Annotated in this window: 175 protein-coding genes and 2 pseudogenes (2 of these 177 cut by a window edge); 83 read left to right on the top strand and 94 right to left on the bottom strand. The window is 62.5% G+C overall.

Annotated elements, in window-relative coordinates:
* The 3 genes from C4J86_RS12225 to C4J86_RS12215 all read left to right on the top strand — a co-directional run.
* Positions 1 to 83, top strand: partial view of a C4-dicarboxylate transporter DctA gene (locus C4J86_RS12225; protein ID WP_124370572.1) — the 3' end only. 1,228 nt of this gene lie to the left of the window's left edge; only the last 83 of its 1,311 coding nucleotides appear in the window; its start codon lies off the left edge, out of view; the stop codon is at positions 81 to 83.
* 169 nt (positions 84 to 252) lie between these two features.
* Positions 253 to 954 (top strand): FadR/GntR family transcriptional regulator, encoded by a 702-nt coding sequence (locus C4J86_RS12220; RefSeq protein WP_124362682.1) that lies wholly within the window; start codon positions 253 to 255, stop codon positions 952 to 954.
* Positions 955 to 971: 17 nt separating this feature from the next.
* Positions 972 to 1,658, top strand: coding sequence for a GntR family transcriptional regulator (locus tag C4J86_RS12215; RefSeq protein WP_124366890.1), 687 nt, complete (start codon positions 972 to 974; stop codon positions 1,656 to 1,658).
* 164 nt (positions 1,659 to 1,822) lie between these two features.
* Here the strand turns inward: C4J86_RS12215 and C4J86_RS12210 are convergent, their stop codons facing one another.
* The gene (locus C4J86_RS12210; RefSeq protein WP_124370571.1) at positions 1,823 to 6,691 is read right to left on the bottom strand and encodes an NAD-glutamate dehydrogenase; all 4,869 of its coding nucleotides are present in this window, start codon (positions 6,689 to 6,691) and stop codon (positions 1,823 to 1,825) included.
* Positions 6,692 to 7,162: 471 nt separating this feature from the next.
* On the opposite strand from C4J86_RS12210, the gene C4J86_RS12205 reads away from it, so the two are divergent.
* The 11 genes from C4J86_RS12205 (at position 7,163) to C4J86_RS12150 (ending at position 21,180) form a co-directional block, all read left to right on the top strand.
* Positions 7,163 to 7,516: a hypothetical protein gene (locus tag C4J86_RS12205; RefSeq protein ID WP_124370570.1), complete on the top strand. Its 354-nt coding sequence runs from the start codon at positions 7,163 to 7,165 to the stop codon at positions 7,514 to 7,516.
* 275 nt (positions 7,517 to 7,791) lie between these two features.
* Positions 7,792 to 8,751: a MoxR family ATPase gene (locus C4J86_RS12200; RefSeq protein ID WP_020301524.1), complete on the top strand. Its 960-nt coding sequence runs from the start codon at positions 7,792 to 7,794 to the stop codon at positions 8,749 to 8,751.
* A 5-nt stretch (positions 8,752 to 8,756) separates the two neighbouring features.
* Positions 8,757 to 9,689, top strand: coding sequence for a DUF58 domain-containing protein (locus tag C4J86_RS12195; protein ID WP_124362678.1), 933 nt, complete (start codon positions 8,757 to 8,759; stop codon positions 9,687 to 9,689).
* Positions 9,686 to 10,180: a DUF4381 domain-containing protein gene (locus C4J86_RS12190; RefSeq protein ID WP_124366887.1), complete on the top strand. Its 495-nt coding sequence runs from the start codon at positions 9,686 to 9,688 to the stop codon at positions 10,178 to 10,180. The genes C4J86_RS12195 and C4J86_RS12190 overlap by 4 nt, the downstream gene beginning before the upstream one ends.
* A complete protein-coding gene (locus C4J86_RS12185; protein WP_124366886.1) occupies positions 10,173 to 11,261 on the top strand; it encodes a VWA domain-containing protein in 1,089 nt (362 codons plus the stop codon). Before C4J86_RS12190 ends, C4J86_RS12185 begins: the two co-directional genes overlap by 8 nt.
* Entirely contained in the window at positions 11,258 to 12,997 is a 1,740-nt protein-coding gene (locus C4J86_RS12180) for a tetratricopeptide repeat protein (RefSeq protein ID WP_124370569.1), read from the top strand. The genes C4J86_RS12185 and C4J86_RS12180 overlap by 4 nt, the downstream gene beginning before the upstream one ends.
* Positions 12,994 to 14,634, top strand: coding sequence for a BatD family protein (locus C4J86_RS12175; protein ID WP_124370568.1), 1,641 nt, complete (start codon positions 12,994 to 12,996; stop codon positions 14,632 to 14,634). The genes C4J86_RS12180 and C4J86_RS12175 overlap by 4 nt, the downstream gene beginning before the upstream one ends.
* 544 nt (positions 14,635 to 15,178) lie before the next feature.
* Positions 15,179 to 15,418 (top strand): DUF6124 family protein, encoded by a 240-nt coding sequence (locus C4J86_RS12165; protein ID WP_124366883.1) that lies wholly within the window; start codon positions 15,179 to 15,181, stop codon positions 15,416 to 15,418.
* 295 nt (positions 15,419 to 15,713) lie between these two features.
* Positions 15,714 to 16,955, top strand: coding sequence for an exonuclease SbcCD subunit D C-terminal domain-containing protein (locus tag C4J86_RS12160; protein WP_124370567.1), 1,242 nt, complete (start codon positions 15,714 to 15,716; stop codon positions 16,953 to 16,955).
* The gene (locus C4J86_RS12155) at positions 16,952 to 20,590 is read left to right on the top strand and encodes an AAA family ATPase (protein ID WP_124370566.1); all 3,639 of its coding nucleotides are present in this window, start codon (positions 16,952 to 16,954) and stop codon (positions 20,588 to 20,590) included. Before C4J86_RS12160 ends, C4J86_RS12155 begins: the two co-directional genes overlap by 4 nt.
* On the top strand, positions 20,587 to 21,180 hold the full coding sequence (locus C4J86_RS12150; protein WP_124370565.1) for a glutathione S-transferase: 594 nt from the start codon (positions 20,587 to 20,589) through the stop codon (positions 21,178 to 21,180). The genes C4J86_RS12155 and C4J86_RS12150 overlap by 4 nt, the downstream gene beginning before the upstream one ends.
* A gap of 58 nt (positions 21,181 to 21,238) precedes the next feature.
* Here the strand turns inward: C4J86_RS12150 and C4J86_RS12145 are convergent, their stop codons facing one another.
* The 3 genes from C4J86_RS12145 to C4J86_RS12135 form a co-directional block, all read right to left on the bottom strand.
* Positions 21,239 to 21,418 carry a hypothetical protein gene (locus tag C4J86_RS12145; RefSeq protein ID WP_124366879.1) on the bottom strand — a complete coding sequence of 60 codons (180 nt, stop codon included), beginning with the start codon at positions 21,416 to 21,418 and terminating at the stop codon, positions 21,239 to 21,241.
* 156 nt (positions 21,419 to 21,574) lie between these two features.
* Positions 21,575 to 22,750, bottom strand: coding sequence for a lactonase family protein (locus C4J86_RS12140; protein ID WP_124370564.1), 1,176 nt, complete (start codon positions 22,748 to 22,750; stop codon positions 21,575 to 21,577).
* Positions 22,737 to 23,027 carry a DUF5629 family protein gene (locus C4J86_RS12135; protein ID WP_124370563.1) on the bottom strand — a complete coding sequence of 97 codons (291 nt, stop codon included), beginning with the start codon at positions 23,025 to 23,027 and terminating at the stop codon, positions 22,737 to 22,739. Before C4J86_RS12135 ends, C4J86_RS12140 begins: the two co-directional genes overlap by 14 nt.
* A 156-nt stretch (positions 23,028 to 23,183) precedes the next feature.
* On the opposite strand from C4J86_RS12135, the gene C4J86_RS12130 reads away from it, so the two are divergent.
* Complete coding sequence (locus C4J86_RS12130) at positions 23,184 to 28,061, top strand: dermonecrotic toxin domain-containing protein (protein WP_256681407.1); 4,878 nt, start codon at positions 23,184 to 23,186, stop codon at positions 28,059 to 28,061.
* A gap of 64 nt (positions 28,062 to 28,125) precedes the next feature.
* Here the strand turns inward: C4J86_RS12130 and C4J86_RS12125 are convergent, their stop codons facing one another.
* Together C4J86_RS12125 and C4J86_RS12120 are read right to left on the bottom strand one after the other, a co-directional pair.
* Complete coding sequence (locus C4J86_RS12125) at positions 28,126 to 30,501, bottom strand: RND family transporter (RefSeq protein ID WP_124362662.1); 2,376 nt, start codon at positions 30,499 to 30,501, stop codon at positions 28,126 to 28,128.
* A 16-nt stretch (positions 30,502 to 30,517) separates the two neighbouring features.
* Positions 30,518 to 31,570 carry a YCF48-related protein gene (locus C4J86_RS12120; protein ID WP_177413171.1) on the bottom strand — a complete coding sequence of 351 codons (1,053 nt, stop codon included), beginning with the start codon at positions 31,568 to 31,570 and terminating at the stop codon, positions 30,518 to 30,520.
* A gap of 180 nt (positions 31,571 to 31,750) precedes the next feature.
* On the opposite strand from C4J86_RS12120, the gene C4J86_RS12115 reads away from it, so the two are divergent.
* Together C4J86_RS12115 and C4J86_RS12110 are read left to right on the top strand one after the other, a co-directional pair.
* Positions 31,751 to 31,954, top strand: a complete 204-nt coding sequence (locus C4J86_RS12115; protein WP_124370561.1) for a hypothetical protein — start codon at positions 31,751 to 31,753, stop codon at positions 31,952 to 31,954.
* Positions 31,947 to 33,062, top strand: a complete 1,116-nt coding sequence (locus C4J86_RS12110; protein ID WP_124370560.1) for a Gfo/Idh/MocA family protein — start codon at positions 31,947 to 31,949, stop codon at positions 33,060 to 33,062. Before C4J86_RS12115 ends, C4J86_RS12110 begins: the two co-directional genes overlap by 8 nt.
* A gap of 113 nt (positions 33,063 to 33,175) precedes the next feature.
* Here C4J86_RS12110 and C4J86_RS12105 read toward each other — a convergent pair whose 3' ends face one another.
* From C4J86_RS12105 to C4J86_RS12060, 10 genes and pseudogenes are all read right to left on the bottom strand, one after another.
* Positions 33,176 to 34,879 (bottom strand): AMP-binding protein, encoded by a 1,704-nt coding sequence (locus C4J86_RS12105; RefSeq protein WP_124370559.1) that lies wholly within the window; start codon positions 34,877 to 34,879, stop codon positions 33,176 to 33,178.
* 31 nt (positions 34,880 to 34,910) lie between these two features.
* The gene (locus C4J86_RS12100) at positions 34,911 to 36,209 is read right to left on the bottom strand and encodes an acetyl-CoA C-acetyltransferase (protein ID WP_124370558.1); all 1,299 of its coding nucleotides are present in this window, start codon (positions 36,207 to 36,209) and stop codon (positions 34,911 to 34,913) included.
* Positions 36,202 to 36,462 (bottom strand): annotated as a pseudogene (locus C4J86_RS12095) (acyl dehydratase); the annotation flags it as partial. The pseudogene C4J86_RS12095 and the gene C4J86_RS12100, both read right to left, overlap by 8 nt.
* A gap of 26 nt (positions 36,463 to 36,488) precedes the next feature.
* Positions 36,489 to 37,832 (bottom strand): 3-oxoacyl-ACP reductase, encoded by a 1,344-nt coding sequence (locus tag C4J86_RS12090; protein WP_124370557.1) that lies wholly within the window; start codon positions 37,830 to 37,832, stop codon positions 36,489 to 36,491.
* Between the two features lie 138 nt (positions 37,833 to 37,970).
* Complete coding sequence (locus C4J86_RS12085; RefSeq protein ID WP_124370556.1) at positions 37,971 to 40,493, bottom strand: acyl-CoA dehydrogenase; 2,523 nt, start codon at positions 40,491 to 40,493, stop codon at positions 37,971 to 37,973.
* A 279-nt stretch (positions 40,494 to 40,772) separates the two neighbouring features.
* Positions 40,773 to 42,218 (bottom strand): outer membrane protein transport protein, encoded by a 1,446-nt coding sequence (locus tag C4J86_RS12080; protein WP_124370555.1) that lies wholly within the window; start codon positions 42,216 to 42,218, stop codon positions 40,773 to 40,775.
* Between the two features lie 202 nt (positions 42,219 to 42,420).
* On the bottom strand, positions 42,421 to 42,906 hold the full coding sequence (praB, locus tag C4J86_RS12075) for an alkane oxidation protein activator PraB (protein WP_124370554.1): 486 nt from the start codon (positions 42,904 to 42,906) through the stop codon (positions 42,421 to 42,423).
* 117 nt (positions 42,907 to 43,023) lie between these two features.
* Entirely contained in the window at positions 43,024 to 43,527 is a 504-nt protein-coding gene (gene praA / locus C4J86_RS12070) for an alkane oxidation protein activator PraA (RefSeq protein ID WP_124370553.1), read from the bottom strand.
* 124 nt (positions 43,528 to 43,651) lie between these two features.
* Entirely contained in the window at positions 43,652 to 44,932 is a 1,281-nt protein-coding gene (locus C4J86_RS12065; protein ID WP_124370552.1) for an alkane 1-monooxygenase, read from the bottom strand.
* Between the two features lie 298 nt (positions 44,933 to 45,230).
* A complete protein-coding gene (locus C4J86_RS12060; protein ID WP_124370551.1) occupies positions 45,231 to 46,229 on the bottom strand; it encodes an alpha/beta fold hydrolase in 999 nt (332 codons plus the stop codon).
* A gap of 267 nt (positions 46,230 to 46,496) precedes the next feature.
* Between C4J86_RS12060 and C4J86_RS12055 the strand changes: the two genes are divergently transcribed.
* The 3 genes from C4J86_RS12055 to C4J86_RS12045 are packed head-to-tail and all read left to right on the top strand — an operon-like array spanning position 46,497 to position 49,780.
* Entirely contained in the window at positions 46,497 to 48,035 is a 1,539-nt protein-coding gene (locus C4J86_RS12055) for an NAD(P)/FAD-dependent oxidoreductase (protein WP_124370550.1), read from the top strand.
* On the top strand, positions 48,032 to 48,922 hold the full coding sequence (locus C4J86_RS12050) for an SDR family oxidoreductase (protein ID WP_124370549.1): 891 nt from the start codon (positions 48,032 to 48,034) through the stop codon (positions 48,920 to 48,922). Before C4J86_RS12055 ends, C4J86_RS12050 begins: the two co-directional genes overlap by 4 nt.
* Before the next feature lie 15 nt (positions 48,923 to 48,937).
* Positions 48,938 to 49,780, top strand: a complete 843-nt coding sequence (locus C4J86_RS12045) for a metal-dependent hydrolase (RefSeq protein WP_124362647.1) — start codon at positions 48,938 to 48,940, stop codon at positions 49,778 to 49,780.
* 63 nt (positions 49,781 to 49,843) lie between these two features.
* Here the strand turns inward: C4J86_RS12045 and C4J86_RS12040 are convergent, their stop codons facing one another.
* Positions 49,844 to 51,913, bottom strand: a complete 2,070-nt coding sequence (locus C4J86_RS12040) for an EAL domain-containing protein (protein WP_124370548.1) — start codon at positions 51,911 to 51,913, stop codon at positions 49,844 to 49,846.
* A 341-nt stretch (positions 51,914 to 52,254) separates the two neighbouring features.
* Here C4J86_RS12040 and C4J86_RS12035 point away from each other — a divergent pair, with 341 nt between their 5' ends.
* Both C4J86_RS12035 and C4J86_RS12030 read left to right on the top strand, forming a co-directional pair.
* Positions 52,255 to 52,509 (top strand): hypothetical protein, encoded by a 255-nt coding sequence (locus tag C4J86_RS12035; RefSeq protein ID WP_256681406.1) that lies wholly within the window; start codon positions 52,255 to 52,257, stop codon positions 52,507 to 52,509.
* 11 nt (positions 52,510 to 52,520) lie between these two features.
* The gene (locus C4J86_RS12030) at positions 52,521 to 52,850 is read left to right on the top strand and encodes a DUF6388 family protein (RefSeq protein ID WP_124362644.1); all 330 of its coding nucleotides are present in this window, start codon (positions 52,521 to 52,523) and stop codon (positions 52,848 to 52,850) included.
* Between the two features lie 8 nt (positions 52,851 to 52,858).
* On the opposite strand, the gene C4J86_RS12025 is transcribed toward C4J86_RS12030, so the two are convergent.
* The 16 genes from C4J86_RS12025 to tssA form a co-directional block, all read right to left on the bottom strand.
* Entirely contained in the window at positions 52,859 to 53,701 is an 843-nt protein-coding gene (locus C4J86_RS12025; protein WP_124362643.1) for a serine/threonine-protein kinase, read from the bottom strand.
* The gene (locus C4J86_RS12020; RefSeq protein ID WP_124372421.1) at positions 53,698 to 54,408 is read right to left on the bottom strand and encodes a PP2C family serine/threonine-protein phosphatase; all 711 of its coding nucleotides are present in this window, start codon (positions 54,406 to 54,408) and stop codon (positions 53,698 to 53,700) included. The genes C4J86_RS12025 and C4J86_RS12020 overlap by 4 nt, the downstream gene beginning before the upstream one ends.
* 5 nt (positions 54,409 to 54,413) lie before the next feature.
* The gene (gene tssM / locus C4J86_RS12015) at positions 54,414 to 57,770 is read right to left on the bottom strand and encodes a type VI secretion system membrane subunit TssM (RefSeq protein ID WP_124370546.1); all 3,357 of its coding nucleotides are present in this window, start codon (positions 57,768 to 57,770) and stop codon (positions 54,414 to 54,416) included.
* 19 nt (positions 57,771 to 57,789) lie between these two features.
* Positions 57,790 to 58,647 (bottom strand): type IVB secretion system protein IcmH/DotU, encoded by an 858-nt coding sequence (gene icmH / locus C4J86_RS12010; RefSeq protein ID WP_124370545.1) that lies wholly within the window; start codon positions 58,645 to 58,647, stop codon positions 57,790 to 57,792.
* Positions 58,648 to 58,652: 5 nt separating this feature from the next.
* Complete coding sequence (gene tssK, locus C4J86_RS12005; protein WP_124370544.1) at positions 58,653 to 59,981, bottom strand: type VI secretion system baseplate subunit TssK; 1,329 nt, start codon at positions 59,979 to 59,981, stop codon at positions 58,653 to 58,655.
* Position 59,982: 1 nt separating this feature from the next.
* On the bottom strand, positions 59,983 to 60,468 hold the full coding sequence (gene tssJ / locus C4J86_RS12000; RefSeq protein WP_124370543.1) for a type VI secretion system lipoprotein TssJ: 486 nt from the start codon (positions 60,466 to 60,468) through the stop codon (positions 59,983 to 59,985).
* A 5-nt stretch (positions 60,469 to 60,473) separates the two neighbouring features.
* Complete coding sequence (gene tagH, locus C4J86_RS11995) at positions 60,474 to 61,262, bottom strand: type VI secretion system-associated FHA domain protein TagH (RefSeq protein WP_124370542.1); 789 nt, start codon at positions 61,260 to 61,262, stop codon at positions 60,474 to 60,476.
* 18 nt (positions 61,263 to 61,280) lie between these two features.
* The gene (locus tag C4J86_RS11990) at positions 61,281 to 61,412 is read right to left on the bottom strand and encodes a type VI secretion protein (protein ID WP_124362636.1); all 132 of its coding nucleotides are present in this window, start codon (positions 61,410 to 61,412) and stop codon (positions 61,281 to 61,283) included.
* An 82-nt stretch (positions 61,413 to 61,494) separates the two neighbouring features.
* Positions 61,495 to 63,021 carry a sigma-54-dependent Fis family transcriptional regulator gene (locus tag C4J86_RS11985; protein WP_124370541.1) on the bottom strand — a complete coding sequence of 509 codons (1,527 nt, stop codon included), beginning with the start codon at positions 63,019 to 63,021 and terminating at the stop codon, positions 61,495 to 61,497.
* A complete protein-coding gene (locus tag C4J86_RS11980) occupies positions 63,018 to 65,453 on the bottom strand; it encodes an AAA family ATPase (protein WP_124370540.1) in 2,436 nt (811 codons plus the stop codon). The genes C4J86_RS11985 and C4J86_RS11980 overlap by 4 nt, the downstream gene beginning before the upstream one ends.
* Before the next feature lie 12 nt (positions 65,454 to 65,465).
* Positions 65,466 to 66,473, bottom strand: a complete 1,008-nt coding sequence (gene tssG, locus C4J86_RS11975) for a type VI secretion system baseplate subunit TssG (protein WP_124370539.1) — start codon at positions 66,471 to 66,473, stop codon at positions 65,466 to 65,468.
* Positions 66,437 to 68,224, bottom strand: coding sequence for a type VI secretion system baseplate subunit TssF (gene tssF / locus C4J86_RS11970; RefSeq protein WP_124370538.1), 1,788 nt, complete (start codon positions 68,222 to 68,224; stop codon positions 66,437 to 66,439). The genes tssG and tssF overlap by 37 nt, the downstream gene beginning before the upstream one ends.
* The gene (tssE, locus tag C4J86_RS11965; RefSeq protein WP_124372420.1) at positions 68,214 to 68,615 is read right to left on the bottom strand and encodes a type VI secretion system baseplate subunit TssE; all 402 of its coding nucleotides are present in this window, start codon (positions 68,613 to 68,615) and stop codon (positions 68,214 to 68,216) included. Before tssE ends, tssF begins: the two co-directional genes overlap by 11 nt.
* Positions 68,616 to 68,629: 14 nt before the next feature.
* Entirely contained in the window at positions 68,630 to 70,111 is a 1,482-nt protein-coding gene (tssC, locus tag C4J86_RS11960) for a type VI secretion system contractile sheath large subunit (RefSeq protein ID WP_124370537.1), read from the bottom strand.
* A 15-nt stretch (positions 70,112 to 70,126) separates the two neighbouring features.
* Positions 70,127 to 70,636, bottom strand: a complete 510-nt coding sequence (tssB, locus tag C4J86_RS11955) for a type VI secretion system contractile sheath small subunit (protein WP_124370536.1) — start codon at positions 70,634 to 70,636, stop codon at positions 70,127 to 70,129.
* Between the two features lie 23 nt (positions 70,637 to 70,659).
* Positions 70,660 to 72,213, bottom strand: coding sequence for a type VI secretion system protein TssA (tssA, locus tag C4J86_RS11950; protein ID WP_124370535.1), 1,554 nt, complete (start codon positions 72,211 to 72,213; stop codon positions 70,660 to 70,662).
* 467 nt (positions 72,214 to 72,680) lie between these two features.
* Here tssA and C4J86_RS11945 point away from each other — a divergent pair, with 467 nt between their 5' ends.
* Positions 72,681 to 73,196 (top strand): Hcp family type VI secretion system effector, encoded by a 516-nt coding sequence (locus C4J86_RS11945; RefSeq protein ID WP_124370534.1) that lies wholly within the window; start codon positions 72,681 to 72,683, stop codon positions 73,194 to 73,196.
* A 49-nt stretch (positions 73,197 to 73,245) separates the two neighbouring features.
* Here C4J86_RS11945 and C4J86_RS11940 read toward each other — a convergent pair whose 3' ends face one another.
* Positions 73,246 to 74,067, bottom strand: a complete 822-nt coding sequence (locus C4J86_RS11940; protein ID WP_124370533.1) for an aldo/keto reductase — start codon at positions 74,065 to 74,067, stop codon at positions 73,246 to 73,248.
* A gap of 106 nt (positions 74,068 to 74,173) precedes the next feature.
* Here C4J86_RS11940 and C4J86_RS11935 point away from each other — a divergent pair, with 106 nt between their 5' ends.
* From C4J86_RS11935 to C4J86_RS11880, 12 genes are all read left to right on the top strand, one after another.
* Positions 74,174 to 74,668 (top strand): DUF1543 domain-containing protein, encoded by a 495-nt coding sequence (locus C4J86_RS11935; RefSeq protein ID WP_124370532.1) that lies wholly within the window; start codon positions 74,174 to 74,176, stop codon positions 74,666 to 74,668.
* Positions 74,669 to 74,784: 116 nt separating this feature from the next.
* Positions 74,785 to 75,066 (top strand): peptidylprolyl isomerase, encoded by a 282-nt coding sequence (locus C4J86_RS11930; protein ID WP_124370531.1) that lies wholly within the window; start codon positions 74,785 to 74,787, stop codon positions 75,064 to 75,066.
* A gap of 129 nt (positions 75,067 to 75,195) precedes the next feature.
* Positions 75,196 to 77,055, top strand: a complete 1,860-nt coding sequence (locus C4J86_RS11925; RefSeq protein WP_124370530.1) for an extracellular solute-binding protein — start codon at positions 75,196 to 75,198, stop codon at positions 77,053 to 77,055.
* A complete protein-coding gene (locus C4J86_RS11920; protein ID WP_124370529.1) occupies positions 77,055 to 78,113 on the top strand; it encodes a microcin C ABC transporter permease YejB in 1,059 nt (352 codons plus the stop codon). Before C4J86_RS11925 ends, C4J86_RS11920 begins: the two co-directional genes overlap by 1 nt.
* Positions 78,113 to 79,135 carry an ABC transporter permease gene (locus C4J86_RS11915; protein ID WP_164487770.1) on the top strand — a complete coding sequence of 341 codons (1,023 nt, stop codon included), beginning with the start codon at positions 78,113 to 78,115 and terminating at the stop codon, positions 79,133 to 79,135. The genes C4J86_RS11920 and C4J86_RS11915 overlap by 1 nt, the downstream gene beginning before the upstream one ends.
* Positions 79,136 to 79,145: 10 nt before the next feature.
* The gene (locus C4J86_RS11910) at positions 79,146 to 80,717 is read left to right on the top strand and encodes an ABC transporter ATP-binding protein (protein WP_124370527.1); all 1,572 of its coding nucleotides are present in this window, start codon (positions 79,146 to 79,148) and stop codon (positions 80,715 to 80,717) included.
* A 73-nt stretch (positions 80,718 to 80,790) separates the two neighbouring features.
* Positions 80,791 to 82,200, top strand: coding sequence for a sigma-54-dependent Fis family transcriptional regulator (locus C4J86_RS11905; RefSeq protein WP_124370526.1), 1,410 nt, complete (start codon positions 80,791 to 80,793; stop codon positions 82,198 to 82,200).
* Between the two features lie 279 nt (positions 82,201 to 82,479).
* Positions 82,480 to 83,871 carry a GntP family permease gene (locus C4J86_RS11900; protein WP_124370525.1) on the top strand — a complete coding sequence of 464 codons (1,392 nt, stop codon included), beginning with the start codon at positions 82,480 to 82,482 and terminating at the stop codon, positions 83,869 to 83,871.
* 7 nt (positions 83,872 to 83,878) lie between these two features.
* Positions 83,879 to 84,652, top strand: a complete 774-nt coding sequence (locus tag C4J86_RS11895; RefSeq protein ID WP_124370524.1) for a 3-hydroxybutyrate dehydrogenase — start codon at positions 83,879 to 83,881, stop codon at positions 84,650 to 84,652.
* Positions 84,653 to 84,822: 170 nt separating this feature from the next.
* Positions 84,823 to 86,775 (top strand): acetoacetate--CoA ligase, encoded by a 1,953-nt coding sequence (locus tag C4J86_RS11890; RefSeq protein ID WP_124370523.1) that lies wholly within the window; start codon positions 84,823 to 84,825, stop codon positions 86,773 to 86,775.
* A gap of 141 nt (positions 86,776 to 86,916) precedes the next feature.
* Positions 86,917 to 89,454, top strand: coding sequence for a PAS domain-containing sensor histidine kinase (locus C4J86_RS11885; protein WP_124370522.1), 2,538 nt, complete (start codon positions 86,917 to 86,919; stop codon positions 89,452 to 89,454).
* A gap of 43 nt (positions 89,455 to 89,497) precedes the next feature.
* Complete coding sequence (locus tag C4J86_RS11880; RefSeq protein ID WP_124362615.1) at positions 89,498 to 89,773, top strand: peptidylprolyl isomerase; 276 nt, start codon at positions 89,498 to 89,500, stop codon at positions 89,771 to 89,773.
* A 107-nt stretch (positions 89,774 to 89,880) separates the two neighbouring features.
* On the opposite strand, the gene C4J86_RS11875 is transcribed toward C4J86_RS11880, so the two are convergent.
* The 8 genes from C4J86_RS11875 to C4J86_RS11840 form a co-directional block, all read right to left on the bottom strand.
* Positions 89,881 to 90,786: a sugar kinase gene (locus tag C4J86_RS11875; RefSeq protein ID WP_124370521.1), complete on the bottom strand. Its 906-nt coding sequence runs from the start codon at positions 90,784 to 90,786 to the stop codon at positions 89,881 to 89,883.
* 109 nt (positions 90,787 to 90,895) lie between these two features.
* Complete coding sequence (locus C4J86_RS11870; RefSeq protein ID WP_124370520.1) at positions 90,896 to 92,104, bottom strand: amino acid deaminase; 1,209 nt, start codon at positions 92,102 to 92,104, stop codon at positions 90,896 to 90,898.
* Positions 92,105 to 92,113: 9 nt separating this feature from the next.
* The gene (locus C4J86_RS11865; RefSeq protein ID WP_124370519.1) at positions 92,114 to 92,878 is read right to left on the bottom strand and encodes an IclR family transcriptional regulator; all 765 of its coding nucleotides are present in this window, start codon (positions 92,876 to 92,878) and stop codon (positions 92,114 to 92,116) included.
* Between the two features lie 167 nt (positions 92,879 to 93,045).
* Positions 93,046 to 93,435: a RidA family protein gene (locus tag C4J86_RS11860; RefSeq protein WP_032896881.1), complete on the bottom strand. Its 390-nt coding sequence runs from the start codon at positions 93,433 to 93,435 to the stop codon at positions 93,046 to 93,048.
* A gap of 14 nt (positions 93,436 to 93,449) precedes the next feature.
* Positions 93,450 to 94,232: an amino acid ABC transporter ATP-binding protein gene (locus C4J86_RS11855; RefSeq protein ID WP_124370518.1), complete on the bottom strand. Its 783-nt coding sequence runs from the start codon at positions 94,230 to 94,232 to the stop codon at positions 93,450 to 93,452.
* Positions 94,229 to 94,891 (bottom strand): amino acid ABC transporter permease, encoded by a 663-nt coding sequence (locus tag C4J86_RS11850; protein ID WP_124366828.1) that lies wholly within the window; start codon positions 94,889 to 94,891, stop codon positions 94,229 to 94,231. The genes C4J86_RS11855 and C4J86_RS11850 overlap by 4 nt, the downstream gene beginning before the upstream one ends.
* A 12-nt stretch (positions 94,892 to 94,903) precedes the next feature.
* Complete coding sequence (locus tag C4J86_RS11845) at positions 94,904 to 95,566, bottom strand: amino acid ABC transporter permease (RefSeq protein ID WP_124362609.1); 663 nt, start codon at positions 95,564 to 95,566, stop codon at positions 94,904 to 94,906.
* 52 nt (positions 95,567 to 95,618) lie between these two features.
* The gene (locus C4J86_RS11840; RefSeq protein ID WP_124362608.1) at positions 95,619 to 96,467 is read right to left on the bottom strand and encodes a transporter substrate-binding domain-containing protein; all 849 of its coding nucleotides are present in this window, start codon (positions 96,465 to 96,467) and stop codon (positions 95,619 to 95,621) included.
* Positions 96,468 to 96,744: 277 nt separating this feature from the next.
* Here C4J86_RS11840 and C4J86_RS11835 point away from each other — a divergent pair, with 277 nt between their 5' ends.
* Both C4J86_RS11835 and C4J86_RS11830 read left to right on the top strand, forming a co-directional pair.
* Positions 96,745 to 96,990 (top strand): hypothetical protein, encoded by a 246-nt coding sequence (locus C4J86_RS11835; protein WP_124370517.1) that lies wholly within the window; start codon positions 96,745 to 96,747, stop codon positions 96,988 to 96,990.
* Between the two features lie 73 nt (positions 96,991 to 97,063).
* A pseudogene (locus C4J86_RS11830) lies at positions 97,064 to 97,348 on the top strand (thioredoxin family protein); the annotation flags it as partial.
* A 25-nt stretch (positions 97,349 to 97,373) separates the two neighbouring features.
* On the opposite strand, the gene C4J86_RS11825 reads toward C4J86_RS11830, so the two are convergent.
* The 3 genes from C4J86_RS11825 to rpiB all read right to left on the bottom strand — a co-directional run bounded on the left by C4J86_RS11825 (position 97,374) and on the right by rpiB (position 100,904).
* Positions 97,374 to 98,942 carry a TerC family protein gene (locus C4J86_RS11825; RefSeq protein WP_124370516.1) on the bottom strand — a complete coding sequence of 523 codons (1,569 nt, stop codon included), beginning with the start codon at positions 98,940 to 98,942 and terminating at the stop codon, positions 97,374 to 97,376.
* Positions 98,943 to 99,398: 456 nt separating this feature from the next.
* Positions 99,399 to 100,379: a sugar-binding transcriptional regulator gene (locus C4J86_RS11815; RefSeq protein WP_124362603.1), complete on the bottom strand. Its 981-nt coding sequence runs from the start codon at positions 100,377 to 100,379 to the stop codon at positions 99,399 to 99,401.
* A gap of 63 nt (positions 100,380 to 100,442) precedes the next feature.
* Complete coding sequence (gene rpiB, locus C4J86_RS11810) at positions 100,443 to 100,904, bottom strand: ribose 5-phosphate isomerase B (RefSeq protein ID WP_124362602.1); 462 nt, start codon at positions 100,902 to 100,904, stop codon at positions 100,443 to 100,445.
* Between the two features lie 283 nt (positions 100,905 to 101,187).
* On the opposite strand from rpiB, the gene C4J86_RS11805 reads away from it, so the two are divergent.
* From C4J86_RS11805 to dhaL, 7 genes are all read left to right on the top strand, one after another.
* Positions 101,188 to 102,675, top strand: coding sequence for a sugar ABC transporter ATP-binding protein (locus tag C4J86_RS11805; RefSeq protein ID WP_124370514.1), 1,488 nt, complete (start codon positions 101,188 to 101,190; stop codon positions 102,673 to 102,675).
* The gene (locus tag C4J86_RS11800; protein WP_124370513.1) at positions 102,672 to 103,649 is read left to right on the top strand and encodes an ABC transporter permease; all 978 of its coding nucleotides are present in this window, start codon (positions 102,672 to 102,674) and stop codon (positions 103,647 to 103,649) included. Before C4J86_RS11805 ends, C4J86_RS11800 begins: the two co-directional genes overlap by 4 nt.
* Before the next feature lie 34 nt (positions 103,650 to 103,683).
* Positions 103,684 to 104,691, top strand: coding sequence for a substrate-binding domain-containing protein (locus C4J86_RS11795; RefSeq protein WP_124370512.1), 1,008 nt, complete (start codon positions 103,684 to 103,686; stop codon positions 104,689 to 104,691).
* A 148-nt stretch (positions 104,692 to 104,839) separates the two neighbouring features.
* Entirely contained in the window at positions 104,840 to 105,595 is a 756-nt protein-coding gene (locus C4J86_RS11790) for an SDR family oxidoreductase (protein ID WP_124370511.1), read from the top strand.
* A 27-nt stretch (positions 105,596 to 105,622) separates the two neighbouring features.
* The gene (locus tag C4J86_RS11785; RefSeq protein WP_124370510.1) at positions 105,623 to 106,738 is read left to right on the top strand and encodes a zinc-binding dehydrogenase; all 1,116 of its coding nucleotides are present in this window, start codon (positions 105,623 to 105,625) and stop codon (positions 106,736 to 106,738) included.
* Positions 106,739 to 106,898: 160 nt separating this feature from the next.
* The gene (locus tag C4J86_RS11780; RefSeq protein ID WP_124370509.1) at positions 106,899 to 107,900 is read left to right on the top strand and encodes a dihydroxyacetone kinase subunit DhaK; all 1,002 of its coding nucleotides are present in this window, start codon (positions 106,899 to 106,901) and stop codon (positions 107,898 to 107,900) included.
* Positions 107,901 to 107,903: 3 nt separating this feature from the next.
* Positions 107,904 to 108,548: a dihydroxyacetone kinase subunit DhaL gene (gene dhaL / locus C4J86_RS11775; RefSeq protein ID WP_124370508.1), complete on the top strand. Its 645-nt coding sequence runs from the start codon at positions 107,904 to 107,906 to the stop codon at positions 108,546 to 108,548.
* A gap of 133 nt (positions 108,549 to 108,681) precedes the next feature.
* On the opposite strand, the gene sohB is transcribed toward dhaL, so the two are convergent.
* Positions 108,682 to 109,707, bottom strand: a complete 1,026-nt coding sequence (gene sohB, locus C4J86_RS11770) for a protease SohB (RefSeq protein ID WP_124370507.1) — start codon at positions 109,705 to 109,707, stop codon at positions 108,682 to 108,684.
* Positions 109,708 to 109,899: 192 nt separating this feature from the next.
* Here sohB and C4J86_RS11765 point away from each other — a divergent pair, with 192 nt between their 5' ends.
* Both C4J86_RS11765 and C4J86_RS11760 read left to right on the top strand, forming a co-directional pair.
* Entirely contained in the window at positions 109,900 to 110,610 is a 711-nt protein-coding gene (locus C4J86_RS11765; protein ID WP_124366817.1) for a histidine phosphatase family protein, read from the top strand.
* A gap of 55 nt (positions 110,611 to 110,665) precedes the next feature.
* The gene (locus tag C4J86_RS11760; RefSeq protein ID WP_124362592.1) at positions 110,666 to 110,980 is read left to right on the top strand and encodes an SCP2 sterol-binding domain-containing protein; all 315 of its coding nucleotides are present in this window, start codon (positions 110,666 to 110,668) and stop codon (positions 110,978 to 110,980) included.
* 123 nt (positions 110,981 to 111,103) lie between these two features.
* Here the strand turns inward: C4J86_RS11760 and C4J86_RS11755 are convergent, their stop codons facing one another.
* Positions 111,104 to 113,740, bottom strand: a complete 2,637-nt coding sequence (locus tag C4J86_RS11755) for a glucosidase (RefSeq protein WP_124370506.1) — start codon at positions 113,738 to 113,740, stop codon at positions 111,104 to 111,106.
* A 198-nt stretch (positions 113,741 to 113,938) separates the two neighbouring features.
* On the opposite strand from C4J86_RS11755, the gene C4J86_RS11750 reads away from it, so the two are divergent.
* Positions 113,939 to 115,315 carry a VOC family protein gene (locus C4J86_RS11750; protein ID WP_124370505.1) on the top strand — a complete coding sequence of 459 codons (1,377 nt, stop codon included), beginning with the start codon at positions 113,939 to 113,941 and terminating at the stop codon, positions 115,313 to 115,315.
* 75 nt (positions 115,316 to 115,390) lie between these two features.
* Here C4J86_RS11750 and C4J86_RS11745 read toward each other — a convergent pair whose 3' ends face one another.
* On the bottom strand, positions 115,391 to 115,615 hold the full coding sequence (locus C4J86_RS11745) for a DUF465 domain-containing protein (RefSeq protein ID WP_124370504.1): 225 nt from the start codon (positions 115,613 to 115,615) through the stop codon (positions 115,391 to 115,393).
* A 174-nt stretch (positions 115,616 to 115,789) separates the two neighbouring features.
* On the opposite strand from C4J86_RS11745, the gene tkt reads away from it, so the two are divergent.
* Positions 115,790 to 117,847 carry a transketolase gene (tkt, locus tag C4J86_RS11740; RefSeq protein WP_124370503.1) on the top strand — a complete coding sequence of 686 codons (2,058 nt, stop codon included), beginning with the start codon at positions 115,790 to 115,792 and terminating at the stop codon, positions 117,845 to 117,847.
* A gap of 54 nt (positions 117,848 to 117,901) precedes the next feature.
* Here the strand turns inward: tkt and C4J86_RS11735 are convergent, their stop codons facing one another.
* Positions 117,902 to 118,696 (bottom strand): class II aldolase/adducin family protein, encoded by a 795-nt coding sequence (locus C4J86_RS11735; protein ID WP_124370502.1) that lies wholly within the window; start codon positions 118,694 to 118,696, stop codon positions 117,902 to 117,904.
* A gap of 228 nt (positions 118,697 to 118,924) precedes the next feature.
* On the bottom strand, positions 118,925 to 119,830 hold the full coding sequence (locus C4J86_RS11730) for a LysR family transcriptional regulator (RefSeq protein ID WP_124370501.1): 906 nt from the start codon (positions 119,828 to 119,830) through the stop codon (positions 118,925 to 118,927).
* Positions 119,831 to 120,043: 213 nt separating this feature from the next.
* Here C4J86_RS11730 and C4J86_RS11725 point away from each other — a divergent pair, with 213 nt between their 5' ends.
* From C4J86_RS11725 to C4J86_RS11700, 6 genes are all read left to right on the top strand, one after another.
* Positions 120,044 to 120,655 carry a cysteine dioxygenase gene (locus C4J86_RS11725; protein ID WP_124370500.1) on the top strand — a complete coding sequence of 204 codons (612 nt, stop codon included), beginning with the start codon at positions 120,044 to 120,046 and terminating at the stop codon, positions 120,653 to 120,655.
* Positions 120,652 to 122,235, top strand: coding sequence for a rhodanese homology domain-containing protein (locus C4J86_RS11720; RefSeq protein ID WP_124370499.1), 1,584 nt, complete (start codon positions 120,652 to 120,654; stop codon positions 122,233 to 122,235). Before C4J86_RS11725 ends, C4J86_RS11720 begins: the two co-directional genes overlap by 4 nt.
* A gap of 83 nt (positions 122,236 to 122,318) precedes the next feature.
* On the top strand, positions 122,319 to 123,293 hold the full coding sequence (locus C4J86_RS11715) for an ABC transporter substrate-binding protein (RefSeq protein WP_124370498.1): 975 nt from the start codon (positions 122,319 to 122,321) through the stop codon (positions 123,291 to 123,293).
* 10 nt (positions 123,294 to 123,303) lie between these two features.
* Entirely contained in the window at positions 123,304 to 124,644 is a 1,341-nt protein-coding gene (locus C4J86_RS11710) for an LLM class flavin-dependent oxidoreductase (RefSeq protein ID WP_124370497.1), read from the top strand.
* A 136-nt stretch (positions 124,645 to 124,780) separates the two neighbouring features.
* The gene (locus tag C4J86_RS11705; RefSeq protein ID WP_124370496.1) at positions 124,781 to 125,950 is read left to right on the top strand and encodes an acyl-CoA dehydrogenase family protein; all 1,170 of its coding nucleotides are present in this window, start codon (positions 124,781 to 124,783) and stop codon (positions 125,948 to 125,950) included.
* Positions 125,947 to 126,891: a D-isomer specific 2-hydroxyacid dehydrogenase family protein gene (locus C4J86_RS11700; protein ID WP_124370495.1), complete on the top strand. Its 945-nt coding sequence runs from the start codon at positions 125,947 to 125,949 to the stop codon at positions 126,889 to 126,891. The genes C4J86_RS11705 and C4J86_RS11700 overlap by 4 nt, the downstream gene beginning before the upstream one ends.
* A 121-nt stretch (positions 126,892 to 127,012) precedes the next feature.
* On the opposite strand, the gene C4J86_RS11695 is transcribed toward C4J86_RS11700, so the two are convergent.
* The 5 genes from C4J86_RS11695 to C4J86_RS11675 form a co-directional block, all read right to left on the bottom strand.
* A complete protein-coding gene (locus C4J86_RS11695) occupies positions 127,013 to 127,765 on the bottom strand; it encodes an energy transducer TonB (RefSeq protein WP_124370494.1) in 753 nt (250 codons plus the stop codon).
* Complete coding sequence (gene tolR / locus C4J86_RS11690; RefSeq protein WP_124370493.1) at positions 127,762 to 128,208, bottom strand: protein TolR; 447 nt, start codon at positions 128,206 to 128,208, stop codon at positions 127,762 to 127,764. The genes C4J86_RS11695 and tolR overlap by 4 nt, the downstream gene beginning before the upstream one ends.
* Positions 128,209 to 128,223: 15 nt before the next feature.
* Positions 128,224 to 128,916: a protein TolQ gene (gene tolQ / locus C4J86_RS11685; RefSeq protein ID WP_124370492.1), complete on the bottom strand. Its 693-nt coding sequence runs from the start codon at positions 128,914 to 128,916 to the stop codon at positions 128,224 to 128,226.
* A gap of 47 nt (positions 128,917 to 128,963) precedes the next feature.
* On the bottom strand, positions 128,964 to 130,823 hold the full coding sequence (locus C4J86_RS11680) for a phytase (RefSeq protein WP_124370491.1): 1,860 nt from the start codon (positions 130,821 to 130,823) through the stop codon (positions 128,964 to 128,966).
* A 144-nt stretch (positions 130,824 to 130,967) separates the two neighbouring features.
* Positions 130,968 to 133,472 carry a TonB-dependent receptor gene (locus C4J86_RS11675; protein WP_124370490.1) on the bottom strand — a complete coding sequence of 835 codons (2,505 nt, stop codon included), beginning with the start codon at positions 133,470 to 133,472 and terminating at the stop codon, positions 130,968 to 130,970.
* 380 nt (positions 133,473 to 133,852) lie between these two features.
* Here C4J86_RS11675 and C4J86_RS11670 point away from each other — a divergent pair, with 380 nt between their 5' ends.
* Positions 133,853 to 134,767: a GGDEF domain-containing protein gene (locus tag C4J86_RS11670; protein WP_124370489.1), complete on the top strand. Its 915-nt coding sequence runs from the start codon at positions 133,853 to 133,855 to the stop codon at positions 134,765 to 134,767.
* Between the two features lies 1 nt (position 134,768).
* Positions 134,769 to 135,806: an AraC family transcriptional regulator gene (locus C4J86_RS11665; RefSeq protein ID WP_124370488.1), complete on the top strand. Its 1,038-nt coding sequence runs from the start codon at positions 134,769 to 134,771 to the stop codon at positions 135,804 to 135,806.
* Here C4J86_RS11665 and C4J86_RS11660 read toward each other — a convergent pair.
* From C4J86_RS11660 to C4J86_RS11640, 5 genes are all read right to left on the bottom strand, one after another.
* Positions 135,793 to 136,674 (bottom strand): LysR family transcriptional regulator, encoded by an 882-nt coding sequence (locus C4J86_RS11660; protein ID WP_124370487.1) that lies wholly within the window; start codon positions 136,672 to 136,674, stop codon positions 135,793 to 135,795. The genes C4J86_RS11665 and C4J86_RS11660 overlap by 14 nt on opposite strands.
* A 179-nt stretch (positions 136,675 to 136,853) precedes the next feature.
* Positions 136,854 to 137,471 carry an isochorismate family cysteine hydrolase YcaC gene (gene ycaC, locus C4J86_RS11655; RefSeq protein WP_057722054.1) on the bottom strand — a complete coding sequence of 206 codons (618 nt, stop codon included), beginning with the start codon at positions 137,469 to 137,471 and terminating at the stop codon, positions 136,854 to 136,856.
* Positions 137,472 to 137,498: 27 nt separating this feature from the next.
* A complete protein-coding gene (locus tag C4J86_RS11650; protein ID WP_124370486.1) occupies positions 137,499 to 139,337 on the bottom strand; it encodes an amidohydrolase in 1,839 nt (612 codons plus the stop codon).
* Complete coding sequence (locus C4J86_RS11645) at positions 139,334 to 139,924, bottom strand: antibiotic biosynthesis monooxygenase (protein WP_124366795.1); 591 nt, start codon at positions 139,922 to 139,924, stop codon at positions 139,334 to 139,336. The genes C4J86_RS11650 and C4J86_RS11645 overlap by 4 nt, the downstream gene beginning before the upstream one ends.
* 98 nt (positions 139,925 to 140,022) lie before the next feature.
* Positions 140,023 to 140,931, bottom strand: a complete 909-nt coding sequence (locus C4J86_RS11640) for a LysR family transcriptional regulator (protein WP_124362565.1) — start codon at positions 140,929 to 140,931, stop codon at positions 140,023 to 140,025.
* Positions 140,932 to 141,135: 204 nt separating this feature from the next.
* Between C4J86_RS11640 and C4J86_RS11635 the strand changes: the two genes are divergently transcribed.
* Both C4J86_RS11635 and C4J86_RS11630 read left to right on the top strand, forming a co-directional pair.
* The gene (locus tag C4J86_RS11635) at positions 141,136 to 141,534 is read left to right on the top strand and encodes a helix-turn-helix domain-containing protein (protein ID WP_124362564.1); all 399 of its coding nucleotides are present in this window, start codon (positions 141,136 to 141,138) and stop codon (positions 141,532 to 141,534) included.
* Positions 141,535 to 141,592: 58 nt separating this feature from the next.
* Entirely contained in the window at positions 141,593 to 144,364 is a 2,772-nt protein-coding gene (locus C4J86_RS11630; RefSeq protein WP_124370485.1) for a winged helix-turn-helix domain-containing protein, read from the top strand.
* Here C4J86_RS11630 and C4J86_RS11625 read toward each other — a convergent pair.
* Together C4J86_RS11625 and C4J86_RS11620 are read right to left on the bottom strand one after the other, a co-directional pair.
* Entirely contained in the window at positions 144,311 to 145,762 is a 1,452-nt protein-coding gene (locus C4J86_RS11625; protein WP_124370484.1) for a winged helix-turn-helix domain-containing protein, read from the bottom strand. The two genes, C4J86_RS11630 and C4J86_RS11625, sit on opposite strands and share 54 nt — an antisense overlap.
* Positions 145,763 to 145,911: 149 nt before the next feature.
* Positions 145,912 to 146,862, bottom strand: coding sequence for a GlxA family transcriptional regulator (locus C4J86_RS11620; protein WP_124370483.1), 951 nt, complete (start codon positions 146,860 to 146,862; stop codon positions 145,912 to 145,914).
* 179 nt (positions 146,863 to 147,041) lie between these two features.
* Between C4J86_RS11620 and C4J86_RS11615 the strand changes: the two genes are divergently transcribed.
* Together C4J86_RS11615 and C4J86_RS11610 are read left to right on the top strand one after the other, a co-directional pair.
* Complete coding sequence (locus C4J86_RS11615) at positions 147,042 to 147,764, top strand: pirin family protein (RefSeq protein ID WP_124370482.1); 723 nt, start codon at positions 147,042 to 147,044, stop codon at positions 147,762 to 147,764.
* Between the two features lie 116 nt (positions 147,765 to 147,880).
* Positions 147,881 to 148,072: a hypothetical protein gene (locus C4J86_RS11610; protein WP_124370481.1), complete on the top strand. Its 192-nt coding sequence runs from the start codon at positions 147,881 to 147,883 to the stop codon at positions 148,070 to 148,072.
* A 90-nt stretch (positions 148,073 to 148,162) separates the two neighbouring features.
* Here the strand turns inward: C4J86_RS11610 and C4J86_RS11605 are convergent, their stop codons facing one another.
* Positions 148,163 to 149,515 carry a Fic family protein gene (locus C4J86_RS11605; RefSeq protein WP_124370480.1) on the bottom strand — a complete coding sequence of 451 codons (1,353 nt, stop codon included), beginning with the start codon at positions 149,513 to 149,515 and terminating at the stop codon, positions 148,163 to 148,165.
* A gap of 222 nt (positions 149,516 to 149,737) precedes the next feature.
* On the bottom strand, positions 149,738 to 151,366 hold the full coding sequence (locus C4J86_RS11600) for a PvdJ/PvdD/PvdP-like protein (RefSeq protein ID WP_124370479.1): 1,629 nt from the start codon (positions 151,364 to 151,366) through the stop codon (positions 149,738 to 149,740).
* Between the two features lie 142 nt (positions 151,367 to 151,508).
* Between C4J86_RS11600 and pvdM the strand changes: the two genes are divergently transcribed.
* From pvdM to C4J86_RS11585, 3 genes are read left to right on the top strand one after another with little or no spacing between them, the layout of a single operon-like run.
* Positions 151,509 to 152,870: a pyoverdine-tailoring dipeptidase-like protein PvdM gene (pvdM, locus tag C4J86_RS11595; RefSeq protein WP_124370478.1), complete on the top strand. Its 1,362-nt coding sequence runs from the start codon at positions 151,509 to 151,511 to the stop codon at positions 152,868 to 152,870.
* Complete coding sequence (locus tag C4J86_RS11590) at positions 152,867 to 154,135, top strand: aminotransferase class V-fold PLP-dependent enzyme (protein ID WP_124370477.1); 1,269 nt, start codon at positions 152,867 to 152,869, stop codon at positions 154,133 to 154,135. Before pvdM ends, C4J86_RS11590 begins: the two co-directional genes overlap by 4 nt.
* 30 nt (positions 154,136 to 154,165) lie before the next feature.
* Positions 154,166 to 155,038, top strand: coding sequence for a formylglycine-generating enzyme family protein (locus C4J86_RS11585; RefSeq protein WP_124370476.1), 873 nt, complete (start codon positions 154,166 to 154,168; stop codon positions 155,036 to 155,038).
* Positions 155,039 to 155,662: 624 nt separating this feature from the next.
* On the opposite strand, the gene C4J86_RS11575 is transcribed toward C4J86_RS11585, so the two are convergent.
* Positions 155,663 to 156,490 (bottom strand): N(5)-hydroxyornithine transformylase PvdF, encoded by an 828-nt coding sequence (locus C4J86_RS11575; protein WP_124370475.1) that lies wholly within the window; start codon positions 156,488 to 156,490, stop codon positions 155,663 to 155,665.
* 199 nt (positions 156,491 to 156,689) lie between these two features.
* On the opposite strand from C4J86_RS11575, the gene C4J86_RS11570 reads away from it, so the two are divergent.
* Both C4J86_RS11570 and C4J86_RS11565 read left to right on the top strand, forming a co-directional pair.
* Positions 156,690 to 158,342, top strand: coding sequence for a cyclic peptide export ABC transporter (locus C4J86_RS11570; RefSeq protein ID WP_124370474.1), 1,653 nt, complete (start codon positions 156,690 to 156,692; stop codon positions 158,340 to 158,342).
* Positions 158,343 to 158,451: 109 nt separating this feature from the next.
* Positions 158,452 to 160,893: a TonB-dependent siderophore receptor gene (locus C4J86_RS11565; protein WP_124370473.1), complete on the top strand. Its 2,442-nt coding sequence runs from the start codon at positions 158,452 to 158,454 to the stop codon at positions 160,891 to 160,893.
* Positions 160,894 to 161,182: 289 nt separating this feature from the next.
* Here the strand turns inward: C4J86_RS11565 and C4J86_RS11560 are convergent, their stop codons facing one another.
* From C4J86_RS11560 to C4J86_RS11550, 4 genes are all read right to left on the bottom strand, one after another.
* Entirely contained in the window at positions 161,183 to 162,013 is an 831-nt protein-coding gene (locus tag C4J86_RS11560; RefSeq protein WP_256660183.1) for an IS3 family transposase, read from the bottom strand.
* An 8-nt stretch (positions 162,014 to 162,021) separates the two neighbouring features.
* On the bottom strand, positions 162,022 to 162,330 hold the full coding sequence (locus tag C4J86_RS27050) for a transposase (protein ID WP_256658866.1): 309 nt from the start codon (positions 162,328 to 162,330) through the stop codon (positions 162,022 to 162,024).
* A 93-nt stretch (positions 162,331 to 162,423) separates the two neighbouring features.
* The gene (locus tag C4J86_RS11555; protein WP_124370472.1) at positions 162,424 to 174,279 is read right to left on the bottom strand and encodes a non-ribosomal peptide synthase/polyketide synthase; all 11,856 of its coding nucleotides are present in this window, start codon (positions 174,277 to 174,279) and stop codon (positions 162,424 to 162,426) included.
* Between the two features lie 3 nt (positions 174,280 to 174,282).
* On the bottom strand, positions 174,283 to 188,319 hold the full coding sequence (locus C4J86_RS11550; RefSeq protein ID WP_124370471.1) for a non-ribosomal peptide synthase/polyketide synthase: 14,037 nt from the start codon (positions 188,317 to 188,319) through the stop codon (positions 174,283 to 174,285).
* A gap of 209 nt (positions 188,320 to 188,528) precedes the next feature.
* Between C4J86_RS11550 and C4J86_RS11545 the strand changes: the two genes are divergently transcribed.
* The gene (locus C4J86_RS11545; RefSeq protein WP_124370470.1) at positions 188,529 to 188,780 is read left to right on the top strand and encodes a type II toxin-antitoxin system HicA family toxin; all 252 of its coding nucleotides are present in this window, start codon (positions 188,529 to 188,531) and stop codon (positions 188,778 to 188,780) included.
* On the top strand, positions 188,777 to 189,142 hold the full coding sequence (locus tag C4J86_RS11540; RefSeq protein WP_124362545.1) for a type II toxin-antitoxin system HicB family antitoxin: 366 nt from the start codon (positions 188,777 to 188,779) through the stop codon (positions 189,140 to 189,142). Before C4J86_RS11545 ends, C4J86_RS11540 begins: the two co-directional genes overlap by 4 nt.
* On the opposite strand, the gene C4J86_RS11535 is transcribed toward C4J86_RS11540, so the two are convergent.
* From C4J86_RS11535 to C4J86_RS26845, 5 genes are all read right to left on the bottom strand, one after another.
* Complete coding sequence (locus C4J86_RS11535) at positions 189,109 to 190,314, bottom strand: MFS transporter (protein WP_124370469.1); 1,206 nt, start codon at positions 190,312 to 190,314, stop codon at positions 189,109 to 189,111. The genes C4J86_RS11540 and C4J86_RS11535 overlap by 34 nt on opposite strands.
* 39 nt (positions 190,315 to 190,353) lie before the next feature.
* Positions 190,354 to 191,709, bottom strand: a complete 1,356-nt coding sequence (locus tag C4J86_RS11530) for an MATE family efflux transporter (protein ID WP_124362543.1) — start codon at positions 191,707 to 191,709, stop codon at positions 190,354 to 190,356.
* 224 nt (positions 191,710 to 191,933) lie between these two features.
* Positions 191,934 to 193,178 (bottom strand): hypothetical protein, encoded by a 1,245-nt coding sequence (locus C4J86_RS26910; RefSeq protein WP_177412745.1) that lies wholly within the window; start codon positions 193,176 to 193,178, stop codon positions 191,934 to 191,936.
* A gap of 241 nt (positions 193,179 to 193,419) precedes the next feature.
* A complete protein-coding gene (locus C4J86_RS11520; RefSeq protein WP_124403955.1) occupies positions 193,420 to 194,253 on the bottom strand; it encodes an IclR family transcriptional regulator in 834 nt (277 codons plus the stop codon).
* A gap of 94 nt (positions 194,254 to 194,347) precedes the next feature.
* On the bottom strand, positions 194,348 to 194,494 hold the full coding sequence (locus tag C4J86_RS26845; protein ID WP_164484534.1) for a hypothetical protein: 147 nt from the start codon (positions 194,492 to 194,494) through the stop codon (positions 194,348 to 194,350).
* Here C4J86_RS26845 and C4J86_RS11515 point away from each other — a divergent pair.
* The 7 genes from C4J86_RS11515 to C4J86_RS11485 are packed head-to-tail and all read left to right on the top strand — an operon-like array spanning position 194,493 to position 200,931.
* Positions 194,493 to 195,521 carry an ABC transporter ATP-binding protein gene (locus C4J86_RS11515; protein WP_124370467.1) on the top strand — a complete coding sequence of 343 codons (1,029 nt, stop codon included), beginning with the start codon at positions 194,493 to 194,495 and terminating at the stop codon, positions 195,519 to 195,521. The two genes, C4J86_RS26845 and C4J86_RS11515, sit on opposite strands and share 2 nt — an antisense overlap.
* Positions 195,518 to 196,363: an ABC transporter permease gene (locus C4J86_RS11510; RefSeq protein WP_124370466.1), complete on the top strand. Its 846-nt coding sequence runs from the start codon at positions 195,518 to 195,520 to the stop codon at positions 196,361 to 196,363. The genes C4J86_RS11515 and C4J86_RS11510 overlap by 4 nt, the downstream gene beginning before the upstream one ends.
* A 4-nt stretch (positions 196,364 to 196,367) precedes the next feature.
* Positions 196,368 to 197,162 (top strand): ABC transporter permease, encoded by a 795-nt coding sequence (locus C4J86_RS11505; protein WP_124370465.1) that lies wholly within the window; start codon positions 196,368 to 196,370, stop codon positions 197,160 to 197,162.
* Positions 197,162 to 197,452: a (2Fe-2S)-binding protein gene (locus C4J86_RS11500; protein WP_124362537.1), complete on the top strand. Its 291-nt coding sequence runs from the start codon at positions 197,162 to 197,164 to the stop codon at positions 197,450 to 197,452. Before C4J86_RS11505 ends, C4J86_RS11500 begins: the two co-directional genes overlap by 1 nt.
* Positions 197,449 to 198,792 carry an NAD(P)/FAD-dependent oxidoreductase gene (locus C4J86_RS11495; protein WP_124370464.1) on the top strand — a complete coding sequence of 448 codons (1,344 nt, stop codon included), beginning with the start codon at positions 197,449 to 197,451 and terminating at the stop codon, positions 198,790 to 198,792. Before C4J86_RS11500 ends, C4J86_RS11495 begins: the two co-directional genes overlap by 4 nt.
* Positions 198,789 to 199,886, top strand: a complete 1,098-nt coding sequence (locus C4J86_RS11490) for an FAD-binding oxidoreductase (protein WP_124370463.1) — start codon at positions 198,789 to 198,791, stop codon at positions 199,884 to 199,886. The genes C4J86_RS11495 and C4J86_RS11490 overlap by 4 nt, the downstream gene beginning before the upstream one ends.
* A 13-nt stretch (positions 199,887 to 199,899) precedes the next feature.
* On the top strand, positions 199,900 to 200,931 hold the full coding sequence (locus tag C4J86_RS11485; protein WP_124370462.1) for an ABC transporter substrate-binding protein: 1,032 nt from the start codon (positions 199,900 to 199,902) through the stop codon (positions 200,929 to 200,931).
* On the opposite strand, the gene nadE is transcribed toward C4J86_RS11485, so the two are convergent.
* The 3 genes from nadE to C4J86_RS11470 are packed head-to-tail and all read right to left on the bottom strand — an operon-like array spanning position 200,932 to position 203,625.
* Positions 200,932 to 201,747 (bottom strand): ammonia-dependent NAD(+) synthetase, encoded by an 816-nt coding sequence (gene nadE / locus C4J86_RS11480; RefSeq protein WP_124370461.1) that lies wholly within the window; start codon positions 201,745 to 201,747, stop codon positions 200,932 to 200,934.
* Position 201,748: 1 nt separating this feature from the next.
* Positions 201,749 to 202,966, bottom strand: coding sequence for a nicotinate phosphoribosyltransferase (gene pncB / locus C4J86_RS11475; RefSeq protein ID WP_124370460.1), 1,218 nt, complete (start codon positions 202,964 to 202,966; stop codon positions 201,749 to 201,751).
* Between the two features lie 11 nt (positions 202,967 to 202,977).
* Positions 202,978 to 203,625 carry an isochorismatase family protein gene (locus C4J86_RS11470; protein WP_124370459.1) on the bottom strand — a complete coding sequence of 216 codons (648 nt, stop codon included), beginning with the start codon at positions 203,623 to 203,625 and terminating at the stop codon, positions 202,978 to 202,980.
* A gap of 146 nt (positions 203,626 to 203,771) precedes the next feature.
* Between C4J86_RS11470 and C4J86_RS11465 the strand changes: the two genes are divergently transcribed.
* Entirely contained in the window at positions 203,772 to 204,464 is a 693-nt protein-coding gene (locus C4J86_RS11465) for an NUDIX hydrolase (protein WP_124370458.1), read from the top strand.
* A gap of 33 nt (positions 204,465 to 204,497) precedes the next feature.
* Here C4J86_RS11465 and C4J86_RS11460 read toward each other — a convergent pair whose 3' ends face one another.
* Both C4J86_RS11460 and C4J86_RS11455 read right to left on the bottom strand, forming a co-directional pair.
* Complete coding sequence (locus C4J86_RS11460) at positions 204,498 to 205,271, bottom strand: L-iditol 2-dehydrogenase (RefSeq protein WP_124370457.1); 774 nt, start codon at positions 205,269 to 205,271, stop codon at positions 204,498 to 204,500.
* 17 nt (positions 205,272 to 205,288) lie between these two features.
* Entirely contained in the window at positions 205,289 to 206,614 is a 1,326-nt protein-coding gene (locus tag C4J86_RS11455; protein ID WP_124370456.1) for a sugar ABC transporter substrate-binding protein, read from the bottom strand.
* A gap of 208 nt (positions 206,615 to 206,822) precedes the next feature.
* Between C4J86_RS11455 and C4J86_RS11450 the strand changes: the two genes are divergently transcribed.
* The 3 genes from C4J86_RS11450 (at position 206,823) to C4J86_RS11440 (ending at position 209,894) form a co-directional block, all read left to right on the top strand.
* Positions 206,823 to 207,746 (top strand): AraC family transcriptional regulator, encoded by a 924-nt coding sequence (locus tag C4J86_RS11450; protein ID WP_124370455.1) that lies wholly within the window; start codon positions 206,823 to 206,825, stop codon positions 207,744 to 207,746.
* A 154-nt stretch (positions 207,747 to 207,900) separates the two neighbouring features.
* On the top strand, positions 207,901 to 208,851 hold the full coding sequence (locus C4J86_RS11445) for a nucleoside-specific channel-forming protein Tsx (RefSeq protein ID WP_124362522.1): 951 nt from the start codon (positions 207,901 to 207,903) through the stop codon (positions 208,849 to 208,851).
* 14 nt (positions 208,852 to 208,865) lie between these two features.
* Positions 208,866 to 209,894: a purine nucleoside permease gene (locus C4J86_RS11440; RefSeq protein ID WP_124370454.1), complete on the top strand. Its 1,029-nt coding sequence runs from the start codon at positions 208,866 to 208,868 to the stop codon at positions 209,892 to 209,894.
* A 110-nt stretch (positions 209,895 to 210,004) separates the two neighbouring features.
* Here the strand turns inward: C4J86_RS11440 and C4J86_RS11435 are convergent, their stop codons facing one another.
* From C4J86_RS11435 to C4J86_RS11425, 3 genes are all read right to left on the bottom strand, one after another.
* The gene (locus tag C4J86_RS11435; RefSeq protein ID WP_124362520.1) at positions 210,005 to 210,181 is read right to left on the bottom strand and encodes a metallothionein; all 177 of its coding nucleotides are present in this window, start codon (positions 210,179 to 210,181) and stop codon (positions 210,005 to 210,007) included.
* Positions 210,182 to 210,270: 89 nt separating this feature from the next.
* On the bottom strand, positions 210,271 to 210,726 hold the full coding sequence (locus C4J86_RS11430; RefSeq protein WP_124362519.1) for a DMT family transporter: 456 nt from the start codon (positions 210,724 to 210,726) through the stop codon (positions 210,271 to 210,273).
* Positions 210,727 to 210,730: 4 nt separating this feature from the next.
* Positions 210,731 to 211,219: a DMT family transporter gene (locus tag C4J86_RS11425; protein WP_124362518.1), complete on the bottom strand. Its 489-nt coding sequence runs from the start codon at positions 211,217 to 211,219 to the stop codon at positions 210,731 to 210,733.
* A gap of 115 nt (positions 211,220 to 211,334) precedes the next feature.
* On the opposite strand from C4J86_RS11425, the gene C4J86_RS11420 reads away from it, so the two are divergent.
* Positions 211,335 to 212,267: a LysR family transcriptional regulator gene (locus C4J86_RS11420; protein ID WP_124370453.1), complete on the top strand. Its 933-nt coding sequence runs from the start codon at positions 211,335 to 211,337 to the stop codon at positions 212,265 to 212,267.
* 1 nt (position 212,268) lies between these two features.
* Here the strand turns inward: C4J86_RS11420 and C4J86_RS11415 are convergent, their stop codons facing one another.
* The 4 genes from C4J86_RS11415 to C4J86_RS11400 all read right to left on the bottom strand — a co-directional run bounded on the left by C4J86_RS11415 (position 212,269) and on the right by C4J86_RS11400 (position 215,941).
* Positions 212,269 to 213,588 (bottom strand): Nramp family divalent metal transporter, encoded by a 1,320-nt coding sequence (locus C4J86_RS11415; protein ID WP_124370452.1) that lies wholly within the window; start codon positions 213,586 to 213,588, stop codon positions 212,269 to 212,271.
* Between the two features lie 38 nt (positions 213,589 to 213,626).
* On the bottom strand, positions 213,627 to 215,183 hold the full coding sequence (locus tag C4J86_RS11410) for a DUF726 domain-containing protein (RefSeq protein ID WP_124370451.1): 1,557 nt from the start codon (positions 215,181 to 215,183) through the stop codon (positions 213,627 to 213,629).
* Positions 215,184 to 215,277: 94 nt separating this feature from the next.
* Entirely contained in the window at positions 215,278 to 215,583 is a 306-nt protein-coding gene (locus C4J86_RS11405) for an XRE family transcriptional regulator (RefSeq protein ID WP_124362514.1), read from the bottom strand.
* On the bottom strand, positions 215,576 to 215,941 hold the full coding sequence (locus C4J86_RS11400) for a type II toxin-antitoxin system RelE/ParE family toxin (RefSeq protein WP_124362513.1): 366 nt from the start codon (positions 215,939 to 215,941) through the stop codon (positions 215,576 to 215,578). Before C4J86_RS11400 ends, C4J86_RS11405 begins: the two co-directional genes overlap by 8 nt.
* A 280-nt stretch (positions 215,942 to 216,221) precedes the next feature.
* On the opposite strand from C4J86_RS11400, the gene C4J86_RS11395 reads away from it, so the two are divergent.
* Positions 216,222 to 218,030: a monovalent cation:proton antiporter-2 (CPA2) family protein gene (locus tag C4J86_RS11395; protein ID WP_124370450.1), complete on the top strand. Its 1,809-nt coding sequence runs from the start codon at positions 216,222 to 216,224 to the stop codon at positions 218,028 to 218,030.
* Positions 218,031 to 218,102: 72 nt separating this feature from the next.
* Positions 218,103 to 218,657, top strand: coding sequence for a hypothetical protein (locus C4J86_RS11390; protein ID WP_124370449.1), 555 nt, complete (start codon positions 218,103 to 218,105; stop codon positions 218,655 to 218,657).
* A gap of 672 nt (positions 218,658 to 219,329) precedes the next feature.
* On the opposite strand, the gene C4J86_RS11385 is transcribed toward C4J86_RS11390, so the two are convergent.
* The 6 genes from C4J86_RS11385 to C4J86_RS11360 form a co-directional block, all read right to left on the bottom strand.
* Positions 219,330 to 220,037, bottom strand: a complete 708-nt coding sequence (locus tag C4J86_RS11385; protein ID WP_124370448.1) for an alpha/beta hydrolase — start codon at positions 220,035 to 220,037, stop codon at positions 219,330 to 219,332.
* A gap of 12 nt (positions 220,038 to 220,049) precedes the next feature.
* A complete protein-coding gene (gene cobF / locus C4J86_RS11380; RefSeq protein ID WP_124370447.1) occupies positions 220,050 to 220,805 on the bottom strand; it encodes a precorrin-6A synthase (deacetylating) in 756 nt (251 codons plus the stop codon).
* A gap of 45 nt (positions 220,806 to 220,850) precedes the next feature.
* Positions 220,851 to 221,405: a histidine phosphatase family protein gene (locus C4J86_RS11375; protein ID WP_124370446.1), complete on the bottom strand. Its 555-nt coding sequence runs from the start codon at positions 221,403 to 221,405 to the stop codon at positions 220,851 to 220,853.
* A gap of 64 nt (positions 221,406 to 221,469) precedes the next feature.
* Positions 221,470 to 222,789: an MFS transporter gene (locus tag C4J86_RS11370; RefSeq protein ID WP_124370445.1), complete on the bottom strand. Its 1,320-nt coding sequence runs from the start codon at positions 222,787 to 222,789 to the stop codon at positions 221,470 to 221,472.
* A gap of 33 nt (positions 222,790 to 222,822) precedes the next feature.
* Positions 222,823 to 224,352, bottom strand: a complete 1,530-nt coding sequence (locus C4J86_RS11365) for a class I adenylate-forming enzyme family protein (protein ID WP_124370444.1) — start codon at positions 224,350 to 224,352, stop codon at positions 222,823 to 222,825.
* A 3-nt stretch (positions 224,353 to 224,355) separates the two neighbouring features.
* A complete protein-coding gene (locus C4J86_RS11360; protein WP_124370443.1) occupies positions 224,356 to 225,534 on the bottom strand; it encodes an acetyl-CoA acetyltransferase in 1,179 nt (392 codons plus the stop codon).
* A 129-nt stretch (positions 225,535 to 225,663) separates the two neighbouring features.
* Here C4J86_RS11360 and C4J86_RS11355 point away from each other — a divergent pair, with 129 nt between their 5' ends.
* On the top strand, positions 225,664 to 226,236 hold the full coding sequence (locus C4J86_RS11355; protein ID WP_124362504.1) for a PAS and helix-turn-helix domain-containing protein: 573 nt from the start codon (positions 225,664 to 225,666) through the stop codon (positions 226,234 to 226,236).
* Between the two features lie 733 nt (positions 226,237 to 226,969).
* Here the strand turns inward: C4J86_RS11355 and ltrA are convergent.
* Both ltrA and C4J86_RS11335 read right to left on the bottom strand, forming a co-directional pair.
* Positions 226,970 to 228,337 (bottom strand): group II intron reverse transcriptase/maturase, encoded by a 1,368-nt coding sequence (ltrA, locus tag C4J86_RS11345; protein WP_124370008.1) that lies wholly within the window; start codon positions 228,335 to 228,337, stop codon positions 226,970 to 226,972.
* A gap of 456 nt (positions 228,338 to 228,793) precedes the next feature.
* On the bottom strand, positions 228,794 to 229,861 hold the full coding sequence (locus C4J86_RS11335; protein WP_124370442.1) for an NAD(P)-dependent alcohol dehydrogenase: 1,068 nt from the start codon (positions 229,859 to 229,861) through the stop codon (positions 228,794 to 228,796).
* A gap of 147 nt (positions 229,862 to 230,008) precedes the next feature.
* Here C4J86_RS11335 and C4J86_RS11330 point away from each other — a divergent pair, with 147 nt between their 5' ends.
* A protein-coding gene (locus C4J86_RS11330) for a VOC family protein (RefSeq protein ID WP_124370441.1) crosses the window boundary here: on the top strand, positions 230,009 to 230,686 show its 5' portion. 219 nt of this gene lie beyond the right edge of the window; only the first 678 of its 897 coding nucleotides appear in the window; its start codon is at positions 230,009 to 230,011; its stop codon lies off the right edge, out of view.

Below are 230,686 nucleotides of genomic sequence, written 5' to 3'. Positions count from 1 at the left end.
GTGCCAACAAGGTGCTGGACGGCCAGCAGGGTTATGCGTTCCAGGCCAAAAAGCCCGTGGTGCCGGCGCATCAGGAGTTCTAACTGATCTCATGTACCACACCTATCAACTGTGGGAGGGGGCTTGCCCCCGATAGCGGTAGTTCAGTTACAGAAGTGTTGTCTGACACTCCGCTATCGGGGGCAAGCCCCCTCCCACATTGGTTCATCACAAGATTTACTGCCGTATTCGCAACATTAAGGAGATAACGACGTGATAAGCACCTCAACCGTCGTCAATTCAGTCGTAGAAAAACTGCGCGCCGCCCTGGCGCGCGGCCAGTGGCGGCGTGGGGAAATGCTGCCCGGCCAGCGTGAACTGGCCGAACAAATGGGCATCAGCCGCCCGAGCCTGCGTGAAGCGGTGATTGTGCTGGAGACCCTCGGCCTGGTGCGCTCCATGCCTGGCAAAGGCGTGGTGGTGCTGGAAACCAGTGTCAGCGGGCCGCAGTCGAGCGACGCGGTGGCCGACGCCAGCCTGGAAGACATCCTGCAACTGCGCTACACCCTCGAGCCCTTCATCGTCGGCCTGGTCGCCCAGTCCATCAGCAGCAAGGAAATCGGCCAATTGCGCCTGACCCTGATGGACATGCGTGAAGCCCTCGATGCCGACGATGCCGAAGCCGGCATGAACGCCTATATCGGCTTTCACGAAGAACTGTTCGCCCTGACCTCCAACCCGATCTTCCAGAACGTGGTGCAACAAACCAGCAATGCGCTCAAGCAAAGCGCCCAGGTGCTGCGCAATTCCCCTGAACACCTGGCCGAGCGCCTGCGCGAGAACGAGGCGGTGGTGCGAGCCATCCGTAACAAGAACAGCGCCCTGGCCAGTGCCGAAATGCGTCGGCACATCCTGCAGGAAGGCCTGCGCATGGGCATCCGCTTGAACATCCCGGACGACCATCTGGGCAGTTGATACTCTGGAGACCAGCCATGAACGCTCACGCGCTGCAACGCGACCCCCTCCTTCCCGCACTGCGTCTGGTAGCGGGCAAAAAGCCCTCGGTGGATGACATCTACCCACGCCTGTTCGATGCGATCCTTGAGCAGCGCATCGCCCCGGCCAGCCGCTTTACCGAAGAAAGCCTGGGTGAAACCTTTGGGGTGAGCCGCAGTGTGATTCGCCGGGTGCTGGCCAAGCTGTCCCATCAGCAGGTGATCATCCTGCGCCCCAACCACCGCGCCCAGGTGGCGGCGCCGGATGCACACCAGACGCGGCAGATCCTCGAAGCGCGGCGCCTGACTGAAATCACCGTGGTGCAACTGGTGTGCGCCCAGGCCACCGGTGCACAGCTACGTCAGTTACGGGAATTGATCAGCCGCGAACGCGACTGCATCGAGCGCGACCAGCGCGGGCCGGCGCTGCGTTTGTCCGGGGAGTTTCACCTGTTGTTGGCTGCCATCGCAGGCAATGGCCCGCTGGCCCAGTTCCTCAACAGCCTGGTGCCGCTGACGTCGTTGGTGATTGCCCAATATGAAGCGAAAGCCTGCACGTATTGCGCGTGGCAGGAGCATGTGGCGATTGTGGATGCGATCGAGCAGCGCGACATAAGCGCTGCGGTGGGCTTGATGACCCAGCATCTGGATCACCTGGAAAGCAAATTGCTCAAACACCCTTGAGCTGATCGTTCCCTCGCTCTGCGTGGGAATGCCGCTGGGGACGCTCCGCGTCCCGACTGAGAGCGGGCGACGCGGAGCGTCACGGGAGGCATTCCCACGCAGAGCGTGGGAACGATCAGTGTGGGAGGGAGCAAGCCCCCTCCCACATGGGTACTACGAACGCATCACGCCGGCTGCAACACCGACTGACCGCTCAACGCCAGGTCCAGCAACTCACGGTTGGCCACCGCATACATGGCGTAGTCCGTGCCAACCGCTGCACGAATTTCCACCATCATTGCGCGCCAGCGATCAGCCATGTCCTGGTGCTGCTCAAGCCACAGGGCCACGCGGGCTTCCATGTCTTGTGGCGCGTCGGCCATTTGCAGTACCGAAATGGTGATCGCCCGTTGCTGCCAGTCCACGTCGTCGCGGAAGGCTTCGCGGGCCTGGGCCTGCCAGTTGTTGGCAACCGGCAGGTCGCTGATCTGCTGCAGGTACCACGGCAGGTCCAGGGCGCTGCCGACGGCGAAGTAGGCCTTGGCCACTTCGGCGGCGTCATGCCCGGTCACATCGGCGGCTTCGATGATCGGCAGCAAGGTATACAGGTGGGTCGTGCCTGCAACCATGCGCGCCAACAACTCCGGTACGCCGGCCTGGGTGTAGGCCTGGTAACGGTTCTGCCAGCCTTCACGGGTCGGGCCTTCCAGCAGTTCGTCAAGCTTGAGGCCCAGCGCCGCCAGGTGCGGACCGAAATGCGCGGTATCACGCCCGGCGTCCTGCTCGTTGCGACGGCTGCGCAGGAACCAGCGCGTGGCGCGGCGGCCCAGGCGCATCAGCTCATCCATCAGCTCCAGTTGCACATCGGCGGACACCTGGTGATCCAGGGCTTCGATCTGACGGAACCAGTGCGGAAGGTGGAAGATGTCGCGCACGATCACATAGGCGCCAGCCACGTTCGCCGGGCTCATGCCGGTCGACTCTTTGAGCCGTTGAACGAAGGTGATGCCCATGTGGTTGACCAGGTCGTTGGCGATCTGGGTGCTGACGATCTCGCGCTTGAGGCGGTGACGACGCATGGCCTCGGAGAACTTGGCCACCAGGCTCGGCGGGAACGCGGTCTCCATGTCACGGGTCAGGTAATCGTCATCCGGTACCTGGGACTTGAGCAGCGCTTCCTTGAGGTCGATCTTGCTGTAGGAAATCAACACCGACAGCTCCGGACGCGTCAGGCCCTTGCCATCCGCAGCGCGCTCGGCGAGCTGCTCCTCGGTCGGCAGGTACTCGATGGCGCGGTCCAGCTTGCCACGGGCTTCCAGGTCGCTCATCAGGCGCTTGTACTCGGCGGCACGCTCGTAAGCCTTGCGCGCGGCCAGGGACAGGGCCTGGGTCTGCTTGTAGTTGTTGCCCAACACCAGGCTGCCGACTTCGTCGGTCATGCTCGCCAGCAACTGGTTGCGTTGCTTGTCGGTCATGTCGCCGGCCTGCACCACTTCGTTGAGCAGGATCTTGATGTTCACTTCGTGGTCGGAGCAGTCCACGCCACCGGCGTTGTCGATGAAGTCGGTGTTGGAACCGCCGCCATTGAGGCCGAATTCCACACGGCCCAGCTGGGTCATGCCCAGGTTACCGCCCTCGCCCACCACCTTGCAGCGCAACTCGTTGCCGTTGACGCGCAGCGCATCGTTGGCCTTGTCGCCCACATCCGCGTGGCTTTCGGTGCTGGCCTTGACGTAGGTACCGATACCGCCGTTCCACAACAGGTCCACCGGCGCCTTGAGCAAGGCGTTGAGCAGTTCGGTCGGGGTCAGTTTGTCGGCCTTGATGTCAAAGCGTTCTTTCATCTGTGGCGAGATGGCAATGCTCTTCGCGCTGCGCGAGAAGATACCGCCGCCTTCGGACATGATGCTGGTGTCGTAGTCGGTCCAGGCCGAACGCGGCAGTTCGAACAGGCGCTGGCGCTCGACGAAGCTGGTTGCCGGGTTAGGGTTCGGGTCGATGAAAATGTGCAGGTGGTTGAAGGCCGCGACCAGTTGCAGCTTGTCGGACATCAGCAAGCCGTTACCGAACACGTCACCGGCCATGTCGCCGACGCCCACCACGGTGATGCTGTCTTCCTGCACATTGATGCCGCGCTCACGGAAGTGACGCTGCACGCCGACCCACGCGCCCTTGGCGGTGATGCCCATTTTCTTGTGGTCGTAACCGGCCGAACCGCCGGAGGCGAACGCGTCACCGAGCCAGAAGCCGTAGTCGATGGCGATGCCGTTGGCGATGTCGGAGAAGGTCGCAGTGCCCTTGTCCGCCGCCACCACCAGATACGGGTCATCGTCGTCATGGCGCACGACATTGGCCGGCGGTACCAGGGCGCCGTCTTTGAGGTTGTCGGTGATGTCCAACAGGCCGGAAATGAAGATGCGGTAGCAGGCGATGCCCTCGGCCGCGATCTCGTCACGGCTGCCGCCCAACGGCAGGCGACGCGGCAGGAAGCCGCCCTTGGCGCCCACCGGCACGATCACCGAGTTCTTCACTTGCTGGGCTTTTACCAGGCCGAGCACTTCGGTACGGAAGTCTTCTTCACGGTCGGACCAGCGCAGGCCGCCACGGGCCACGTTGCCAAAGCGCAGGTGCACGCCTTCGACGCGTGGCGAGTAGACGAAGATTTCAAACTTCGGCACCGGCTTGGGCAGCTCGGGGATTGCATGGGGGTTGAACTTGAAGCTGAAGTACGACTTGTTCTGGCCGTTGGCGTCAGACTGGTAGAAGTTGGTACGCAGGGTGGCCTTGATCAGGTCCAGGTAGCGACGCAGGATGCGGTCTTCGTTGAGCACCTGAACGTCGTCCAGGGCGCTGAGGATCGCTTGTTCCAGGCGTTGCTGCTTGTCTTCCAGGTCATCGGCGGTGAGCTTGCGCGCCAGGTAGAAGCGGGTCTTGAACAACCGGGTCAACTCGCGGGCGATGTCGGTGTGGTTGTTCAGGGTGCTGGCGATGTAGCCGAGGTCGAAGCCCAGGCGGATCTGCTTCAGATAACGGGCGTAAGCGCGCAACAGCGCCACGTCTCGCCATGGCAGGCCGGCGGTAAGCACCAGGCGGTTGAACGCATCGTTCTCGGCATCGCCGTGGACGATATGCACGAACGCGTCCTGCAGGGTGTCGTTGAGCTGCTGGATATCCAGGTTCACGCCTTCGGCGGCGATGAACGCGAAATCATGGATCCAGAACTCACGGCCGTTGGCGTGGCGCAGGCGATACGGGAACTCACCCAGCACGCGCAGGCCGAGGTTCTCCAGGATCGGCAGCACGTCGGACAGCGCCAGCGGGGTGTCGGCGTGATACAGCTTGCAATGCAGCTCGCGCTGGCCGGAAACCTGGCCCAGCGGCTGATAGAAACTCATCACCAGCGGGTTGGCTTCGGTGAGGCTGAGCAGATGCTGCATGTCGACCACGGCCGAGTGCGCGGCGAAACGCTCGCGGTAGCCGGCCGGGAAACCTTTCGGGAAGTCCGCCAGCACATTGGTGCCGTGGGCTTCGCCGAAGCTTTCCACCACCAGGCTGGCGTAGTCGTCCTGCCAGCTGCGGCAGGCCTGCACCACTTCTTTCTCCAGCTGCACCGGGTCGATGTCCAGGCGGTTCTTCGGGTCAACCCGCAGGATCAACTGCACACGGGCCAGCACGGATTCGGAGAAGAAGGTCCAGAATTCGCAGTCCGAGGCTTTCAGGCGATCCATCAGCACTTGCTGGATTTTCTGGCGCACTTCGGTGGAATAGATGTCACGCGGCACGTAGGCCAGGCAGTAGCAGAAACGGCCGTACGGGTCTTTGCGCAGGAATACGCGGATCTTGTTGCGTTCCTGGATCTGCACGATCGACATCACCGTGCTGAACAGCTCATCGACCGGGGTCTGGAACAGGTCGTCACGCGGCAGTACTTCCACCACCTGGGCCAGTTCTTTACCCAGGTGCGCCTTGGCCTGGAAGCCCGAGCGGCGCTCGATTTCCGCGACCTTGCGGCGGATGTAAGGGATCACCCGCACGCTTTCGCCGTACACCGAGGAGGTGTACAGGCCCATGAAGCGGTGTTCCTTGATGACCTTGCCGTCGGCGCTGATCTCGCGGATCGACACGTAGTCCGGATAAGCCGGGCGGTGCACACGGCTGGGGTGTGCAGCCTTGGCGAACGACAGCACGGTCGGTTCGCGCAGGTAGGCCACGGCGTAGTCTTCGATGCGCAGGTCTTCGGCGGTGAGGCCGGCGCGCAGCAGCTTGGTCAGACCGAGGAAAGAGCTGGCGTCATATTCGATATGACCGCCGTCCGCCTCGTCACGTACCACGAACTCTTCGTAGCCAAGGAAGGTGAAATGGTTGCCCACCAGCCATTCGAGGAAGTTCTTGATCTCGGCTTTTTCTTCGCCGTCGATCACGAATGCGCTGGCGTCGACACCGGCCAGCAGGTCCTGGACCTTGGCTTTCATTGGCTCGAAATCGGCCACGGCCACGCGCACTTCGCCCAGCACCTGCTCGAGCTCTTTGCTCAACACATTCAGTTCGGCGGCGTTGGCGCAGCGGTCGATCTCCAGGTACATCAGCGACTCTTGCAGGATGCCTTCGCCCTGGGTGCCCTTGGGCAGGATTTCCAGCAGCTCGCCCTTGCTGCCACGGCGCACGCTGAGCACGGTGGTTTGCAGGGTGTGGATGCTGTAGCCACGGCGGTTGAGCTCGGTACGTACCGAGTCCACCAGAAATGGCAGGTCATGGTGCAGCACTTCGACCGCGGTGTGGGTCGACTGCCAGCCATGACGTTCATAATCGGGGTTGTAGACCCGCACTTGCGGTTGGGTGTGGTCGAAGCGCTCAAGCAGGCGCCAGGCAGACAGGGTGCAACCGGCCAGGTCGGAAAGGCGACGCTGGGTCAGTTCGTCCAGGGAAATGATGCCGAAGAATTGCTCAGCGAACAGCGCCACTTGTGGCAGTGCCTGTTCACTGATGTGCTGCGCCAGTGCCGCTTGCAGTTGGTGCTGGAAGTCGGCCTTGCTGGCTGCGGTGAAGAACGCCATCTGTGGTACTCCGCTTGGGCTTGTTATTGATGGAAGCGTCGCGTGTTATCCCCTTGCGGGGAGACCGTCAGCTCTGTTCTGGTCGTGATGACAAGCACCATAAACCAATCAGAGTGACAGGTGGGTGAAGCTGGACAAGACAGTCAGGTCACATACAACTTCCACAAGATGCTCACCGCGCCGGGTGACGGTACGACGGGCAGGTCAGGCGCCTGGCACGGGGCACATCCGTTGCGCAGCTTAACGAGTGTAGGAAGCCGGCTGCTTGCGGTGCTGCGACATATTCGGTCATCGGTAAGCAGGTGCGGGGTTGCGACTTGGGCAACCGGCAATATTCAGGCCCGCCAGTATCAAAAATGACTGCTTTGGCCCGCCAGGTCATGCACTCGGTCTGACACACAATGCAGCATAAAATTCGCCGCAATGGCACAATCACCCGGCGCAAACGCCCTCCTCCACACAGGATTCCCCATGCTGCAACTGAAAACCGATGCCCTGATAGCGACGCCGTGCGACGACGAAGAAGACCGCATGGCCATGCTCTGCTGCCACGGCAAGAACGGCGAGATGTTCATGCTGAGCCGGTATCCGGATGAAGACGAGGTGGAACTGACCTGGGATTACGAACCTTCGACCCTGGATGGGCTGAAAGTCACCTTGGGCGACACCCGCTTATTGATCGAACTGGCGGCCGGCGATGCGGATGCGCTGGGGGGCAAGGATCAGTTGCAGATCACCCACGCCACGGCCGCCTCCGACCTGGCCGAGGTCGAAGAAACCCTGCAGAACATCCTCAAAGGCACCGGCACCTACATCCGGGCTTAAGACCACCAGAAACCAAATGTGGGAGGGGGCTTGCTCCCGATGACAGTGTGTCAGGCACTTCTATATGACTGGCCCGCCGCAATCGGGAGCAAGCCCCCTCCCACATTGACGGCGCTCACAACAGAAAGCGCACCACCTACACAAATTTCCTACAAGTTTTGCCAAAAATACCCGTCACGCCGTTAGTCGCCGCACCCCACGATGCATTAAAGTAAGCGCCCCAGGCCGGTGTTTTTCCCTGACACCCGGGCTCATCTTTCCAGGAACCGTCATCGATGGAACATCGTGAAGCGCTGCTTGCGCTGCGAACCTTTCTTTCTACGCAGATTCTCGGCCAGGAAAAACTCATCGATCGCCTGCTGATTGCCCTGCTCGCCGACGGCCATATGCTGGTCGAAGGCGCGCCGGGCCTGGCCAAGACCAAGGCGATCAAAGAGCTGGCCGAAGGTATCGAAGCGCAGTTCCATCGTATCCAGTTCACCCCCGACCTGTTGCCCGCCGACATCACTGGCACCGAAATCTATCGCCCCGAAACTGGCAGCTTCGTCTTTCAACAGGGGCCGATCTTTCACAACCTGGTGCTGGCGGACGAAATCAACCGCGCACCGGCCAAGGTCCAGTCGGCGCTGCTCGAGGCCATGGCCGAGCGCCAGGTCAGCGTGGGCCGCAGCACCTACGAGCTGTCGCCGCTGTTTCTGGTGATGGCCACGCAGAACCCCATCGAGCAGGAAGGCACCTACCCCCTGCCGGAGGCCCAGCTCGACCGTTTCCTGATGCACGTCAAGATCGGTTTCCCGGATGCCGCCGTCGAACGGCGTATCCTGCAACAGGCGCGTGGCGAAGCGCTCAACGGCGAAACCAAGCCCGAGCGCCGCGTCAGCCAACAGGCGATCTTCGCCGCGCGCAAGGAAATTCTCGGCCTGTACATGGCCGATGCGGTGGAGGAATACCTGGTGCAGCTGGTCATGGCCACGCGCACTCCGGCCAAGTTCGACCCGGAAATGGCCGAGTGGATTGCCTACGGCGCCAGCCCACGCGGCTCCATTGCCCTGGACCGTTGCGCGCGCGCCCATGCCTGGCTGGCCGGCCGCGACTTCGTCAGCCCCGAAGACATCCAGGCGGTGCTGTTCGACGTGTTGCGCCACCGCATCATTCTGTCGTTCGAGGCCGAAGCCGCAGGCGTTGACCAGGACCGCGTGGTGCAACGCATTCTTGACGTCGTTGCCGTCGCTTGAAGCCGATGAACGCGAGCGCGGGTATCCACGTCACGCTCAGTGAGCTGATCGAGATGCGCCATCGCGTGCGTGAAGTGCAATTGTTCTCCACTCCCGGCCAGCGCAGCCCGCTGATCGGCCTGCACCACTCCAAGCTACGCGGGCGCGGTGTGGATTTCGACCAGGTGCGCGTGTACCAGGCCGGGGACGACGTGCGCACCATCGACTGGCGCGTGACCGCACGCACCCAGGAGCCCCACACCAAGCTGTTCCACGAAGAGCGCGAGCGGCCGATTTTCATCATGGTCGAGCAAAGCTGCCGGCTGTTCTTCGGCTCGGGGCAGATGTTCAAGTCTGTGCTCGCCGCACAAGCCGCCAGCCTGATCGGTTGGGCCGCGCTGGGGCATAACGACCGCGTTGGCGGTTTGGTCTTCGGCGACAGCGAGCATTACGAAATCAAACCCCGGCGCAGCAAGCAAAGCCTGCTGCAACTGCTTAACCGCCTGGTGCGGGTCAACCAGAGCCTGAACACCGAAAGCCTTCCTGAAGCCGACGCGTTGGGCATGGCTCTGCGCCGTGGCCGCGAAGTGCTGCGCCCCGGCAGCCTGGGCATTGTGATCTGCGATGAACGGGCGCTGACTGAAGGCGCCGAGCAGCAACTGAGCCTGTTGTCGCGTCATTGCGACTTGCTGCTGCTGCCCATCTCCGATCCGCTGGACCACGCCCTGCCCGCCGCCGGGCTGCTGCGTTTCGCGCAACGAGGCGCGCAACTGGAACTCGATACGCTCAATTTCGATTTGCGCCAGGCCTACAAGGCCCAGGCTGAAGCACGCATCGCCCGCTGGGAGCTGCTCGCGCAAAAGCTGCGCGTCTTGTTGATGCCGTTGAGCACCCAGAGTGAAATGGTCGAGCAACTGCGTGAATACCTCAACCCACAGCGCCCGGTCAGAAAACAATGAGCAGCCTTGACCAACTGCAACCGCTGATCGCCCCGCCTGCCATCGGCTTCTGGCCGCCCGCGCCGGGCTGGTGGCTGTTGTTGCTGCTGCTCCCGATGCTGGGCTGGGGCCTGTGGTGGCTGCGCCGTTTCCTGCCCACGCGCCGCCCCGTGGCCCGCGCCGAACAACCGCTGGACCCGCTGCGCATTGCGGCCCTGGCCGAGCTGGCGCTGATGCCCAAACCCTATGACGGCGCGCCCGCCGGAGCCTGGCTGCAGCAACTCAATGGCTTGCTCAAGCGCCTGTGCCGCAACGACTACCCCTACAGCCAAAGCCACACCCTCAACGGCCGCAAATGGCTGGCGTTCCTCGATAACCGCTGCCCCGCCGCCGGCCTCACGCGCTGGATGGTGCTGGTCGAAGGCGCCTACAAGCCAGAATGCAAACTCGACGACAAGGCCATCGCTGGCCTGACCCAAGCCGTCGACACCTGGATTCGCAAACATGTTTGAGTTCGCCTGGCCGTGGATCTTCGCCCTGTTGCCGTTGCCGTGGTTGATGCGCCTGGTCCTGCCAGCGGCCGACAGCGGCGAACCCGCGTTGAAAGTCAGCTACCTCAACGACCTCGAAAGCCTGGCCCGGCGCCGCGCCCGGGTGAACCTGCCGGGCTGGCGCCAGCAGGCACCGTTCGTGGTGCTATGGCTGTTGCTGTTGACCGCCGCCGCCCGCCCGGAATGGCTCGGCGAGCCGCTGCCGATTGCCGCCAGTGGCCGCGACTTGCTGGTGGCGGTAGATGTCTCCGGCTCCATGGATTTTCCCGACATGCACTGGCAGGACGAGGACGTCAGCCGCCTGGCTCTGGTCCAGCACTTGCTCGGGGATTTTCTCGAGGGCCGAGAAGGCGACCGCGTGGGCCTGATCCTGTTCGGCAGCCAGGCCTACCTGCAAGCGCCGCTGACCTTCGACCGGCGCACCGTGCGCACCTGGCTGGATGAAGCGCGTATCGGCATCGCCGGCAAGAACACCGCCATCGGCGACGCCATCGGCCTGGCCCTGAAACGCCTGCGCCAGCGCCCGGCGCAAAGCCGCGTGCTGATCCTGGTGACCGACGGCGCCAATAACGCCGGGCAAATCGACCCGCTCACCGCCGCGCGCCTGGCCGCAGAAGAAGGCGTGAAAATCTACCCGATCGGCATCGGCGCCGACCCTGAGCAAACCGGCTCCCTGGGCATTCTCGGCGTGAACCCGAGCCTGGACCTCGACGAACCGGCGCTGAAGGCCCTCGCCGAGGCGACGGGCGGCCAGTATTTCCGCGCCCGCGATGGCAACGAGCTGGAACAGATCAAGACCACCCTCGACACCCTCGAGCCCGTCGAACAGCAGCCCACCCAGGCCCGCCCGGCCCACGCGTTGTACAGCGGCCCGCTGGCCCTGGCATTGCTCCTCAGCCTGTTGCTGGTGGTGCACGAACGCTGGCCGAACAACGCCTTGCAGCGGCTGTACACCAAACTGTCGAGCAAGGGCATGTTCCTGCCACAGAGCCCGGAATGGCGCCAGCGCCTCAAGCGCCTGCGCTTGCGGAGGCGTCGATGATCGCTTTGTGGCCGCACTGGTTGCGCCCCTGGTGGCTGTTGCTGCTGCCGCTGCTCGGCTGGTTGCTGTGGCAACTGTGGCATCGGCAAAAACGCGCCGGGCGCTGGCAGCTCATCCTGCCCCAGGCCTTCCATGCCACGCTGCTCAGTGGCGGCAACGGCCGCGAAAGCAAATCGCCCTGGGTGGTACTGGGCATCGCCTGGCTGCTGGCGTTGCTGGCGCTGCTGGGGCCCAGTTGGCAACGGGTTGAACAACTCAGCCAGAAGCCTTCCGACCCGCTGGTGGTGCTGCTTGAACTCACCCCGCAGATGCTCGCCACCGACAGCCCGCCCAACCGTCTCGAACAGGCGCGGCGCAAGCTTTATGACTTGCTGCAGGCACGCACCGATGCGCAAACCGCCATCGTCGTGTATGCCGGCAGCGCCCACACCCTGGTGCCACTGTCGGATGACCTGGCCACCAGCCGTAACCTGCTTGAAGCGCTGCGCCCCTCGATCATGCCCGAGCCCGGCCACCGCGCCGACCTGGCCGTGGAAAAAGCCCTGGCCCTGCTCAAGCACGGCGGCCTCGGCCAGGGGCGCCTGCTGCTGATCGGCTCGTCGCTGTCCAAACAGGAGCGCCAGGGTATCCGGTTGCTGTTGCAAGGCAGCCAGGCGCCGAGCTTGTCGATCCTCGGCATCGGCAGCCGTGAAGGCACGCCAGTCACCCAGGAAAGCGGCGAATTCCTCAAGGACGAACAGGGCGCGATCCTGATCCCACGCCTCGACAGCCCGACCCTCAAGGCGTTCGCCAGCGAAATGGGCGGCCGCTACCGAGCCGCGCGCCTGGACGACAAAGACCTGCGCCAACTCGGCGTACTCGACCCGCCCCAGGCCTTGCGCGACGACGGTCAACTGCTGCGCCTGGACACCTGGGCCGACCAGGGTTACTGGCTGCTCCTGCCGCTGCTGCTATTGGCCGCCTGCGCCGGGCGTCGCGGCTGGCTGTTCTGCCTGCCGCTGCTGTTGATGGCCGCACCGCAGCCCAGCTATGCCTTCGAATTCCAGGACCTGTGGCTGCGCCCCGACCAGCAAGGCCAGTACCTGCTGAAGAAAAAACGCCCGGCCGAGGCCGCCGAACGCTTCCAGGACCCGCAATGGCAAGGCGTGGCCCTGTACGAAGCCGGTAACTATGCCGAAGCCATCAAGCGTTTTGCCCAGGGTGACAACGCCTACGCCCACTACAATCGCGGCAATGCCCTGGCCCGATCGGGTGAGCTGGAAGCCGCGATCGATGCCTACGAACAGGCGCTGGAGGCCCAGCCCGATCTGCAGCCGGCCCTGAAGAACAAGGCGCTGGTGGAAAACCTGCTGCGCGAACAAGCCCAGCCTGAGCCCGACGAACCCGAAAAAAACCAGGATGACGAAACCACCCAACCCGGCCAAACTGCGCAACCGGGCGCCGACGGGCAAAATGCCCAGGGTGGCGAACAATCAACCCAGGGTCAGGGCCAAGCCGCCAACGGCGCCACCGACACCGCTGGCGCGCCGCCAACCGACGGTAACGACGTGCCAGGCAGCGAGCTGGGCGACGAGCAAACCACCACGCCGCCGCTACGCCCCGCCGATGCCAGCCTTGAAGGCGAACATCGCCAGGCGTTGGAGCAATGGCTGCAACAGATCCCGGACAACCCCGGTGAACTGCTGCGACGCAAATTCTGGTACGAACAGCAACAACATCAGGACAAGACTCGATGAGCCGCCGCACCACCCTTCTGCTCTTGCTCGCCTTGTCGGCAGGCCACGCCCAGGCGGCGAACCTGATCGCCAGCGTCGACCGCAGCCGCCTCAATTCCGGGGAAACGGTGGAGCTGACGGTGGAATCCAGCGACGTGACTCAGTTCGGCAAGCCCGACCTGTCGCCCCTGGATGCGCAGTTCGAAGTCAGCGGCACGCGCCAGATCAACCAGCTCACCACCCTGGGCGGCGATAACCACGCGACCACGCGCTGGATCATCACCCTGCTGCCCCGGGAAAACGGCACCGTGGTGATCCCGCCGCTGCAAGTGGGCGACCTCAAGACCCAGCCGATCACCCTGCAAGTGCTGGAAACCGCCAGCCAGAACACCAGCGCCGAACTGGCACCGGTGTTCGTCGAAGCCAACCTCGACCAGACCAGCGTTTATGTGCAGGCCCAGGCCCTGTTGACCGTGCGCGTGTATCACTCGGTGTCGCTGTATGACGACAGCAGCCTCACGCCCCTGCAAATCCCCGACGCTCGGGTCGAGCAATTGGGCGAGTCGCGCACCTATGAAAAAGTCATCAACAGCATTCGCCATGGCGTGATCGAAACCCGCTACGCAATCTACCCGCAGCACAGCGGGGCTATGGCAATTGGGGCGCAGACCTTCAGCGCGACCCTGGTGGAATCGCGCCCACCCCAGGAGAACACGCTGCAGGGCACCAAGCCGGGCAAGCTGATCCACGCCAGCTCAGCGCCGCTTGCGCTGACGGTCAAGCCCAAGCCCGAGTTCTACCCCGCCGACACGCCGTGGTTGCCGGCGCGCAGCCTGAGCCTGGACGAAGCCTGGAACCCGGTGCCCGAACATGTGCAGGTCGGTGACTCGCTGACGCGCAGCCTCACAGTCAAGGTCGAGGGCCTGTCCAGCGCGCAACTGCCGGCGCTGCCCAGTACCGACGTCAACGGCCTGCGCCGCTACCCGGACCAACCGGTACTGGGCAACCAGACCAGCGACCGTGGCCTGATCGGCAGCCGCGAAGACCGCGAAGCACTGGTGCCCACCCGTGCCGGTGCGCTGGAACTGCCCGCCGTGGAAGTGGTGTGGTGGAACACCCACGAAGACCACCTGGAACGCACCAGCCTGCCGGCCCGCACCCTGCAAGTGGCGGTCAACCCGAGCCTGGTGGTGGACACCCCCGCCATGCCGACCGTCATCACCGCGCCGGATGACGAACGCCTGTGGCTGTGGCAGCTCAGCACCTTGCTGCTGGCCTGCACTACTCTGCTGGGCTTCGGCCTATGGTGGCGCGCCCGCCGCCAACCCGCCGTGCAACGCGCCGCGCAAACCGGCCCCAGCCCGCGCACCCTGCTCGACGACCTCAAGCGCGCCACCCAGGCCAACGACCCCCACGCCACCCGCCAGGCCCTGGATGCCTGGGCCCGCCAACAACCGGAAACCCTCGCCGACATGGCCGCACGCTTCGTGCCGCTGTCGGATGCGTTGGACGGGTTGAACGGCGCGTTGTACAGCGAGAGTGGCCAGTATTGGCTGGGTGAAGACCTGTGGCGTGCAATCAAAGCCATCCCCGTGGCCGAGCGCCAACAAGACCCGGCCACCGATACCACCAGCTTGCCGCCGCTTTACCCCAAATAGCCCCTGACACGAGGCAAGCCCCCACCTAAGATCGTTCCCACGCTCCCGCGTGGGAATGCAGCCCGTGACGCTCTGCGTCACGGCTGCTTAGCGGGACGCGGAGCGTCCCAGGAGGCATTACCACGCAGAGCGTGGGAACGATCAATAGCGGTGTGTCAGTCAACATACTTGTCACTGATCCATTGCCATCGGGGGCAAGCCCCCTCCCACAGTTGACCTGCGCCGCCTGCTGGACATGCATTGTTAAAGGCCAGCAATCCATATCGCTTTAATTTGCAGGACGTTTCCTAGACAATCCTTCGGCCTTGCGCCTGCTCAATCCACTGGCTAGCCTTCGCTTCGTCGCTGCATATCAGCGACCGGGTGTGAGATCCCGTGTATTAGCAGGCGCCATGCGCTACAACCGTCTATGGCGGCTATGTGCGGGCAGACTTTGGTCTGGCCGGGTGCTGCTTTCCGGTATCTCACCCCGCACATAGCTGCCACCTTTTGACGTGTGAGATCGGCAAAAGAGTGGCTCCCAACCCAAGCAGGAGCTTCACGCATGAACAAACTCGTCCCCGATCCCCCCTTTCCGATTTTTGTCGCCCACGAAGACCTGAGCTTCGAAGACGCCATCGTCAGCATTGCCTCGCTATTACGCTGCGCCGCCACCACCGCAATACAGACTGCTGAAGACCTCAACGGCGCCCAACGCGACATGGCCTGCTCCACCGCCCACCTGATCGACATGGCCCGCACCCTGGCGGACCGAGCCTTGGAGTGCCTACAACCCCAGGCATAACGCACAACCCCTGTGGGAGGGGGCTTGCCCTAATGCCAGTCAGTTAAGGCGACACCGAACCTGTGGCGAGGGAGCTTGCTCCCGCTGGACTGCGCAGCAGTCCCATTGTTTGGGGCCGCTTCGCGCCCCAGCGGGAGCAAGCTCCCTCGCCACAAGTTAGTTCGCGCTCCTGCTACTTCTTAACTGACTGGCATTAGGGCAAGCCCCCTCCCACATTTGACCTGCGCCGCCCGGAGCAGCGTGTTCATATAACAGGTAAACTCCCTTCCTTTTCATCTTCTCCACGGAGTTCGCCTTGCGTCTGTTTCACACCTCCGACTGGCACCTTGGGCAAAACCTGCACGGCCAGGAACGCGACTTCGAACATGCCTGTTTCCTCGAATGGCTGCTGGGCCAACTAAAGGCCCATCGCCCGGATGCGCTGTTGATCGCCGGCGATATCTTCGACACGGTCAACCCGCCGCTCAAGGCCCAGGAGCGCCTGTATGACTTCATCATCGGCGCCCACGAACAAAACCCCACGCTGACGATTGTGATGATCGCCGGCAACCACGACTCCGGTTCGCGCATCGAGCTGCCCGCCCCGCTGATGCGCCGTCTGCGTACCCATGCGTTGGGCCGAGTGCTGTGGCTGGATGACGGCCAATTGGATGCCGAACGCCTGCTGATCCCATTGCCGGACGCCAAAGGCAAGATCGTCGCCTGGTGCCTGGCGCTGCCCTTTCTGCGCCCGGCGGAAGTCACGGGGGCGCAGTTGGGCGATGATTACCTGCGCGGCATCGGCCAAGTGCATGAATGGCTGATCGCGGCCGCCAACGCCAAACGCAAGAAAGGCCAGGCGCTGGTTGCCATCAGCCATGCGCACATGGCCGGGGGTTCGGTGTCGGAAGACTCCGAGCGCAGCCTGATCATCGGCAATGCCGAGGCGCTGCCGGCCAGCCTGTTCGATAAGAGTGTCGGCTATGTTGCCCTCGGCCATCTGCACAAACCGCAAAAAGTGAATGGCGAAGAGCGCATTCGCTACAGCGGCTCGCCGATTCCGCTGTCGTTTTCCGAAATCAGCTACAAGCACCAGGTGCTCGACGTGACGTTCCAGGGCGAACGACTGGTCGGCGTCGAACCGCTGCTGATTCCGCGCTCGGTCAACCTGCAACGCCTGGAAGCCGCGCCTCTGGCCGATATTCTCAAGGTCCTGGCCGAGCTGCCCGACATCGACCTGCTCGCCGAAACCCAGCGCCATCCCTGGCTGGAAGTGCGCGTGCGTCTCGACGAACCGCAACCGGACCTGCGCCAGCAGATCGAAACCGCCCTGCAAGGCAAGGCCGTGCGCCTGGTGCGCATCGCCGCCGAATACGCCGGCAACGGCCCGCGCGCCGACGGCGACGAAGAGCGCCTGGTCGAACTCGACCAGCTCACGCCCCAGGAGCTGTTCAGCCGCGCCTGGCAGGACAGCTACGGCAGTGAAGTGGATGAACAGACCTTGAAGGACTTCGCCGTGCTGCTCCAGGAAGTGCAACAGGAGGACGAACAGCCATGAAGATCCTCGCCATCCGCCTGAAAAACCTCGCGTCCCTGGCCGGGCCGTTCGAAATCGACTTCACGGCCGAGCCGCTGGCCAGTGCCGGTTTGTTTGCCATCACCGGGCCGACCGGCGCCGGGAAAAGCACCCTGCTCGATGCACTGTGCCTGGCGCTGTTTGGCGCGGTGCCGCGCTTGGGCGATACCGGCCAGGCGAAGATGCCGGATGCCGACAGCGATATTTCCATCGGCGACCCGCGCACCCTGCTCAGGCGGGGTACCGGCGGGGGCTACGCCGAGGTGGATTTCGTCGGCGTCAGCGGCCGGCGCTACCGGGCGCGCTGGGAAGCCAACCGCGCCCGCGACAAGGCCAGCGGCAAGCTGCAGAGCAGCCGCCAGAGCCTGATCGACCTGGACAGCGAGCAACTGCTGGCCAGCCAGAAAACCGAATACAAGACCCAGCTGGAACTGGCCCTGGGCCTGAACTTCGAACAGTTCACCCGTGCGGTGCTGCTGGCGCAGAGCGAGTTCAGCGCCTTTCTCAAGGCCAACGACAACGAGCGCAGCGAACTGCTGGAAAAGCTCACCGACACCGCGCTCTACACCCAGCTGGGCCGCCGCGCCTTCGACAAGGCCAAGGACGCCAGGGACGCCCACAAGCAGTTGCAGGACCAGGCCACCGGCGTGGTGCCCCTGGCCGCCGAAGCCCGCGCCGAGCTGGATCAACAACTGAGCCAGGCGCAGCAACAACTCAAGACCCACCAGGCCCAGCTCAAGCAATTGGAGTTGCAGCACACCTGGCTCAAGGAACTGCGCGAATGGCAGGAGCGCCAGCAAAGCGCTGCCGAGCAGTTGCAGCACGCCCAGCAACAGTGGGACAGCCAGGGCCAGCAGCGCCAGGACCTGACGCGCCTGGACCAGCTCGCCCCACAGCGCCATCACTTCCTGCGCCGCGCAGAACTCGACGCCTTGCTGGCACCGCTCGCCACGCAGATTCAGCAGCACCTTGCGCAACAAGCCGTGCTGCACAGCCGCGAGGAACAGGCGCAACAGCAGCAGGCCAGCGCCCAGTCGGCACTCGGGCAAGCCCAGCAGAACCAGGCGCAGGCCGCGCCGTTGTTGCGCCAGGCTTTCGAACAACAGACCACCCTCGCCCACTTGACCAAGGAGCTGGCCAAGCGCACCGAGGACCAGCAGCAGCACGCCACCGCCTGCAGCGAAGGTCAGATTTTGCTCAACAGCCTGAAAGAAAAGCAGGCCCAGGTCGGCGAGCGTCTGCAACGCCTCTCCGCTGAACTTGAGCGCAGCGCCGCCCTCGCGCCCCTGAGCGACGCCTGGACCGCCTACCGCGACCGCCTGCAACAGCTGATGCTGATCGGCAATCGCCTGAATCAGGGCGAGACCGAACTGCCGCAACTCGAACAGCGCGTCACCGCCGCCGTGGCGCAATTCACCCAGCAGCGCGAAGCCCTGGACCTGCTGTACCAGGAGGCCGGCGCCGAGCCGCACGCAGTGGCCGAACAACTGCAATTGCTCGCCAGCCTCTTGCAGGACAATCGCAAGCAACAACGTGCCTTCGAAGACCTGGCACGTTTGTGGGACAGCCAGCAGCAGCTCGACACTCAGGCCAGCAGCCTAGCGCAAAAACTCGCCGAAGCGGCGCAGCAGCGCGAGCAACTGAACCAGACCGGCCTGCAGACCAAAGCCGAATTGACGGTGGCCGAGCAAACCCTGACGGTGACCAAGCAACTGCTGGAGCGCCAGCGCCTGGCCCGCAGTGCCAGCGTTGAGGAACTGCGCGAGCAGTTGCAGGACGACCAGCCCTGCCCCGTCTGCGGCAGCCACGAACATCCGTATCACCAGCCCGAAGCGTTGTTGCAGAGCTTGGGCCGCCACGATGAAAACGAAGAGGCCACGGCGCAGAAAGCCGTCGACAGCCTCAAGGAAAAGCTCACCGAGCTGCGTGGCGAAGTGGGTGGCCTGATCGCCCAGCAAAAGGAATTCCTGGCGCAGCAGGAACAGCTTGCGCTGCAGCAGCAAGCGTTGGCGCCAAGCCTGCAAGCGCATCCGCTGTGCGCTGCGCTGTTCAACCAGGACGCCGCCAAGCGCAGCAGCTGGTTGGCCCAGCAACTGGCGCAACTGACGCAAAGCATCGCCCAGGACGAACAGCGCCAAAGCGCCCTGCTCAACCTGCAACAGAATGCCGGGCGTTTGCAGCAGCAGTTGCAAGCCGCCCAGGACGCCAGCCAGCAGGCCCGCCAACTGTTGCTCGACCAGCAGCGCGCCCTGGCCAACGACCGCGAACGCCTCGATGCAGAACTTGCAAGCTTCGCCAGCCTGTTGCCCAGCGCGACGCTGGAAGGCTTGCGCAGTGAACCGGCGGCGACCTTCCTGCAGCTTGATCAGCAGGTCAGCCAGCGCCTGGAACACCTGGGCCATCAGCGTGATGAGCTGGCTGAACAACAGGAGCGTCAGCAGGCCATCGAGAAGCAACAGACCCACCAGCAGCATCGCCAGCAGCAATTGGAGGCGCTGAATCTGCAGGTCGCCGAGCTGGCCACCCAGCACCGCGACGCCCAGGAAACGCTCAGCGCCTTGCTGGGCGAGCACGCCAGCGCCGAACAGTGGCAACAGCAACTGGATCAGGCCGTCGCCCAGTCGCGCCAAAGCGAAGCCGATGCCAGCCAGGAGTTGCACGCCGTTCACTCCGCCCTGGTGCAATTGGTCGCCGACCTCAAGGCCGTACAGGAGCGCCAGCAAGCGCTCGAGAGCGAACGACAGGCCCTGGACACGCGCATCAGCGCATGGCGCGCCGCGCACCCCGAGCTGGACGACGACGGCCTGGCGCGTCTGCTGGCATTGGACGACGCCCAGGTCACCGACCTGCGCCAGCAGTTGCACACCTGCGAAAAAGCCGTCGAACAAGCCAGCGTACTGCTGCAAGAGCGCGAACAACGCCTCGCCGAGCACCAGGCCTTGCACAATGGCAACCTGGACGCCGAACAGCTGGACAGCAGCCTCGCCGCGCTCAACCAGCAATTGGCCGAGGGCGAGAAACACTGCGCCGAACTGCGCGCGCGCCAGTCCGAGGACCAGCGCCGCCAGGATGCCAACCACGCCCTGGCCGAACAGATCACCAAGGCCTATGACGAATGGCAGCGCTGGGCACGCCTGAACGCGCTGATCGGCTCGGCCACCGGCGACACTTTCCGCAAGATCGCCCAGGCCTACAACCTCGACCTGCTGGTGCATCACGCCAACGTGCAGCTGCGCCAACTGGTGCGCCGCTACCGCCTCAAGCGTGGCGGCAGCATGTTGGGCCTGCTGGTGATGGACACGGAAATGGGTGATGAACTGCGCTCGGTGCACTCGTTGTCCGGCGGTGAAACCTTCCTGGTGTCGCTGGCGCTCGCCCTGGGCCTGGCGTCGATGGCCTCCAGCACCTTGAAAATCGAGTCACTGTTTATCGACGAGGGCTTCGGCAGCCTCGACCCCGAATCCTTGCAATTGGCCATGGACGCCCTCGATGGCTTGCAGGCCCAGGGCCGCAAGGTCGCGGTGATTTCCCATGTACAGGAAATGCATGAGCGCATCCCGGTGCAGATCCAGGTCAAGCGCCAGGGCAATGGCTTGAGCACCCTGGAGGTCAAGTGAGCCAGGCGCTGTTGTATTCATTCCGGCGCTGCCCCTATGCAATGCGCGCACGCCTGGCGCTGCGCTACTCGGGGGTGGCGGTGCAGATTATCGAGGTGAGCCTCAAGGCCAAGCCGGCCGAGATGCTGGCACTGTCACCCAAGGGCACGGTTCCGGTGCTGAGCGTGGAAGGTCGGGTGATCGAGGAAAGCCTGGAGATCATGCAATGGGCATTGGCCCGGTACGATCCGGATGATTGGTTGTTGCAGGAGAATCCAGCGGTGTTGGAGTTGATCGCCGAGAACGATTCAGCATTCAAACATCATTTGAATCGATACAAGTACGCCGAACGCTATCCGCAGCAGCCGATGGAACATTATCGGGCCGAGGGCGAGGTGTTCTTGCAGAAGTTGGAGGATTTGCTGGCGGATCGTGAGTACTTGCTCGCCGCGCACATGAGCCTGGCGGACGCGGCCATCGTGCCGTTTGTGCGGCAGTTCGCCCATGTGGATCGCGAGTGGTTTGCGGGGGCGCCGTATCCACGGCTACAGGCGTGGATACAGCGGATTCTGGAGTCACCGCTGTTTATCGCGGTGATGGCAAAGCCCTGAAACCAACATCAATCAACCTGTGGGAGGGGGCTTGCCCCCTCCCACAGGTTGATTGATGTTAGCCCTGGGTCTTGTGATCCAGCGCCGCATAAAAGTTGGCGCTCTGTTGCAGGTATTTCTGGGTGTAGGCGCTGGTGCTGGATTTTTTCCCGGCGACGTCCACGCTGGCGTTGGCAGGCAAGGCCACGGTGGCGGAAACAGCGGAAGCGGCGATGATGGAGAAGAGGTTCAGATTCATGTCGGTAACCCTTGTGTGCGTTTGGTTGAGTGGCCTGGGAAGGCCTTGGAACCAAACTTACGCCCGGGGGTTGAACCTTAGAAATGCTTTGAAACAGTAGCCGTCATCAATGGAATTAATACTTAGGGTCAGGCCCCGCGTTGCGGGGCCTGTGGCTTATTGACGCACCAGGAACTTGAGGTCGCTGGGGGCATCGATCGGCAATTTCTGCACGGTTTTACCCAGCAGGCCGGTGTTGGGGTCACGTTCGAGCACCACGATTTCGTTGCTCTTCTGGTTGGCGATCAGCAGGAACTTGCCGCTCGGGTCGAGGCTGAACTCGCGCGGGTGGTCGCCTTCCACGCTGCGGCGCTGCAGCTCTTTGAGGTGGGCGGTGGCAGGGTCTACGCCAAACACGATGATCTGGTTGGCGGTGCCGCGATTGCTCACATACAGGAACTTGCCGTCTCTGGACGCATGCACGGCGGCGCCGGCCTTGTCGGACACCGGTTGCCCGGCGGCGTAGTCGACCAACTGGGTCTGGGTGAGCTTGCCGTCGGCATAATCGAACACCGCGACCTGCGCGCTCATCTCGGTGGTCAGCCAGGCGTGCTTGCCATCGGCGCTGAACAGCAGGTGACGTGGGCCGCTGCCCGGTGGCAATTGCACCGATGCCTGGTTGGCCGGGGTCAGCGGCAATTCGTGATTGGCCTTGGGGTCGTAATGGTAGGCAAATACCTTGTCCGCCCCCAGGTCCTGCACAAACACGTACTTGCCATCCGGCGAAGACACCACTGAGTGCACGTGGTTGGAGGCCTGGCGCTCGGGGTTGACGCGACTGGCCGGGTGCCCGCTCAACTGCACCGGCGCCGACAGTTTGCCGGTAGCGTCCACCGGCAGGATTGCCAGGCTGCCGCCCGGGTCTTCCACCACCGAATAATTGGCGACGAACAGGTAACGCCCATCCGCAGCGATGCTCGAATGGGTCGGCTCGTTACCCAGGCTCTGCACCTGATTGATCAGGGTGAGCTGATGATTCTTCGGGTCGATGCTGTAGCTGCTGACGCGACCGACCGGGTCTTGCTGGCCGGGACCGTTTTCATTGACCACAAACAGGTGCTTCTGGTCTTTGGAGACCGTCAGCCACGAAGGGTTGTCAGCCTTCGCTGCCAGTACCGGCTTGCCCTGGAGCTGGCCAGTGCGACTGTCGAATTGCAGGCGATAAATACCGTCGCTGGCGCCAGCGGTGTAGCTGCCCACCAACAACTCATAGGTGTCAGCCGGTGCAGCCTGCACCGACATCGCCCCCACACTGCCGGCCATCAGCAGCGGCCAGAATTTACGCATCATCATGCTCGTCTTCCTCGTCGTTATTGTTGCCGGTGAAGGCGGCCATGCACACCAGGCGGTGCTCGCCCGAATCACCGGTGAGGGTCCAGCTTTGCAGGGCGTCGTCAAAGGTCGCGGCCTGTACTTGCGCGAGGCTGAACGTCCAGCGTTTCTCGGCCCGGCCGTCCATGCTCTTGATCAGTAACTGTTGATCCTCGAGCCTGAAATCAAAGGCATGCAGCCCATCGATTTCGAGCATGTCGCTGGTTTGAAGTTCAGTAAGCAGGGCGTCGGCAGTCATCGGGATCATTCATCGCTGGAAAAAACGCTGATGATAGGCCAATCCCCTGCGTCTTTCCCATTTCCCATGGCCAAGCGGTAGTCGGTTACCGCATCCCGCCCGTGGCGGCCATTACTTTACGAGGGCATAGCTAACCCACGTAAAGGATGACTCCCCGTGCCAACCACCCCGACACCCCCGGCTGAAAACATTCTGCAAAAAGCAGTGGAGACGCAGTTTCGCACGCGCCCATCCCTGCGCTCAGTCGTGACTCAGATGCTGACCTACACCTTGAAGGAACGCTTCCCGCACCTGCCCAAGCCCCTCTCCGATCTTTGCCTGGCGCTGCCCCGTGATGGCGGCGGCCGGGGCCTGCATCCGCTGCTGGAGGTGGCCCTCAAGCATATTGCCGATGGCAGCTTCCCCGACCTGTCCGTGCGCGACAACCTGGATGGTTACCTGAGTGACGCCACCGGCACCCGCCTCGTCCCGCCGACCGGTGAGCCTTCCAGCTATGACGTGCGCGCCGTCGAAGCGGTGATACGCGAACTGCCCTTGATTCTGTTTGTGGGGTATCAGGATGCACTGACCGAATACTGGGACCAGGACAGCGAGGCCGGCGGCAGTCGCTGGCGATGGCTGGCCAGTTTGCTGCAAGGCGTGCTGAGGACCTCGGCGATTCGTCAGTCCGGCGAGGATGCCCAACAACTGCACATACTCAGCACGTTGGCCAACTACCCTACTCGTGAAGCCAGGGCGCGCCTGCCATGGCCCGACAATTCGATCCATGCCTACACCCTGGAAACGCACCTGGTGCGGGAAGCCACCACCTTGACCGTGCAGTCCAGCGATCTGCTCGTGGTCGGTGGCCAGCGCGTATGGTTGTGTGCCGTGTCCGGCCAGGTCGAGTCCTACGCCAGCCTCGACGCCTTCGGCCAGGCATGGGGCGAGCGCCTGTCACGGCAGTTCAGCGCCGACAAGATCACCTGGCACCGCTACGAGCCGGACGGCGATATATTCGAGGTTCAAGCGGCGCTGGTGCTCAACCGGCAACTGGAGGATCTCGCCGCGATACAACTGCCTCGCGCCAGCTCCATAGACGCCGCGCAACAGCTGTTCGAGTCGACCACCAACCCGGCCTCGTGGTTTGTCCGCGCGCCGCTCACGCCGATCGATAGCTTGTCGCCGATCCAGGCCGCCCTCCCCGACTGGCTGCGCGGCGCCTCACCCGCCGACCGCTTCAGCTATCGCCAATGCCTGATCGAACAGGCCAACCTCAGGCGCCTGACGCAGGGCGCGGGCTACCTGGATGGGCTGGAGGATATCCGCACCTATGCCGCCAGCCACTTGAATCACCAATTGTGCCTGGAGCGCAACGCCGTGATGCTGGGCACGCGCAGTTGCACGGACCTTGAACACGCGCTGTACAAGGCCGAAGACCTGGAGCTGACCTTCGATGTGCCCGTCGGCACGTTGCAAAGTGGCTACATCCAGCAAGTGTCCATGAGCCTGGTCGACCTGGCCCTGAAGAATCTGTCGGGAAGACCCAGCGGCCGCATGACATTACGCCATACCGGTGGCCGCGAGCTTGAAGCCTGGCTGACCCCGGCGTACCTGCTGCAACTGATCCAACGGGTGGATATCGGCCGCAACTACCCCGTCTATATTCAACAGGCATTGCTCAGCGGCACCGAAGAGGCCGAACGGCGCGAACGCCTGTTCTGCGGGCAACGCCCTGTCGAGCTGAAAACCCAGGCGCTGGAACACCTGATAAAGGCTGAGGCGGGGCTTACGCGACGTGGCTTTCGTTGCGTCCAGGCAGTCGTCGGCACCGAGCGTGCGGAGCGCTGGGTCGACAACGATGAAATCGTCATGCGCGCGCTGGCCTTTCAACGCAAGCCTGGGGCCAAGGCTGATGTGGTGCAGAACATGTTCATTATCGAACCGCGCAATGCGCAGTCCGGTCCGCACCTGCTCTACCGGCCGGCCTATGGCGAATCTTTGCTGGAGTTTGCCGGCCGCGACGCGTTGCTGGCGGCCATCGCCCAGCCCGGCGCCCTGCAGGACAGCGTACTGGCCTGGCTCGCGGACGACGCCAGGGCCATTTACAGCAATGGGGGGTTTAATCAGCCGCACTATGTGCGTATCGGCGGTATAGGCTCGGAATTCGATCCATTGCCTGAGGTGCCGAAACCGGCGACGCTGGCACCGGCCAATGATGAAAGTAACGACCCGATCCTGCAGGCGCTGAACAGCGGCCAACTGATGCAATACCTGTTCGTCTGCGAAGCCCGTCAACTTCTGGACCAGGCCGACCGCGAGTCAACCTCCAATGCTGAAAGCCGCTGGGCGCTGATCCTGGAAGGTGTGCAACTGGGCTTCAACACCTTGTTGATGCTGGTGCGCGGCCCCCTGGCGGTCGTCGGATGGCTCATGCAACTGGCGATGGGCCTCAGGCAGGACCTGCCGGCGCTGGAAAGTGCAGACCCGATTGCCAGGGAGTTGGCGTGGGTCGACCTGCTGCTCAACATCGGCATGGTCTTGCTGCACCATGGGCTGGAGACCGAAGCGCCAGGCAGCCCCGTTATCGAATCCCCGCCAGGCCCGCCGTTGAGGCGTGCACAGGCCAGCCCTGCGGTGATCGAACGCGGCGTGGTTGGCCTGCCCTCCGAGCCACCCGGTGGAGGCCGAACCCTGCTGGACTTTGACCGCTCCCTGGCCGGCGACAGCGCCTCGGCGCGCCTGCTGGAAAAACTCCTCGAGGTCAACGTGCCCTGGCCCGAGCCGCTGCCGGTCGCCGTTGCGCTGGGCAACCTCAAAGGTCTGTTCAAGGTCGACAACCTCTGGCACGCCTCGGTGGGCGGCCTGTTCTTTCGGGTCAGGGTCGTTCCAGGCGTTGGCGAGGTATTCATCATTCATCCCGACAAACCCGACCACCCTGGCGTCAAGCTCAGAACCGACGGCAATGGGCATTGGAGCCTGGATCGCGGACTGAAACTGAGCGGTGGAGGCCCCAAGCGCCTTGCGACCTTGCGCGTGGAAAACCGCCGCAAAACCGAGCAGCTACAAGTGCGGATGCAAGCGCTTGGCATCGAGCTCACGCCATCGATGACCGAACTTCGCGCCTCGCTGGTTCGAATGCGCACCGCCCACGCCGACCTGACCAAACAGGCCGCGACGTTAAAGCTGGTCTGGAAGCTTCTGGACAGTGCAACCGGCCCGCAAAAATCAACCCTTGAAACCCGTCATCAGCGCGAAATGCAAAGCTATGCAACGCTGCGTGCCCACTATGAAACGCTGCTGGAAACGCTGCAGGAACGACACGCGCAGTTGCTGCCGGCACGCCATGAACTGGTCAAGGTGGGCCAGGACCTGGAAAGGTACGGCGGCGCCGGCAGTCACGTTCAGGACCGGGCAAAAACCCTGAGAACGCTCTGGGACGAACAACTGGCAATCCATACCTACCTGGGTTTTTGGTCAGACACGCTTCAATTCAGCGACAGTGGCGAGCCGATGCGTCATGTGTCTGAACGCATGATGCTGGAAAAACTGCTCGGCAACGCTGCGCCCTATGATGAACACACGGCCAAATCCATCGCGTTGGCCGATATCCAGCAACGCATGGCCGTAGGCACCCGCGGCATGGAGACCACACTGGAGCTGTTGGAACAGGACTCAGTGGCGGGTCGTGCGATACGTGAAGAGTTGCTGGCAATGATCGCGCACCCACAGCACTTTTTCCCCGAGAGCCTGAAAATCAACGCGCTGATCCCGTTGTCGTGGGTGGCCATTGAGCTGTCGGCCACTGAAAGGTCGCCGCAGGAAGCGCTGTACAGGCAGCATGCCGACCATTCCAGCCTGAGCCAGGCGCTGCTGTCTCACATCGAAGTGCGCAGCAGCAGCGGCTTCCCCCTTGATGAGCAGCACCAGGTGTACAACACCGTGCTCGAGCAATACCGCCGCTATGAGACGGCGGTCGAGGCGCTCAAACTGATCAACCCGGCACGCTTGCGCCCGATGGCCGAGCGACTTGTGAATGAACTGCGAGATGTCCGCACCCTTGCCGAAAACGAACTGGAGGCCGTGGTCCGCAGGCAGGAGGAACTGGAAGTAGAACAGTCGCGATTAAAAAACCTGCGCCCGAAAGCGCCGACCAAACGCATCTTTAAAACCCGTAGAAGAAAATACCTCGTCGGCGACCTCAAGCCGGCCGATGGCCACATCAACCGCGAGCACTTCACCATCACCGACCCGGCAACCGGGCAAGCCGTCGCCTCGTTTCGCGAGCAGGCCGGCGAATGGGTAGACATCGCCGAAGACCTCGCGACCGCGCCGCAACCGCCAGCCCAGGCCCGTCCACTGGCGATACTCAAGCGCGAGGGCCAGATACTGCTCCAGCAGCGCGCCGGTATCGAACGTGTGATCAGCGCTCAACAGCAAGTGCTGGAAGCTCCCGGTACTCGGCAAGCGGTCAACCCCGGCGACTGGGATGAACTGCTCAGCGACCAGGCCGGCAAGCTCACCGAGCTTGCCGATGAGATTGCACGGGAACACGCCGGCCAACCCTCGGCCCAGGGCTTGATCGACGAGTACCGGGCAGAAGCCAGGGACATGCAGCGAAAGGCGCAGGAGGTCTGCAGCGCCGCTTACAAACAGCAGTGGCCGACACTGGAAAGCCTCGATTACCTGTGGCGGCACCAGCAGATCGACATCAACCTGACCAGCCCGGCCGATCCACAGCGCCCTACCCTCAGCGGCGATTTTTTCACCGAGTACGCGGTGTATGACAAAGCTCAAAAACCGCCGAGCGTGTTGTGGTATGCCCATTTTCACTATGCGGCAGCCAACATGCCGCCCGCCCGCTATACCCGTGCGCACCTGAAACTTGCCGACCAGCGTAAATTCACACAGAAGGACCTGCTCAAGGCGCATGTGCAGGCGCGATTGAAGAGCCAGCAGGAGCCGGGGGCGGAACCTGTCAGGAAGATCCTCTATGTGCTGATCGCGCCGCCTCAGGATCAACTGTTCTTAGCCATCGCACCTGCGCCGCACTGACCGGCGTCCCCTGAAGCGCAAAGACCGCAGCCAAGGCTGCGGTCTTTTTATGTCGCTCGGGCAATCAGTGGGCAAACAGCGAGTTGCCCTTCTGCCCCGCCAGCTTCTCGGGCTTGATCAGGAACCGCGCCAATGCCGGCAGCAGCCACAGTGCACCGAACATGTTCCACAGCAGCATGAAAGTCAGCATCAGGCCCATGTCAGCCTGGAACTTGATGGCCGAGAAGATCCAGGTGCACACGCCGATGGCCAGGCACAAACCGGTAAACAGCACGGCTTTACCGGTGGACTTGAGCGTCTGGTAATAGGCTTCCTGCAACGGCAAGCCCGCGCGCAGGAAGCTTTCCAGGCGGCTGTAGATGTAGATGCCATAGTCCACGCCGATCCCCACGCCCAGCGCCACCACCGGCAAGGTCGCAACCTTGACGCCGATGCCCATGAACGCCATCAGCGCATTGCCCAGCACCGAGGTCAGCACCAGCGGCAGCACGATGCACAGGGTCGCCGCCCAGGAGCGGAAAGTGATCATGCACATGGTCGCCACGCACAGGTACACCAGGATCAGGATGGTCAGCTCCGACTCCTTGATCACCTCGTTGGTGGCCGCCTCGATCCCGGCGTTGCCGGCGGCGAGGATGAATTCCAGGCCGTCCTTGTTGTTCTCCTTGGCGAAGTCCTGCACCGCATGCACGGCGCGGTCGAGGGTCTCGGCCTTGTGGTCGTTGAGGAACACCAGCACCGGCGCCAGGGAGCAATTATTGTTGTACAGACCATCGGCGCGGGCGATGGAGTTGTTCAGCACGTCGGGGTTGCGCGACAGGGTTTCCCATTTCAGGTTGCCCTCGTTCATGCCCTTGATCATCTGCTTGGACACAGTGACCAGCGAGATCGCCGACTGCACGCCTTCGGTGTTCTGCATCTTCCACATCAACTGGTCGATCGGCGCCATGGCTTCATAGCGCGAGCAGCCTTCGGCGCGGGTCTTGACCATCACCACCAGCACGTCGGAGCTGGTCGAATAGTTGCTGATGATGAAGTTGTTGTCTTTGTTGTAGCGCGAGTCGGGGCGCAGTTCCGGCGCGCCCTGGTCGAGGTCGCCGATCTTGAGGTTCTGGCTGTACCAGAGGCCGCCGCCGAAGGCGAGCACTGCCAGGGCGATAGAGATGGGGGCGATTTTCGGGTTGGCGAAGTTCGACAGCAGGCGCCAGAAAGGATGTTCGCGGTTCGCGTCCTTCTTGCTCCGGGCGATGGCCCGCGGGCTGATGCCGACATAGGAAATCGCCACCGGCAGCAGGATCAGGTTGGTGAACACGATCACCGCCACGCCGATGGACGCGCCGATCGCCAGTTCGCGGATCACGCCGATGTCGATGATCAGCAAGGTGATAAAGCCCACGGCATCGGCGAGGATTGCGATCATCCCCGGCAGGAACAGTTGCCGGAAGGTGCGCCGCGCGGCGGTCAGGGCGTTGTCTGCCTCACTCGACTGCAGGGCGATCCCGTTGATCTTCTGCACCCCGTGGGAGATGCCGATGGCGAAGATCAGGAACGGCACCAGCATCGAATATGGGTCCAATCCGAAGCCGAAGAAGTGCATCAGGCCGAGCTGCCAGACCACCGCCACCAGCGTGGTGCTGAGCACCGCGACGGTGCTGCGCAGGCAGTTGGTGAACCACAGCAGCAGGATCAGGGTGATGACGAAGGCGATGCCGAAGAACAGCACCACCATCACCAGGCCATCGATCAGGTCACCGACTTTCTTGGCAAAGCCCACGATGTGAATCTTGACGTTGGGGTTCTGCGCTTCGAACTTGTCGCGGATCTTGTCTTCGAGTTCATGGGAGAACTTGCGGTAATCCAGGGCCAGCAACTTGCCCTGGTCCTGTGGGTCCGGGTAGGACTCCAGCAGCGGGATATCGACGATGCTCGACTTGAAGTCGTTGGCCACCAGCCGGCCGACCTGGCCGGACTTGAGCACGTTATTGCGCAACTGGTCGAGGCTTTGCGGCGAGCCGTTGTAGCTCTGCGGGATCACTTCACCGCCGGCGAAGCCTTCTTCGGTCACTTCGGTCCAGCGCACGCTGGGGCTCCACAACGACTTGAGGCCCGAGCGGTCGACGCCGGAGATGTAGAACACCTCGTCGTTGATCTGGCGCAGGGTCTCCATGTACTCCTTCGTGAAAATGTCGCCGTCCTTGGCTTCCACCGAGATGCGCACGGTGTTGCCCAGGTTTGCCAAATCGTTGCGGTGCTCCATCATCTTCTCGATGAAGGGGTGCTTGAGGGGAATCATCTTTTCAAAGCTGGTGGACGGGCGAATCAAGGTCGCCTGCCAGAACAGGAAGATGCTTACCAGCAGGCAGATGACGATCACTGCCGGGCGGTTATTGAAGATCAGGCGCTCAAGAAAGGTCGCTTTATCGTTGTGATGACTGCTCATATTTCCCGCCTTCTTCTTATTTTGGCTCTTTATTTAGGAGCGGTTCGGCGCCGGTGGCCGTGGCGACGCGAACGCCGCCCTGCCCGACCAGGACCAAGTTGCCGTTGCCGGCCGCAGTGACCGCCGAGAGTGAGATACGGTCCGGGCGGTTGAACACGCTGAAGGTCTGGCCGTCGTCATGGCTGACCACCACGCTGCCGCCATTGCCGACGACGACGATGGCACCATCCTCCAGCAAGGTCGCGCCGGACAAACCAAACTCCAGCGCTCCCCGCGCCGCGTTCAACTCGACGGGCTCCCAGGTACTGCCAAAATCGGTGGAACGATACAGGTTGCCGCGCAAACCATAGGCCAGCAGCGTTTGCGCTTGAGCGGTGCCGATCACGCCAAACAACGAGCCCTCATAGGGGCCTTCGAGTTTTTCCCAGGTCCGGCCGTCGTCGCTGGAGCGGAACATGCTGCCCTGCTCACCGACGATAAACAGGCCGGCGTCCTTGATGGAGGCGATGGCGTTGAGGTGGAACTGGTCTTCGTTGTCGAGGCGGTCGCTGACGTCTTCCCAGGTCTGGCCGCCGTCGGTGGTCTCGATCAGCGCACCGTAGGCGCCCACGGCCAGGCCGTGACGGGCGTCGTTGAACCACACGTCGAGCAACGGCGCTTCGCGCTTGAGGTCCTGGTATTGCTGGGTCCAGCTGGCGCCGCCGTCGCTGCTGGCCAGGATCTGCGCATCATGGCCGACCGCCCAGCCGTGGCTGGCATCGACGAAGAACACCGCCGTGAGCAACTGCCGGGTGGGGACTTTGGCTTGGGTCCAGGTGCTGCCCTGGTCATCGGAATAGAGGATGTGCCCGCGATCCCCCACCGCCACCAGGCGCTGGCCGGCGTGGACCACGTCAATCATCAGGCCTTTGGCGGCCTTCGGGGATTCAATCGCAAACACCGCTGCGGCGGGGGTATCGCTGGCGGCGTGGACGACGCTGGGTAACGCAACGGCGCCAAACAGCGAGAGCGCTGTGGCCAGCAACGCAAGCTTGCGTGCGGCGCGTGGGCGGCAAACAACCCAACCCATGACAGGCTCACTCATAGACCTTTCTCCCATTTATTATTGTTAGGTCGCGTTGCTTTGCGCGGGGCTCTGAAACCTGCAATCTAGAGCGCCTGACGCAAGCACGGGCCATCCTATCGGGCTTTGGAATCGTCTGACAATCGGCGCTACGTTATCTTTTGTTAACTGGCGGCGTTTGGCCACATGGTGAATATAGCTGCATCAGCTCAAATGATGATGTTATGGGACGCGGAGCGTCTCTGGCGGCGTTACCACGCAGAGCGTGGGAACGATCAGGCCGCCATGCGGGATAATGAATTTTTATTCCATCTATTGAGTTTTGAGAATATTTATTCCATTAATGCACTTCCTGAAAACAATAATCCAAAGGACCACGGCGATGCGTGAACTCGGAATCGGCTTGATCGGCACAGGCTTCATGGGGCGCGCCCACGCGTTGGCGTTCAACAACGCTCGGGCGGTGTTCGAACTGCCAGTCACGCTTACACTGGCGGCCCTGGCCGATGCCGACGCCGAGCGTGCGCAGCGTTGCGCCAGCGCCTGGGGGTTTGCCCAGGCCCACGCCGACTGGCAGGCGCTGATCGACGATCCCAAGGTCGATGTCGTGGCCATCACGACCCCCAACCACCTCCACTACCCCATGGCCATGGCTGCGATTGCTGCCGGCAAGGCGGTGTATTGCGAGAAGCCGCTGGCCGTCAGCCTGGAACAGGCCGATGCCATGCGTCGAGCTGCCAGCGTGGCCGGGGTGGTGACGCGCGTGGGCTACAACTACCAGCACAACCCGATGATCGTGCTGGCGCGACAGATGATTGCCAGGGGCGAGCTTGGCGAGATCATCAGTTTCCAGGGCGAATTCAGCGAAGACTTCATGGCCGATCCGGGCTCGCCCTGGTCGTGGCGCTGCGAGGTGGAACACGCTGGCGGCGCGCTGGCGGACCTGGGCAGCCATTTGCTGTCGATGGCCCATTACCTGGTGGGCGATGTGGCCAGCGTGTGCGCCGATACCCACACCGTCCACGCTCAACGACCGGCCCTCAAAGGCAGCCATGAACTCAAGAACATCGCCGTGGATGACCAGGTGCATGCCCTGCTGCGTTTTGCCAACGGCGCGCGCGGCACGGTGAGCAGCAGTTGGCTCAAGCATGGCTATAAGAATCACCTGAGCTTCGAAATCAGCGGGACCCTGGGCACGCTGGCGTTCGATCAGGAGCGCTTGAACGAACTGCGCCTGTGCCGAGCCGGCCAGGATGGCTTCCAGCGCTTGCTCGCCGGCCCGGCCCTGCCCGGCTATGCCGCGTTCAGCCCGGCGGCGGGCCACCAGCTGGGGTACAACGAGTTGAAGACGCTGGAGGTTCACGAACTGATCATGGCGCTGGCGGGGCAAGGTGCGGATGGCACCGATTTTGAAGCGGCGTGGGCGGTGGAGCGGCTGGCGACGGCGATTCGTGTGGCGGCGCTTGAAGAGCGCTGGGTCGAAGTGAACTCAATCTAAATGTGGGAGGGGGCTTGCCCCCGATGGCGGTGTGTCAGCCAGTGTATTTTTAGCTGATGCACCGCTATCGGGAGCAAGCCCCCTCCCACATTTGATCGCAGTCGCCTTCAATATCAGCGCAAGGCTCGGCGCAGTACTTTGCCCACCGTGGTTTTGGGCAGTTCGGTGGTGCGGAACTCCACATAACGCGGCACCTTGTAGCCGGTCAGATATTCCCGGCAATGGGCGAGGATCTGCTCCTGGGTCAGGCTCGGGTCCTTGCGCACCACGATGATCTTGACCTTCTCGCCGGTCACGCCATCTTCCACACCGATCGCCGCTACTTCCGCCACCCCTGGATGCATCGCCACCACGTCCTCGATTTCGTTCGGGTACACGTTGAAACCCGAGACCAGGATCATGTCCTTCTTGCGATCCACCAAGCGGATGTAGCCGCGCTCATCCATCACGCCGATGTCACCGGTCGACAACCAGCCCTCGGCATCCAGCACTTCGGCGGTTTCCTTAGGGCGCTTCCAGTAGCCCTGCATCACTTGCGGCCCGCGCACTTGCAGTTCACCTTGCTCGCCGATTTCGGCGATTTCGCCGTCTTCACGCACGAAGCGCACCCAGGTCGACGGCAAGGGCACGCCGATGCTGCCGGTGAATTCCATCTCGCGCATGCGGTTCATGTCGATGGGGCTGATGCTCACCACCGGGGAACACTCGGTCAGCCCGTAGCCCTCGATGATCGGCAAGCCGGTGACTTCCTTCCAGCGCTTGGCCACCGCTGTGTGCGTGGCCATGCCCCCTGCGATCACCATGCGCAGGTCGGAAAAGTCCCGCGCGCAGAATTCCTTGTTCTCCAGCAAACCGTTAAACAGCGTGTTGACCCCGGCAATCCCGTTGAAGCGCTCCTTGCGCAGGATCATCTGCACCCGTTTCACGTCCCGTGGGTTGGCAATCAGGATATTGCGCCCGCCCAGGCACATGAACATCAGGCAGTTCACCGTCAAAGAAAAGATGTGGTACAGCGGCAGCAAGGTGACGTTGGTCTCCTGCTTGTGCTGGTCCAGTTGATCACCGACCCAGGCCTTGGCTTGCAACAGGTTGGCAATAATATTGCGATGGCTGAGCATCACGCCCTTGGCATCGCCGGTGGTGCCGCCGGTGTATTGCAGGAAGGCCAGCTCGTCGCGACTTATGCTGACGGGCAGATAATTGAGCGCCCGCCCCTGTTTCAGCACCTGGTTGAAACGCACCGAGCCAGGCAGCGTGAAGGCCGGCACCTGCTTCTGCACGCTGCGCAGAATGAAGTTCATCGCCGCGCCCTTGAAGGTGCCGAGCAGGTCGCCGATGGCCGCCACTACCACGCGCTTGACGCTGCTGCCGGCGATGACCTTTTCCAGGGTGTGGGCGAAGTTTTCGAAGATCACCACGGTCTCGGCGCCGCTGTCCTTGAGCAGGTGCTTGAGCTCATGGGCGGTGTACAACGGATTGACGTTGACCACCACCGCGCCGGCCAGGATCGTGCCCAGCAGGCAGATTGGGTATTGCAGGCAATTGGGCATCATCAACGCGACGCGGTCGCCCTTCTTCACCCCCTGGCCCTGCAGCCAGGCGGCAAATGCGCTGCCCTGGATGTGCCAGTCGGCGTAAGTCATCGGCGTGCCGATGCTCACATACGCCACCCGCTCGCGGAATTTTTCCAGGTGTTCCACGAACACTTCGCGCAACGAGGGGTAAGCCTCGATAGCGGCATCGATGTCCGCCGGCACGCCGGGCAGGTAGGCGTTCAACCAAATGCGTTCGGTGTGTTCCAGGCTGATGGCGTTCATGGCTGCGTCCTTATTGTTGTTGTGGATAGGGCTACTTTTCGACGATGGCGGTAATACCCAGCCCGCCCGCCGCACAGATCGAGATCAAGCCGCGACCGCCGCCGCGCTCATGGATGGCCTTGGCCAACGCCGCCAGTTGCCGGCCACCGGTGGCGGCAAACGGATGGCCGCAGCCCAGCGAACCGCCGTTGACATTCATTTTTGCGCGGTCGATGGCGCCCAGCGGTGCGTCCAGGCCCAGCCGCTCGCGGCAGTAGTCGGGGTCTTCCCAGGCCTTGAGCGTGCACAGCACTTGGGCGGCGAATGCTTCGTGGATTTCGAAGAAATCAAAATCGGCAAAGCCCAGGCCTTCGCGCTTGAGCATGCGCGGTACGGCGTAGGCCGGGGCCATCAACAGGCCTTCGGTGCCGTCGACGAAATTCACCGCCGCCGTTTCGCCGGTGCGCAGGTAGGCCAGCACCGGCCAGCCATTCGCGGCGGCCCACGCTTCGCTGGCCAGCAACACCACCGAAGCGCCGTCGGTCAGGGGCGTTGAGTTGCCGGCGGTGAGCGTGCCGTCCTGGCGGTCGAAGGCCGGCGCCAGGCTGGCGAGTTTTTCCAGGCTGATGTCGGCGCGCAGGTTGTTGTCCCGTGCGAGGCCCCGATGGGGGCTGATCAGATCGTCGAAGAAACCGCGCTTATAGGCCGCGTCGAGGCGTTGGTGACTGGCGAGGGTCAACTCATCCTGGGCCAGGCGCTTGATCTGCCAACGCTTGGCCATTTCTTCGCAGTGCTCGCCCATCGACAGGCCGGTGCGCGGCTCGCCATTGCGCGGCAGCAGCGGCTTGAACAACATCGAAGGGCGCACCTTCAACAAGGCCTCCAGTTTGTCGCCCAGGCCCTTGGCCCGATTGGCCGCAAGCAAGGTGTGGCGCAGGGATTCGTTGATGCCAATGGGCGCGTCGGAGGTGGTGTCCGCGCCTCCCGCGACACCCACTTCGATCTGGCCAAGCGCGATTTTATTGGCCACCAGCAACGCGGCTTCCAGGCCCGTGCCGCAGGCCTGCTGCACATCGTAGGCTGGGGTCTGCGCACACAGCGTGGTCGACAGCAATGACTCGCGCGCCAGGTTGAAATCGCGCGAATGCTTGATCACCGCACCGGCGACGAATTCGCCCAGGCGCTGACCGTGCAGGTTGTAGCGATCCACCAGGCCTTGCAGGGCGGCCACCAGCAAGTCCTGGTTACTGTCATGGGCATACACGGTGTTGGAACGGGCAAACGGCAGGCGGTTACCGCCGATGATCGCCACGCGTCGGGTCGGTGGCGGATTGAAGCTGTAGTCACTCATGTAAGGCTCTCATTCCAGGCGTTTGATCCCACAGCAACAACCCGCGCATATGCGGTTTGTCGCCGGCCACATTGCGCACTTCGAATTCACGGAGCGGGCCGGTCACGGGGCGGCTCCACAGGGCGACCTGGCCGGGCAGGAAGATCGGCAACTTGAAATCGCAATGGGCCTCGGCGTGGTCCAGGCCACCCGGTGGCTGCTGTGCCGCCAGCGCACGGCCCAGGGTCCACATGCCGTGAGCGATGGCGGGTCGATGATCTGGGTCACGTAGTCCATGGTTCAGGCTCCCAGCAGGCTTTGACCGCACACCCGCACCACTTGGCCGTTGACCCCACCGGACGCCGGATGCGCCAGCCAGGCGATGGTCTCGGCCACGTCGACCGGTTGGCCGCCTTGAAGCAACGAATTCATACGCCGCCCGGCCTCGCGGATCAACAGCGGGACTTTCGCGGTCATCTGCGTCTCGATAAACCCTGGCGCCACCGCATTCACCGTCACCTGCTGCGCCGCCGCACGCGGGGCCAGGCCCTGCACCAGGCCGATCACCCCGGCCTTGGACGTGGCGTAGTTGCTCTGCCCGAGGTTGCCGGCGATACCGGAAATCGACGAGACGCACACAATCCGTCCACCGGGGTTCAGGCCGTGGTTGTCCAGCAGCGCCTGGCTGAGCTGCAACGGCGCCTCGAGGTTGACCGCCAGCACACTGCGCCAGGCGGTTTCGGTCATCTTGGCGATGGTCTTGTCGCGGGTGATTCCGGCATTGTGGACCACCACATCAAAGGCGCCATACTGGCTGACATGCGCCTGCAATAACGCGGCGGCATCCGGCGCGGTGATGTCAAGGGGCAATGCCGAACCGTCCACACTGTCGGCGGCCTGCTGCAGCGCCGACTGGGCCTGGGGCACGTCGACGCACACCACATGGGCACCGTCGCGCGCCAACACCTGGGCAATGGCCAGGCCGATGCCGCGGGAGGCGCCGGTCACCAAGGCGCGACGGCCGGCGAACGGTTTGTCCCAATGGAAGGTGATGTGACTGTCCACCGGCTTCTGGAGGCGTATCACTTGCCCAGACACATAAGCCGAACGGCGCGACAGAAAAAAACGCAGGCTGCTGTCCAAAGCGTCTTCAGCGCCCGGCGCCACGTAGATCAATTGCACGGTGATCGCCCGGCGCAGCTCCTTGGCCAGCGAGCGCACCAGCCCCTCGAGCGCGCGCTGGGCGACGGCCTGGGGCAAGTCCTGGCAATGTTCCGGTGCGGTGCCGAGTACCACCACGCGCGCGTGTTGGCTCAGGCGCCTGGCGTTGGCGTGAAAAAATGTATAGAGCTCATCCAGGTGCTGCAGGTCGGCCACGTGCGTGGCATCGAAAACCGCGCCCTGCACCTTCACCGTCGACGGCGCCTTGACGGTCGCCGCGGTGGCGGCGACGGTGTCGGTGCTACTGAAGAGGCGATGTACGTGCTCGGTCAGGCGCCCTGCCCCGGCGACGATGACCGGGTTGGCCAAACCGTGCTGGCCGCTGCGATGGCGTTGCAGGGGCAAGGGTTGCGGCAAGCCGACGGCCTGGGCCAGGCGACGGCCCCAAGGAGAATTGACGAAAGAAAGGTAGCGGTCACTCATAACACAAATCCTGCTTTGTAAATCCGATCAAATGTGGGAGGGGGCTTGCCCTCGATAGCTGAGTGTCAGTCAGTGAATCTGCATCTGAGCCACCGCTATCGGGGGCAAGCCCCCTCCCACACTGACCCGTGTTTCCCTTTAGTTGACCGAAGCGTTTTCGCTTTGGCTGGCGCGACGCTTGGAGGGCTCCAACGCCTGCTTGCGCCGCTGCAGGGCCTCCAGCAAACCGAAGTCCTGCGGGAAGTCGTCGACCTGGATGCCGTGGTCGGCGTATTCCACATAGCGTGCGAGCAAAGCGTCTTCGTCGTCGCTGATCAGGTCCAACGCCCGTGCCTTGACGCGCCAGCCGGTAAAGGCCGCAGACGAAATCGGCATTGGCGCGAGCAGGCCTTGCTTGATGGCGGGCTTGAGCCGTGCCTCGATCAGCTCCACCTGGGGCAACAGGCGGAACCCCAATTCGCCATAGGCCAGCTTGTCGATTTCCGGGCGCGGGATGTAGGAGTTGGCGAGCAAACGGTCGCGGGTTTCGCCGGGGGTCTGTACGACCTCGGCGACTTGGGCCAACAGGCGATCCGACGGTTTGCGCAAAGGAATGCCAAACGGGAAACTCAAGGCCCGCAGTACCACCGCAGCGGCTTTGGACGGGTAATTGTCGAGCACTTCGGCCAGCGCTTCATGGGCGCGCAACAATGCGTCCTGGGCCGCCCAATGCACCAGCGGCAAGTCGGCCTGAGGCCGGCCGTCGTCCTCAAAGCGCTTGAGCACGCAAGACAGGATGTACAACTGCGACAGCATATCGCCCAGGCGCCCGGTGATACTCTCCTTGCGCTTGAGGGCGCCCCCCAGCACCCCCATGGAAATATCCGAGACCAATGCCAGCACCACCGACAGACGATTGGCCTGACGGTAGTAGGAAGCCAGCGCCGGGTCGGTCTTGGCCGGCGCAGAAAGCAGCCGGCCAGCGGTCAGCGCATGTACCGTGGCACGCACGGTGTTGGCCAGTACAAAACTCACATGGCCGAACATCGCGCTGTCGAACTCCTGCACGGCCTTGCGCCGATCCGGGTTGCGCGCCGCTTCCATTTCGCGCAGCACATAGGGATGGCAGCGGATCAGGCCCTGGCCGTAGATGATCAGGCAGCGGGTCATGATGTTCGCGCCTTCCACGGTGATGGCGATGGGGCTTTGCTGATAGGCGCGTGCCAGGAAATTATTGGGCCCCATGCAGATGCCCTTGCCGGCGACGATGTCCATGCCATCGTTGACGATCATTCGCGCGCGCTCGGTGACGTGGTATTTGGCGATGGCCGAGATGACCGAAGGTTTCTCGCCGGCATCCAGGGACGCCACCGACACCTTGCGCACCGCATCACAGGCATACAAGTGCCCTGCCATGCGGGCCAACGGTGCCTGCACCCCTTCGAACTTGCCGATGGGCAGGCCGAACTGCTTACGCATCGCAGCGTAGGCGGTGGTGCCACGGACCGCCACTTTGCCCAGACCGACGTTGGCCGACGGCAGTGAAATCGCCCTGCCCGCCGCCAGGCATTCCATCAGCATGCGCCAGCCGTTGCCGACTTGTTCGCGACCGCCGATCACCCATTCCAGCGGAATGAACACATCCTTGCCGGTGGTCGGACCGTTCTGGAATACCGCATTCAGCGGCCAGTGGCGACGGCCGCTGTTCACGCCTGGATGGGAGGTGGGAATCAGCGCGCAGGTGATGCCCAGGGCACCTGCGGCACCGAGCAAACCGTTCGGGTCCTCGGCACGGAACGCCAGGCCCAGCACCGTGGCAATCGGGCCGAGGGTGATGTAACGCTTGTCCCAGGTCACGCTGAACCCCAGCACCTCCTCGCCTTCGTGCAGGCCTTTGCACACAATCCCCACGTCGGGAATGGCCCCGGCATCGGAGCCGGCATACGGGCTGGTCAGCGCGAAGCACGGAATATCCTCACCCCGCGCCAGACGCGGCAGGTAATAGTTGCGCTGGGCCTCGGTGCCGTAATGCAGCAGCAGTTCGGCGGGGCCCAGGGAGTTGGGCACCATCACCGAAATGGCCGCCGCCGAGCAGCGGGTCGACAGTTTCATCACCACTTGGGAGTGCGCGTAGTGGGAGAAGCCTTTGCCGCCGTACTGCTTGGGAATGATCATGCCGAGAAAGCCGGCTTCCTTGGTGTATTGCCAGCCCTCGGGGGACATGTCTTGCCACACCTGGGTGGTTTCCCAATCGTTGGCGATGTCGCACAGGGTTTCGACTTCGTTGTCGAGGAACGCCTGCTCCTCGGCACTCAGGGTGGCCGGCGCGGCTTGCAGCAGGCGCTGCCAGTTGGGTTTGCCGCTGAACAGCTCGGCGTCCCACCACACGGTGCCCGATTCGATGGCCGCACGTTCGGTGTCGGACATCGCCGGCATGACCGTACGAAACAGCCCCAAGGCCTTGCGGGTCAACAGCACGCGGCGCAGGGGTTTGATCGCCAGCAACAAAGCCGGCAACACCACCAGCACCGCTGCGACGGTAGCGCCGAATGCGGCCACTGCGTTGAACAGGTAGCCAGCCGCCAGCCATACCAGGCCGGCGCCCAGCCACAGGGTGGCAGCGGCTTGTCGATACGCCAGGGCAATCGCCGCGACGACACCCACCAATAACCAGATAACCATGGGATACCTCTACTTGATTCAGGGCGTGGCACCCGTGCGGACCGCTCGGATTGAGCGGGGCGTAGAGCCACACTACAAACTCGGGAAAATAAATTCAAATTTTGTTTTGAAATTTTTATTTAATGAGCTGGCGAAAATATTCAGGGCTGAACGAGTCAGCCTAATTGCATCAGTCATGTGGCTCCGATTAGGTTCTGCGGCTTGTTCTGTAAGCGTGTCAGTGTGCGCCGGGTCTCAAGATGCGCTGAATACCCGGCTTCAACACGGTCAGGTGCGTGACTAGAACTTATAGGTCGCCGACAAGCTCACGACGTCACCTGACGACTCAGCCTTCCCGTCCAGTTGAGCAGCGCCGAGGCGATCGACGTTCTTGGTTTTCAGGTTGACCTTTTCGACGAACTGGTGCGAGTACGCGCCATCCACTGACAGGCCCGGCACTGCCTTGATGTCGTACCCGGCACCAAACGCCAGGAAATAACGATCGCCATCAGGGATCCGCGGGTCACGCGTGGAGTTACGGGTAGGCGTCTGGTCATACGCCACACCTGCACGCAGGGTGAGTTCGTCGGTGGCTTTGTAGTCGCCGCCGATTGAGGTCATCCACGCGTTTTTGTAGTTGTAGGGAATGGCAACAATGGTCGAGCCCTGAGACTTGAGTGTGAGGTCCTGGAACGAGGACCACTCAGTCCACTGGGCACTCACACCGAGCGTCCAGCGGTCATTGAACTGATGGACCCAGTCAATCGCAGCAGTCGCCGGGATATCCAGTTGCGCACTAGCATGCGCGCCATCCGGGAACAGCTTGAGACCGGGATAGGCCATTTCAACCAGCGTCTCTCCGTTCGGACCAATAGGGTTGGTCATTGTGTTACGACCGATGGCGTCCGTATAAACGTCGTACTTGCCGGTCATCTTGTTTTTGATCTTGGCGTGATAATTCAAACCCAGCGTGTCTTGCTGCGTCGGTTTCCACACAACGCCACCAAACCAGCCTACCGAGATGTTGTCGACTTTAACGCGTATCAAGGAATGCCCGACACCGGTCGGAAAGCCGGTGCCGCCAAGCCCGGGTGATACATCTGCGGCAGCCAACACATCAACGTTCTGGCTGACGTTTCCCTGGCTGCGCTGAACGATGGCACCCCCACCGACCGAAAATTCATCATTGACCTTGAACGACAGTGAGCCTGTCAGGCCGATGGTCTCGATCTTGGTGTCGACGGCGAAATCCCGCAGCTTTGAGTTTTCGTTCCACGTACTTTTCATACCTTGCGGTACGACCTGGCTCAGGCCAAAAGCGAAGCGGTCGCCGATGGGCATAACCATAAAACCAGTGGGCAGCCATGCGGTGAAACCGCCCTGGCCGCCATTATTGGTATTGAGGGTCGGATCGCCCAGGTTGCCTTGGTCATCCAGCACTGGCGTATTGGTCACCGGGTTGCCGTTATGGTCATACGCCTGGCCGGAATATTTGATCTTGATCCGGGCGTAATCGACGGTCTGCTGCACGATGGTTGAATCGATGAACGCCATGGCCGCTGGGTTGTTGTACGCCGCACTCGGGTCATTCTTGAACAGAGAACCGCCACCAAATGCGCGGCCCCAACCGGGGGCGCCATAAGTGGGCGTGGAAAACCCGCCCGCCTGCACATGCCCCGTAGTGATCAGGCCTCCCAACAGGGCCAGTCCCAGTAACGTGTAAGCGTGTTGTTTCTTATTATTCATGCGGTACTCCCTATTATTATGTGCGCCCGGCCCCTGCCGGTGGGTCGTGTAGCCATGGAGCGTCGTTCAAAAGCGCCTGTACTGGAACGGTGTATGACAATCAGGGATGGGTGATAAGCGAAGGCGATTTACCGTTGACCGGCGCCTCGCGGGGGGGCGCCGGCATTTCAACGGGTGATCAGCCCTTTACGGAGTCACGCGCTTACGGGTTTACCGTGAGCGTCGGGGCCACAACGTTCAGCGAAACCACAGTGCAGTTTCCGCTCAGCGACTGATTGGCGGCCGAAAGGGTTTTGGTCCCTGCAGCCCAAGTGACTGCGATAGGGGTTGGTCCGCAGTTGGTGGCTGGGATCGAGTTGATCTTGTAGCCGACATTGGTCACGGTACCGGTGGTGCCCGTCGCAGCAGTCAATACCCAAGGCAGGTTAGTCAGCGTTGGCAAGGCGCACAGACCGCCGCCGGTCAGCGTTGCGCCGTTGATCGAGGCCACGCCACCGCTAACGTTGCCGGTAAAAGTGATGCCGCATGTCACTGCCGCGCCAAAAGACGAAGGCGACTTCACCACGATGGTGCCGGCGTTAGTCGAGAACGGACCGTCCGGAGAGACGGAAGCCGCACTGGCCATCGACGCGGCGCCGAAGCACATTGCAAACGAAGTTGCACAAACGAGGGTTTTCAAGCTTTTCATTATTTTGCCTCACATGTAATGGCGAGTTATTCGCCTGGGGTAATGACCATGAACACGAAGTCACGGTGAAACTGCAGAACTTCGTATTCCAGCCAAATTCAGTTAAGTCCGACAACCTTATTCAACTACTTTGAAATCAGGCGGCATCTTGATTGATACCATTTTAATGGTGCAGTCATCACCAATAGGTACATTGGCAGCCTCCAACTTGCCGGTGGCGTTATCCCACGTACCGACTGCGGTAGAAGGACCGCACTTGCCGCCCAGACCGAATGCATGCACGTCCACGCTGATCTTCGACATTGAGCCGCTTTTTGTATTCTTTGCAGTCAAGATCCATGGCAAATTAATAGCTTCGACCCGGCTGCACTTGAGCCCGCCATCGAACGCCACTTTGTCGATATTGACGGATGTCCCATCGGCCGTCACTTTGCCGGCCACCTTGATGGTGCAGTCGGCACTGATCAACGCGCCTTTGGAGAAGCTGATTGGGCCCTGGGCTGTAAACGCGCTACCGGCAGGTTCGATACGTGCGGCCTGTGCGTGATGCCACGCGATCAAGCCCAGCGCGGCCAGTACGACATTAACGGTGAACTTTATAGTGACCTGAGTTACTTGCATGTTTACGCCCTTCCCTTGAAATTATTTTCGTTCGGGTAAACAACCATCCTGCAACTAAGCTAACAAACAATCGACGTAGAAATCCTTATCGAAATACACTCGAAAAACGCGTTTTTATTTCAAATTAAAACGGCTTGGCTTCGCCGCTGTACTTCTCCAGATACTTCAAGCGCTGTGAAGGCTGGAGATTAGCCAAGCTGATATCACCGGCATAATGATTCAATACACGATGGTCCATCCGGCGCCGCCACAAATACGGCACATAGGCCCAGACAATCATGCTCGCGTAACCATAGGGAAGTTGCGGCGACTCATCAAAGTGCCGCAACGACTGATAACTACGCGTGGGATTGGCATGATGATCGGAATGCCGTTGCAATTGAAACAGGAAGATATTGGTGACTATTCGATTACTGTTCCAGGAGTGCCGCGGCGAACAGCGCTCATAACGACCATTGGGCAATTTCTGGCGCTTGAGGCCGTAATGCTCGACGTAATTCACCACTTCCAGCAACGAGAAACCGTAGACGCCCTGGATGATCAGGAACGGGATCACTGCCGCGCCCAGCCAGGCAATCATCGCGCCCCAGAGCAGCACGCTGTACATCCAGGCGCTGAGCACCGCGTTCTTCCAGTGCCAGGCCGGCAGGCCAAGTTTGCGCAGGCGTTCGCGCTCCAGGTTCCAGGCAGAGCGAGCGCTGAACCATACCGAGCGCGGCAGGAAGGCCCAGAAGCTTTCACCCAGGCGCGAACTGGCCGGATCTTCCGGTGTGGCGACGCGTACGTGGTGGCCACGATTGTGTTCGGTGTAGAAGTGTCCGTAGAACGTCGGCGCCAGCGTGACCTTGGCCAGGAACACTTCCAATGGCTTGGGTTTGTGCCCCAGCTCATGGGCGGTGTTGATCGCGATACCGGTAGCGGCCCCGGTGGACATCGCCATACCCAGATAAGTGAAGCCACTGACGGGGCCGTGCAACTCGGTGCGGGCGGTAATGAATGCTGCGGCATGTGCCAGCCCGCTCGATGGATCGAGGGTCGCGGTGGCCCGCAGTAGCCCGCCGCCGATGATCCAGTCAATGCCGCCGGCGGCGAGCCAACCGGTGATCACGACCGAGGCGATCACAAACAGCACGCCGGTGTAGACGATCCAACGGTAGTAGTGCTGGGATTCGAGATGGCTGACGGCAGATTCCGGCGGGTTGCTGAGGTCTTCACCCAACAGGCCGTCGATCAATGGGATCAAGCCGAAGATGACCAGCACACCGATCCACCACAGTTGCTGAATACCGGTGCCGATAGCCAGGGCCCCCGAGAGCAGTGGAGTCGCCAGGGGCATGATGCCGAGCCACCACAGGTAACGCTTGCCGTCGGCCCAGACGCCTGGCATCGCCAGGGACGGGTTCATGCCCACCTCCGAGCGCAGGCGGAGGCAGCAAACAGGAGGGCGGAGCGCTGGCCGCTCCGAGACATCAACCATGCGATAAAAGGCGTTTTTTTCATTATTTTATTCGCTCTTAGGCATTTCAAAAAATGTTTCAAATTAGAAATTGAAATAATTTTTTAAATAAATAGCGCGGAATCGTTAGGTCGTCAACCAGTTTATCCGGGCCTTTTTGCGTGACCGGGCAGTCTCTTTTTCAGAGCGCCGGCCAGGTGTCTAGGGCGGGCGTTGACGCGCTGGAACCGCAGATCGGATGGCATGGTTATTTGCCCGCCATGGCAAACGAGGGCTGCAATACGGCGGCGCTTCGTGCAGGCCCAGCCCGTTTGGCAATCTGCTCGACCAACGCCACCACTCGTTCCGTGGCGGTAATCGGTAACATGTGCCCTCGGTCTTCCACCACCTGCAGTTTCAGCCCGGGCACCTTGCTGGCCAGGCCCTGACCGTGTTTCTGGAAGTCGAGCACGTTATCCCGGGCGCCGTAGATGAGGCCGATTGGCAGCGTCAGCAGCGGGTAGCGCTTGACCATGTCCGGCAAGTGATCGTTGACTCGGTTGATCTCAGTGGACGCGGCAAAGAAGTTCTCGGGACGCATCCCCAGCAAACCGCCGCCGCGCGTAGCGAAGTCTGGCGGGGCGGCATCGGGGGCGAACACGCCCTTGACCACCGAGCCCTTGGTCAACAGGCCAATGGGCAGGGTCAAGGTGCGCGACACCCAGCGTCGCAGCCAGGCAGGGCGCACGGCCAGGGGCAGGAACACCAACGGCAGCATGCGCTGGGGATGGGTCAAGGGCGCCACCAGGATCAAGCCGGATACCGCATGCGGATGGTCAAGGGCCAACGCCAGGGCAACCGCACCGCCCAGGGAATGCCCAAGCACCAGCGGCTGATCCAGCTCGAGGGTTTTGATAAAAGCGGCCATTTGGCGCGCCTGGGCCGGCAGGTCTGCTGCCGTGTGGTTGTGCCGACTGGAGTAGCCCGACCCTGGGCGATCGACGCTGATGACGCGGAACTGCCCACGTAACTGACCGGATAACGCGTAAGTCAGGTTGCGACTGCTGCCCATCAGCCCGTGGATCATCACCAGCGCTGGGCCTTGGCCTTCGTCTACATAATGAAAGCGCTCGCCATCCACCTCGACGACGCGCCCGTTGATCGGAACGGCGGTTTCAATACGCCGTGTCATCCAGGCGCTGAAAGCCCACGACACAGCGCTCGCGCCTATCACCACACCCGCAGCGACAACCCACTCGACAGCCATAGCTCGGTCCTCTGCTTCCCTGCTGCTGGCGACCCGATCGGGATTGATCAAGGCCTCAACCTTCGCCCATACCTTGGACCCAGCCTCCATGCGCGTCTGTCGGACAAGTCGCATAGATCGAACAAGGTCCTAGCGTAGGCGAAATTTTCAGGTAGATTATTTAAAATCTTTTTTAAAATAATTAATTCAATTTTCCTTTGCAATGGTGTTCTATCTAAAACACAAAAGAAAAACAGGAGCACATCCGATGCCCACCAAGGACCGCTTATGAATGCCCACAGCGACGCCATCGACATCGCCATCATCGGCTCAGGCTTCGCCGGCCTGTGCATGGCGATCAAACTCAAGCAAGCCGGGCTCAGCGATTTTTTTGTCGCTGAGCAGGCCGACACACTCGGCGGTACGTGGCGTGACAACCACTACCCTGGCTGTGCCTGTGACGTGCAGTCCCATGTCTACTCCTTTTCCTTTGCGCCGAACCCCGACTGGACGCGCCAATTTGCCCCGCAAGCGGAGATTCGCGCTTACCTGGAGCAATGCGCGCGGCGGTTCGGGCTGGCGCCGTACCTGCGTTTCGGCATGGGCCTGCAACGGGCGGTGTTCGATGATCAGCAGCAACGCTGGCAACTGACGTTCAGCGATGGCCGCCAAGTCAGTGCGCGAGTGCTGGTGTCGGGCATGGGTGGCCTGTCGCGCCCTGCACTGCCGGATATTCCTGGGCTCGACAGTTTCAAAGGCAAGCGTTTCCACTCGCAGCAGTGGGACCATGACTACAGTTTGAAGGGCAAGCGCGTGGCGGTGATCGGCACCGGCGCCAGTGCTATTCAGTTCGTGCCGCAGATTGCGCCGCAAGTGGCGCACCTGGACCTGTTCCAGCGCACGCCGCCCTGGATCATGCCCAAACCCGACCGGCCGATCTCACGTGTCGAACGCTGGCTGTTCAAGCATCTGCCGGTGACCCAAAGGCTGGTGCGCAGTGCCTTTTATTGGGCGTTGGAAGGCCGCGTGGTGGGCTTTTCCCTGCACCCGCGCTTGATGAAGATGGTGCAGAAAATCGCCCTGCGTCATTTGCATAAACAAGTGGCCCGCCCTTCCCTGCGCAAGATTCTGACGCCGGACTACACCATCGGCTGCAAACGTGTGCTGATCTCCAACGACTACTACCCGGCGTTGTCGCGCAGTAATGTCGAGGTGGTGACCGACCAGGTGCTGCGGATCGAAGCCGATGGCGTGATCACCGCTGACGGCATCAAGCACCCCGCCGATTGCCTGATCTTCGGCACCGGGTTCCAGGCCGTCGATCCCCTGCCCCGTGGCTGCATCATCGGCCGCAACGGCATCGACCTGATGGACACCTGGCACGACGGCGCCCATGCCTATAAAGGCACCACGGTGCCGGGCTATCCCAACCTGTTCCTGATCGTCGGGCCCAACACCGGCTTGGGGCACAACTCGATGATCCTGATGATCGAAGCCCAGGTCGCTTACATCCTTGATGCGTTGCAACAGATGCAGCGCCAACGCATCGCTATGGTGGAGGTCAAACCCGCCGTGGAGCAGGCCTACAACGCGCAATTGCAAGGCAAGCTCAAGCGCACCATCTGGAATACCGGCGGTTGCCAAAGCTGGTACCTCGACCCGCGTACCGGCAAGAACACCACGCTGTGGCCCGGCTCGACGTGGCGGTTCAAGCAAGTCACCCGGCATTTTGCGCTCAAGGACTATGTGGTCAGCCGGGCGCCGGTTGTGCCTGTGCCGCGCGCCGCAGCAACCCCTCATTGCGCCACAGAAGGCAGTCTGTCATGAAGTCATTCACCGGCCGCGTGGCGGCAATTACGGGAGCGGCCTCCGGCATGGGTCGCGCACTGGCCCTGGCCCTGGCACGGGAGGGTTGCCACCTGGCCTTGGCCGACAAGAACAGCCAGGGGCTGGAGCACACACGGGACCTGGTCAGGACCTCGACCCTGTCGCCGGTGACCGTCACCACCCAGATACTGGATGTCTCGGACCGCCAAGCCATGCTGGAGTGGGCGGCGCGGTGTGCGGCCGAGCATGGCCAGGTCAACCTGGTCTTCAATAATGCCGGAGTGGCGCTGTCGAGCACCGTGGAAGGCGTGGACTATGCCGACCTGGAGTGGATCGTCGGCATCAATTTCTGGGGCGTGGTGCATGGCACCAAGGCGTTCCTGCCTTACCTGAAGGCCAGTGGCGACGGGCATATCGTCAACACCTCCAGCGTGTTCGGCCTGTTCGCCCAGCCCGGCATGAGTGGCTACAACGCCAGCAAGTTCGCGGTGCGCGGCTTTACCGAAGCACTGCGCCAGGAGCTGGACCTGCAACGCTGCGGCGTCTCCGCCACCTGCGTGCATCCTGGCGGAATTCGCACCGACATCTGCCGCAGCAGCCGGATTGACGCGAACATGACCGGCTTCCTTATCCATAGCGAGCAACAGGCGCGCGCCGATTTCGAAAAACTGTTTATCACCGACGCCGACCAGGCCGCCAAGGTGATCCTGCAAGGCGTGCGCAAAAACAAACGCCGCGTGCTGATCGGCCGCGATGCGTATTTGCTCGACCTGCTCGCCCGGTGCCTGCCGGCGGCCTATCAAGCGCTGGTGGTGTTTGCCAGCAGGCGTATGGCGCCCAAACCACGCACGCCCGTGTTTGAAACCAACGACGAGCCCCGTCTCTGAACAGGAGCACACCCCATGTTGCCGATTCGCCGTGATATCCGCTTCGCCCTGCCCGCCGGGCGCATCACCAACTGGCATGAACAAGGCCCGTTCATCACGCACTTTTTCAATGCCCTGTCGCTGCTGTTTCCCCAGGGCGAGCTGTTTTTCATGGACAGCGTGCGCCACTACCGTTCCCGCATCGACGATCCGGACCTCAAGAAAGAGATCCAGGGTTTCATCGGCCAGGAAGCCATGCACAGCCGTGAACACGTGGCCTACAACGACCTGCTGCAAGCGGCAGGCCTGCCGGCGCACAGCCTCGATCGCCGCTTGAAATTCTTTCTCGACCTGCAAAAGAAACACCTGCCGCCATCTTTTAACCTCGCGGTAACCATCGCCCTTGAGCACTACACCGCGATGCTCGCGGAAATCCTGCTGAGTGACCCGTCGCGTTTCGGCGACTCACTCAAGGGCTACCAGCAGATGTGGTACTGGCACGCCCTTGAGGAAACCGAACATAAAGCGGTGGCCTTCGATGTGTGGAACCGGGTGATCACGCCTGGGCCCAAGCGCTACTTGCTGCGCACCGGCACCATGCTGTTTACCACGCTGCTGTTCTGGCTGGTGGTGTTCGATTTCCACGTGCGCCTGTTGATTGCCGACCGCAAGTCGGGTGGGCATCTGCAGGGGTTCTGGCGCATGCTCAAGTTTCTGTATGCCCCCAAGGGCATCTTTGCGCGCATGCTGCGGCCGTGGCTGCACTATTTCAAACCGGGCTTTCATCCTTGGGACCATGACAATCGGGCACGGTTGGAGGGGATAGACGCACTGGTCGAGGAGATCGAGCGGACCAATCGGGGCTACGAGGCGGTCTAGCACGCCGGCGTGCTGTTTTGAACGGGGCCGGCTGCCAGAGCGGTCGGCCCCATGACTGCCAGATCACCCCAACCCCGCCCGCTCGCGCACAAACAGCGGCACCTCATGCCCCGGCAACGCCCTGCTGAAATACCAGCCTTGAATGAACAACTCAGCCCCCGTATTCAGAAACGCCAATTGCTCGGCGGTCTCGACCCCTTCCACCACCACGCCCAGGTTAAGCGCCTCACAGAAACGCAGCATGCCGGTCAGCACCTGAGCGCCCTTGGGATCGTGCTGTGCAACCACGAAGCTGCGATCGATCTTGATGAAGTCCACCGGAAACTGATGCAGGTAACTCAACGCCGAAAACCCGGTGCCAAAGTCATCGATATATACCTTTGCCCCCAATGCCTGCAGTTTCTGGATGGTCTGACGGGTCGCCTGGATATCGCTGACCAGCGCATCTTCGGTGATCTCCACCGACACCCAGCCCTGGGCCTGGGCGAGAATCTCCACCAGACGATCACCATAAGCCGCGTCCTTGAGGGTAACGCTGGAGACATTGATGGTCATGGGCAATTCAAAACCGGCCTTCTTCCACTGTTGATACTGGCGTACGGCCTGGGACGCCACCCACACGTCCACATCCGGCATCAACCGCGCCTGTGCCAACCATTGCAGGAACTCCCAGGGTGAATGCACCGTGCCCTGGCTGTCCCGGGCGCGCATCAAGGCTTCGCAGCCGGTGCACAGGCCGGTACGGGTGGAAACTTGGGGCTGAAACTCAAGATAGAACTCGTAGTCGCTGATCTGCTGGATCCGGTTCAACTCAATGGCCTGCCGGGCCAGGGCGCGGTGCGACGCGAGCACCGGGTCGAACTCCAGCAACCGCCCCTTCTCCTCCAGGCCGCGAAACGTCATGTCCAGGGATTTGAGGTATACCGTGCCGCCGTCACTGGCCTGGCGATGGATCGCTCGTACATACGGCGCATACACCAGCGTCCCCAGGCCCATCAGTACAACCTGCAATACCACGGCCGCGACGTCGCCATGGGTACTGAGGTAAGCATTGAGCAACACCGGTGCGGTAAACGGCACACTGGCCACGGCCGGTGCTACCCAACCCAGTTGCACCACCGCGAGCGCCACCGTCGCATTGACCGCCGGCACCAACAGAAAGGGTATGAACAACCGCGGGTTGAGGATGATCGGCAAACCGAACAACAACACTTCGCTGACATTGAATAACGACAGCGGCAAACTGGCCATCGCCAGTAACCGCATGGACTGGCTCCTGGAAAACAGCAGGATTGCCAGGAGCAGGCACAGCGCGCCGCCCGACCCACCGATAAATGCGAAGCTGCCCAACAGGCCGCTGTTAAGCAGGTATTGGACCGGCTCACCCGCCGCCAGCGCTGCGCCATTGAGCAGCACAGCTTGATCCAGTACATCGAACAGCGGCTGCATGGCATACACGCCATGAATCCCGAAAAACCACAACAGCGAGTTCATCAAGGTCACAAACAGCCCGCTGCCGTAAGGCGCCTGTAACGTATTGAGCACCTGCGGCCCCTGCAGTTGTGCCACATAGGGGATCTGCAGCAGCAACGACAACACCACCACCAATGCCAGCGCAGTGATCGCACCGGGTAGCACCATGTTGATCGTGCCCTTGAGGTTGTGTCCGATCAGGTCTTCATGCACCAGGCGAGTCCAACGCAAACGGTGCAGCCAGGCCATGGCCGGCACATTGATCAGCGGCGACGCGATGGCAATGAACAGCAGGAAGGTGGCCGAAGCCCGAGGGTATTCGCGCAAAAGAAACGTGGCCACCACTACGTTGGCAAGGCACAAAAAGGCTATTGGCAGTTGTGGCAAGCGGTGCCGGATAGCCAGCATATAGCCAATGGAAGCGGCGACCAGCAGTGGAATCACCGAGCTGATCCGGTCATGCAGGCCCGAAAGAAAGCTCACTATCGGTGGGCTGAAGCCCAGCACCTTGGCGCATTCGGACAGGATCAGGAAAACGGCAGACACCAACAGGCACGGCAGGATCCACAACAATCCCTCCCGAATCGCACGTAACGACTCGATACTGGCCAGGGCCGCCAGGCGCTGGGTAAGGAAAAGTTTGAACAGCGTTTGCGCCATGAGCCGCCCTCTGCCCGTATTCGCGGGGTCTGGAGATCAGCGCCGGAATACCCGTCAACGCTACACGCCCTGATACTCGGCGCGAAAGCTTTTTGCCATCTTCCCGGGCTTTTCAGCAAAAAAACCCTGGGGGCTGTGAAAATTCCTAGATAAAAAATCGAACTTTCTGACCTGAGTCATCCCCTAAACCTGTCTGAGTCGGTATTATCCGCCGCGTTTCCGTTTGTTAAAGGATGTTACAACCTGGTTAACACCGGGTGCCCACTCAGGGAATATTGCCTGGCAAGAAGCAGGCACAAAGGAGAGAGAGCCTTACCATGCACCATAAGCGGTCCAGCACCATGCGCCCCCTATTTGTCACCATCCTGTTGTGGCTGTGCAGCGTGGCGCTGTTATTTATCATCAAGAACGTCATCGAACTGTATACCGGGCCCGTCGCGGAGACCTGGATAGACTTGACGTTGGTGCTTGTCGCCTACCTGATGTTCTTTTTACTGGCACCGTTGCAACGCTGGCTCCAGCGCAGGTCGCGCAAGCGCGCTCGGCGTCACGTCGACGGGCACGCACCCGACGTCGACTCCCGTCTCTCTCGCTGAGGGGCTTGGCGTTGTCAGCACCTGGCGATAACTATCAACGCGCACTGGACCGGTTCCTGCACGAACACCCGGACGTGGCCGCTGAATTGAACAACCTCAACCCACTGGCTGCCCAGGCCAGGGGAGAAACCGTGGCGCAGTATCGTACCGAGCGTCTGTATGAAGCGTTCGAGGCGCAGGCCGAGCGCCAGGGCCTGTTCGCCTGGGAGCTGACCCTCAAGCTGACTGCCGAGTCCAGCGAAGCCTTCGAAACTCAACGCCTCGAGGTGCACAAGGAAGTCGCACAGATGGCCGGCATGAGTTGGGCCGACTACTGCCAACTGCATGACCTCGCCGGCTGACGCGCTGGCTAGCCGAACCAGCGAAGCCGCCTGCACCCCATGACCTGCCGCAACTCGGCGACCGTCAGGGCCCGGCGTTGCGGGTCCTGCGCCAAGGCGGTGTGCAGTGCCGGCCAGCAACGTCGGGGCAACTGCCTGGGCCGAGGCAGCCCGGCGCCCGGTTGGCGTTCCCCGAGGCGCTTGCCCTGGGCCAGCTCATACAGGACGCACGCCACGCCATAGAGGTCCGCAGCGGGCGTCAACGCGCCACCCGCCAGTAATTCAGGCGCCGCATAGGCCCGGGTCCAGGCATTCAACCGGCTGCGATTCACCGCCGCCAAGTCCGCCGGGGTCTGCGCAAATGACTGCCCAAGGCCGAAATCGAATAAACGCACGCCCGCTTCGCCCACCATGACATTGGCCGGTTTGATATCGCCATGCAGCACGTTGTGTTGATGGGCATAAACCAACGCGTCCAGCAGTTGCAGGGCAATCGGTTGCAGCTCTGCCCACGGCAATCCATCAGGGCATTCCACAAGCAGTCGGTCCAGCGTCAGGCCATGCAGCAGCTCCATGGTAAAAAAGGCGATCTGGCTGGACGTATCCACCTCAAACGAATACACCCTTACCACGCGCTCATGTCGCAGGCGGCGCGCCAGGGCAAACTCGCTGAACAGCAATACATGGGCATCCGGGCACGCAGACAAAGACTCGTCCAGCAGCTTGAGCGCCACAGCGGAACAAGGCTCGCCAAATTGCTCATGTAACAGGTCGCGCGCACGGTACACCACGCCCATCCCGCCCCGGCCCACGACCTGCTCAAGGTGGTAGCGGCCGACGAGCAAAACCGGGGGAGTTGATGCCGCACTCATGAGTGCACCACGACGGCGGTCAAATCATCGCGTGCCGGGGCGCGCAACGCGCTGGCGAACAATCTTTCCACGACCTGCTGCGGCCCGCCTGCACTCAACGCCAGGCCCAGCTGGACATGGCTGAGTGCCTGGTAGAGACCATCGCTGCACAATAAAAACACATCGCCAGGGCGGGTCCTGAGCTCCAGCACCTCAAGCCGTACTGACGCGTGCGCGCCAATGGCCCGGGTCAAGGCTCTGGCATCGGGGTGGGCCCGAGCTTGCGTCGCACTCAACTGACCCTCGTCCATGAGGCGCTGCAACAGCGAATGATCTCTCGACAGCTGGTACAGGCGTTGTTCACGCCACAAATAACAGCGGCTGTCCCCCGCCCACACACAGGCCGCACGCCCATTATCCAGCAACAGTGTGACCACCGTACTCCCCATTGTCGCACTGCCGGTGCGCCGCGCATCCGCCAGCCGCTGATTGACACCTTGCAGCCGCTGTCGAACCGCATCGACCCGCTGATCAAGGCTGCCCTGCGCCGATAACGAAGCCAGGCTGCTGATCACCCACTCGCTCGCGAGATCGCCGTGCCGGTGCCCGCCCATGCCGTCCGCCACGGCCCAACAGCCTCCTTGCGGGCAATCGAGCAGGGCATCCTCATTGCGCGGCCGTGACTGCCCGCGCTGTGTACGCCCGGCGCTGCGCCATGTGGGCCGCATTGGGCTCACAGTTGCTCCGGCAGGCGGAAGGTGCGCCACGTGTCCATCTCAAATGGGCTGGGTGTCCGTTGGCTGGTCAGCAGGTAATTGGCGCGCAACCCGGCCAGGTCAGCCTTGACGATCTGCGCGTTGCGGTCACTCGCAGGCTCGCGTTGCATCAAGTCGAAAAACCGGAACAACGACCAGGCGCCGGCGCTCTTCTCGATACCCAGGGGGCGCAATTCGCCCCCCCTCTCCAGTACGAGGCTGGCGCGTCCGTTATCTGCTTCGATGGGCCACCGGAACGTCATGGGTATGATCGGGCCGTGCCGGTATTCCAACTGCTTTTCACCCAATCGCAGGATCGCTCGGTTGACCGACTGATCCAGGCTGTAGGGCGCCAAGGTAAAACCCACCGCCAACTCTCCCTGATCTTCGGTGAAAAAGCCGCGTCGGATAACCTGGGCTTTCGTCAGTTGATCCAGCAGCGAACGTGAGATCGGCAAACCCTGTCCGTCCAGCCCACGCAACCGGTAGCGCGTGCCATCTGCGGTGACAAACGCGCGCAGGTACCCCTCGTAAAAACGCGCCCACACGCCTTGGGGTTTAAAGAACTCACGAAAATCGTCAAGGGCCACATCATTCGTCGCGTGGGCGTTGAACGGATACCGTTGCCGAATCGCCCTGGCGTAAAGCCCCTGCACCTCGCTCTGGTAGCGCTGATTGACATGGGCATAGGCCTGGTCCAATAAATGGCGCCATGTCTGATCGCCAATCCCTTCAAACCAACCGGCAAGCGGAAGCGGCAAACGGCTGGACGCTGCACGCAGGTCGCCCAGCACGTCCTGCTGGCCGTCCATGCGCCGCTTTGCCCGCAAAAAGGCCGCCTGCTCCGGCGAACCCTCACGGCTCAGCGTCGCCAATTGCAGGTGTAATTGGTCGAGCAGGCGCAACCCCTGGGCCAGCTCCGCGCTGGGGTTCTGCTGCTCATCCAGCAACTGATGCAAGGGTTCAAAACGCCGCTGCAAAGCCCGGCGAGCCGAGTCGCCCAAGGCAGCCTGCCCCTGCGCCACCGCAGCCCTGGCGACCACGCCCAACGCGCCTGACGGCTGGGCCATCGTTGCTGGCAGCTCCAGGCCCGGCAGTAAACGGGTATTTTCACGAAGCTGCTGCAATAGCAGAAGGACTGGCGATTGAGCCGACGTCAGCCCCGCGAGACGTTCGGCATCCTCGCGCAGACCGTCGGTGTGCAGCAGCCTGATGCGACCGAGCGCATCGCTCCAGGCCTGGGCATACTCACTGAAGTAGCGCTGTTGCAGTTCGATCATCAAGCGCTGCAGATCCTCGCTGCTCAAGTCAGTGCCTTCGCCCAGTACCCAGTTATCCTGGGCAATGGCGTTCACCAGCTTGGGGCCTTGCGCTTCGAAGTACTGCACATACCTTTTGGTGTAGAAGCCAGGAACCGGTGGATCGATGGCGGCAAAGACCTTGCCCTCGGCCAGACGCAACGGCTCCAGGTCGCGCGATTGTTCGCGCAGCACCCGGTACACCACGTCGGCCAATGACTCGCCCCGCAGCGCGGCCCGCGCCTGAGCCACCAGGTCGTCGTTGAGGCGGGCGGAAAATGGCTGCTCAAGCAGTCGCGCCCAATGTTCATTCAGGCGCTTCTGTACCGGCATATCACCGGGAAACCGCAGCGACCAATGGCTGGCCATATGCTGCGTCAACCACGCGGTATCCCGGCGTTCGCGCAGATTGAGCATCAGGTACGCACGCAAGTTGTCGAGCAGGCGCTCGCGATCGCCGAGGCTGGCGCGTACCTGCTCTTCGAGCAGGGCAACGGCGCGGCCCAGCAGTCGCTGCTGCAACGCCTGCTCATAGGCGCGTGCCACCCACGGTCGGCTGACCTCGCCCTGATACAGGCCGGCTCGCTCGATCAGTGGAGCGTCGCCTGGTGTGGGAAACACCTGGGTCGCCGCCCAGCGAGCATCCAGCAGCGCAAGGAGCGTCAAGGTTTCATCGTTACCCTGCACGGCGGGGGCGCTAAGCGCAGCGATATGAGCCAAACGTTGTTGGTTGGCCGCGTAACTGTGCATCCACAGCCCCCCGGCACCCGCCAGGACCAGCGCAGCCGCCATCCCCAGCAACCCATTGCGCCGCCAGATGCGCTGGCGCTCCCGGGTCTGCAAGGCGGCCAGGTCCGCCCCGGCAAAGATCACCCGACTGAACAGGCCCTGCACGAAATGGCTGCGACTGTCGCTGGCACAGGTCAGGTAGAACCCGCGCAAGCCGTTGATGCGCTGGTAGCGATGGGCGCAAAACGCCCACTCGATAAACAGGCACAAACGCTCGCCTATTTGCGCGGTCTGCTGGGGAAAATCAAGCATTCGCCCGCGGCGCTCGACATCGCGCTCCTGGTGCAATCGCTCAATCAATTCGCCGTGCAGCCGTTGCAGTAATTGCTCGAACGCTCGGCGAACCTGGGTGATGTCATTGCCCGCCTTGTCAGCCTCCAGAGGTTGGCCCAGCACCGCTCCGACATCGTCCCCTGACGGTGAGTCGAAGTACTCGATGAACCCCGCCAGTCGATCGGCCTGGGTCACCACCAGGTAGAGGGGTACATCCACCTGCAGTACCTGCTGAATTTCCTGCACGCGCGAATGGACATGGCGCGCCAGTTGCTCCAGGTCGTGCTCATTACCGCTCAGGAGCCTGTCTACCGACAGCGTCACCACCACGCCGTTGAGCGGGCGCACTCGATGCCGCCACCTCAGACTGGCCAACAGCGTGGTCCAGCCGGCGGCATCCACCGAACGGTCTGGTTGAATCAGATAGCGCCCTGGCGTGTCGATAAGCACCCCTTCATCGGCGAAGTACCAGTCACACTGCCCGCTGCCGCCCGTCGGGCGCGTGTCAGCCTGATCGAACGGTGACTGCAAACCCGCTGCCGCCAACAGTTGGGTCTTGCCACTGCGCGGTTCACCGATCACCAGGTACCAGGGCAAATCATGGCGCCAACGTGCGTTGCGCTCGCCATAGCGCGCAGACGTTTTCAACCGGTGGAGGGCGTCCTTGAAACGACCACGGACGTGCTTCTGCTCGTCCTCCACCGCTCTCAATGGCGGATGAGCGGTTGGCGGAGCCGGCCTTTCGAGTCCAGCAGCACGGCGCCCGCCCGCCAGGACCATCGCCAATCCCCACAGCAGGAACAATGCGCTGAGGGTCAACAGGCGGGCAGTCGCGCTTTGCCAGAACCGGTAGTCGTCCACGGCCAACAGCGGTCCGACGTACCACACGAATGCAGCACAGCAAAGCACCAGCATCAGGCTCCACACCCAAACCTTGGCCAGCACGGCACCCACGCCCTTGAAGAATGCGTTCATTCGTTGCTCCCTGCGTTTACTAGGGCGTGCGGGTAAGATCCGACGCCGACAATTGAAGGCTTTGCAGCGCACTTGCCCTGTCTCGCTCCAATACCCAGGCGAATCCCGTGTACATCGCGAGCAAACCGCACAGCGTGAAGGCCACACACCCGCCAACAGGAATGACGCGTACGTGCCTGCGTCGCGTGCGCCCCTGCCCTTCCGGCAACACCGGCGCCAACGGTGGATTGCCTCGCACCTGCCTGATCTGTCGATACAAGCCATCTCGAACGGCTTCGAGTTGCACTACCCCCCGCTCCATCACCCGGTATTTACCTTCGAACCCAAGGGACAGGCACAGGTACATCAGCTCCAGCATCGCCAAGTGTTTTACCGGGTCGCGCGCCAGGCGTTCCAGCAACTGGAATACTTTCTCGCCGCCGAACGTTTCGTGATGAAAGCGACTCAACAGGCTCATCTTCGACCAGTCACTTCGAGCCCCCCACGACGTGGTGACGACTGCTTCGTCGATCACGCTGCACAACACGTAGCGCGCAGACATGACCTGGGTATTTTCAATGCCACCCTGCAAGGCACGGGTTTCGAATTGAGTCACCGCGGATGACAATCGGTCGTTGATCGTGATGAGGTTTTCCCGACCGGAGCAGCCCTTGAGCTGGACCACTTGCGACAATAGCTCCCAAGCGGCGACCACGAGGGGATTGAGCGCTGTGGTGAAGCTGTGTGCGCCCAGTGCTTGGCTCGCGTAGATCATCCGGTCCTGCAATTGTTCATAGCGCGGCGGCGCCGGGAACTCCGTAAGCGGCCCTTGCGCGGGCCCGTAGCCGTCGCGATCGAGCAGGACGGTTTTTTCATCCTGCGAGTATTCACTGTCCATAGCATTCAATTCCTGATGGCCCAGAAGGTCAGCTCAAGCCCGGCGAACTCGCCCCCGACATGGAACGCGAAGCCACCCGACTGCTCCAGCTGCGCGATATCGCGGGCATTCATGTCCAGCATGAAATAGGTCTTGGCGGCGTGGAACGGGATCTGGCGCGGCGCCACGGGCAGTGGTTTGACCTTGATACCCGCCAGGTGCAGATTGACCAATTCGCGTATGCGCTCAACCGCGCCGACTTTCAAATGTGCCGGCAGGCGTTGGCGCAAGGCCTCCGAATCACACTGCGCCGTAGCCGCCAGGATGAACGTCGCCGTACCCAGCAATTTCAGGTCGCTGACCGGGCAAACCAATACGCCGTACTGACGTTGTTGCAACGGCAACTCGATGGAGTGTTGTTCCAGCACGACCGACAACACGGCACGCACAGCCTCCATCAGGCCCCGGAAACTTGCCCCCTGGTCGGCGTGCCGGTAATGCACATCCAGCGCCGGGCGCCTGCTATCGCTGGCGAACGTCGACAACTCACCGAGCAGCGCCACCAATGCGCGGAACACCGCTTCAGGGCGAACCAGGGCCTGGCTCAAGCAGTGGCGCAGCTCCAACTCGGTACGATTGATCACTTGCAGCATGAGGAAATCGCCGACCTGCGTGCCGGCGGCGCTGCTCTCGCCCCGGATCCGCGCCGCGATGGCATCCCCCCGCGACGCAAGCAGGCCGATCACCTCCTTAAGACAAGACGATACATACCCGCGATCCTGCATAAAAATGAACGTCGGGACGAACTCCGCATCCAGGCGCACGCCCCCCGCATCGGTAGACTCCAGCACCTGGGCGACCTTGAGTCTGACGAAGCCCTGTTCTCTGTGCTGCTCACCCAGCAGGAGACGCAAATCAGGTCGCGCGCAGTGAATTCGACAGCGAGCGTCGGCACCGGCGTTCGAATCACCTACCTCCACCTCACAAGCGAGGTAGCGCGCCAGGACATCGCCCTGCTCCGGTTGGCGGGCTTCAATCTGATTGCCGGTTGCCAGCAGCAGCGCCAGGTAAACAGCCTGCTCCCCCGGGTTGGCGGGTACTTGTAATACCAGGGGCTCCATCGCGGTGCCGTGGTCGAACAGGCTACCGTCCGGCAATACACCGCTGGCTTGAGTGACCACTAGTTTGCCCAGGTTGAGGTACTGCACATCGAGTTCCAGCGTGAGGAAGCCCCAGGCGTCAGGCCCCAGCAAACGCGTCTGGTTGAGCTGTTGCTGGTAATGGCGGTCGTTGTGCTGCAAGTGCTGCGGCCGCAACAGCATGCCTTCCTGCCAAATGACTTTATGCGCGTGCATATCACTGCACCTCCTTGCCGGAGCGCGGGTCGGCAAGCCGGATTCCGTCGTGGTCCAGTACCAGCTCGGCACGGTTCAATTGCTGCGCGGTGAGCGGAACGAGCAGCCGCCATTGAACGTGCGGCAAGTCCCGGTACGCCGCCAGCACGCCCACAAAATGACTTTTTGGCCCGACACTCAGTTTGAGCGCCAGTCGGTCCCCTGGGCGCAGCTCTATTTCCTCGCTGCTCACCCAGTCCTTTGGCAATACCTGCTCGGCGTGGTCATACAGGCTGAAGAAGTCGGCATTCTCGAAAGCTACGCCATGGCGCAGTTCAATCAGTTGCAGCACGACCGGCGAGGGTCGGCCATGAAGGTCCGGGTTGACCTGCTCACTGGCGGTCAGTACCAGGTCCAGTTTGGTCAATGTTGAAAAAGGCGATACGGCGCTGCAGCCAGCCAACAGGCCGAGCGTGAGCAACAGGGGCGTGAGGGTGACTCGATACATGGACATCATCCTGGATAATCGCTGTGCAGGGTTGAGATCAGGCGCACCTGTTCTTCAAAGGCCCGGCTGTGTTGCAGCCGTTCAACCTCCAGCCGACACAGGCGCGCCACCTTGATCGCCAGCGCCTTTCGTGCAACGTGGTCAAGCCGGCCCAGGTCAAGCCCCAGCGCCGCGGCAAACTCCGTCCAGAAGACGTCATCCGGCGGCGGTGCCGTCGCGACAGAGTTCGCTCCGGGAAGCTCCTTGATGAGCTCAACCCGACACGGCATTGCCACATGCTCGCGGTCGGCGGCGTGCCGGTCCGCCCACTCTCCGGGCTCGCCAACGCCCGCATTCAAAGCTGCCAGTTCATCCGAGGTACTATGTCGCTGATGCTCAAGGTCCAGTGCCTGCAACGGGTCCAGAGCCAGGAAAGCATCATCGGGAATCGGTACTCCCGTGGTGATGGGCTGCTCACGCAAAGGTGGAGACGATTCCATCAGCCGCGCGCGTATCGACAGCGCACCCAGTTCGAACACGTCGCCATCTTCGATCAATCGCGCCTGCCCTTTGTGCAACCGTTCGCAACTGCCTGCCATGCCGATACCGTTGCTGCTGATATCCGTCAGAAAGTAACGACCTTCGCGGTAACCCACCAAACCGTGGTGGCTGGAGAGCAGCCGACTGGGATCATGGATGACCCAGTCACAGCCAGAGCCACGCCCAATCACACCGCCCACGCCGTCAAACACTTTGCGCACCATGGACACTGGGTCTGCGCCTGCGGCCTCACTTACCTCAAACACAAGCCGCATGGTCAAGCTCCCTCTTTCTTATCGGCCACGGGTCACCGCCTGGGGCTCACCCAAAGGACGGTATTGGGCATCATCGAATACGTAATTGGCGTTACAACCGCCAAGCAGACACAACACAAGCACGACGACGTGCCACGGACGATCAGGCATCAGGTTTCTCCTGGGTGAAAAGGCCCGCCGACCTCATATCGATAACGGCGGCAATGATCTCAGCAATCCTCGGATGCACCGCTCAACGGTCCCCGCTGGCTTCGCCGCAAGGAATGTTCAAGCGTGCAAGCCGGTAAAGCAGCGTGCGCCGTGCGACGCCGAGCTCACGCGCCGTACGGGTCCGATTGCCACGATTCTTGTGCAGGCAATCGAGCAGGAACACGCGCTCTACCCGCTCCAGACGCTGGCGCAGCGTGACATCATCAACGGCGGTCGCGGCCGACACCTGGGGAAGCGACAGGTGCGCCGGCAGGATCACGTTGTCGTCACACAGCAGAACGGCTCGCTCCACCAGGCACTTGAGTTCACGCACGTTGCCAGGAAAGGCATGACTCGACAGTTGATCAAGGGCGATATTCGACCATTCCACAGGTGTCCTTCCCAGGCTTGCGCACGCCTTGTCGGCGAAATGCCGTGCCAGCTGCAGCACATCCCCGTCTCGCTCACGCAAGGCCGGTAACTGGATGGGGAACTGGGCAAGCCGGTAATAAAGATCCTCGCGAAAACTGCCTTCGGCGACCATGGTTGAGAGGTCACGGTGGGTCGCCGCGATGATGCGCACATCAACCTTGTGCGCAGCACTGGCGCCCAATGGGCGCACCTCACCTTCCTGCAATACCCGCAACAACTTGGCTTGTAGGGTCAGCGGCATATCGCCGATTTCATCCAGCAGCAACGTGCCGCCATGGGCGGCGTCGAACAGCCCTGCATAGTTGCGCTCGGCACCGGTAAATGCGCCTTTGCGGTAGCCGAACAGCTCGCTCTCCAACAAGCCTTCCGGGAACGCAGCGCAGTTCTGCACCACGAAAGCCTTGGCTGCTCGCGGCCCTGCCAGGTGGATGGCCCGAGCCACCACCTCTTTGCCGGTGCCGGTTTCTCCCCGCAGCAGGACGGTATAAGGGGTATGCAGCACCTTGCTGATCAATTGGCAGGTTTGCGCCATCGCTGTGCTGTTGCCGATCAGGCCATACGTGCCGGTCAGCGATACTGCGCGCCCTTGCGGCGCAACAGCCGGCACCCACCGCAGGCTGCGCAGCAGGGCCAGTTGGTGCAAGGCGAAGCTGGCGAACTGGCCCAGCGAGGACGCGTAGCCTTGCAACGCTACCGGGCGTTGGGCCGCGCATAGCAGCACGCCCGTGAGCGTATTGAGGCGGTTGAACAGCGGCACACTCAACAAGGCGCGCCAAGGTGATGCGAGCACCGGCAAGAAACCCAGGTCGTAAGGACTGTTTTGCACATCATCCACACTGACCGCGGCGCCTTGATCCAGTGTGTCGCGCAGTAAAGGCACGTGTCGCGGATCGATACTTGAAGTCGCCACCGCCACCGAGGGCGTCGCGCTCAGGTGTTGGGCGGCCAGCTCAAGCCGGCCGGTCGCTTCGTCAAGCCGGTACAACTGGGTGAGCTCACAGTGACTCAGTTGCGCCACCGCTGAGACGCACGCGCCGGGCAATGAAGCGCCGTCACTGTCCAGGCCTATACGTGTGAAGCAGCCGATCAAGGCGCTCGCGTGGGCAAGCGGGTCAGGCAATTGATCAAGGTTGGTCATTGGCTGAACTCGCAGAGCGGCAGGCCGTTGCCATCCAATCGCGCATGCACCGAGGAAACCGTGGTCTCCATGGCCATGGCGCCGAGCAGACCGTCCACCATCTGCGGCAACAAATGGCGCTCGATCCACTGGTCGATGTACCGCGCACCGCTGTCACCGTCCGCGCAACGCTCGGTCATGTGCGCGACCAATTCTGGGGTGTAGGTGAATGCCAGTTTGCGCGAGTGCAGCCGTTGGCCAAGGCCCGCGAGCTTGAGCTCTGCCACGTCGTGCAGCACCTGCTGGTCAATCGGGTAATACGGTATGACGCGCATACGGGCGAGCAATGCGGGCTTGAAGTGGGCACGCAGCAGCGGGTAAATGGCGTCTTGCAGCACCTGGGGTTCAGGTCGTTGACCGCCTGAACAAAGCGCGTTGATACAGTCGCTGGCAAGGTTGGACGTCATCAGCAGCACGGTGTTGCGAAAGTCGATTTCCCGCCCTTCGCCATCATTCGCGCGCCCTTTGTCAAAGACCTGGTAAAACAGGTTCAATACCTCCGGGTCGGCCTTCTCCACCTCGTCGAGCAGCACGACTGAATAGGGACGCTGGCGTACGGCTTCGGTCAAAACCCCGCCCTCGCCATAACCGACATAACCCGGTGGCGCACCGATCAATCGGGAAAGCGCGTGCTTCTCTTGGTACTCCGACATATTGATGGTGGTGACAAACCGTTCACCGCCGTACAGAAGGTCCGCCAGGGCCAGGGCCGTTTCTGTCTTGCCTACACCGCTTGGCCCCACCAGCAGAAACACCCCGACAGGGGCATCGACCTTGTTGAGCCCGGCGGCAACGGCGCGCAAGGCACGATCAAGGGCCTGCACCGCGTGATCCTGCCCAAGCACGCGCGAGCGCAAGGCCGCGGCAAACCCAAGCACTTTTGTGTTCGGTTCAAGGGCCAGCTGCTCGACGGGAATACCGGTCCACGCGCTGATGACATGCGCCACGCCGTGCGGGCAGACCTCAGGTTTCACCAACGGCCCATCGCGCTCAAGCCACTGTTGCTCCAGTACCTGGCGATCGTGCTCAAGGGTTTCCAGGCGCAACTTCAGCGCCTGAAGGGCCTGCGCATCCACAGGCAATCCGCTATCAAAGTCTCGACTCAGCGCCCGCGCCTGCCGCTGGCCCTCGATCAGTTCGGCGCGTAGCGCCTGCAGTGCCTCAGGCGGCATTGCCTGACGCGTGCGGACGCTGGCACAGGCGGTGTCCAGCACGTCCACCGCCTTGTCCGGCAACTGTCGGCCCACCAGATAGCGTGCGCTCATGTGGGCCGCTGCTACCACCGCATCATCACGGACATACACGCCATGGCTCGCTTCATAGACAGGCACCAGTCCCCGCAGAATCGACACTGCCTGCTCGACACTCGGCTCCTCGACCAGTACCGGCTGGAACCGCCGCGCCAATGCCGGGTCCTTTTCGATGTACTGCTTGTATTCCGACCAGGTGGTAGCGGCGATCGTACGCAGCGCGCCGCGCGCCAGGGCCGGCTTGAGCAGGTTGGCCGCGTCCAGGCCTCCCGGCTGGGCGCCAGCGCCCACCAAGGTATGGGCTTCGTCGATAAACAGGATGACCGGCTCAGGCGATGCGTTCACTTCATCGATCACACCTTTGAGACGTCGCTCGAACTCGCCTTTGAGACCAGCACCCGCTTGCAGCAAGCCCATATCGAGGGTCAGCACGCGAACGCTTTTAAGGGCCTCGGGCACCTGCAAAGCAGCGATCTGCAACGCAAGCCCTTCGACGATCGCCGTTTTCCCCACCCCGGCCTCCCCCACGAGAATCGGGTTGTTCTTGCGCCGCCGCACCAGGATGTCGATCAATTGCCGTATTTCGCGCTCGCGGCACAGCACTGGGTCTATCCGGCCCTCACGGGCATGCTGGGTGAGGTCCTGGGTAAAGCGCTGCAACAGCGACTCCGTGACAATCGGCTGATGCTCGCTGGGCTGGCCCTGCAGAAAATCACGCACCCTGCCGACATCCAGGCGGCTGAGCACAGCGTGATACCGGCTGCCCGCATGCTCCAGCGGGTGCTGTAAAAGTGCCAGCAACAGGGCACCGTGATCGACAGAGCGTTGGCCCAACTCTACGTGTGCAACCATCACGGCTTGTTGTAACCACAGCACCAGAGCCTGGGCGAACACCGGGTTGCGTGTAGCGCTCTGCTCACTCCTGGGCTGCAAGGCTGCTTGCAGTTCGCCCAGGGAAACGTCGGCATCTGCCAGCGCCTTGGCCATCAACCCGGCGGGATGTTCGAGCAAGGCCAGAAGCAGATCCTCTACCAACACTTCATGACCACCACGCGCCATGCAGCGCTCGGCCGCGCGCGTCAGGTCCCGGCGGGTCGGGGCCGTCAATGTACGGATCAGTTGTTGCAGGTCCACATTAATCATGCTCATCAATCCTTAATGAAAATGGCCGGCGAGCGTGATCGCCCCGTCCGCTCGCTCATGTTCCAGCCAACTGGTCCAACCCAGGCGGCACACATTGTTTTCGCCGATATGCAACGCCCTGATTTCGCCGGGTGCCAATACCAGGCGCAGGTCAAATTGCAACGCGTCTCGCGCGGTTAAACGCACCAGCGAGCATGCGGGGGCATAGGCCGTTCCCGTGGGCAGAAAGTCGTGAAAACGCTGCCAGCCCAGGGCCTTGATGTGCACCCTGAACTTGCCGCTGCGATCAGCGATGCGACGCCCCAATACCAGGTCGTCGCCAAGCGTGCAGTTGGCGTGGCCCAAGTCATTGCGCTGCGAATGCGCGACGTCCACCGTGCGTTCGACCCATTGCTCGATGAACACTTGGGCATGCTTGAAGTAATACCGCAGGACGGTCTCCATCAACGCAGCCGAGTGCGCGCGCAGACTTAGAAGCCCGAGGTAAGGCAGCAAGCGCTTGCAATCAAGAAGCGAGGCGCTCCGTATCGCGTGACTGCCGAGGCCAATCAGCGCAAACATTTGCTGGGAAAACCCATCACTGGCGCCCTGTTGAAAGCAGGCCCGGTAACGGTATTTGCGCCAGATCGGCAACATCAGACGGTGCAGTCGATGGTGGAACACATCGAGGAAGTCCCGCGTGGGGTTACCACCTGCGCGCTCCGCAAACGCCTGCTCGGCATAAAACGCGGGCAATGGTGAGCCCGCGCCGAACAACCCCAGCACATTGATGCGCAGGCGCGCACGCAAGTGCCCGTGGTCCAGGAAAAACTCCACACGGTCAATATCGTGTCCTGCAAACCCCAGGCCTGGATTGGCCTGGAATTCCAACTGGTCATACAGCGCATCCTCATCCAGCAGGGGATGAGCTTCACGTAAACGCGCGACCACCTGCACCACCGCCTGGAATAGCGTGTATTCGCGGATGGCACGGCAAAGCTGAGTCAAAGCAGGGGTTGCTGCCCCATCCGGAACGGCCATAGATACACGTCTCCTTGTGTGCTGATCACTCGCAACTCGTGATACGAATTGAGGCTGGCGTAAAGCGCAAAGAACTGATTGAGGACCGAAGCGAACACAAACAGATCGCCCTGGCCTGCAAACCCCAGGGGATCCACCGTCAGGTCCACCCGCAATCCGCGAATCGGCAGGCCCCGGTGCAACCGGTCAACCGCTTCGTGCTGGATAGAGCGCAGCGCGCCCAACTTTTTCTGGCTGATTTTCAGCGCCTGTCGATCGTGATAGCGCGGCAGGTCGTAGGTCGCGAGAATCACTTTCAATGCGTTGATATCGGTCAGCGACACATAGTTGAGCGACATGTTGCTGATGAGCTTCCAGAGATAATCCTGGTCCAGTGGCGGCGCAAAACTCGCGGTTGGCGCAGTGATGTTACGGAACGTCAATGACTCAGGGGTGTGCTCGCCGGGCTGGTTGATCTCACCTGCCCTTAGCTGTCGCGGCAGACCGGCATTGGTACAGGTCAGCTCGATCGACAGTGTTTCCGGGCCCTGCTCGCAGCGATCGCCAAAGCCTATCCAGGTAGCCAGCCCGTCGTGCTGGACCGACGGCCGTTGACGGATGCTGAAGCTGGGTAGCGCCCGCGAAGTTTCGCCATCACGGTCATGCTCGAACGACTCAAAGGGCACGTAGGTTTGATAGCCCAAGCCACCAGGACGCCATCCGGTAACACGGTCAACCGAAAACACCCCGGCGTTTTCCGGAGAATATTCCCCCGGCAACAGCAGGTATTCATCCTGTTTTCCATCCAGCCGAATGGGTATCGCGTCGTGACTGAACAGGTTGACGATAGGCGTGCAGTACAGCTTGACGTTGTCCAGGGTGGGGCGCTGGAGCGCATGCCCCTGGGGGCGCAGCTCGAAGCGCAACACCATGCCATGTGCCTGCTTGAGCACCTCTTGGGGGAATCGATGCAGCGCACCCAACCCTTGAACATCGACAAACAGGTATTTCTCGGGAAACGTGAAATATTCCTGCAAGTGGCGATAACCACGGAAGGTGTTTTGCGGGTAAGGAATCAATGCGTGTTCCTCTGCAAAACCCACCGGCTGAACCTGGCTGGCGCCGAGCCGTAGCGTCGCAGGTTGACCATCGATCCCGTTGACCGGCAAACCGTTTTGGTCCAATAGCTGCAGATCGATGCCATCCAGATATCGCAACAAGCTGAGGTACAGGCCTTGGCTCACATAGTGGTCTCCGGCCAGGTGCAGTCGTAACGATTCGAATGTCAGCGCACTGAAATTCCCCTCTGCACTCAGGGTCAGGCGCAGGTCCAACCAGGTTGCTTCGCCCTGGCAGGTGTAATCCAGGCGACGAAGTTGCAGCGGCATTACGTCGGTGGCATAGCAGGTTCTGAAACGGCAACGTTCGCCCTGGATAGGCATGCTTTCCACTGCGGTGTCCCGTGCCACGCGAACGCTGGGGCCGGCGCAGTTCAACGGATCGAATTGCAGGATGCTGAAAGCAGGCATTGGCCGCATGTAATTGGGCCATAACAAATGCATCAAGGAATGCGTCAACTCAGGCAGCTCGTCATCGAGCTTCTGGCGCAGGCGTGCGGTCAGGAATGCAAAACCCTCCAGTAAACGCTCCACATCCGGGTCTTGACCGTTCTCGGCGAGAAACGGTGCCAGGGCCGGGTTGCGCTCGGAAAAGCGCCGCCCGAGTTGTCGCAGGGCACTGAGTTCGCTCTGAAAATAGCGGTTAAAGGCCATCTGCGCAGACCTCTACCTGCCCGGCATCCGCCAGGCGCGCGTGGAACACGACGGCTTGAGTGCCACCTTCGATGAGCAGCCCGGCGTCGATGGCAAAGGCCAGTGCCAACGTTTCATGGACGCGCGGGAGCACCCTGACGCGAACATTCACCAGCCGTGGTTCGTAAGCCTGGATGAAGCGCTCGATCAGCAGGCGTGACTGGGTCAGGGATTCATGCAGGCTGAGCCGCATATCATTGAGATCAGGCAAGCCGTAATCCGGCAGCGTCTGCACGCTGCCTGCGCGGGTGCTGAGCATTTTCGTCAAATGCGCGGCGACGGACGTCATACGGCATTCGCTGGCACACACCTCGGACTCAAGGCGCTCGAAAAGGCTGTTGTGGTGGCGCATCCCCTGGCCTCGGCTCATTCTTTGTCGAGCTTGCCGACGAGGGACAAGGTGAAGTCCGCCCCCATGTATTTGAAATGCGGCCGTACGCTCAAACTGACGCGGTACCAGCCCGGCTCACCCTCGACATCACTGACGACGATGCGCGCTGCGCGCAGCGGACGGCGCCCGCGCACCTCGGCACTGGGGTTTTCCTGATCCGCCACGTATTGGCGAATCCACTTGTTGAGTTCCAACTCCAGGTCGGTGCGTTCCTTCCACGAGCCCAGTTGTTCGCGCTGCAGGACCTTGAGGTAGTGGGCCAGGCGATTGATCACCATCATGTAAGGCAACTGGGTACCGAGCCGGTAGTTCAGCTCCGCTGCCTTGCCCTCTTCGCTGATGCCGAACGTCTTGGGTTTCTGCACGGAACTGGCGGAAAAGAAGGCAGCGTTGTCACTGCCCTTGCGCATGGTCAGGGCGATGAACCCTTCTTGCGCCAACTCGTATTCGCGTCGGTCTGAAACCAGTACCTCGGTAGGAATCTTGGTTTCAATCTCACCCATGCTCTGGAAATGATGCAACGGCAAGTCCTCGACCGCCCCGCCACTCTGGGGGCCGATGATGTTCGGGCACCAGCGAAAGCGCGCGAAACTGTCGGTCAGGCGAGTGGCGAAGGCGTAGGCCGTGTTGCCCCACAAGTAGTGCTCGTGGCTGTTGACCACATTTTCCTGGTAGGCAAAGGTTTTGACCGGGCACTCAAGGGGGTCGTACGGCGTGCGCAATAAAAAACGCGGCACGGTAAGGCCGATGTAGCGGGCATCTTCGCTCTGGCGAAAGCTTTGCCACTTGGCAAACTGCGGGCCTTCGAAATGATCCTTGAGATCCTTGAGGTCAGGTAGACCGGTGAAGCTTTCCAGACCAAAGAAACCAGGCCCGGCGGCCGCGATGAACGGCGCGTGAGCCATACCGGCGACACTGGAAACGTACTGCATGAGTTTCACATCAGGCGCGCTGGGGGACAGGAAGTAATTGGCGATGATCGCCCCTACCGGCTGGCCGCCAAACTGGCCGTATTCAGCACTGTAGATATGCTTGTAAAGCCCCGACTGGGTCACTTCCGGGGAATCCTCGAAGTCGTCCAACAGGTCCTGCCGCGAGACATTGAGCAGCTCTATCTTGATGTTCTCGCGGAAATTGGTGCGCTCGACCAGCAGTTGCAGCCCTCGCCAGGCTGCCTCAAGTGCCTGGAAGTCCGGGTGGTGCAGGATCTCATCCACTTGCTGGCTGAGCTTGGCATCGATCTCGGCAATCATCCGGTCGACCAGACGCTTCTTGACCGGTTCTTCGCGGTTGTGAGGCTTTACCAGTTCTTCGATAAACGCCGACACACCCCGCTTGGCGATGCTGTACGCCTCGTCATCGGCGCTCAGCAACGTCTGGGCAATGATGTTGTCGAGAATGCTGCACTCGTCGGCGGCTTTGGGCAGAGGCAGCGTGTTGTACTGGGTAGTCGTCATGGTATCAGTGTCCTTTTACTGAATAGGTTCGGCATCAGGGCTGCTCAGCCCCAGTTCGGCCAGCACCCGAGCACGGGAGTCATCATCGGCCAGCGCCTGCTCAATGGCTTTACGAAAGCTCGGGGTGTTGCCCAGCGGGCCCTTGAGCGCCACCAATGCCTCACGCAGCACCATCAGCTTTTGCAACTGCGGTATTTGCTCGACCAGGCTGGCGGGGTTGAAGTCCTTCATCGAGTTGATTCGCACCTGGACCGCCAGCTCTTCAACCTCAGCGTCATCCTGAAGGCGATTGGGCACGCTCAATGTCAAGTTCAGGGCCTGTTTGGCCAACACCTCGTCGAGGCTGTTCTTGTCGATCCCGATAGGCTTGCGATCCTCAAGCTTGCGCGGGTCGTCGCGCTGGGAAAAATCCCCCAACACCAACAGTTTCAACGGCAGCTCGACGTCCTCCTGTGCGCCACCCAGTGCGGGTTTGAAGGTGATGTTGATACGTTCCTTGGGTGCTACCGAACCGTCTTTGGCCATGGTGTTTCTCCTTTTGATGTTTTTTATTCGAGTACTGCTTCCAGATCGAACTGGCACAACCGGCGATGCGTGGCGTCTTTGCTTTCGCGCACGGCGTGGCTTTGCGGCAACAGGTCATAGCAGCGGTACAGGAGCCGGCCGACGTGCAGGGCCAGTTCCGGCTCCCAGCGGTCCAGGCCCGCGCGCTGTAATTCGAGGTCCAGCTGTTCCAGCTGGATTCTGCCCAGGTCAGGCTTGCCCGCGCGCATGCACAACCTGGCCAGTGCCAGGCGCCAATGAAAGCGCGCGCGTTCACTGCCAGCGCTGTGCAAACCCTGCTTGAGCACGCCGACGGCAGCCTTGAGCCCGTCCTTGCGCAAGCTGGGCATGACCGTCTGCAAGGCGGCTTCCCAGGGTTCGCTGCCGCCATCGGCAACGGCATTGAAAGGCTCGGCTTTGTGCAGGTGGCGAACAACATGAAGCGTGATCCACTCACAGGTCGCCGCGCCCGCAAACGGCGTGCCGTCGTCGAAGCGCAATTCAGGCAGGTTCGGCAGACGTTGCAATAACAGCGCGAAGCTCGTTTCCAGCTCGGCCATGGCCAGGTTCGCGTGCAAGGCTTCAAGGCATTCCCAGAGCATGCGTAGCCCATCGAACCAGAACAATGCGCCCGCCAGGCTGACCTCGAGCTCAAGCAACAGCTCGGCGTGATGGCCTTGGCTGAGACGATCCTGGTAACGTTTAAGCTTGTCGGGAGCCAGCGGGCGCAACGCCGTCACCCCCTCACTGTTGGCATCGGGATAATTGACCAGGCTCAGCCACGCCAAGGTGCGTCCCAAACGCAAGGCCCGCAGGTCGGTGGCATTCTGGCGCAACCACCAGGCACACAACGTACGGGCCTGTTCCTGTAAGGCGCGCAGCACTTTGTGGGCATCTTTTTCATTGTTGATCAGCAACTCAGGCTTGAGCGACTGCGTGAGCGCCTGCTTGACCTGGGTGATCACGCCCGCAGCGCCCGCTGACTGCGCGCCGTCTTGCGTGGCACGCGCCAGACGTTCCGCCAGTTGTCGTCGGATTGGCAACAACAGCGGGGCGTCGCTGCCAAGGCGCTCGTTCAATAGCTCATCAAGGCGCACGAGGTGTGCCTGCAACGCCTGGAACAAGGGCAATCGATCGACAAGCGACAGGTTCTGCGAGAAGAGCGGGCCGAGGCGCGTCACCAGCCAAGCCAATGCGGCAACGCGGGTGCGCAGCTTGGTGGGATAGACCGCCGCCCAGTGATGCTCACAGAGATAAACCAGCAAACCGAGGCCAGCCAGCAACCCCGGGAATGAATCACGTTGATGCAGTCCCCAGGTGAGCCACACAGCGAGGCGCAGGTCCTTGGACTGCTCACGCAACAGGCGCTCACTGGATTCGCAGACCTGCTGCCAGTCCGGCAGGCTCGCGCCATGTATGGATTGTGTCTTGGCAACCTCGGCTTCCACGGTTTCAAACTCACTCGAAAAGCGCACGTCATTGCCGGCAAAATCCCCTGGCGAGCAAGGTTTTCGTGCAAGTTCCTGGTAATAAGCGCACAACTTTTCTGAATGAACCATTTTTGGGCTGCACACAACTATGAAGGCTGAATAGGCAAACTTGATACTGGGAAATGCGTAGCAGAGCTCCGCTTAACCCTCGCTCAACACACAACGAAGTGAACGAACCTTAGCCATCAAAAAAACAGTCAGCAAGCCACAGCCCCACACTTAAGGAATTTCCTACGAACCATCTAAAATCAAGGCCTGCGCAGTAATTTGCGCACTTAATCAAGTTAATAACCCGCGATCACCGCCAACTGCGCCTGATTACTCACTTCTCACCATGAGCAATTAACTGCGCACTTATGTGCAACTTAAAATACTAAAAATCCGCAAAATCACCCCCATATGAAACGCTTTAACTTCTCACACCTTGATTTCATTGACCCACGCACTTTCAGGCACGCTTTTTGTTAAAGGCATTTCACCCGACCGGCAACTTGACCGTTCGGGAGCACCTACTCAATCAGACAAGGAAACCCGTCATGCCAACACCCGCGTACCTCTCAGTCACCGGTGTCAAACAAGGTTTGATCACCGCAGGTACATTTACCCAGGACTCGGTAGGCAACATTTATCAGGAAGGCCACGAGGATCAGATTCTGGTGCAGGCATTTGCCCATCAGGTGATCATTCCCCGCGACCCGCAATCGGGCCAGCCTACCGGCCAGCGCGTGCATAAACCGCTGATGATCAGCAAGGTCTTCGACAAATCCTCGCCCCTGCTATTCAGCGCACTGACCTCGGGGGAAGAAGTTTCGTGCCGGCTGGAATGGTTTCGCACCTCCTCGGCAGGCACCCAGGAGCACTACTTCACCATTGAACTGGAAGGCGCGACGATCGTGGACGTCCAGTCGCGCATGCCCAACTGCCAGGACCCGGACAACGCCCACTTCACCCATCTGGAGGACGTGTATTTCACCTATCGCAAGATCGTCTGGACCCATGAAGTAGCCGGCACTTCAGGCTCGGACGACTGGCGCAGTCCAGTGGCCGGCTAACCGCGGCGGTGGCGGGAACGGCCCAGGGAAGGTGCCGTTCCTGCTGGCGCTACACCATCGCCAGCGGGTGCTTGCGCTTGGGTGCGCCAAATACGCGGTCGATCGCGTCCAGGTCATGCTCGTCCAACACCAGCTTCGCAGCAGCGGCATTTTGCCGTATGTGGTCGGGCGTTACTGCCTTGGGGATGGCGATCACACCTTCTTGACGCAAGACCCAGGCTAGAGAGACTTGCGCGGGGGTGGCCTCATGACGATGGGCAATCTGCTTGAGCGTCGGGCTCGCCAACAGCTCGCCGCCCTGGGCAATCGGGCAGTAAGCCATCAAGGGCAGATGGTGCTGTTGCCACCATGGCAGCAGGTCGAATTCAACACCACGTTCTTCAATGTTGTAGAGCACCTGGTTGGTCGCACACGCGGGGGAAGCCAGTTCCTGCAGGTCTGCCACATCAAAGTTGGAAACACCCCAACGGCCGATTTTGCCAGCTTCGCGCAGACGTTCGAACGCTTCGACAGTTTCTGCAAGGGGGTACTGGCCGCGCCAATGCAGCAGGTAGAGATCGATGTAGTCGGTGCCCAGGCGCTGAAGGCTGGCTTCGCAGGCGCGGGGCACGCCTTGGCTGCTGGCGTTGTGCGGATAGACCTTGCTCACCAAAAATACCCGGTCGCGGCGGCCCTTGATGGCCTCGCCGACCACCTCCTCCGCACCGCCTTCGCCGTACATTTCAGCGGTATCGATCAGGGTCAGGCCTTCGTCGATACCCAGCTGCAAGGCGGCCACTTCGGCACGGCGCTGGTTTGGGTCTTCGCCCATGCGCCAGGTTCCCTGGCCGATGACAGGGACGGGAACACCGGCCAGATCAATAGTACGCATGACAACCTCCTGATGAGTTCGCGGATTAACAGTGTGGCATTGACCGGACAAAAGGGTTCAATCGCAGTATGGTTGGCCTCTGATCAATCGCCAGGAATCACCCGCAATGCTGTTTGTTGTCATGCTCGGGGGCAAGCACCCCAGGGCCCGGATCGAAGTACACGATGTCGCGTTTGCCGTGGCGGATACGCTACAGGCCACCTACCCGCAGTTGCGCGACGCCTGGTTTGGCAGCCCCAAGGGCGTGCACATCGATTCGTGGATGGCGGTCGATGGTGTCGACGGCTGGAAGGTCGAATTCAGCCAATTGGCGCCGCATGGCGATGCGCCTCGCTTGTATTTCATCAACCTCGGCGGCTACGAGGTCAACCGCTTCGGCGAGGCGCATCACTACCTGTTGCTGGTGGCGCGCGACAAACGCGAAGCGATGAGCAAAGGCAAGCAGCACCTGTTGCGGCACTGGTCCCAGGCCCACACCGACGCGGTAATGGATATCGACGATTGCCTGCCCATCGACCTGGTGGACGGCCGTTATGTGCATCTTGTACAAGGCCTGCACGCCCCCATCATCCAACAAAACGACTACATCGTTTTGGCCTGAACCCCGCGGGCCAGGCCGCTTCTGGCCCGCTCAGGCAAGTAGACGGAACTTTGCCAGGAAATAACCGCCTGAATCCGGTAGGCTCACCGTTTTTTTCACTCAAGGAGTTATTTCCCATGGCCAAAGCCACCGCCCGCCACATCCTCGTTGCCACTGAAGACAAGTGCAACGAACTCAAGACCCAGATCGAAGGCGGCGCTGATTTCGCAGAAGTCGCCAAAGCCAACTCCAGCTGCCCGTCCAGCCGTCAAGGCGGCGACCTGGGTTCGTTCGGTCCCGGCCAGATGGTCAAGGAATTCGACAGCGTGGTGTTCAGCGCCCCAGTCAATACCGTACAAGGCCCGGTGAAAACCCAGTTCGGTTATCACCTGCTGGAAGTCACCAGCCGCCAGGACTGATTCAGTCTGTGCTGATGTTGTAGACAACGGCCCGCCATTTGGCGGGCCGTTGTGCATGTGATGACTGACGACGCTTAAGCCGTTAACGTACAGCTCTCTATTTTTGTTCATCCGCGCTTAAGGCTGATAATGCGATTGGCTTTTCCCAGACTGTTCAGCATCACCCTGGTCGTGTTCCTGACCAGCAACGCCGTGATCGCGGCGCCACAAGCGTCCCTCACGGTGTATGGCGAGCCGGCCAAGTACCCCGACGGCTTCAGCCATTTCGACTATGCCAACCCCAATGCCCCCAAAGGCGGCAGCCTGCGCCGCTCCGCCCTGGAAATCGGGCGCTTTGACCACGTATTGCCGTATGTCGATAAAGGCATCGGTGTCTCCCAGGTCGATGGCTGGGTTTATGCGCCTCTGGCCCAGCGCTCCCTGGACGAGCCCTACACAGTCTACGGCCTGGTCGCGCAAAAGATGGAACGCGCCGACGACGGCCTGTCGCTGCGGTTCTACCTCAACCCCAAGGCGCGATTTGCCGATGGCAAACCGATCACCGCCGAAGACGTGCGCTACAGCTTCGACTTGTTGATGACCCAAGGCAGCCTGCGTTTTCGCACGCTGTTCGCCGACGTCAAGCATGTCGAAGTCGAAAACGAGCGCCAGGTGCGTTTCGACTTCTCCAGCAATGAAAACCGCACCCTGCCCCTGGATCTCGCCACCCTGCCGGTGTTTCCCGAACATTGGTGGAAGAGCCGCGACTTCGCCAACGGCGGCGGCTATGAAGCGCCACTGGGCAGTGGCCCGTACAAGGTCAGCAAGATCGATTCCGGCAACACCATCACCTTTACCCGCGACCCCGATTGGTGGGGCAAGGACTTGCCGGTCAGCCGTGGCCTGTACAACTTCGATCACTTGAGCCTTGAGTATTTCGGCGACATCGAAGTGGCGCGCCAGGTGCTGCGCGGCGGTGCCTACGACTTCAATCGGGAGTTTTCCGCCACCGGCTACTCCATCGGTTATAACGGCCCGGCCCTTGACGATGGCCGCCTGCAACGCGCGCATCTGGCCAAGGGGATGCCGCAACCGGCCCAGGGCTATGTCTTCAATGTGCAAAACCCGATGTTCAAGGACCGCCGCGTGCGCCAGGCCCTCGCCATGCTATGGGATTTCGAATGGGCCAACCGGCAGATGATGCGCAACCTGTATATCCGCCAGCAGAGCTATTTCTCCAACAGCCCGCTCGCCGCCACCCAGTTACCAACCCAAGAGGAACTGGCGATCCTGGAACCGTTGCGCGGGCAGATTCCCGATGAGGTGTTCACCCAGGTGTTCAAGGCGCCCGTTACCGATGGCAGCGGCATGATCCGTGACAAACAGTTGCAGGCCCTGGCCCTGCTGGAAGAGGCGGGCTGGAAGCCTGAAGGCGACCAACTGGTCAACGCCGAGGGCGAGCCGCTGGCGTTCACCTTCCTTAACGCCCAGGCGGGCCTGGAACGTCTGCTGCTGCCGTACAAACGCAACCTGGCGCAAATCGGCATCACCTTGAATATCCGCCGCATCGACTCCTCCCAGTACGTCAACCGCTTGATGGCGCGCGACTACGACATGATCGTCACCGGTTTTCCGGTGACCACCTCGCCGGGCATGGAGCTGTACAACTTCTTCGGTTCCGCCGCCGCGTTCGATCCGGGCGCCAACAATTACATGGCGCTCCAGGACCCGGCCGTCGACCGCCTGATCAAGGGCTTGGTCAAGGCCGACACCCAGGCGCAGATGCTCACCTATGCGCACGCGCTGGACCGGGTGCTGCAGTGGAACTACCTGTGGATTCCCAATTACTACCCGCCCGGCACCTCCGCCGCGTGGTGGAACCGCTTCGGCCGCCCGGCCATCGAGGCGAAAAACGATGAAGCCCTGGAAACCTGGTGGGAAGTCAGCCCGACGCCGCTGACCAACGCGCAGATGCAAGCCGAGCTGAAAAAACGCGGGGATGCGCGCTGATGTTTGCCTATATCGTGCGGCGCCTGCTGCTGATCATCCCGACCCTGGTGATCATCCTGCTGGTGAATTTCGTGATCGTGCAGGCCGCGCCCGGAGGGCCGGTGGAACAAGCCATCGCCCACCTGCAAGGCATCGGCGGCGGCGGTGTGGGCGGCGGCGCAGGCGAAGGCATCAGCGGCTCGCGGGCCAGCCGTGGCCTGGACCCGAAGCTGATCAAGGACATCGAAAAGCAATATGGCTTCGACAAGCCTGCGCCGGAACGCCTATGGCTGATGCTCAAGAGCTACGCCCAACTGGACTTCGGCAACAGCTTCTTTCGCGGCTCGACGGTGATCGACCTGATCCTGGAAAAGATGCCGGTCACGATTTCCCTCGGCCTGTGGGCCACCTTGATCACTTACCTGGTGTCGATCCCCTTGGGCATCCGCAAGGCGGTGCGCCATGGCAGCAGCTTCGATGTATGGAGCAGCACCGCCATCGTGATCGGCTATGCGATGCCGGCGTTTCTGTTCGCGATGTTCCTGATCGTGGTATTTGCCGGCGGCACGTCGCTGAACTGGTTCCCGGTGCGCGGGCTGGTGTCGGAGAATTTCGAAGCACTGAGCACCATGGGCAAGATCGCCGACTACTTCTGGCACCTGGTATTGCCGGTCACGGCGCTGGTGATCGGCGGGTTCGCCACCTTGACCATCCTCACCAAAAACTCGTTCCTCAACGAAATCACCCGGCAGTACGTGGTCACCGCGCGCGCCAAGGGCTTGAGCGAACGCCGCGTGCTGTACGGCCATGTGTTTCGCAACGCGATGCTGCTGGTGATTTCCGGGATTCCCCAAGCGTTCATCAGCGTATTCTTCGCCGGTTCCCTGCTGATCGAAGTGATCTTCTCCCTCGACGGCCTGGGCCGCATGAGCTATGAAGCGGCCGTCTCACGGGACTACCCGGTGGTGTTTGGTTCGTTGTTTATCTTCACCCTGTTCGGCCTCTTGATAAAACTCATCGGCGACCTCTGTTACACCCTGGTGGACCCGCGTATCGACTTCGCCGCGAGGAACGCCTGATGCTCAATCTGTCGCCCGTGGCTCGTCGGCGTTTCGAGCGTTTCAAGAAAAACCGTCGCGGCTGGTGGTCGCTGTGGCTATTTATCGGGTTGTTTATCCTGACCCTGGGTGGCGAGTTGATCGCCAACGACAAGCCGCTGGTGCTCAGTTTCAAGCACGAACTGTATTTCCCGGTATTCAAGCGCTACACCGAACAGCAGTTCGGCGGGCAACTGCCGTTCCAGGCCGACTACCGCAGCGACTACGTGCAGAAGCTGATCAAGCAGGACGGCGGCTGGATGTGGTTCCCACCGATCCCGTTCAGCGACGATACGCCCAATTACGAGCTGGCCCGCCCTGCCCCCAGCCCGCCGTCGACGGTGAACTGGCTGGGCACCGATGACCAATCGCGGGATGTGCTGGCGCGGGTGATCTTCGGCGCACGGGTGTCGATCCTGTTTGCCCTGGCGCTGACCGCGATCAGCGCCGCCATCGGCATCGCCGCCGGGGCGTTGCAGGGTTACTACGGCGGCTGGGTGGACTTGCTGGGGCAACGCATCCTCGAGGTGTGGTCGGGCCTGCCGGTGCTGTACCTGCTGATTATCCTGTCGGGCTTTGTCGAGCCGAATTTCTGGTGGTTGCTGGGCATCATGGCGCTGTTTTCCTGGCTGGCGCTGGTGGATGTGGTGCGCGCAGAGTTCCTGCGCGGGCGCAACCTGGAGTACGTCAAGGCCGCGCGCGCTCTGGGCCTGGGCGACGGCAAGATCATTCGCCGGCATATCCTGCCCAATGCCATGACCGCCACCTTGAGCTATTTGCCGTTCATCCTGACCGGGGCGATTTCGACCTTGAGCGCCCTGGATTTCCTCGGCTTCGGCATGCCGGCCGGCAGTGCGTCGCTGGGCGAGTTGATCGCCCAGGGCAAGCAGAACCTGCAAGCCCCATGGCTGGGCCTGACGGCGTTTTTCACCCTGGCGCTGATCCTGTCGTTGCTGGTGTTTATCGGCGAGGCGTTGCGTGATGCCTTCGACCCTCGCTCATGAGTGACTGCGTATGAACCTGATCGAAATCCGTGACCTCAGCGTGGCGTTCAGCGGCCACACGGTGGTACGCAATGTGAACCTGGACGTGCGCCCCGGCGAGTGCCTGGCGCTGGTGGGTGAGTCGGGCTCGGGCAAGTCGGTGACCGCCCATTCGATCCTGCAACTGCTGCCCGAAGCCGGCACGCTCAGCACAGGCTCGGTGAAGTATCGCGGCCAGGAGCTGATGGGCGCGTCGCCTAAGGCCCTGCAAAAGCTGCGCGGCAACCGCATTGCCATGATCTTCCAGGAGCCGATGACCTCGCTGAACCCGCTGCACACGATCGAAAAGCAGATCGGCGAGACGCTGCTGCTGCACAAGGGCCTGGGCGGCAAGGTGGCGCAGGCGCGTATCCTCGAGCTGCTCGACCTGGTGGGCATCCAGAAACCCCAGGAGCGGCTCAAGGCCTACCCCCATCAACTCTCCGGTGGACAGCGCCAGCGAGTGATGATCGCCATGGCCCTGGCCTGCGAGCCGGAGCTGCTGATTGCCGACGAACCCACCACCGCGCTGGACGTGACCGTACAGCGCAAGATCCTGCTGCTGCTCAAATCCTTGCAGCAACGCCTGGGCATGTCACTGCTACTGATAAGCCACGACCTCAACCTGGTGCGCAGCATTGCCCAGCGGGTGTGCGTGATGCGCGCCGGAGAGATCGTCGAGCAGGCCGACTGCCAGGCCTTGTTTGCCGCGCCACAGCACCCCTACAGCCGCTTGCTGCTGGACGCCGAGCCCTCGGCTGAAGTGTTGTGCGGCGAGGAGCGCGAGACCGTATTGCAGGTGAACGACCTGAGCGTGCGGTTTGCTCTCGGCGGCGGGCTGCTGCGACCCAAGCGCTACCTGCAGGCGGTGGACGGTATCAGCCTCAGTGTGCAACGCGGCAAGACCCTGGGGATTGTCGGTGAGTCCGGCTCGGGCAAGTCGACTCTGGGCCAGGCGATCCTGCGCCTGCTCGATTCCACCGGCAGCATCCGCTTCCAGGGCGAGGCCCTCGACCCGCTCAACCACCGGCAGATGCGTCCATGGCGCAAGCAGATGCAGGTGGTGTTCCAGGACCCGTATGGCAGCCTCAGCCCGCGCATGTCGGTGCAACAGATCATCAGCGAGGGCCTGGAAGTACACGCCCCGTGCAGCCTCGACGCGCGCGAAGCGCAGGTGATCCAGGTGCTCAAGGACGTCGGCCTGGACCCCGCCAGTCGGCACCGTTACCCCCATGAATTTTCCGGTGGCCAGCGCCAGCGCATCGCTATCGCCCGGGCGCTGGTGCTCAAGCCGGCGTTGATGCTGCTGGATGAGCCGACCTCGGCGCTGGACCGTACGGTGCAAAAACAAGTGGTGGCCTTGTTGCGCGAACTGCAGGAGAAATACGGCCTGACCTACCTGTTCATCAGCCATGACCTGGCGGTGGTGCGGGCGATGGCCCACGATATGATCGTGGTCAAGGACGGCAAAGTGGTAGAGCGCGGCCCCAGCCATGCCGTGTTCGAAGCGCCGCAGCATCCCTACACCAAGGAACTGTTGGCTGCCGCGCACATCCCCTTGTAGAAGCGCGTTTATAGTGGCGAGCGGGCTCCCTCGCCACGCTTCACCTGCTGGACCATCAATCGGCGCTATGACTATGAATACCACCGAAAACCTCAAGGACTACCAACACGTTCGCGGCCTGGCCATTCAGTCGCTGTTTGAGATTATCGAGCAGTCCAGCGAAGGCACGGTGATCGTTGACCGTGATGCGAATATCGTCTGGATGAACGAGCGCTACGCCAAGCGTTTCGGCCTCAAGAGCGCCGAGCAGGCCATCGGCCAACCCTGCGAGCAGGTGATTTCCAACAGCCTGTTGCGCCAGGTGGTGCGCAACGACCGGCCGATTCTGCTGGATATCCAGGACACGCCCAAGGGCCCGCTGGTGGTGATGCGTCTGCCGATCCACGACGATGCGGGCGCGGTGATCGGTGCGATTGGCTTTGCGCTGTTCGATGAGCTGCGCAACCTGTCGCCGCTGATCGAGCGCTACCTGAGCATGCAGCAGGAACTGGCATCCACGCGTTCGCTGTTGCGCTCGCGGCAAAGCAAATACAACTTCGCGCACTTTATCGGCACCAGCGCCGCCAGCCTTGAAGTCAAGCGCCGTGCGCGGCGCAGTGCCAGCGCTGAATCGCCGGTGCTGCTGCTGGGCGAAACCGGCACCGGCAAGGAATTGCTCGCCCAGGCCATCCATGGCGCATCGCCCCGAGCCCACAAGGCGTTCGTCAGCATCAACAGCGCGGCGATCCCCCACGACCTGCTCGAGGCTGAGTTTTTCGGCACCGCGCCGGGCGCCTTTACCGGCGCCGACCGCAAGGGTCGTCCCGGCAAATTCCAGATCGCCCAGGGCGGCACGCTGTTCCTCGATGAAATCGGCGACATGCCGCTGCCGCTGCAAAGCAAGTTATTGCGGGTGTTGCAGGAAAAAGAATTCGAACCGGTCGGTTCCAATGAGATGCTGCACAGCGATGTACGGGTGATCGCGGCGACCTCCATGGACCTTGAAGCGGCGATCAAGCGTGGCGAGTTCCGTGCGGACCTGTACTACCGCCTGAACGTGCTGCCGATCCAGGTGCCGCCGCTGCGTGAACGGTTGGAAGATATTCCGGCGCTGAGCGAAGCCATCCTCGAGGAACTGCGCAGCCAGCATGAACTGGACCGCGAAGCCCTGGCGCTGTTAGCGCAGCATGCGTGGCCGGGGAATATTCGTGAGCTGCGCAACGTGCTGGAGCGGGCGGCGTTGTTGAGTGATGACCTGGTGTTGAATGCCGGAGAGATTCGGGCGGCGATTGGCACGTTCAGGCCGGTGGCGCGTGGTGCGGTAGCCACGGCCGAGGGTGAGACGTTTGCGGCGGCGCGGGAGCGGTTTGATCGACAGGTGATTATGGCGGCGCTCGAGCACTGCGAAGGAAATGTGGTGGAGGCGGCGAGGCGATTGGGACTGGGGCGCTCGACGTTGTACAAGAAGATGGTGGGGTTGGGGATTGCACAGTCTCTACCATGAGACTCAAATCTCACTATGAAGACAAACCTTTGTGGGAGGGGGCTTGCTCCCGATGGCGGCGGATCAGCCAGTGGATATATAAGCTGACACACCGCTATCGGGAGCAAGCCCCCTCCCACATTTGATCGGTGGCGGTCTCTGAATTGAGACAAAGTCGAAAATCATCACAGGCAAAATAGTTAATTGACTTATATTTCAATAAGTTAGAAACATGGCACACATCTCGCTATAGCCCTTCTCCAGCGTTTCACCCACAAAAATAACAATTGGAGACACACCATGAGTGTGATCATTGCCTTGGCAGCCCTGGCGCTGCTGATGCTGGCTGCCTACCGTGGCTATAGCGTTATCCTGTTTGCCCCGATCGCCGCCCTCGGCGCTGTTCTGCTGACTGACCCTTCGGCTGTCGCACCCGCCTTCACCGGGGTGTTCATGGAGAAAATGGTTGGTTTCATCAAGCTATATTTCCCGGTGTTCCTGCTCGGTGCGGTGTTCGGCAAGCTGATCGAGCTGTCGGGGTTCTCGCGTTCCATCGTCGCCGCCGCCATTCGTTTGCTCGGCACGCGCCAGGCGATGCTGGTGATTGTGCTGGTCTGTGCCCTGCTCACTTACGGCGGCGTGTCGCTGTTCGTGGTGGTGTTTGCGGTGTACCCGTTTGCCGCGGAGATGTTCCGCCAGAGCAATATCCCCAAGCGCCTGATCCCGGCCACCATTGCCCTCGGTGCGTTCTCGTTCACCATGGACGCCCTGCCCGGCACGCCGCAGATCCAGAACATCATCCCCAGCACCTTCTTCAACACCACCGCCTGGGCGGCGCCGTGGCTGGGGCTGATCGGTACGATTTTCGTGTTCTGCGCCGGCATGCTCTACCTGTCGCGCCAGCGCAACAAGGCCCAGCGCGCGGGTGAAGGCTATGGCACCGAGCTGCGCAACGAGCCGGAAACCGCCGAGGACCTGGCCCTGCCCAACCCATGGATCGCGCTGTCGCCGTTGATTCTGGTGGGGGTGATGAACCTGCTGTTCACCCACTGGATCCCGCAGTGGTACGGCAAGACCCACAGCCTCAGCCTGCCGGGCATGAGCGCCCCGGTGACCACCGAAATCGCCAAGCTCACCGCGATCTGGGCGGTGCAGGCGGCGTTGCTGGTGGGGATTATCGTGGTGCTGGTGTGCGGTTTTTCAGCGATCAAAAGCAAGCTGGCCGAAGGCAGTAAAAGTGCGGTCAGCGGCGCGCTGCTGGCAGCGATGAACACCGCTTCCGAATACGGGTTCGGTGCAGTGATCGCCTCGTTGCCGGGGTTCCTGGTATTGGCGGACTGGCTCAAGGGCATCCCCAACCCGCTGGTCAACGAAGCGATTACCGTGACCCTGCTGGCGGGGATCACCGGCTCCGCGTCCGGCGGCATGAGCATCGCCCTGGCGGCCATGTCCGAAAGCTTTATTTCAGCGGCCCATGCGGCCAATATCCCCCTTGAAGTGCTGCACCGGGTTGCGGCCATGGCCAGCGGCGGCATGGACACCCTGCCCCACAACGGCGCGGTGATCACGCTGCTGGCGGTGACCGGGCTGACCCACCGCGAAGCCTACAAGGATATTTTCGGTATCACGATCATCAAGACCCTCGCGGTGTTCGTGGTGATCGGTACGTTCTACGCCACCGGCATAGTGTGAGGTTTTCATGACGACATTGAACGGCAAGACCGCCCTGGTCACCGGCTCCACCAGCGGCATCGGCCTGGGCATTGCCCTGAGCCTGGCCAAGGCCGGCGCCAACCTGATCCTCAACGGCTTCGGCGATGCCAGCGGCGTGATCGCCCAGGTACAGGCGTTTGGCGTCAAGGTCGGGCATCACCCGGCAGACGTCAGCGACCCGGCGCAGATCGCCGAGATGCTGGCCTATGCCGAGCGCGAGTTCGGCGGCGTCGACATACTGGTCAATAACGCCGGCATCCAGCATGTGGCGGCGGTGGAGGATTTTCCGGTGGAGCGCTGGGACTCGATTATCGCAATCAACCTGTCGTCGGTGTTCCACAGCACGCGCTTGAGCCTGCCGGGCATGAAGGCCAAGGGTTGGGGACGCATCGTCAATATCGCCTCGGTGCACGGCCAGGTGGGTTCGGTGGGCAAGGCGGCCTATGTGGCGGCCAAGCATGGGGTGATCGGCCTGACCAAGGTTGTGGGCCTGGAAACCGCGACCAGCAACGTGACGTGCAACGCGATTTGCCCAGGCTGGGTGCTGACGCCGCTGGTGCAGAAGCAGATCGACGATCGCGCGGCCAACGGGGTGGGCCCGCAGCAGGCGCAGCATGATCTGCTGGCGGAAAAACAACCGTCGCTGGAGTTCGTGACACCGCCGCAGCTGGGTGAGCTGGTGCTGTTTTTATGCAGTGAGGCCGGTAGCCAGGTGCGTGGCGCGGCGTGGAATATTGATGGCGGTTGGTTGGCCCAATAACCACGGTCTACCGAACAGAAGATATCCAAATGTGGGAGGGGGCTTGCTCCCGATAGCGGTGGGTCAGTCAATGAATGTGCAAACTGAAACACCGCCATCGGGAGCAAGCCCCCTCCCACCTTGGACTTGCTTTGTCTGACAAACCTCACACAAGAACAAGAGACCCCGCAATGTCCGACATCCTCTGGCAACCCTCCCCGGAACGCATCGCCAATACGCGCATGGACCAGTTCCGCCGCTACATCAATGCACACCACCACCTGCAGCTGGGCGACTACCCCGCCCTGCACCAGTGGAGCATCGACCAGCGCCCGGATTTCTGGAAGGCCATCGTGGCGTTCTTCGAGGTGCAATTTCGCAGCCCGCCCAGCGCCACGTTGATCGAGAGCGCTGACATGCCCAGCGCCCAGTGGTTTCCCGGTGCTACCCTGAACTTCGCCGAGCACTTGCTGCGCCGTCGTGACGATCACCCGGCGGTGGTTGCAATCAGTGAAGACGGCCAGCGTGAACAATTGAGCTACGCGCAATTGGCCGAACATGTCGCCGGCCTGCAAAACAGCCTGCGCTCGGCCGGTGTCGGTGTGGGTGACCGTGTGGCGGCGTGCATGCCCAATACCTGGCAAACCCTGGTCGGCATGCTCGCCACCACCAGCCTCGGGGCAATCTGGTCGTGCTCGTCACCGGACTTCGGCACCCAAGGCGTGATCGACCGTTTCGGCCAGATCGAGCCCAAGGTGCTGATCACTTGCGCCGGTTATCGCTATGCCGGCAAGACCCTCGACCAGAGCGCCAAGCTCAATGAAATCCTAGAGCGGCTGCCGTCCCTGGAACACTTGATCATCGTGCCCTACGCCCGCCCTCAGGCGCAGGTCACGGATTACCGCACGCCCGCGCGCGTCGCACTGTGGCGCGACTTCTACCAACCCAGCGGCACGCCCGAGTTCGTCGCGGTGCCGTTCGATCACCCGCTGTATATCCTCTATTCCAGCGGCACCACCGGCGTGCCCAAGTGCATCATTCACGGCACCGGCGGCGTCCTGCTCACCCATCTCAAGGAACATGGCCTGCATGCCGACCTGTCCCGTGAAGACTGCCTGTTCTACTACACCACCTGCGGCTGGATGATGTGGAACTGGCTGGTGTCGGTGCTGGCCCTGGGCGCCACGGCGGTGCTGTATGACGGTTCTCCGTTTCATCCGGGCCCGCAACGCTTGATCGACCTGATCGACGCCGAACGCATCAGCGTGTTCGGCACCAGCCCCAAGTTCCTCGCCACCCTGGAAAAGGCCGGCCTGCAACCGCGCCTCAGCCATGATTTGCGCAGCCTCAAAGGGTTGATCTCCACCGGGTCGCCGCTGTCGCCCCAGAGCTACGACTACGTGTACCGCGAGATCAAGGCCGAGCTGTGCCTGTCATCGATGTCCGGCGGCACCGATATTGTCTCCTGCTTCGTGATTGGTAACCCGGTGTTGCCGGTGCGCCGTGGCGAAATGCAGTGCAAGAGCCTGGCGATGGCTATCGAAGTGTGGGACGAGCAGGGCCGCCCACTGGTCGGCGAGAAAGGCGAATTGGTGTGTACCCGGCATTTCCCGGCGATGCCCATCGGGCTGTGGAACGACCCGCAGCAGCAAAAGTTGCGCGCCTCGTATTTCAGCCAGTTCCCCGGCGTGTGGGCCCAGGGCGACTACGCCGAGCAACGTCCCAACGGCAGCCTGCTGATCCATGGCCGCTCCGATGCGGTGCTCAACCCTGGCGGCGTGCGCATCGGCACCGCCGAGATCTATCGCCAGGTGGAAAAAGTCCCGCAGGTGCTGGAAAGCCTCGCTATCGGCCAGCGCTGGCAGGACGACGTGCGCGTGGTGCTGTTTGTGCGCCTTGCTGACGGTGTCCAGTTGGATGAGGCGCTGGAGCAGCAGATCCGCCAGGTGATCCGCGCCAACACCACACCGCGCCACGTGCCGGCGAAAATCCTCGCGGTCAACGATATCCCGCGCACCATCAGCGGCAAGATCGTCGAATTGGCGGTGCGCAATGTGGTGCATGGGGAACCGGTGAAAAACACCGATGCGCTGGCCAACCCCGAGGCCCTCGAACACTTTCGCGACCGCCCTGAGCTGGCGTGACAGATGAAAGGCTTCAGCCCTGATACGGCGTTTTGCAGAAAACCCGGCAATGCGTGCTATTTTTCGAGGTAGCCACCCGTCGTTGTCTCTTGGAATAATGGGTGTTGTCATTTTTCAAAGCGTGATACGCAAGGCTTTTTCATGAATGGAACATCCACCGGTAGCGAAGCCGCAGCAATGATCGAGCGGCTGGACTGGGCGCAAAGCCCCCTCGGTGAGGCCAATGATTGGCCGCAAAGTCTGCGCACCGCCGTGGATATCGTGGTGCATTCGCCCATGCCGATGCTGCTGCTCTGGGGCGAGCAGCTCACCCAGCTGTATAACGATGGTTTCGCCCGGCTGGCCGGCAACAAGCACCCCGGCGCCCTGGGCCAGCCGGTGCACGCGACCTGGCCGGAGCTGCAAAGCTTCGCCGCGCCGGTCTACGACGCGGTGCTCAGCGGCCAAGTGCGCACCTTCAGCGAGCAGCGCTTCGTGCTGCAGCGCAACCAGCGCGACACTGAAATCTGGCTTGACCTGACCTACAGCCCAGTGCGCGATGAAAGCGGCCGCGTGGCCGGCATCCTGGTCACGGCCATCGAAACCAACGAGCGGCGCCGCCAAGCCCTCGAACTGCAACAGCGCTCCGAAGACAGCCTCAAGGCCCAGCACAACACCGAGCAACGACTGCAACTGGCCCTGGCGGCGACCGACGCGGTAGGCACCTGGGACTGGGACATCGGCGAAGACCGGTTTATCGCCGACGCACATTTCGCTTACCTGCACGGCGTCGACCCCAATGACGCCGGCCTGCTGCCCATCAGCGCCTACCTGCTCGGCGTGCATCCCGAAGACCGTGGCACGGTCACGCGCAGCATCAAGCATTGTATTACCTTCGGCACCGAATACGCCGAGGAATACCGCCTGCTGCAAGCCGACGGCCAGGTACGCTGGGTGTTTGCCCGTGGCCGCTGCTACAAGGACCCGCAAGGCCGCCCCGCCCGTTTCCTCGGTGCCGCACTGGACCTCACCGAGCGCAAGCACACCGAGCAGGCGCTGCGTCAAAGCCAGACCGAACTGCAACTGATCATCAACGCCATGCCGGTGCTGATCGGCTATGTCGACCACGAGCAACGCTTTCGCTTGAACAACAGCGCCTACCTCGACTGGTACGGCAAGACGCCTCAGGAACTGTACGGCAAGACCATCCGTGAGGTGCTGGGCGACGAGGTGTACGCCGGGCGCGCAGACAAGATCGCCGCCGCGCTCAACGGCAAGGCGTGCAGCTTCATGACCGTCACGCCGCATCGCGACGGGCGGCCGCGCCATGCGTTGATGAAGTACCTGCCGCGCTTCTGCACTGACGGCTCGGTGAACGGTTTCTACATCTTTGTGATCGACGAGACCGAACGCAAACTCACCGAGGAAGCCCTGCGCCACCTCAACGAAAACCTCGAAGAGCGCGTGGCCCAGCGCACCCAGGCGCTGGCCGAGGCCAACCAGCGCCTGCAAAACGAAATGTTCGAGCGCGAGCGGGCTGAAGACGCGCTGCGCCACGCGCAAAAAATGGAAGCCGTGGGCCAGCTCACCGGCGGTATCGCCCACGATTTCAACAATATGCTCACCGGCATCATCGGCAGCCTCGACCTGATGCAACGCTACATCGCCGACGGCCGCAGCGAAGACATCGGCCGCTTTGCCGATGCCGCCGTGGCCTCCGCCCACCGCGCCGCCGCCCTCACCCACCGGCTGCTGGCGTTCTCGCGGCGCCAGACGCTGGACAAACGCCCCACCGATCCCAACCAGCTGGTGGCGTCCCTGGAAGATCTGTTCCGCCGCACCAAGGGCGCGCATATCACGCTTAATGTGCAGCTGGGCAAGGACATCTGGCCGGTGAACACCGACGCCAGCCAACTGGAAAATGCCCTGCTCAACCTCGTCATCAATGCCCGCGACGCCATGCCCGACGGCGGTGAACTGCTGATCGAAACCGCCAACAGCTATCTGGACGGTACCGATATCACCACCCTGGAGCCGGTCAAGGCCGGCGACTACGTGATGCTCGGCGTGCGCGACAACGGCAGCGGCATGGCGCCGAAAATCCTCGCCAAAGCCTTCGATCCGTTCTTCACCACCAAACCCATCGGCCAGGGCACCGGCCTGGGCTTGTCGATGATCTACGGCTTTGCCCAGCAATCGGGGGGCCATGTGACTATCCAGAGCGAACCGGGCCAGGGCACCTGCGTGCGCCTGTACCTGCCGCGCCTGCACGGCACCGCGCTGGAAAGCAACCTGCCCGCCAGCCTGGCCGAAGCGCCGCTGGCCCTGGCCGGCGAAGCGGTGGTGGTGGTCGAGGACGACCCGGCGGTGCGCATGCTGGTGGTCAATCTGCTCGACGAGCTGGGTTACACCGCGCACCAGGCGGCGGACGCGCGCACGGCGCTGCCGTTGCTGGAGTCGGATCTACGCGTCGACCTGCTGGTGACCGACGTCGGCCTGCCGGGCATGAACGGCCGGCAACTGGCGGAAATCGCCCGCCAGCACCGGCCGGGGCTGCGCGTGCTGTTCATGACCGGTTACGCCGAAAAAGCCGCCGAGCGCCAGGGCTTTCTGGAGCACGGCATGGACATGGTGGCCAAGCCGTTTTCCATTGACCTGCTGGCGACCAAAATCCGCAGCATGATCGGCGTCGATGCCTGAGTTCAGGCATAATCGCGCGCCGTCGCACACCTGGTAGAGATCGATGAAAGCCCAAGCCCGTCATATCCTGGTGAAAACCAGTGAAGAAGCCGAACAGCTCAAGCAGCGCATTGCCAAGGGCGAAGCCTTTGATGTGCTGGCCAAGAAGTACTCCACTTGCCCGTCGGGCAAGCGCGGCGGTGATCTGGGTGAAGTGCGGCCAGGGCAGATGGTCGGGGCCATTGATGCAGTGATCTTCAAGAAACCGCTGCGGGTGGTGCATGGGCCGGTCAAGAGCAAGTTTGGTTATCACTTGGTGCAGGTGTTTTACCGGGACTGAGGGGTTGGCTTTACACCGTTATCGGGGGCAAGCCCCCTCCCACACTTGATTTGTGAATACATCACAATGTGGGAGGGGCTTGCCCCCGATCCGCCGCAGGCGGCCATTCACCTGGGTATCAATGCCCCCGGCACCTGAATCACTCGACTCGCCAACCGATGCCCGGCCAACGCAGCCTGCTCCGGCGAACCGCCCTTGAGCCGACCGGCCAAATACGCCGCACTGAACGAATCCCCCGCCGCCGTGGTGTCCACGACCTTCTCCACCTTCAACGCCGGCACGGCAAAGCGCTCGTCGGCGCAACGGATCAAACAGTCATCCGCGCCGCGCTTGAGCACCACCTCCTCAATCTTCGGGTAGGCCGCAAACACCTGCTCGCTGTCGGCATAACCGAACAACGCGCGCTCGTCGTCCTCGGTCAGCAAGGCGATATCCACCTCGGCCAACACGCGGTGATACGCCGCGCGGGCCGCCTCGATGTTCGCCCACAGACGCGGCCGGTAGTTATTGTCGAATACGACCTTGGCGCCGCGACGCCGGGTTTCGATCAGGCTTTCCAGTAAACGCTCACGCCCGATTTCCCCCAGCACCGCCAGGGTGATGCCGCTGAAATACACCCAGTCATAGCCCGGCAGGGCTGCCAGGATCGGCTCGGCGGCCGGCGTGGTAAAACAGTCGCGCACAGCCGCTTCGTTGCGCCAGTAGAGGAATTTGCGCTCGCCGTTGGCGTCGGTCTGGATGCAATACAATCCCGGCAAACGCCCGGCCAGGCGCTGGACCATGCCCAGCCCGAGGCCTTCATCAGCCCACTGTTGGCACATGGCATCGCTGAAACTGTCATCGCCCAGGGCGGTGACGTAATCGACAGTGCCGAGATCGCCCAGCTCGCGGCGCAGGTACACCGCCGCGTTCAGGGTGTCGCCGCCGAAGCTCTGGTGCAGGCTGCCGTCGGCGCGGTGTTGCAGTTCGATCATGCATTCGCCGATGAGGGCGATGCGCGGTTTAGTGGTCATGGCTGCTGTCTCGGTGGGGCTGATGGACTCATCGGGGGCAAGCCCCCTCCCACATTTGGAATGCATTGCCCTGTGGGAGGGGGCTTGCCCTCGATAGGCGCGACTCGGTCTAGAAGCAGGTGCGCAGGGACTCGATCACCCGCAGTTGCTCATCCACCAGGCAACCCACCTGCCACTTGTCGAAGGTCAGGCATGGATGGGAAGTACCAAACGAAATGATGTCGCCAATACGCAGTTCAACCCCCGGCGCCACGGTCATGAACGCGTGTTGGTCCATCACGGCGGTCACCTGGCACGCGCTCACATCATCGCCCTCTGCCGGTAAAATTCCGGCCTTGTAGCGCTTGAGCGGCACCGGCAGACCGGCGTCGTAGGCTACGTCGCGCTTGCCCAGGGCGATCACCGCAAAGCCCGGTTCCGGCAACGATTGCACATGGGCCCAGACTTCCAGCGCCGGGCGCAGGCCTTCGTTGAGGTCGCTGCGACGGTCAAGCACACAGCATTGCGCGTCTTTGTAGATGCCATGGTCGTGGGCCACGTAGCTGCCGGGGCGCAGGACGCTGAGGAAGCGGCCGGCGGCATTCTGCGCCTCGAACGATTCGGCAATCAGGTCATACCAGGCCGAACCCGACGCCGTCACGATTGGGGTGGGCAGGTCGAAATAGCCGTTGTCTTGCAGGTCTACCGCCTGGCGCACCAGGCTGGCCGCGAACGCACGAATGCCGCTGATCGCCTGATCGCCGTGGATCACGCCTTCATAGCCTTCAATACCGGTAAGGGCCAGGGCCGGCTGGGCCTTGATCGCCTCTGCCAGCTCGCGCACTTGCTGCTCGCTGCGGCAACCGCAACGGCCACCGACCACGCCGTACTCGATCATCACGTTCAGGCGCAGACCACGGGCGGCGAAGAACAGGCCGAGGTCGGCGACGTTGTCCGGATGGTCGACCATGCAGTGAAAATCGAAAGCCGGGTCGGCCAGCAGGTCGGCAATCAGCGCCATGTTCGGCGCGCCGACCAGTTGGTTGGCCATCAGCACACGGCGCACCCCGCCGGCGTAGGCGGCGCGGGTCTGCACCGCAGTGGCCAGGGTAATGCCCCAGGCGCCCTGGGCGAGTTGATGCTGAAACAGCGCCGGCATCATGCTGGTCTTGCCGTGTGGCGCCAACTGCGCGCCGCTGTCACTGACGAATTGCTGCATCCAGCGAATGTTGTGTTCCAGGGCCTCGCGGTGCAGCACCAGGGCCGGCAGGCTGACATCGCGGACCAGGTGAGCGCCAACTGCGGCGGCGCCTTTTTCAACGGCATTGAAGGCAGACATGGGAAATTCCTATTCGTTGATGCGCCGGGCCAGGTTGTTGGCGCTGTCGATCAGCACCCGGCGATAGTCGTGATAGTTTTTGCTCGCATCGGCCCGCGGGGCGACGATGCACAGCGTCGCAATGCTGACGCCCTGCGCGTCGCGCACCGGGGCGGCAAAGCAGTGGGTAAAGGTGTCGGCGACGCTATCGAAGGAGAAGAACCCGTCGAGGGTGGCCTGGCGGATCTGCGCCAGGAAGGTCTCCAGGGGCAGGCGCAGGCCATCCGGCAGGATGAAATCGTCGGGATCGATCAAGTCGATGATTTGCCGGTCGCTCAAATGCCCGAGCAGCAGGCGCCCGGAGGCGGTCCAGGGGATCGGCGCGTTTTCGCCGATATCCGAGGAAATACGAAAATGCCGCTCGCCTTCGCGCATCAGCGCCACCGTGTACTTGCGCCCGTTGAGCAGGCACATCTGCGCGGTTTCGTGGGTCTGGCTGACGATCTCCTGCAAGGCGTGGTCGGCCTCGCGGGTCAGGTCGAAGTGGCGCAGGTGCGCCTGGCCGAGGAAGTACAGCTGGCGTCCGAGGTAGACGTGACCGTCCTTGCCCACGGTTTCCAGGATGCGCCGCTCGAGCAGCGAGGCGACCAGTTCGTAGACCGTGGACTTGGGGCTGCCGATGCCGCTGGCGATGTCATTCGGGCGCAGTGGCTGGCCGATTTCCTTGAGAAAATCGAGGATATCGAACGCACGGTCCAGGCCTTTGGCGCGGCGTTTGATGGTGTCTTCGGTCATGGCAGTGTTAAGTCCTGACAAGGTGTGTGCTGCACAGTAATCCCCTGTGGGAGGGGGCTTGCTCCCGATGGCGGTGTGCCAGTGCATACATCTGTTGCTGATACACCGCTATCGGGGGCAAGCCCCCTCCCACATTTGATCCATTGTGGCTTCAAGAGATGGGCAATTTAGCCTTTTTTCTTGTAGGCCACGCAATCGATCTCCACCTTGCAGTCCACCATCATGTTGGCCTGCACACAGGCGCGCGCCGGGGCGTGTTCCGGGGTGAAGTATTCGCCGAAGACTTTGTTGAAACTCCAGAAATCCCGTGGGTCTTCCAGCCATACGCCGACGCGCACCACGTCTTTCAATTCGTAGCCGGCCTCTTCCAGAATCGCCACCACGTTGCGCATCGTCTGGCGGGTTTGCTCGATGATGCCGCCATTGATGATTTCACCGTCCACCGCCGGCACCTGGCCCGACACATACAACCAACCATCGGCTTCCACCGCACGGGCGAAAGGACGTGGCTGGCCGCCGCCGGCGGTGCTGCCGGTACCGTAACGAGTAATGCTCATAAAATAGCTCCTGATTAAAAACGAATGCTCTTGAGAAATTCCGCCAGACGCGGTGACTGCGGCCGCTCGAAGATGTCCTTCGGCGAGCCCTGTTCTTCGATGCGGCCCTGGTTCATGAAGACGATCTTGTCCGAGACCTCATAGGCAAAGCGCATTTCGTGGGTGACCAGCAACATGGTCATGCCCTCCTCCGCCAATCCCTTGATCACGTTGAGCACTTCGCCCACCAGCTCCGGGTCGAGGGCCGAGGTGACTTCGTCGAACAGCATCAGGCTGGGGTTCATGGCAATGGCCCGGGCAATCGCCACGCGCTGTTGCTGGCCGCCGGACAACTGGCCGGGAAAGTGATTGCGACGTTCCAGAAGTCCCACACGGTCGAGCCATTTTTCCGCGAGCGACACGGCCTCGTCCTTAGGCATTTTCTTAACTTTCAACAAACCCAGGGTCACGTTCTGCAAGGCGGTCAAATGCGGGAACAGGTTGAACTGCTGGAACGCCATGCCGGTCATGGCGCGGTGCTGGGCGATCACCCGCTCGGGGTGACGCACGCGCTTGCCGGCCACGTCGCTGTAGCCGATGGACGCGCCATCGAGGGTAATCTGCCCGCCCTGGAATTCTTCCAGCAGGTTGACGCAACGCAACAGGGTGGTCTTGCCCGAGCCGCTGGAACCGATCAAGGTCACCACGTTGCCACGCTGCAGGCTCAGGTCGACGCCCTTGAGCACTTCGACGTCCCCGTATTGCTTGCGCAGGCCACGAATGTTCAGCAGCGGTTCGATTGTTTGAGGTTGATTCATGGCAAGGCCACCCGCTTTTCAATGTAGCGCCCGAATAACTCGATGGCGTAGTTGATGACAAAGAACATGAAGCCTGCGAACAGGTAGAACTCCAGGGTCATGAAGGTGCGCGCAATGACTTGCTGGGTGCTCAGCAGCAGCTCCGCAACGCCGATCACCGAGAGCAGGGTCGAGGCCTTGACGATTTCCGTGGAGGAATTGACCCAGGTCGGCAGGATCTGCCGCAGCGCCTGGGGCAACAGCACGTAGCCCAGGGACTGGTAGAACGTCAGGCCAATTGCCTTGCCCGCTTCCAGTTGCCCACGGGGGATGGCCTGCAGCGCACCGCGCACGATTTCCGCGACATGGGAGCCACAGAACAGCGTGAGCCCGACCGCGCCGGCCTGGAACGCACTGATTTGCCAACCGAGCGCCGGCAGCATGTAGAAACACGCCAATACCAGCACGAATACCGGCGTGCCACGAATCAGGTCGACATACAGGCGAAACGGCGCACGCATCCAGAACTTGCCGTAGGTCAGCACCAGCCCGGCGAAGATACCGATCAGGGTGCCGAAGATAATCGCCAGCGCCGAGCAGTAAATGCTGGTCTGGAACCCGGCCCACAGCGTCTCCCGGGCGATCCACAGTTCATGCAGCCAGCTAGGGGATTCGTACATGGAAAACCCTCCTTAACGACGGATCGCCAGACGCTGTTCCAGGTAACGGAGCAGCATGGCAATGAGGTAACAGGCGGCCACGTAGAGCGCCGTCGTCACCAGCCAGGTTTCGATCACCCGGTAGCTTTCGACGTTGATCTTGCGGGCGTAATAAGTCAGCTCCGGCACCGCAATCGCAGCGGCCAGCGAGGTGTCCTTGAACAGCGAGATAAAGTTGTTCGACAGCGCCGGCAGCACGTTGCGCAGCATCACCGGCACGGTGATATACGCGCGGATACGCCACTCACCCAGGCCGATCGCCAATCCGGCTTCGCGCAAGCCCTTGGGAATGTTCAACAGCCCGGCGCGGAACACTTCGGTCAGATAAGCGCCGGCGTACAGCGACAAGGTGATGATGAACGAAGGGATTTTATCCAGGCGGATCCCCAGCGACGGCAAGGCAAAATAGATCAACAGGATCAGCACCAGGATCGGCGTATTGCGCACCACCGTCACATACACCGAAGCGAACACACGCAACGCCCGGTGCCTGGACAGCATGGCAAACGCCATCAGCAGGCCGATCACGCAGCCGATGGCGATCGACAGCAAAGCCAACTGCAGGCCCAGGCCGAGCCCCGCCAGCAAGGTGTCGAAATCACGCCACACGGCGGCAAAGTTCAGCTGATAGTTCATGGTCGGCAGTACCTGAGTGGGGCGCCATCAAGCACGCCCCGATTGTTCTGGATCACTTGAATTCCACAGGAAAACCAATCGCCGGCTCTGGCAGGTCCACGCCGAACCATTGCTTGAACGACGCCTTGTAGGCGGGGAATTCAACGCCGGTCATGGCCTCATGCAGCGCGGTATTGACGAAGTTCAGCCAGTCCTGGTCGCCACGCTTGACCGCGCACGCGTAGGTCTGCGGGCTCCAGGCGTAGGCCGGGCTGCGGTAGCGGCCGGGGTTTTGCACCATCAGGTATTTGACCGACGACTGATCGGTGGCGGCGGCATCGGCGCGACCGGAGTTCACGGCCTGGTACATCAGGTCGACGCTGTCGTACTGGTCAACCTTGGCCTTGGGCAGCGCCTGGTGGACCAATTCTTCGGCATACACGTTCTGCAGCACGGCCACGGTGACGCCATCGCCCGCCGCCTGCAGGTCTTCGATTTCCTTGTACTTGCTGTTATTCGGCAACAGCAGGCCCACGCCTTCGCGGTAATACGGCAGGGTGAAGGCCACTTGCTGCGCACGGCTGGCGGTGACGGTGATGAACTGGCAACTCATGTCGACCTTGTCGGTCAGCAGGTTGGGAATACGCGCGTCGGAAGACTGCACCACGTACTCGACCTTGCTCGGGTCGTTGAACAAGCCCTTGGCCACGATGCGACCGATGTCGATATCAAACCCCTGCAACTTGCCATCCGCTCCCTGGAAGTGCCACGGCGCATTGGTACTGCCTGTACCCACGATGAGGTGCCCACGCTTGAGCACATCATCGAGCTTGCTGTCCGCTGCCTGCGCAAGGCTGGCAACGGTAGCCGATGCGGCGAAAAGAAAAACACACGCTTTGAACACGGAAGGTCGGTGATGCATGACAAGCACTCCAGGAGTTGTGTATTCCGCTATACCGGAACTTGGTATGTAACAACGGAATAGACAGCAGAAAGTGTGCCATAGGCGCTGAAGGAAACCTATGCCGGGGAGAAATCCTTTATGGATCAGCGAGATAGTTTCTGGAGGGTTTTACGGCGTTGCGCCATCATCCAGCCACGCTGCTACTCAATGCCCCACAACGATGTTACTGCGCACCAACTGTGCGCCCTTGGACTAATCTGTAGAGCGAGCAAGCCCCAACATGAAAGGACCCGCGATGAAATTGAGCCTTGGCCTGTTAATGCTGTGTTTTCTGGTGGCTGGCAACGCCGTGGCCAGCGACCGCCGCGACTGCAAGGAAGAACTGCAAAAACTCAAGGAAGCCTTCGACACCAACTACACCAGCCAGAACCATCATGACTACCGCGACGCCAAAGCGGCCCGCGACAATGAGGAATACCGCAAGTGCGCAAGCCAGGCGCGCAAGGCACGGGAACGGCTGGAGCGTGGGCCGGACCTGTGAAGGTTGACAGTAGACGCGGGTGAGCCAGCGGCTTAGCGTTGGCACACACCCACGCTAGCGGCAGGAGATCACCATGGGCGCAGCCACGCGAACAATTTCCAGCGCAAAGGACTTCCAGCGCGTGCTGAACACACCGCGCCCGGTCTTCATCCTGTTCGTTTCAGAGCACTGCCCTGCCTGCGCCAGCGCGGTCCCCTTATTCGAACAGGTTGCCTGGCAACATCCGTGGATCGTGCGCATGGTGCTCGATTGCGCGCACACCCCAAGGCACCCTGACGTTACCGGTACGCCAACGCTGCTGGTCTACGAGCGCGGCAACAGGGTGGAACTGCACAAGGGTTTCGGCCCCGTGGAGGAGCAACAGCAGTTCGTGCACGCGCTATTCATGCGCTTTGACCGGAGCAAGGCCGCAAAACCACCTGGGTCACCCGCCGCTCTTCAACCGCAGCCACCGTTAATCGCCAGCCCTCATATTCCAGGCTATCGCCCACCACAGGCAGACGGTCGAGCAGGCTCATCAGCAGGCCAGCCAGCGTTTGATAATCCTCGGTAGCCGCCGCCTTGAAGCCGGTGCGCTGACCGACCTGGCTCAGGTTCAGGGCGCCACTGGCGCGAAAGCCGTCGCCCTCCTCGACGATATCCGGCCCCTCGATTTCGCTGGCGTCCGGCAATTCACCGGCGATGGACTCGAGGATGTCGGTCATGCTCAACACCCCCATGAAGTCGCCGAATTCGTTGATCACAAAGGCGATGTGGGTGGATTCCTGACGCATTTGCTCCAAGGCATTGAGGATCGAAAAGCTCTCCAGCAGGTTGATCGCCCGACGCGCCAGATGCTCAAGGTTCGGCTCGTTGCCGGCCAGATACTCCTTGAGCAACTCCTTTTTGTGCACAAAGCCCAGGGGCTCATCGACCGCGCCGTTGCGGATCAACGGCAGCCGCGAGTAGGACGAATGCATCAGCTTCAGGCGAATACTCTCGGGATCGTCCGCCAGGTCGATGCAGTCGACCTTGGCCCGTGGCGTCATCAACGTGCGGATCGGCCGTTCGGCCAGTTGCAGCACACCGCTGATCATCACCCGTTCGCGTCGGTCGAACAGCGGACCTTGCGCAGTATCCACCTCGCCCAGCAGGTCGGCGACCTCTTCACCCACCTCTTCCACCGCCAGGCTGCGACCGCCGAGCAAGCGCATCACTGCGTGGGCCGTACGTTCGCGCACCGGCAACACACCCTGCGCCGATTTCTTGCGCCGCGAACGGGCGATCTGGTTGAACACTTCAATCAGGATCGAGAAGCCGATCGCCGCGTACAGGTAGCCTTTCGGAATATGGAAGCCCAGGCCTTCGGCGGTCAGCGCGAAGCCGATCATCATCAGGAAGCCCAGGCACAGCATGATCACGGTCGGGTGCGCGTTGACGAAGCGAGTCAACGGCTTGCTCGCCACGATCATCAGACCGATGGACACGATCACCGCGATCATCATCACCGCCAGCTCATCGACCATGCCCACGGCGGTAATCACCGCATCGAGGGAGAACACGGCGTCGAGCACCACGATCTGCGCCACGATCGGCCAGAACATCGCGTAAGCCACATTGCCCTTATGCTGGGCCACATGCCCTTCCAGGCGCTCATGCAATTCCATGGTGGCCTTGAACAACAGGAACACACCGCCGAACAGCATGATCAGGTCACGGCCGGAGAAGCTCTTGTCGAACACCTCGAACAGCGGCTGGGTCAGTGTCACCAACCAGGAAATACTTGCCAGCAGGCCCAGGCGCATCAGCAAGGCCAGGGACAAACCGATCAGCCGCGCACGGTCGCGCTGCTCCGGCGGCAGCTTGTCCGCCAGGATCGCGATAAACACCAGGTTGTCGATACCCAGCACCAGTTCCAGCACAATCAAGGTCGCCAGGCCGAGCCAGGCCGTTGGATCCGCTAACCATTCCATTTATAGAGCCTCTGTATTCAAGAATGCCGGGCACGGCAAAACGCGGTCAATGGACCGGGACAAGGTTAGTCGATGCAATATGGGGTGCTTGTGCGGGAGTCTTGGGGAAAGACGACTGGGAGGCTCCGAGAGGGTGTTCATGCAAGTCCTGAGGTAACGAAAGGACTTGAATCCTACAGCCCAAATACGATTTGCCTACAACGCAAAACTATTACAAAACCTGTCTTCTGAACCCACACAAAACCCATGTGGGAGGGGGCTTGCTCCCGATGGCGGTGTGCCAGTGAGCGCATCTGTCAAGATCGTGCTCACGCTCCCGCGTGGGAATGCAGCCCGTGACGCTCTGCGTCACCGGACGTTGGCGGGACGCGGAGCGTCCCGAGCGGCGTTACCACGCGGAGCGTGGGAACGATCAATCGGGAGCAAGCCCCCTCCCACATTTTGATCTGCGGCGTGTCAGGACTTCCGGGTGGCATCATCCAGCGCGAGGATGGTGTGGGCATTGGTAACGGTCGTTGCCAGGGTGTTGATCACCCCCGACCGCAACGCCCCCAAGGTCGCCGCCGCTTTGGTGTTCTCACTGGCAATCGCCACCACGTCCGGGATGCGGAACAGTTCCTGCACCGTCAGGCCGATGACCCGCCCCTGGATGGCGTTGACCGCCGGCTGGCCGTGGATGTCGATAAAGTCGTAACCCATCATGTCGCCCACCGTGCCGGACAAGCGTGCCTGGGCGATTTCCTGGGGCGAGAACCAGCCCATGCGCACCATGTTGCTGTTTTCGCTCATGTCGCCGATGCCGATCAAGGCAATATCGGCGCGGCGCGCGCGGTCCAGGGTCGAGCGCACCGTGTCGTTATTGATCAACACACCGCGCAGTTCCGGGTTGGCCACCAGCGCCGGGGCGTACAGGCTTTCACTTTCGCCACCAAAGCGCAGGGCCAGGCGCCGGCAGATATGGTCGGGGTTCATGTACTCGCCGGCCTTGAGCGAACCGCCGATGGCGCAGACAAACGTGCAGTTGCGCGTCACCGGCAGAAAGACGTTATCAGCCACCGCACCGACGTTACGCCCCATGCCCACCGCGACGATCATGCCGTCGCCCAGGGTTTTGTTCAGGTAATTGGCCACCAGGCTGGCGACGGCCGAGCGCTGGGTGTCCGGGTCGCTGTGATCGACCGCGATCAACGCGCGATCCAGCTTGAAGCGCTCGACCAGCGCCCGCTCCAGCTCATTGTTCATCGCCGGGTGCTGCAACACCCGCACCTCGACAATGCCTTCATCGCGTGCCCGCTTGAGCAAGCGGCTGACCTTGGCCCGCGACAGGTCGAAGCGCTTGGCGATGGCCTCCTGAGTGACGTTCTCGAGGTAATAGAGCATCGCCACTTCGGTCATCTGATCGATATCGCTGGCCATGCGCTGGCTACTGTCACTCATGGGGACGGGCTTCCGTTTCGGCGTCAAAGGCGCATTCTCCCGACTCTTGCCCCGCGCCGTCCACTATTGATGCCCATCGCGCTCGATCGCGTTGATGCGCGCAACCTTGGCCCCGGAGCGCGCAGCCTCGAACTCCGAGGCCAGGAACGCGGTGACGACGCTCTTGGCCAGTTCAATGCCGATGACCCGCGCGCCGATGGACAGGATCTGCGCATCGTTGCTTTTGCGCGCACGCTCGGCCGAGTAGGTGTCGTGGGCCTGAGCCGCACGAATGCCGAACACCTTGTTGGCGGAAATGGCCATGCCGATCCCGGTGCCACAAACCAGCACGCCGAGACGCTGCTGCCCGGCGGTGATGGCATTGGCCACCGCCAGGGCAATGTCCGGGTACAGCACCGGTGCGGTGGAATGCGTGCCGAAATCGGTCACCGGGTAACCCAGCGCTTCGATATGCCGCTTCAACAATTCCTTGAGCTCAAAGCCCGCTTCATCGCATCCGATAGCCACCGGGAAAGGTGTGTTCATGGCGTCTGGCTCCGCTGCCGTCATCGTACTTACGACTGATCATATGATCACTCAATGAAATTTCGCTCAGGCATTTCTCGGGCATATGGGCTGATCTGTCAAGCTCGTTTTTATCAGAGCTCCCGCTAATGCGGCATTAAAAGCGAATACCGCCACGCCAGATGAGAATCATCGCTTTCAAGTGAAAGAGATTGACTGATCAGAATTTCATTTGGTACACATATGCTCACAGCGAAACATGACTGTGCGACCTAATAAGAATTCACAGCACGAGGACACGCCGATGGCCACGCCATTACTGCTCCAGGCTGAACACGTCGCCAAGGCTTACGCCGGGGTCCCTGCCCTGCGTGACGGGCGCCTCTCTCTGCGGGCCGGCAGCGTGCACGCCCTGTGTGGCGGCAATGGCGCCGGCAAGTCGACCTTCCTGAGCATCCTGATGGGCATCACCCCGCGCGACGCCGGCAGCATCCTGCTCAATGGTGTTGCCGTGCAGTTCAACCGCCCGAGCGAAGCCTTGGCGGCGGGGATCGCGATGATCACCCAGGAGCTGGAACCCATTCCCTACATGAGCGTCGCCGAAAATATCTGGCTGGGCCGCGAACCGCGCCGCGCCGGCTGCATTGTCGACAGCAAGGCGCTCAACCGCCGCACCCGCGAGCTGCTCGAAGGCCTGGAGTTCGACGTCGACCCCACCAGCCCCATGCACCGCTTGAGCGTGGCGCAGATCCAACTGGTGGAAATCGCCAAGGCGTTCAGCCATGACTGCCAGGTGATGATCATGGACGAACCCACCTCGGCCATCGGCGAGCGCGAGGCAGAAACCCTGTTCAAGGCGATTCGCCGCCTCACTGCACGCGGCGCGGGCATTGTGTACGTGTCGCATCGCCTGAGCGAGTTGGCGCAGATCGCCGACGACTACAGCATCTTTCGCGATGGCGCCTTTGTGGAAAGCGGGCGCATGGCCGATATCGACCGCAACCACCTGGTGCGCGGCATCGTCGGCCAGGAGCTGACGCGGATCGACCACAAGGTCGGCCGTGAGTGCGCCGCCGCCACCTGCCTGCAAGTCGACAACCTGAGCCGCAACGGCGAATTTCACGACATCAGCCTGCAACTGCGCCAGGGCGAAATCCTCGGCATCTACGGCCTGATGGGTTCGGGGCGCAGCGAATTCCTCAATTGCATCTACGGCCTGACCACGCCGGACTCCGGCAGCGTCACCCTGCAAGGCAAGCCCATGCCTGTCGGGCTGCCCAAGGCCACCATCAACGCCGGCATGTCGCTGGTCACCGAAGACCGCAAGGACAGCGGCCTGGTATTGACCGGCAGCATTCTTTCCAACATTGCGCTGTCGGCCTACAAGCGCTTGTCGAGCTGGTCGCTGATCAACGCACGCAAGGAAACCCAATTGGCTGAAAACATGGTCAAGCGCCTGCAGATCAAGACCAGCTCCCTGGACTTGCCGGTGGCCTCCATGAGCGGCGGCAATCAGCAGAAAGTGGTGCTCGCCAAATGCTTGTCCACCGAACCGATCTGCCTGCTCTGCGATGAACCGACCCGGGGCATCGACGAAGGCGCCAAGCAAGAGATCTACCACTTGCTCGACCAGTTCGTACGCGCCGGGGGCGCGGCCATTGTGGTGTCGTCGGAAGCCCCCGAGCTGCTGCACTTGAGCGATCGCATCGCTGTATTCAAGGGCGGCCGGCTGGTGACCATCAGCAGCGACACCGCCCTTTCCCAGGAAGCCTTGTTGAGTCTTGCCTCATGAATGCCAAAACGATTGTTGCGCCCGTTACCGCCGCACCGCGCAACCGCGTGCGCCTGTCCCTCGACCGCTTCGGCCTGCCGCTGGTGTTTATCCTGCTGTGCGTGGTGATGGCGTTCTCCAGCGAGTACTTCATGACCTGGCGCAACTGGATGGACATCCTGCGCCAGACCTCCATCAACGGCATCCTTGCCGTGGGCATGACCTATGTGATCCTGACCAAGGGCATTGACCTCTCGGTGGGCTCGATCCTGGCGTTTGCCGGGCTGTGCAGCGCCATGGTCGCGACCCAGGGCTACGGCCTGCTGGCGGCGGTCAGCGCGGGGATGTTCGCAGGGGCGATGCTCGGCGTGGTCAACGGCTTCATGGTCGCCAACCTGTCGATCCCGCCGTTCGTGGCCACCCTCGGCATGCTCAGCATTGCCCGCGGCATGACCTTCATCCTCAACGACGGCAGCCCGATCACCGACCTGCCTGACGCCTACCTGGCGCTGGGCATCGGCAAGATCGGCCCGATTGGCGTGCCGATCATCATCTTCGCAGTGGTCGCACTGATCTTCTGGATGGTGCTGCGCTACACCACGTACGGGCGCTATGTGTACGCGGTGGGCGGCAATGAAAAAAGCGCGCGCACCTCCGGTATCGGCGTGCGCAAGGTGATGTTCTCGGTGTATGTGGTGTCGGGCCTGCTGGCCGGGTTGGCCGGCGTGGTGCTGTCGGCGCGCACCACTTCCGCCCTGCCCCAGGCCGGGGTTTCCTATGAGCTGGATGCGATTGCCGCCGTGGTGATCGGGGGTACCAGCCTGTCGGGCGGCACCGGCAGCATCGTCGGCACTTTGTTCGGCGCGCTGTTGATCGGCGTGATCAACAACGGGCTGAACCTGCTCGGCGTGTCCTCCTATTACCAGCAGGTCGCCAAAGGCCTGATCATCGTGTTTGCAGTACTGATCGACGTGTGGCGCAAGAAAAAACGCTAGAGAACGACCCACAACAATAACCGGAGTTCTACTTATGAAACTGGGTACCACCTTGGCCGCTGCGGCGACCTTTACCCTGCTGGCCAGCAGTATCGCCCTGGCCGCCGATGGCAAGACCTACAAGATCGGCGCCGCCGTCTACGGCCTCAAGGGCCAGTTCATGCAGAACTGGGTCCGCGAGCTCAAGGAACACCCTGCGGTCAAGGACGGCACCGTGCAATTGACCGTGTTCGACGGCAACTACGACGCGCTGACGCAGAACAACCAGATCGAAAACATGGTGACCCAGCACTACGACGCGATTCTGTTCGTGCCCATCGATACCAAGGCCGGCGTCGGCACGGTGAAAGCCGCCATGAGCAACGACGTGGTGGTCATCGCCTCCAATACGAAAGTAGCCGATGCCAACGTGCCGTATGTGGGTAACGACGATGTCGAAGGCGGCCGCCTGCAGGCCCAGGCCATGGTCGACAAGCTCAATGGCAAGGGCAACGTGGTGATCATCCAGGGCCCGATTGGTCAGTCGGCACAGATCGACCGGGAAAAGGGCGAACTGGAAGTGCTGGGCAAACACCCGGACATCAAGATCATCGAGAAAAAAACCGCCAACTGGGACCGCGCCCAGGCGCTGACCCTCACCGAAGACTGGCTGAACGCTCACCCCAAAGGCATCAATGGCGTCATCGCCCAGAACGACGACATGGCCCTCGGTGCGGTACAGGCGTTGAAGTCCCATGGGCTGACTTCCAAGGACGTGCCCGTCACCTCCATCGACGGCATGCCGGATGCGATCCAGGCGGCGAAAAAAGACGAAGTCACCACCTTCCTCCAGGATGCCCAGGCCCAGTCCCAGGGTGCGCTGGACGTGGCGTTGCGCGCATTGGCCGGCAAGGACTACAAGCCGCAATCGGTGATATGGGCGCGCTACGGCAACGACGTGAAATGGGGGGATGGCACGGCCAAGAACTACATCCTGCCGTGGGTGCCGGTCACGAATGCCAACGCCGATGCGCTGTACAAGCAGGTCAGTGGCGGTAAGTAGTTATTGACTTGAAACACAGTCAACTGTGGGAGGGGGCTTGCTCCCGATAGCGGTGTGTCAGTTGCTTGATTTATCACTGTTACACCGCCATCGGGAGCAAGCCCCCTCCCACATTGGATCTCCAGCGTTATTGAAAGAGGAGTCATTCATGTCAGGTTTCTGGAACCAAGCCTTCGACCTCAGCGGCCGTTGCGCCGTGATCACCGGGGGCGCCGCCGGCATCGGCCTGGCCTGCGCCACCCTGTTGGTGGAACGCGGTGCCCGCGTGGCCCTGCTGGACCGCGACCCGGCAGTGGTCGAGGTGGCCGCCCGCCTCGGTGCCGGGCACTTGGGCATTGCCATCGACCTCAGCCAGATCGGCCAGATACAACCCACCATCGATCAGGTTTTCGAACAGTTCCAACGCCTGGATTACCTGGTCAACAGCGCCGGCGTGGTGTTACTGGACAAGGCCGTCGAGGTCAGCGAAAGCGCCTGGGACACCACCCTGGATATCAACCTCAAGGCCAGCTTCTTCGTGGCCCAGGCCTGTGCCCGCCACATGCTGGCCCAGGGCAGCGGGCGCATCGTCAATCTCGCCTCCCAGGCTGCCGTGATCGGCCTGGACCGCCACGTCGCCTACTGCGCGAGCAAGGCCGCCATTGTCGGCATGACCAAGGTATTGGCCATGGAATGGGCGCCGCAGATCAACGTCAACGCCATTTCCCCCACCATCGTCGAGACCGCACTGGGCAAGCAAGCCTGGGCCGGCGCCGTGGGCGAACGGGCCAAAACGCAGATCCCGGCGGGACGGTTTGCCCAGCCCGAGGAGATCGCCGGGCTGGCACTCTACCTGCTCAGCGATGCCGCGCAGATGATCACTGGCGCGAACATGCTGATCGACGGCGGCTACAGCATTCAGTAATTCATCTTTATGTCGTGAGGTTTTGTCATGTCCACCGTTACCGAACGCAGTGCTGAACAACTCGCTCCAGTCATCCCGAAAACCATGCAGGCCGTGGTGTGCCATGGCCCGGAAGACTACCGCCTGGAAACTGTCGACGTGCCCACACCGGGGCCTGATGAAATTCTCACCAAGGTCGAGCTGTGCGGCATCTGCATGGGCGACATCAAGACCTATCGCGGCGCGCCGTCGTTCTGGGGCGATGCCGAGCAGCCGCGCTATGTGAAACCGCCGATGATCCCCGGGCATGAATTTGTGTGCCGCGTGGTTGCCCTCGGCCCTGGCGCGGAAAAACGCGGCGTGGCGGTCGGTGAGCGGGTGATTTCCGAGCAGATCGTGCCGTGCTGGGGCTGCCGGTTCTGCAACCACGGCCAATACTGGATGTGCCAGAAGCATGACCTCTACGGCTTCCAGAACAATGTGCAGGGCGCCATGGCCCAGTACATGATTTTCACCAAGGAAGGCATCATCCATAAGGTGCCGGAATCCATCGCCCCGGATGAAGCGATCCTGATCGAACCCCTGGCCTGCTCGCTGCACGCGGCAGAACGCGCCAATGTCGACCACGACGACATCGTCGTGGTCGCCGGCGCCGGCACCCTGGGCCTGGGCATCATCGGCGCGGTGCGTCTGCGCAACCCGAAAAAGCTCATCGTGCTGGACATGAAACCCGAACGCGCCGCCCTGGCCCTGCGCATGGGCGCCGACGAAGTGTGGAACCCGGCCGAAGTCGATGTGCTGGCGAAAATCCGCGCGATCACCGATGGCTACGGCTGCGACATCTATATCGAAGCCACCGGGCACCACAAGGCAGTGAACCAGGGCCTGGCGATGCTGCGCAAATTGGGGCGTTTCGTTGAATTCAGCGTGTTCAATGATGAAGCCACGGTGGATTGGTCGATCATCGGCGACCGTAAGGAGCTGGATATCCTCGGTTCGCACCTGGGGCCATATATGTACCCGCGCGCCATCGACTTTATCGGCAGCCGCAAGATAGACATGCGCGATGTGGTAACCCATAAGTTTGCGCTGGCGGATTTCAAGGAAGCATTTGCGGTGATGGAGCGTGGTGACAAGTCGCTGAAGGTGGTACTTGAGCCTTAAGCACACCACAGATCCATGTGGGAGGGGCGGTGCGACGATTCGACTTGCCCCCGATGGCGGTGTGACAGTCAGCACATCTATTACTGAACCACCGCTATCGGGAGCAAGCCCCCTCCCACACCGGATAGCGGTGAACCAATAAAAAACAGGAACCCGCGTTATGAATCGAGTCATCAACGATCCGGACCAAGTGGTCGAAGACATGCTGCGCGGCATCCTGGTCGCGCACCCTGAACTGCGCCAGTTCGAAACCAACCCACGAGTCATCGTCAAGGCCAAGCCCTCGGCCCAGGGCCGTGTCGGCATCGTCACCGGCGGTGGCTCCGGGCATGAACCGGCCTTTCTCGGCTACGTCGGCCCGGGCCTGGTGGATGCGGTGGCGGTCGGTGAGATTTTCTCCTCGCCCACCGCCAAGAGCTTTTTCGACGCCTTCCGCGCCGCCGACCATGGCGCGGGCGTGGCCTGCCTGTACGGCAACTACGCGGGTGACAACATGAACGTGAAGCTGGCGATGAAAATGGCCGCCAGCAAAGACATGCGTATTCGCACCGTGGTCGCCAACGACGACGTCGCCTCCGCCCCCCAGGCGGATATCGCCAAGCGTCGCGGCGTGGCCGGGGAAATCTTCATGTGGAAGATCGGCGGAGCCGCCGCCGCCCAGCATTACGACCTGGACGGTGTGATTCGCGTCGCGCAGAAAACCGTCGACCACTGTCGCTCGATCGGCATCGGCCTCACGCCCTGCACCATCGCCGCCGTGGGCAAGCCGAACTTCCAGATCCCCGACGGCCAGATGGAACTGGGCATCGGCCATCACGGCGAACCGGGCATCGAAGTGATCCCCATCGAGTCCGCCGCCGCCATGGCCGAGCGCATGCTCGCCCCCATCCTCGCAGACCGCGACTTCAGCCAGGACGACAGTGTGGTGGTGCTGGTCTCCGGTCTCGGCGCCACGCCGGTGATGGAGCTGTACGTGTTCTATGCCGAGGTGGAACGCCAGCTCACGGCCAAGGGTTTGAAGATTCACCGCTGCTATGTCGGCAACTACTTCACCTCCCTGGAAATGATGGGCGTGACCCTGACCCTGCTCGGCCTGGACGCGGAGCTGAAAACCCTGATCGACCAACCCTGCCGTTCCATCGGCATGACCCAGGCGGAGTGAACCATGAGCGAGCATTTTTCCAGCCACGACGGCAGCGCCATCGTCGCCGACTTGGTCAGCGTGATCGTGGCCAACCGTGACTACCTCAGCGAAATCGACGGTGCGATTGGCGACGGTGACCACGGCATTAACATGGCCAAGGGTTTTGCCCACTGCGGGCGCGCACTTGAAGGTCGCCAACTGACCCTGGCGGCAGCCCTGGACGAACTGACCCTGAGCCTGATGGAGGGCATCGGCGGCTCGATGGGCCCGTTGTATGGCAGCCTGTTTATCGGCATGGCCGACGAAGTGCGCGGCAGTGAAGACATCGACGCCGCCACCTTCGCCCGTTTGCTGCGCGGCGGCCTGACGTCGTTGCAGGACATCACCGAGGCGGGTGTGGGTGACAAGTGTTTGATGGACACCCTGATTCCGGCGGTGCAAGCCTTTGAGCGAGCGCACGCCGATGGGGCTTCGTTCAACGCCGCGCTGGAAGCAATGAAAAGCGCTGCTTCCCAGGGGCGTGATTCGACCAGGGATCTGGTGGCGAAGATCGGCAGGGCCAGCCGACTGGGTGAACGCTCGCTAGGGGCGCTGGATGCTGGGGCGGTGTCGTGCTGCCTGATCCTCACGCGGCTGGCGGATTCCATCCAGCCCCGCTTGGCCTGACCGGTGATCGTTCCCACGCTCCGCGTGGGAATACAGCCCTGGACGCTCCGCGTCCCGCCTGCGCGAGGGTGACGCAGAGCGTCACGGGATGCGCGCCCACGCAGAGCGTGGGAGCGATCGAGTTGGTAGTGGATTACCAGAACCGCTGTTGAGTCAGCCGGCTCCACCAAGTCAGCAGCACCCGGTCCACCGAACCACTGGCCGCCAGCCCTACCCGCTCCTGCAGGCTTTTACGCTCCGCATAATGCAGGTGGAACACCTCGGCGGTCTTGGCCTTGGTGGCCAGGTATTCGTCGCTGGTCTGCAGCTCGTCGACCAGTTGCTTGTCGAGGGCGGCGACACCCAGCCACACTTCTCCGGTGGCTACCTCGTCAATCGCCAACTGCGGGCGATAACGCGAGACGAAGTTCTTGAACAATTGGTGCGTGATGTCCAGGTCTTCCTGGAATTTCTCGCGCCCCTTCTCGGTGTTTTCGCCAAACACCGTCAGCGTGCGTTTGTATTCGCCGGCGGTGAGCACTTCGAAGTCGATATCATGCTTTTTCAGCAGGCGGTTGACGTTGGGCAACTGCGCGACCACGCCGATGGAACCTAGGATCGCGAACGGAGCGCTGATGATCTTCTCGCCGATGCACGCCATCATATAGCCGCCGCTGGCCGCGACCTTGTCGATGCACACGGTCAATGGCACACCCGCTTGACGAATACGCGCCAGTTGGGAAGAGGCCAGGCCGTAGCTGTGCACCATGCCGCCGCCGCTTTCCAGGCGCAGCACCACTTCGTCCTTGGGCGTGGCCAGGCTCAGCAGTGCGGTGATTTCATGGCGCAGGCTTTCAGTGGCGGAGGCCTTGATGTCACCGTCGAAATCCAGCACGAATACCCGCGCCTTAGGCTCGGGCTTCTTCTTGCCCTGCTTTTTTTCGGCTTTGCTTTCGGATTTGCGCAGGGCCTTGAGCTGGTCCTTGTCGAGCAGGCTCGATTCCAGGCGCTCGCGCAAGCCCTTGTAGAAATCGTTCAGCTTGCTGACCTGCAACTGGCCAGCGGATTTGCGACGCCCTTTGCTGCGCAGCGCCGCGAAGCTGATCAGCACCACCAGAATAGCGACCACCAGGGTGACGGTCTTCGCCAGAAAGCTCGCATATTCGGCCAAAAAATCCATATGTCTCCTTAAGAATGCACTGCGCCAGGCGCGGATGGCCCAGCATACCGGCGCCAATGCCCGCGGACCAGTGCCCAAACCGCCACCAGCGCACCTCTAACAGGCTTTTAAAACAAGCGTATGTTTTTTCATTGACAGCTCGCGGGCATCCTCATAACCTCGCCAGACTTTCAACGTACCGGGAAAACGGACGTGGGCAGCATCTATCTGATTCGACATGGCCAGGCCTCCTTCGGTGCAGACGACTATGACGTCTTGTCGCCCGTCGGCGTGGAACAAGCCCAGGTACTCGGTCGCCACCTGGCCGACCTGGGGTTGACGTTCGATCGTTGCCTGTCGGGTGACCTGCGCCGCCAGCAGCACACCGCCACCGCCACGTTCGATCAATACAGCGCCCTCGGCCTGCCGGTTCCGCCGCTGGAAATCGACAGCGCGTTCAACGAATTCGACGGCGAGGCGATTATTCGCGGCCTGCTCCCCGACCTGCTCGGCGCCGAACCCGACGCCGTGCACATCCTGCGCAATGGTGCGCAAAACCGCAGCGAATTCCAGCGCATCTTCGCCCTGATCATCGAGCGCTGGCTGGCCGGCACCTACGACCCGCCGGGACTGGAAAGCTGGCTGGGGTTTGTCGAACGTGTCCAGGGCGGCTTGCAGCGCATCCTTGAAGCGGCCGACAACTCGCACAAGATCGCGGTATTTACCTCCGGCGGCACCATCACCGCCCTGCTCCACCTGATTACCCGGATGCCGGCCGCCCAGGCATTCGAACTGAACTGGCAAATTGTCAACACCTCGCTCAACCAACTGAAATTCCGTGGTCGCGAGGTGGCACTGGCTTCCTTCAACAGTCATACCCACTTGCAGCTGTTGAAGGCGCCGCAGTTCATCACTTTCCGATGAATGCGGCCAACCGTGACCCCAAGGTCACTGGACTCTACCCTAAAGGATCGAAACCATGACTGACGTAGCTAAAGCCGTAGAAGCAATGAAAGCCAAATTCAACCCAGCCGCTGCTGAAGGCCTGGACCTGGTATTCGGTTTCCGTATCGACGACACCAAGAACTTTTCGCTGGTGGTCAAAGACAAGACCTGCGAACTGCAGGAAGGTGAAAACCCGGACGCTCAAGTGACCCTGGTCATGGACAGCGAAACCCTGGAAGGCATCGTCGACGGCTCCACCGACGGCATGCAGGCCTTCATGGGCGGCAAACTGCGCACCGAAGGCGACATGATGCTGGCCATGAAGCTGAGCGAGCTGTTTCCTTCCTGATTCAAGGGCAATCCTGAGTCAGATAAAGATCCAGTGTGGGAGGGGGCTTGCTCCCGATAGCGGTGTATCAGTGACAGGTGAGCTGGCTGAGACACCGCTATCGGGAGCAAGCCCCCTCCCACGTTAAGTTTTAGGTTGCAGCAACAACGCCACCAGCGCACTCCACCCTGTCTGGTGCGACGCCCCCAGCCCCCTGCCAGTTTCCCCATGAAAATACTCATGGAACAACACCAGGTCACGGCTGAGCGGGTCCGCCTCCAACTGCGCATACGCCGCCATCGACGGGCGCAGGCCATTTTCGTCCCTTAGAAACAACCCGGTCAGGCGCTGACTGAGGCTGTCGGCCACTTCCTCCAGGGATGACAGATAACCGCTGCCCTTGGGGTATTCCACCGAAAAGTTATCCGCGTAATAGCGATGAAATTCGCGCAGCGACTCAATCAGCATGTAGTTGACCGGCATCCACAATGGCCCGCGCCAATTAGAGTTGCCACCGTACAAACGTGAATCGGATTCGCCGGGCTGGTAACTGGCGCACAGAGTGTCGCCATTCATCTTCAGGGCCAGGGGCTGCTCGGCGAAGGCCTTGGACAAGGAGCGCACGCCAAACGCCGACAAGAACTCATCGTCATCCAGCATGCGCCGCAGCAAATCCTTGGTGCGCTCGCCGCGCAGCAACGCGAGCAGCAGCCGATTGCCCTGCCCCGGTTCGTTCCAACGCGATACCAGCTTGGCCAGGTCCGGCCGATGGTGCATGAAGCCCAACAGCCGCTCGCGCAAGCCCGCCAGGCCTTCATGCTCGCGCTGCTCCAGCACCAGCACCGCGAACAACGGCATCAGCCCGACAATAGAGCGCAGGCGCACCGGTTCGCTCTCGCCATCGGGTCGATGCAGCACGTCGTAGAAAAACAGATCCTGCTCGTCCCACAGCCCGTCGGCGCTGTCGTCCACACGGTTGATGGCGCCGGCGATATACAGGAAGTGCTCGAAGAATTTCACCGCGATATCCACATACACGCCATTGCGCTTGGCCAGTTCCAGGGCGATGCGCATCAGGTCCAGCGCATAGGCGGCCACCCACGCCGTACCGTCCGCCTGGTCCAGCTGATAGCCCGGTGGCAGCGCGGCAGAGCGGTCGAACAGGGCGATATTGTCCAGCCCGAGAAAGCCGCCCTGGAACAGGTTGCGGCCCTCGGCGTCCTTGCGGTTGACCCACCAGGAAAAATTCAGCAGCAGTTTGTGGAAAATCCGCTCCAGAAAGTCCAGGTCGCCCACACCGGTCAGCGCCTTGTCCTGCCGATAGACGCGCCAGCTGGCCCAGGCATGCACGGGCGGGTTGGCATCGTCGAAGCGCCACTCATAAGCCGGCAGTTGGCCATTGGGGTGCATGAAGCGGTCCTTCACCAGCAATAACAGCTGTTGCTTGGCGTAGCCCGGATCGATCAGCGCCATCGCCACCGCCTGGAAGCCCTGGTCCCACGAGGCGTACCAGGGGTATTCCCAGGTGTCGGGCATGGACAGAATGTCGAAATTGGACAGGTGCCGCCAATGGGTATTGCGCAGATGCAGGCGCTCGGGCGGCGGCGCGGGCTGGGCCGGGTCGCCGTCGAGCCACTGGTTCACGTCGAAATAGTACAACTGCTTGGACCACAACAACCCGGCCAGGGCCTGGCGCTGCACATTGCATGCATCGTCGTCGGCGATGCCCTGTTGCAGCGCCGCGTAGAAGTCGTCGGCCTCCTGGCGGCGCTGCTCGAACAGCTTGCGCGCGTTGACCTCGGGCGCGTCCACAGGGGCAAAGCGTAGGTACAGGACTTTGCGCTCATCGCCCGCCAGTTCCAGGGCGAACCGCGCCGCCACCTTGGTGCCCGTATCCCGGCGAATCGCGTCTTGCACGCCGCCGACCACGTAATCGTTGATACCGTCCTTGAACGGCCCCGGCGCCGCCGGCCCACCCAGCCTGGGGAGGTTGGTCTGGTTTTCACAAAACAACCATTCCACGCCGTCCTGGCCCCAGGCGCTGAGATGGCGGTCGCCCAGCTCATGATGACGCGCTCGCACGCGGTCACCGTCCAGGGTCAAGCCGGGCTTGGGGGCGCCGAAGGTCCAGCTCCAGTCATTGCGCGCCCACAGCTGGGGCAATACCTGCAGACGCGTGGGTTGCTCGGCACGGTTGTGCACGGTGATGCGCATGAAAATATCGTCGGGTTGATGCTTGGCGTACTCAACGCTGACGTCGCAGTAGCGGTTGTCGTCAAACACGCCGGTATCGAGGATTTCATACTCAGCGTCAGCCAGCCCACGGCGGGCGTTTTCGGCGATCAGGTCGGCGTAGGGAAACGCTCCATGGGGGTATTTGTAGAGCATGCGCATGTAGGCATGGCTCGGCACGCCATCGACGAAAAAGTACAGCTCCTTGACGTCTTCACCGTGGTTGCCCTCGGCGTTATCGAGGCCGAACAGGCGTTCCTTGAGGATCGCGTCGCGTTCGTTCCACAGCGCCAGGCCCAGGCACCAGCGTTGCGCCTTGTCGCTGAAACCGGCCAAGCCATCCTCGCCCCACCGGTAGGCGCGGCTGCGGGCATGTTCATGGGGAAAATAAGCCCAGGCGTCGCCGTCGGCGCTGTAGTCCTCGCGTACGGTGCCCCATTGGCGTTCACTCAGGTACGGCCCCCACTCGCGCCAGCTTTCTGCATGCTCCGTCGCCAGGCGTTGACCTTCGAGGGTGTCGAGCAATCGGGGTGTGGGTGCGGCCGTCATTGAGTCCTCCGTCGCCGGTCTGAAGAGCAGCAGTGTAGAACCCAATGCCGCCCGGATGCACATGAAGACTGCACAGGGGCTTCACCTCATTCATTTGCAGAATGAAGTCCAGAGGAAACTTCGTTTGCACGCGCCTCTTGGGCCCAACAAAATCCAGGGAAAGCCACACACCTCGCCCCAGCCTTCAGGAATTTTTCTATGCCAGGTACCGCACATGTCAGCCCCGACGAGATCCGTAAGGGCTTTTCCCGGGCGATGTCCGATATGTACAGGGACGAAGTGCCGCTGTACGGCGCGCTGATGAGCCTGGTGGCCCAGACCAACGCACAGGTGCTGGAGAGCAACCCGGGCCTGGCCGAGCACCTGCAACGTACCGGCGAGGTCGAGCGCCTGGACATGGAGCGCCACGGTGCGATCCGCCTGGGCACCGCTGCGGAGCTGGCGACCATCAGCCGTCTGTTCGCGGTCATGGGCATGCAACCGGTGGGCTATTACGACCTGACACCGGCTGGCGTGCCGGTCCATTCCACGGCCTTTCGCGCCGTCCACGAACAGTCGCTGCAAACCAGCCCGTTTCGCGTATTCACCTCGCTGCTGCGCCTGGAGCTGATCGAAAGCCCAGCGCTGCGCAGCTTCGCCGAAACAGCCCTGGCCAAGCGCTCGATCTTCACCCCCGGCGCCCTGGCGCTGATCGAACAGGCGGAAAAACACGGCGGCCTCGGAGCCTCTGACGCCGAGGAATTCATTCGCCAGGCGCTGGAGACGTTTCGCTGGCACCCCACCGCCACCGTCACGGCCGCGCAGTATCGGCAACTCAGCGACCAGCATCGCCTGATCGCCGACGTGGTGGCCTTCAGAGGCCCGCACATCAATCACCTCACCCCGCGCACCCTGGACATCGACCAGGTGCAGGCGGCCATGCCCGGCCACGGCATCACCCCCAAAGCCGTGGTCGAAGGCCCACCTCGGCGCAAGTGCCCGATCCTGCTGCGCCAGACCAGCTTCAAGGCCCTCGACGAACCCATTGGCTTTACCGATGCCCAGGGCAGCCACAGCGCACGCTTCGGCGAAATCGAACAACGCGGTGTCGCGCTCACCCCCAAAGGGCGCGCCCTGTACGACCAACTGCTGAATGCCGCCCGCGATGAACTCGGAGCCTTCCCCAACGAGTCCAACGCCAAGCGTTATGAACAATTGATGGAGCAACACTTCCAGGCCTTCCCGGATGACCACGCGCAAATGCGTGAGCAAGGCTTGGCGTACTTCCGCTATTTCCCCACTGAAAAAGGCCTGGCGGCCCGCGGCAAGTCCGACCAACCGCGCACACTGGAGGGTCTGATCAGTGCGGGGCATTTGGAGGTGGAACCACTGGTGTACGAGGACTTCCTGCCGGTGAGCGCGGCAGGGATTTTTCAGTCGAACCTGGGCGATGCGGCGCAAAGTCACTACGCGGCGAATTCAAACAAGGATGAGTTCGAGCTGGCGCTGGGCCGCAGCACGATTGACGAGTTGCAGCTGTATGGCGAGACGCAGCAGCGTTCCGTGGATCAATGCATGAGCACGCTGCTGGTATAAAAAAATATGCACATTCGAATGGGGCACGGGTTGTGGTGAGGGAGCTTGCTCCCTCACCACGGGTTGGAGTTTTGCTTAACTCAACTTTGCGACAATCTCATCTTTGATCAACAGCCGTTTCTTCTTCAGTTTTTCCACATCCTCATCGTTGGCACTTGCCGACTCCGCCTTCAGCACCTCCCCATCGGCAGCGTCGTATTGCGTGAGCAACGAGTCCAGACGCTTGTCACTCGCCCTGCGTTCGTGAACAACTTCCTTGCTCATCCCCAAGTCCTGATACAGGTCGTGTTTCACTGGCATGGCGTACCTCCACAAGTTGATCAATGGCCTACCCCTTGAAGCTAGCCCATTCCCAGGGGTCTTGTCATGTTCAAGGTCAAACCCTCTCCGTTCGTCGTAACCCCGGCGATGCAATCAAACCTTTGCCGTGCCCTGCCCTCCACTGTAGATCGCCACCCGAGGGAGACCGGTTTTATGAATCACACTGCCACTGCTGCCGACACGCAATGCATCAACACCATCCGCACCCTGGCCATGGATGCTGTGCAGAAGGCCAACTCGGGCCACCCCGGCACGCCCATGGGCCTGGCACCGGTGGGCTACACGTTGTGGAGTCGCTTCCTGCGCTACCACCCGGAACATCCCGACTGGCCCAACCGCGACCGCTTTGTGTTGTCGGTGGGGCATGCGTCGATGCTGCTCTATTCGCTGCTGCACCTGGCCGGTGTGGTGGAAATCGATGCCCACGGCAAGCGCTCCGGGCAACCGGCGGTCAGCCTGGACGACATCAAGCAGTTCCGGCAGATGGGTTCCAAAACCCCGGGCCACCCCGAGTACCGCATGACCACCGGGGTGGAAACCACCACCGGCCCCCTGGGCCAGGGTTGCGCCAACAGCGTGGGCATGGCGATGGCCGAGCGTTGGCTGGCCCAGCGGTTCAACCGCGACGGCCAGGTGCTGTTCGACTACGACGTCTACACCCTGTGCGGTGACGGCGACATGATGGAAGGCATCAGCAGCGAAGCGGCGTCGATGGCCGGGCATCTGCAGCTGGATAACCTGTGCTGGATCTACGACAACAACACCATCAGCATCGAGGGCCACACCGAACTGGCCTTCAGTGAAGATGTGATCAAGCGCTTCCAGGCGTATGGCTGGCACACCGTGCACGTCACCGATGCCAATGACCTGCAGGCCTTGAGCGTAGCGCTGGAAACCTTCAAGGCCAATACCGGCGCGCCGACCCTGATTGTGGTCGACAGCGTGATCGGCTACGGCTCGCCGCACAAACACAACACCGCTGCGGCCCATGGCGAGCCGTTGGGCGAGGATGAAATTCGCCTGACCAAAGCCGCGTATGGCTGGCCAGAGGATTCCAGTTTCCTGGTGCCCGATGAGGCGCGCACCACGTTGCGCGACGCACTGCTTGAGCGTGCCGAGCCGCTGTATGCCGAGTGGAACCAGACCTTGTCATCCCTCGACCCGCAACGCGCCGATGAACTGCAGCGCATGCGCGCCGGAGAAATGCCCGAGCACTGGCAGGCCGACCTGCCGCGCTTTGCGACCGATGCCAAGGGTGTCGCCAGCCGGGCATCGGGCGGCGAGGTGTTGAACGCCTTCGCCCAACAGATTCCCTGGTTGCTCGGCGGCTCGGCGGATCTGTCGCCCTCGACCAAGACCAACCTCACCTTCGACGGCGCCGGCCGCTTCAGTGCCGATGACTACAGCGGGCGCAACCTGCACTTCGGCATTCGCGAGCACGCCATGGGCGCAATTGCCAACGGCATGGCGCTGTCCTACCTGCGGCCGTACACCTCGACGTTCCTGGTGTTCAGCGATTACATGAAACCGCCGATCCGCCTGGCGGCGATCATGGAGTTGCCGGTGGTCTTCGTGTTTACCCATGACTCGATCGGCGTCGGCGAAGACGGCCCCACCCACCAACCCATCGAACACCTGACCCAACTGCGCGCCACCCCAGGCCTGCTGACCCTGCGCCCAGGGGACGCGAATGAAACCCTGGAATTGTGGAAGGTCGCGCTGGCGCAGACCGATCGGCCAAGCTGCGTGGTGTTGTCGCGCCAACCGCTGCCGACGCTGGATCGCAGCCGCTATGCCGCCGCCTCCGGTGCGGCCAAAGGCGCCTACGTGCTGGCCGGCGCGGACAAGCCTGAAGTGATCCTGATCGCCACGGGCAGTGAAGTCAGCCTGGCGGTCGCCGCCTACGAACAACTCACGGACGAAGGCATTGCCGCGCAGGTGGTGTCGATGCCCAGCTGGGAGCTGTTCGAAGACCAGGACCAAGCCTACCGCGACAGCGTGTTACCGCCGGCGGTGAAGGCGCGCGTGGTGGTGGAACAGGCCGGCCCGTTGGGCTGGGATCGCTACGTCGGGCAGACCGGCGCCAAGGTGGTAATGAACAGCTTTGGCGCGTCGGCACCGCTGGCGAAGTTGCAGGAAAAGTACGGGTTCACTCAGGAAAATGTGGTGAAGCTGGCCAAGCAACAGCTCCAGCACAACCGGGCTGAGTAACCCCTCTCAATGCGCAGGGGGCTTGCTCCCCTGCTGCACCGGACCGGCGATCACTCAATTCTTGTAGTCGGTATCGCTACGCTCCAACTTGCGGATCAACGCATTCCAATGCCGCGCCACCCCAGGCCCTTCCCCGCTGCTGAAGACCTTGGCCTGCTGCTCGACCCTGGCCACCACTTCAGCCGGTGGAAATACCAGTTCCGCATTCCCGCCTGCCTGCGCCGCAATCTGGATGTTGCAGGCGCGCTCCAACCCCTGCAGCTGCTGGAATGCATGCTCCACGCTGATGCCTGCGGTCAACAGCCCATGGTTGCGCAGGATCATCACGCTCTTGTCGCCCAGGTCCGCCACCAGCCGCTCGCGTTCGTCCAGGTCCAGGGCCACGCCTTCGTAGCCGTGATAGGCCACGCGTCCGGAAAACGCGATGGAATGCTGGGAGATCGGTAACAGCCCGTCCTTCTGCGCGGATACCGCAATCCCGTCGCGGGTATGGGTGTGCAGCACCGCCTGCAGGTCGTGGCGCGCGCCATGGATGGCGCTGTGGATCACGTAGCCGGCGTAGTTGATGCCAAGGCCGGTGGGGTCATCGACCAGGGTGCCGTCGAGGTCGACCTTGACCAGGTTGGAGGCGCTGATTTCATCGAACAGCAGGCCGAAGGCGTTGATCAGGAAATGTTCCTCAGGGCCTGGCACACGGGCGGAGAAATGCGTGTAGATATGGTCGGTCCAGTTGTACAAGGCCGCCAGTCGATAGGCGGCGGCCAGTTTGACGCGCACCTCCCATTCCTCTGGCGTGACGCGTTGGCGGACGGTACTGGAAACGCTCGATAGCGAGGTGACGCTGCTCATGGCAAAACTTCCTGGATGGCCTTAAGGACTTCCAGGCCAGCCTAGGCGATGCGCAAAAATAATAAAAAGCACATTTTAATCTAAGCTAATTATTATTAATTTTTATAAAATTCTCGGCAACTACACATAACAAATGTGGGAGGGGGCTTGCTCCCGATGGCGGTGGGTCAGTCAAATCATCTTTGACTGAAACTCCGCCATCGGGAGCAAGCCCCCTCCCACAGAGGTTCAGGCAGCGTTGCGGATCTTGTGCAGGGAATCGGCCACCCATTGGCCAAACGCATCCACCGGCCCTTGCAGGTTGCCAAGAAAGTGCGGATAGATCAGCCATAAATCCATCACCGGCTTGAAGTCCTTCAACGGCATCACCGCCAGTTGTTCGCGATGGGCACTGCGCGCAAGCAACGGGCGCGGCACCAAGCCAAGGCCCAGCCCATCCGCCACCAGCCCCAATTGCAACTCGGTGCCGAAGGTCTCCAGGTTGACCCGCAAGGCCAGGCCCTGGTCCGACAGGGTTCGTTGCAGACCGGCACGGAAGCCGCAGCCGTCTGGGTTGAGGATCCAACCGTGCTGGTACACGTCGGCCAGCTTGCACGGCTTTTTCGGCAGTTGCGCCGTGGCGCACACCACCACCAGGTCCATTTTGCCGATGGACTCCCCGACGATGTTGTCCGGAAAAATCTTGCCCGCCGGGAATAACGCCACCGCCGCATCCAGCTCGCCGCGCTCGATCTTGCCGACCAACTGACTGCCCCAGCCGGTCGCCACCTGGGCGCGCAGGTCGGCGTACTCGCTGCGCAGGTGCTTGAGCGCATCGAGCAGCACCACGTCGCCGATGGTCTGCGGCACCCCCAGGCGCAGCACGCCGCTGGGCGGTGCGTCGGTGGCAACCAGCTCGCGCAGCGCGTCCATCTCGCGCAGGATCGAGCGGCACTGCTCATACACCCGGGTGCCGATCAGCGTAGGCTTGAGCGGTTTGGTGTTGCGGTCGAACAGCTCAACCCCCAGCGCCTGCTCGAAGTTCTGCACACGGCGGGTGATGGCCGGCTGGGTCAACTGCAACGACTCGGCGGCATGGCTGATGGACTGGCAACGAATCACTTCGACAAAGGCATCGATATCGTCAATTTTCATTTGGGCCGCACATAGAGAACAGTCATTAAGATGTGCGCCAAGCATAGTTGGCGTCACCCGGTCTGAATAGCCCGTGCTGCGATCAATAACGTCTAACGCTATACAGGACGATTCTAAATTACTTCCAGCTATAAGCTAATCATTAAAAAATAGCATATTAACAACAAACATTATGCTTAGATAAGCCCATCAACTACCGCGAATGGAATGTTCATGAGCCAGGCCCGACACCCCGAGAGATTACGCGCCTTTATCGGCGCCTTGGCTGAGCTGATCGACGGCAACCTGCGCGAGGGCGACCTGCTGCACCGTGGCGGCAAGCTGCTGGCGCAACTGGTCAGCCATGATGACTGGCTCCCCGACGCATTCGCCCAACCCGACCCCGAGCGCTATCAGCAATTTCTGCTGCATGCCGATTCGCGCCAGCGTTTCAGCATCGTCAGCTTTGTGTGGGGACCGGGTCAACGCACGCCGATTCATGATCATCGGGTGTGGGGGCTGATCGGCATGTTGCGCGGCGCGGAATTTTCCCAGGGTTTTGCCCGGGCGCCCGATGGCGCCTTGGTTGCCGAAGGCACGCCGGTGCAACTGCTGCCGGGCCAGGTCGAAGCGGTGTCGCCGAAGATCGGCGATATCCATCAAGTCAGCAATGCCCACGACGACCAGGTGTCCATCAGCATTCATGTGTACGGCGCCAACATCGGCGCGGTGCGTCGGGCGGTGTATCAGCCCGACGGTAGCGAGAAACTGTTCATCTCCGGTTATTCCAACGCCTACCTCCCGAATATCTGGGACCTGTCCAAAGAAAAGAGCCCTGCCCTATGAGCACCGTATCGACCCGCAGCTACGCCCAGATTCGCCAGGCCCTGTTGGACCATGAGGAAGTCGCCCTGGTAGACGTGCGCGAGGAAGCGCCGTATGCCGAAGGCCACCCGCTGTTTGCCGCAAACATTGCCCTGTCCAAGCTGGAACTGGAGGTGTATGCGCGCATTCCACGTCGCGATACCCAGGTTACGGTGTATGACAGCGGTGAAGGCCTGGCCGAGCGCGCCGCCGAACGCCTGGTTGCGCTGGGTTACACCCAGGTCAGCCTGCTGGAAGGTGGGCTTGAGGGCTGGCGCCAGGCCGGTGGCGAGCTGTTTATCGACGTCAACGTACCGAGCAAGGCCTTTGGCGAACTGGTGGAAAGCCAGCGCCACACGCCGTCCCTGGCGGCCGAGGAAGTCCAGGCGCTGCTCGACAGCCAGGCCGATGTGGTGGTGCTTGACGCCCGGCGTTTCGATGAATACCAGACCATGAGCATTCCCACCGGCATCAGCGTGCCCGGTGCCGAACTGGTGCTGCGCGCCCGTGAACTGGCCCCGGACCCGGCTACGCGCATTATCGTCAACTGCGCCGGGCGTACCCGCAGCATTATCGGCACCCAGTCATTGATCAATGCCGGCGTGGCCAACCCGGTGTCGGCGCTGCGCAACGGCACCATCGGCTGGACCCTGGCCGGGCAGACACTCGCCCATGGTCAAGCAAGGCGCTTTGCGCCCACCAGCGAGGAACATCGCCAGATCGCCGCCCAAGCTGCCCGCGGCGTGGCTGACAAGGCCCGCGTCAGCCGTGCCACCCTCGATGATCTGCAACGCTGGCAGCAGGACGCGACACGCACCACCTACCTGTTCGATGTACGCACCCCGGAAGAATTCGAGGCCGGCCACCTGCCCGGCGCCCGCTCCACACCGGGCGGGCAACTGGTGCAGGAAACCGACCATGTCGCCAGCGTGCGTGGCGCGCGCCTGGTGCTGGTGGACGATGACGGCGTGCGTGCCAATATGTCGGCCTCCTGGCTCGCCCAGCTGGGTTGGGACGTCTATGTGCTCGACGGGGTGCACGCCGCGCATTTGCGCGAACACGGCGCCTGGGTCGCGCCGGTGCCCGCGCCACCCCAGGCCGAACTGATCAGCGCGCACACCCTCGCCGACTGGCTCGAGCATGGCGACACGGTGGTGCTGGACTTCACCGCCAGCGCCAATTACGTGAAGCGCCATATCCCCGGTGCCTGGTGGGCGTTGCGTGCGCAACTGCCCCAGGCGCTGGCAAAGGTGCCCAGCGCGCAGCGCTACGTATTGACCTGCGGCAGCAGCCAGTTGGCGCGCCTGGCGGTGCCCGAAGTCGAAGCCCTGACCGGCCGGCAAGTGTTCCTGCTGGAGGGCGGCACCGCCGCTTGGATCGCCGCGCAACTGCCGCTCGAAGAAGGCGACACGCACCTGGCGTCACCGCGTATCGACCGCTACCGCCGCCCCTATGAAGGCACCGATAACCCACGGGAAGCCATGCAGGCCTACCTGGATTGGGAATTCGGCCTGGTCGAGCAACTGGCTCGCGACGGCACCCACGGTTTCTACGTGATCTGATCCACCGCTGCACCGTTCCCGGAAATCCGACCCCTTCTCCAGGCGGAGGTACCTTCCTTTACCCAACGCCTGGAGTCTGTCCCATGCTGTTCAATACGCCCCTCTCACGCCTGCTGCTGGGCGGCGCCCTGGCGCTCGGCCTGCTTGCCAATGCCCACGCCGCCGACCTGCAACCCCTGCGCGTGGCCAACCAGAAGTCGACGATCAAGGCGCTGCTGGAAGCCTCCGGCGAAACTAAAAACGTGCCGTACGAGATCAAGTGGTCGGAATTCCCCTCGGCCTCGCCCCTGGGCGAAGCGCTGAATGCCGGTGCGGTGGATGTCGGCGCCCTGGGCGATGCACCCTATGTGTTCGCCCTCGGCGCCGGTGCGTCGCTCAAAGTGATCAGTATCATCCATGCAGAAGGGCGTAACACCACCGCGTTGCTGGTGCCCCAGGATTCGCCGATCAAGACCGCAGCCGACCTCAAGGGCAAGAAAATCGTCACCGGGCGCGGCTCCATCGGCCATTACCTGGCGATCAAGGCCCTGGCCAGCGCCGGCCTGACGTCAAAGGATGTGCAGTTCATTTTCCTGCTGCCCGCCGAATCCCGCTTGGTGCTGGATAACGGCACCGCCGATGCCTGGGCGACCTGGGACCCCTACACCACCGTAGTCACCTCACAAAGCAACGCCCGGGTGCTGGTCAGCGGCAGGAACCTGCTGAGCAACCACCTGTACTTCGCCGCCACCAGCCAGGCCATTGCCGACAAACGCGTGCAACTGGACGACTTTGTCGCTCGCGTCGACCGGGCCTACGCCTGGGCCAACAACCACCCCGACGAATACGCCGCCGCCCAGGCCAAAATCACCGGCCTGCCGTTGGCGGTGCATATCGAAGTGGCCAAGGACACTCATCTGTCGCCAGTGCAGATTGACGACGCGGTGATCAGCGGCCTGCAAGCCACCGCCGACACCTACCAGAAGGAAGGCCTGTTGAGCCGGCGCATCGACGTGTCGCAAGGCTTCGACAAAAGCTTCAACGCCCAGCGTGCCCCCAATTCCCAAGCATCGCGCTAAGGAGCAGAACATGAGCAAGCCACGTCAATTGAAACTCGGTGCCATGGTTCACGGCGTCGGCCACGGTTGGGGCGAATGGCGCCACCCGCAGGCGCAACCCAACGCCAGCACGAATTTCGGCTTTTACAAACAGCAGACCGAACTGGCCGAAGCCGCCCGGTTCGACTTCGTGTTCATCGCCGACAGCCTGCATATCCACGCCAAGTCCAGCCCGCACTACCTCAACCGGTTCGAACCGCTGACCATCCTGTCGGCCCTGGCCGCGCTGACCACGCACATCGGCCTGGTTGCCACCGTGACCGTCAGCTACACCGAGCCCTACCAGGTGGCGCGCCAGTTTGCCTCGCTGGACCATATCAGCGGTGGCCGCGCCGGTTGGAACGTGGTCACTTCGTGGCTGAGCGGCACCGCCGATAACTTCGGCAAAGCCGAACACCCGCCTCACGCCGTGCGCTACCGCATCGCCAAGGAACACCTGAATGTGGTCAAGGGCCTGTGGGACTCCTGGGAAGACGACGCCTTTGCCTATAACAAGCACAGCGGCGAATTCTTCACCCCGCACAAGTTGCATGCGCTTAACCACCAGGGCGAATTTTTCTCGGTCAAGGGCCCGCTGAATATCGCGCGTTCGCGCCAGGGCCAGCCGGTGATTTTCCAGGCCGGCACCTCGGAAGACGGGCGCAACTTCGCCGCGCAGAATGCCGATGCGATCTTTGTGCATGTGGAGACTGTCGACGAGGGCAAAGCCTATACCGCCGACTTGAAACGCCGGGCCAAGGGCTTCGGGCGTGACCCCGCCAGTCTGTCGATTCTGCCGGGTATCCGCCCGATTGTCGGGCGCGATGCCGCCGAAGTGGAAAACCGTTATCAGCAGGCGGTGGAACTGGTCACCGTCGAAGATGCCATCGTCGCCCTCGGCCGTCCGTTCAACGACCATGACTTCAGCCAATACCCGCTTGACGCTCCGTTCCCGGAACTCGGCGACCTGGGCGCCAACAGCCAGAAAGGCGGCTCCGAACGCATCAAGCAATTGGCCAGGGACGAAGGCTTGACCCTGCGCGAAGTGGCGCTGCGGTTCTCGCGGCCCAAGCGCGACTTCGTCGGCACGCCGGAACAGGTCGCCGATGCGATCCAGCGCTGGTTCGAAGAGGGAGCCAGCGATGGCTTCATCATCAACTCGGTGCTGCCCGATGGCTTGCAGTACTTCACTGAGCTGGTAGTGCCGGTGCTGCAGCAGCGTGGGTTGTTTCGTACCGAGTACAGCGGCCAGACGTTGCGCGACAACCTCGGCCTGGACGTACCGGCCAACCGCTACAGCGTGGTTGAAGCCCCCGAAAAAGCCCTGGCCTGACCACCATTCCCTGTGGGAGGGGGCTTGCTCCCGATGGCAATCTGTCAGGCGGTACATCCACTGGCTGAACCACCGCTATCGGGAGCAAGTCGAATCGTCGCACCGCCCCTCCCACATTTTGACCGAGTACATACTGATGACTCAATCGTCTCTACGTGTCGTGGAAACCGTCGATTTCGACGCCACCCTCGGACGCCTCAGCGCCGAGCTGGCCAGTACCGCTCACCTGTACGATGAAAGCGGCGCTTTCCCCCACGATAATTTCAAGCGGCTGCATGAACATGGCCTGATCGCCCTCACCGTGCCCAGCGCCCTCGGCGGCGGCGGTGCCGGCCTGCCCCTGGCGCGTAAGGCCATCAGCGCGATTGCCAAGGGCGAGCCCTCCACCGCGCTGATCCTGGTGATGCAATACCTGCAGCACAGCCGCTTGCAGGACAGCAAGACCTGGCCCCGGCACTTGCGTGTGCGTGTCGGCGAAGACGCGGTGCGCCATGGCGCGCTGATCAATGCCCTGCGCGTCGAGCCCGACCTGGGCACGCCGGCCCGTGGCGGCTTGCCAGCGACCACCGCTGTACGCAGCGCCGAAGGCTGGCGTATCAGCGGGCGCAAAATCTACTCCACCGGCAGCCATGGCCTGAGCTGGTTCAGCGTGTGGGCGCGCAGCGACGATGCCGACCCGCTGGTGGGCGCCTGGCTGGTGCCCAAGGACAGCCCCGGCGTGAGCATCATCGACACCTGGGATCACCTGGGCATGCGCGCCACCTGCAGCCATGAAGTGGTGCTCGACAACGTGCTGGTGCCGCTGGACCACGCCGTCAGCGTCAGCCCGCGCAGCGCGCCGCAGCCGGAGCTGGATGGCGAGGGCCTGCTGTGGATGTCGGTGCTGCTGTCCTCGGTGTACGACGCCGTGGCCCAAGCCGCGCGGGACTGGCTGGTGAACTGGCTCGAAGAACGCCAACCGTCGAACCTCGGCGCGGCGCTGTCCACCTTGCCGCGTTTCCAGGAGACCGTCGGCCATATCGACACCCTGCTGTTTGCCAACCGCAGCCTGCTCGATGCCGCCGCCGACGGCCACACGCCGGCCGCCAATGCAGCGCAATTGAAGTACTTGGTGACTGGCAACGCTATCCGCGCGGTCGAGTTGGCTATCGAGGCCTCGGGCAACCCCGGCCTGTCACGGCATAGCCCACTGCAACGGCACTACCGCGATGTGCTGTGCAGTCGCGTCCACACCCCGCAGAACGACGCCGTGCTGCAAGGCGTCGGTAAAGCGGTGTTCGCCCAACGTCAGAAGGAACGCACATGAGTCAGCTGATTATTGCCAGCCAGTTGGACGAGGACTACAACGACGTAATCCGCGCACGTCTGGCCACGCGGCACCCCCACGCCCAGGTGATCGGCGTGCCCGCCGGCGTGCCGAGCGACCTGCCGCCCCAGGCGAATATCCTGTTGCTGCGCCCCATCAATGTGCGCGGCTACACTGCACCGGACACGCCACCACCGGGCTGGCCCTACGGCGCGCAATGGGTGCACCTGGTGTCATCGGGCATCGACTTCTACCCGCATTGGCTGTTCAACGGCCCTCCGGTCACCACCTCACGGGGCAGCGCCGCCGACAACCTCGCCGAGTTCGCCCTGGCGGCGATCTTTGCCGCCTCCAAGCATTTGCCGGACATTTGGGTGAAAGACGCGCAATGGCAATTCACCGCCCTGCGCCCACTCAAGGGCACCACCCTGGGCATCCTCGGCTTCGGCGCGATTGGTCAAAGCCTGGCGCAGAAAGCCCTGGCCCTGGGCATCCATGTCGTCGCGTTGCGGCAGAGCCAGGCACCATTTGGCGTGGGTGTAGAAGCCGCCAAGGATATCCACGACCTGTTCGCCCGTGCCGACCACCTGGTGGTGGCAGCACCGCTGACCGAGGCCACGCGGCACATCATCAACCGTGACGTGCTGGGCAGCGCCAAGCCGGGGCTGCACCTGATCAATATCGCGCGCGGTGGGTTGCTGGATCAGGAAGCATTGTTGGAAGCGTTGGATAACGGCCAGATCGGCCTGGCGTCACTGGACGTGACCGAGCCGGAGCCGTTGCCGGATGGACATCCGTTGTACAGCCATCCGAGGGTGCGGTTGTCGCCGCATACGTCGGCGATTTCGACCAATAGCCGCAATGAGATTGCCGATACGTTTCTGGCCAATCTGGAGCGCTACGTGGACGGCCTTGAGTTAGCCAACGTAGCGAACGCCTGATGCAAAACCAACTGTGGGAGGGGGCTTGCTCCCGATAGCGGTGGGTCAGTCAAAAGATGCAGTGGCTGACACTCAGCTATCGGGAGCAAGCCCCCTCCCACATTTGGTTCGGTGTTCGCCATTATTTGATGCGGTAGTGGAAGGTGTTGCGCACCGCCGGCACGGCGACTGGCTGGCCGTCGACGACCCTGGGCTGATAGCGAAAGGTATTCGCCGCCGCCAGCGAAGGCCGGATAAACAACGGGTGACAGCCGTCCAGCACCTTGGGATTTTCCACGCGGCCCTGGGTATTGACGGTGTATTCCACCGAACAGTCGCCTTCAATATTTTTGTCCAGTGCGCGCTCCGGGTAGTCCGGCGCTTCCTTGCTCAAGGGCTGATATTGGCGGCTGTCGAACGCGGGAGCGGGTGCCGGTACGGCAACTTGGGCTTTCTTGGAGGCCACCCGTTGCTGTTCCAGCTCCCGATTGCGTTGCTCGGTGGCCAGGCGCTGCTGTTGCTGCTCGATTTTCTGCGCTTCGACCCGTTTGCGCGCCAGCGCGGCCTTCTCGATTTTCTGCGCCTGGATCTGCGGGTCAACCGTCGGTTTGGCCGGTACCGGTAGCGGGACCGCAACCGGCTCAGGCAATGCGGGCGCTACAGGCTCAGGCTCAGGCGCCGGCGCCGGCGCCGGCGCCGGCATCATCACCAGTTGCGTGTGCATCACCCGAGGCGCGTCCACCACCGGTTTCTCCGGCGACCATCCCAGCATCAGTGCCGCCACTACCGCCACATGCAGCGCCACGGCGAGGCCTGCCGCGAGGCTGATGCGCCACATTCCGTCGCTGTGTAGCGCCCGCGCCTGTGTCGGGCTGTGCATGATCATCGCGGTCATTGCGGGGCCTCGGTCACCAGCCCCAGGTTGCTGACACCACCCTTCTGCAACACCGCCATGGCCGCCACCACGCGGCCGTACCCGGCGTTGTCGTCCGCGCGGATATACACCTGGGTGTCGCTGCGCGCCGCCACCACCTGCATGACCTTGGCGCCCATTTCTTCCAGGCTCACGGCGCTGTCGGTCTGGTGCCGGGTATCCAGCTCGCCGCCCAGGTTCCAGTAGTAACCGCCGTCCGCCTGCACCGACAGCGTGAGGATCTGCTGGCGGGTGTCAGTGGCCAGCGCCTCGGCGGCGACCTTGGGCAACTCGATCTTCACGCCCTGGGTCAGCATGGGCGCGGTGACCATGAAGATCACCAGCAGCACCAGCATCACGTCGATGTAAGGCACCACGTTCATCTCGGCCTTGGGCCCGTGCTTGCGTTGCGGCCTGGTCAACATCGGTTCGCTCCTTGTTCAGGCGGCCACGGCCAGGTTGATCGGGGTACCGCGCAGGGCACGGTGCAGGCGCACTTGCAGTTCGTTGCCGAAGGCGTAGTAACGGGTGAGCAGGCTTTGGCTGCGCGCGGCAAAGCGGTTATAGGCGATCACCGCCGGGATCGCCGCGAACAGGCCGATGGCCGTGGCAATCAAGGCTTCGGCGATGCCCGGCGCCACCGTCGACAGCGTGGCCTGTTGCACCTGGGACAAGCCGAGGAACGAATTCATGATGCCCCACACCGTGCCGAACAGGCCGATGTAGGGGCTGACCGAGCCCACTGTCGCGAGAAATTGCAGGCCCTTTTCCAGCTCCAGCTCCTGCTCGGTGATCGCCACCTGCAAGGCGCGCTCCACGCCTTCGAGCACTGCGGGATCGTGGTGGTGCAGGTGCTGGTATTCCTGTAGGCCGGCGATAAAAATCGGCGCCACACCGCCCTCGCCCGCCTGCACCGCGTCGCGATACAGCGGTTGCAGATCCGATGCGGCGCGAAAGCGCACCACGAAGGCGTGCAACTGCCGCTCCAGGCGCCGCAGCACACTGCCGCGCCGGATGATCAGGTACCAACTGATCAAGGATGCCAACAGCAAGGTGACCATGACCGCCTTGACCAACAGGCTGGCGTCGCTGATCAAGCTCCAGATCGTCATATGTTCCATCGTCGCATGCATGGTGAAGCTCCTATTCGATTAAATACGCGTGACTGGGTGATGACAGCTCAGGGTAATTTCAATGCGCGGGTCACCTCGTCCCAAGGCACGAACTTGAAATTCTGGGCTTGCTCGGGCATGCGCTTGCGCCCGTCCTGCACCACCAGCATGCCTTGGCTCCACGGCCCACCCAGGTTGACGGCGGTGGCCTCGAGGCCGTCGGTTTCCGAGGCGCCATCGATGCCGGCGGCGGCGTTCAAACCGACGCGAAACGCCCCTCGCACGGCGAACGGCGGTTCGGCGTCGAGCACCAGGTAGCTGTCATTGCCCTGGCTGGAGACCACCAGGTAATCCCGCGCGGGGCTCTGATACAGCGCCAGGCCCTCGACGTCCGCATGCAGCTGCGCGCCCACCTTGATCACGCTGGTCAGGGTGGCCGGCTGGTCGGCGCGTGCATCCACCGCCCACACGCCGACGTCTTCTTCCCCGAGAAACAAGCGCTGGCGTTGGTCATCGGCCACGCAGCCTTCCGGCTGGCTGTCGACCTTGAACTGGCGCACCAGCTCGCCCTGCACGCGCCCGGCCGGCGCACTCAGGCGATATTGCAGGAAGGTGCCGTCCTTGCCATTGGCGATCGCATAGAGCTCGCCGCTGGCGGGCTGGAACAGGCAGATGCCGTAGATTTCCTTGAGCGGCGTCGGCACTTCGCCGGCTGCCTGCAGCTCGCCACTTTCACGGTCGATGCTGAACAGGCTCAGGCTGTTGTGATCGCGATTGCTGGCGACGGCGAGGTCGACGGTCTGTGCGCCAAGCTTGAAGTTGGGGCGCACGTCGACGTTGTTCAGGCGGCCCACGGCCAGTTCCTGCAACAGCTTGCCGTCGAGGTCGTAGGCCAGCAGGCCCTGTTTTTTGTTGGTGCCCAGCACACGGCTTTTCGCGGGGGTGTGCGGGTGAATCCAGATCGCGGGATCATCCGCCGCATCGCCCTGGCGGCTCACGGGTTCGGTCTGGCGCAACGCGCCGACCTGCGGCAGCACCGGGGCAGCCGGCACCGGCGTGGCCTGCCAGTCGAGGTGGCCCTGATACAGCTGGCCGCTGTCGTCATCGCGCACCAGCAACTGCCGGCCGTGGATCGCCAGTTGCTCCAGTTCCTTGAGGCCCGGCAAGCTCAAGCTCGGCTGCTCGACCCAACGTTCGCCGGTTTGCTGGAACAGATGCAATTGCGCGGTTTTCGGGTCCAGGGCCACCATTCCACCCGGCACCAGCGCCATGGCGCCGGCTTCGCGCCTGGGGTCATCGAACAGTGCCACGGGCGTGCGTTTCACCGCGGCTTCCGGGTGCGCCGGGTAGGCCCACCAGCCGATACTGGCCTCGTTCACCACCAGGCGCGCGGCCGCATCGTCCACCTGGCAGAACTGCGCCGATGGCGGCAGTGGCAGCCCGCGTACACGCTGCGCCTGGGCCAGCAGCGTCGCGCCGTTGCCCACCAGCCATTGCTCGCCCTTGCCCTCCTCGCCCACCAGGAACACAAACAGGTTGGCCGCCGAATCGCGGTACAGGCACAGGCCGTTCACCGGGTAATCGCGGGTCGGCAGGTACAAAGGTTTGCCCCAAGTCTTGCCGGCGCTGTCCAGGCTGATCAGCAAGGCCTGTTGGCGATCGTTGTCGAGACTGGCGACCAGCGTTTGAGTGCCAACGGTGCGTGTGTCGAGGCTGCTGAAATTACCCTTGAATCGGGCCAGTTCGGCGCCTTTATCGTCAAGCAGCAACAGGCCATCGCGGGTGCTGGCGGCGAGGCGTTCAGTGGCGTTGGGCAGGAAGACCACGGCTTCGGCATTCAGGCTGGGTGCCCACGGGGTCATGTCGATGGCGAACGCGTTGGCGCTGGTGACCAGCGCGATCAGCAGATACAGCTTGGAAATTCTCATGAACAGGCAAATCCTCCGAATACGATGAAGATCCAATGTGGGAGGGGGCTTGCTCCCGATGGCGGTGGTTCAGTCAATGTATGTGCTGCCAGACACACCGCTATCGGGAGCAAGCCCCCTCCCACATTTCGACCGAGGTGTGGGTTAGAAATGAGTGAAGGTCAGGCCCAGCTTGTAAGTAGGCCCGTACTCTTCGTACTGGCCGTTGTAGCTGCGGTGGCCGGTGTAGACGAAGTACGACTCATCCGTGAGGTTCTGCGCCTCAAAGCTGACTTGCAGGTTTTTGCTCAGCGAATAACGCGCGCTGAAATCGACGAAGGTCTGCGCATCCACATGCAGGTCGTGGGCCTTGTCGTTGATCGACGCCAGCTCGTACAGGTAGGCCGACTTGTAGTTGGCCGAAACGCGCAGGCTGAGCCTGTCGTCTTCCCAGCCCAGCATCAGGTTGCCGACGGTGTCCGACTGGTTGGGCAGGCTGATGTTGCGCTTGCGGTTACCGCCGCTGGCGCTGTCGAAGCCCTCGATATCCGCGCTGGAGCGGCTGAAGGTGCTGTTGGCGCCGATCAGCAGGCCGTTCCACGGCGCGGGCAGCCAGTCGAATTTTTGCGAGTAGGCCAGTTCCAGGCCATACAGCTTGGCGCTGTCGCCGTTGGCGAAGGTGTGCGCCTCGGCAAAGTTGGCCCAGGCACCAGTGCCGGCGACGTCGGTGTTGTAGACGAAATTCTGGATGTCCTTGTAGAACACGAACGCCGACACGGTACCGGCGCGGCCCATGAAGTGTTCGATGCCCAGGTCCAGGTTGCTCGATTCCAGGGGCTTGAGGTCCGGGTTGCCGAAGGTGGCTTCGTCATCATCGATCACAAAACCGGGGGCCAGTTGGCCAAAGGTCGGGCGCACCACGGATTTGGTCCAGGCAGCGCGCACCTGGGTGTTCTTGTCGATCTGGTAGCGCGCATGCAGGCCCGGCAGCCAGTGGTGATAACGGCGCTTGGTCTCGGTGGCGCTGAAGTGGCCGTCCGTGGCGCCGGTGCCCTTGGCGTCGAATTCGGTGCCCTCGTAGCGCATCCCGGCGATAAAGCGCCAGTCGTCGATATCGACGGTGTTCATCAGGTAGCCGGCGTTGATGTCTTCGTGGATGGTGAAGTCGTTGACCCTGGATTCGGTGGGGTCGTAGAAGTCATCGCGGTTGAGGCCGCCGATCAGTTGGCGGATGTTACCCGCGCTGATACCTGGCCCGAAACGGCCAAGGCGGTAGTCGACATTACCCTTCTGGAATTGGCTGAGGTTGAGCTGTTCGTCAGTCAAGCCCTGTTCATCCAGGTCCTTGTAGACCCAGGCCTCCAGGTCGTTGTCCTTGTGGCGCCGGCTGACTTTGCCGCCGAACTTGAACTGGGAGGCGTAGCCACTCAGGTCATAGTCGCGGGCCAGGTCCAGGCGCAGGTTTTTCTCGGTGTCCTGGGTGTGCTGTTTTTCCCAGTCGACCTTGTCGAGGGTGAAATTGCCGGGGTCGTAGAAGCTGTTGCCAATGATCGGGCGTGGCTTGGCCGTGTCGTAGAAGCCGCTGTCGGCAAAGTCACCGCCGTCGAAGGTGGCCCCGGCAATATGCGCCGGGCTGTCTTCACTGGAGCGGCTGTAGCCTGCCTGGCCGCTCAAGGTCCAGAGGCCAAGCATGCGTTCGCCGCCGAACACGTAGGACTGGATTTGCTGGGTTTCTTCGCGGTTCTTCAGCTTGCGCTTACCCTCGGCTTCGCCCAGTTCGCCGGGCGCCTGGGGGTCTGCGAATTCGAGGCTGGCGGCGTTGCGGGTTTCGGTGTCCTTGTAGCGACTGTAGAGGGTGCGCAGGTAGTAGCTGCTCAGGTCATCGGGTTTGTAGTCGAAGTTCAGCCCGCCACCGGCGCTTTCGCGGCGGATGTCGTAGTCGCGCTGTTCGAACTCGTTGAGCCTGGCGCCGTTGCTGAAATCCCAGGCGCCGCCGGTCTCGACGTTGTCCGAGCCGAAATCACGCTGCTGCCAACTGAGGGCCGCGGCCACGCCGAAGTTGTCGACACCGTCGCCGAGGCTGAAGCGGTTGCTGGCGGCGCCGGAGAATTTCGGGCTGGTCTGGGCGGTGTTCTTGTCATAGCTGGCCTCGGTACTGCCGGTATAGAACAGGCCCTTGTGGTCGAACGCCGACAGGCTTTTCACGTCGACGGTGCCGCCGAGGGAGTTGGCGTCCATGTCCGGCGTGAGGGTCTTGATCACCGACAGCGACTGCACCAGTTCCGAGGGCAGTACGTCGAGGGCCACGGCGCGGCGCTCGCTCTCGGGCGACGGCACCAGGGTGCCGTTGATGGTCACGCTGTTGAGGTCCGGGCCCAGGCCGCGCACGCTGACGAACCGGCCTTCGCCCTGGTCGCGCTCCACACTGATCCCCGGCAGGCGCTGCACCGCCTCGGCGACGTTCTCGTCCGGCAACTGCGCCACACCGTCGGCATGCACCACGCTCTTGATGCTGTCGGAGCTGCGCTGTTCCTTGAGGGCGCTGCCGATGGCGGCGGCCTGGCCGACCACCTCGACATGCTCGGTCTCGGCAGCGTTGAGCCGCTCGCAGGTGATCGCCAGGGCCAAGGTGGTAAGCGTAAAGCTGACGAGCCCGGTGCGCTTGTACATGAAACCCTCCCCAAGAATCCGTTGGCGCCAGGCAAGGGGCCCGGCAACTGGAAGGGCAAGCTAGGGGTGCGGGATGACGGTTCTGTGACAGAACTCGGCGTGAAGGCCCGTAAACCGGGGGTTAGCAAAGGTTTTCGGCCTGAAATGAGCTGATATGACCTCAGCAGTTCCCCTGTGGGAGGGGGCTTGCTCCCGATAGCGGTGGGTCAGCGACAAATAGGCTGGCTGATATACCGCTATCGGGAGCAAGCCCCCTCCCACATTTTGATTTTCATCGCCCTTTGACGTGAGCTGATCCGACCCGCCCCCACCGTCATCCAACCGTCACATGCATCTGCTGTGCTGGCGCCCACGACTGGATCATCCAAGGACCCGCCCCCATGTTCTGCGTGCTCAAACCCCATCGCTGGAAGCTCGCCCTGCTGCTGATCGCCGCCAACCTCGGGCTGATCCTGCACCTGGCCTGCGGCGAGCTCAAAAGCCTCAGTGAGTGGGTGTGGCTGGATATTGTCGGTGAAGGCGGTTCGGCGCTGCTCGCGTTGATATGGCTGGGCCTGGTGCTGAAAAGCCGCCCCGCCGGGCGGGTCACCAACTACTTGGCACTGGGCCTGTCGTGCATCTTTTTTTCCTGGTGGATCGACAGCCTCGACGAGTTCATTCGCCTGCCCGACAGCATCACCTGGGACCACTGGCTGGAGTCGGGGCCGATGCCGGTGGGCATGATCCTGCTGACGATCGGCATCTACCACTGGCACCGCGAACAACTGGCGATCAGCGCACAGATGGAAAAGCGCGAGCGCCTGTTCCGCGAGCATCGGCTGTTCGACAAACTCACGCCCCTGGCCGGTGCCGACTACCTCAAGCGCCAGCTCGAAAGCAGCCTGCACGACAGCCGCGGCCAGCAGCAACCGCTGTCGCTGCTGGCCCTGGACCTGGACCACTTTGCCGCCATCAACCAGGCCTATGGGCATGCCGAGGGTGATGCGGTGCTGCAGGCGGTCAGCCATGTGCTGTTGCTCAACCTGCGCCGCCAGGACCTGCTGTGCCGCCTGGCGGGCGACCGCTTTGTGGTGCTGCTGGCCAACACCGGCGAGCGCCAGGCTCAGGGGTTGGCGCTGGAGTTGCAGCAAGCGGTGCAGAGCCTGGCGCACAAAACCCGGCTGCAGGGCGAACGCCTGCAACTGGCGGCGACCACGGCGGTGGTAATGGCCCTGGACGAGCCGCCCCACGACCTGCTCAGGCGCTTGAACCTGGCGCTGGCGCGGGCCAAGCAACCCCTTGCGAAAAGCGCCTGAGATGGCCGTGAAAGCCAGCTGGTATGAAAGCGACAGCCGCTTCATCCCCGGCCATTACCAACCCGCCACGTTGATCGACCTGGCCTTGTCCCGGGACATCGACAGCCATCGCCTGCTGCGCGGCACCGGGCTGTTCCACGAAGACATCCTGGCCGGCAACGCCCGCTTGAGCCCCCGGCAGTTCCTCGACGTGATCGGCAACAGCCGCAAACTGCTGGACGCCGACGACAGCAGTTTCCTGTTTGGCCAACGCTTGCTGCCCGGCCACTATGGCGCGGCCAGCCATGCACTGGGGCATGCGCAGAATCTGCACCAGGCGCTGGAGATCCTGATCCAGCAACAGGTGCTGCTCAACCCGCTGGTCACGTTGAACCTGGAGCTGGATGAGCAGCATGCCTACCTGTACTGGCGGGACAGTTGCGGCGCCGGCGAGCACTGGCGCTTTGTGCTGGAGGCGAGCATGACCTCGCTGGTGGCCATGAGCCAATGGCTCAGCGGCCAGCGCCTGCCGTGGGTGTGCGCTTTCAGCCACGCCGAGCCGCGCTATGTGGAGCAATACTGGGTGCACCTGGGCGAACACACGCGCTTCGAACGTCCGTTGGACATGATGTGCCTGCCGCGCGAGTACCTGACCCGCGCCTGGCCCGGTGCCTCGGCCACGGCAGGCCAGGTGGCGCGCCAGCACGCCCGCGAGCAGATCGACCAGTTGGGCTTTGCCGCCAGCTTCCTCGACTGCCTCCATGACTACCTGCGCGAGCACGTACGCCAGCCGCCGAGCCTGGAACAGGCCGCACTGGCCTTCGCCATGAGTCCGGCGACCCTCAAGCGCAAGCTGCACAAGCACGACACCGGCTTTCAGCAACAGGTGGACCGGGTACGCAAGCACATGGCGTTGCACCTGTATCAGGTCAAAGGCTTGAGCAACGATGAAGTCGCCGCGTACCTGAACTTCAACGATGCGGCGAACTTTCGGCGCGCGTTCAAGCGCTGGACCGGCAGCACGCCCAGCCTGATCCGCCAGTTGTTCAGCAGCCGCTAGCCAGGCGTTCGCGCAGGAACTCGACCAACGCCTGCACCGGCCGCGAACTCTGCCGATGCTGGGGGTACACCGCCGACAAGGTCAGAGCTTCGGGGGCGAACGCGTCCAGTACGCTGACCAGGCGGCCGTCCTTCAACGCGTCGCCGACGATAAAGGTCGGCAGGTAGGTCACGCCCAGGCCGGCAATCGCGGTGTCACGCAGCAGGTCGCCGTTATTGACCCGCATGCGCCCGCTCACGTTCAGCGCTTGCAGCTTGCCCTTGAAGCGCCATTGCACGTGGCGGCCGTGGCCGTAGGGCAGGCAATCGTGGGCGGAGAGGTCATCGGGCTTTTGCGGGGTGCCGCGCAGGGCCAGGTAGTCGGGGCTGGCGCAGTAGACCCGTGGGATGCTGGCGATACGCCGGGCGATCAAGGTGGAATCTTCCAGGGTGCCGATGCGCAACACCAGGTCGTAGCCTTCGCCGATCAGGTCCACCGGGCGGTCGCTGAGGTCGACTTCCACCGCCACCTCGGGATAGCGCTGCAGGAACAGCGGCAACAGGCAACCCAGATGCGCCATGGCAAATGACAACGGCGCGCTGAGGCGAATGGTGCCGCGCGGTTCGCTGTTCTGACCGGCGATGCCCTGCTCCACTTGCTCCACATCACTGAGCAGGCGCAAGGCGGATTCGTAGTAACTCTGGCCCAGAGGCGTGACATCCAGGCGACGCGTGGAGCGGTTGAGCAGGCGCACGCCGAGACGGTCTTCGAGCTGAATCAGGCGGCGGCTGACAAACTGCTTGGACAGGCCCAGTTGCTCGGCGGCGGCGGTGAAGCTGCCGGATTCCATGACCTGGCAGAACAGGCGCATGTCTTCGAAAGGGTTCATTGTCGCTTCTCGGTGGACGATGGGCTGTTTTATAACCGGTTGGTCGCAGCACCACAAATCAAATGTGGGAGGGGGCTTGCTCCCGATAGCGGTCGGTCAGCTACAAATAAGCTGACTGATACACCGCTATCGGGAGCAAGCCCCCTCCCACAGGGATTACCGACAGGTTTGAGGACGAGTTACTTGGCGGTGAACGCCGAGTAGCTGTTCATCAGGTTGCGGTAGTTGGGGATGCGTGGCGACAGCAGGTTGGCCAGGCCTTCCATGTCGTTGCGCCAGTCAACCTGCAGCTCGCAGGCCACGGCGAACCAGTTCACCAGTTGCGCACCGGCCGCAGTCATGCGCGCCCAGGCGGCTTGTTGCACGGTTTCGTTGAAGGTGCCGGAGGCGTCGGTGACCACGAACACCTCAAAGCCTTCATCGAGGGCACACAGGGTCGGGAACGCGACGCACACATCGGTTACGACACCGGCAATGATGATCTGCTTGCGGCCGGTCGCCTTGACAGCCTTGACGAACTCTTCGTTGTCCCAGGCGTTGATCTGGCCAGGGCGGGCGATGTACGGCGCGTCCGGGAACAGCGCCTTGAGTTCCGGTACCAGCGGGCCGTTAGGGCCGCTTTCGAAGCTGGTGGTCAGGATGGTCGGCAGGTTGAAGAACTTCGCCACGTCGGCCAGGGCCAGTACGTTGTTCTTGAATTCGTTGGGGGAGAAATCCTGCACCAGCGAAATCAGGCCGGTCTGGTGATCGACCAGCAGTACAACAGCATCATCTTTGTTCAAGCGCGAATAAGTCATGCGGGTAACTCCTTTGGGTAGTGACAATCAGAAGGCAAAGCACGAACAGCCAAACGCACCCCAGAAACCCTGGAAGTCGCTGACCGGCACGCTGGAAAGGCGGGCTTTTTCATGGCTGTGGGAGTGCACGCCACAAGGGCCGCTGCACTGGTGAACTTGAGCCTGCAGCGGTGAGCTGGGGCGCCAGTGCCCCGGTACCTTGACCACCGGCGACCAGTCCGGCAGTACCGGAACGCGTGGCGGTGCGTAATCTTCGAAATCACCGGCGCCGTAGACCACCTTGCCGCCAACCACGGTCAGCACCGATTCGATCCACTTGATGGCTTCTTCATCGACACTGAAAAAATCCGCCGACAACGCCGCCACGTCTGCCAGTTGGCCGACCTTGATCTGGCCTTTCTTGCCCTGCTCGGACGAAAACCAGGCGCTGCCGTGGGTAAACAGTTCCAACGCGGTGAGGCGCGGCAAGCCCTCGGCGTGCAATTCCAGGCCACCGACGGTGCGGCCGCTGACCATCCAGTACAGCGAGGTCCACGGGTTGTAGCTCGACACCCGCGTGGCGTCGGTGCCCGCGCCTACCGGTACGCCTTCGGCGAGCATGCGCTTGATCGGCGGCGTGGCTTCGGCGGCCTTGGCACCGTAACGCTCAACGAAGTATTCGCCCTGGAACGCCATGCGGTCCTGGATCGCAATGCCGCCGCCCAGGGCGCGCACGCGCTCGATGTTTTTCGGGGTGATGGTTTCGGCGTGGTCGAAGAACCACGGCAGGCCATTGAACGGTATGTCGCGGTTGACCTTTTCGAACACGTCGAGCATGCGCGAGATCGACTCGTCGTACGTGGCGTGCAGGCGGAACGGCCAGCGCTGTTCCACCAGATGGCGTACCACCGGTTCCAGCTCCTGTTCCATGGTCAGCGGCAGGTCCGGGCGCGGTTCGAGGAAGTCTTCGAAGTCGGCAGCCGAAAACACCAGCATCTCGCCGGCGCCGTTGTGGCGCAGGTAGTCATCGCCCTGGTGCAGAGTGACGCTGCCGGTCCAATTCTTGAAGTCGCTGAGCTCTTCCTTGGGCTTCTGGGTGAACAGGTTGTAGGCGATGCGCACCGTCAACTGCTGGTCCTTGGCCAGTTGTTCGATCACCGCGTAGTCGTCGGGATAGTTCTGGAAACCGCCGCCGGCATCGATGGCGCTGGTCAGGCCCAGGCGATTGAGTTCACGCATGAACTGGCGGGTGGAGTTGACTTGATATTCCAAGGGCAGTTTCGGGCCTTTGGCCAAGGTCGAATAAAGGATCATCGCGTTAGGGCGCGCCACCAGCATGCCGGTGGGGTTGCCGTTACTGTCGCGCACGATCTCGCCGCCGGGTGGGTTCGGCGTGTCCTTGGTGTAACCGGCCACGCGCAACGCGGCCCGGTTGAGCAAGGCGCGGTCGTACAGGTGCAGCACGAACACCGGCGTGTCCGGCGCAGCCTGGTTGAGCTCCTCCAGGGTCGGCATGCGTTTTTCGGCAAACTGGAATTCGTTCCAGCCGCCCACCACGCGCACCCACTGCGGCGTGGGGGTGCGGTCGGCCTGGTCCTTGAGCATGCGCAAGGCATCGGCCAGGGACGGCACGCCTTCCCAGCGCAACTCGAGGTTGTAGTTCAGCCCGCCACGGATCAGGTGCAGGTGCGAGTCGTTGAGACCGGGAATCACGGTGCGGCCCTTGAGGTCGATGACCTGGGTGGCGCTGCCGCGCAGGGCCATGGCTTCACCGTCAGTGCCCACGGCGACGAAGCGTCCGTCACGGATGGCGACGGCGGTGGCGCGTGGATTTTCCCGGTCCACGGTGTGGAACTGGCCATTGAACAGAATCAGATCGGCGTTCATAGGGTTTCCTTTTCAGAGGCTTCAAGCCAGGGAGCGAACAGGCGGGTGGCGGCCGGCATCAGCAGGTAAACCACCAGCAGCACGATGGTCAGGGTGACCAGGAAGGTGGAGACCACGTAGTTGGACAAAAACGGGTGCAACCGTAGGACCGGGCCCCAGATAAACGGCAGGAGCAGGGTTTGCGGCAGGATCACAAACAGGCTCACCACCGCCTGTTTCCAGCGCGGCGGCTTGGCCGCGCCGTCGGCCTGGGGGGCGAACCAGAATTCATTGGCGCCGCCGATTTCGGTCTGGTCGCCGTCGGCCAGCATTGGCGCCGCTTCATCGATCAGGGCCCGACGTTGTGGCGACTCGAGCCACAACTCCAGGGCGTCGGTGGAGCGGTAGCGCAGTACGCAGGTAAACAGCGCCATGCCGCCCTGCTGGCTGCGCACTACGTCGACGCCAAGGTGGCCGGGGCGTTCACCGGCGATGCGCACGATGCGGCGCAGCCAGGCTTCGTACTCGGTTTCGCGGCCGGGCTTGACCCGGTGCTTGACGACCAGCGTGACGACTTCGTCGGGGCTGGTGTTAGGTGTTGGGTCCATGATGGATGTTTCCCCAGGGCATTGAGCGATGGGGGAAGTTTGCCGAGCTGGGACGGCGGGGAATTGGATGTATGTGCTGTTTGGCTTTTATGTGGGAGTCAGTTCGCCGCCGCCATATGCTCCGCAATCCGCCCCCGCAACCAGCGCTCGGCCGGGTCATTGTCATGCACCCCGCTCCACACCATCGACAGCTCTGCCGCATCAATCGCGAACGGCGGGTCCTCGGCCCGCAGGCGGGTGCCTTCGGTTAACGCACAGGCCGCGTAGTCCGGCACGGTCGCGATGATCTGCGTCCCCGCCAGCAAGGCGCGCAACCCGCTGAACTGCGGCACCGCCAGCACCACCCGCCGCGAGCGGCCGATGCGTGCCAGATCCAGGTCGATATTGCCGCTCAGGTCGCCCGAGAACGACACCATCGCATGGGGCCTGGCGCAATAATCGTCGAGGGTCAGTGGCGCCTCGCCATCATCGCCGCGCAGCACTTTGCAGGGAATATCGCGCAGCTTCTTGCGCTTGGCATTGGCCGGCAGTTCCGTGGTGTAGCTCACCCCCACCGAGATTTCGCCGCTGGCCAGCAGCGACGACATCAGCAGGAAGTTGGCCCGGCGCACCACCACGATGATGCCCGGCGCTTCTTCGCGCAGGCGGCTGAGCAGCGGTGGGAACAGCCCGAACTCCGCATCGTCGGACAGGCCGATGCGAAACACCGCGCAGCTGGTGGAAGGGTCGAAATCCTTGGCGCGGCTGACGGCGCCTGAAATGGTGTCCATGGCCGGTTGCAGTTCCTTGAGTATCGCCAGCGCCCGTGGCGTGGGTTCCATGCCGCGACCGTTGCGCAGCAGCAACGGGTCGTCGAACAAGTCGCGCAGGCGGCCCAGTGCCGCACTCACCGCCGGCTGGCCCATAAAGAGTTTTTCGGCGACCCGGGTCAGGTTTTTCTCGAACATCAGCGCTTCGAAAATCACCAGCAGGTTCATGTCGACGCGGCGCAGGTCGTTGCGGTTCATGGCGGTATCCAAACGGTGTGCAGGGGGTCAGGAAAGCATGCCCGGAACGCTCTGGATTGCATACCTGTGCTGTCTTTTCCACGCCCGCACCTGGCGAAATTAACAACGATTAACTCGTCAGCCAGGCGGTCCGGCAACAAGATAAGCGGCGTCTACACTGCATCCATTCACCGGGAACGCTCCCATCGACTGCGGATATTTGTCATGGCCCGACTCGAGCAATATGCCCCTCGTTTATCCGCCACCGGAGGCCTATGCCCCCGGCGCGAGCGTATCGCCAAGCAGCTGATTCTCGCCAACCTCGGCGAAAGCCTGAGCATTGCCGAGCTGGCCCAGGCATGCGCCTTGTCGCGCAGCCATTTTTCCCGCGCATTCAAGTGCTCCACGGGGGTATCGCCCCAGGAATGGATTCGCCAGCAACGCATCCTGCGCGCCAAGGAACTGATCACCGGCTCGTCCCTGAGCCTCACTCAAATCAGCCTGGAATGTGGCTTCTGCGACCAGGCGCACTTCTGTCATATGTTCACTCGCAGCGAAGGTGTGAACCCGATGACCTGGCGAAACCACCACTCGCGCCCCAAACCCGAGGTGATCGCCGCCTAGTGGTCTTGATGCACCTGGAATATGCTGGCCCCTCCTTGACTCCTGAACCCGTGCAGCCATGAATGACTTGAGCGACCAGGCCGTGCACTTCGGCCCCTACCGCATCCATCCGCGTGAGCGCCTGGTGCTGGAGGCCGGTCGCCCGCTGCGCCTGGGACGGCGGGCGGTGGATATCCTGCTGATCCTGCTCGAGCACGCCGGCAATGTGGTGAGCAAGCAGGAGCTGATCGCACGGGTCTGGCCCAAGAGCGTGGTGGAAGACGGCAACCTGCGGGTGCACATGGCCGCGTTGCGCAAGGCCCTGGGCGACGGCCAGGCCGGGCAGCGCTATATCGTCACGGTCGCCCAGCGCGGCTACAGTTTTGTCGCGCCACTGAGCATCGAACCGATGACGCTACCCACCGACGGCGCGCCCCAACGCCCAAGTCACAACCTGCCTCTGCGGCGCACGCGCATGCTCGGCCGCCAGGCGCTGATCGACGCCCTGGTGCAGCAATTGCCGCAGCAACGCTTCATCACCCTCACCGGTGCTGGCGGCATCGGCAAGACCACCGTCGCCCTGCGCGTGGCGGAGTTGCTGATCGGCCATTACCGCGACGGCATCCACCTGCTCGACCTGGCGCCACTCAGTGCCGCCTCGATGATCCTGCCCAACCTCGCCGCCCTACTCGGCGTCCCGCCTGGCGAGCATGCGCCGCTGACCGGCTTTGCCCGCAGCCTGCAGGCACGCCAGATGCTGCTGGTGATCGACAACTGCGAACACCTGCTCGACGACATCGCCCTGATCAGCGAAACCCTGCTGCGCCATGCGCCGCACCTGCACATCCTCACCACCAGCCGCGAAGCCCTGCGCGCCGAAGGTGAATACGTGCAACGCCTCGAACCGCTGACTTGCCCGCCCGCCACCGGCAACCGCGCCCAGGCCCTGGGTTACCCGGCCATGCAGCTGCTGATCGAACGCGCCATGTCCCATCAAGACAGCTTTGCCCTCAGCGACGCCGAACTGCCGCTGGCGATTGATATCTGCCAGCGCCTGGACGGCATTCCCCTGGCCATCGAGCTGGTGGCCGCGCAGATCGAGCGTTTCGGCTTAGCGGGGCTCTTGGTGCAGATGGAAGATAACTTCCGCCTGCTGACCCGCGGGCGGCGCAGCGCCCTGCCCCGCCAGCAGACCCTGCGGGCCACGCTCGACTGGAGCTTCGATCTGCTCACCGACTGCGAAAAAATCTGCCTGCGCCGGCTCGCGGTGTTTCGCGGCGGCTTCAGCCTGGTCAGCGCGGCGGCGGTGATCGCCGGGGAGCATATAGCCCCCACCGAAGTGCTGGGCTCGATCACACAACTGGTGGCCAAGTCGCTGCTGAACGTGGACGCCAGCGAGGACGAGATGGTCTATCGTCTGCTCGATATCACCCGCACCTACGCCCTGGAAAAGCTCAGCCTCGCCGGCGAGCTGCAAGCCACCCGCGAGCGTCACGCGGCACGCTGCCTGGCCCTGATGGAACAGGCCCAGGGCGATTGGGAACTGATTGCCACACAGCCCTGGATCGACCGCTACGCCCCGCTGCGTGAAGACGTGCGCGCCGCCCTCGATTGGGGCTTTGCCGACACTGCGGGGCACTTGCTGGCGATCCGGCTGACGGTCAGTGCGATGCCCCTGTGGCAGGAACTGTCGCTGCTGCGCGAGCACGCCGGCTATGTGGACAAGGCACTGGCGCTGATCGATCGGGTCGAAGCGCCCTGCACGCAATTGGCCCTGCAGCTGCAATTGGCCCTGGGCAGCCTCTCCTACCACGCCGTGGGCGCCGCGCCCCAGACCATCGCCGCGTTTGTCGGGGCCGCACGCCTGGCTGAAGAGCGCCAGGACCTGGCCGGCCAGTTGCGTGCGGTCTCCGGGCACATGGCGGCGAACCTGTGCGCCGGGCGCTATGTTCAAGCGCTGGAACAGAGCAGGCAGTTCGATCGCCTCGACCCGCGCACCGAGCCGCTGCTGGACCTGAGCACCCAACGCTTGCGCGCCCTGGCCCAGCATTACACCGGCCATCAGGCGCTGGCCCGACAGCAGGCCGAGCAGGTGCTGCAGCGCATGAGCCACAGCGCCCACGTGAACCGCTTCGCCCACGGCATCGGCGTGCAATACGACCAGAGTGTCGCGTCCCTGACCGTACTGGCGCGAATCCTCTGGTTGCAGGGCTTTCCCGAACGCGCCTGGCGCACCGCCAGCCAGGCACTGGAACTGGCGCTGCAGATCAACCACGGTACGTCGATCTGCTACACCCTGGCCCTGGCCGGTGTGGTGATCGCCCGCTACAACGGTGCCGAAGACGATGCGCAAACCCTGCAAAGCCTGCTGCTGGAGCAGTCCCACACGCATTCGGTGCAACTGTTCCAGACCTGGGCCGGGCATTACGCCGGCATCCTGGGCAACGGGGATTTACAGGGCCTGGGGCTGATCGAGGACACCCTGGTCACCTTCGGCATGCAGCACGTCGATGAGCCAGGTCTCGAACGGGCGCGCAGCGGCGCGGCGGGTTGGTGTGCCCCGGAAATCCTGCGGGTCTACGCCGGGCAGGCAGCGCTGCAAGGTGATACCCAGGGCGCGCAGACGCTGCTGCTCGAAGCCCTCGGCCTGGCACGCCAGCAAGGCGCCCTGGCCTGGGAGCTGCGGTGTGCGGGCTCCCTGGCGCAACTCTGGCAACAGCAAGGACGCAAGCAGGCAGGCATCGACTTGCTGAACCCCCTCTACGCAAGATTTACCGAAGGCTTCGCCACCCAGGATCTACTGCGCGTACGCCGCCTGCTCGACGAGTTGCAGGACAAACGGCCGGCCTGAAAACGCGCCCAGGCACTCCCCGTAGCCTTGTTGCAGGCGCGCTACCTGACGCGGGTCACGCAGTTGCGCCAAGGCGTAGCTGCGCACGCAGTTGAGCAGGCGATAGCGCGTCGGGCCCAGGCCGGGCTCGACGCTCAGCAGCGACATATTCACCAGGCGCGTCAGCAGGTAAGACAGGTCGGCGTGTTCAAGCTCGGTACCGCTCACCATTTCGCTCAAGGTGGGCAGGGTCACCGCCATCTTGAACAAGCCCAGCTGCAGGAACAGCCAGCACTCCGGCAGACTCAGGCGCGCATAGCTCCATTCCAGCGCGGCGGTCAGCGAACGATGCCGCTCCACCGCCGTGCGACGCCCGCGGCTCAGCCCGTGCAAGCCCATGCACAATTGCTGCTGCACACCGCCGATGCCGAGTGCGTCGACCTGGGCGGCGGCCAGTTCAAGGGCCAACGGGATGCCGTCCAGCCGCCGGCAAATCTCACGCAACGGCGCCAACTCCTGAGGCCGCAACGCAAAACCCTGCTGACTGGCGCGTACCCGTGTGACGAACAGTTGCACCGCAGGCCAGGCCATGGCCTGCTCGACACTGGCCAACGCTGACGGTGACGGCACGCTCAGCCGTGGCACCCGCACCACCCATTCGCCAGGCGCGAGCAAGGCTTCGCGGCTGCTGATCAGCACGCTGACCTGCGGTGCCCGTTCGCCCAATGTGCGCACCAGCGTGCGACAGGCACCGAGCAGCAGGTCGGCCCCATCGAGTACCAGCAACAACTGGCGCGAGGCTAACTGTCGGGTCAGCTCGTCGAGGCTGTCGGCGGGGTCCAGCTGTAATACCGTGGCCAGATGGCCGAGCAGTTCGCCCGGGGTTTGCAGGCTGGTCACGTCGACCCACCACACCCCGTCGCGATAGCGGGGCACCACACGCTCGGCGAGGGCCAGGGCCAGCGTACTTTTGCCGATGCCGGCCACCCCGGTAAGGGTCAACAGGCGCTGCCCGGCGATGCGCCGCACCAGCACAGCCACCAGCTCATCGCGACCGAGCACCGGGCTGAGCCGTGCCACCAGGTTGTGCTGTGCCGGCACCGTCGGCAGTGTGCCTTGCACGGGCGCGGCGAAGCAGTAGCCACGCTGCGGATGGTTGAGGATGACACGCTGCCCGTCGAGGGCGCGACGCAACGCGACAATGTGCACGCGCAGGTTATTGTCTTCGACCACGCTGTTGGGCCAGACCCGCTCGATCAAGGTCGCCTTGCTGACAAAGTGCCCCGGCGCTTCCAGCAACACCGCGAGAATATCCAGCGCCCGCCCGCCCAGCGGCACCGGCCAACCGGCCTTGCTGACCAGGCGCTGGTGCCGATGAAAGGTGTAGGGGCCGAAGCTCACCGCCGCAGAATCATTCATGTCCGTAACCGCGCTGAAACACCCGTGCTTGAGTGCCTGCGCATCCTTTTCCGTGGGCTCGGGCTTATCTTGCCAGCTAGGGATGACAGGACAATCCCGGCACGGGGAGCGATACGGACAATCGGGTGCCTCAGACGGACATTGTGTCGTTAACTGAACTGTTGTCGGTATTGGGTAGGGTTCAGGCCGAGCTTTTCACTGAACAAAAAGCGCATATGCCGCACGCTGCCGAAGCCGGCGTGGAAGGCCACGGTCTTGAGCGGTAAATCGGTGGTTTCCAGCAACTGCCGGGCGCGGTCGATGCGCGCGCCTTGCAGGAACGCCATGGGTGTCATCTGCACTTCCTTGGCGAACAGCCGCGCAAAGTGGCGCGCACTCATGCCGGCCAGCTCGGCCATGGACTCGATGGTAAAGGGTTGGTCCAGATGCGCCAGCACATGGTGCTGCACACGGGTGATCGCGGTTTCCTGGGGCGCCACGGCAGCGGTCATCGGGCTGAACTGGGCCTGGCCACCCTGGCGCTTCATCACCACCAGCAACACCTTGGCCACGTCCACCGCCACCTGCTTGCCGTGGTCCTGGGCGACAATCGAAAGGGCCAGGTCGATACCGGCAGTGACGCCGCCCGAGGTGATCAGGCGCCGGTCCTGCAGGTAGATGCGATCGGTCTCGACCCTGGCGTGGGGGAACGCCTTGATCAGGCGCTCGGTGTAGTGCCAATGAGTGGTCACGCGGTGCCCGTCAAGCAAGCCGGCATGCCCGAGCACAAAGGCGCCGGTGCAGATCGAACCGAAACGCCGGGCCCGTGGCGCCACCGCCTTCAGCCAGGGCAGCAGCGCAGGATGGCATTCGTTATAGGCACCCGGGCCGCCCGGTACCAGCAGCAGGTCGTAGTCCGCCTGGGCCTGTTCCAGCAGCAGGTCGGTCTGCACCATCACGCCATTGGAGGCACGCAACGGCCCGGGTTCGGTACCGATGGTGAGGATGCGGTAGTGGTCGGCCGCCGGCAGGTAGCGGTTGGCAATCGAAAACACTTCGAGCGGCCCGGCCATGTCGAGCAGCAGGAAGTCCGGGAACAACGCCATGGCCACGGTTTTCATAGGTGGGAATGTCCATCAAGTAGAAAGGCGACGCGCATTATGGCATGACTTTACTGTCAACCCAGATATGACAGTTATTCAGATTTCATCTTCTTAATGAATTTAGGGTTAACCATTAACCTTCTTCTCAACGCAAGCGCCCTGCATTTCGCAGCCCGCGCTCACTTGAGGACTGGACCATGCTGACCCTTCGCAAAGCTTCCGAACGCGGCGCCGCCAATCACGGTTGGTTGAAGTCATTTCACACTTTCTCCTTCGCCAACTACTGGAACCCCAAGGAGCAGGGTTTTTCCGACCTGCTGGTGATCAACGATGACCGCGTCGCCGCCGGCAAAGGCTTCGGCCAGCACCCGCACCGCGACATGGAAATCTTCTCGTATGTGCTCGAAGGCGCCCTGGAACACAAGGACACCCTGGGCACCGGCTCGGTGATCCGTCCCGGTGATGTGCAGCTGATGAGTGCCGGCAGCGGCGTGGCTCACAGTGAATTCAACCACAGCCAGCGCCAGGGCGTGCACTTCCTGCAAATCTGGATCGTGCCCAACGAAGCCGGGGCCAAGCCGCGCTATCAGCAGGAGCACTTCAGTGAAGCGCAAAAACGCGGACGCCTGCAGTTGATCATCTCGCCGGATGGCGCCGACGGTTCGTTGAACGTTCGCCAGGATGCACGGGTGTACGCCGGGTTGTTCGATGGCGATGAAAGCGCGCAACTGGACCTGGCGCCGGATCGCTACGCCTACATCCATGTGGCGCGCGGCAGTGTCGAGCTCAATGGCCAGCGCTTGCAGGAAGGCGATGGTGTGCGGGTACGGGACGAGCGCGAGGTTCGCCTGAGCCACGGCGAAGACGCCGAGGTGCTGGTGTTCGACCTGCGCCCCAACGAACTGCCGCAGATGCCATGACCATTGTTGGCATCGATAGTCACCATCAGCGCAATGAAGTTCTCTTAAAAACTGCGACGCGTAACATCAAACCCATGCCAAACGGCACCCAACCAAGACACTCGGAGCACACACTCATGAAACGCCAACTCTTGCTTAGCCTCGCTTTCTCGGTACTGGCTGCAAACGCTTTCGCCCACCCGGCAGTCGCTGAAGGCGGCGCGGAACGTCTGATTGAAACCCGCGTTGCCGAAGGCGGTGCGGACCGCTTGCAGGAACGCGGCCTGGCTGAAGGCGGTGCAGACCGTTTGCTGAGCAACCAGGTATAACCCCCTGCTGTTGAAGGGACACCCCAAACCGGCCTGATCAGCCGGTTTTTTTTCGTCTTCGATTTATGCGTTAAAGCAGGTTTGAAACGCTCAACCTATGGCTGTCAGCTTCTTCAAGTTGGCCTGCGCATCGTCCCGCGCGATGTATAGGAAACTTTTTCCTTCCTGTACCTTGAATAAAAGTTTCATACCGACCAGCTTTTCAAGATCCTTGCGTGCGGTGTTTTCCGAAATGTCATAGTCATGGGTGAGTTCCTTGGGCGTATAAATGCGCCCAGGATGCTGCAGCACTTTCTTCAAGAAATGGCCCTGTCGGTAATTCAACCCCTCCTTTAAATCAAGGGCATCCAACCAGCTCATCAGCTCTACGGCTTCTCGTCTTTTACCCTCGAAATACAACATGAATTCGTTGATTGCGCGTTCGATGATCCGCAACTGGTAAATGACGAAATAGGTCAGATCGAACCCGTCGGTTTCCGTATGGATATATGAACGCCCATATTGCATGGGGGCTTCTTTAAGCAGTGCGCTGATGGAAATGTACTCAAAGGGCCAATAACCACTTTTGAGCATGAACCAATAAAACAAAGCGCGTGCGGTCCGACCGTTGCCGTCTCTGAAGGGATGTTCATAACCCAGCATGAAATGAAGGATGATGGCCTTGACCACTGGATGGATAAAGTGCGCGCCGCCTTGGCCGTCATGCTGATCGTTGGCAAACCTGCAAAGCGCCTCGAGCCTGTCCGGCAGCACTGCGGCCCGGGGTGGTTGATGAATGATTTCATTCCCGGCGCCGCCAACAAAAATATCGTTGGTCGTCCTGATATGCCCAGGGCGAACATCGTCCTCTTCAATACCCGCCGTTGCGATGGCATGAAACTCGCAGATCAACGCGACAGATAGCGCTTCGCCCTGGTTGTACTTGGCATGTTTCATCAGGTGATAGTTGTTGAGGATCATCCGCTCATCATCATTCTGCGGCGCACGCTCCTTGGCCAGCATGTCCTTGGCGATTTTGCGCGTAGTCGCCGCACCTTCCAGCTGGGCACTGGAGATTGCCTCCTCCATCATCAATGAATCGACCAGGTACTGAGCATTATCGCGGTACTGAGGAGACGCCGCTGCTGCACCGCCCAGGCTGGAGGTCACAGACTCGACGGCGTGAATCACCGCATCACTGAAATCCGTGGAACATAAGAAAAAAGCGCTACCGCATTCGCTCTTGAGCTCAAGGGTCTTGCTTGCACAGGCCCGGGACATCTTGATGGCGGCCCATGCCGCTTCCTTATTGACGCCGGGTGTGGGGTAACGGCGAAATTCATCCCAATGCAGATATCGGCCTTTGTCATCGACTGCCTTGAAAATGCGTGCAAGCTCGAAAATCTGCAAGCCATGGCGACTCAATAACGTGCCGAAATCAGTGGGTTTATGGATTTTTGCCACAACTGAAACTCAATTTTTGAAAATTGAGTTGATCGTTACGCCTAACGACCAACGTGTCAACGTGTGCAGCGCAGAAAACTGCATTACGCTGCACTTTGTGGCGAGGGAGCTTGCTCCCGCTGGGCTGCGCAGCAGTCCTGAAGCTCTCCCACCCCATCTTCTGTGTCGATTGGGAGGCCGTCACGGGAGCAAGCTCCCTCGCCACAGGTGTGCGGGTTCTTCTTACCCTTCGCGCTTGACCTTCAAGTGCCGCGCATACCACGGCCGCTGCGGCACGCGCTTGAACAGGCCCTTGAGCAGATCGTCATCGGCGCCGAAGGTGATGCGCAGGGCCAGTTTCATGATTTCCGGGTCCATTTCCATCGAGCGTCCCTGCTGCAACCCCGGCGTGGTGCTGCAGCCATGGGTGTCCGGGCCGAGCCAGGGGTCGGCTATTTCAACCCAGCGCCCCGGCGCAAACCAGGCTACGCCGTTGACCTCGAGCCGGGCTACTTCGCCGGGATTAAAGCGTTCGTGGGCGCGAAACCAGTCTTCGATACGGTCATCGATCCAGCCGTGGAAGTGCCAGAACACCGGGTTGACATGAGATGAAAACGGATCGCCGAGGAAGTCGTTTTCCGGCGCATACCAGCGCGCGGCAAAGTCCGCAGGGTCGCGGGCAAACGGCACCGGGGCGCCGTTGGAGGGGTCGCGCGGCACCGAGGCCCAGCGCATGTGCAGCCAGTCGTGCAGGCCCAATTCCATTTCCGAGCCCAATTGGCCGAGCGTCAAGCGGGCCAGGTAGCGCGGGTCGCGGTATTGGGATTCCCACACCTGGAAATTGCTGTGGTAGGTCTCGGCGGCCTTGATGTCGCTGACCCACTGGGTGTAATCGGCGTCGTCCGGCGCCGACCAGCAGGGCGGCAGCGCAAAGCCGTCGTGGTTGTCGAAGTAACGCAAAAAGCCCTGGCGATCACGCTCCAGCGCCGGCTGCGGCGCGGGAAAGTGCGGCCATGACGGCAGCTCCTGCAGGGAGCGGGCAGTGCCGAGCATATGGCGGTGCATGAAGAAAAAGTCGATGCCCGAGCCGTTACGATCCTTGCGCTTGCCCCGCGCATCGCGCTCCTGGCCACGCGGGCCGGGTTGCCAGCCGATGCCGCGCAGGGCTTCGCGTTTTTCCTCGGAGAGTTTGTGCCATTGGTCACGGCTGGCGTGCCACAGCTGGTGAAACAGGCGATGTTCGGGGGCAATCAGCCACGCCAGCAGGGCCTCGTTGAGGCCGATACGCTGGCGGGCTTCGGGGAACAGCTGTTTGTGGGCGATAAAACGGTTGTCGCGCTCGGTCAATGCCAACGGCCGCTCAAGGTCGAGGATCTGCCCACTGAGGGTGGCGCTGCCGGCATTGCCGAAGTCGGCCCAGACTTCATCGAGGGTCATCTTGAATTCGTAGGCCGGAATACCCGCCGCTGAATCGCGGTCGATCAGACGCCAATAGAGCAACGCGCCCTCGCCCGTCAGCAGATCGCCCAAGACACGGTAGCGCGGCTCGTCGTCGCCACGCAGGTTTTCGGCGGTGTCCAGGTAGCCGCGCAAGCCCCGCCCACGGGGTGCGATATCCAGCAGCAATTGCAGGCCCTGCAACGGCAGGCCCTTGAGGCCGGCATCGCGGCCTTCCAGACGCAGGTTCCACACGCCGCGCAAGGTGTTCGCCAAGTGCTGGCCCTGGGTGTCGGCCAGGTCGACCGTGGCTTCGCCGGGGGTGATCGGGAATTCGTCTTCCCGCGTCAGCTCGCGATGGGCATAAAAGGCCGCAGGCACGGCAGCGCCGGTCAGCGCCAGGCCTGCGATGAACCCACGTCGAGAGATCGTCATTGTCTACCTTAGGAAACGGCTTAATCAGAGCTAGAACGTTTTCAGCCGGGGGAAATTTACCGGCGCTGGGCCGCCCGCTAAATTTCCCCTGCCATCGCTCGTTCTTCCCTGATAGCAACGGCCTCAACTGACTGAGATGGCAATGACAAAACCACGTTCGAAAAAGGCGCTGTATATCGGCCTGCCGCTGGCACTGGCCGTCGCCGCCGGGGCCGGCCTGCTGGCCTGGGATCACTGGTTCAAGGGGAATGCCGGCTACCCGCTGGAGGTGATCAGGCAAGCCAACGAAATGCAGGATCGCCTGTTGTCGTTCGACAGCCATATCACCGTGCCCATGGATTTCGGCACCGCCGGCAATGAAGCCGACAAGGACGGCAGCGGCCAGTTCGACCTGGCCAAGGCGTCGCGCGGCCGCTTGTCCGGTGCGGCCCTGACAATCTTCGGCTGGCCGGAAATCTGGAACGGCCCCAACGCCCCGCACAAACCCACCGACGGCTTTGTCGAAGAGGCCCGCCATGAGCAGGAGGTACGCTACAAGATCATCTCCGGCATGGTGCGCGACTTTCCCAACCAGGTGGGCATCGCCTATACCCCGGACGACATGCGCCGCCTGCATGGCGAAGGCAAGTTCGCGATCTTCATCAGCATGCTCAACGCCTACCCGCTGGGCAACGACCTGAACCAGCTGGACCTGTGGGCGGCGCGCGGCATGCGCATGTTCGGTTTCAGCTACATCGGCAACAACGCCTGGGCGGACTCATCGCGCCCGCTGCCGTTTTTCAATGACACCGCCGACGCCCTTGAAGGCCTGTCGCCCATCGGCCAGCAAGCGGTGCAGCGCCTCAATGACCTGGGCGTGATCATCGACGTGTCGCAGATGTCGACCAAGGCCCTGGAACAGGTCGCGCAGTTGAGCCGCACGCCGATGGTGGCCTCCCATTCGGCACCCCGGGCGTCGGTGGACATCCCGCGCAACCTCAGCGACAAGGAGTTGCAACTGATCAAACGCAGTGGCGGCGTGGTGCAGGTGGTGGGCTTTCCTGCCTACCTGCGCCCCCTGAGCCAGCCGACCCAGGACAAGCTCAACGCCCTGCGCGCACGTTTCGACCTGCCGCCCCTGCCGAACCTGGCGATGGCCCTGATGCCGGGCGACGCGATCATCGCCGCGTGGCCCGAACAGCGCTTCGGCCAATACGCCAGTGAGCTGTACGCAATTCTCGAAGAAGAACCCAAGGCAACCCTCAAGGACTGGGGGGACGCCATCGACTACACCGTGCGCAAGATCGGCATCGACCACGTCGGCATCGCTTCGGACTTCAACGACGGCGGTGGTCTGCAGGGTTGGGAGAACGTCGGCGAGGTGCGCAACGTCACCGCCGAACTGATCCAGCGTGGTTATTCCGAAGCCGATATCGCCAAGCTGTGGGGCGGCAACTTCCTGCGGGTGTGGGAGCAGGTGCAAAAAGCCGCCAAACCCTTGGCCAACCGCGAAGTCAGCCCATGACCGACCGCCGCACATTTCTCAAGCAGGCCGGCGTGTTTGCCGCCAGCCTGCCGCTGGGCGCCGCGCTGATACCCCAGGCGCTGGCAGCCGCCGCGAACGACCCCTGGGCGGGATTGAAGCAGCTGTTCGAGCAGGACCCGGATTACCTGCACTTTTCCAACTTCCTGGTGGCGTCGCACCCCAGGCCGGTGCGCGAGGCCATCGAGCGCTACCGCGCGCAGATCGACCGCAACCCAGGCCTGGCGATGGACTGGGATCTGCAGGAAACCTGGAAACGCGAAGGCCAGGTGCGTGAGTGGGCCGGTCGCTACCTGAACGCCACGCCGCCGCAGATCGCCCTGACCGGCAGCACATCCGAGGGGCTGGCGATGATTTACGGCGGGATCCAGGTGCGCGCCGACCAGGAAATCCTCACCACCGAGCATGAGCATTACGCAACACAGAACGTGCTGGATTTTCGCGTGCGCAAGGAAAGCACCCGGGTGCGCCGTATCCGCCTGTTCGACAGCGCCAGCCGTGTGTCCGTCGATGAAGTGTTGGGCAATATCCAGCGCAATATCCGCCCCAACACCCGTGTGCTGGGCATGACCTGGGTGCAGTCGGGCAGCGGGGTCAAATTGCCCATCGGCGAAATCGGCCAACTGGTGGATGAACACAACCGCCACCGTGACGACAACGATCGCATCCTCTATGTGGTCGACGGTGTGCACGGCTTCGGCGTGGAAGACCTCGATTTCCCTGGCATGCATTGCGATTTTTTCATCGCTGGCACCCACAAGTGGATGTTCGGGCCGCGCGGTACCGGCCTGGTGTGCGCACGCGACCCTCAGAACAGGTACGTCACGCCGATGGTGCCGACGTTCTCAGAAGACAAGGATTTCGCCACCACCATGACCCCCGGCGGCTACCACGCCTTCGAACATCGCTGGGCCGCCGACGAAGCGTTCAAGTTGCACCTGCAGCTGGGCAAGGCGCCGGTGCAGGCGCGAATCCACGCACTCAACACCGAGCTTAAGGAACAGCTGCTGGCGCATCGGCAGATCGAACTGGTCACGCCGTGCAGCCCGGAGTTATCGGCGGGCTTTACCTTCTTTCGGGTCAAGGGCCAGGACAGCGATGCAGTAGCAGCGCACATGCGGCAAAACCGTGTGGTGATCGACGCGGTGGACCGCGATGTCGGGCCGGTCATTCGCACCGCCCCCGGCCTGCTCAACAGCTCGGCCGAAATCCAGCGCTTCATGGCGCTGCTGAGTCAGCGGCTGTGACCCCTTTTTTTATTTGAACGAGACGCTCACATGATGCCCTTTCGACTCAACCCCCTGACCGCCCTGGCACTCACCGCATTGTGCGGCGCCCTGCTCCCTGGCCTGGCCCAGGCGGCTGCACCGCAACCGGGCAAAGTCTTCAAGGACTGCAAGGACTGCCCGGAAATGGTGGTGCTGCCCGCCGGCACTTTCACCATGGGGACCCCGGAAGACGAAGTCGGCCGCGAGCCCGACGAAGGCCCGATGCATGCAGTGACCTTCGCCAAGCCCTTCGCCATGAGCCGCTTCCACATCACCGCCGGCGAGTGGGACAGCTACGTGCGCCAGACCGGGGTGAAGATCGCCAATGGCGATGACCGCCCCGGCCGTGAATGCATCGCCAGCAAGCCGCGCTACCCCCAGGGGCCACGCCAGCCGGCCGTGTGCATGGACATGGACGACATCAAGCGCTACGTGAGCTGGCTGTCGAAGAAAACCGGGCAGCAGTACCACATGGTCAGCGAGGCCCAGCGCGAATACGCCGCCCGCGCCGGCACCAGCGGGCCATTCCCCTTCCCGTTCGACGAAGGCAAGGGTTACAGCATCGCCCAGCACGCCAACACCTACGGCCCGGCGGACGGCTACAGCTATTCGTCGCCGGTGGGCAGCTACCCGCCCAATGCGTTTGGCCTGTATGACATGCACGGCAACGTGTACGAGCGGGTTGCCGATTGCGAGCACGCCAACTACATCGGCGCGCCGACTGACGGCAGTGCCTGGGTGGAGCCGAACTGTGAGGCCTACCAGATCCGCGGCAATGACTGGGGCGAAGCGCCGGTGTTTTCCCGCTCCGGCAACCGCAACAACATCTACCCGCAGACGCGCGGTGACTGGATTGGATTCCGGGTAGTGCGCGACCTCTGATAGCGCAATAGATCCAAATGTGGGAGGGGGCCTGCCCCCGATGGCGGTGGGTCAGGCAAAGATGCAGGCACTGACACTTCCTCATCGGGGCATGGGTATCTACACAATTTTGGCGCGGCCCTGAACCTGTGACGGCTCAGGAGTCGAAGCCTCTCTAACTGACACCCCGCGTTCCAAATGTGGGAGGGGGCTTGCTCCCGATGGCGGCCTCCGGGCCGGCCAGGATGTTGGTTCAGAGCGAGTACATATCCGTTGCTGCGGTAACGGCGGCTTAGGGTTCCGCCCTGACGGCGGGTCACTTTGGAAAAAAGCCCCAAAGTAACCAAAGGGCTCTTGCCCCACCACTCGGCACCTCGCCTAGGCTCGGTGTGCCCGTAATCCGACAGTGATTTGGGGGGCCGCCGCCACGCGCCATCCATGGCGCGGGGCGGCTAAACCGGCATCCCTGCCGGTTTACCCCCCAAATCACTATCGAATTCCGGCCAGCGTGGTTTAACGGGGCGCCTAGATCAAAAGCAAGATCAAGAGCGACTCGCTTCGCATCGTGGTTACCGTAGGCTGCTACAAAGTTGTGTAGATACCTATGCTCATCGGGGGCAAGCCCCCTCCCACATTTGATTGCGCTCAGCCTTTTGTGGCCAACAGCTCCAGGCCTTCATGCAACGCCGGGAACAGGCTGTTGTTGAAGTTGTTCCAGCGCAGTTCGAGGATCGTGTCCTCTGGTGAAATCTCGGTCTTCAATACGTCGTGGAACACTTCGCCGGAATCGATACCGTTATCCACATAGTGGAACGACGCGCCGGTGAGGTACAGCGGCTCCGAAGGCGTGGTGGCCTTGGTCGCCCAGTCCACCACCGTCTGCCCGCGCGCGCCGTATAACGCGTTCCACGTGGCATAGGCGCCACGGCGTTCGTAAGGCGATTCGATACGCGTGATTCCCGGATGGATGTTCATGATGCGCCGCGCAAACGGCGCGCCTGGGCGTACCAAGTCATCGAGGATCACCAGCAAGCCATCCAGCACCACGATGTCAGCGTTCAACTCAACCAGCGTGTCATGCAGGCGCCGCTCGAAATCCTGCTTGCCGGCGATATGTTCGGCGCTGCCCCGTGGCAGGCGGCGGTAGGTCGACGGCACGCTCAGCAGCAGGTCGTTGACCAACGTGCCCTGCACGCGCAAGTCGGCCGGGTACAGCCATTGACGGCCAGGCTGGTAAGCGAACCCGTAATCGGCGACCAGCGCCTGATCCCGCGGGTTTTGCTCATCATCGTCATACACCACGCCGACCAGTTTGTAGGCATCGCCCAGCGAGGTGTCGTTGAGCGAGCCCACCAGAAACTCCAGCACCGACTTCATGTAGCGCTCATGGTCCTTGTAGGCCACCGGCTGCCCGGCCTTGTCGGCGGCGGCATTTCTCAGGGACCAAACATACACCAGGTTCTTTTTCGTCATTGTTTCGCTCTCGCAGAAGGAATACGTACGGCGTGAATAGCCGTGCGCCTACCCAACAGGAACGAACCAGCCCCCGCGCAATTTATCCCCGCGCCGGCACCGCCCGGCACGCCGGGCTAAATAGTCGCGCCGACACTTCGTTTGTCATGGGTAAGGGTCTGTGTGCCCAGCCCCTCTTTTCACTCTCCGGGATGTATTTATGACCGACCCCAAACGCGGCGCCTTCAACGGTTTGCTCGCCCTGCTCCGGCCCTTTCGCGCCATTGTGACGGTCTCCGTGGGCCTCGGCATGGTCGGCGGCCTGGCCATTACCCTGCTGCTGGCCACCATCAATAACGCGCTGCATTCGGCCGACGGCATGACCCAGGGCGTGGTGATGACCTTTGCCGCGTTGTGCGTGGTGGCGCTGCTCAGTTCGATCATTTCCGACATCGGCACCAACTACGTCGGGCAACGAATCATCGCCGCCCTGCGCAAGGACCTGGGCGAAAAGGTGCTGTCGGCGCCCATCGGGCAGATCGAACGGTATCGCTCGCACCGCCTGATTCCGGTGTTGACCCACGACGTCGACACCATCAGCGACTTTTCCTTCGCATTCACGCCCCTGGCTATCGCAGCCACGGTCACTCTCGGTTGCCTGGGCTACCTGGCCTACCTGTCCGTGCCGATGTTCCTGATGATGGTGGTGGCGATCATTATCGGCAGCGCCGTGCAATTCATCGCCGGCGGCAAAGGCATTCAGGGCTTCGACCTGGCGCGCAGCCATGAAGACGAGCTGCAGCGTTACTACAACGCGATTGCGTCCGGCGCCAAGGAACTGCGCATGCACCGGCCACGGCGGTTTCGCATGAACACCCATCGCATCCAGGAAACCGCCGACCGCATCAGCGATATCCAGGTGCGCTCGGTCAATATTTACATCCTCGCCAAGACGTTTGGCTCGATGCTGTTCTTCGTGGTCATCGGCCTGGCCCTGGCAATGCAGGCGTACAACCCCAATCCTGATCCGACCGTAATCACCGGGTTCGTGCTGGTGCTGCTGTACATGAAAGGCCCGTTGGAGCACCTGCTCGGTTACCTGCCTGTGGTCGGCAAGGCCAAGATTGCCTTTGGCCGCATCAGTGAGCTGTCGGAACGCTTCTCGTCGCCGGAACCCCACCTGTTGATGGACGACAGCGAAGCGCCAAAGCCGGTGGTCAACAGCCTCGAGCTGCGCGACGTGAGTTATAGCCCGCCAGCGGTCGAAGGCAGCGAGCCGTTCCACCTGGGGCCGATCAACCTGAGCATCAAGCAAGGCGACATCGTGTTTATCGTCGGTGAAAACGGCAGCGGCAAGACCACCCTGATCAAGCTTTTATTGGGCCTGTACCCGCCCCAGACAGGCGAGATTCGCCTGAACGGCGAAGCGGTCACCGACCCGGAACGCGACGACTACCGCCAGTTGTTCACCACGGTATTTTCCGACTACTACCTGTTCGACGACCTGGTGCAAGGCAGCGCCACCCAGTCCCTGGACAGCGCCACTAAATACCTGGAACGCCTGGAAATCGCGCACAAAGTCAGTGTCAAGGACGGTGTGTTCAGCACCACCGACCTCTCCACCGGCCAGCGCAAGCGCCTGGCCTTGGTCAACGCCTGGCTGGAAGAACGCCCGGTGCTGGTGTTCGACGAATGGGCCGCCGACCAGGACCCCGCCTTCCGCCGAATCTTCTACACCGAGCTGTTGCCGGACCTCAAGCGCCTGGGCAAGACCATCATCGTGATCAGCCACGACGACCGTTACTTCGACATCGCCGATCAACTGGTGCGCCTGCGCGCCGGCCAAGTGGTGCACGAGATGGAACCGGCGTGAATTTTATTTTCCGGTTTTTCGAGGTAGGAACGTCTCACTAGTGGTAATGAGAATTAACCTCAATAGATACGTATAACTGCCCACTTAAAACCTAGAAGAGAAAGCATCCATGCCAGCACGACTCGGTCTCAGCCCCCTGAGCAAAGTGTTATCCATGCGCAGGGCCCTGAACATGAACCTTCTTCCGAGTGCCTTGGCACTGGCGGTGTCGCTGCCGATTGCAGGCTATGTACAGGCCCAGGAGATCGAGTTGAACATTCCTGCCCAGCCGCTGGGGAGCGCGCTGCAGGAATTCGGGCGCCAGACCAATGTGCAAGTGTTGTACAGCCCTGGCGATGTGCAGGGTAAGAACAGCCGGGCCATCAAGGGCAAGCTGCAGCCGCAGCAGGCCATCGATGCATTGCTGGCAGGCAGCCAGACCACCTACAGCCTCAACGGCAATACCTTGACCGTTGCTGCTGCCAGCGCGGGTGGCGGGCTGGAGCTGAGCCCAACCCAGGTAACCGCCAACTACCTGGGCAACATCACCGAAGGCTCGGGTTCCTATACCCCGGGCACTATCGCCACCGCCACGCGCCTGACCCTGACACCCCGGCAAACCCCGCAGTCGATCACAGTGCTCACCCGCCAGCACATCGAGGACTTCGGCCTCAACAACATGGATGACGTGATGCGCCACACCCCGGGCATCACGGTGTCGGCCTATGACAGCGACCGTACCAACTACTATTCCCGTGGTTTCTCGGTCAACAGTTTCCAGTACGACGGCATTCCGTCCACCGTGCGTAACGTCGGTTACTCGGCGGGCAACACCTTGAGCGACATGGCGATCTACGACCGGGTTGAAGTGCTCAAGGGCGCTACCGGCCTGCTCAATGGGGCAGGCTCTTTGGGGGCAACCATCAACCTGATCCGCAAGAAGCCAACGGCGGATTTCAAGGGGCATGTGCAACTGGGCGCCGGTTCCTGGGACAACTACCGCAGCGAAGTGGATGTCAGCGGGCCCCTGACCGACAGCGGCAATGTGCGTGGGCGTGCGGTCGCAGCCTATCAGGACAAGAAGTCCTTCATGGACCACTACTCGCGCAAGACCGAAACCTACTACGGCATCACCGAATTCGACCTGTCCCCCGACACCATGCTGACCGTGGGCTTCGATTACCAGGACAACGTTCCGCAGGGTTCGAGCTGGTCCGGCTCCTTCCCGCTGGTCAATTCCAACGGCAGCATCAACAAAATGCCGCGCTCCTACAACAATGGCACCACCTGGAGTTCCTGGGAGCAGAACACCCGTACCGCGTTCGCCATGCTCGAGCATGACTTGGGTGACGGCTGGGTGACCAAGTTCCAGCTCGACCACAAGATCAACGGCTATCACGCCGACCTTGGTTCGATCCAGTTCGTCCAGCCGGCAGCCGATGGCACCGCTGAAATCAACGGGCAGAAATACACCGGCGAAACCAAAAGCACTTCCGCCGACCTCTACGCCACCGGGCCTTTCAGCCTGTTCGGCCGCGAACATGAGCTGGTGGTGGGCGGCTCGATCGGTACCTCGCGCTGGCAGGGCAAGGGTTACTGGGCGCCGGAATGGCCGGGGGGCAATAAAGTCGATTTCTATAATTGGAATGGCCATATCTCTAAGCCGATCTACGGCCCGGCCCAGCAGTACATCGACGACACCATCCGCCAGACAGGCTACTACGTGACCACACGCTTGAACGTGATGGATGACCTGAACGTGATCCTTGGCGGGCGCGTGGCTAACTACCATGTGACGGGCAATAACCCTTCCTACAAGGAAACCGGCCGGTTTATCCCGTACGCCGGGGTGATCTACGACCTCAACGAAAACTTCTCGGCATACGCCAGCTACACCGATATTTTCCAGCCGCAGGAAAGTACCTATAAGGATCGCAACGAAAAGCTGTTGGAACCGGACGAAGGGCAAAACTACGAGATTGGCCTCAAGGGCGAATTCTTCGAGGGCCGCCTGAACACCAGCATCGCTTACTTCGAGGTGCATGAGACCAACCGCGCGATTTCGGACGATGCGTACAACAACCAGACGCCGACCCCGCAAAATTATGCGTTCAAAGGCTCCAAGGCCGTGACCAAAGGCTATGAAGCGGAAATCTCCGGTGAACTGAGCCCAGGCTGGCAGGTGCAAGGTGGCTACACCCACAAGATCGTGCGCGACGATGACGACAAGAAGATCTCCACCTTCGAACCCGAGCATCAGGTCAATCTGAACACCACCTACAAGCTCAAGGGTGACCTGGACAAGTTCACCATTGGCGGCGGCGTACGCTGGCAGACCAAGGGCTGGAACGAGATCTGGAACGAGCCACTCGAAACCAACCAGGACATCACCCAGGAATCCTACTGGCTGGTTGATTTGATGACCCGTTACCAGGTCACCAAGAACCTGTCGGCGACGGTCAACTTCAACAATATCTTCGACAAGTCCTACTACACCAATGTCGGTTTCTATAACTCCGCCGCCTACGGCGAGCCGCGTAACGTGATGGTCAGCACCCGCTGGGACTTCTGACCGCACGGCGACAAGCTCCCCAATCGGCGGAGTAATGAAGATCCAAATGTGGGAGGGGGCTTGCCCCGATGGCAGTGTGTCAGTCAATACATCTGTTGACTGTGACACCGCCATCGGGAGCAAGCCCCCTCCCACATTGGATAATGCCGTCCTGATCCGCCTCGTAATGGTCAGCATCGCTGGACACTGATCGCACTGCGGCAAGCTCCCCAATCGGCGGAGTAATGAAGCTCCAAATGTGGGAGGGGGCTTGTTCTGGTCAAGTTTTTCCGGACACCGATTACGGTGATCAAGCCGCCTCCTGCTCCATGGCTATTGGCGACAGGTAGTTGTTGTAGCTGTGGAGCCTGATTCGGTTGTATCGCATGAAGAAGCTGGTCATATCCTGCTTGGCTTCTTCAACTGTCATATAGCCCTTGGTGGGCACCCACTCTGATTTGAGCGTCCCGAAGAAACGCTCTGTTGGTGCATTGTCCCAGCACTGCCCTCTGCGGCTCATGCTTTGGGTTATCCCATACTCCAGCAACGCGGACTGAAAGAGCTGGCTGGTGTATTGGCAGCCTTGATCCGAATGAAACATCAAGCCTGCATGTTTGCCTCGAACCTCCACCGCCATTCTCAGCGCCTTGCTAACCAGGTTGGCGTCATTGATCAGAGAAAACGCCCAGCCAACGATTCGGCGGGCGAACAGATCAATGACCACTGCCAAGTGATACCAGCGTTTCCCAACCATTAGGCTGGTAACGTCGCCGCACCAGACTTGATTAATTGCGGTTGGCTCGAAGTTACGCTCAAGCAGGTTCTTGGCCACAAATGCTTCAACGCCTCTAGAGCGATATTGATGGCGGCGGCGCTGTCTGCTGGCCAGATTTGCCTCCGCCATAAGTTTTCCGGCCAGATGCCGACCTACCTTGATCTGCTGGGCCTTCAAGTGCTGAGAGATCATCCGTGCACCTGCGCTTTCTCGGCTTTCGACATGCAGTTGCACGACTTTTGCTCTAAGCGCGTCACGCTTGGTATTTGGCGCTGAGCGACGCTTAAGCCAGTCATAAAACGCGCTGCGGGAAACGCCTAGCGCACTGCAAAGCAGGCTGGTCGGATATGAACTCGACTCCCTCAGTTCCTCGATCAGGAAAAACGATCGGGATCCGACATCAAGAGAGCCGTAGCCTTTTTTAAGATTTCAGCCTCACTCTCCAGGCGCTTGACCTTGGCTCGTAGCTGTTGAAGCTCTCGCTGTTCGTCGCTGATAGCCTTGGTACCTGCCACTGGCTGCCCTTTGTGACGCTCTTTACGAACCTGATCAACCCAGCGGCGCAGAGCCGTAGGGCCAACGTCCATCGATGCACAGACGTCGGGAACTGAGCAGTTATCATCAAGAACCATGCTTGCAGCACGTTGCTTGAACTCGTGGGTGTAGGTCTTTCGCTGTTGCATGGAACCTCCTGATTGGGCGAATCATATCGCCCTTAAGAGGTGTCCGGGATCATTAGGCCAGTTCAGCTTGCCCCCTCCCGCATTGGATACGGGTTACCCCATCGCCTCCGCCAAGCTGCGGATGAACACGGCACTGTCGACAATGCCGTCGTGGTCCGTCTCGATCATCACCGAACGCTCGATGCGTCCCTGGCTGATCACTGTCGCCATCTGCTGTTCGATCAATTCCCTGAAGCGCCCTGCCCGGCTCATGGACGCCCACCAGCAACTGACAGGCGCCTTGAGCGGTTTGAAGTCGGCCGCCACCATCCGTTCGCTCAGCGCCCGATCGACGTCCCAGGCAATCTGCGCTTCGTTACCGTGCAGCAGTTGCTCCTTGATCGCGATAAAGGTGTCACCCAAGGCCTGCTCAGCCCAGCTCACAAACCCTTGCCATTGTCCCGCTTCATCCTCGGCATCGCGCTGGCACTGCGCCCAGGCACGCTGAATCGCGTCGGTGAATTCAGGGAACATCACGCCCAATAAAGCGGCACGGCGCTCGTTGGCTGACACCTCACGATCGTCCCCGACGTCCACTGCGTCCCAGTAGGGTTTGACCCACTGCGGCGGTGCGGCGTCGATCCACCCCACAAACTCCACGTCACGCCCCGCCTGTTCCAGGCCGTGCGCCACTTCCATCGCCAGGTTACCGCCCAACGACCAACCGGCCAGACGGAACGCACCCTCAGGCTGGGCCGTCAACAGTTGTGCGATGTAATCCTCGATCATCACTTGCCAGTGCGGCACCGCTGCGCCTTCCTCGGCCAAGGCACGGCACATCACCCCCAATACCGGGCGCTGTTCGCGCAGTGCCAGGGCAATTGCGGTGTAGCAATGCACCGAGCCAAAACTTGGGTGGAACAGGAACAACGGCGTGCCTTCGGTCCGTTGGTTGAGCTTGACGATCAACGACGTGCGGCTATCGCCCTGCACGCATCTGACCTGACCCGCTACGGTCGGGTTAAGCATCAACTGACTGACCGTCACGTTCACGCCGCTGACTTTGCGGATGCGTTCCTTGAGCATCAGGACCCGCAACGAATGGCCACCCAATTCGAAGAAATTGTCGTGCAGCCCCACGCGCTCCACATCCAGCACCTCGCTCCAGATCGCCGCGACCTGCCGTTCGAGTTCGCTCTGCGGTGCCTGGTACTGCTCGGCGCCGTGGGCCTGCGGCTTGGGCAACGCCTTGCGATCCAGCTTGCCATTCGGGCTCAGCGGCATCTGCGCCAGCAGCACCCACTGCGCCGGCACCATGTAATCCGGCAACTGCTCGGCCAGGTGCGCAACCACCTGCGCCTTCCAATCCTCCTGAGTTGTTTGCAGCACCAGGTAACCCACCAGATGCGTGCCGTCGACGGCCAGCACCGCCGCTTCGCGGACGCTGTCGAGCGCCAGCAGGCGTGCTTCGATTTCACCCAGCTCGATGCGCAGCCCCCTCAGTTTTACCTGATGGTCGATGCGCCCGGCGTATTCAATCACGCCATCGTCGCGATAACGCGCCAGGTCGCCGGTGCGATACAAGCGCGCGCCGCTGCCGAACGGGTCGGTCACAAAGCGTTCGGCGGTCAGCGCCGGGCGACGGTGATACCCCCGCGCCAGGCCAACACCGCCCAGGTACAACTCGCCCAACACACCGACCGGTGCCGGTTCCAGGTTGTCGTCGAGCACATAGCACGCCAGGTTGGCGATCGGCCGGCCAATCGGCACGGCGTCGCGGCCTTCCTCGACACAGGTCCAGTGGGTCACGTCAATCGCCGCTTCGGTCGGGCCATACAAGTTGTACAACCCGGCGCGGGGCAGCTTGGCGAAGACCTGCTGCTGAGCGTCCGCGGGCAGCGCTTCACCACTGCACACAATGCGTTGCAGGCTGTGACACGAGGCGACGTCCGCGTCCTGCAAAAAGGCTTGCAGCATGGACGGCACGAAGTGCAGCGTGGTGATGTGCTGCGCGTTGATCAGGCTGACCAGCCTGGCCGGGTCACGATGGTCGCCCGGTGCGGCCACCACCAGCCGTGCGCCGGTCATCAACGGCCAGAAGAACTCCCACACCGACACGTCAAAGCTGAACGGGGTTTTCTGCAGCACGCTGTCGTACGCGCCAAGGCCATACGCCTGCTGCATCCAGCATAGGCGGTTGGTCAGCGCACGATGGCGATTGCCGGCGCCCTTGGGTTGGCCGGTGGAGCCGGAGGTATAGATCACATAGGCGAGGTTTTCGCCCTGCACCGCGATGTTCGGGTTGTGGGCGCTGAAGGCGTCCAGCCAGGCATCGCCGCTTTCCAGCACCAGGCTTTGCACCCCCGCCGGCACCGGCAGTTGCGCCTGCAAGTGGGCCTGGGTCAATAGCAGTTGCACGCCGCTGTCCTCCAGCATGTAGGCCAGGCGCTCACGCGGGTATTCCGGGTCCAGCGGCACATAGGCACCGCCCGCCTTGAGCACCGCCAACAGGCCGACGACCATTTCGATCGAACGCTCCAGCGCCAGCCCCACCAGCACATCCGGGCCGACGCCGGCAGCCATCAGGCGATGGGCCAGACGATTGGCCCGCGCATTCAATTGCGCATAACTCAAGGTCTGCCCGGCGAACACCAACGCCGGGGCCTGTGGCGTGCGTTGCGCTTGGGCCTCGATCAACTGGTGCACCGCTTGATCCAGCGGATACTCCACCGCCGTGGCGTTCCAGGCCTGCACCACCGTTTCGCGCTCGGCTGCAGCCATGGACGGCAATGCACCGAGGCGTTGGGAAGCATCGTCGGCCAATGCCAACAATAATTGTTGGAAATGCTCGGCCAGGCGCTGGATGTGCGTCGCGCTGAAGGCCTGGCGGTCGTAGTTGAACTCCACACCCAGGCTGTCGCCCAGCGCCAACAAGACCGTCAATGGGTAGTGAGTCTGCTCCAGGCTGTGCACCGCACCAAAGCGCAACCCCGACGGCGCGCCCTGCTCCAAGGCCTCGGACACCGGGTAGTTTTCGAATACGAGAATACTGTCGAACAGCGCCTCGCCGCCCAGGCCGGCCCAGCGCTGGATCTCGAACAACGGCGTGTGTTCCTGCTCACGCAAGCCCAGGTTCTGCTGCTGGATCTGCTGCAGCCACTGGCTGACCGACATCTGCGCATGCGGGGTCGCCACCACCGGCAAGGTGTTGATGAACAAACCGACCTGCTGTTCGATCCCGCGCAGTTGCGCCGGGCGCCCCGCCACCGTGGCGCCGAACGCCACGGTCGCTTGCCCGGTGTGCTGGCGCAGCAGCAACAGCCAGGCGCTCTGCACCAGGGTGTTGAGGGTCACTTTGTTGCGCTGGGCGAATGCCTTGAGGCGTTCAGTTTGCGGCACGTCAAGGCTCAGGCGATGCTCACCATTTACAGTCAGGGCCGTGTCTGGCTGGGCATGTGTGCCCCGTGCCAGGCGCGTGGGTTCCTGCAAGTCACTCAACTGGTCTTTCCAGAACGCCTGGCTGAGCGCCTTGTCCTGGGCTTGCAGCCAGGCGATGTAATCGCGATAACGCCCGGTGGGCGCTGGCAACGGCTCACCCGCATAGTGTTGCAACACCTCGCCGAACAACTGCGAACCGCTCCAGCCGTCCATCAGGATGTGGTGGTTGGTGTAGATCAAGTGATAACTCGACGCGCCGGTGCGCACCACCGTCAAGCTCAACAGGGGGGCCTGTTCCAGCACAAAGCCCTGGGCCCGTGCCGACTCGGCGAGGCTGTCGAGGGCCTGGGCGCGGTCCTCGCGGGTCTGCCAATCCAGCTCGAAAAACGGCAGGCGTGCCTGCTTGTAGACCACCTGCAGCGGCTGCTCCAGCGCGGTCTGCCAGACAAACCCGCTGCGCAGGATCTCGTGACGCTCGACCGCCGCCTGCCACGCCTGGTGGAAGCGCGATACATCCAGGCCGTGCACGTCGATGCGCATCTGGTTGATGTAGTCACCCGAGCCTTCGCCATACAGTGACTGGAAGAGCATGCCTTGCTGCATGGGCGACAACGGGTACAAGTCTTCGACCTCGGCCGCGTTCAGCGCCAAGTCGTCAAGCTGGTGCTGGCTCAACTGTGCCAGTGGGAAGTCGGAGGGCGTCACGCCCTGGTTGGCAGGCGTGCAGCAGTGGTCGATCAGGGCCTTGAGTTCCTCGGCGTACTCGTCGGCCAGTTGCTGGACAGTCGCCTGGGCAAACATGGCCTGGCTGAAACTCCAATTGAGCTTCAGCTCGCCGCCATACACCTGGCCATTGATTTCCAGCCAGTTGCCCAGTGGCGCCTCCGGGCTTTGCTCGGCACCGCTGGCGTCACCGGACGGCGCGAACAACCCTGCTTGCTCAGCGCTGTCGAAGCTGGCGTCGAACTGCCCCAGGTAGTTGAACGTGATGCGTGGGCGCGGCAACGCAGCCAATGCCCGCTGGGCTTCGGCATCGCCCAGGTAACGCAATGCGCCGAAGCCCAGGCCTTTGGCGGGGACGGCGCGCAGCTGTTCCTTGATCTGTTTGAGGGAGCCGGCCAACGTCGCGGCCGGCAGCAGTTGCAACGGGTACAGGCTGGTGAACCAGCCGACGGTGCGGGTCAGGTCGATCTCATCGAAGAGGTCTTCGCGCCCGTGGCCTTCGAGCCTGATCAACATCGACTCGTCACCGGTCCAGCGCGTGATCACACGGGCCAGGGCGGTCAGCAACAGGTCGTTAATCTGGGTGCGGTAGGCGCTCGGCGCATCCTGCAGCAGGCGCCGGGTGTAGGCCGGGTCCAAATGCGTGGTCACACTCAGCGCCAAGTGATTACTCAGGCTGGCCTGCGGGTCTGCGCCCGGCAAGCCGGACGGGCTGCCCTGCAAGTGCGTCTGCCACCAGGCCAGTTCGTGTTGCAAGGCCGTGCTGCGCGCATAGGTCTGCAAGCGCTCGGCCCAGGCTCGGGTGGCGCTGGTCTTGGCCGGCAGTTGCACGGCGGCGCCCTGGGCAAGTTGCTGGTAAGTGCTTTGCAGGTCTTCGAGCAGGATGCGCCAGGACACACCGTCGATCACCAGGTGATGGATGACCAGCAACAAACGCTGGGAACCGTCGGCCGACTGCGCCAGCACCGCGCGCAACAATGGCCCGGCACTCAGATCGAGGCTACGCTGGGCTTCTTCGCCTAGGGCCTCAAGCTCCTCGACGCTATTCAAGTGGGTCTGCCACAGCACCTGGTCGGCCTGGTGCTGTTGCGGCTCGCGATACGCCGCGCTCCAGCCCGCCGGCCCGTGCACAAAGGTGCTGCGCAGCGCATCGTGATGCACAATCAGCGCCTCGAGCGCGGCGGCCAACAGCGGTGCCTGCAACGGTTGGTGTGGTCGCAGTACAACGGACTGGTTCCAGTGGTGGCGCTGGGGTATGTCATCGGCAAAAAACGCCTGCTGCACCGGCAGCAGCAGTAAGGCGCCGCTCAGCGCCGACTGATCCAGCAGCACTGCGCCGTCGCCTTCCCGGGCGACAGCCGCCAGGCTCTGCACGGTCTGGTGCTGGAACAGATCCTTGGGCGAGAACCGCACCCCGGCCTGACGCGCGCGGCTGACCACCTGGATCGAAATGATCGAATCGCCGCCCAGCTCGAAAAAGTTGTCATGCAAGCCCACTTGCGGCAGGCGCAACACGTCGGACCAGATCGCAGCGATTTTGCGTTCCAGCTCACTCTGCGGCGCCACATACACCTGCTGCATCAGGCTCACATCCGGCAACGGCAGGCCCTTGCGGTCGAGCTTGCCGTTGGGGGTCAGCGGCATGCGTTCGAGGAACATCAGGTGCGTGGGCACCATGTAGTCCGGCAAACGGGTTTTCAGGGCGCGGCGCAGGGCTTCGCGGCCGTTGGCTTGGGCGACGGCATCGTCGAGCAGGGCCGGGTCCAGTGGCACCACGTAGGCCACCAACTGCTTGCCGGTCGGGCCTTCCTGGGCCACCACCACGGTCTCGCCGACGCTGTCCTGTTCACGCAAACGCGCTTCGATTTCGCCCAGTTCGATACGGAAACCACGGATTTTCACTTGATGATCGACGCGGCCGAGGTAGTCCACCACGCCATCCGCACGCCCACGGGTCAGGTCGCCGCTGCGGTACACGCGGCTGCCGGGCTTGCCGAACGGGTCCGGCACGAAACGTTCGGCGGTCAACCCCGGACGCTCCAGGTAACCCCGGGCCACGCCCTCGCCGCCCAGGTACAGCTCGCCGGCCACGCCGATGGGTTGCAGGTTGAGTTGGGCATCGAGCACATAGCCGCTGCGATTGCCGAGCAAGGTGCCGATGGGCGCGTAGACGGCGCCGCAAGGGTCGCCTTTGCGCGCCTTCCACAGCAGCGGCGTGACCACGGTTTCAGTGGGGCCGTAGCCGTTGAACAGGTAGGTCGGTTTCAGCGCACGCCAGGCCAGGTCATAGCTGGCCTGCGCCACCGCATCACCGCCGAAGCAGTACACGCGCACCGCCGGAGGGTTGCCGTCACGCTCGGCATGTTCGGCCAGTTGTTGCAGGTACACCGGTGGGAATACGGCCATGGTCACGTTGTGACGGTGCATTTGTTCGTAGGTGTATTCCGGTAGCCACAGGCTGTCGTCACGGATCAACACGCTGGCGCCGTTGATCAGCGGGTGCATCCAGCCTTCATGGGCACCGTCGAAGGCGAACGACATGAAGTGCAATTCGCAATCGGCGGGGCTGGTTTCATAGCGCTCGCCAGTGGCGATGATGTGCGCCACCAACGGCCCGTGGGGCACCGCCACGCCCTTGGGCATGCCGGTGGAACCGGAGGTGTAGATCACGTAGGCGAGGTTGTCGGCGTGCAGAACCACGTTCGGCGCCGCGTCACACTCGTCGCACCCGGCCAGTAGCTGGTCCACCGCCAGGGCGTGCAGGCCGTCCGGGATCGGCAGGCGGCGTTGCACCGCCGAGTGGGTCAGCAGCAGCCGCGAGCGACTGTCCTGCATCATGTACAGCAGGCGATCACGCGGGTATTCGATATCCAGCGGTACGTACACGCCCCCGGCCTTCATCACGGCGAGGAAGGCCACCATGATCTCGGCGCTGCGCGGCATGGCGATGGCCACCCGCACTTCCGGGCCGACGCCACGGGCGATCAGCGCATGGGCCAGGCGGTTGGCCTGGCGGTCCAGTTGGCCGTAGGTGAGCTGCTCGTCCGCAAACTTCACCGCCACCGCCTCCGGCGTCTCGCGGGCGCGGTCGGCCACCAATTCATGCACCAGCCGCTGGGCCGAGAAGCCGGATTCAGTACGGTCCCACAGTTGCAGGATCTGTTGCTGCTCGGCGGTGTCCAGCAGGCTCAACTGGCCAAGCTGCTGCCGAGGGTTGGCGACCATGCCCTGCAACAGGTTCTGCCAGTGGCGCGCCATACGCTGCACGGTGCTGGCTTCGAACAGATCCTGGGCATAACCGAGGGTGGCCCAGATACCTACGGTGGACTCCTGGATATCCAGGTCCAGGTCGAAATGCGCGGTCTTGCTTTGCCACTCCAGCCCTTCGACCAGAAGTTGCGGCAATTGCTGCTGGACCTGGGCCTGGCCGACGTCGGTCTGGTGGTTGAACATCACCTGGAACAACGGGTTGTGGCTCAGGCTGCGCTCCGGTTGCAGCGCTTCTACCAGCTGTTCGAACGGCAGGTCCTGGTGGGCCTGGGCTTCCAATGCGCGCTGGCGGGTCTGTTGCAACAGCTGCTCGACGCTCATCTGGCCGTGCAGCTCGGCCTTGAGCACCTGGGTGTTGACGAAGAAACCTATAAGACGCTCGGTTTCGCTGCGATTGCGGTTGGCGATGGGCACACCGACGCGGATGTCTTCCTGGCCACTGTAGCGGTGCAGCAAGGTCTGGAACGACGCGAGCAGCAACATGAACAGGGTCACGCCCTGTTGCTGGGCCAGGGCTTTGAGGTTGTGGCTCAGTTCGGGGGCCAGCTCGAAGGCCAGGCGTGCGCCACGGTGGCTTTGCACGGCCGGGCGCGGGTGGTCGAACGGCAGCTCCAGCACGCTTTGCTCGCCGCCGAGCCGCTCGCGCCAGTACGCCAACTGGCGGTCCTTTTCGCCCGCCTCCATCCAGTTGCGCTGCCACACGGCGTAGTCGGCGTACTGGATCGGCAGCGCCGGCAATTGCACATCAAAGCCTTGGCTGTAGCCCGCATACAGCTGCACCAGTTCCTCGACCATCAACTGCATCGACCAGCCATCGGAGACGATGTGATGCTGCACCAGCACCAGCACATGCTCATCCGCGGCCAGGCGCAGCAGCGACACGCGCAGCAACGGGCCGCGTTCGAGGTCGAACGGCTGCGCGATCAGCGCCTCGACCTGGGCCTTGAGTTCGGCTTCGTCGACCTCGGCGTGCGCGATGTGCAACGACGCCTGCGGCTCGATCACTTGAACCGTGCGCGCGTGATCCTGGCACAGATAAGTGCGCAGGCTTTCATGCCGGGCCAGCAACGCATCAAAGCTGCGCTGCAACGCGTCCAGGTCCAACTGCCCTTTCAGGCGCAGCGCACTGGGGATGTGGTACGCGGCGCTGTGGGGTTCCAACTGCCAGAGAAACCACTGGCGCGCCTGGGCGTAGGACAGCGGCAAGGGGTGCTCGCGCCCAGTCGGCAATAAGGCTGGCGCGGCCGGCACCTGGCTGTCCTGGGCCTGCAATGCCGCGACAAATGCATCCAGTCGCGGGTATTCGAACAACGCCTTGAGCGGCACCTCCAGCTGCAATGCCTGGCGAATGCGCGACACTACTTGCATCGCCAGCAACGAATGCCCGCCCAGCTCGAAGAAATGCTGGTTCAAACCGACCTTCTCGACACCGAGAATATCCGCCCAGACCGTGGCGATCTGTTGCTGCAACGGCGTGACCGGCGCCAGCCAGTCCGATTGCGCCGCGTTGGCGTCGGGCTTGGGCAGGGCCTGGCGGTCCAGCTTGCCGTTGGGGTTGAGCGGCATGCGCTCGAGGAAGATCAGGTGCGCCGGCACCATGTAATCCGGCAGGTGCGTGCGCAAGGTGGTCAGCAACTGCTCGCCAGTGTTTTCGCGCTCGGCCTCGCTCAACGGCTGCGCGGGCACCAGGTAGGCCAGCAGCTGATTGTCAGCCGCCAGCAACAGCGCTTCTCGCACGCTGTCCTGGGCCAGCAGCAAGGTTTCGATCTCGCCCAGTTCGATGCGGAACCCGCGAATCTTCACCTGATGATCGACCCGCCCGACGTACTCCACCACCCCATCGGCGCGATAACGCGCCAGGTCGCCAGTGCGATAGAGCCGCTCGCCGCAGGCGTTGAACGGGTTGGCCACAAAGCGCTCGGCAGTCAGGCCCGGACGCTGCAGATAAGCGCTGGCCAGGCCGCTGGCGCTGGCAATGTAGAGTTCGCCCACGGCACCGATCGGCAACAGGTTCAGGTCGCGATCAAGCACCAACAAGCCACGCCCAGGCACTGCGCGGCCAATGGGGCTGGCGGTGACGCCGCTGATGACGCTGGGGTCGGTGCAGTCCAGCACGCTGGAGACTACGGTGGCCTCGGTCGGCCCATAGGTGTTGAGCAGCCGCACATGCCCCAGGCCCGCGCGTTGCCACAATAGCGGGCCGTCCAAGGGCATGGCTTCGCCGCCGATATGCACCTGGCGCAAGGCGCCGTAAGGCCGCGAGCCCGCCGCCAGGCAATCCTGCAAAAACAGCTTCCAGTACGCCGTGGGCAAATCGGCCAGGGTGATGCCCTGGGCGATGATCTGCCGGTACAGCTCGGCGCCGTCCCACAGCTGCGGGCCGCGCAGCACCACCGTGGCGCCGAGGGTCAGGGCCGGGTACAACTGCTCGACGAAGCCGTCGAAGTTCAGGGTCGCGAATTGCAACACCCGATCCTGCGCGACCAGTTGCGAGTACTCGGCCGCAATGCCGGCGAACTCACTCAACGCCGCGTGGCTGATGGCAACGCCCTTGGGCTTGCCGGTGGAGCCCGAGGTGTAGATCACATAGGCCAGGCTTTGCGGCTCAAAGTCGCCGGGTGGATTGTGGTCTGCGCACAACGCCAACGACGCCTGGACGAGGTCGATCGCCACGGCGTCTACCTGCGCCGGCAATGGCAGGCGCTCGCGCAGGTGCGACTGGGTCAACACCAGGCGCACGCCGCTGTCCTCGAGCATATGCAGCAGACGCTCGCGCGGGTACTCGGGGTCCAGCGGCACGTAGGCGGCGCCGGTCTTGAGCACCGCCAGCAAGCTGACCACCATGGCAAAGGAGCGCTCCACGGCGATCCCGACCAATGCGTGCGGGCCTACGCCACGGGCGATCAAGTAGTGCGCCAGGCGGTTGGCCTGGCGGTTCAACTCGCCGTAGCTAAGGGTTTGATCATCCAGGGCCAGGGCCTGGCGTTCGGGCTGCTCGGCGGCCTGGGCCTCGAACAAGTGGTGCACGCCTTGCAATGCACGGTCGCAGGCCGGGGCATTCCAGTCCTGAAGCATGCGCTGCTGCTCGGCGGCCCCCAGCATCGGCAGCTCGGCCAGACGGCTGCGCGGCGCGCTGACCAGCGCCTGCAACAGCTGCAGCCAGTGCTGCGCCAGGCGCTCGATGGTCGCGGCGTCGAACAGGTCGGTGGCGTAGCTCAACGCCGCCCACAGCCCATCGGCCGACTCGTGGGTATCCAGGCTCAGGTCGAAATGCGTGGTCTGGCTGTCCCAGTCCAGCTCCACTACGCGCAGGCCCGGCAATGCCTGGCCGTCGCGCGCGCCCTGGGCGTCGGTCTGATGGTTGAACATCACCTGGAACAACGGGTTATGACTCAGGCTGCGTTCGGGTTGCAGTGCCACCACCAATTGCTCAAACGGCAGGTCCTGGTGGGCCTGGGCTTCCAGGGCGCGCTGCTTGGTCTGTTGCAGCAGCTCGACAAAACTCATCTGCCCGTCCAGGTCAGCCTTGAGCACCTGGGTGTTGACGAAAAAGCCGATCAGTCGCTCGGTTTCGACGCGATTGCGGTTGGCAATCGGCACGCCGACGCGGATGTCCGACTGCCCGCTGTAGCGATACAACAGGGTCTGAAACGACGCAAGCAGCAGCATGAACGGGGTGACGCCCTCGTGCTGGGCCAGGCGCTTGAGGCCGGCGACCAGCTCGGCTTGCAGATGCACCTGCAAGCTGGCGCCGCGATGGCTTTGCTGCGCCGGGCGCGGACGGTCCAGCGGCAACTCCAACACCGGTTGTTCACCGCCCAGCAGCGCCTGCCAATAGGTCAGTTGCCGCGCCCGCTCCCCCGCTTCCATCCAGCCGCGCTGCCACAGGGCGTAGTCGGCGTACTGGATCGGCAGTTCCGGCAGTTGCAGGTCCTGGCCCTGGCTGTAGGCGGCATACAGCTGCACCAGCTCTTCGACCATCACCTGCATCGACCAACCATCGGACACGATGTGGTGCTGCACCATCACCAGCACATGGTCATCTTCAGCCAGTTGCAACAGGGTCACGCGCAGCAGCGGCGCCTGGTGCAGATCGAAAGGCTGGGCCACCTCCGCTTCCACGCGCGCCATCAACTGCGCTTCATCGATCTGCGCCTGCTGGATGTGCACCCGCGCCTCGGGCAGCACGGCCTGGCGCACCTGCTCGCCGTCCTCGATCAGCTGCGTGCGCAAACTTTCGTGACGGGCCAACAGGCTGTCGAAGCTGCGCTGCAGGGCCGCCAGGTCCAGCCGCCCGTGCAAGCGCAAGGCGCCGGGGATGTGGTAAGTGGCGCTGCCTGGGTCCAGTTGCCAGAGAAACCACTGGCGTTCCTGGGCGTAGGACAACGGCACTGTGTCGCTGTCGTGACGCGTCGGGGCAATCGGCAGTTGAGCGAAACTCATGCCCCGGCCCTGCAGGCGCTGATAGAACTGCTGGCGTTGTTCCAGAGGCAGGCGAAGAAAGCGCGACACCAGGTCGATGTTAGGGTTGGAAAGCATGGTTCAAATCGCCTCTAGTTCGCTCAAAAAGTCACGAAGATCATCAAAATCTTCCTCGCTGCCGGCGCGGAAGGTGGCTGCGGCCTGCACGTAGGCACGCAGCGATTCGGTCTGGAACAGTTCCATCAGCGGGACGTCCAGGCCCAGCTCGGCCTGGACCCGCGAGGTAATCTGGATGGCCAGCAAGGAATGCCCGCCGACTTCGAAGAAGTTGTCGTTCAGGCCCACTTGCGCAAGGTGCAGCACGTCGGCCCAGATCGCAGCGATCTGCTGCTCCAGTTCGGTTTGCGGCGCCACGTACTGTTGTTGCATCTGGCTGGCGTCCGGCAACGGCAGGCCCTTGCGGTCGAGCTTGCCGTTGGGGGTCAACGGCATCTGCGCGAGGAACACGAAGTGCGCCGGCACCATGTAGTCCGGCAGGCCGCTTTTCAGAACGCGGCGCAGGGTGTCGCGGAATTCGGCCTGGTCGGCCAGGGTCGCATCGGCCGGCACCACGTAGGCCACCAACTGCTTGCCGGTCGGCCCTTCCTGGGCCACCACCACGGTTTCGCCGACGCTGTCCTGTTCACGCAAACGTGCTTCGATTTCACCCAGTTCGATACGGAAACCACGAATTTTCACCTGATGGTCGACACGGCCGAGGTAGTCCACCACGCCATCCGCACGCCCACGGGTCAGGTCGCCGCTGCGGTACACGCGGCTGCCGGGCTTGCCGAACGGGTCCGGCACGAAACGTTCGGCGGTCAACCCCGGACGCTCCAGGTAACCCCGCGCTACGCCCTCGCCGCCCAGGTACAACTCGCCGGCCACGCCGATGGGTTGCAGATTGAGCTGGGCATCGAGCACGTAGCCGCTGCGGTTGCCGAGCAAGGTGCCGATGGGCGCGTAGACGGCGCCGCACGGGTCGCCTTTGCGCGCCTTCCACAGCAGCGGCGTGACCACGGTTTCGGTGGGGCCGTAGCCGTTGAACAGGTAGGTCGGTTTCAGCGCACGCCAGGCCAGGTCATAGCTGGCTTGCGCCACCGCATCACCGCCAAAGCAGTACACGCGCACCGCCGGAGGGTTGCAGTCACGCTCGGCATGTTCGGCCAGTTGTTGCAGGTACACCGGTGGGAATACGGCCATGGTCACGTTGTGACGGTGCATTTGTTCGTAGGTGTATTCCGGTAGCCACAGGCTGTCGTCACGGATCAACACGCTGGCGCCGTTGATCAGCGGGTGCATCCAGCCTTCATGGGCACCGTCGAAGGCGAACGACATGAAGTGCAGTTCGCAATCGGCGGGGCTGGTTTCATAGCGCTCGCCAGTGGCGATGATGTGCGCCACCAACGGCCCGTGAGGCACCGCCACACCCTTGGGCATGCCGGTGGAACCGGAGGTGTAGATCACGTAGGCGAGGTTGTCGCCATGCAGAACCACGTTCGGCGCGGTGTCGCTGAGGTGCGCCCATTGCTCGGTAGCGTCAATCGCCAAGGTCTCCAGCCCTGCCGGAATCGGCAATTGCGCCAATGCCTGGGTATGGCTGAGCAGCAGTTGCGCCCGGCTGTCCTGCATCATGTACAGCAGGCGGTCACGCGGGTATTCGATATCCAATGGCACGTACACGCCACCGGCCTTCAGCACGGCGAGGAAGGCCACCATGATCTCGGCGCTGCGCGGCATGGCGATGGCCACCCGCACTTCCGGGCCGACGCCACGGGCGATCAGCCCATGGGCCAGGCGGTTGGCCTGGGCGTCGAGCTCAGCGTAACTCAGGGTTTGCGCATCGAACTTCACCGCCACTGCATCCGGGGTTTGCCGCGCACGGTCAGCGACCAGCTCATGCACCAGGCGCTGGGCCGAGTAGCCGGATTCGGTACGGTCCCACAGTTGCAGGATGTGTTGCTGCTCGGCGGCGTCCAGCAGGTGCAACTGGCCAATGGATTGATGTGGATCAGCGACCATCGCCTGTAGCAGGTTCTGCCAATGCGCCGCCATACGCGCGATGGTGGCAGGCGCAAACAGGTCGGTGGCATAGCTCAGGGAGGCATGCAGCGCCGTCGGGCTTTCTTCGACGTCCAGCGCCAGGTCGAACTGGGCCACGCCTTCGTCCCAACTCAGCACTTCAATGTGCAGGTCGGTCAGCTGCTGCAACTGGCTTGCGGCGGACGTCACGCGGTGGTTGAACAGCACTTGGAACAGTGGGCTCAGGCTGAGGCTGCGCTCCGGTTGGAGCGCCTGCACCAGTTGTTCGAACGGCAGGTCCTGATGGGCCTGGGCGTCCAGGGAGCGCTGGCGCACCTGGCGCAGCAACTGCTCGACGCTCATCTGCCCGTGCAGATCGGCCTTGAGCACTTGGGTGTTGACGAAGAACCCAATCAAACCCTCGGTTTCCAGGCGGTTACGGTTGGCAACCGGGACGCCGACGCGCACGTCTTCCTGGCCGCTGTAGCGGTGCAACAGCGCCTGATAGGACGCCAGCAGCACCATCGGCAGCGTGACGCCGACGTTGTGCGCCAAGGTACGCAGGCCGTCCAGCAGCCCCGGCGCCAACTCGATGCCCAGGCGTGCGCCGCGATGGCTTGGCAGCGCCGGGCGCGGGTAGTCGAACGGCAGCTCCAGCACCGGTTGCTCGCCGCCCAACTGCTCGCGCCAGTAAGCCAGTTGACGCGCCTGCTCACCGGCCTCCATCCACTGGCGTTGCCACACGGCATAGTCGGCGTACTGGATCGGCAATGCCGGCAGGTGCGGCGTTTGCCCCTGGCTGAACGCGGCGTACAGCTGCACCAGTTCCTCGACCATCAGTTGCATCGACCAGCCATCGGAGACGATGTGGTGCTGCACCAGCACCAGCACATGGTCGTCCTCAGCCAGGCGCAGCAACTTGACCCGCAACAGCGGCCCGCGCAGTAAATCGAAGGGGCGTGCGACCTCGGCCGCCACAGCGCCCTTGAGGTCGGCGTAGGCACAGGCGCCCCGGTCGATATCGATCAGGTCCAGCGCTTCGATGACTTGCACCGCGCCCATGGCCTCCTGGCGCAGATGGGTGCGCAGGCTTTCATGGCGCGCCAGCAGGGTGTCGAAACTGCGTTGCAGCGCGGCCTGGTCCAGCGGGCCATGCAAGCGCAAGGCACTGGGGATGTGGTAGGCCGTGCTGTGCGGGTCCAGTTGCCACAGGAACCATTGGCGCTCCTGGGCGTAAGACAGCGGCAAGGGTTGCGTGCGGTCGGCCCTCTGCAGCGCCGGCGCGGTGACGCCCTCCTCGCCCAGTGCGCGCACAAAGTCACCCAGCAGCGGTTGTTCGAACAGGGTCTTGAGCGCGACTTCCAGGGCCAAGGCCTGACGCACCCGCGACACCACCCGCGTAGCCAGCAAGGAATGCCCGCCCAGTTCGAAAAAGTGATCGTCGAGACCGACCTGCGGCACGTCCAGCACCTCGGCCCAGATCGCCGCGACCTGTTGTTCGCGCGGGGTAACGGGGGCCAGATGGCCTTTACTCAGTTGGCTGGCATCCACCTTGGGCAAGGCCTTGCGGTCGAGCTTGCCGTTGGGGGTCAGGGGCAGGCGGTCGAGGAACAGCAGGTGCGCCGGCACCATGTAGTCCGGCAGGCGCTCGCGCAACGCGGCTTTGTAGGCCTGTTGTTCGTCCGGTGCGGAGCTCACCAGGTAGGCGATCAAGCGGTCGTTGTCGGCCAGCACCACGGCTTCACGCACGCCTGGGTAGTCACGCAGGCAGGCTTCGATCTCACCCAGCTCGATACGGAAACCACGCACCTTGACCTGATGATCGACCCGGCCGAGGTACTCGACCACGCCGTCTGCGCGGTAACGCGCCAGGTCGCCGGTGCGGTACAGGCGTGCGCCGGGCGCCCCGAACGGGTCCGGCACAAAACGCTCGGCGGTGAGCGCAGGCTGTGCGTGATAACCACGCGCCAGGCCGACCCCGCCGATCAGCAGCTCACCGGCCGCGCCTTGCGGGCATGGCGTGAGCCCGGCATTGAGGATGAACAGCGAGGTGTTCGCGATAGGCCGCCCGACCATCGGCTGCGCTTCGTGCAGCCGATGGGCCGCCGACCAGATGGTGGTTTCCGTCGGCCCATAGAGGTTCCACACCGGGCCTTGCAGAGCGAGCAGGCGCTGGGCCAGGTCAGCCGGCAACGCCTCGCCGCCGCACAGGCACTGGACGCCGCGCAACAGCTGCGCGCGCGGGCTGTCGAGCAGCATGCGCCAGGTCGACGGCGTGGCCTGCAGCACCGTGGCCGCCTCGCTGTGGACCAGGTCGAGAATGGCTTCCGGGTCGAGGGCCATGGCCTGCTCGCTCAGCAGCACCGTCGCGCCGACACTCAGCGGCACGTAGAGCTCCAGGGCGAAGATGTCGAACGAGAACGTGGTCAACGACAACAGGCGGGCATCAGCGCCGATGGACAAGCTGTCAGCCATGGCGCAGGTAAAACTGCACAGCGCCTGGTGCCGCACCATCACGCCTTTGGGCTTGCCGGTGGAGCCGGAGGTGTAGATCACATAGGCCAGGTGTTCCGGCGTGAGCGCAACCTCGGGGTTGTGTTCTGCACCCGGTTCATCCTCGACCAGCAGCACCTGCAGGCCCTCGGGCTGCGCCAGCTGGCCGTGCAACCGCGCCTGGGTCAGCAGCACCCGGGCGCCGCAGTCGTCGAGCATGAAGGCCAGGCGCTCGGCCGGGAACTGCGGGTCGAGCGGCACGTAGGCAGCGCCGGCCTTGAGGGTGGCCAACAGGCTGACCGCCATGTCCAGGGAGCGCTCCACATGCACCGCCACCAGCACGTCAGGGCCCACGCCTGCCGCAATCAAGCGATGCGCCAGGCGATTGGCCCGACGGTTGAGTTCGGCATAGCTCAGGCGGTCGCCATTGAAGCGCAGTGCGACGGCCTCCGGCTGGGCAAGGGCTTGGGCCTCGAACAACTGGTGCACGCACTGCTCGCTTGGATAGTCAAATGAGGTGTGGTTCCAGTCTTCAACCATTTGCTGCCATTGCGGTGCGCTGAGCATTGCCAGGTCATCGAGCGCCTGGGACGCATCGCGCACCACCGCGTGCAGCAGGTTATGCCAATGCCCGGCCAGACGTTCCAGGGTTGCCGCTTCGAACAGGTCGGTGGCGTACGTCAGCGACGCCCAGAGGCCCTCGGCGGATTCTTCGGTTTCCAGGCTCAAATCGAACTGGGTGGTGTGCCCGGCCCAGTCCAGCGCCTGCAACGCCAGGCCCGGCAAGTGCATAGGGCCGGCGCGCAGGCTGTCCTGATGGTTGAACATCACCTGGAACAGCGGGTTGTGGCTGAGACTGCGCTCAGGCTGCAAGGCTTCCACCAGTTGTTCGAACGGCAGGTCCTGATGCGCCTGGGCCTCCAGGGCGCGCCGCTTGACCTGGGCCAATAACTGTTCGAAAGGCATTTGCCCATGCAACTGCGCCTGCAGTACCTGGGTGTTGACGAAGAAACCGACCAGTCGCTCGGTTTCCAGGCGCGTGCGGTTGGCGATCGGCACACCGACGCGAATCTCGGACTGGCCGCTGTAGCGATGCAGCAAGGTCTGGAACGAGGCCAGCAGGAGCGTGAACAAGGTCACGTCCTGACGCTGGGCCAACGCCTTGAGCTCGGCCACCAGCGCGCGGTTCAGATGGATCTGCCGGCGCGCGCCCCGATGGCTTTGCACTGCCGGACGCGGGTGGTCCAGGGGCAGCGCCAGCACCGGATGTTCACTGCCCAGGCGCGCGCACCAGTAATCGAGCTGGCGCTGTTTTTCCCCGGCGGCCATCCAGTCACGTTGCCACTGGGCATAGTCGGCGTACTGGATCGGCAACGCCGGCAAGGCGTTGTCGCCCTGGTAGAGCGCCACCAGCTCATCGACCATCACTTGCATCGACCAACCGTCGGAGATGATGTGGTGCTGGGTGATCACCAGCACATGATGCCCTGGCGCGACGTCGAGCAATTTAACCCGCATCAGCGGGCCGCTGCGCAGATCGAACGGGCGCTGGATTTCCTCGGCCACCGCCTGTTCGATCACCGCCACATCGACGCGCTGCTGCTCGATGGTCACCGCCACGTGCGGATGGATGACTTGCAAGGTGTGCTCGCCTTGCTCCACAAAGGTGGTGCGCAGCGGCTCATGGCGCTGTACCAGGGCCTGGAACGCCTGCTCCAGTGCGGCGCGGTTGAGTTGGCCACGCAGGTGCAGGGCGGCAGGCACGTGATAGGCCGCGCTGGCCGGGTCCAGTTGCCAGAGGAACCATTGGCGTTCCTGGGCGAAGGACAACGCCAGCGGCCGACTGCGCTCCAGCGCCAGCAACGGCTGCGCCGTGCTCACCTGCAGCGCCGCGCAAGCGTCGGCAAATGCGCGCAGGGTCGGCTGTTCGAACAGCGCGCGCAATGGCACTTCCAGCTTGAGCGCATGCCGCACCCGAGAGATCACCTGGGTGGCCAGCAGCGAATGACCGCCGCGTTCAAAGAAGTGATCGTCCAGGCCGACGCGCTCAACCTGCAACACCGCTTGCCAGATCGCCGCGAGCTGGATTTGCAGCGGGCTGTGGGGCGCCACGTAGGCCGGGGCGTGCAGGTTCAGGTCCGGCGCCGGCAGTGCGCGGCGGTCGAGCTTGCCGTTGGTGTTCAAGGGCAAGGCCTCGAGCACCACCCACTGCCCAGGCACCATGTAGTCCGGCAGCGACTGGCGCAAACGGCCCGCCAGTGCCTGTGTCTCCAGCACATGGCCCTCGGCGGCTACCACGTAGGCGACCAATTGCGTGCCCGTGGCGCTCGGCAGCGCATGTACCGCCGCTTCACGCACCTGCGGCAAGGCTTGCAGGCTGGCTTCGATTTCGCCCATTTCGATGCGCAAGCCGCGAATCTTCACCTGATGGTCGATACGCCCGACGTACTCCAGCGCACCCGCCTCGTTGTAACGGGCCAGGTCGCCGCTGCGGTAGAGCCTCGCACCGGGGACGGCGGAAAACGGGTCGGGCAGGAAGCGCTCGGCGGTCAGCGCCGGGCGGTCGAAATAGCCTTGGGCCAGGCCGGCCTCGGCACCAATGCACAACTCGCCCACGCCATCGGTCGCCTGCAGTTCGAAAGCGCTGTCGAGCACGTAGAGCGAGCGCCCTGCAATCGCGCGCCCAATCGGCACGCCGAACGCGTCGCTGGCATCAGCCAACCGGCAATCGTGCACGCTGGACACCACCGTCGCCTCGGTCGGCCCGTACGTGTTGACCAGCCGCACACCGCCCAACCCGGCGGCATGCCAGGCGCGCAGGCCTTCCACGGACATGGCCTCACCGCCCACATGCACCTGGCGCAGCTTGCCCAGGGGGCGGCGGTGCACGGCGCATTCCTTGGCCAGCAAGTACCAGTAGGCGGCGGGCAAGTCGGCCAGGGTCACGCCCTGTTCAACGATTTCTCGCGCCAGTTGCCCGGCGTCCCACAGTTCATCGCCGCGCATGATCAGCGCCGCGCCCACGCACAGCGGCGGGTAGCACTGCTCGACAAAGCCGTCGAAACTGAAAGTGGCGAATTGCAGCACGCGGTCCTGGGCGCTCAGTTGGCTGTACACCACGGCGCTGTCGAGGAACTGGTCGAGGGCGGCATGGTCGATGGCCACGCCTTTGGGCTGGCCGGTGGAGCCGGAGGTGTAGATCACATAGGCCAGGTCCGCCGCCATCGCGTGGTTGGGCGGATTGGTCGCGGGGTAGCTGGCCAATTCATCACCGCCGGCGCTGAAGTCGATGCGGCTCAGCCCTGCCGGCAATGGCAAATCGGCCAGCAGGCCGGTTTCGCTGAGCAGCAGGTCGAGGCGGCTGTCCGCCAGCATGTAGGCCAGGCGCTCGGCCGGGTATTTCGGGTCCAGCGGCACATAGGCCGCGCCGCTCTTGAGCACCGCCAGCAGGCTGACGATCAGTTGCGGGCCACGACGGCACGCGAGGCCCACGCGCTGACCGGGGCCGACGCCGCGTTCCAGCAGGCGATGGGCCAGGCGGTTGGCGCGGGCGTTGAGTTGGGCATAGCTGAGGCGTTCGCTGCCAGCCTGCACCGCCAGTGCGTTCGGCGTGGCCTGGGCCTGGGCAGCGATGCGTTCATGGGCGCGTTGATGAGGCTGGGCGGCTGCAGGCAATCGGCTGAGGGCAAGCACGTCGCGCTGGGCGCTGGCGTCGAGCAGACGCAGGTTGCCCAGGGGGCCTTGCGCGTCTGCGAGAAATTGCGCGAGCAGGTACTGCAGGTTGTCGCTCAGGCGGATGACCTGGGCTTGGCTGAAGTGCGCCCGGTCGTAGCTGAATTCCAGGCGCAGGCTGGCACCCAGTTCGATGCCGAGGGTCAGTGGATAATGCGTGCGCTCATGGTTATGCAACGGCCCGAAGCTCAGCCCGGCCGGCGCCCCCTGCTTCAGGGCTTCGGCCACCGGGAAGTTTTCAAACACCAGCAAGGTGTCGAACAGCGCGGCGCCTGGTTGGCCAGCCCAGCCTTGGATGTCATAGAGCGGCACATGCTCGTGATCGCGAAGGCTGAGGTTCAGCGCTTGCAACTCACCAAGCCAGCTGATGGCCGATTGTGCCGGCGAGGCGGCGCCGATGATCGGCAAGCTGTTGATGAACAGGCCCAACTGCTGTTCGATCCCCGGCAACGGCGCGGAACGCCCGGCCACGGTGGCGCCGAACGCCACGCACGCCTGGCCGGTGTAGCGTTGCAGCAGCAGGCTCCAGGCCCCTTGCAGCACGGTGTTGAGAGTGACTTTGTATTGGCGGGCGAACTCACTGAGGGTGTGGGTGAAGTCACAGCCCAGCACGACCTGATGGTCGGCAGTGCCCGCCCCCGCAACCGGCGTACGCAGCGCTTGGGCCAGCAGGGTCGGCGCTTGCAACGGCGCCAGCTGGGCTTTCCAGAACGCTTTGCCGTTGCCTTGCCGTTGCAGCCAGCCCAGGTAATCGCGGAATTGCCCGAGCGGTGCGGGCACCGTCTGGCCGGCGTAATGGGCAAGCACCTCGCCGAGCAACTGGGCGTTGCTCCAGCCATCCATGAGAATGTGGTGGCTGGTGAAAATCAGGTGCCAGGTCGCCCCCGCGCCGCGCACCAGCATCAGGCGAAACAGCGGCGCGGTATCGAGTGCGAAACCGCGTTCACGCTCGGCGTGGGCCAGCGCATCCAGATCGGCACTCGGGTCTTCAATCACCTGCAGTTGCAGGTCGACCTGGCGCCGGATCACTTGATGGGCGCTGTCCAGGCCCAGCCAATGGAAGCTGCTGCGCAGGATGTCGTGCCGGTCCAGCGCGGCCTGCCAGGCGCGCCCGAACGCCAGCAGATCAAGGCCGTCGATGTCGACGCGCAACTGGTTGATATAGGCCTGGGCCTCGGGCGCCAGCAGGGTGTGGAACAGCATGCCCTGCTGCATCGGCGACAGCGGGTACAGGTCGGCGATGGCCGGCCCGGCCACCGGCAGTCCATCCAGCTGCGCCTGAGTGACCTGTGCCAGGGGGAAATCCGATGGCGTGATCTGCCCGGCCGGTGTGGCACAGCAATGGGCGATCACGGCCTTGAGCTCACAAGCGAAGTCGTCCGCCAGGCGCTGGATGGTCGCAGCCTCGAACATCTCGCGACTGAAGCCCCACTGCAGCGCCAATTCACCGCCATACACCTGCCCTTCCACCGTCAGCCAGTTGGCCAGCGGTGCCTCGGGGTCCTGGGCCTGGCCGCTGCCCTCGGCGGCCGGTACAAACAGTGCCGATTCATCGAACTGGCGATCGAACTGACCCAGGTAGTTGAAAGTGATGCGTGGCACGGCCAGGCCGGCCAGGGATTCGCGGGCTCCGGGCGCGCCGAGGTAGCGCAGCAGGCCATAGCCCAGGCCCTTGTCGGGGACTGCACGCAGTTGTTCCTTGACCGCCTTGATCGCGCCGGCCAACTCGCCGTCCGCTTGCAGGCGCAGCGGAAACAGGCTGGTGAACCAGCCGACGGTGCGCGTCAGGTCGATGCCTTCGAACAGGTCTTCGCGGCCATGCCCTTCCAGCTGGATCAGCGCGGCGGGCTGAGCGCTCCAACCGCTGACCACGCGCGCCAGGGCGGTGAGCAACAGCTCATTGACCTGGGTGCGATAGGCCGCCGGCGCCTCTTGCAGCAACTGGCGCGTGTGCTCGGCGTCGAGGCGCGTTTCCAGCTTGGCGCCCAGGCGATGCTGCAGGCCGCCTTCAGGGTGATCACACGGCAACTCGGCCTCGGCGGTTTGCGCCTGCCAATACGGCAGTTGGTGCTCGAGAACGTGCGCCTGCTCCTGCAGCCGGTGCGCCCAGTGCTGATAGGCGCTGGTCTTTGCCGGCAACCGCTGCTCGCGATACGCCTGTTGCAGGTCTTCCAGCAGGATGCGCCAGGACACGCCATCCACCACCAGGTGGTGCACCACCAGCAGCAACCGCTGGGTGCCGTCGGCCATCTCGACCAGGGCGGCGCGCAGCAACGGGCCGTGCTCCAGGTCAAGGCTGCGTTGGGCCTTGTCACACAGCGCGGCCAATTCGGCGTCGGTGTCGGCCTGGGCCTGCCACAGCAACGCTGCGTCGACCGCAGTGGCGTGGTGCTGTTGCCAACCCTCAGCCTGCGCCACGAAGCGCAGGCGCAGAGCATCGTGATGCTGGACCACTTGCATCACGGCCGCGTCGAGCCGAGCGGGCTGCAGTGGTTCACGCGGGGTCAGCAGCAACGACTGGTTCCAATGGTGACGCGCCGGGATGGCCTGGGCGAAAAAGCCCTGCTGCACCGGCGTGAGGATGACCTCACCGCTGACTGGCCCCTGATCGACTTCGCTCAGTTCGTCGACGCCCGCCACCAGCGCCAGGCTGCGCACACTCTGGTACTGGAACAGGTCGCGCGGACTGAGGCGGATACCGGCCTGGCGGGCCCGGCTGACCACCTGAATGGAGATGATCGAATCGCCGCCCAGCTCGAAAAAGTTATCGTCCAGGCCGACGCTGTCGATACCCAGCACGTCGCTCCAGATCGCGGCCAGGGCTTGTTGCAGGGTATTTTCCGGGGCAGCAAAGGCCTGCTGCGCCGTGGCGTCCGGCAGTGGCAGTGCCTTGCGGTCGAGCTTGCCGTTGGCGGTCACCGGCAGTTTGGCAAGCGCGATGAAGTGGCTTGGCACCATGTATTCCGGCAAGCTGCCGAGCAGCCAGGCCTTGAGGTCGGTCGGTGCGTCGCGTTCCAGCACCAGGTAAGCCACCAACTGTTTGCCGCCGTGTACCACCACCACCGCTTCGCGCACCGTTGGGTGCTGCATCAGGCGCGTTTCGATCTCGCCCAGTTCGATGCGCAGGCCGCGCAGCTTGACCTGATGGTCGAGGCGGCCCAGGTATTCGATCACCCCATCGGCGCGCTGGCGCACACGGTCGCCGGTACGATACAGGCGCTCGCCGGCCACGAACGGGCTCGGCACAAAGCGCTCGGCCGTCAGCGCCGAGCGGCGGTGGTAACTGCGCGCCAGGCCGGTGCCGCCGAGGTACAGCTCGCCTGAGACACCAGCCGCAACCGGGTTGAGCTGGGCATCCAGCACGTAGGTGCCGAGGTTGGCGATCGGTCGGCCGATGGGCACGCTGTCGGCGCCTTCGTCGATGCAGGTCCAGTGGGTGACGTCGATCGCCGCTTCGGTCGGGCCGTAGAGGTTGTACAGGGCTGCATTCGCCAGCTTGGCGAACACTTGGCGTTGTGCGTCCAACGGCAAGGCTTCGCCGCTGCAGACAATGCGCTTGAGGCTGGCGCAGGCCTCGACGCCGGGCTCATGGATAAACGCCTGCAACATTGACGGCACGAAGTGCACCGTGGTGATGGCGTGCCGGCCGATGGTCTCGATCAGCCGGGCCGGCTCCCGGTGTTCGCCCGGCGCGGCGACCACCAGGCGCGCACCCGTCATCAGCGGCCAGAAGAATTCCCACACGGAAACGTCGAAGCTGAACGGGGTTTTCTGCAGCACCGCGTCGCCGCCATCGAGTGCATAGGCCTGCTGCATCCAGCACAGGCGGTTGACCAGCGCGCGGTGGCTGTTACCGGCACCCTTGGGTTTACCGGTGGAGCCCGAGGTGTAGATCACGTAGGCCAGGTTCAGCCCATGCAGGCTGACGTTCGGGGCTGCGGTGCTGTAGCCGTCGAGCCAGTTCGCCGGCTGATCCAGGGCAATCACTTGGAGGCCTGCGGTCGGCAGCCGTGCCAGCAGGCTTTGCTGGCTGAGCAGCAGCCTGATGCCGCTGTCGTCGATCATGTACGCCAGGCGTTCCTCGGGGTATTCCGGGTCCAGCGGGACGTAGGCGCCGCCCGCCTTGAGGATCGCCAGCAGGCCCACGACCATGTCGATGGAACGCTCGACGCAGATGCCCACCAGCACGTCCGGGCCGACGCCTTGTTCGCGCAATGCATGGGCCAACCGGTTGGCGCGCGCGTCAAGCTGGGCGTACGTCAGGGTCAGCTCACCGAACACCAGCGCTGGCGCGTCAGGCGTGCGTTGCGCCTGGTCTTCAATCAAGTGATGGATCGCGTGTTCGGTCGGGTACGGCGTGGCCGTGTGGTTCCAGGTCTTGACCAGCAGCTGTTGCTCGTCAGCGTCCAGCATCGGCAGCTCACCGATGCGCTGTTCAGCATCTGCCACCATCGCCTGCAACAGGCGGGTCCAATGGCGCGCCATGCGCTGGATGGAGGGCGCGTCGAACAGGTCGTTGGCGTAGGTCAGCGCGGCATGCAAGGTGCCGGATTTTTCATAGGTGTCGAGGGTAAGGTCGAACTGGGTGGTGCGGCCTTGCCATTCCACCAGGGCCAGTTCCAGGCCGGAGGCGGTGCTGACAGAGGCGATATCCGCCACCACCGGTTGATGGTTGTACATCACTTGGAACAGCGGCGTATGGCTGAGGCTACGCTCGACGTTCAAGGCATCGACCAAGCGTTCGAACGGCAATTCCTGATGGGCCTGGGCGCCCAGGGCGTGCTCCTTTATGCCTTGCAGCAGTTCGGTAATGCGGGTTTGGCCGGTCAGCTCGGTGCGCAGTACCTGGGTGTTGACGAAGAAGCCGATCAAGCCTTCGACTTCAGTGCGGTTGCGGTTGGCGATGGGCACGCCGACACGAATGTCGCCCTGCCCCGTATAACGATGCAACAACACGTTGAAGGCGCCGAGCAGCAGCATGAACAAGGTGACGTTGTGCTTTTGCGCGCACAGGCGCAGTTGGGTGGCCAGCGCCGGGTCGATCTCGAAGGCATGGCGAGTGCCCTGGTAACTTGGCATGGCCGGCCGTGGACGGTCGGTCGGCAGCTCCAGAACCGGATGTTCATCGCCCAGGCGCGCCTGCCAATACGCCAACTGGCGCGCCTGCTCGCCGGCCTCCAGCCAGCGGCGCTGCCACAGGGCGTAGTCACTGTACTGGATCGCCAGCGCCGGCAATTGTGGCGCCTCATTGCGCTCGTGGGCGTCATAGCAACGGATGAACTCGTCGATCAACACATTCATCGACCAACCGTCGGAGACGATGTGGTGCAAGGTCAGCAGCAGCACGTGCTCGTGTTCGTCGAGCCTGAGCAGTTGCACGCGCAGCAGCGGGCCATGCTCCAGGTCGAACGGCAGTAGCGACTGGCGCGTCGCTGCCGCGTTGACCGCCTGCTCACGGTCAACGGGCGCCAGGGTGCTCAAGTCCAGATGCTCGATGGCCAACGACGGCTCGATTGAAACCTGCACCAGACGCTCATCCGCTTGACGCTGGAACACCGTGCGCAAGGTTTCGTGACGCGCCACCAGGCTGGCGAACGCTTGTTCCAGGGCGTCGAGGCTGAGCGCGCCTTTCAAGCGTACGGCGCCGGGCAGGTTGTAGGCGCCGCTGGCCGGATCCAGCTGCCAGAGAAACCACATGCGTTGCTGCGCGTAGGACAGCGCCTGGCGATCCTCGGTCTCCACTCCCGCCGGAATCGGAAACCGGGAAAAATCCACGCCTTCTTTCTGCAAGGCCTGCAGGAACACCTGGCGTTTTTCCAGGGGCAACCCGATAAACCGGCGAGCAAGTTTCAAGGAGTCTTCAGCATTCATTTGTTGGAGTCCGGAGCAATAGGCAGGAAGCACAAAGGCACGTCGTCCCTATAAAACGAACCGCAGAGGGAAAAATTAGCGAGTAATGGGGGCCTGCAAGCGAGGTGTCATCACGGGTTACATCAATCTCGGGAAAGACACATCAGACCGAGCTAGCATTGACGTACACCACTTTTTGCAACTACATTTAGTTACACGCAGGGAACGCCGTGTCCAAAAATGAAAAGCTGCTCGCCAAACTGCTCAATGAGCACATGGCATTCACCTGGTCTGAACTCGTAACCCTGTTACGGCGACTGGGTTACACACAGATTGAAGGGGCTGGAAGCCGGGTCAAATTCGACATTGGCGACCCCAGTGCACTGATCACCTTGCACAAGCCTCACCCCGGCAACGAACTGAAACACTACATTCGGCGCCAAATCATCGAACAATTGAAATCAGGAGAACTGGTTCAGTGAACAACCAGCTGAAACACAAAGGCTACATCGGCTCCATCGAAGCCAGCCTCGAGGACAACTGCCTGTTCGGCAAAATCCTGTTCATCAAGGCCCTGGTGAGCTACGAAGGCAAGACTGTCGCAGAGTTGGACGCGGCCTTCCAAGAGGCGGTGGACGATTACCTCGCCACCTGCCAGTCGCTCGGGCAAACTCCTGAAAAGCCATGCAAGGGCTCGTTCAACGTACGCGTTGGCCATGACCTGCATCTGGCGGCAGCGTTGGCGGCGAACCGCAAGAAAGTGACGTTGAACGACCTGACACGCCAGGCGCTGGATGAGTTTCTACACCATCATTTCCCGCAGCCTTGCGCGGCGACCGGCTGACTGCCTAACCGCCGGTACCCCAGCACCGCCGAACCCAACACCACCACCCCCGCCGCCAGTGCCACCCAGAACCCGCTGGCGGCGCCAGAGTGGTCAATCATCCAGCCGGAGCTGGCGGCGCCGATGGCCACCCCGATGCTCAGGCCGGTGATCAGCCAGGTCATGCCTTCGGTGAGGCGGCTGGGTGGGACGACTTGCTCCACCAGCGCCATGGACACGATCAGGGTCGGGGCGAAGAACAGACCGGAGATAAAGATCGACACGGCCAGCCCCGGAATGTCAGTCACCAACAGTAACGGCAACGTGGTCACGGCCGTGGCTACGCCGCAGTACAGAAACTGCCGGGGCAACGGCGCCTTGAGCTTGAGCATGCCGAAGGCCAAGCCTGCCAGGCAGGAACCGATGGCGTAGACCGACAACACAATACTGGCTGCCGTCGGGTGGCCCGCCTGCTGGGCGAACGCGACGCTGACCACATCCACCACACCGACGATCACACCCATGGCGAGCAGCAGGGTCATCAGGATCAGCACCGACGGCGAGGCGATCAACCAGCGCCCGTGGTGGTCATGACGTGCATGCACCGGCGGTTCAGTGGTGCGTTGCAATACGAAGGTGGTCACACCCACTGCCAGCAATACGGCCGCCACCAAAGGCCCGGCCTCGGGGAACAGCACCACACTGAGGCCGACGGAAATGGGCGGGCCGATGATGAAGCACACTTCATCGAGTACCGACTCCAGGGCAAAGGCGGTGTGCAGCTTGGGCTGACCACGGTACAGCTCGGTCCAGCGCGCCCGCACCATCGCCGACATATTGGGCATGCAGCCGGCCAATGCGGCGAACAGGAACAACGTCCAGCCTGGCGCCTGCAAACGCGTGCACAGCAACACCATCAACAACGCGCCGCCACCGATCGACGCCGCAATGGGCAGCACCTTGCCCTGGCTGTAGCGGTCCACCAGGCGTGACACCTGCGGTGCGCAAAACGCGGTAGCCAACGCGAATACCGCCGCCACCGAACCCGCCAGACCGTAACCGCCATGCACTTGCGAGAGCATGGTGATCAGGCCAATCCCGGTCATGGAGATCGGCATGCGTGCCAGCATGCCCGCCAGCACAAAGGCGCGAGCGCCCGGCACCTGGAACAGCTCGGCGTAAGGGTTAGCCATCGATAAAGCGCCTTCTCTGCTTGGGTGGGCAACCTTTTATCACAGCAGCCGCTTGATCTGCTTATGCCGCCATACCAGGCGGTAATACGCGGTCTGCAGCACCAGCATCGCCAGGTAAGTCACCGGAAACGCCATCCACACGCCTTCGAGGCCAAAATGCGCATTGAACAGGTAGGCCACCGGCAACTCCACGCACAGCACACAGAAAATCGAGATGGCGACCGGTATCAACACCACACCGCTGGCGCGCATGATCCCGCCGATCACGGCCTGGAAGCCGAACACCAGGATGCTCCACAACATGATGTGCAACAGGTGCTCAGCGTTGACGCGGGCGGCGGCGTCGGTGATGAACAGCCCCAGCAGCCAATGCGATAGCCCATAGCCGAGCACGATCAGGCCACCCGTAAGGGCGGTGTTGATCAACAGCCCGGTGCGCAGAATCGGCCCGATGCGCTCCAGGCGCCCGGCGCCAATCGCCTGGGCACCCAGGATCGAGGCGGTGATGGCAATCGACAGCGCCGGAAACTGCACGTAGTTGACGATCTGCGTCACCGCGCCGTACGCCGCCGTCGCCTGGGAACCGTGGCCGTTGACCAGCGCCAGGATGACCAGTTCCGACAACGACAGCACCACCATCTGCAGGCCTGTCGGCAGGCCGATGCGTAAGACCTTGCCGAGGATCACCCGGTCCAGGCGCAAGGCGGCGAGCATGTCGCGATCCGGCGCCATCACCGAGTTTTTGTGGCGCAGGCGCAGGATCAGAAACAGCATCGCCAAGGCATTCCCCGCCAGCCCCGCGTATGCCGCACTCTGGATGCCCATGGGCGGCAGGCCGATCCAGCCGCGAATCAGCGCTGGCGTCAGCAGCAAACCCACCAGGGTCGACACCATCAAGGCCAACAATGGTGAAACGGTATCGCTGACACCGCGTAGCAGTTGGGTATAAAGAATGAATACCAGCAACAGCGGCATGATCAGCATCATCACTTGGGCGTAGCCCACCGCATCGTCAAGCACATCGACAGGGGTTCCCAACGCCTGCAACGCGGGGCGGGCCAACAGGCTGCCAAGCAGGGCTGCGACCAAACCCACCAGCGCGCCGAGGGTCAGCGTGGCGCCGGTGATCACCTTGACCATTCCCGTCTCGCGGGCGCCCCAGGCCTGGCCGATCAACACCGAGGCGCCAGCCCCCAGGCCAATCACCAGGGCAATGAAGAAAAACACGATGGGGAACATGCCCGACACCGCCGCCAGCGCGTGGGTACCCAGCATCTGCCCGACATAGATACCGTTGAGCGTGCCGGAAAAGCTTTGCAGAAAGTTGGACAGCACCATCGGTGCCAGAAAAAACAGATAGACCTGCCACAGCGGTCGTTGTTGGATGACTTCCATGATGATTCGGGGCCCTGGGTCTCGGTGGTGTCGTCAATCGCTTGAGTCTATTGGCGCTGAACCGCGAATGCTACGCCCAGATGACGATCCCACTGCACAAGCCTCTTGAGCACCGACGGCTGCTACCCGAGTCACCGGAAGCAGCCGTTGGCGCTCATTTGATCCTGCCCACCCGCAGCCACGGAGTAATTACCCACAGGTGCGTTGGCTTAAGGCTTGGCTCGCTACGTGAAGGATTCTTTCTCGATCATATGGTCGATGTTAACCATGTCGAAACGTTTGTCTTCAGCGCCTGGCGTACCGTCTTCCCGAACGCCGATATCCAACTCGCGCAATAATCCCGGACGATTGAGCAACTCCAACGCCACTTCGCGCGCTTGCGGGCTGAACGTTCGGTCGGACGGAATAAGACCGGCTGCCTCTTTCAGCTCATTGGCGTTGACATAATTGTCATCCGCACCGGCGGTAAACTGCCTGAAATTATCTTTCACGGCCTGTAGCAGCCCGGCGTTGCTCATTGTGCGGTACTCACTCGCTGCATCGCCCAGATCCTGCCGGGAAATACTGCCGTCAAGTGTGCCACTGCGGCCTTGATCAAGGGTCTTGAACAGTTGGCCCCGCTCCAGCAGCTCCTGCGCGATAGCGGCATCCGCCGCGCTGATGGGCCGACCATCCAGAGCGTATCCCGACGCTGCAGCACTCAGTGACGCGTCAGTGATCGTTCCCGTTGAGGGGTCTTGCAGGTTGCTGAAATGGGAGAGCACTTTGGCCGATAAGGCTTCGTTACTGTCATTAGCATACGGTCGCTGCCCTGTCGTCATGGGGTTCCACTGCTGACTGACTGGCATCCCCGCATAGGACGGCTGCTGCGCCCCGAACGCTCGTGGTGCAGGTGGCGACGCGTCCCAGCCTTCCATGCCGCGCGGCCCATTGGAGGAAGGCTGTTCGCAGAACGCAGGAGCAAACTGCTGGTTGACTCTCTGTTGCTGCATCGCGCTGGTATAGCGCGCGCCAAACTCCCCTGTTGGCTGTTGCATCGCGCCGTTATAACCCGCTGACCGATAGCCACGTGCGTCTTGCTGAGCTAACTGGCTGATGGCTAGTTCCACATCCTCTTGGTTGATCAGCCCGTCTTCCTGACCGCCGTTCTGAACGCCATCAAAGAGCCGTGGGAGGTCGCCCCGGCCCAATATATCCCTAGCAAGCAACGTCATCTGATCATGGTAACCGCCGTCTACCAGTGGACGATTGGCAAAGTCAATAAGCGAGTCTCGCGAAACGAAAGCAGCTCCAGACGAGAAGTATTCAAAGTTGCGTAGCAGCGACTCTGCGACTGCCGAATTGGAATAAATGCTGGTCATACTGCTCGGCATGTTCGCAGTAGCCTTGCGCCCATAATCGTCAGGGGTATATCCGAAGCTCTGTGCGGGTGGAGGCGAATAGAGCGGCTGGTTGAAGTTAGGATTCATTGCAACACCTCATGTCTTGGACGTAACAACTGCTTAACCAGGCCAGTAAGCCCTCGATTCAGCTACCTCTTGGTGGCAACCGAAAACAGTGCAGTTCCAAATAAACATGCAGTTACACGCAAGGAGTTTACCGTCGCACGCAAAGTAAAAGCCTGTGCAACGATGCGAAAAAGAATTGCATTTGCGTAGGACCGATCTGAAAGCCCCGCTCTCTCATATACGCTTTCGCATCAGAAATGGACTACCCACCAAACGCCTGCGAAGGCCGGCGCAACGTCGGATCAAACGGGTTGATCCGTGGCCCGATCGCCGCCGCCTCGCGCTTCAACAATTCCACCACCATCGGCAAACGGCTCGGCCCCAGGCGATCACTGATGGTCGCTACGCTCAACGCCGCCACCGCATGCCCGTCACGGTTGAGAATGGGCACCGCCAGCCCGGCCATGCCTTCGAGCACGCCCGTGTTGCGCGCGGCATACCCCAGGCTGCGCACATTCTCGACCTCCGAACGCAACAGCACCTCGTCGTACACATGGAAATCCTTGAGCCGTGGCAGGTTGTAGCGGATTACCGTTTCGCGCTCTTCCTCGGGCAGGAACGCCAGGATCGCCAGGCTGCCCTGCCCCACGCCTAGCGCCACGCGCCCACCGATATCGCCGGTGAAGGTACGGATCGGGTATGGGCCTTCGCTGCGGTCCAGGCAGATCGCGTCGAAGCCACTGCGGGCCAGCAGGAACAACGAATCGCCCAGCGACGCACTCAAGCGCAACAGGCTTGGCCGTACCAGGTCGCGCAGGTTGCCGGTTTTGCCGGCATTCGCCGCCAGGGCAAAGAACTCCAGGCTCAGACGGTAGCGCTTGCTGCGCGCGTCCTGCTCGACCATGCCTTCGTCCATCAGGCTGCGCAGCAGGCGGTGGGTGGTCGGTTGCGAGAGGCCGACCTGCTGCGCAAGCTGGGTCACGCGTTCACCGCCTTCCGGCACTTCACCCAGGATGCGCAGCAGTGCAAACAGGCGAGAGACGCCGCCTGAGCCAACTTCCCTAGCTCCTTCATTCCGCTCAGTGGAATCATTCACGCTTAATCTCCAACTAAATTCTGATGAATGAATAAAACAGAAAATAATCATCCATTCAGTGAAATACCGTCTTCCGTCCACTCTAGTCTTCGTCCTAATCTGCGTCCACAGGGGCGAAACGAACAACAACCGGCAGCCGACCGAAGATCGAGCGCCAGCGCACCCGCAACTGTTCTTTCGCATCTGCCCAAAACAAAAAAAGCGCGTTTCGACGCGACTCAAACAGGTGGAACGCAGACATGGCATTTCTCCAACTTCGCGCCTTGAGCAAACGCTACGGCGCCGTCGATGCGGTGGTCGCCACCGACCTTGCGGTGGAAAAAGGCGAATTCGTTTCCCTGCTCGGCCCCTCGGGTTGTGGCAAGACCACCACCTTGCAGATGATCGCCGGCTTCGTCGATGTGAGCGGCGGGCAGATCCTGCTCGACGGTCGCGACATCACCCATGCCAAGCCCGCCAGCCGGGGCCTGGGCGTAGTGTTCCAGAGCTATGCGCTGTTCCCGCACATGACGGTGCGCGACAACGTCGCCTTCGGCCTGAAGATGCGCAAGGTGCCCGCCGACGAGATCGCCGCCAAGGTCAAGACCGTGCTGGAGCTGGTGCGCCTGGCCCCCCATGCCGAACGCTACCCCCGGCAACTGTCCGGCGGCCAACGCCAGCGCGTGGCCCTGGCCCGCGCGCTGGTGATCGAGCCGCCGGTGCTGCTGCTGGATGAGCCGCTGTCCAACCTCGACGCCAACCTGCGCGAAGAAATGCAGTTCGAAATCCGCCGTATTCAATGCGCGGTGGGCATCACCACCTTGATGGTCACCCACGATCAGGCCGAGGCGCTATCGATCAGCGACCGCGTGGTGGTGATGCAGGCCGGGCGCGTGACCCAGATCGACGCGCCCTACCGGTTGTACGAGCACCCGCGCACACGGTTTATCTCGGACTTCGTCGGCAAGGCCAATCTGCTCGCCGGCGACTACGATGCCCTGGGCATTCCGCAGGTGCGTCATACAAGCGGCGCTGGCGCGCTGACCCTGAGCCTGCGCCCGGAGAAAATCCAGCTGCTGGACGCGGGCTCGGGTCGCTTGCAGGGCAAGGTGCTGGACCGTTACTTCTTCGGCAGCCAGTGGCTGTACCGGGTCCATACCGACCTCGGCGAAATCACCGTGGTACGCAGCAACGACGGCAGCGCGCCGCTGGGCAACGGCGTGGCAGTGGGCCTGGATTGGCAAGCGGACCTGTTGCGGGTCTTGGCGCCGGACGAGGTGCAGCCATGAGCCGGGGCTACTTGCTGTCCCTGCCGGCGCTGGTGCTATTTGCCGGGCTGTTGATGCTGCCGCTGGGCCTGACGCTGGTGCTGTCGTTCAACGTGTTCGATTACCAGGTAGGCGTGAAGGCCGATGAGTGGACCTTCGCTCATTACCTGTCGCTGTTCAGTGATGCCTACTTTTACGAGATCTTCTGGCGCACCTTCTGGATCAGTGCGCTGGTCACCCTGCTGTGCGTGGTGATCGGCGTACCGGAGGCCTATATCCTCAGCCGCATGGGCACGCCATGGCGCTCGATTTTCCTGATCCTGATCCTCACGCCGTTGCTGATTTCGGTGGTGGTGCGCGCTTTTGGCTGGAGCCTGTTGCTCGGCGCCGACGGGCTGGTCAACCAAGTGATCCAGATGCTCGGCGGCCGCCCGGTGAAGCTGCTGTACACACCGTTCGCGGTGATCATCGCGCTGGTGCATGTGATGCTGCCGTTCATGATCATCCCGGTCTGGACCTCCTTGCAGAAGCTCGACCCGTCGGCTGAACAGGCCGCATTGTCGCTGGGGGCCAGCCAGGCCACGGTGATGCGCAAGATCGTCTTGCCCCAAGTGATGCCCGGCGTACTGTCCGGCACCCTGATCGTATTCGGCCTGGCCGCCAGTTCGTTCGCCATCCCCGGCCTGCTCGGCGGACGCCGCCTGAAAATGGTCGCCACGGTGGTGTACGACCAATACCTCTCGGAACTCAACTGGCCCATGGGCGCGACCATCGCCGTGGTGCTGCTGTTGGTCAATCTGCTGATCATGCTGAGCTGGAACCGCATGGTCGAAGGCCGCTATAAAAAGTCCCTGGGGGTTTGAGCACATGTCTAGAAACGGTCCTTTGGCCCTCGGTTTCCACGCCCTGGTGGTGGTGTTCATGCTGGCGCCGCTGGTGGTGGTGTGCCTGGTGGCCTTCACCCCGGAAAACACCTTGAGCCTGCCCACGTCGGGCTTCTCCCTGCGCTGGTTTCGCGCAGTGTTCGAGCGCGCCGACTTTATCCAGGCGTTCTATAACAGCCTGGTCCTGGCGTTTACCGCCGCGACCCTGGCCACGCTGATTGCGGTGCCGGCAGCGTTGGCGATCAGCCGTTATGCGTTTCCAGGACGGGATTTTTTCAGTGCGCTGTTTCTGTCGCCGATCATCATCCCGCACCTGGTCCTGGGCGTTGCCCTGTTGCGCCTGTTTGCGCTGATGGGCGTGAATGGCAGCTTCACCTGGCTGATGCTCGCCCATGTGGTGATCATCACGCCCTATGTGCTGCGCCTGGTATTGGCGGCCGCCATCGGTATCGACCGCAGTGCCGAACAGGCCGCCGAATCCCTCGGTGCCGGCCGCTTTACGCTGTTTCGCCAGATCACGCTGCCGATGATTCTGCCGGGCGTGGCCGGTGGCTGGCTGTTGGCGTTCATCAACAGTTTCGATGAAGTGACCCTGTCGATATTCGTCAGCTCACCTGCCACGCAAACCCTGCCGGTGCGCATGTACGTGTACGCCACCGAGTCCATCGACCCGATGATGGCGGCGGTCTCGGCGCTGGTGATCGCGCTGACGGCGGCAACCATGATTCTGCTCGACCGGGTGTACGGCCTGGACCGCGTGCTGGTGGGGAAACACTGATGGCCCTGTTCAAGCGACTCACTGAAACCCAGCGCCCTGCCCTGGCGTTCACCCTGGACGGCCAACCGGCCGCAGGCCTGCTCGGCGACACCCTGCTGACGGCCATTCTGACCTGCGCCGAGCACCTGCGCGGCAGCGATTTCAGCGCGGAGCGCCGTGCCGGTTTCTGCCTGATGGGCGCCTGCCAGGACTGCTGGGTGCGCCTTGCAGACGGGCGCCGCGTACGCGCCTGTTCGACGTTACTGGAAGAGGGCCAGGCGATCAGCCGTGAACCGGGGCGCCACGCATGAAACCGATTGTGATTGTGGGCGCAGGCCCTGCCGGCATCACGGCGGCGCGAACCTTACTCGACCATGGCATCAAGCCGTGCCTGATCGATGAAAGCCTGCGCGGCGGCGGGCAGGTCTATCGGCGCCAACCGATGAATTTCCAGCGCTCGGCCAAGCAGCTTTACGGCTTCGAAGCGGGTAAGGCCCAGGCCGTGCATCGCACCTTGGACGAGCTGGCGCCGCTGATCGACTACCGCCCCGACACCCTGGTGTGGAATGCCGAAGACGCCTGCCTGGACACGCTCACAGAGGGCCGTGCCGAGCGCGTCGAGTACTCGCGGGTCATCGTCGCCACCGGGGCCACCGACCGTATCCTGCCGGTGCCAGGCTGGACCTTGCCCGGCGTCTACAGCCTGGGCGCCGCACAGATTGCGTTGAAATATCAGGGCTGCGCCATCGGCGAGCGCGTCGCGTTCTGTGGTTCGGGGCCCTTGCTGTATTTAGTGGCGTACCAATATGCCAAGGCCGGCGCCCAGGTCGTGGCGGTACTCGACAGCGCGCCGTTAAGCGCCCAATGCCGTGCGCTGCCGGCCCTGCTCGTGCAGCCGCTGACCCTGGCCAAGGGCGTGTACTACCGCGCCTGGCTGACCGCCCACGGGGTTGCCGTGCATCAGGGCGCAACCCTGCGACAGATTGACGGCGAACAGCGGGTCAACGGTATTCGTTGGGGCGAACAGCGCCTGGCGTGCGACGCCGTGGCCTTCGCGCACGCGCTGCGCAGTGAGACGCAACTGGCAGACCTGCTCGGTTGCGCGTTTGCCTGGAACCGCCTGAACCGGGCCTGGTTGCCGCGCCGCGACAGCGCCGGGCGCAGCAGCGTGGCGCAGGTTTACCTGGCGGGCGACGGTGCCGGCATCATGGGCGCCGATGCGGCGCAATTGGCCGGTGAGCGTGCAGCGCTGGCCGTACTGGAAGATATCGGCAAGGGGGTCGATCAGCGTCGCATCACCCAGTTGGAACAGCAGCTGGCGCGCATCCAGCGCTTTCGCCAGGGCCTGGAAACCGCGTTTCCCTTCCCTGAACAATGGGCCGCGCAGGCCCCGGATGCGTTGACCCTGTGCCGCTGCGAAGAAGTCAGTGTGGGCGAGGTGCGCGCGGTGGTGGATGAAGGCCACTGGGAGATCAACCGGGTCAAGGCCCATTGCCGCGTCGGCATGGGCCGCTGCCAGGGGCGCATGTGCGGGCTGGCGGCGGCGGAGATTGTCGCCGAGCGCAGCGGGCGGAGCATTGATCAGGTCGGACGCCTGCGTGCCCAGGCGCCGGTCAAGCCGCTGCCGTTCGGCGTGCAGGTGCAGCCGTGATCGACGTTATTGTGTTGGGCGGCGGGATTGTTGGCGCGTCAGCGGCCTTGATGCTTGCGCGCCAGGGTCAGCGGGTGGCGCTGGTCGAGCGCGACTTTTGCGGCTCGCATTCCAGCGGCGTGAATTACGGCGGCGTGCGGCGTCAAGGGCGGCCCTTGCATCAGTTACCGCTGTCACAGCGCGCCCATCAGTTGTGGGCCGACCTGCCTGGATTGATCGGCATCGACGGCGAGTACGTGCGCTCCGGGCATCTGAAACTGGCGCGCAGTCATGGGGATTTTGCCGCGCTTGAAGCCTATGCCGCGCACACCCGTGGCTTTGGCCTGAACCTGCAATTGCTCGATTACACCCAGTTGCGCGAGCGCTTCCCGTGGGTGGGCGACATCGCAGTGGGCGCCTCGCTCTGCCCCGACGACGGCCACGCCAATCCGCGCCTGGTATCGCCGGCCTTCGCCCGAGCGGCGCAGCGCAGTGGCGCCTGGGTTTATGAGCAGGCAGAAGTGAACCAAATCGACCATGACGGCCAGCGCTTCCAGGTGCATTGCGCCAATGGCCTGCACCTGCAGGCGCCATGGTTGCTCAACTGTGCCGGTGCGTGGGCCGGCAGCGTCGCCGCGCAATTTGGCGAACCGGTGCCGATGATCTCGGCACACCCGGCGATGTTAGTGACCGAGCCGTTGCCGAGGGTGATGAACGTGAGCACCGGCGTCGAAGGCGGCGGCATCTATGCGCGGCAAGTGGCGCGCGGCAACTGCATCCTCGGCGGTGGTCGCGGCTTCGCCCTTGGCCCGCAGCAGGCCCGTCCCGGCCACGCGGCGGTGCTGGAGATCCTGCGCAATGCGGGTGAGTTGTACCCGTTTCTGCGCGGGGCCCAGGCCATCCGGACCTGGAGCGGCACCGAAGGTTATCTACCCGATCATGAACCGGTGATCGGCCCCAGCAGCACCCAACCCGGCCTGCTCCACGGTTTCGGTTTTGCCGGCGCCGGGTTCCAGCTCGGCCCTGCGGTCGGTGAAGCCCTGGCAGAGATCGTCTGCGCGGGTACCAGCCGCCAGCCCATTGAAGCGTTTTCCATCCGTCGTTTCCAAGCCTGAGAGGAAAAACCCCATGAACCCACGTACCGCGCTGTCCTGCTTGTCCCTCGCCTTGCTCGCGTCCAACGCCCATGCCGCGCCCACGCTGTACCTGGGCATGAACGGCGGCACCATGGAGCGGGTCTACGCCGATAAAGTGCTGCCCGCCTTCGAGAAGGCCAACAACGTCAAGGTGGTGATCGTGCCGGGCACCTCGTCGGACATTCTTGCCAAGGTGCAGGCCAACAAGGACAACCCGCAGATGCATGTGATGTTCCTCGACGACGGCATCATGTACCGCGCCATCTCCATGGGCCTGTGCGACAAACTGGCGCCCAGCCCGACCCTGGAACAGATCCCGGCCAAGGCTAAAATCAAGGACCAGGCCGTGGCCGTGACCCTCGGCGTCACGGGCCTTGGCTACAACGCCAAAATGTTCAAGGAAAACGGCTGGGCCGCGCCCACCTCCTGGATGGACCTGGCCGACCCGCGCTTCAAGGAAAAAGTGGTGTTCCAGTCCCTGGCCTCCTCCACCTTCGGCTTGCACGCTTTCCTGATGTTCAACCGTATCCAGGGCGGCAGCGAGGCCGACGTGGAGCCAGGCTTCAAGGCGTGGCCGAAGACCGTCGGCCCCAACGTGCTGGAATACATCGCCAGTTCGGCAAAAATCTCCGAGATGGTGCAAACCGACGAAGCGGCGATTTTCCCGCTGACGCCGACCCAGGTCGCCACCCAGAAACTGCTCGGCGTGCCCATGGAATACGCGCAACCCAAGGAAGGCGCAGTCGTGCTGAACGTGGCCGAATGCGTGATCGCGCGCAATGACCAGCCGGAACTGGCGCAGAAGCTCGCGGCCTTCCTGCTCAGCGCCCAAGCCCAGGCGCCAGCACTGGAAGACGGTGACCAGATCCCGTCAAACCCGACCACGCCGACCACTGACAAGACCCGCGCACGGGTCGAGGCGATGCAGGGTTACCTGCAGACGGCGATTTCGATCGATTGGGACCAGGTCAACCAGGCACGTCCGGAGTGGAACGCGCGGTGGAGTCGATCAATCGAGCGTTGATCACAACGGCACGAAAGGCAGCGCACGTTTGTGCGCTGTCTTGCTGTACGCCGCCTCGACTAACCCCCTCACCCGCTCACTCACCGGCTCGCCCATCAGGTACGCATCGATTTCTTCATACGAACAGCCGTAGGCGTCCTCATCCAGTTTTCCCGGTGCCAGTTCTTCAAGGTCCGCGGTGGGCGGCTTGTACGCCAGGTTCGTTGGAGCGCCGAGGGCCGTGGCCAGCAGGCGCACCTGGGTTTTGGTCAGGCCGGACAGCGGCGCCAGGTCGCAGGCGCCGTCGCCGAATTTGGTGAAAAAGCCCATCAGCGCTTCGGCCGCCTGGTCGGTGCCGACCACCAGGCCATTGTGCAGGTTGGCGACCGCGTATTGCGCGATCATGCGCGCACGGGCCTTGACGTTGCCCTTGATGAAATCGAGTTGGGCGGCGCTGGCCTCGGCAGCGGCCAGGCTGGCCATCAGGCCGTCGACACTGGCCGCGATGTCGAGAGTGTCGATATGGTCCGGCAGGATAAAGTCCAGGGAAGCCTGGGCATCGTGTTCGTCGCCCTGGGTCTTATAGGGCAGACGCATGGCGATAAAGCGCGCGGCGTAGTCTTCTTCGCGCAGTTGCTGCGCCGCCAGCTGGCACAGGCGGCCGGCGACCAGTGAGTCGACACCGCCGCTGATGCCCAGCACCAGCGCCTTGCAGCCTGAATGGCGCAAGGTGGTCTTGATGAAGTCGATGCGCCGTTGAATCTCCTCGGGCTCGCCACCTTTGCCCAGCGAGCGGTTGACGTTCAGTTCACGCGCGATCCGTTCTTGAGTGTGCATGTCATTCCTCCACGCTACCAACGTTGAATACCTGTGCCGCGTACTGCAAAAACGACGGGTCTTCGCAGACGTTCTTTACCGGGTCATCGGAGAATTTCACCACCGGCTCACCGTGTACCCGCACCAGCTTCATGACGATACTCAGCGGCTCGACGCCGTCCACATCACAAGCCAGGCTGGTGCCCATGCCGAAGCCGAACCGCGCCTTGCCACGGATGTGCCGCAGGATCGGCAGGCATTTTTCGAAATTCAGACCATCGGAGAACATAAGGTCTTTGGTCATGGGGTCGATGCCGAGTTCCTTATATCTGGCCAGGACTTTGTCGGCCCAAGCGATGGGGTCACCCGAGTCCTGGCGGAGGCCGTCGTAGAGCTTGGCGAAGTACAGGTCGAAATCCTTGAGGAAGAAATCGGTGCTGATGCAGTCGGTCAGGGCCATACCGAGACGGCCACGGTACTCGCGCACCCAGTTCTCCAGAGCGGCGTTCTGGCTTTCGCGCAGACGGCCCAGTTGCTGATGCACCATCAGCCATTGGTGGGCCATGGTGCCGATCAGTGGCAAGTTGAATTCGTAGGCCAGGTGCGCATTGCTGGTACCAAGGAACTGGCCGGGAAAGTCGCGGCGCATGATGTCGACTACTTCGCGCTGGGCCTTGAATGACAGGCGCCGGCGGGTGGAGAAGTCGGAGACGCGCAGGTCGGCGAGCTCTTCGCGGCTGAGATTCTTCTCCAGCCAGTCGAACTTCTGATACAGCTTGCGGGTGACGTCTTCGAGGGTCACATCAGGGTATTTGTCGCGGTTGCGCAGTTCGCTGACCAGCGCCAGGACCGGTTGCTCGAACATGATGCAATGCAGCATCGGGCCGATCACGCGGATGTTCAGTTGGCCGTCTACTTCACTGACGTGGATATAGCGCAGGTCGAATCGAAACAGGCCGAGGAAGCGCTCGTAATCCGGCGTGAGGTATTCGCGAAAACGCGGGTTGAACAGGAAGCGCAGCTCGCCTTCGCGCATCTGCAGGCCGGCAAGCTTTTCCAGCTCGGTTCGCAAGGCCGGGATCAGGTGGCCGAGTTTTTCCCTGGAGCGGACGATGAAGTTGTATTCCACGTCTACGTTGGGATGCTGGTGCAGCACCGCCTGCATCATGGTGAAGGTGTAGTAATCGGTGTCGAGCAAGCCCTGGATGACCGGGGATTTATCGTCATACGCACTTTCCATGGTGAGTCTCCTTAACGCGTGGCCATCGCGGCCAGTTCTTCGCGGGTACTGCTGATGACAGCGCCGGCCTCGAGCAACGCATTGACGGCCTGAACCCCGCCCGCCTCAGTGATGCCCCGACACGCCGGCAGGTGCAGCACCACTTGCAGCCCGGCCTTGAGCAGTTGCAAGGCGGTGGTCTTGACGCAGTAGTCCAGGGCCAGGCCACCAACGATGACGCGCACGACACCGTGAGCCTTGAGGTATTCGATGACGCCCGTCGACAACTTGTCGTGCAGGTCGTGGTAGCACGCGCCGTAAGGGTGCAGGTCGGGTTCGACACCCTTCCAGATGAAGTAGTCGTACTCATACGGGGTGGGCAACTCATCCAGCAAGGTGAAGCCCTCGGTGCCGGGTACGCAGTGGCTGACCCAGGTGACATCGGCGTGAACGAGGCCCGTGGGTTGCAGCATCTGGCTGTGCTGCGCGACCACCCAGGGCGCGTGTGGGGTGTGGGCGTCTTTGCTGCCGATGCGATGCCCGGCAAGGCTGGCCATGTAGTTGAGCTCGGCGCCGATCAGATCTCCGCCGACGACGGGCAACTCGTCGGGACACAGCGGCGTGAAACTCTTCTGGGCGTCGACATCGAATGAAGCGATGGCAGTTTTGGCGAGGGTCATGGTGATTCTCCGGTGGCCTGGAAACAAAAGTACATGTCATGTACTTTCATTGCAAGAAACATTTATTTACCGGTACTTCAGCAAGTACATGACATAGCGGTTCGATCCGTTAGACTGTGCCCCACTGCCGTTCAGAAGGACTTCACATGCCACTTAGTGCCTACCTCCACACCGTCGACCTGTGCGCAGTGTTTTACTGCCGCGCCTCGAGCGAACTCAAACTGCTGCTGAACAAGCGTGACGCCGAGCCCTTCGCCGGGCATTGGGCGCTGCCGGGTGTGGTGGTCAATGGCGGCGTGCAGGATCTGAGCCTCAAGGATGCCGTGGAACGGTTGCGCGCCAGTGATAAAGTCGGCCTGGAGCTGGCCTGGAGCGAGCAGGTTGGCACGGTGGGCGATGCGTTTCGCGACCCGCGCTGCTGGTCGTCGTCCACTTACTACCTGGCGATTGTGGCGGATGAGGTAACGCTGAGTGAACATCAGGCCTGGTTTTCCCTCAACGCGGTGGCGGACGGCAGCATCAAGCTGCCCTTCGATCACAACCTGATCGTCGCGGCGGTGCAGGAACGGCTGTTGTCCAAAGCGCTGTACAGCAGCTTGCCGCTGATGTTTCTGGGCAAGGAGTTCAGTGCGCCGCAAGCGACCGCGATCTTTTCCCTGGTACTGGCGCGGCCGGTGCTCAAGACCAGCGTGCGCCAGCGCTTGTTAAAGCTGACGCAAGCGGGATATTTGCGTGAGACGGGGCGCAAGAAGCAGGGTGAAGGCGGCAGGCCACAGGCGACGCTGGAGATGTTGAAGCCAGGAGAGATTTACTTCTTCGACCGCAGTTTTGCCGAGTGACCGGACATAGAGATCCACGGGTGACCGATGGTTCTAGCTCATCCAATTGCCACCATCGACGTTGTAGGTCTGTGCGACCACATAGTCAGCCTCCTTCGAAGCCAGGAAGATCGCCATGCCGGTCAGGTCTTGCGCCGTGCCCATCCGCCCATAAGGCACTTCGTCGCCTACCCGCTTTTTCTTCTCGCCCGGCGCCAGGCCCTCATGCCTGGCGAACAGCGCATCCACCCCATCCCAGTGCTCACCGTCCACCACACCCGGGGCGATGGCATTGACGTTGATGCCCTGCTTGATCAGATTCAACCCTGCCGATTGCGTCAGACTGATCACTGCCGCCTTGCTCGCGCAATACACCGCCACCAGCGCCTCGCCGCGTCGTCCCGCCTGGCTGGCCATGTTGATGATCTTGCCGCCGTGGCCCTGGCGAATCATCTGCCGCGCGGCGGCCTGCAAGGTAAACAGCGTACCGGCGACGTTGATCGAAAACAGCCGTTCATAGCTCTCACGGGTGATGTCGAGGATGGGGGCCAGGTCGAACAGCGCCGCGTTATTCACCAGAATATCCAGCTTGCCAGCATGGGCGACCACGGCGGCCATGGCCGCGTCGATGGAGGCTTGGTCGGTGACGTCCATCGCCACCGCATACGCCCGGGGCCCCAATTCGGCCGCCGTCTGCTCGGCGCGCTGCAGGTTGATATCGGCAATGGCGACCGTGGCGCCTTCCTGGATATAGGCCTGGGCAAACGCGCGGCCAATCCCCCGCGCCGATCCGGTGATCAGCGCGCTCTTACCTTCAAGTCGTTTCATCGAGGTGTCCTGTGGAATTACTTCGGATAACCGGCGCGTTTCATCTCGCGCTCGGTGGTGGTCTGCGCCCGCTGCAGCGCCTGATCGACCGTCATGCCGCCGGTGAGCGCTGCCGAAAACAGTTTGCCGACGGAAGTGCCGATGGCCTGGAATTCGGGAATCGTCACGTACTGGATGCCCACGTACGGCACCGGTTTGGCCGAGGGGTGCGCCGGGTCGGCGTGCTTCATCATCTGCAGCGTGACCTGGGCAAACGGCGCCGCGTTCAGGTACGCCTCGCTGTAGGTCGATTGCCGCGTGCCTGGCGGTACGTTGGTGATGCCTTCTTTTTCAGCGACCAGCTGGATGTAATCCTTTGAAGTCGCCCAACGGATAAAGGCTTTGGCAGCGTCTTTGTGCTTGGAGGTGGCCGGGATGGCCAGCGACCAGGCGTAGAGCCAGGAAGAGCCCTTATCGGTGACCTCAGTGGGCGCCGCAGCGAAGCCTACGCGGTCGGCGACTTTGCTTTGGCCGGTGTCGGTGGTGAACGAGCCGGCGACGCTGGCATCGACCCAGATCGCACATTTGCCGCTGTTGAACAACGCCAGGGTTTCGTTGAAGCCATTGCTCGACACGCCCGGCGGGCCGTATTGCTTGAGGCTGTTGACGTAGAAATTGGCCGCAGCCGTCCACTCGGGGCTGGTCAGTTCGGGCTGCCATTGCTCATCGAACCAGCGCGCGCCGAACGCATTGGCCATGGTGCTCAGCAACGCAACGTTCTCGCCCCAACCCGCTTTGCCGCGCAGGCACAGGCCATATTGGTCTTTGTCCCTCACCGTCAGCTTGGCGGCGAATTCGCCGAGCTGGGTCCAGGTTGGATTCGCGGGCATGCTCAGGCCGGCTTGTTTGAACAGGTCGGTGCGGTAATAGGTCACGGTGCTTTCGCCGTAGAACGGCAAGGCGTAGAGCGTGCCATTCACCGACAGGCCCTGGCGCACCGAGGGGAAGATATCCTCGACATCGTAGTCGGCCGGCAGGTCGGTCAGTGGCTCCAGCCAGTGTTTGGCGCCCCATAGCGGGGTTTCATAGGTGCCGATGGTCAGCACGTCGAACTGCCCGCCCTGGGTGGCGATATCGGTGGTGAGGCGCTGGCGCAGCACGTTTTCTTCGAGCACCACCCAATTGAGCTGGATGTCTGGGTGCTGCGCCTGGAACACCTTGGACAGGCGTTGCATGCGGATCATGTCGCTGTTGTTGACCGTGGCGATGGTCAAGGTGTCGGCGGCCTGGCTGGGCAGGCTCATGGCCAGACCGGAGAGCAGCAACAGCGTTTGGGCAAGCGTGGCTTTGCGGGTTGATAGCATGGCGGTGTCCACCGGTTGTTTTTGTTGTTGAGCGCCGATTACAGCAGCTTGGGCCGGTTTCTCACAAACCCGTGGCGGATGCCCGACCGATACTTTTTTAACCGGTTCCTCAGGCGCAAAAAAGTATCAGTGTGGGGCGCCGCCGGGGGTAGCCCATGCCTGCCGAGGCGGGTATTTTGGCGGGTACCCAACGCACAAGAGGCAGCCCATGCCCATCCGCGCCCCACTGTTCGAGCACCGTCCCGCCGAACTGGAAGTGATCCTGCCCGAACCGGAGCACTGCTTTCGCTGGTTCGAACACGACTACCCGATAGAGCTGGCGCGCTGGAACCATCACCCTGAGTTCGAAATCCACCTGATTCGCCACGGCAGCGGCAAGCTGGTGGCGGGCGACTATATCGGTGCATTCAGTGCCGGGCATGTCGCCTTGATCGGCCCCGACCTGCCCCACGACTGGATTGGCGACCTGGCACCCGGCGAGTGCCTGAGCGGTCGTGACGTGGTGCTGCAATTCGACGGCGCCGCCCTCCTCGCCTTGCGCAAGGCCCTGCCGGAACTCGGCAATCTGCAGCCGCTGTTCGAACACGCGCGACGCGGCCTTGAGTTCACCGGCGCAACAGCGGTGCACGCGGCGCGGTTGATGGAAGCCATCGGCAGCGCCCAGGGCTTGCAACGGCTGATCCTGTTCCTGCAACTGCTCGACACCCTCAAGAACGCCCCGCCCCGTCAGCTCAAGGTGTTGGCCAGCCCGCGCTACGCGCCGACCCTGGACCCGCGCAGCGCCGAACGCATCAACAAGGCCTTCGCCTACCTGATGCGTGAACTCGGCGGCGAGGTGCGCGTGTCAGACATCGCCCGGCAACTGGACATGAGCGAACCGGGTTTCTCGCGTTTCTTCAAACGCACGACCGGCCATGGTTTTATCGAGCTGATGCGCAAATTCCGCGTGCAGCGTGCCTGCCGGTTATTGCTGCAAAGCGATATGTCGGTGGCGGATATTTGCTTCGAAGTCGGCTACGCCAACCTGTCCAATTTCAACCGGCACTTTCGCATCGAGATGAACCAGACACCGAGTGAGTATCGGCGCGAGACCGGCAATCATCTGGAAAAAATGACACCCAGTCATTTCTGACCATAAAGACGACTAATCAGGCTTTTTTGCAGGCCTTTCAGACGATTGAGCAAAGTTGGTACAGCCTATGCAAACGTTTGCGGAACGAACTTGGCCACCAGGTTCACTCCACCCGTGCAATCGGGTTCAAACCGCGTACGAATAGGGATTTTCAATGCACCCCACCTCAACGCCTCGCGCTTGCTTTGGTGTTTCCTTGCTACTGGCCGCCGTTACGGGAGTACTCAGTGCACCCATTTTGGCGCAGGACAAACCCGCGGATGACTCAGCACAGGGCGAAACCCTCAGCCCCGAGGCCAACCCGCCGGCAAAAAAAGGCGCCTACCTGTCGGAGTGGTTCAACCAGGACCTGACACTGATCGGCAGCAAGGACATCAGCTTCGGCCCAAAACCGCAGGATGACGTTTACCTGGAGTACGAGTATTTCGGGCGCAAGGGGCCGTTCGAGCTGTACGGCTACATCGATGTGCCGAAGATCCTCGGCATCGGCAACAGCAATGACAAAGGTGCGTGGGACCATGGCTCGCCCGTGTTCATGGAGCATGAGCCGCGAATCTCCATCGACTACCTCGCCGGCCGCAGCCTGGCGATCGGACCGTTCAAGGAATGGTATGTGGCGTTCGACTGGATCTACGACCACGGCAGCAACAAGGAGAACCGCGCCAACACCCTGTACAGCGGCCTTGGCACCGATATCGACACCCACTCGCGGGTCAACCTGTCGGCGAACTTCTACGGGCGTTACCAGTGGGAAAACTACGGCGCCAGCAATGAATATTCCTGGGACGGCTACCGCGCACAGATGAAATACATCGTGCCCATCGGCAAATTCGACAATGGCGCCTCGCTGACCTACATCGGCTTCACCAACTATGATTTCGGCTCGGACCTGCACAAGGACAACCCGGCGCGCACCGCCAATTCCCTGGTGGCAACCAACGTGTTGCTGTACTCGTTCACCCACCTGCGCTTTACCCTGGTCGGCCGTTACTTTCATAACGGCGGCAACTGGGAGGATGGCAGCGAGTTGAATTTCGGTGAAGGCAACTTCCGCGCCCGCTCAGACGGCTGGGGTTACTACGCCGGCGTGGGCTACCAATTCTGATCAAGGAGCTGCAGATGAATACCTTTACTCGCCTCTCGCTGGCCATGGGCCTTGCCCTGCTGCCCCACATGGTGCTGGCAGACAACGCCGCGCCGATCAAACCCAAGGTCATGCTGATCACCATGTTCGCCCCCGAGGCGCAAACCTGGATCGACCGCCTGGAACTCAAGCAGCAAGTGCGCGTGCCGGGCCTGTCCGCCGAATACCCGGTGATTCGTTGCAACACCCAGGACGTATGCCTGCTGGTCACTGGCATGGGCCAGACCAACGCCGCCGCCTCGACCCTGGCCCTGGCCCTGTCGCCCAAGTTCGACCTGCGCCAGAGTTATTTCCTGATCGCCGGGATTGCCGGTATCAGCCCCAAGCACGGCACCATCGGTACCGCCGCCTGGGCGCATTACCTGGTGGAATTCGGTACCCAGTGGGAGTTGGATTCACGGGATGCACCCAAGGAGTGGCCGACCGGTTATATCGGCATCAACACCAAGGGGCCCAATGAAAAACCGCCGCTGGACTACAAGACTGAAGTGTTCGAGCTCAACCCCAAGCTGCAAGCCAAGGCATTCGCCTTGTCGCACAAGGTGCAGCTGACGGAAAGCAAGGAATCCGCCGCCTGGCGCAAGCACTACCCCGCCGCGCCGGCCAATCAGCCGCCGCAAGTCACCCGCTGCGACACCCTGGCGGGCAACACCTGGTTCTCCGGTACGCGCCTGAGCGAGCGCGCCGAGGTGTGGACCAAACTTCTCACGGATAATAAAGGCGAATACTGCACCACCCAGCAGGAAGACAACTCCACTTACGAAGCGCTGCTGCGCGCCAGCCGTGAAGGCTTGGTGGATATCCAGCGCCTGGCCGTGGTGCGTGCAGGCTCGGATTTTGACCGCCCGTATCCGGGCTACAGCGAAGTGGACAACCTGCTCAAGTACGCCGATCAAGGCGGTTTCGTACCGGCATTGGAGAACCTGTACCGCACGGGCAATCCGCTGGTACAGGCGATCCTGAACAACTGGTCAGCCTGGAAAAACGGCGTTCCCGAGGCCTGATGCAAATCAAAATGTGGGAGGGGGCTTGCTCCCGATGGCGGAGTGTCAGTCACTGCATCTGTGCCTGAAACACCGCAATCGGGAGCAAGCCCCCTCCCACATTGGATGGTTCAGTTCGCGTTGGCAGCCGCTTTGGCGCATTCGCAGCCCGTCGCCGCAGCGCAGGGTTCACCGTGCGCATGATGCTCGGCGCAGCCCTGGCAGCAATAGCCCTTCCCGTCCTTCATGACCGCGTCGATGCCCAGTACGCATTTGCAGTGTGGGCAGGCACAGGTTTGATCCGGCATGGTCAGACTCCTTCTTCATGGTCGTCGCGGTGCAGCGAACGCCACACCTGAAACAGTGACCCGAGGCGCGGCGCCAAGGTTCAGCGCCGTCAGTCGGCCTGGCGCGTATTGCTGCGATACATGAACACCAGGGCCAGCGCCAGGCACAGCATCGCGACGATCCGGCTGCCGGACAGTTCGATCGCCGGGTTGCCCAGCCAGCCGAAATTGTCGATCAGCATGCCCATACCCAATTGCCCCACGATCACTGCCACCGTGGCGACCGCCGTACCGACCACCGGCACCGCGCCGACCATTACCATCATGTACACCACGCCGAACAAGGCGCCGGTCAGCTGCCACTTCGGCACGTCCAACAAACTGACAGCCTGGGCGGGCTCGAAGAAAAATATCAACAGCGCGGTGGTTAGCGCACCGACCGCAAAGGTCAGCAGACTGCTGCGCAATACCCCAACGGTCTGCCCCAGGCGACCGTTGATGGCCGCCTGCACGCTCAACACCGCCCCTGCGGCGACCACCACGACCAACAACACAAACAGATTCATCGCCTTACCCTCGTGCAATCAAAACAAGTGCCGCCACAATCAACGCCAGAGCTATCCAGCGCTCCACATTGACCCGTTTGCGCGCCGTGCCGAACCAGCCGAAATGGTCGATCAGTACACTCTTGCCCACCTGCCCGGACAGGATCGCAATCATCGTCATTGCCACCCCGATATGGGGCGTGGCCAGGGTCAGCACCACCACGTACATCGGTCCCAGGAAACCACCGATCAACTGCCAGCGCGGCAGTTGGGTGAAGGCCGGGCCTTTTTGCGGGCCGCTGAACAGCAACAGCAAGAACAGGATCGCCGAGCCGACGCCAAAGATGCTCAACGTCGCCCATAAATGCCCGACCTGCACACCCAATGGCCCCAGCAAACCGGCCTCGACCGACAGCCCCATGCCCGCGAGGATGACCAACGGCAACAACAGCAGCCGGAGAACGTTTCGCTTCGGCCGGGACTGCGCCGTACCCTCGATAGAATGTGCCTGCATACATCACCTGCGCTTGAAGTAAAAAACAGGCGTGCATTATCCAGTGGCCTGGCTGTGCGATAAATGGCAGCATGCAGACAACACCTTTGCGCAGAACGCACAGCCTGGAGTCATGATGCAGGGTTTGAATGAACTGAGTTTCAAGGCGCTGCGCCTGTTCGTCGCCGTGCTGGACCACGGCAGTTTTTCTGAAGTGGCACGCCGCGAAGGCCTTGCGCCCTCGTCCATTTCCCGGCAGATCCAACTGATGGAACACGCCCTCGGCCAGCAGTTGCTGTACCGCCACACCCGTGCCGTGAGCCCGACCGAAGCCGGACGCCTGCTCGGGCGACACGCACGGCTGATGCTGGAGCAGTTGGAAACCGCGAGCCAGGCCCTGCAGGAACAAGACAGCGAACCCAGCGGACTGGTGCGCATCAATGCGCCCATGGTGTTCGGCCAGCGTCACCTTGCGCCATGGCTGGGGGAGCTGTGCCGCCGCTATCCGAAGCTGCAACTGGACATCCAGCAGACCGATACCTTCGTCGACCCGCTGCAGGACGGTACTGACCTGCTGTTTCGTATTGGCGTGCTCAATGATTCCAGCATGCAGGCGCGGATCTTCGCGCCGCAACGCTTTCGCCTTGCCGCCAGCCCCGCCTACCTGGCGCAGCACGGCACGCCGCGCCATCCCGATGAACTGATCAACCACCAGTGCCTGGCCTACAAGGGCATAAAAGGCCAGGAGCGCTGGTTCTTCCGCCGCGACCACGGCGACTGGAGCGCCTACAGCGTCAAGGGCCCGATCACCGGCAACCACGCTGACACCCTGACCCACGCCGCCGAGCAGGGTCTGGGGCTGGTGGTGTTTCCCTCCTGGCTGATCGGTGAAGGCCTGCGCGCCGGCACCTTGCAAGCGGTGCTGACCGAATACGAAGTGGCGACCACCCTGGAGCCCCAGCAGATCGCGGCGTTGTGGCCGGGTAGCCGCAGGCTGTCGCTGAAGGTGCGCACGGTGATCGATTATTTTGTGGAATGTTTTGGGACGGTGCCGTATTGGGATCGGTGAGTCAGAACAGCCACTGCCCGATCAACCACGCATTCGCCCCACTGATCACCGCAAACAAAAACCACGCCAGCAACCGCGTCGGCAGCCGGTTGACAAACGGGCCCATCAGTTGTTTGTCGCCGGTCATGCGGATCAGCGGGTATAACGCGAAGGGCAACTGCAGGCTCAGCACCACCTGGCTGAGAATCAGCAGCTTGCCGATGGCGTCGTCGCCCATCAGCCACACGCCGAGGAACGCCGGGATCAGCGCCAGCCCACGGGTGATCAGGCGGCGCTGCCAGCAGGGGATGCGCAGGTTCAAGTAACCTTCCATGATCACCTGCCCGGCAATCGTACCGGTGAAGGTCGAACTCTGGCCCGATGCCAGCAAGGCGATGCCGAACAGGATGCTGGCGAACGCACCGCCCACCAGCGGGTCGAGCAGATGATAGGCGTCCTGAATCTCCACCACGTCGGTATGGCCGGTCTTGTAGAACGCTGCGGCGGCCAGCACCAGGATCGCCGCGTTGACCAACAGGGCCAAGGCCAGGGAGCCAATGGTGTCGATACGTGCAAGCTTGACTGCATCCTGTTTGCTGGCCAGGTCCTTGCCGATCAGGCGCGTCTGCACAATCGAGGAGTGCAAGTAGAGGTTATGCGGCATAACCGTCGCACCGAGGATGCCGATGGCCAAGTACAGCGGCGCGGCATCGCTGATGGCCGACAGCGAGGGCGTGAAGCCACTGAGCACGTCCGGCCAGTAGGGTTTGATCAGCACCAGTTCGATGAAGAAACACACACCGATGGTCGCGACCAACGCCAGCATGATCGCTTCCAGCCGGCGGAAACCGCGGTTCTGCAGGGCCAGGATCAACAGCGTGTCGAAGGCGGTGATGACGATCCCGGTGGTCAGCGATACACCCAGCAGCAGGTGAAATGCCAGGGCGCAGCCGAGCACTTCGGCGAGGTCGGTGGCGATGATGGAAATTTCCGCCAACACCCATTGAGTGCGCGCGGAGCGCTTGCTGTAGCGCTCGCGGCACAGTTGCGCCAGGTCTTTACCGGTGGCGATACCCAGCCGCGAGCACAGGCACTGCACCGCCATCCCCGCCAGGCTGGCCAGCAGCACCACGAATAACAGGCTATAGCCGTAGCGCGACCCGGCTTCGATGGCGGTCGCCCAGTTGCCGGGGTCCATGTAGCCGATGGAAATCAGCAGGCCGGGGCCGGCGAACATCAGCGCACGTTTGAAAAACGACGCCTTGGGATCAACGACAACGGAGCCGGCCACTTCCGGCGGGCAGAAAGGGGCGGTAGCAATTTTCGGCAGGCTGAATTTCACGCGGGATCCCAGGCAAACACACAAGTCAGGGCGCCAGCTTAGCAGTCCGACGCGACGGTGCGCATCACCGTCTCCCGGGGCAGGTCAAATGCCTCAACCACTTGCACCACCAGGTCCAGTTCCTGGTTCAGCGCCTCACGTTCCAGGCGCTGGCGAATCACGCCGACCACCAACACCGCCAACGTAGTGATCGAATAGGCCGGGCCGGAAAACGCCCGTACGCCGCTGACCAGCAACATCGCGGCCGCCAACGCCTGGCCCACCACCGGAATCGCCGTGGCGGCACCGCGCCGCAGCATAAACCCGGTGAGCCCGGCCAGCGCCGTGCCGCTCAAGGCGGTAGTGGCCGTACGGCCCATGTCGAGACGCTTGAACACACCCTGCTCTTTTTGCATCGCGGCCTTGAGTTCGGCGTCGAACGCCTGTCGGTCGGCACCGCTGAGGTTGTCCTGGTACTGCTTGAGGAGTTTTTCCGCGACCTGCGCTTCGATATCCGCCAGGGCCACGCTGGCTAGTGGCTCGTCGAACTTGATGCCCAAGCGTTGCGCCACCGCTTCGGCGATCTGACGATAGGCCACGCCGTGGCCACGGGCCAGGTTCATGAAACTGTCGCCGCCCATGCGCTGCAACTCGATGGCGAGCTTGCGTGGTTCGCGTACGCTGGCATTAATCGAGGCACTGCGCTTTTGCGCCATCAGCTCGGCGAGAAACTTCAGCTCATCCGGGCGCGCCTGCATCAGCATCGGAAACAGATCGACATCTTCTTCGGCAAAACGCGCTTCACTGCTGCGCAGGTCGGCGCGGATCAGGCCACGGCGTTCCTGCAGCAGGTCGGTGTACTGCACCACCGTGCGCAACTGCGGCCAGTAGGCGGCATGGTCGAAGCTGGCCAGATGCACATTGGTGACCTTGGCCTTGAGTGCCGGCGTCACCGCAATCGCATAGCGGCCGATGCAACGCTCGGTATCCGGCTTCATCGCCAGTGCCCAGTCCTTGCTCGAGTAGCAATTGATCAGCCGCCCCTTGAGCGGTGCCGACACCGCTTCCCAAGGGCTCGACGTACAGATTGCCCCGCCCATCAGCAGCACGTTATTCAATGGCAGTTCATGGGCGGTTTCAGGGCTGGCCAGCACACTCTTGACCAGGATCCGGGCGCCGAGGGAGTGGCCGATCAGGTTGATCTGCCGCACCTGGAGCGATTCGGCGTGCAGGTAGCTCGCCAGCTCGGGCAGCAAGGTCCTGGCCACTTCATCGACCCGCGCCTCGACGCTTTTGTAATGGTCGAGAAAATACGCGATCGCCTTGCCCACACCCACGGTCGCCGCGCCCAGGCCACCGCCGCCTAGCATCGAGGCGATTACCTCCTTGAACGGGGCAAACAGGTTTTCCAGGAAGTGCCCCGCCGGCCAGAACAACATCAGGTTGGTCGAGCCTTCAATGCCGGCCAGTTGTTCCTTGAAGCCGGCCAACTGCTGCTGGCTGAAAAACGCCGAATAACCGTGCACGTAGAGATTGAGCACGTCCCCCTGAGGCTCGCCACACAGGACGAACGTAGGCTTGCGGGTGCGGTGCATTTCATCCCACTGCTGTTGCATGGGCCGGTGACTCCTGGTGACAAGGGGCGGCCATGGTAACAAAGAGCCAATCAAGCCGAGATGAAAACCACAGGCATCGCGACGCCGGACTGGTTCAGCGAGCGAAGTTGTCGATTTTTACCTGGCCATCGGGAAACGTCGCGATAATTTCCAGCTCTCCCCCCATCGCACGTATGTAGTCGCGCAATGTGCTGATGTACATATCGGTGCGACGCTCCATTTTCGAGACCGCCGCCTGATTGATATTCAACGCCTTGGCCAGGCTTTCCTGGCTCAGTTGCTGCGCCTTGCGCAGCTCATGCAGGGGCATCTCTCTCAGATGCTGTTGAAAAAGCTGCTCGGCATCGGCACGCGACTCGGGAGTCATGCGCGCCTTGAGATCAGCGAATTTTTTAGCCATGGGTAAGGCCCTCTTTGCGCAATGTTTTCAAATGGATGTCATACAGCTTTTCCGCCACCGGTACGTGCACGTCGTACCAACGATGCTGTGCGGTTTTATCGCCACCTATCAGCAGGACTGCGCAGCGCCGGGGATCAAAGGCATACAGCACCCGATAGGGACGACCTGCGTGCTGTATACGCAGTTCGCGCAGATTGCCGTGGCGAGAGCCCTTGATATCGCTGCTGTGGGGAAAGCCAAGCCCCGGGCCGAGCAGGCCCAGCAGATCCACGCTGGCAGCGACCGAAGATTGCTCCTTCTCACCCAAGTTGCCCCACCACTCGCCGAATTCATCCGTGTATTCAATGTCCCATACCATGCAAATATGCCACCCAAGGAATATAAACTCAAGAGCATGAATTTAGGTACAGAGGTGACGAGTCTGCCAGCCGAGCATCGGGAGAAAGTGTTTGTAGATTCTTCAGCTTCCACGAAAAGCAAACATCCGTAGCCGCCGAAATCCGCCAGATAACAGCCACATTCATTGACCTGTGCATCAAAAATACAAGTTTCAAAATGTGAAAACACGCTCTAATAGGGCCCTTTCCCTCGCCCTTGAAAGCGTCAGCATCTGATTCAAGCAAACAATGGAGTTCGCAATGCCCCATGAAGGCAACCTGTTACAAGCAGCCGTGGTGTTCCTGTTCGCCGCCGTGCTGGCCGTGCCGTTGGCCAAGCGTCTGCAACTGGGCGCGGTGCTGGGCTATCTGTTCGCCGGGGTGATCATCGGCCCCTCGGTGCTGGGCCTGATCGGCAACCCGCAAAGCGTGGCGCAGTTCTCTGAGCTGGGCGTGGTGCTGTTGCTGTTTATCATCGGCCTGGAGCTTTCGCCCAAACGGTTATGGGTGATGCGCAAGGCGGTATTCGGTGTCGGCCTGGCCCAGGTGTTGCTCACCGGCCTGGTGATGGGCGTGGTAGCGCTGTGGCTTTTTGGCCAGTCATGGAACAGCGCGATTGTGCTGGGCCTGGGCCTGGCGCTGTCCTCCACCGCGTTTGGCCTGCAAAGCCTGGCCGAGCGCAAGGAACTCAACCAGCCCCACGGGCGCCTGGCCTTCGCTATCCTGTTGTTCCAGGACATTGCAGCGATCCCGTTGATTGCCATGGTGCCGCTGCTGGCCGGCAGCGATCATCCGACCAGTGAAGCCCAGGGCGTGCAGCACGTCTTGCAGATTCTCGGCAGCATTGCCGTGGTGATCATCGGCGGGCGCTACCTGCTGCGACCGGTGTTTCGTATCGTCGCCAAGACCGGCCTGCGTGAAGTCTCCACCGCCACCGCGCTGCTGGTGGTGATCGGTACCGCCTGGCTGATGGAACTGGTGGGCGTGTCCATGGCCCTCGGCGCGTTCCTCGCCGGGCTGCTGCTGGCGGACTCGGAATACCGCCACGAACTGGAATCCCAGATCGAACCGTTCAAGGGCCTGCTGCTGGGGCTGTTTTTTATCAGCGTAGGCATGGGCGCCAACCTCAGCCTGCTGCTCAGCACACCGCTGGTGGTGATCGGGCTGACCTTGCTGTTGATCGGTTTGAAACTGCCGCTGCTGTACGCCGTAGGGCGCATGGTGGGCGAGCTCAATCGCGAAAGCGCCCTGCGCCTGGGCGTGGTGTTGGCGGCGGGAGGTGAGTTCGCCTTCGTGGTGTTCAAGATCGGCCGCGACCAGGGCCTGTTCGAACCGCACCTTTACGATGTGCTGGTATTGACCATCACCCTGTCCATGGCCGTGACCCCGCTGCTGCTGTTGGTGTGCCCGAAGCTGTTCAAGTCCAAGGCCAAGCCGGTGGATGTGCCCGAGGAGTACCGCGCCATTGAAGGCGACGCGCCGCGCGTGGTGATTGCCGGCATGGGGCGAATGGGCCAGATCGTCGCGCGCATCCTGCGCGCACAGAACATCTCGTTCATCGCCCTCGACACCTCGGTGGAAACCATCGAACTGACCCGCAGTTTTGGCGGTATGCCGGTGTTCTACGGTGACCCGCAACGCCCGGAAATCCTCCATGCGGCCAAGGTCGACCAGGCGGAATTCTTCGTGATCGCCATGGATGATCCGGAGATCAACATCAAGACCGCCGAACTGGTGCGCAACCTCTACCCGCACATGAAGATCATCGCCCGCGCGCGTAACCGCCAGCACGTCCACCGTCTGGTGGACTTGGACGCCTCACCGGTGCGTGAAACCTTTTACTCAAGCCTGGAGATGAGCCGCCGTACCCTGGTCGGCCTCGGCCTGAGCCAGGCCCAGGCCGACGCGCGCATCGACCGCTTCAGGGCCCACGACCAGCAAGTCCTTGCCGCCCAGCATGCGGTGTACGACGATGCGGCCAAAGTCATGCAGACCGCCCAGGAAGCCCGTGCAGAACTGGCGCGCTTGTTTGAGATGGACCGGCTTCAGGAGGAGTCCGACAAGGTGTGAGGCTGCAGATGAACGATATTGCGAATTTTCTGACAGAATACGCCGCAATTTCGTTCATCTCTGGAGCGCTTCATGGCCACTTTCACCAAGACTGCAGTGCTGCTGGCCCTCGCGCTTACCGCCAGCAGCGTGTTCGCCGCCGCCAAACCGGCCACGCAAACGCTCTCCACCCTGGGCGGCAAGTTCACCTTCAGCCTGCCCAAGGCCTACACCGCCGACGCCCTGCCCTCCGGCAAGGCTGAAGACGGCACCGCCGATACCCAAGGCACCCTGTACGCCAACGCAACCACGAAAAGTGTGGTGATCGTCGCCGAAACCGTGCGTAACGATGGGGTGTCAATCCAGGACAACGACGCCAAATTTCTCGATGGCGCCGTGAGCGATTTCGTCAAGAACCAGAGCGCCGCCCTGCCCGACTTCAAGAAACTCGGCGAGAAAAAACTGACCTTCAAGGGCCTGGGCCTGCGCCAGGTCGACAGCACCGCCACCCAAGGCGGCGGCAAGACCCTGAACTCCACGTTCCTGGGTGGCTCCGGCAATCACCTGCTGGTGATCCAGGCGATTTCGCGGGCGGACGATGTGAAGGGGCATGCGGAGCTGGTGAAGCAGATTACTGGTGGCAAGTAAGCCAATCTTCCAAGCGACATAAAACCAATGTGGGAGGGGGCTTGCCCCCGATAGCGGTATCTCAGTCAGAGATGTATCGACTGATTCACCGCTATCGGGGCATAGGTATCTACACAACTTTGGCGTAGCCCTGAACCTGTGGCGAGGGAGCTTGCTCCCGTGGCGACCTGGCGGCCTATAGCTATCTGACTGATGCCGCGCGATCCAAATGTGGGAGGGGCGGTGCGACGATTCGACTTGCCCCCGATAGCGGCCTGACAGCCGACCAGGATGCTGGATCAGAGCGAGTACATATCCGTTGCTGCGGTAACGGCGGCTTAGGGTTCCGCCCTTACGGCGTCTCACTTTTGAAAAGCGCAAAAGTAAGCAAAACGCTCTTGCCCCACCACTCGGCACCTCGCCTAGGCTCGGTGTGCCCGTAATCCGACATTGATTTGGGGGGCCGCCGCCACGCGCCATCCATGGCGCGGGGCGGCTAAACCGGCATCCCTGCCGGTTTACCCCCCAAATCACTGTCGAATTGCGGCCAGCGTGGTTTAACGGGGCGCCTAAGATCAAAAGCAAGATCAAGAGCGGCTCGCTTCGCATCGTGGTTACCGTAGGCTGCTACAAAATTGTGTAGATACCTATGGCTATCGGGGAGCAAGCCCCCTCCCACATTTTTTACGGTGTTTACCGCAGGCTCTTCTCCAGCCAGGCCTTCAGGTCCTGGATTTCCGCCTCGCTGATTGTATGGTTCATCCCCGGATACCCATGAAACTGCGGCTTCAAGCCAATCCCTTCCAGCACCTCGTTGGCCCGCGTTCCCGAGGAATAAGGCAGCGCCTGGTCCAAGGTGCCATGGCCGATAAAGATCGCCAGCTTGTCCAACGCTTCATTCGGCTTGAGCTCGGCCTTGAGCACCGGCAACACGCTGCCGCTCAGCGCCGCAATCCCTCGCACCAGCTCGGGCCTGCGCAAGCCCACTTCATAGGACATGATCGCGCCCTGGCTGAACCCGACCAGAAACACACGATCACTCTGGGTGTGGTACTTGGCGGTGGCCTTGGCCACAAAGTCTTCGATCAGCCTGGCGCTGCTTTGCAGGTCGGCCGTCACCCCATCGTAATCACCGTCACCGGGGGTCTTGGTAAACCAGCGATAGCCATGCGGCTCCACCGGCATCGGCGCGCGCACCGACAGGTAGGTCCAGGTGGAAGGCAGCGCATCCTTGATACCGAACAGGTCTTCCTCATTGCTACCAAAGCCATGCAGGAAAATCACCAGCGGTTGGTTGCGTGCATCGCCCTGGGTTTGCTCCAGGTACGACAACGGCAGGTCGGAATCCGCGTGGGCGACACCGGCCAGCAAGGTCAGCGCGAGAGCGAGCAGTTTGAGCATGGGATCTATCCCTCAGGGTTTGCGCAACAAATAGGTGTCCATGATCCAGCCATTGGCGAGTCGCGCGGCCTTGCGCACCCGTTGGATTTCGTCCGCGACCTCACCGACTTTGCCACTGATCAGCATTTCGTCCGGCGTGCCCAGGTAGGCGCCCCAATAGATATCCAGGTCCTGATCCGCCACGCTGCGGTAGGAATCTTCGGCATCGAGCATCACCACCAGGGTGTCGGCATCACTCGCCTGCCCCGCCGCCAGGCGGCGCCCGGTGGTGATTTCAATGGACTTGCCGATACGGTTCAACGCCACCTTATGCTGGGCCGCCAGGGCCTGCACGCTGGTAATGCCGGGAATTACCTCGAACTCGAATGCGCAGCGCCCCTCGGCAAGGATCGCCTGCAAAATGCGGATGGTGCTGTCGTACAACGCCGGGTCACCCCAGGCCAGGAACGCCCCCACTTCGCCGTCGGCCATGTCCTCGTTGATCATGCGCTCGAAGGTTTGCTGCTTGTCGCGGTTGAGGTCGCGCACCGCGGTGGTGTAGTCGATATCACCGCGCACGCGCTCGGGGCAGTCGGTCTCGACGAAGCGGTAGCCGGGCCTGGTGATGTAGGTTTCGCAGATTTCACGGCGCAGGTCGATCAGCTTGTCCTTGCTCTGGCCCTTGTCCATCAGGAAAAACACGTCGGTGCGGTTCAGCGCCTTCACGGCCTGCATCGTGATGTAGTCAGGGTTGCCGGCGCCAATGCCGATGATCAGGATGCGTTTCATGGGTTGCTCTCATTGCGGGGCGTGGATTTTGCCATGATCGTGGGCTCAGGCATAAGTTTCCAGGCGCAGGCGCCAGACCGCGTTGAAGCGCAGCTCGGTGCGCGACAGCGGTTCTACGTCGATCCGGTAGAACATCGAGGCCGGATACTGCATGACGTACAGCAGCGCGGCACGGATCACAAAGGGGTGGGTCACCGCCAGCACATGACCGGGCTGGCTTTCCAGGGATTTCATCCAGTGCCCGACCCGCGTGCAAAGCTGTTCCACCGACTCGCCGCCATGGGGCGCACAGGCGCTGTCGGTGAGCCAGGCGTTCAGTTCAGCGCTGTCGAGCGCGCGCAGAGCCTGGCCTTTCCAGTGCCCAAGGTCGACGTCGCGCAGGGCCGGTTCGATGCCCGGCTGCTCGCCGAACAAACCCGCCGTCTGCCGGGTTCGCGCCTCCGGCCCGCACAGCAGGCGCGCAGGCTTGGGATAGCGGCCTGCCAACGACAGCGCCGCGCCCTGCCAGTCCATGACCAGCGATTCGTCATCGGCAAAGCGCGCCAGTTTTTGCGACGGTGTGGCCGCATGGCAGATCAGGGTCAAACGGGTAGCCTGCACGCGATTCATTCCGAAGGGATGAGGCTGCCAAGCCTGGCGCAGTCAGCGCGCCGATGCAACGCCCTCAGGCCAATGCTGCCCCCGCAGGCGCCGCCACCGGGCTGGCGCTGGCCACGAAGTCGTCCTTGCGCAGCAGCACCAAGGCGATCAACGACACCACTCCGGTCGCCACATAGAAGTACCACGGCGAGGTGATGTCGCCGGTCACCTTGATCAGCCAGGTGGAGATCAGCGGCGCGCTGCCGCCAAACACCGCCACCGGCACGTTGTACGCCACGGCGATGCCGGTGGAACGGATGCGTGTGGGCAGCAGTTCGCTCATCAGCGCATAGGTGGACGAGGCATAGAGGCCGAACAGGATCGCCACCGCCATCAAGGGCGCAAAGAACGTCGCCGGCGTGGCGGTCGGGGCCATCTTGAACAGCCAGAACATCGCCAGGGTTGCCAGCGTGCCGACCACCATCAGGAACGGCTTGCGCCCGTATTTATCGGTGAATGCGCCACCGAACGGCATGACGAAGGCCGCCGAGAAACTGGCGACGAACACATAGAGCAAGGTGGTGCCGCTGTCGAACTTGAGAATCTTGGCCATGTAGGTCGAGGCGAAAGTCAGGACCAGGTAAAAGATCGAGCTGTGCAAGGTGATGATGAAGAACACCAGGGCGATGGCGCGCTTCCACTGCCAGACCTCGCGCAGGGGCGCACGGGAAGTTTGCCCGGCGCGTTGCAAGGCCAGGAACTCAGGGCTGTCTTCAAGCTTGAGGCGGATGTACATGGAGATGAAGCCCAGGGGCGCGGCGATCAGGAACGGCACGCGCCAGGCCCATTCCTGCATGACGTCGGTGCCCAGCACCCAGGTCATGCCGTTGGCCACGGCGCCGCCCAGCAGCAGGCCGAGCACCGCGGTGACCATCAGCCAGCAGGTGGCAAAGCCGCGTCGGCCAGGGCCGGCGTATTCGGAAATGAAGCTGGTCACGGTGCCGATCTCACCGCCCGCCGAGAAGCCTTGCACGCAGCGCACCAGGATCAACAGGATCGGGGCGACGATGCCGAGGGTGGCATAGGTCGGCAGCAGCCCCAGCATTACCGTGGAGCCGGTCATCATCACCAGCGCCATGATCAGGGTTTTACGCCGGCCGATCTTGTCCGCCAGCGGGCCGAAGAACAGCCCGCCCAACGGGCGGATGAAGAAGCTCAGGGCGAACGCGGCAAAACTGGCCAGCAGGCTGGTGGTGGGGTCGTCGGAAACGAAGAACGCCTGGCCGATATACACGGCAAGAAAGCCGTAGACGCCGTAGTCATACCACTCGATCAAGTGGCCGGAGGTGGCACCGAGAAACGCGCGGCGGCGTTTGCGGACGGTGTCTTGCGCGTGATTGCCCATCGGGGGGACTCCTTGTCTGTTGGTCGATCCGTGCTAAAGCGCGGCGATAGTCGCTGCTTTCAACCACTGCCGCAAGTCGGTCTTGAGGACTTTGCCGTAGCTGTTCTTGGGTAAATCGCTGCGCCACACATATTTTTTCGGTTTTTTGAACGAGGCCATGCGCGCCACAAACCATGCCGTGAGCTCACCTTCGTCGAGGGGCTCGCCGCTGCGCGTCACCACAAACGCCACCACCGACTCGCCCCATTGCGGGTCCGGCTCGCCCACCACGCACACTTCGAACACCTCGGGATGCTGGGCCAGCACCTCCTCGACTTCGCGCGGGTACACATTGCTGCCGCCGCTGATGATCACGTCCTTGGAGCGATCCGTGAGGGTCAGGTAGCCGGCGGGGTCGAGAAAGCCGATATCACCGGTGAGCAGCCAACCCTCGACCAGGGTGTCGCTGGTGGCCGGCGGATTGCGCCAATAGCCTTGCATCACCGTGGCGCCGCGCACCGCGATCTCACCGCGCTCGCCGGTCGGCAACGATCGGTGGCGGGCATCGAGAATGCGGATTTCCACGCAGGCTTGCGCGTAGCCTACGGACGCGGCCAGGGTCGCCCAGTCGGCGCGCTGGCGGTCGGCGATCAGCCCACGGGGCAACACGCTGATGGTCATCGGGCTCTCGCCCTGGCCGTAGATCTGCACCAGGCGGGGGCCGAACGTGTCGACGGCGTCGCGCAAGTCAGCCAGGTACATCGGGCCGCCGCCGTAGACGATGGTCTTGATGCCTTCGCCGTGATAGCCCTGTTGCCGTGCCTGCTCGACCATGCGCTTGACCATGGTCGGCGCGGCAAACAGTGAGACGCTGCCCAACTCTGCCGCCAGCCCGAACAACTCGGCGGCGTCAAAACCGTTGGACGCCGGCACCACATGCCGCGCGCCGCAGCGTACGTGAATAAAGTTGTAGAGCCCGGCGCCATGGGACATCGGCGCGGCGTACAGCGCGGCATCGGCGGCGCTGACCGGGTCGACGTCGGTGGCGTAGCACAACGACATGGCGATCAGGTTGCCATGGGACAGCATCACACCCTTGGAACGCCCGGTGGTGCCGGAGGTGTAGAACAGCCAGGCAAGGTCGTTGTCCTGGCGCGGTACCGGTTGCTCCAGGGTTGGCCAGCCCTGGTTCGGTGGCAGCACGTGACCGTCGAGTTCCGTGCAGCGCGCAGGCAAATCCCGCGATGAAAACACCCGGCCGCCATCGGTAAAGATCACGCGTGCTTCGGCGTTATCCGCGATCCATGCCGCCTCGGTCGGGTGCAACTTGGCATTGATCGGTACCGCCACCGCGCCCATCCACCAGATGGCGTAGAGCAACTCCAGATAGTCGCAACTGTTTTTCATCAGCACCGCCACCGCGTCCCCTGGCTGCAAGCCGTGCTGGTCGACCAGATGCGCGGCGCGCTGGCGCACATGGGCGGCGAACGTGGCGTAGTCGGCCACTTGCCGGGCGCCGTCGAACATGGCCGGGCGTTGCGGGTCGCGACGCTGGGTGTCGTGCAGCCAATTGGCAATGTTCATGGTTCAGTACCGACGCGCGTGCAGGACCGAAGCGTAGTTGGCCACCGCCATGCCGCCCATGTTGAACACCAGGCCGAACTCCGCGTTGGGCACCGCCAGGCCAATCGGCTCGCCGGTCAATTGCCGGAATGCCAGGGCATGCATCGAAACGCCGGTCGCGCCGACGGGATGGCCCTTGGCCTTGAGCCCACCGGAAAGGTTCACCGGCAAGCGCCCGCCCGCGCGCACCACGCCGCTGTCGAGCACCCGGTGCCCCTCGCCCTTGGGCGCCAGGCCCATGGCTTCGTAGATCAGCAGTTCGGCGATGGTGAAGCAATCATGCACCTCGGCGAAGCTCAGGTCGGCCAGGGTCACATTCGCCCCGCGCAGCGCCGAATGAATCGCCCGCTGCGGGCCTTCAAACGCCAGGATGTCGCGCTGGGCGATGGGCAATGTGTCGTTGACCTGGGTCATCGCGCGAATCTGCACATCGCGGCGAAACGCCCGCGCACGCTTGGGCGACGCCAGCACAATCGCCGCAGCGCCATCGCTGATCAGCGAGCAATCGGTGAGGCGCAGCGACTCGGCCACGAACGGGTTGCTTTGGGACACGTTATTGCAGTGCTCGAAATTCATCTCGCGGTGCATCTGCGCCAACGGGTTGGCCATGGCATTGGAGTGGTTCTTGGTGGCAATCGCCGCCATCGAGCCCAGCGGGCAATGGTAGCGCTCGGCGTATTGGCGAGCGGCGCGGCCGAACAACTGCGGGAAACTCAGCCCGGCTTCGGCCGCATCGTTCTGGTAACCGGCGCCGGCCAGCGCCTGGGTGACGGCGGCCGTGGAGGTATGGGTCATTTTCTCGGCCCCCACCACCAGCACCAATTCGGCGCTGCCGGAGAGAATCGCATTGACGCCGGCCTGGATCGCCGCCGAACCGGATGCACAGGCGTTCTCACAGCGTGTGGCCGGCTTGAAGCGCAGCCCGGGGTCGGCCTGCAGCAGCAACGACGCGGCAAACCCATCCGGCACCAGCCCGGCATTGAAATGGCCGAGGAACAGCGCGTCGATCTGCGCCGCATCGAGGGCGGCATCGCTCAAGGCCTCACGCGTGACCTGAACAATCAGATCTTCCAGCGTGGTGCCTTCCAAGCGACCAAAACGCGAATGACCAGCGGCAACGATAGACACGCAATCAGCAGGCATAATTAATTTCTTCTGTTCTTGAACCGGACTTTCCCTACAATGACCCACCTCTGGTCGCGGGCCAATTCGTGTAACTACTTACATGGATAAGTAGTCCGCCAGTCAGTTGAACAACGAGGCAGGATGCCCATGACCGTGATTACCCCGCCATTCCAGAACCTTGAACGCCTGGCGTTCAAGCTGTCCCCCGCGCCGCAGCTGGTCACCAGCAACCGCGTGATCATCGACTGCAACGACGCGTTCCTGAACCTGTTCGGCTACACCCACGCGACGTTGGTCAATCAATTGACCCTGCTGATTTACCCGTCCCAGGCCGACTACCACGCCATCGGCAAGCGCAGCCATGAGTGGTTGCTCGACAGCGACAGCGGTTTTTATTCCGACGAGCGCTTCATGCAGCATCGCAACGGCGAGGTGTTCTGGGCCAGGTCCCATGGCTACACGCTCACGCCCAGGGATCCGTTCAAGTTGATGATCTGGCACTTCGAGCGGCTGGACCGCACCCATCAGGGCACAGGAGACCTTACGCCGCGGGAGCGGGAGATTGCCATGCACATTGTCAACGGGCTCAAGTCCAAGGAAATCGCGCTGAGATTGGGGATTTCGCATCGGACGGTGGAGGTGCATCGGGCGCGGTTGATGAGGAAGTTGCAGGCCAAGACGGTGGTGGAGTTGGTGTCCAAGATCATCATGGTGGCTTGAGGTTGGCCGGGATTTTTTTGGAATTGACCGAGTACATATCCGTTATTTAGGTCATGGCGGCTGGCGGTTCCGCTCTTACAGCGGGTCACTTTGGAAAAGAGCCCCAAAGTAACCAAAGGGCTCTTGCCCCACCACTCGGCACCTCGCCTAGGCTCGGTGTGCCCGTAATCCGACAGTGATTTGGGGGGCCGCCACCACGCGCCATCCATGGCGCGGGGCGGCTAAACCGGCGTCCTGCCGGTTTACCCCCCAAATCACTGTCGAATTCCGGCCAGCGTGGTTTAACGGGGCGCTTAAGATCAAAAGCAAAATCAAAAGCAAAGCGAGGCGGCCTTAGAGCCGACCTGATTATTGAAGCGTGCGAGGTGTCGCTTCTACTTCCTCAGACGCTGACGAAGTCAGCAATCTTTTGATCTGGCTCTTGCTCTTGCTTTGGATCTTGATCTCAGTCGCCCCGTTAACCACGCTGGCCGAACGCAGGCTTGAATCCGTGGGTAACCCGGCAGGACGCCGGGTTAGCCGCCCTGCGCCATGGATGGCGCAGGGCGGCGGCCCACGGATTCAAGCCTGCGTTCGGGCACACCGAGCCTAAGCGAGGTGCCGAGTGGTGGGGCGAGGACCTTTTGGTTACTTTTGGGTCCTTCCAAATCGGCATAGGGGGCGGCCATCTGGCCGCTCCCCTGCCACACCACCCGGCATGCGGGTCCGCACCGGGCGGTTCGAGAAGTTCAGGTTAACTGAGGCGGGGAAGCCCCAGCCGATCAAACCACGCGACCGTCAGAACGCTATGAATCAGCCCGGCGCTGTTGTGCCAGATCCTGTGGCTATCCACCGCTATTTGCGCAGCTAGATCCGGGGTCGCCCCCATCCTGCACAGCTCACGATAGGTCGTCCTGCCGGTCTTCCACTGCTTGAGCTGGATTGCCCTGAGTCTTCGACGTATCCATCCATCCAGCCGTTTCCACATCGCTATGGTTTGCGACAGGCAGAAATACGCCTTCCAGCCCAGTAGGTACGGCCTCAATCTTCCAATGACCTGCTCCAGGCTTCGACCGCCGTTACGCGAAGTCAATTCCCGGATGCGTTGTTTGAAAGCCTGGAGTGCCTTGTTTGTTGCCCAGCGCCTGATCTTTCCGTCGGGTGTCAGCCAGAAGCCGTACCCAAGGAATTTTCGACCGAACACACTGGCAACTGCGCTCTTGCCTTCGTTCATGCGCAACCCAAGGCGACCGTAGAGGCGTTGGAGCACTGCCATCACCCGCAGGCCGGCTTTGGGGCTGCGTACATAAACATTGGCATCGTCCGCATACCTGACGAAGCAATGACCTCTTCGTTCCAGTTCCTTGTCCACTTCATCCAGCACCACATTCGCCAACAGCGGTGAAAGCGGGCCGCCTTGCGGCGTCCCCTGCCTGTTGATCACTACGTCTTTTCCGATCAACGTCCCGCAGTTCAGGTAGGCCCGGATCAGGCACAGTACGCCCCGATCAGTCACCCTCCTGCTCAGTCGGGCGATCAGCAGGTCATGGTTGACGCAATCGAAAAACTGCTCGATATCGACATCCACCACAACCTGACGCCCCGAATGGATATATTGCTGCGCCGCCAGAACGGCCTGGTGAGCGCTGCGCCCCGGACGAAAGCCGTAGCTGTGTTCACTGAAACCAGGATCCAGCAACGGCTGGAGAACCTGCAATAGTGCCTGCTGAATGAGTCTGTCCGTGACCGTCGGGATGCCAAGCTTGCGCTCGCCACCATCCGGTTTCGGGATCAGGACCCTGCGCACGGGAGCAGGCCGGTATTCACCTGCCAGTAACTGGCTGCGTATTCCCGGCCATGCCGTTTTCAGGTGTTGCACGGTTTCGTCGATCGTCAGACCGTCCACACCCGCAACACCTTTGTTAGAACGCACCCGTTTGAGGGCAAGCAGTAAGTTTTCTTTGCTAAGGGCTGCTTGTAGCAGCCCCTCTCCTGTGGGGTTTGGATCATGTCGCGGACAGCCAGCTTCAACGCTGGACGCGCAGCTTGGAGATTCACCCTTCGCCGTCGCTTCCCGCCCCGGTTGCCCGGGCATCTGTTGCATGGCCTGCTGTATCGTCATGTCAAACCGCTTTTCTTCTCGTTTGGTCCTTCACTGCCAAGCAGCTACTACGACCTCTGCTGACTTCTCGCTCCGGCTCACACCGTCGCCCTTTCAGGCATGAGGCGAGATCTCCCCGGGTAAGAACGCCATCCTTCACCTCACAACCGCCGCATTTACGTATCCGGCCTTTAGGCCACAAGAGCTTCGCAGGCACTTGGCTGCTCGCCCTGACCGAATCCGCCTCAGATGCGATTCGTGTACCTCGGCTCGAGGTTTATGCTCCACGCTTCCTCCCCACAGTCGGTCACCCTTCTGCAGTTGCGCTTCGCTTCGTTCGCTGTGGCCAGCTTACGAGAGGACTTTCACCTCCAAGATGGCGCCCATGCCGGGCGCACAAGTGACCCGCTGTAAGAGCGGAACCCTAAGTAGCCGTTACCGCAGCAACGGATATGTACTCAATCCAACCCAACTAGATCAAGCCACCTGACTTTCCCTCTTCAAACTCTCCATATCAATCACAAACCGATACTTCACATCCCCCTTGAGCATCCGCTCATACGCCTCATTAATCCCCTGGATATCAATCATCTCAACATCCGAAACAATCCCATGCTCAGCGCAAAAATCCAGCATCTCCTGAGTCTCCTGAATCCCACCAATCAAAGACCCCGCCAAACTGCGCCGCTTGAAAATCAGGTTGAATACCGCAGGCGACGGATGCGGACTGTCCGGCGCCCCCACCAGCGTCATCGTGCCATCACGCTTGAGCAAACAGATAAACGCATCAAGGTCGTGCGGCGCAGCTACCGTATTGAGGATAAAGTCCAGGCTGTTGACCACCTTGGCCATCTCATCGGCATTCTTCGACACCACCACCTGATCAGCGCCCAAACGCAGCCCATCTTCACGCTTGTTCGGCGAAGTGGTGAACAACGTCACATGCGCCCCCATGGCGTGGGCGATCTTCACCGCCATATGCCCAAGCCCGCCAAGGCCGACCACGCCGACCTTCTTGCCCGGGCCGACCTTCCAGTGGTGCAGCGGCGAATAGGTGGTAATCCCGGCACACAGCAACGGCGCTACCGCCGCCAGGTTCGAATCATCGTGGGAGATGCGCAGCACGAACTGCTGCTTGACCACGATGTTGTCCGAATAGCCGCCGTAAGTATTCTCGCCACCGAACAGCGGGCCGTTATAGGTCCCTGTGAAGCCGTTCTCGCAATACTGCTCCTCGCCCTCGGCACAGGATGCGCACTGCTGGCAGCTGTCGACCATGCAGCCGACACCCGCCAGGTCACCCACCTTGAATGTCTTCACATTGGCGCCGACCGCCGTCACACGGCCGACGATTTCATGACCGGGCACCGACGGGTAAAGGGTGTTGTTCCACTCGTTGCGGGCCGTGTGCAAATCTGAATGGCACACCCCGCAATACAGAATATCGATCTGCACGTCATCCGCCCCTGGAGAGCGGCGCTCGAAGGTAAAGGGCTTGAGCGAATCCTTGGAGTCCCGAGCGGCATAGCTGTAAGTCTTGGCCATTTCGTTCACCTGTGTGATCTGACGGAAGAGTTCGGTGGACACGCCTGGCCGCTGAAACGTTCAACCGAGCACGTCCATACAATTCCCAATGGCGCCCGCCCCCTAACCTCACGGCTTTCGAACCCGTAGAAGCGCTGGAGAATGGGCATGCGTAACAAAGCAATCAAGGTATCCGTAGCATTGACGCTGTTGGCAAGCGCCATGATGAACAACGCTTTGGCAGCCACCCCAAGCGTCGCCGTGGCGCCGCAATACGACACCAGCCACGTGTATGTGGCGCCGGCCGATGTCGACCGTTTCGCCCAGAGCTTCCTGGCCACCTTTGGCGGCAAGAGCACGCCCCAGGTGGTGGTGAATGTGCTGCCGGTGCCGAGCAGCACCACTTCGCAATTGCTGCAGACCCCGGCGGGTACAGTCTCGTTGTTCGGTTTCACCACGCCCGTGCCGCATCCGTTCGGCCAGGAACGCAACGGCTATCTGGTCAAGGACATGGACATAGCCCTCAAGGCGGCGCGGGACAATGGCGCCGATGTGATCGTCAGCGATTTTCCCGACCCCATCGGCCGTGATGCCGTGGTGCAGTGGCCGGGCGGCGTCAACATGCAGCTCTACTGGCACACCAAGGCCCCGGACTACGCGGCGTTCGAGGCGGTTCCGGAGAACCGCGTGTATGTGTCCAATGACAGCGCCGAGCGCTTTATCAAGGCGTTCCTCGGCTTCTCCCACGGCAAAATAGTGAACGACGACAAGCACGCTCCCGCCGCTGATGTCGGCCAAGCGGGCGGCGAGTACCGTCGCGTCGAGATCGAGTCAGCCTTCGGGCGC

The sequence above is a fragment of the Pseudomonas sp. R2-7-07 genome, assembly GCF_003852355.1.
Lineage (GTDB): Bacteria > Pseudomonadota > Gammaproteobacteria > Pseudomonadales > Pseudomonadaceae > Aquipseudomonas.
This window is presented reverse-complemented; position numbering and strand designations above follow the sequence as displayed.

Bases quoted from the DNA above. Each gene is read 5' to 3' on its own strand.
- pncB (WP_124370460.1), bottom strand. From the start codon at position 202,966: ATGGAAAGTGCGTATGACGATAAATCCCCGGTCATCCAGGGCTTGCTC.
- C4J86_RS11825 (WP_124370516.1), bottom strand. From the start codon at position 98,942: ATGGAATGGTTAGCGGATCCAACGGCCTGGCTCGGCCTGGCGACCTTG.
- C4J86_RS11745 (WP_124370504.1), bottom strand. From the start codon at position 115,615: ATGCCAGTGAAACACGACCTGTATCAGGACTTGGGGATGAGCAAGGAA.
- C4J86_RS12135 (WP_124370563.1), bottom strand. From the start codon at position 23,027: ATGACTGCCGACGCCCTGCTTACTGAACTTCAAACCAGCGACATGCTC.
- C4J86_RS11930 (WP_124370531.1), top strand. From the start codon at position 74,785: ATGGCCAAAGCCACCGCCCGCCACATCCTCGTTGCCACTGAAGACAAG.
- tssE (WP_124372420.1), bottom strand. From the start codon at position 68,615: ATGCGCCACCACAACAGCCTTTTCGAGCGCCTTGAGTCCGAGGTGTGT.
- tolQ (WP_124370492.1), bottom strand. From the start codon at position 128,916: ATGCATGCGACGATGGAACATATGACGATCTGGAGCTTGATCAGCGAC.
- C4J86_RS11795 (WP_124370512.1), top strand. From the start codon at position 103,684: ATGAAACTGGGTACCACCTTGGCCGCTGCGGCGACCTTTACCCTGCTG.
- C4J86_RS11335 (WP_124370442.1), bottom strand. From the start codon at position 229,861: ATGGCCAAGACTTACAGCTATGCCGCTCGGGACTCCAAGGATTCGCTC.
- C4J86_RS11570 (WP_124370474.1), top strand. From the start codon at position 156,690: ATGACCGACCCCAAACGCGGCGCCTTCAACGGTTTGCTCGCCCTGCTC.
- C4J86_RS11680 (WP_124370491.1), bottom strand. From the start codon at position 130,823: ATGAGAATTTCCAAGCTGTATCTGCTGATCGCGCTGGTCACCAGCGCC.
- C4J86_RS12145 (WP_124366879.1), bottom strand. From the start codon at position 21,418: ATGAATCTGAACCTCTTCTCCATCATCGCCGCTTCCGCTGTTTCCGCC.
- C4J86_RS11505 (WP_124370465.1), top strand. From the start codon at position 196,368: ATGTCTAGAAACGGTCCTTTGGCCCTCGGTTTCCACGCCCTGGTGGTG.
- C4J86_RS11390 (WP_124370449.1), top strand. From the start codon at position 218,103: ATGGCCACTTTCACCAAGACTGCAGTGCTGCTGGCCCTCGCGCTTACC.
- C4J86_RS11405 (WP_124362514.1), bottom strand. From the start codon at position 215,583: ATGGCTAAAAAATTCGCTGATCTCAAGGCGCGCATGACTCCCGAGTCG.
- C4J86_RS11385 (WP_124370448.1), bottom strand. From the start codon at position 220,037: ATGCTCAAACTGCTCGCTCTCGCGCTGACCTTGCTGGCCGGTGTCGCC.
- C4J86_RS12085 (WP_124370556.1), bottom strand. From the start codon at position 40,493: ATGGTTATCTGGTTATTGGTGGGTGTCGTCGCGGCGATTGCCCTGGCG.
- C4J86_RS11465 (WP_124370458.1), top strand. From the start codon at position 203,772: ATGCCACTTAGTGCCTACCTCCACACCGTCGACCTGTGCGCAGTGTTT.
- C4J86_RS11365 (WP_124370444.1), bottom strand. From the start codon at position 224,352: ATGAACATTGCCAATTGGCTGCACGACACCCAGCGTCGCGACCCGCAA.
- C4J86_RS11565 (WP_124370473.1), top strand. From the start codon at position 158,452: ATGCCAGCACGACTCGGTCTCAGCCCCCTGAGCAAAGTGTTATCCATG.
- C4J86_RS11585 (WP_124370476.1), top strand. From the start codon at position 154,166: ATGATGCCCTTTCGACTCAACCCCCTGACCGCCCTGGCACTCACCGCA.
- C4J86_RS12165 (WP_124366883.1), top strand. From the start codon at position 15,179: ATGAACAAACTCGTCCCCGATCCCCCCTTTCCGATTTTTGTCGCCCAC.
- nadE (WP_124370461.1), bottom strand. From the start codon at position 201,747: ATGCACACTCAAGAACGGATCGCGCGTGAACTGAACGTCAACCGCTCG.
- cobF (WP_124370447.1), bottom strand. From the start codon at position 220,805: ATGAAACGCATCCTGATCATCGGCATTGGCGCCGGCAACCCTGACTAC.
- C4J86_RS12155 (WP_124370566.1), top strand. From the start codon at position 16,952: ATGAAGATCCTCGCCATCCGCCTGAAAAACCTCGCGTCCCTGGCCGGG.
- C4J86_RS11440 (WP_124370454.1), top strand. From the start codon at position 208,866: ATGAATACCTTTACTCGCCTCTCGCTGGCCATGGGCCTTGCCCTGCTG.
- C4J86_RS11395 (WP_124370450.1), top strand. From the start codon at position 216,222: ATGCCCCATGAAGGCAACCTGTTACAAGCAGCCGTGGTGTTCCTGTTC.
- C4J86_RS11915 (WP_164487770.1), top strand. From the start codon at position 78,113: ATGCTCAATCTGTCGCCCGTGGCTCGTCGGCGTTTCGAGCGTTTCAAG.
- C4J86_RS11790 (WP_124370511.1), top strand. From the start codon at position 104,840: ATGTCAGGTTTCTGGAACCAAGCCTTCGACCTCAGCGGCCGTTGCGCC.
- C4J86_RS11885 (WP_124370522.1), top strand. From the start codon at position 86,917: ATGAATGGAACATCCACCGGTAGCGAAGCCGCAGCAATGATCGAGCGG.
- C4J86_RS11945 (WP_124370534.1), top strand. From the start codon at position 72,681: ATGCCAACACCCGCGTACCTCTCAGTCACCGGTGTCAAACAAGGTTTG.
- C4J86_RS11640 (WP_124362565.1), bottom strand. From the start codon at position 140,931: ATGAACCGCAACGACCTGCGCCGCGTCGACATGAACCTGCTGGTGATT.
- C4J86_RS12200 (WP_020301524.1), top strand. From the start codon at position 7,792: ATGGAACATCGTGAAGCGCTGCTTGCGCTGCGAACCTTTCTTTCTACG.
- C4J86_RS11735 (WP_124370502.1), bottom strand. From the start codon at position 118,696: ATGAGCAGCGTCACCTCGCTATCGAGCGTTTCCAGTACCGTCCGCCAA.
- C4J86_RS11730 (WP_124370501.1), bottom strand. From the start codon at position 119,830: ATGAAAATTGACGATATCGATGCCTTTGTCGAAGTGATTCGTTGCCAG.
- C4J86_RS11650 (WP_124370486.1), bottom strand. From the start codon at position 139,337: ATGAACGCCGATCTGATTCTGTTCAATGGCCAGTTCCACACCGTGGAC.
- C4J86_RS12020 (WP_124372421.1), bottom strand. From the start codon at position 54,408: ATGCGGCCCACATGGCGCAGCGCCGGGCGTACACAGCGCGGGCAGTCA.
- C4J86_RS11495 (WP_124370464.1), top strand. From the start codon at position 197,449: ATGAAACCGATTGTGATTGTGGGCGCAGGCCCTGCCGGCATCACGGCG.
- C4J86_RS11410 (WP_124370451.1), bottom strand. From the start codon at position 215,183: ATGCAACAGCAGTGGGATGAAATGCACCGCACCCGCAAGCCTACGTTC.
- C4J86_RS11620 (WP_124370483.1), bottom strand. From the start codon at position 146,862: ATGAAAACCGTGGCCATGGCGTTGTTCCCGGACTTCCTGCTGCTCGAC.
- C4J86_RS12210 (WP_124370571.1), bottom strand. From the start codon at position 6,691: ATGGCGTTCTTCACCGCAGCCAGCAAGGCCGACTTCCAGCACCAACTG.
- C4J86_RS11530 (WP_124362543.1), bottom strand. From the start codon at position 191,709: ATGGAAGTCATCCAACAACGACCGCTGTGGCAGGTCTATCTGTTTTTT.
- C4J86_RS12050 (WP_124370549.1), top strand. From the start codon at position 48,032: ATGAAGTCATTCACCGGCCGCGTGGCGGCAATTACGGGAGCGGCCTCC.
- C4J86_RS11575 (WP_124370475.1), bottom strand. From the start codon at position 156,490: ATGACGAAAAAGAACCTGGTGTATGTTTGGTCCCTGAGAAATGCCGCC.
- C4J86_RS11510 (WP_124370466.1), top strand. From the start codon at position 195,518: ATGAGCCGGGGCTACTTGCTGTCCCTGCCGGCGCTGGTGCTATTTGCC.
- C4J86_RS11780 (WP_124370509.1), top strand. From the start codon at position 106,899: ATGAATCGAGTCATCAACGATCCGGACCAAGTGGTCGAAGACATGCTG.
- C4J86_RS11635 (WP_124362564.1), top strand. From the start codon at position 141,136: ATGGCCCGACTCGAGCAATATGCCCCTCGTTTATCCGCCACCGGAGGC.
- C4J86_RS12140 (WP_124370564.1), bottom strand. From the start codon at position 22,750: ATGATGATGCGTAAATTCTGGCCGCTGCTGATGGCCGGCAGTGTGGGG.
- C4J86_RS12180 (WP_124370569.1), top strand. From the start codon at position 11,258: ATGATCGCTTTGTGGCCGCACTGGTTGCGCCCCTGGTGGCTGTTGCTG.
- praA (WP_124370553.1), bottom strand. From the start codon at position 43,527: ATGCAAGTAACTCAGGTCACTATAAAGTTCACCGTTAATGTCGTACTG.
- pvdM (WP_124370478.1), top strand. From the start codon at position 151,509: ATGACAAAACCACGTTCGAAAAAGGCGCTGTATATCGGCCTGCCGCTG.
- C4J86_RS11850 (WP_124366828.1), bottom strand. From the start codon at position 94,891: ATGTACGAATCCCCTAGCTGGCTGCATGAACTGTGGATCGCCCGGGAG.
- C4J86_RS12045 (WP_124362647.1), top strand. From the start codon at position 48,938: ATGTTGCCGATTCGCCGTGATATCCGCTTCGCCCTGCCCGCCGGGCGC.
- C4J86_RS11610 (WP_124370481.1), top strand. From the start codon at position 147,881: ATGAAACGCCAACTCTTGCTTAGCCTCGCTTTCTCGGTACTGGCTGCA.
- C4J86_RS11590 (WP_124370477.1), top strand. From the start codon at position 152,867: ATGACCGACCGCCGCACATTTCTCAAGCAGGCCGGCGTGTTTGCCGCC.
- C4J86_RS11435 (WP_124362520.1), bottom strand. From the start codon at position 210,181: ATGCCGGATCAAACCTGTGCCTGCCCACACTGCAAATGCGTACTGGGC.
- C4J86_RS26845 (WP_164484534.1), bottom strand. From the start codon at position 194,494: ATGTCTGCGTTCCACCTGTTTGAGTCGCGTCGAAACGCGCTTTTTTTG.
- C4J86_RS11630 (WP_124370485.1), top strand. From the start codon at position 141,593: ATGAATGACTTGAGCGACCAGGCCGTGCACTTCGGCCCCTACCGCATC.
- C4J86_RS11935 (WP_124370532.1), top strand. From the start codon at position 74,174: ATGCTGTTTGTTGTCATGCTCGGGGGCAAGCACCCCAGGGCCCGGATC.
- C4J86_RS11550 (WP_124370471.1), bottom strand. From the start codon at position 188,319: ATGAATGCTGAAGACTCCTTGAAACTTGCTCGCCGGTTTATCGGGTTG.
- tagH (WP_124370542.1), bottom strand. From the start codon at position 61,262: ATGCGGCTTGTGTTTGAGGTAAGTGAGGCCGCAGGCGCAGACCCAGTG.
- C4J86_RS12190 (WP_124366887.1), top strand. From the start codon at position 9,686: ATGAGCAGCCTTGACCAACTGCAACCGCTGATCGCCCCGCCTGCCATC.
- C4J86_RS11360 (WP_124370443.1), bottom strand. From the start codon at position 225,534: ATGCCTGCTGATTGCGTGTCTATCGTTGCCGCTGGTCATTCGCGTTTT.
- C4J86_RS12185 (WP_124366886.1), top strand. From the start codon at position 10,173: ATGTTTGAGTTCGCCTGGCCGTGGATCTTCGCCCTGTTGCCGTTGCCG.
- C4J86_RS12115 (WP_124370561.1), top strand. From the start codon at position 31,751: ATGGTGAATATAGCTGCATCAGCTCAAATGATGATGTTATGGGACGCG.
- C4J86_RS11700 (WP_124370495.1), top strand. From the start codon at position 125,947: ATGAGTCAGCTGATTATTGCCAGCCAGTTGGACGAGGACTACAACGAC.
- C4J86_RS12125 (WP_124362662.1), bottom strand. From the start codon at position 30,501: ATGAGCAGTCATCACAACGATAAAGCGACCTTTCTTGAGCGCCTGATC.
- C4J86_RS11845 (WP_124362609.1), bottom strand. From the start codon at position 95,566: ATGAACTATCAGCTGAACTTTGCCGCCGTGTGGCGTGATTTCGACACC.
- C4J86_RS12105 (WP_124370559.1), bottom strand. From the start codon at position 34,879: ATGAACGCCATCAGCCTGGAACACACCGAACGCATTTGGTTGAACGCC.
- C4J86_RS12215 (WP_124366890.1), top strand. From the start codon at position 972: ATGAACGCTCACGCGCTGCAACGCGACCCCCTCCTTCCCGCACTGCGT.
- tssA (WP_124370535.1), bottom strand. From the start codon at position 72,213: ATGGTTCATTCAGAAAAGTTGTGCGCTTATTACCAGGAACTTGCACGA.
- C4J86_RS11870 (WP_124370520.1), bottom strand. From the start codon at position 92,104: ATGTCTGCCTTCAATGCCGTTGAAAAAGGCGCCGCCGCAGTTGGCGCT.
- C4J86_RS11600 (WP_124370479.1), bottom strand. From the start codon at position 151,366: ATGACGATCTCTCGACGTGGGTTCATCGCAGGCCTGGCGCTGACCGGC.
- C4J86_RS11985 (WP_124370541.1), bottom strand. From the start codon at position 63,021: ATGACCAACCTTGATCAATTGCCTGACCCGCTTGCCCACGCGAGCGCC.
- C4J86_RS12055 (WP_124370550.1), top strand. From the start codon at position 46,497: ATGAATGCCCACAGCGACGCCATCGACATCGCCATCATCGGCTCAGGC.
- C4J86_RS11625 (WP_124370484.1), bottom strand. From the start codon at position 145,762: ATGAATGATTCTGCGGCGGTGAGCTTCGGCCCCTACACCTTTCATCGG.
- dhaL (WP_124370508.1), top strand. From the start codon at position 107,904: ATGAGCGAGCATTTTTCCAGCCACGACGGCAGCGCCATCGTCGCCGAC.
- ycaC (WP_057722054.1), bottom strand. From the start codon at position 137,471: ATGACTTATTCGCGCTTGAACAAAGATGATGCTGTTGTACTGCTGGTC.
- C4J86_RS12110 (WP_124370560.1), top strand. From the start codon at position 31,947: ATGCGTGAACTCGGAATCGGCTTGATCGGCACAGGCTTCATGGGGCGC.
- C4J86_RS11785 (WP_124370510.1), top strand. From the start codon at position 105,623: ATGTCCACCGTTACCGAACGCAGTGCTGAACAACTCGCTCCAGTCATC.
- C4J86_RS12205 (WP_124370570.1), top strand. From the start codon at position 7,163: ATGCTGCAACTGAAAACCGATGCCCTGATAGCGACGCCGTGCGACGAC.
- C4J86_RS11940 (WP_124370533.1), bottom strand. From the start codon at position 74,067: ATGCGTACTATTGATCTGGCCGGTGTTCCCGTCCCTGTCATCGGCCAG.
- C4J86_RS11715 (WP_124370498.1), top strand. From the start codon at position 122,319: ATGCTGTTCAATACGCCCCTCTCACGCCTGCTGCTGGGCGGCGCCCTG.
- C4J86_RS11855 (WP_124370518.1), bottom strand. From the start codon at position 94,232: ATGAATCAACCTCAAACAATCGAACCGCTGCTGAACATTCGTGGCCTG.
- C4J86_RS11665 (WP_124370488.1), top strand. From the start codon at position 134,769: ATGGCCGTGAAAGCCAGCTGGTATGAAAGCGACAGCCGCTTCATCCCC.
- C4J86_RS11990 (WP_124362636.1), bottom strand. From the start codon at position 61,412: ATGCCTGATCGTCCGTGGCACGTCGTCGTGCTTGTGTTGTGTCTGCTT.
- C4J86_RS12025 (WP_124362643.1), bottom strand. From the start codon at position 53,701: ATGAGTGCGGCATCAACTCCCCCGGTTTTGCTCGTCGGCCGCTACCAC.
- C4J86_RS12060 (WP_124370551.1), bottom strand. From the start codon at position 46,229: ATGGCTGTCGAGTGGGTTGTCGCTGCGGGTGTGGTGATAGGCGCGAGC.
- C4J86_RS11645 (WP_124366795.1), bottom strand. From the start codon at position 139,924: ATGGACCCAACACCTAACACCAGCCCCGACGAAGTCGTCACGCTGGTC.
- C4J86_RS11555 (WP_124370472.1), bottom strand. From the start codon at position 174,279: ATGCTTTCCAACCCTAACATCGACCTGGTGTCGCGCTTTCTTCGCCTG.
- C4J86_RS11355 (WP_124362504.1), top strand. From the start codon at position 225,664: ATGACCGTGATTACCCCGCCATTCCAGAACCTTGAACGCCTGGCGTTC.
- C4J86_RS11705 (WP_124370496.1), top strand. From the start codon at position 124,781: ATGACTCAATCGTCTCTACGTGTCGTGGAAACCGTCGATTTCGACGCC.
- C4J86_RS11670 (WP_124370489.1), top strand. From the start codon at position 133,853: ATGTTCTGCGTGCTCAAACCCCATCGCTGGAAGCTCGCCCTGCTGCTG.
- C4J86_RS11535 (WP_124370469.1), bottom strand. From the start codon at position 190,314: ATGGCTAACCCTTACGCCGAGCTGTTCCAGGTGCCGGGCGCTCGCGCC.
- C4J86_RS11910 (WP_124370527.1), top strand. From the start codon at position 79,146: ATGAACCTGATCGAAATCCGTGACCTCAGCGTGGCGTTCAGCGGCCAC.
- ltrA (WP_124370008.1), bottom strand. From the start codon at position 228,337: ATGACGATACAGCAGGCCATGCAACAGATGCCCGGGCAACCGGGGCGG.
- C4J86_RS12195 (WP_124362678.1), top strand. From the start codon at position 8,757: ATGAACGCGAGCGCGGGTATCCACGTCACGCTCAGTGAGCTGATCGAG.
- C4J86_RS11455 (WP_124370456.1), bottom strand. From the start codon at position 206,614: ATGCTATCAACCCGCAAAGCCACGCTTGCCCAAACGCTGTTGCTGCTC.
- tssG (WP_124370539.1), bottom strand. From the start codon at position 66,473: ATGGCCGTTCCGGATGGGGCAGCAACCCCTGCTTTGACTCAGCTTTGC.
- C4J86_RS11920 (WP_124370529.1), top strand. From the start codon at position 77,055: ATGTTTGCCTATATCGTGCGGCGCCTGCTGCTGATCATCCCGACCCTG.
- C4J86_RS11890 (WP_124370523.1), top strand. From the start codon at position 84,823: ATGTCCGACATCCTCTGGCAACCCTCCCCGGAACGCATCGCCAATACG.
- tssK (WP_124370544.1), bottom strand. From the start codon at position 59,981: ATGCACGCGCATAAAGTCATTTGGCAGGAAGGCATGCTGTTGCGGCCG.
- tssF (WP_124370538.1), bottom strand. From the start codon at position 68,224: ATGGCCTTTAACCGCTATTTTCAGAGCGAACTCAGTGCCCTGCGACAA.
- C4J86_RS11460 (WP_124370457.1), bottom strand. From the start codon at position 205,271: ATGAAACGACTTGAAGGTAAGAGCGCGCTGATCACCGGATCGGCGCGG.
- C4J86_RS11755 (WP_124370506.1), bottom strand. From the start codon at position 113,740: ATGACGGCCGCACCCACACCCCGATTGCTCGACACCCTCGAAGGTCAA.
- C4J86_RS11865 (WP_124370519.1), bottom strand. From the start codon at position 92,878: ATGACCGAAGACACCATCAAACGCCGCGCCAAAGGCCTGGACCGTGCG.
- tssM (WP_124370546.1), bottom strand. From the start codon at position 57,770: ATGAACGCATTCTTCAAGGGCGTGGGTGCCGTGCTGGCCAAGGTTTGG.
- tssJ (WP_124370543.1), bottom strand. From the start codon at position 60,468: ATGTATCGAGTCACCCTCACGCCCCTGTTGCTCACGCTCGGCCTGTTG.
- C4J86_RS26910 (WP_177412745.1), bottom strand. From the start codon at position 193,178: ATGAATCCTAACTTCAACCAGCCGCTCTATTCGCCTCCACCCGCACAG.
- C4J86_RS11880 (WP_124362615.1), top strand. From the start codon at position 89,498: ATGAAAGCCCAAGCCCGTCATATCCTGGTGAAAACCAGTGAAGAAGCC.
- C4J86_RS11420 (WP_124370453.1), top strand. From the start codon at position 211,335: ATGCAGGGTTTGAATGAACTGAGTTTCAAGGCGCTGCGCCTGTTCGTC.
- C4J86_RS12080 (WP_124370555.1), bottom strand. From the start codon at position 42,218: ATGAATAATAAGAAACAACACGCTTACACGTTACTGGGACTGGCCCTG.
- C4J86_RS12040 (WP_124370548.1), bottom strand. From the start codon at position 51,913: ATGGCGCAAACGCTGTTCAAACTTTTCCTTACCCAGCGCCTGGCGGCC.
- C4J86_RS11500 (WP_124362537.1), top strand. From the start codon at position 197,162: ATGGCCCTGTTCAAGCGACTCACTGAAACCCAGCGCCCTGCCCTGGCG.
- C4J86_RS11445 (WP_124362522.1), top strand. From the start codon at position 207,901: ATGCACCCCACCTCAACGCCTCGCGCTTGCTTTGGTGTTTCCTTGCTA.
- C4J86_RS11425 (WP_124362518.1), bottom strand. From the start codon at position 211,219: ATGCAGGCACATTCTATCGAGGGTACGGCGCAGTCCCGGCCGAAGCGA.
- C4J86_RS11925 (WP_124370530.1), top strand. From the start codon at position 75,196: ATGCGATTGGCTTTTCCCAGACTGTTCAGCATCACCCTGGTCGTGTTC.
- C4J86_RS12090 (WP_124370557.1), bottom strand. From the start codon at position 37,832: ATGAGTGACCGCTACCTTTCTTTCGTCAATTCTCCTTGGGGCCGTCGC.
- C4J86_RS11400 (WP_124362513.1), bottom strand. From the start codon at position 215,941: ATGGTATGGGACATTGAATACACGGATGAATTCGGCGAGTGGTGGGGC.
- C4J86_RS11720 (WP_124370499.1), top strand. From the start codon at position 120,652: ATGAGCACCGTATCGACCCGCAGCTACGCCCAGATTCGCCAGGCCCTG.
- C4J86_RS11980 (WP_124370540.1), bottom strand. From the start codon at position 65,453: ATGATTAATGTGGACCTGCAACAACTGATCCGTACATTGACGGCCCCG.
- C4J86_RS11875 (WP_124370521.1), bottom strand. From the start codon at position 90,786: ATGACCACTAAACCGCGCATCGCCCTCATCGGCGAATGCATGATCGAA.
- C4J86_RS11815 (WP_124362603.1), bottom strand. From the start codon at position 100,379: ATGAGTGACAGTAGCCAGCGCATGGCCAGCGATATCGATCAGATGACC.
- C4J86_RS11615 (WP_124370482.1), top strand. From the start codon at position 147,042: ATGCTGACCCTTCGCAAAGCTTCCGAACGCGGCGCCGCCAATCACGGT.
- C4J86_RS11900 (WP_124370525.1), top strand. From the start codon at position 82,480: ATGAGTGTGATCATTGCCTTGGCAGCCCTGGCGCTGCTGATGCTGGCT.
- C4J86_RS11515 (WP_124370467.1), top strand. From the start codon at position 194,493: ATGGCATTTCTCCAACTTCGCGCCTTGAGCAAACGCTACGGCGCCGTC.
- C4J86_RS11805 (WP_124370514.1), top strand. From the start codon at position 101,188: ATGGCCACGCCATTACTGCTCCAGGCTGAACACGTCGCCAAGGCTTAC.
- C4J86_RS11895 (WP_124370524.1), top strand. From the start codon at position 83,879: ATGACGACATTGAACGGCAAGACCGCCCTGGTCACCGGCTCCACCAGC.
- icmH (WP_124370545.1), bottom strand. From the start codon at position 58,647: ATGGACAGTGAATACTCGCAGGATGAAAAAACCGTCCTGCTCGATCGC.
- C4J86_RS11835 (WP_124370517.1), top strand. From the start codon at position 96,745: ATGAAATTGAGCCTTGGCCTGTTAATGCTGTGTTTTCTGGTGGCTGGC.
- C4J86_RS11470 (WP_124370459.1), bottom strand. From the start codon at position 203,625: ATGACCCTCGCCAAAACTGCCATCGCTTCATTCGATGTCGACGCCCAG.
- C4J86_RS11485 (WP_124370462.1), top strand. From the start codon at position 199,900: ATGAACCCACGTACCGCGCTGTCCTGCTTGTCCCTCGCCTTGCTCGCG.
- C4J86_RS12120 (WP_177413171.1), bottom strand. From the start codon at position 31,570: ATGGGTTGGGTTGTTTGCCGCCCACGCGCCGCACGCAAGCTTGCGTTG.
- C4J86_RS11760 (WP_124362592.1), top strand. From the start codon at position 110,666: ATGACTGACGTAGCTAAAGCCGTAGAAGCAATGAAAGCCAAATTCAAC.
- C4J86_RS11905 (WP_124370526.1), top strand. From the start codon at position 80,791: ATGAATACCACCGAAAACCTCAAGGACTACCAACACGTTCGCGGCCTG.
- C4J86_RS11725 (WP_124370500.1), top strand. From the start codon at position 120,044: ATGAGCCAGGCCCGACACCCCGAGAGATTACGCGCCTTTATCGGCGCC.
- C4J86_RS11710 (WP_124370497.1), top strand. From the start codon at position 123,304: ATGAGCAAGCCACGTCAATTGAAACTCGGTGCCATGGTTCACGGCGTC.
- C4J86_RS11660 (WP_124370487.1), bottom strand. From the start codon at position 136,674: ATGAACCCTTTCGAAGACATGCGCCTGTTCTGCCAGGTCATGGAATCC.
- C4J86_RS27050 (WP_256658866.1), bottom strand. From the start codon at position 162,330: ATGCAACAGCGAAAGACCTACACCCACGAGTTCAAGCAACGTGCTGCA.
- tolR (WP_124370493.1), bottom strand. From the start codon at position 128,208: ATGTTGACCAGGCCGCAACGCAAGCACGGGCCCAAGGCCGAGATGAAC.
- praB (WP_124370554.1), bottom strand. From the start codon at position 42,906: ATGAAAAGCTTGAAAACCCTCGTTTGTGCAACTTCGTTTGCAATGTGC.
- C4J86_RS12035 (WP_256681406.1), top strand. From the start codon at position 52,255: ATGCGCCCCCTATTTGTCACCATCCTGTTGTGGCTGTGCAGCGTGGCG.
- C4J86_RS11430 (WP_124362519.1), bottom strand. From the start codon at position 210,726: ATGAATCTGTTTGTGTTGTTGGTCGTGGTGGTCGCCGCAGGGGCGGTG.
- C4J86_RS12065 (WP_124370552.1), bottom strand. From the start codon at position 44,932: ATGAACCCGTCCCTGGCGATGCCAGGCGTCTGGGCCGACGGCAAGCGT.
- tssC (WP_124370537.1), bottom strand. From the start codon at position 70,111: ATGACGACTACCCAGTACAACACGCTGCCTCTGCCCAAAGCCGCCGAC.
- C4J86_RS11370 (WP_124370445.1), bottom strand. From the start codon at position 222,789: ATGGGCAATCACGCGCAAGACACCGTCCGCAAACGCCGCCGCGCGTTT.
- C4J86_RS12175 (WP_124370568.1), top strand. From the start codon at position 12,994: ATGAGCCGCCGCACCACCCTTCTGCTCTTGCTCGCCTTGTCGGCAGGC.
- C4J86_RS11860 (WP_032896881.1), bottom strand. From the start codon at position 93,435: ATGAGCATTACTCGTTACGGTACCGGCAGCACCGCCGGCGGCGGCCAG.
- C4J86_RS11840 (WP_124362608.1), bottom strand. From the start codon at position 96,467: ATGCATCACCGACCTTCCGTGTTCAAAGCGTGTGTTTTTCTTTTCGCC.
- C4J86_RS11450 (WP_124370455.1), top strand. From the start codon at position 206,823: ATGCCCATCCGCGCCCCACTGTTCGAGCACCGTCCCGCCGAACTGGAA.
- C4J86_RS11750 (WP_124370505.1), top strand. From the start codon at position 113,939: ATGCCAGGTACCGCACATGTCAGCCCCGACGAGATCCGTAAGGGCTTT.
- rpiB (WP_124362602.1), bottom strand. From the start codon at position 100,904: ATGAACACACCTTTCCCGGTGGCTATCGGATGCGATGAAGCGGGCTTT.
- sohB (WP_124370507.1), bottom strand. From the start codon at position 109,707: ATGGATTTTTTGGCCGAATATGCGAGCTTTCTGGCGAAGACCGTCACC.
- C4J86_RS11800 (WP_124370513.1), top strand. From the start codon at position 102,672: ATGAATGCCAAAACGATTGTTGCGCCCGTTACCGCCGCACCGCGCAAC.
- tkt (WP_124370503.1), top strand. From the start codon at position 115,790: ATGAATCACACTGCCACTGCTGCCGACACGCAATGCATCAACACCATC.
- C4J86_RS11695 (WP_124370494.1), bottom strand. From the start codon at position 127,765: ATGACCGCGATGATCATGCACAGCCCGACACAGGCGCGGGCGCTACAC.
- C4J86_RS12100 (WP_124370558.1), bottom strand. From the start codon at position 36,209: ATGAGTGACTACAGCTTCAATCCGCCACCGACCCGACGCGTGGCGATC.
- C4J86_RS11675 (WP_124370490.1), bottom strand. From the start codon at position 133,472: ATGTACAAGCGCACCGGGCTCGTCAGCTTTACGCTTACCACCTTGGCC.
- tssB (WP_124370536.1), bottom strand. From the start codon at position 70,636: ATGGCCAAAGACGGTTCGGTAGCACCCAAGGAACGTATCAACATCACC.